The 230686-nt window shown below is 59.5% G+C and carries 215 protein-coding genes and 3 tRNA genes (2 of these 218 running past the window's edge); 121 read left to right on the plus strand and 97 right to left on the minus strand.

The window, feature by feature from the left end:
- From AB4Z24_RS01970 to AB4Z24_RS01980, 3 genes are all read left to right on the plus strand, one after another.
- On the plus strand, positions 1–1499 hold the 3' portion of the coding sequence (locus AB4Z24_RS01970; protein WP_441705503.1) for a M23 family metallopeptidase. It extends 574 nt beyond the left edge of the window; 1499 of the gene's 2073 nt are visible here — the last part of the coding sequence; its start codon lies beyond the left edge, outside the window; it ends in the stop codon at positions 1497–1499.
- A 195-nt stretch (positions 1500–1694) separates the two neighbouring features.
- Positions 1695–2528, plus strand: a complete 834-nt coding sequence (locus AB4Z24_RS01975; RefSeq protein ID WP_441705505.1) for an alpha/beta fold hydrolase — start codon at positions 1695–1697, stop codon at positions 2526–2528.
- A gap of 219 nt (positions 2529–2747) precedes the next feature.
- Positions 2748–3002: a hypothetical protein gene (locus tag AB4Z24_RS01980; RefSeq protein WP_441705506.1), complete on the plus strand. Its 255-nt coding sequence runs from the start codon at positions 2748–2750 to the stop codon at positions 3000–3002.
- A 57-nt stretch (positions 3003–3059) separates the two neighbouring features.
- Here AB4Z24_RS01980 and AB4Z24_RS01985 read toward each other — a convergent pair whose 3' ends face one another.
- Positions 3060–3485 (minus strand): c-type cytochrome, encoded by a 426-nt coding sequence (locus tag AB4Z24_RS01985; protein WP_441705508.1) that lies wholly within the window; start codon positions 3483–3485, stop codon positions 3060–3062.
- Between the two features lie 269 nt (positions 3486–3754).
- On the opposite strand from AB4Z24_RS01985, the gene AB4Z24_RS01990 reads away from it, so the two are divergent.
- The 5 genes from AB4Z24_RS01990 to AB4Z24_RS02010 all read left to right on the plus strand — a co-directional run bounded on the left by AB4Z24_RS01990 (position 3755) and on the right by AB4Z24_RS02010 (position 8292).
- Complete coding sequence (locus AB4Z24_RS01990; protein ID WP_441705510.1) at positions 3755–4699, plus strand: metallophosphoesterase family protein; 945 nt, start codon at positions 3755–3757, stop codon at positions 4697–4699.
- A 4-nt stretch (positions 4700–4703) separates the two neighbouring features.
- The gene (locus tag AB4Z24_RS01995; RefSeq protein ID WP_441705512.1) at positions 4704–5081 is read left to right on the plus strand and encodes a c-type cytochrome; all 378 of its coding nucleotides are present in this window, start codon (positions 4704–4706) and stop codon (positions 5079–5081) included.
- 53 nt (positions 5082–5134) lie between these two features.
- A complete protein-coding gene (locus AB4Z24_RS02000; protein WP_441705514.1) occupies positions 5135–5677 on the plus strand; it encodes a sigma-70 family RNA polymerase sigma factor in 543 nt (180 codons plus the stop codon).
- Positions 5674–6489, plus strand: a complete 816-nt coding sequence (locus AB4Z24_RS02005; protein WP_441705516.1) for an anti-sigma factor family protein — start codon at positions 5674–5676, stop codon at positions 6487–6489. Before AB4Z24_RS02000 ends, AB4Z24_RS02005 begins: the two co-directional genes overlap by 4 nt.
- 336 nt (positions 6490–6825) lie before the next feature.
- The gene (locus AB4Z24_RS02010; protein ID WP_441705518.1) at positions 6826–8292 is read left to right on the plus strand and encodes an ArnT family glycosyltransferase; all 1467 of its coding nucleotides are present in this window, start codon (positions 6826–6828) and stop codon (positions 8290–8292) included.
- A 121-nt stretch (positions 8293–8413) separates the two neighbouring features.
- On the opposite strand, the gene AB4Z24_RS02015 is transcribed toward AB4Z24_RS02010, so the two are convergent.
- On the minus strand, positions 8414–8875 hold the full coding sequence (locus AB4Z24_RS02015) for a hypothetical protein (protein ID WP_441705520.1): 462 nt from the start codon (positions 8873–8875) through the stop codon (positions 8414–8416).
- 398 nt (positions 8876–9273) lie between these two features.
- Here AB4Z24_RS02015 and AB4Z24_RS02020 point away from each other — a divergent pair, with 398 nt between their 5' ends.
- The 4 genes from AB4Z24_RS02020 to AB4Z24_RS02035 all read left to right on the plus strand — a co-directional run bounded on the left by AB4Z24_RS02020 (position 9274) and on the right by AB4Z24_RS02035 (position 13508).
- Positions 9274–10758: a DUF1254 domain-containing protein gene (locus AB4Z24_RS02020; protein ID WP_441705522.1), complete on the plus strand. Its 1485-nt coding sequence runs from the start codon at positions 9274–9276 to the stop codon at positions 10756–10758.
- 223 nt (positions 10759–10981) lie between these two features.
- Positions 10982–11206: a hypothetical protein gene (locus tag AB4Z24_RS02025; protein WP_441705524.1), complete on the plus strand. Its 225-nt coding sequence runs from the start codon at positions 10982–10984 to the stop codon at positions 11204–11206.
- Between the two features lie 512 nt (positions 11207–11718).
- Entirely contained in the window at positions 11719–12411 is a 693-nt protein-coding gene (locus AB4Z24_RS02030; RefSeq protein ID WP_441705525.1) for an SGNH/GDSL hydrolase family protein, read from the plus strand.
- Positions 12408–13508: an acyltransferase family protein gene (locus AB4Z24_RS02035; protein ID WP_441705527.1), complete on the plus strand. Its 1101-nt coding sequence runs from the start codon at positions 12408–12410 to the stop codon at positions 13506–13508. The genes AB4Z24_RS02030 and AB4Z24_RS02035 overlap by 4 nt, the downstream gene beginning before the upstream one ends.
- Positions 13509–13738: 230 nt before the next feature.
- On the opposite strand, the gene clpB is transcribed toward AB4Z24_RS02035, so the two are convergent.
- Positions 13739–16333 (minus strand): ATP-dependent chaperone ClpB, encoded by a 2595-nt coding sequence (gene clpB / locus AB4Z24_RS02040; RefSeq protein ID WP_441705529.1) that lies wholly within the window; start codon positions 16331–16333, stop codon positions 13739–13741.
- A gap of 195 nt (positions 16334–16528) precedes the next feature.
- Between clpB and AB4Z24_RS02045 the strand changes: the two genes are divergently transcribed.
- A complete protein-coding gene (locus AB4Z24_RS02045; protein ID WP_441705531.1) occupies positions 16529–17305 on the plus strand; it encodes an MOSC domain-containing protein in 777 nt (258 codons plus the stop codon).
- Positions 17306–17373: 68 nt separating this feature from the next.
- On the opposite strand, the gene AB4Z24_RS02050 is transcribed toward AB4Z24_RS02045, so the two are convergent.
- From AB4Z24_RS02050 to AB4Z24_RS02075, 6 genes are all read right to left on the minus strand, one after another.
- Entirely contained in the window at positions 17374–18468 is a 1095-nt protein-coding gene (locus tag AB4Z24_RS02050) for a DUF4167 domain-containing protein (RefSeq protein ID WP_441705532.1), read from the minus strand.
- A gap of 426 nt (positions 18469–18894) precedes the next feature.
- Entirely contained in the window at positions 18895–19776 is an 882-nt protein-coding gene (prmC, locus tag AB4Z24_RS02055; RefSeq protein ID WP_441705534.1) for a peptide chain release factor N(5)-glutamine methyltransferase, read from the minus strand.
- A 1-nt stretch (position 19777) separates the two neighbouring features.
- Positions 19778–20854: a peptide chain release factor 1 gene (prfA, locus tag AB4Z24_RS02060; RefSeq protein ID WP_441705536.1), complete on the minus strand. Its 1077-nt coding sequence runs from the start codon at positions 20852–20854 to the stop codon at positions 19778–19780.
- Positions 20855–20973: 119 nt separating this feature from the next.
- The gene (locus AB4Z24_RS02065; protein WP_441705538.1) at positions 20974–21813 is read right to left on the minus strand and encodes a helix-turn-helix domain-containing protein; all 840 of its coding nucleotides are present in this window, start codon (positions 21811–21813) and stop codon (positions 20974–20976) included.
- A 101-nt stretch (positions 21814–21914) separates the two neighbouring features.
- Positions 21915–24209 (minus strand): phosphoenolpyruvate--protein phosphotransferase, encoded by a 2295-nt coding sequence (gene ptsP, locus AB4Z24_RS02070; protein WP_441705540.1) that lies wholly within the window; start codon positions 24207–24209, stop codon positions 21915–21917.
- An 85-nt stretch (positions 24210–24294) separates the two neighbouring features.
- Entirely contained in the window at positions 24295–25557 is a 1263-nt protein-coding gene (locus AB4Z24_RS02075) for an aspartate kinase (protein ID WP_441705542.1), read from the minus strand.
- Positions 25558–25752: 195 nt separating this feature from the next.
- Between AB4Z24_RS02075 and ubiG the strand changes: the two genes are divergently transcribed.
- Together ubiG and AB4Z24_RS02085 are read left to right on the plus strand one after the other, a co-directional pair.
- Positions 25753–26532, plus strand: coding sequence for a bifunctional 2-polyprenyl-6-hydroxyphenol methylase/3-demethylubiquinol 3-O-methyltransferase UbiG (ubiG, locus tag AB4Z24_RS02080; RefSeq protein WP_441705544.1), 780 nt, complete (start codon positions 25753–25755; stop codon positions 26530–26532).
- A gap of 75 nt (positions 26533–26607) precedes the next feature.
- Positions 26608–27261 (plus strand): rhomboid family intramembrane serine protease, encoded by a 654-nt coding sequence (locus tag AB4Z24_RS02085; RefSeq protein ID WP_441705546.1) that lies wholly within the window; start codon positions 26608–26610, stop codon positions 27259–27261.
- 91 nt (positions 27262–27352) lie between these two features.
- On the opposite strand, the gene oxlT is transcribed toward AB4Z24_RS02085, so the two are convergent.
- A complete protein-coding gene (oxlT, locus tag AB4Z24_RS02090; protein WP_441705548.1) occupies positions 27353–28633 on the minus strand; it encodes an oxalate/formate MFS antiporter in 1281 nt (426 codons plus the stop codon).
- Positions 28634–28790: 157 nt separating this feature from the next.
- Between oxlT and AB4Z24_RS02095 the strand changes: the two genes are divergently transcribed.
- Positions 28791–29795 carry a ketopantoate reductase family protein gene (locus tag AB4Z24_RS02095; protein WP_441705550.1) on the plus strand — a complete coding sequence of 335 codons (1005 nt, stop codon included), beginning with the start codon at positions 28791–28793 and terminating at the stop codon, positions 29793–29795.
- A gap of 39 nt (positions 29796–29834) precedes the next feature.
- A complete protein-coding gene (locus tag AB4Z24_RS02100; protein ID WP_441705552.1) occupies positions 29835–31355 on the plus strand; it encodes an acyl--CoA ligase in 1521 nt (506 codons plus the stop codon).
- Between the two features lie 79 nt (positions 31356–31434).
- Here AB4Z24_RS02100 and AB4Z24_RS02105 read toward each other — a convergent pair whose 3' ends face one another.
- The gene (locus AB4Z24_RS02105; RefSeq protein WP_441705554.1) at positions 31435–32751 is read right to left on the minus strand and encodes an MFS transporter; all 1317 of its coding nucleotides are present in this window, start codon (positions 32749–32751) and stop codon (positions 31435–31437) included.
- 335 nt (positions 32752–33086) lie between these two features.
- Positions 33087–33371 carry a hypothetical protein gene (locus AB4Z24_RS02110; RefSeq protein WP_441705556.1) on the minus strand — a complete coding sequence of 95 codons (285 nt, stop codon included), beginning with the start codon at positions 33369–33371 and terminating at the stop codon, positions 33087–33089.
- A 566-nt stretch (positions 33372–33937) separates the two neighbouring features.
- Here AB4Z24_RS02110 and AB4Z24_RS02115 point away from each other — a divergent pair.
- The 4 genes from AB4Z24_RS02115 to AB4Z24_RS02130 all read left to right on the plus strand — a co-directional run bounded on the left by AB4Z24_RS02115 (position 33938) and on the right by AB4Z24_RS02130 (position 37026).
- The gene (locus AB4Z24_RS02115) at positions 33938–34180 is read left to right on the plus strand and encodes a hypothetical protein (RefSeq protein ID WP_441705558.1); all 243 of its coding nucleotides are present in this window, start codon (positions 33938–33940) and stop codon (positions 34178–34180) included.
- 244 nt (positions 34181–34424) lie between these two features.
- Positions 34425–35867, plus strand: a complete 1443-nt coding sequence (locus tag AB4Z24_RS02120; RefSeq protein ID WP_441705560.1) for a cytochrome ubiquinol oxidase subunit I — start codon at positions 34425–34427, stop codon at positions 35865–35867.
- 5 nt (positions 35868–35872) lie between these two features.
- Positions 35873–36880 carry a cytochrome d ubiquinol oxidase subunit II gene (cydB, locus tag AB4Z24_RS02125; RefSeq protein ID WP_441705561.1) on the plus strand — a complete coding sequence of 336 codons (1008 nt, stop codon included), beginning with the start codon at positions 35873–35875 and terminating at the stop codon, positions 36878–36880.
- Entirely contained in the window at positions 36877–37026 is a 150-nt protein-coding gene (locus AB4Z24_RS02130; protein WP_441705563.1) for a DUF2474 domain-containing protein, read from the plus strand. Before cydB ends, AB4Z24_RS02130 begins: the two co-directional genes overlap by 4 nt.
- Before the next feature lie 105 nt (positions 37027–37131).
- Here the strand turns inward: AB4Z24_RS02130 and AB4Z24_RS02135 are convergent, their stop codons facing one another.
- The 4 genes from AB4Z24_RS02135 to AB4Z24_RS02150 form a co-directional block, all read right to left on the minus strand.
- Positions 37132–37662, minus strand: coding sequence for an RNA pyrophosphohydrolase (locus AB4Z24_RS02135; protein WP_441705567.1), 531 nt, complete (start codon positions 37660–37662; stop codon positions 37132–37134).
- A gap of 159 nt (positions 37663–37821) precedes the next feature.
- The gene (locus tag AB4Z24_RS02140; RefSeq protein ID WP_441705569.1) at positions 37822–38349 is read right to left on the minus strand and encodes an RNA pyrophosphohydrolase; all 528 of its coding nucleotides are present in this window, start codon (positions 38347–38349) and stop codon (positions 37822–37824) included.
- A gap of 99 nt (positions 38350–38448) precedes the next feature.
- Positions 38449–39885, minus strand: coding sequence for a S41 family peptidase (locus AB4Z24_RS02145; RefSeq protein ID WP_441705571.1), 1437 nt, complete (start codon positions 39883–39885; stop codon positions 38449–38451).
- Entirely contained in the window at positions 39885–41462 is a 1578-nt protein-coding gene (locus tag AB4Z24_RS02150; protein WP_441705573.1) for a murein hydrolase activator EnvC family protein, read from the minus strand. The genes AB4Z24_RS02145 and AB4Z24_RS02150 overlap by 1 nt, the downstream gene beginning before the upstream one ends.
- A gap of 245 nt (positions 41463–41707) precedes the next feature.
- On the opposite strand from AB4Z24_RS02150, the gene AB4Z24_RS02155 reads away from it, so the two are divergent.
- The 5 genes from AB4Z24_RS02155 (at position 41708) to AB4Z24_RS02175 (ending at position 45476) form a co-directional block, all read left to right on the plus strand.
- Positions 41708–41896: a twin transmembrane helix small protein gene (locus AB4Z24_RS02155; protein WP_290994505.1), complete on the plus strand. Its 189-nt coding sequence runs from the start codon at positions 41708–41710 to the stop codon at positions 41894–41896.
- Positions 41897–41961: 65 nt separating this feature from the next.
- Positions 41962–42543 (plus strand): cob(I)yrinic acid a,c-diamide adenosyltransferase, encoded by a 582-nt coding sequence (locus tag AB4Z24_RS02160; RefSeq protein WP_441705574.1) that lies wholly within the window; start codon positions 41962–41964, stop codon positions 42541–42543.
- Between the two features lie 273 nt (positions 42544–42816).
- Positions 42817–43572, plus strand: coding sequence for an electron transfer flavoprotein subunit beta/FixA family protein (locus tag AB4Z24_RS02165; protein ID WP_441705576.1), 756 nt, complete (start codon positions 42817–42819; stop codon positions 43570–43572).
- Positions 43572–44516 carry an electron transfer flavoprotein subunit alpha/FixB family protein gene (locus tag AB4Z24_RS02170; RefSeq protein ID WP_441705577.1) on the plus strand — a complete coding sequence of 315 codons (945 nt, stop codon included), beginning with the start codon at positions 43572–43574 and terminating at the stop codon, positions 44514–44516. Before AB4Z24_RS02165 ends, AB4Z24_RS02170 begins: the two co-directional genes overlap by 1 nt.
- A gap of 30 nt (positions 44517–44546) precedes the next feature.
- On the plus strand, positions 44547–45476 hold the full coding sequence (locus AB4Z24_RS02175; RefSeq protein ID WP_441705579.1) for a 3-hydroxybutyryl-CoA dehydrogenase: 930 nt from the start codon (positions 44547–44549) through the stop codon (positions 45474–45476).
- Positions 45477–45481: 5 nt separating this feature from the next.
- On the opposite strand, the gene AB4Z24_RS02180 is transcribed toward AB4Z24_RS02175, so the two are convergent.
- The gene (locus AB4Z24_RS02180; protein ID WP_441705581.1) at positions 45482–46282 is read right to left on the minus strand and encodes a zinc ribbon domain-containing protein; all 801 of its coding nucleotides are present in this window, start codon (positions 46280–46282) and stop codon (positions 45482–45484) included.
- Positions 46283–46403: 121 nt separating this feature from the next.
- Between AB4Z24_RS02180 and AB4Z24_RS02185 the strand changes: the two genes are divergently transcribed.
- Complete coding sequence (locus tag AB4Z24_RS02185; protein WP_441705583.1) at positions 46404–47162, plus strand: SDR family oxidoreductase; 759 nt, start codon at positions 46404–46406, stop codon at positions 47160–47162.
- Between the two features lie 4 nt (positions 47163–47166).
- Here AB4Z24_RS02185 and AB4Z24_RS02190 read toward each other — a convergent pair whose 3' ends face one another.
- Genes AB4Z24_RS02190 through argB form a run of 3 tightly spaced genes read right to left on the minus strand, consistent with a single transcriptional unit; the run spans position 47167 to position 49537 of the window.
- Positions 47167–47826 (minus strand): LysE family translocator, encoded by a 660-nt coding sequence (locus AB4Z24_RS02190; protein WP_441705585.1) that lies wholly within the window; start codon positions 47824–47826, stop codon positions 47167–47169.
- On the minus strand, positions 47823–48581 hold the full coding sequence (locus tag AB4Z24_RS02195; protein ID WP_441705587.1) for a pyrimidine 5'-nucleotidase: 759 nt from the start codon (positions 48579–48581) through the stop codon (positions 47823–47825). Before AB4Z24_RS02195 ends, AB4Z24_RS02190 begins: the two co-directional genes overlap by 4 nt.
- Complete coding sequence (gene argB, locus AB4Z24_RS02200; RefSeq protein ID WP_441705588.1) at positions 48581–49537, minus strand: acetylglutamate kinase; 957 nt, start codon at positions 49535–49537, stop codon at positions 48581–48583. Before argB ends, AB4Z24_RS02195 begins: the two co-directional genes overlap by 1 nt.
- 288 nt (positions 49538–49825) lie before the next feature.
- On the opposite strand from argB, the gene AB4Z24_RS02205 reads away from it, so the two are divergent.
- Positions 49826–51766, plus strand: coding sequence for a Clp protease N-terminal domain-containing protein (locus AB4Z24_RS02205; protein ID WP_441705590.1), 1941 nt, complete (start codon positions 49826–49828; stop codon positions 51764–51766).
- Positions 51767–51768: 2 nt separating this feature from the next.
- Here AB4Z24_RS02205 and yihA read toward each other — a convergent pair whose 3' ends face one another.
- The 4 genes from yihA to rpmH form a co-directional block, all read right to left on the minus strand.
- On the minus strand, positions 51769–52425 hold the full coding sequence (yihA, locus tag AB4Z24_RS02210) for a ribosome biogenesis GTP-binding protein YihA/YsxC (RefSeq protein ID WP_441705592.1): 657 nt from the start codon (positions 52423–52425) through the stop codon (positions 51769–51771).
- 48 nt (positions 52426–52473) lie between these two features.
- Positions 52474–54354 (minus strand): membrane protein insertase YidC, encoded by a 1881-nt coding sequence (gene yidC / locus AB4Z24_RS02215; protein ID WP_441705593.1) that lies wholly within the window; start codon positions 54352–54354, stop codon positions 52474–52476.
- 90 nt (positions 54355–54444) lie between these two features.
- Entirely contained in the window at positions 54445–54840 is a 396-nt protein-coding gene (rnpA, locus tag AB4Z24_RS02220; protein ID WP_441705595.1) for a ribonuclease P protein component, read from the minus strand.
- Positions 54841–54882: 42 nt separating this feature from the next.
- The gene (rpmH, locus tag AB4Z24_RS02225; protein ID WP_092869043.1) at positions 54883–55017 is read right to left on the minus strand and encodes a 50S ribosomal protein L34; all 135 of its coding nucleotides are present in this window, start codon (positions 55015–55017) and stop codon (positions 54883–54885) included.
- Positions 55018–55440: 423 nt separating this feature from the next.
- Here rpmH and AB4Z24_RS02230 point away from each other — a divergent pair, with 423 nt between their 5' ends.
- The 4 genes from AB4Z24_RS02230 to AB4Z24_RS02245 all read left to right on the plus strand — a co-directional run bounded on the left by AB4Z24_RS02230 (position 55441) and on the right by AB4Z24_RS02245 (position 59227).
- On the plus strand, positions 55441–56895 hold the full coding sequence (locus AB4Z24_RS02230; RefSeq protein ID WP_441705598.1) for a dihydrolipoyl dehydrogenase family protein: 1455 nt from the start codon (positions 55441–55443) through the stop codon (positions 56893–56895).
- Positions 56896–56907: 12 nt separating this feature from the next.
- Positions 56908–58440 carry a sensor histidine kinase gene (locus AB4Z24_RS02235; RefSeq protein ID WP_441705600.1) on the plus strand — a complete coding sequence of 511 codons (1533 nt, stop codon included), beginning with the start codon at positions 56908–56910 and terminating at the stop codon, positions 58438–58440.
- Between the two features lie 214 nt (positions 58441–58654).
- Positions 58655–58731: transfer RNA gene (locus AB4Z24_RS02240), tRNA-Arg, on the plus strand.
- 115 nt (positions 58732–58846) lie between these two features.
- Positions 58847–59227, plus strand: a complete 381-nt coding sequence (locus tag AB4Z24_RS02245) for a helix-turn-helix transcriptional regulator (protein ID WP_441705602.1) — start codon at positions 58847–58849, stop codon at positions 59225–59227.
- A gap of 241 nt (positions 59228–59468) precedes the next feature.
- Here the strand turns inward: AB4Z24_RS02245 and AB4Z24_RS02250 are convergent, their stop codons facing one another.
- Both AB4Z24_RS02250 and AB4Z24_RS02255 read right to left on the minus strand, forming a co-directional pair.
- Positions 59469–59999, minus strand: a complete 531-nt coding sequence (locus AB4Z24_RS02250) for a hypothetical protein (RefSeq protein ID WP_441705604.1) — start codon at positions 59997–59999, stop codon at positions 59469–59471.
- A gap of 126 nt (positions 60000–60125) precedes the next feature.
- Positions 60126–60362 (minus strand): hypothetical protein, encoded by a 237-nt coding sequence (locus AB4Z24_RS02255; RefSeq protein ID WP_441705605.1) that lies wholly within the window; start codon positions 60360–60362, stop codon positions 60126–60128.
- 112 nt (positions 60363–60474) lie between these two features.
- Between AB4Z24_RS02255 and AB4Z24_RS02260 the strand changes: the two genes are divergently transcribed.
- The 4 genes from AB4Z24_RS02260 to AB4Z24_RS02275 all read left to right on the plus strand — a co-directional run bounded on the left by AB4Z24_RS02260 (position 60475) and on the right by AB4Z24_RS02275 (position 62149).
- Complete coding sequence (locus tag AB4Z24_RS02260) at positions 60475–60738, plus strand: hypothetical protein (RefSeq protein ID WP_441705607.1); 264 nt, start codon at positions 60475–60477, stop codon at positions 60736–60738.
- A 249-nt stretch (positions 60739–60987) separates the two neighbouring features.
- A complete protein-coding gene (locus AB4Z24_RS02265) occupies positions 60988–61227 on the plus strand; it encodes a hypothetical protein (protein WP_441705608.1) in 240 nt (79 codons plus the stop codon).
- 85 nt (positions 61228–61312) lie between these two features.
- Complete coding sequence (locus AB4Z24_RS02270; protein ID WP_441705609.1) at positions 61313–61495, plus strand: hypothetical protein; 183 nt, start codon at positions 61313–61315, stop codon at positions 61493–61495.
- A 144-nt stretch (positions 61496–61639) separates the two neighbouring features.
- Positions 61640–62149, plus strand: coding sequence for a PH domain-containing protein (locus AB4Z24_RS02275; RefSeq protein ID WP_441705611.1), 510 nt, complete (start codon positions 61640–61642; stop codon positions 62147–62149).
- A gap of 94 nt (positions 62150–62243) precedes the next feature.
- Here the strand turns inward: AB4Z24_RS02275 and AB4Z24_RS02280 are convergent, their stop codons facing one another.
- Positions 62244–62561, minus strand: a complete 318-nt coding sequence (locus AB4Z24_RS02280) for a hypothetical protein (RefSeq protein WP_441705613.1) — start codon at positions 62559–62561, stop codon at positions 62244–62246.
- Between the two features lie 180 nt (positions 62562–62741).
- Here AB4Z24_RS02280 and AB4Z24_RS02285 point away from each other — a divergent pair, with 180 nt between their 5' ends.
- Entirely contained in the window at positions 62742–63401 is a 660-nt protein-coding gene (locus AB4Z24_RS02285) for an SOS response-associated peptidase family protein (protein ID WP_441705615.1), read from the plus strand.
- 176 nt (positions 63402–63577) lie between these two features.
- On the opposite strand, the gene AB4Z24_RS02290 is transcribed toward AB4Z24_RS02285, so the two are convergent.
- The 3 genes from AB4Z24_RS02290 to AB4Z24_RS02300 all read right to left on the minus strand — a co-directional run bounded on the left by AB4Z24_RS02290 (position 63578) and on the right by AB4Z24_RS02300 (position 66439).
- Complete coding sequence (locus AB4Z24_RS02290; RefSeq protein ID WP_441705617.1) at positions 63578–64744, minus strand: hypothetical protein; 1167 nt, start codon at positions 64742–64744, stop codon at positions 63578–63580.
- Positions 64745–65126: 382 nt separating this feature from the next.
- The gene (locus tag AB4Z24_RS02295) at positions 65127–65813 is read right to left on the minus strand and encodes a recombinase family protein (RefSeq protein ID WP_441705619.1); all 687 of its coding nucleotides are present in this window, start codon (positions 65811–65813) and stop codon (positions 65127–65129) included.
- A gap of 125 nt (positions 65814–65938) precedes the next feature.
- The gene (locus AB4Z24_RS02300) at positions 65939–66439 is read right to left on the minus strand and encodes a hypothetical protein (RefSeq protein ID WP_441705621.1); all 501 of its coding nucleotides are present in this window, start codon (positions 66437–66439) and stop codon (positions 65939–65941) included.
- 572 nt (positions 66440–67011) lie between these two features.
- Here AB4Z24_RS02300 and AB4Z24_RS02305 point away from each other — a divergent pair.
- The 6 genes from AB4Z24_RS02305 (at position 67012) to AB4Z24_RS02330 (ending at position 73333) form a co-directional block, all read left to right on the plus strand.
- Positions 67012–67149, plus strand: coding sequence for a hypothetical protein (locus tag AB4Z24_RS02305; protein ID WP_441705623.1), 138 nt, complete (start codon positions 67012–67014; stop codon positions 67147–67149).
- Between the two features lie 515 nt (positions 67150–67664).
- A complete protein-coding gene (locus tag AB4Z24_RS02310) occupies positions 67665–68168 on the plus strand; it encodes a hypothetical protein (protein WP_441705625.1) in 504 nt (167 codons plus the stop codon).
- 492 nt (positions 68169–68660) lie between these two features.
- Entirely contained in the window at positions 68661–69680 is a 1020-nt protein-coding gene (locus AB4Z24_RS02315) for a hypothetical protein (protein ID WP_441705627.1), read from the plus strand.
- On the plus strand, positions 69677–70258 hold the full coding sequence (locus tag AB4Z24_RS02320) for a hypothetical protein (RefSeq protein WP_441705628.1): 582 nt from the start codon (positions 69677–69679) through the stop codon (positions 70256–70258). Before AB4Z24_RS02315 ends, AB4Z24_RS02320 begins: the two co-directional genes overlap by 4 nt.
- A 531-nt stretch (positions 70259–70789) precedes the next feature.
- The gene (locus AB4Z24_RS02325) at positions 70790–72292 is read left to right on the plus strand and encodes a trypsin-like peptidase domain-containing protein (RefSeq protein ID WP_441705630.1); all 1503 of its coding nucleotides are present in this window, start codon (positions 70790–70792) and stop codon (positions 72290–72292) included.
- 87 nt (positions 72293–72379) lie between these two features.
- Complete coding sequence (locus tag AB4Z24_RS02330) at positions 72380–73333, plus strand: hypothetical protein (protein ID WP_441705632.1); 954 nt, start codon at positions 72380–72382, stop codon at positions 73331–73333.
- Positions 73334–73469: 136 nt separating this feature from the next.
- Here the strand turns inward: AB4Z24_RS02330 and AB4Z24_RS02335 are convergent, their stop codons facing one another.
- Positions 73470–73805 carry a hypothetical protein gene (locus tag AB4Z24_RS02335; RefSeq protein WP_441705634.1) on the minus strand — a complete coding sequence of 112 codons (336 nt, stop codon included), beginning with the start codon at positions 73803–73805 and terminating at the stop codon, positions 73470–73472.
- Positions 73806–75486: 1681 nt separating this feature from the next.
- Positions 75487–75681: a hypothetical protein gene (locus AB4Z24_RS02340; RefSeq protein ID WP_441705636.1), complete on the minus strand. Its 195-nt coding sequence runs from the start codon at positions 75679–75681 to the stop codon at positions 75487–75489.
- 756 nt (positions 75682–76437) lie between these two features.
- On the opposite strand from AB4Z24_RS02340, the gene AB4Z24_RS02345 reads away from it, so the two are divergent.
- Positions 76438–79074 (plus strand): hypothetical protein, encoded by a 2637-nt coding sequence (locus tag AB4Z24_RS02345; protein WP_441705638.1) that lies wholly within the window; start codon positions 76438–76440, stop codon positions 79072–79074.
- Positions 79075–79820: 746 nt separating this feature from the next.
- Here AB4Z24_RS02345 and AB4Z24_RS02350 read toward each other — a convergent pair.
- The 8 genes from AB4Z24_RS02350 to AB4Z24_RS02385 all read right to left on the minus strand — a co-directional run bounded on the left by AB4Z24_RS02350 (position 79821) and on the right by AB4Z24_RS02385 (position 86439).
- Positions 79821–80318 (minus strand): hypothetical protein, encoded by a 498-nt coding sequence (locus tag AB4Z24_RS02350; RefSeq protein WP_441705640.1) that lies wholly within the window; start codon positions 80316–80318, stop codon positions 79821–79823.
- Positions 80311–80598 (minus strand): hypothetical protein, encoded by a 288-nt coding sequence (locus AB4Z24_RS02355; RefSeq protein WP_441705641.1) that lies wholly within the window; start codon positions 80596–80598, stop codon positions 80311–80313. Before AB4Z24_RS02355 ends, AB4Z24_RS02350 begins: the two co-directional genes overlap by 8 nt.
- Positions 80591–81220 carry a ParA family protein gene (locus AB4Z24_RS02360; protein ID WP_441705643.1) on the minus strand — a complete coding sequence of 210 codons (630 nt, stop codon included), beginning with the start codon at positions 81218–81220 and terminating at the stop codon, positions 80591–80593. The genes AB4Z24_RS02355 and AB4Z24_RS02360 overlap by 8 nt, the downstream gene beginning before the upstream one ends.
- A gap of 189 nt (positions 81221–81409) precedes the next feature.
- Positions 81410–81898 (minus strand): hypothetical protein, encoded by a 489-nt coding sequence (locus AB4Z24_RS02365; RefSeq protein WP_441705645.1) that lies wholly within the window; start codon positions 81896–81898, stop codon positions 81410–81412.
- Between the two features lie 125 nt (positions 81899–82023).
- A complete protein-coding gene (locus AB4Z24_RS02370; RefSeq protein WP_441705647.1) occupies positions 82024–83319 on the minus strand; it encodes a tyrosine-type recombinase/integrase in 1296 nt (431 codons plus the stop codon).
- A 189-nt stretch (positions 83320–83508) separates the two neighbouring features.
- Positions 83509–84291 carry a recombinase zinc beta ribbon domain-containing protein gene (locus tag AB4Z24_RS02375; protein WP_441705648.1) on the minus strand — a complete coding sequence of 261 codons (783 nt, stop codon included), beginning with the start codon at positions 84289–84291 and terminating at the stop codon, positions 83509–83511.
- A gap of 60 nt (positions 84292–84351) precedes the next feature.
- Positions 84352–84525, minus strand: a complete 174-nt coding sequence (locus AB4Z24_RS02380) for a recombinase family protein (RefSeq protein WP_441705650.1) — start codon at positions 84523–84525, stop codon at positions 84352–84354.
- A 378-nt stretch (positions 84526–84903) separates the two neighbouring features.
- On the minus strand, positions 84904–86439 hold the full coding sequence (locus AB4Z24_RS02385) for an efflux transporter outer membrane subunit (RefSeq protein ID WP_441705652.1): 1536 nt from the start codon (positions 86437–86439) through the stop codon (positions 84904–84906).
- 418 nt (positions 86440–86857) lie between these two features.
- Between AB4Z24_RS02385 and AB4Z24_RS02390 the strand changes: the two genes are divergently transcribed.
- Genes AB4Z24_RS02390 through AB4Z24_RS02400 form a run of 3 tightly spaced genes read left to right on the plus strand, consistent with a single transcriptional unit; the run spans position 86858 to position 91730 of the window.
- On the plus strand, positions 86858–87883 hold the full coding sequence (locus tag AB4Z24_RS02390; RefSeq protein WP_441705653.1) for an efflux RND transporter periplasmic adaptor subunit: 1026 nt from the start codon (positions 86858–86860) through the stop codon (positions 87881–87883).
- 53 nt (positions 87884–87936) lie between these two features.
- On the plus strand, positions 87937–91176 hold the full coding sequence (locus tag AB4Z24_RS02395) for an efflux RND transporter permease subunit (RefSeq protein WP_441705655.1): 3240 nt from the start codon (positions 87937–87939) through the stop codon (positions 91174–91176).
- A gap of 35 nt (positions 91177–91211) precedes the next feature.
- On the plus strand, positions 91212–91730 hold the full coding sequence (locus AB4Z24_RS02400; protein WP_441705657.1) for a hypothetical protein: 519 nt from the start codon (positions 91212–91214) through the stop codon (positions 91728–91730).
- 313 nt (positions 91731–92043) lie between these two features.
- Here the strand turns inward: AB4Z24_RS02400 and AB4Z24_RS02405 are convergent, their stop codons facing one another.
- The 4 genes from AB4Z24_RS02405 to AB4Z24_RS02420 all read right to left on the minus strand — a co-directional run bounded on the left by AB4Z24_RS02405 (position 92044) and on the right by AB4Z24_RS02420 (position 94908).
- The gene (locus tag AB4Z24_RS02405) at positions 92044–92649 is read right to left on the minus strand and encodes a response regulator transcription factor (protein ID WP_441705659.1); all 606 of its coding nucleotides are present in this window, start codon (positions 92647–92649) and stop codon (positions 92044–92046) included.
- Between the two features lie 256 nt (positions 92650–92905).
- Positions 92906–93157 carry a hypothetical protein gene (locus tag AB4Z24_RS02410; RefSeq protein WP_441705661.1) on the minus strand — a complete coding sequence of 84 codons (252 nt, stop codon included), beginning with the start codon at positions 93155–93157 and terminating at the stop codon, positions 92906–92908.
- A gap of 348 nt (positions 93158–93505) precedes the next feature.
- Positions 93506–94306 (minus strand): CBS domain-containing protein, encoded by an 801-nt coding sequence (locus tag AB4Z24_RS02415; protein WP_441705663.1) that lies wholly within the window; start codon positions 94304–94306, stop codon positions 93506–93508.
- Between the two features lie 389 nt (positions 94307–94695).
- The gene (locus tag AB4Z24_RS02420) at positions 94696–94908 is read right to left on the minus strand and encodes a hypothetical protein (RefSeq protein WP_441705664.1); all 213 of its coding nucleotides are present in this window, start codon (positions 94906–94908) and stop codon (positions 94696–94698) included.
- Between the two features lie 145 nt (positions 94909–95053).
- Here AB4Z24_RS02420 and AB4Z24_RS02425 point away from each other — a divergent pair, with 145 nt between their 5' ends.
- Positions 95054–95398 (plus strand): DUF6197 family protein, encoded by a 345-nt coding sequence (locus tag AB4Z24_RS02425; protein WP_441705666.1) that lies wholly within the window; start codon positions 95054–95056, stop codon positions 95396–95398.
- Positions 95399–96041: 643 nt separating this feature from the next.
- Here AB4Z24_RS02425 and AB4Z24_RS02430 read toward each other — a convergent pair.
- Both AB4Z24_RS02430 and AB4Z24_RS02435 read right to left on the minus strand, forming a co-directional pair.
- A complete protein-coding gene (locus AB4Z24_RS02430) occupies positions 96042–96275 on the minus strand; it encodes a helix-turn-helix domain-containing protein (RefSeq protein WP_441705668.1) in 234 nt (77 codons plus the stop codon).
- Between the two features lie 14 nt (positions 96276–96289).
- A complete protein-coding gene (locus tag AB4Z24_RS02435) occupies positions 96290–96844 on the minus strand; it encodes a DUF2975 domain-containing protein (protein ID WP_441705670.1) in 555 nt (184 codons plus the stop codon).
- A gap of 295 nt (positions 96845–97139) precedes the next feature.
- Between AB4Z24_RS02435 and AB4Z24_RS02440 the strand changes: the two genes are divergently transcribed.
- Positions 97140–97826 (plus strand): outer membrane protein, encoded by a 687-nt coding sequence (locus AB4Z24_RS02440; RefSeq protein WP_441705672.1) that lies wholly within the window; start codon positions 97140–97142, stop codon positions 97824–97826.
- Positions 97827–98295: 469 nt separating this feature from the next.
- Positions 98296–100014 carry a hypothetical protein gene (locus AB4Z24_RS02445; RefSeq protein ID WP_441705674.1) on the plus strand — a complete coding sequence of 573 codons (1719 nt, stop codon included), beginning with the start codon at positions 98296–98298 and terminating at the stop codon, positions 100012–100014.
- Between the two features lie 5 nt (positions 100015–100019).
- Here the strand turns inward: AB4Z24_RS02445 and AB4Z24_RS02450 are convergent, their stop codons facing one another.
- Genes AB4Z24_RS02450 through AB4Z24_RS02485 form a run of 8 tightly spaced genes read right to left on the minus strand, consistent with a single transcriptional unit; the run spans position 100020 to position 107584 of the window.
- The gene (locus tag AB4Z24_RS02450; protein WP_441705676.1) at positions 100020–101105 is read right to left on the minus strand and encodes a protein-glutamate methylesterase/protein-glutamine glutaminase; all 1086 of its coding nucleotides are present in this window, start codon (positions 101103–101105) and stop codon (positions 100020–100022) included.
- Between the two features lie 11 nt (positions 101106–101116).
- Positions 101117–101968 carry a CheR family methyltransferase gene (locus AB4Z24_RS02455; protein WP_441705678.1) on the minus strand — a complete coding sequence of 284 codons (852 nt, stop codon included), beginning with the start codon at positions 101966–101968 and terminating at the stop codon, positions 101117–101119.
- A 57-nt stretch (positions 101969–102025) separates the two neighbouring features.
- The gene (locus tag AB4Z24_RS02460) at positions 102026–102520 is read right to left on the minus strand and encodes a chemotaxis protein CheW (RefSeq protein WP_441705680.1); all 495 of its coding nucleotides are present in this window, start codon (positions 102518–102520) and stop codon (positions 102026–102028) included.
- Positions 102520–104382 carry a methyl-accepting chemotaxis protein gene (locus AB4Z24_RS02465; RefSeq protein ID WP_441705681.1) on the minus strand — a complete coding sequence of 621 codons (1863 nt, stop codon included), beginning with the start codon at positions 104380–104382 and terminating at the stop codon, positions 102520–102522. The genes AB4Z24_RS02460 and AB4Z24_RS02465 overlap by 1 nt, the downstream gene beginning before the upstream one ends.
- A 29-nt stretch (positions 104383–104411) precedes the next feature.
- The gene (locus AB4Z24_RS02470) at positions 104412–104918 is read right to left on the minus strand and encodes a chemotaxis protein CheW (protein WP_441705683.1); all 507 of its coding nucleotides are present in this window, start codon (positions 104916–104918) and stop codon (positions 104412–104414) included.
- A 7-nt stretch (positions 104919–104925) separates the two neighbouring features.
- Positions 104926–106896 (minus strand): chemotaxis protein CheA, encoded by a 1971-nt coding sequence (locus tag AB4Z24_RS02475; RefSeq protein WP_441705685.1) that lies wholly within the window; start codon positions 106894–106896, stop codon positions 104926–104928.
- On the minus strand, positions 106893–107261 hold the full coding sequence (locus tag AB4Z24_RS02480) for a response regulator (protein ID WP_441705687.1): 369 nt from the start codon (positions 107259–107261) through the stop codon (positions 106893–106895). The genes AB4Z24_RS02475 and AB4Z24_RS02480 overlap by 4 nt, the downstream gene beginning before the upstream one ends.
- A complete protein-coding gene (locus AB4Z24_RS02485) occupies positions 107258–107584 on the minus strand; it encodes an STAS domain-containing protein (RefSeq protein ID WP_441705689.1) in 327 nt (108 codons plus the stop codon). The genes AB4Z24_RS02480 and AB4Z24_RS02485 overlap by 4 nt, the downstream gene beginning before the upstream one ends.
- 682 nt (positions 107585–108266) lie before the next feature.
- Here AB4Z24_RS02485 and AB4Z24_RS02490 point away from each other — a divergent pair.
- The 21 genes from AB4Z24_RS02490 to AB4Z24_RS02590 all read left to right on the plus strand — a co-directional run bounded on the left by AB4Z24_RS02490 (position 108267) and on the right by AB4Z24_RS02590 (position 125985).
- Complete coding sequence (locus tag AB4Z24_RS02490; protein WP_441705690.1) at positions 108267–109721, plus strand: sigma-54-dependent transcriptional regulator; 1455 nt, start codon at positions 108267–108269, stop codon at positions 109719–109721.
- Positions 109718–109960 carry a hypothetical protein gene (locus AB4Z24_RS02495; RefSeq protein WP_441705692.1) on the plus strand — a complete coding sequence of 81 codons (243 nt, stop codon included), beginning with the start codon at positions 109718–109720 and terminating at the stop codon, positions 109958–109960. Before AB4Z24_RS02490 ends, AB4Z24_RS02495 begins: the two co-directional genes overlap by 4 nt.
- Positions 109961–110165: 205 nt before the next feature.
- Positions 110166–111128: a hydrogenase gene (locus AB4Z24_RS02500; protein ID WP_290990439.1), complete on the plus strand. Its 963-nt coding sequence runs from the start codon at positions 110166–110168 to the stop codon at positions 111126–111128.
- Between the two features lie 50 nt (positions 111129–111178).
- Positions 111179–112777 carry a nickel-dependent hydrogenase large subunit gene (locus AB4Z24_RS02505; protein ID WP_441705694.1) on the plus strand — a complete coding sequence of 533 codons (1599 nt, stop codon included), beginning with the start codon at positions 111179–111181 and terminating at the stop codon, positions 112775–112777.
- Positions 112778–112871: 94 nt separating this feature from the next.
- Positions 112872–113189, plus strand: coding sequence for a hypothetical protein (locus AB4Z24_RS02510; protein ID WP_441705696.1), 318 nt, complete (start codon positions 112872–112874; stop codon positions 113187–113189).
- 33 nt (positions 113190–113222) lie between these two features.
- Positions 113223–113552 (plus strand): hypothetical protein, encoded by a 330-nt coding sequence (locus AB4Z24_RS02515; protein ID WP_441705698.1) that lies wholly within the window; start codon positions 113223–113225, stop codon positions 113550–113552.
- Between the two features lies 1 nt (position 113553).
- Complete coding sequence (locus AB4Z24_RS02520) at positions 113554–114045, plus strand: hydrogenase maturation protease (protein ID WP_441705700.1); 492 nt, start codon at positions 113554–113556, stop codon at positions 114043–114045.
- Positions 114042–114350: a hypothetical protein gene (locus AB4Z24_RS02525; protein ID WP_441705702.1), complete on the plus strand. Its 309-nt coding sequence runs from the start codon at positions 114042–114044 to the stop codon at positions 114348–114350. Before AB4Z24_RS02520 ends, AB4Z24_RS02525 begins: the two co-directional genes overlap by 4 nt.
- 127 nt (positions 114351–114477) lie before the next feature.
- Complete coding sequence (locus AB4Z24_RS02530) at positions 114478–115488, plus strand: hypothetical protein (protein ID WP_441705703.1); 1011 nt, start codon at positions 114478–114480, stop codon at positions 115486–115488.
- A 34-nt stretch (positions 115489–115522) separates the two neighbouring features.
- The gene (locus AB4Z24_RS02535; RefSeq protein ID WP_441705705.1) at positions 115523–115732 is read left to right on the plus strand and encodes a hypothetical protein; all 210 of its coding nucleotides are present in this window, start codon (positions 115523–115525) and stop codon (positions 115730–115732) included.
- A gap of 7 nt (positions 115733–115739) precedes the next feature.
- Positions 115740–115967: a hypothetical protein gene (locus AB4Z24_RS02540; protein WP_441705707.1), complete on the plus strand. Its 228-nt coding sequence runs from the start codon at positions 115740–115742 to the stop codon at positions 115965–115967.
- A 6-nt stretch (positions 115968–115973) separates the two neighbouring features.
- Complete coding sequence (locus AB4Z24_RS02545; RefSeq protein WP_441705709.1) at positions 115974–116849, plus strand: NifU family protein; 876 nt, start codon at positions 115974–115976, stop codon at positions 116847–116849.
- Positions 116846–118036 carry an NHL repeat-containing protein gene (locus AB4Z24_RS02550; protein ID WP_441705710.1) on the plus strand — a complete coding sequence of 397 codons (1191 nt, stop codon included), beginning with the start codon at positions 116846–116848 and terminating at the stop codon, positions 118034–118036. Before AB4Z24_RS02545 ends, AB4Z24_RS02550 begins: the two co-directional genes overlap by 4 nt.
- Positions 118033–120486, plus strand: a complete 2454-nt coding sequence (gene hypF / locus AB4Z24_RS02555) for a carbamoyltransferase HypF (protein WP_441705712.1) — start codon at positions 118033–118035, stop codon at positions 120484–120486. The genes AB4Z24_RS02550 and hypF overlap by 4 nt, the downstream gene beginning before the upstream one ends.
- Positions 120456–120737 carry a HypC/HybG/HupF family hydrogenase formation chaperone gene (locus AB4Z24_RS02560; protein ID WP_441705714.1) on the plus strand — a complete coding sequence of 94 codons (282 nt, stop codon included), beginning with the start codon at positions 120456–120458 and terminating at the stop codon, positions 120735–120737. Before hypF ends, AB4Z24_RS02560 begins: the two co-directional genes overlap by 31 nt.
- Before the next feature lie 33 nt (positions 120738–120770).
- A complete protein-coding gene (hypD, locus tag AB4Z24_RS02565) occupies positions 120771–121901 on the plus strand; it encodes a hydrogenase formation protein HypD (RefSeq protein ID WP_441705716.1) in 1131 nt (376 codons plus the stop codon).
- The gene (gene hypE / locus AB4Z24_RS02570) at positions 121898–122968 is read left to right on the plus strand and encodes a hydrogenase expression/formation protein HypE (protein ID WP_441705717.1); all 1071 of its coding nucleotides are present in this window, start codon (positions 121898–121900) and stop codon (positions 122966–122968) included. The genes hypD and hypE overlap by 4 nt, the downstream gene beginning before the upstream one ends.
- A gap of 33 nt (positions 122969–123001) precedes the next feature.
- Complete coding sequence (locus AB4Z24_RS02575) at positions 123002–123607, plus strand: HupE/UreJ family protein (RefSeq protein ID WP_441705719.1); 606 nt, start codon at positions 123002–123004, stop codon at positions 123605–123607.
- A gap of 63 nt (positions 123608–123670) precedes the next feature.
- A complete protein-coding gene (locus tag AB4Z24_RS02580) occupies positions 123671–124009 on the plus strand; it encodes a hydrogenase maturation nickel metallochaperone HypA/HybF (protein ID WP_441705721.1) in 339 nt (112 codons plus the stop codon).
- A complete protein-coding gene (hypB, locus tag AB4Z24_RS02585) occupies positions 124009–124941 on the plus strand; it encodes a hydrogenase nickel incorporation protein HypB (protein WP_441705723.1) in 933 nt (310 codons plus the stop codon). The genes AB4Z24_RS02580 and hypB overlap by 1 nt, the downstream gene beginning before the upstream one ends.
- A gap of 261 nt (positions 124942–125202) precedes the next feature.
- A complete protein-coding gene (locus tag AB4Z24_RS02590) occupies positions 125203–125985 on the plus strand; it encodes a bestrophin-like domain (protein ID WP_441705725.1) in 783 nt (260 codons plus the stop codon).
- A 110-nt stretch (positions 125986–126095) separates the two neighbouring features.
- Here AB4Z24_RS02590 and AB4Z24_RS02595 read toward each other — a convergent pair whose 3' ends face one another.
- The 5 genes from AB4Z24_RS02595 to AB4Z24_RS02615 all read right to left on the minus strand — a co-directional run bounded on the left by AB4Z24_RS02595 (position 126096) and on the right by AB4Z24_RS02615 (position 134456).
- The gene (locus AB4Z24_RS02595; protein ID WP_441705727.1) at positions 126096–129269 is read right to left on the minus strand and encodes an efflux RND transporter permease subunit; all 3174 of its coding nucleotides are present in this window, start codon (positions 129267–129269) and stop codon (positions 126096–126098) included.
- 3 nt (positions 129270–129272) lie between these two features.
- On the minus strand, positions 129273–130379 hold the full coding sequence (locus AB4Z24_RS02600; RefSeq protein ID WP_441705729.1) for an efflux RND transporter periplasmic adaptor subunit: 1107 nt from the start codon (positions 130377–130379) through the stop codon (positions 129273–129275).
- Positions 130380–130572: 193 nt separating this feature from the next.
- On the minus strand, positions 130573–131409 hold the full coding sequence (gene ppk2 / locus AB4Z24_RS02605) for a polyphosphate kinase 2 (protein ID WP_441705731.1): 837 nt from the start codon (positions 131407–131409) through the stop codon (positions 130573–130575).
- Between the two features lie 159 nt (positions 131410–131568).
- Positions 131569–132630, minus strand: coding sequence for a calcium/proton exchanger (gene cax / locus AB4Z24_RS02610; protein WP_441705733.1), 1062 nt, complete (start codon positions 132628–132630; stop codon positions 131569–131571).
- A gap of 26 nt (positions 132631–132656) precedes the next feature.
- The gene (locus AB4Z24_RS02615; protein WP_441705735.1) at positions 132657–134456 is read right to left on the minus strand and encodes a SulP family inorganic anion transporter; all 1800 of its coding nucleotides are present in this window, start codon (positions 134454–134456) and stop codon (positions 132657–132659) included.
- A 400-nt stretch (positions 134457–134856) separates the two neighbouring features.
- Here AB4Z24_RS02615 and AB4Z24_RS02620 point away from each other — a divergent pair, with 400 nt between their 5' ends.
- A complete protein-coding gene (locus AB4Z24_RS02620) occupies positions 134857–135285 on the plus strand; it encodes a hypothetical protein (RefSeq protein ID WP_441705736.1) in 429 nt (142 codons plus the stop codon).
- 86 nt (positions 135286–135371) lie between these two features.
- On the opposite strand, the gene AB4Z24_RS02625 is transcribed toward AB4Z24_RS02620, so the two are convergent.
- Both AB4Z24_RS02625 and AB4Z24_RS02630 read right to left on the minus strand, forming a co-directional pair.
- Entirely contained in the window at positions 135372–135596 is a 225-nt protein-coding gene (locus AB4Z24_RS02625) for a hypothetical protein (RefSeq protein ID WP_441705738.1), read from the minus strand.
- Positions 135597–135707: 111 nt separating this feature from the next.
- The gene (locus tag AB4Z24_RS02630; protein WP_441705740.1) at positions 135708–137462 is read right to left on the minus strand and encodes an APC family permease; all 1755 of its coding nucleotides are present in this window, start codon (positions 137460–137462) and stop codon (positions 135708–135710) included.
- 222 nt (positions 137463–137684) lie between these two features.
- Here AB4Z24_RS02630 and AB4Z24_RS02635 point away from each other — a divergent pair, with 222 nt between their 5' ends.
- Positions 137685–138359: a helix-turn-helix domain-containing protein gene (locus AB4Z24_RS02635; protein ID WP_441705742.1), complete on the plus strand. Its 675-nt coding sequence runs from the start codon at positions 137685–137687 to the stop codon at positions 138357–138359.
- 34 nt (positions 138360–138393) lie between these two features.
- Here AB4Z24_RS02635 and AB4Z24_RS02640 read toward each other — a convergent pair whose 3' ends face one another.
- Positions 138394–139728, minus strand: a complete 1335-nt coding sequence (locus AB4Z24_RS02640; RefSeq protein ID WP_441705744.1) for an FMN-binding glutamate synthase family protein — start codon at positions 139726–139728, stop codon at positions 138394–138396.
- A 134-nt stretch (positions 139729–139862) separates the two neighbouring features.
- On the opposite strand from AB4Z24_RS02640, the gene AB4Z24_RS02645 reads away from it, so the two are divergent.
- The 3 genes from AB4Z24_RS02645 (at position 139863) to AB4Z24_RS02655 (ending at position 143737) form a co-directional block, all read left to right on the plus strand.
- Positions 139863–141227: an NAD(P)/FAD-dependent oxidoreductase gene (locus AB4Z24_RS02645; protein WP_441705746.1), complete on the plus strand. Its 1365-nt coding sequence runs from the start codon at positions 139863–139865 to the stop codon at positions 141225–141227.
- Between the two features lie 16 nt (positions 141228–141243).
- A complete protein-coding gene (locus AB4Z24_RS02650) occupies positions 141244–141645 on the plus strand; it encodes a Rid family hydrolase (protein ID WP_441705748.1) in 402 nt (133 codons plus the stop codon).
- Between the two features lie 733 nt (positions 141646–142378).
- Entirely contained in the window at positions 142379–143737 is a 1359-nt protein-coding gene (locus AB4Z24_RS02655) for a porin (RefSeq protein WP_441705750.1), read from the plus strand.
- Positions 143738–143859: 122 nt separating this feature from the next.
- On the opposite strand, the gene AB4Z24_RS02660 is transcribed toward AB4Z24_RS02655, so the two are convergent.
- A complete protein-coding gene (locus tag AB4Z24_RS02660) occupies positions 143860–144150 on the minus strand; it encodes a hypothetical protein (RefSeq protein ID WP_441705752.1) in 291 nt (96 codons plus the stop codon).
- Positions 144151–144488: 338 nt separating this feature from the next.
- On the opposite strand from AB4Z24_RS02660, the gene AB4Z24_RS02665 reads away from it, so the two are divergent.
- On the plus strand, positions 144489–145493 hold the full coding sequence (locus AB4Z24_RS02665) for a LysR substrate-binding domain-containing protein (RefSeq protein ID WP_441705754.1): 1005 nt from the start codon (positions 144489–144491) through the stop codon (positions 145491–145493).
- 23 nt (positions 145494–145516) lie between these two features.
- Here AB4Z24_RS02665 and AB4Z24_RS02670 read toward each other — a convergent pair whose 3' ends face one another.
- The 9 genes from AB4Z24_RS02670 to AB4Z24_RS02710 form a co-directional block, all read right to left on the minus strand.
- Positions 145517–146470, minus strand: coding sequence for a HEAT repeat domain-containing protein (locus tag AB4Z24_RS02670; protein WP_441705756.1), 954 nt, complete (start codon positions 146468–146470; stop codon positions 145517–145519).
- 21 nt (positions 146471–146491) lie between these two features.
- Positions 146492–146725, minus strand: a complete 234-nt coding sequence (locus AB4Z24_RS02675; protein WP_441705758.1) for a 4Fe-4S dicluster domain-containing protein — start codon at positions 146723–146725, stop codon at positions 146492–146494.
- A gap of 31 nt (positions 146726–146756) precedes the next feature.
- Complete coding sequence (locus tag AB4Z24_RS02680) at positions 146757–148499, minus strand: fumarate reductase/succinate dehydrogenase flavoprotein subunit (RefSeq protein ID WP_441705760.1); 1743 nt, start codon at positions 148497–148499, stop codon at positions 146757–146759.
- A 154-nt stretch (positions 148500–148653) separates the two neighbouring features.
- Positions 148654–149502: an ABC transporter ATP-binding protein gene (locus AB4Z24_RS02685; protein ID WP_441705762.1), complete on the minus strand. Its 849-nt coding sequence runs from the start codon at positions 149500–149502 to the stop codon at positions 148654–148656.
- The gene (locus AB4Z24_RS02690) at positions 149499–150296 is read right to left on the minus strand and encodes an ABC transporter permease (protein ID WP_441705764.1); all 798 of its coding nucleotides are present in this window, start codon (positions 150294–150296) and stop codon (positions 149499–149501) included. Before AB4Z24_RS02690 ends, AB4Z24_RS02685 begins: the two co-directional genes overlap by 4 nt.
- A gap of 10 nt (positions 150297–150306) precedes the next feature.
- On the minus strand, positions 150307–151719 hold the full coding sequence (locus AB4Z24_RS02695) for an ABC transporter substrate-binding protein (RefSeq protein ID WP_441705766.1): 1413 nt from the start codon (positions 151717–151719) through the stop codon (positions 150307–150309).
- A 260-nt stretch (positions 151720–151979) separates the two neighbouring features.
- Positions 151980–154484 (minus strand): EAL domain-containing protein, encoded by a 2505-nt coding sequence (locus AB4Z24_RS02700; protein WP_441705768.1) that lies wholly within the window; start codon positions 154482–154484, stop codon positions 151980–151982.
- A 171-nt stretch (positions 154485–154655) separates the two neighbouring features.
- Positions 154656–155042 carry a hypothetical protein gene (locus tag AB4Z24_RS02705; RefSeq protein WP_441705770.1) on the minus strand — a complete coding sequence of 129 codons (387 nt, stop codon included), beginning with the start codon at positions 155040–155042 and terminating at the stop codon, positions 154656–154658.
- Between the two features lie 172 nt (positions 155043–155214).
- Positions 155215–155736, minus strand: coding sequence for a nucleoside deaminase (locus AB4Z24_RS02710; RefSeq protein ID WP_441705771.1), 522 nt, complete (start codon positions 155734–155736; stop codon positions 155215–155217).
- Positions 155737–156223: 487 nt separating this feature from the next.
- Here AB4Z24_RS02710 and AB4Z24_RS02715 point away from each other — a divergent pair, with 487 nt between their 5' ends.
- Entirely contained in the window at positions 156224–158572 is a 2349-nt protein-coding gene (locus AB4Z24_RS02715; RefSeq protein ID WP_441705773.1) for an ATP-binding protein, read from the plus strand.
- A 28-nt stretch (positions 158573–158600) separates the two neighbouring features.
- The gene (locus tag AB4Z24_RS02720) at positions 158601–159278 is read left to right on the plus strand and encodes a response regulator (protein ID WP_441705775.1); all 678 of its coding nucleotides are present in this window, start codon (positions 158601–158603) and stop codon (positions 159276–159278) included.
- A 28-nt stretch (positions 159279–159306) separates the two neighbouring features.
- On the opposite strand, the gene AB4Z24_RS02725 is transcribed toward AB4Z24_RS02720, so the two are convergent.
- On the minus strand, positions 159307–159738 hold the full coding sequence (locus AB4Z24_RS02725; RefSeq protein ID WP_441705776.1) for a response regulator: 432 nt from the start codon (positions 159736–159738) through the stop codon (positions 159307–159309).
- Positions 159739–159986: 248 nt separating this feature from the next.
- On the opposite strand from AB4Z24_RS02725, the gene AB4Z24_RS02730 reads away from it, so the two are divergent.
- Positions 159987–160706, plus strand: coding sequence for a DUF1345 domain-containing protein (locus AB4Z24_RS02730; RefSeq protein WP_441705778.1), 720 nt, complete (start codon positions 159987–159989; stop codon positions 160704–160706).
- A gap of 34 nt (positions 160707–160740) precedes the next feature.
- Here AB4Z24_RS02730 and AB4Z24_RS02735 read toward each other — a convergent pair whose 3' ends face one another.
- Positions 160741–161856, minus strand: coding sequence for a beta-ketoacyl-ACP synthase III (locus AB4Z24_RS02735; protein ID WP_441705780.1), 1116 nt, complete (start codon positions 161854–161856; stop codon positions 160741–160743).
- A 360-nt stretch (positions 161857–162216) separates the two neighbouring features.
- On the opposite strand from AB4Z24_RS02735, the gene AB4Z24_RS02740 reads away from it, so the two are divergent.
- Positions 162217–163128: an alpha/beta hydrolase gene (locus tag AB4Z24_RS02740; protein WP_441705782.1), complete on the plus strand. Its 912-nt coding sequence runs from the start codon at positions 162217–162219 to the stop codon at positions 163126–163128.
- Between the two features lie 253 nt (positions 163129–163381).
- On the opposite strand, the gene AB4Z24_RS02745 is transcribed toward AB4Z24_RS02740, so the two are convergent.
- On the minus strand, positions 163382–164266 hold the full coding sequence (locus AB4Z24_RS02745; RefSeq protein WP_441705783.1) for an SDR family NAD(P)-dependent oxidoreductase: 885 nt from the start codon (positions 164264–164266) through the stop codon (positions 163382–163384).
- A 304-nt stretch (positions 164267–164570) separates the two neighbouring features.
- Between AB4Z24_RS02745 and AB4Z24_RS02750 the strand changes: the two genes are divergently transcribed.
- Positions 164571–166865: an ABC transporter substrate-binding protein gene (locus AB4Z24_RS02750; protein WP_441705785.1), complete on the plus strand. Its 2295-nt coding sequence runs from the start codon at positions 164571–164573 to the stop codon at positions 166863–166865.
- A 122-nt stretch (positions 166866–166987) separates the two neighbouring features.
- Here the strand turns inward: AB4Z24_RS02750 and AB4Z24_RS02755 are convergent, their stop codons facing one another.
- Positions 166988–167911 carry a LysR family transcriptional regulator gene (locus AB4Z24_RS02755; protein ID WP_441705787.1) on the minus strand — a complete coding sequence of 308 codons (924 nt, stop codon included), beginning with the start codon at positions 167909–167911 and terminating at the stop codon, positions 166988–166990.
- Between the two features lie 274 nt (positions 167912–168185).
- Here AB4Z24_RS02755 and AB4Z24_RS02760 point away from each other — a divergent pair, with 274 nt between their 5' ends.
- The 4 genes from AB4Z24_RS02760 to AB4Z24_RS02775 all read left to right on the plus strand — a co-directional run bounded on the left by AB4Z24_RS02760 (position 168186) and on the right by AB4Z24_RS02775 (position 173433).
- Positions 168186–171374, plus strand: coding sequence for an efflux RND transporter permease subunit (locus AB4Z24_RS02760; protein ID WP_441705789.1), 3189 nt, complete (start codon positions 168186–168188; stop codon positions 171372–171374).
- Complete coding sequence (locus AB4Z24_RS02765) at positions 171364–172578, plus strand: efflux RND transporter periplasmic adaptor subunit (RefSeq protein ID WP_441705791.1); 1215 nt, start codon at positions 171364–171366, stop codon at positions 172576–172578. The genes AB4Z24_RS02760 and AB4Z24_RS02765 overlap by 11 nt, the downstream gene beginning before the upstream one ends.
- Before the next feature lie 87 nt (positions 172579–172665).
- Entirely contained in the window at positions 172666–172989 is a 324-nt protein-coding gene (locus AB4Z24_RS02770; RefSeq protein ID WP_441705792.1) for a hypothetical protein, read from the plus strand.
- A gap of 153 nt (positions 172990–173142) precedes the next feature.
- The gene (locus tag AB4Z24_RS02775) at positions 173143–173433 is read left to right on the plus strand and encodes a hypothetical protein (protein ID WP_441705794.1); all 291 of its coding nucleotides are present in this window, start codon (positions 173143–173145) and stop codon (positions 173431–173433) included.
- 83 nt (positions 173434–173516) lie between these two features.
- Here the strand turns inward: AB4Z24_RS02775 and AB4Z24_RS02780 are convergent, their stop codons facing one another.
- A complete protein-coding gene (locus AB4Z24_RS02780) occupies positions 173517–173840 on the minus strand; it encodes a hypothetical protein (protein WP_441705796.1) in 324 nt (107 codons plus the stop codon).
- Positions 173841–173979: 139 nt separating this feature from the next.
- Entirely contained in the window at positions 173980–174480 is a 501-nt protein-coding gene (locus AB4Z24_RS02785) for a hypothetical protein (RefSeq protein ID WP_441705797.1), read from the minus strand.
- Positions 174481–174853: 373 nt separating this feature from the next.
- Between AB4Z24_RS02785 and AB4Z24_RS02790 the strand changes: the two genes are divergently transcribed.
- The gene (locus AB4Z24_RS02790) at positions 174854–175039 is read left to right on the plus strand and encodes a hypothetical protein (protein WP_290993067.1); all 186 of its coding nucleotides are present in this window, start codon (positions 174854–174856) and stop codon (positions 175037–175039) included.
- Between the two features lie 407 nt (positions 175040–175446).
- Positions 175447–175692, plus strand: a complete 246-nt coding sequence (locus tag AB4Z24_RS02795; RefSeq protein ID WP_441705800.1) for a hypothetical protein — start codon at positions 175447–175449, stop codon at positions 175690–175692.
- A 139-nt stretch (positions 175693–175831) separates the two neighbouring features.
- On the opposite strand, the gene AB4Z24_RS02800 is transcribed toward AB4Z24_RS02795, so the two are convergent.
- The 7 genes from AB4Z24_RS02800 to AB4Z24_RS02830 form a co-directional block, all read right to left on the minus strand.
- On the minus strand, positions 175832–176104 hold the full coding sequence (locus AB4Z24_RS02800; protein ID WP_441705801.1) for an NfeD family protein: 273 nt from the start codon (positions 176102–176104) through the stop codon (positions 175832–175834).
- A complete protein-coding gene (locus AB4Z24_RS02805; RefSeq protein WP_441705803.1) occupies positions 176101–176964 on the minus strand; it encodes an SPFH domain-containing protein in 864 nt (287 codons plus the stop codon). Before AB4Z24_RS02805 ends, AB4Z24_RS02800 begins: the two co-directional genes overlap by 4 nt.
- Positions 176965–177177: 213 nt before the next feature.
- On the minus strand, positions 177178–177648 hold the full coding sequence (locus tag AB4Z24_RS02810; RefSeq protein ID WP_441705805.1) for a DUF2269 family protein: 471 nt from the start codon (positions 177646–177648) through the stop codon (positions 177178–177180).
- Positions 177645–178931, minus strand: a complete 1287-nt coding sequence (locus AB4Z24_RS02815) for an SDR family oxidoreductase (RefSeq protein ID WP_441705807.1) — start codon at positions 178929–178931, stop codon at positions 177645–177647. Before AB4Z24_RS02815 ends, AB4Z24_RS02810 begins: the two co-directional genes overlap by 4 nt.
- A gap of 150 nt (positions 178932–179081) precedes the next feature.
- Positions 179082–179828, minus strand: coding sequence for an outer membrane protein (locus tag AB4Z24_RS02820; RefSeq protein ID WP_441705809.1), 747 nt, complete (start codon positions 179826–179828; stop codon positions 179082–179084).
- 240 nt (positions 179829–180068) lie between these two features.
- Positions 180069–180194 (minus strand): hypothetical protein, encoded by a 126-nt coding sequence (locus AB4Z24_RS02825; RefSeq protein WP_441705811.1) that lies wholly within the window; start codon positions 180192–180194, stop codon positions 180069–180071.
- Positions 180195–180604: 410 nt separating this feature from the next.
- Positions 180605–180680, minus strand: a tRNA-Thr gene (locus AB4Z24_RS02830).
- A gap of 590 nt (positions 180681–181270) precedes the next feature.
- On the opposite strand from AB4Z24_RS02830, the gene AB4Z24_RS02835 reads away from it, so the two are divergent.
- Entirely contained in the window at positions 181271–181999 is a 729-nt protein-coding gene (locus AB4Z24_RS02835; protein ID WP_441705812.1) for an outer membrane protein, read from the plus strand.
- 20 nt (positions 182000–182019) lie between these two features.
- Here AB4Z24_RS02835 and AB4Z24_RS02840 read toward each other — a convergent pair whose 3' ends face one another.
- From AB4Z24_RS02840 to hemC, 4 genes are all read right to left on the minus strand, one after another.
- A complete protein-coding gene (locus AB4Z24_RS02840; RefSeq protein ID WP_441705814.1) occupies positions 182020–183723 on the minus strand; it encodes a heme biosynthesis protein HemY in 1704 nt (567 codons plus the stop codon).
- Between the two features lie 20 nt (positions 183724–183743).
- Complete coding sequence (locus tag AB4Z24_RS02845; RefSeq protein WP_441705816.1) at positions 183744–185450, minus strand: COG4223 family protein; 1707 nt, start codon at positions 185448–185450, stop codon at positions 183744–183746.
- Positions 185451–185583: 133 nt separating this feature from the next.
- Entirely contained in the window at positions 185584–186309 is a 726-nt protein-coding gene (locus AB4Z24_RS02850; protein ID WP_441705818.1) for a uroporphyrinogen-III synthase, read from the minus strand.
- Positions 186309–187241, minus strand: coding sequence for a hydroxymethylbilane synthase (gene hemC, locus AB4Z24_RS02855; RefSeq protein WP_441705820.1), 933 nt, complete (start codon positions 187239–187241; stop codon positions 186309–186311). The genes AB4Z24_RS02850 and hemC overlap by 1 nt, the downstream gene beginning before the upstream one ends.
- A gap of 162 nt (positions 187242–187403) precedes the next feature.
- Between hemC and tsaD the strand changes: the two genes are divergently transcribed.
- The 5 genes from tsaD to acs all read left to right on the plus strand — a co-directional run bounded on the left by tsaD (position 187404) and on the right by acs (position 193097).
- The gene (gene tsaD, locus AB4Z24_RS02860; RefSeq protein WP_441706056.1) at positions 187404–188474 is read left to right on the plus strand and encodes a tRNA (adenosine(37)-N6)-threonylcarbamoyltransferase complex transferase subunit TsaD; all 1071 of its coding nucleotides are present in this window, start codon (positions 187404–187406) and stop codon (positions 188472–188474) included.
- Positions 188475–188543: 69 nt separating this feature from the next.
- A complete protein-coding gene (locus AB4Z24_RS02865; RefSeq protein ID WP_441705822.1) occupies positions 188544–189539 on the plus strand; it encodes an NAD(P)H-dependent glycerol-3-phosphate dehydrogenase in 996 nt (331 codons plus the stop codon).
- A gap of 354 nt (positions 189540–189893) precedes the next feature.
- Complete coding sequence (locus tag AB4Z24_RS02870; RefSeq protein WP_441705824.1) at positions 189894–190334, plus strand: EVE domain-containing protein; 441 nt, start codon at positions 189894–189896, stop codon at positions 190332–190334.
- Complete coding sequence (locus AB4Z24_RS02875) at positions 190331–190999, plus strand: class I SAM-dependent methyltransferase (protein ID WP_441705826.1); 669 nt, start codon at positions 190331–190333, stop codon at positions 190997–190999. Before AB4Z24_RS02870 ends, AB4Z24_RS02875 begins: the two co-directional genes overlap by 4 nt.
- A 151-nt stretch (positions 191000–191150) precedes the next feature.
- The gene (acs, locus tag AB4Z24_RS02880) at positions 191151–193097 is read left to right on the plus strand and encodes an acetate--CoA ligase (RefSeq protein ID WP_441705828.1); all 1947 of its coding nucleotides are present in this window, start codon (positions 191151–191153) and stop codon (positions 193095–193097) included.
- 23 nt (positions 193098–193120) lie between these two features.
- Here acs and AB4Z24_RS02885 read toward each other — a convergent pair whose 3' ends face one another.
- Positions 193121–193366, minus strand: a complete 246-nt coding sequence (locus AB4Z24_RS02885) for a DUF1674 domain-containing protein (protein ID WP_441705830.1) — start codon at positions 193364–193366, stop codon at positions 193121–193123.
- A 141-nt stretch (positions 193367–193507) separates the two neighbouring features.
- Between AB4Z24_RS02885 and htpX the strand changes: the two genes are divergently transcribed.
- The 4 genes from htpX to purH all read left to right on the plus strand — a co-directional run bounded on the left by htpX (position 193508) and on the right by purH (position 199399).
- Positions 193508–194461 carry a zinc metalloprotease HtpX gene (htpX, locus tag AB4Z24_RS02890; protein WP_441706058.1) on the plus strand — a complete coding sequence of 318 codons (954 nt, stop codon included), beginning with the start codon at positions 193508–193510 and terminating at the stop codon, positions 194459–194461.
- A 1-nt stretch (position 194462) separates the two neighbouring features.
- The gene (rsmB, locus tag AB4Z24_RS02895; RefSeq protein WP_441705831.1) at positions 194463–195875 is read left to right on the plus strand and encodes a 16S rRNA (cytosine(967)-C(5))-methyltransferase RsmB; all 1413 of its coding nucleotides are present in this window, start codon (positions 194463–194465) and stop codon (positions 195873–195875) included.
- A 102-nt stretch (positions 195876–195977) separates the two neighbouring features.
- Complete coding sequence (locus AB4Z24_RS02900) at positions 195978–197696, plus strand: heparinase II/III family protein (protein WP_441705833.1); 1719 nt, start codon at positions 195978–195980, stop codon at positions 197694–197696.
- A 119-nt stretch (positions 197697–197815) separates the two neighbouring features.
- Positions 197816–199399 (plus strand): bifunctional phosphoribosylaminoimidazolecarboxamide formyltransferase/IMP cyclohydrolase, encoded by a 1584-nt coding sequence (gene purH / locus AB4Z24_RS02905; protein ID WP_441705835.1) that lies wholly within the window; start codon positions 197816–197818, stop codon positions 199397–199399.
- Here the strand turns inward: purH and AB4Z24_RS02910 are convergent.
- The 4 genes from AB4Z24_RS02910 to AB4Z24_RS02925 form a co-directional block, all read right to left on the minus strand.
- The gene (locus AB4Z24_RS02910) at positions 199396–200862 is read right to left on the minus strand and encodes an MFS transporter (protein WP_441705837.1); all 1467 of its coding nucleotides are present in this window, start codon (positions 200860–200862) and stop codon (positions 199396–199398) included. The genes purH and AB4Z24_RS02910 overlap by 4 nt on opposite strands.
- A 55-nt stretch (positions 200863–200917) precedes the next feature.
- Positions 200918–201538, minus strand: coding sequence for a TPM domain-containing protein (locus AB4Z24_RS02915; RefSeq protein ID WP_441705838.1), 621 nt, complete (start codon positions 201536–201538; stop codon positions 200918–200920).
- Between the two features lie 37 nt (positions 201539–201575).
- Entirely contained in the window at positions 201576–202421 is an 846-nt protein-coding gene (locus AB4Z24_RS02920) for a TPM domain-containing protein (RefSeq protein WP_441705840.1), read from the minus strand.
- Between the two features lie 138 nt (positions 202422–202559).
- Positions 202560–203180 (minus strand): LemA family protein, encoded by a 621-nt coding sequence (locus tag AB4Z24_RS02925; RefSeq protein ID WP_441705842.1) that lies wholly within the window; start codon positions 203178–203180, stop codon positions 202560–202562.
- Between the two features lie 324 nt (positions 203181–203504).
- Here AB4Z24_RS02925 and AB4Z24_RS02930 point away from each other — a divergent pair, with 324 nt between their 5' ends.
- Both AB4Z24_RS02930 and AB4Z24_RS02935 read left to right on the plus strand, forming a co-directional pair.
- Positions 203505–204248: a hypothetical protein gene (locus AB4Z24_RS02930; RefSeq protein WP_441705844.1), complete on the plus strand. Its 744-nt coding sequence runs from the start codon at positions 203505–203507 to the stop codon at positions 204246–204248.
- A gap of 222 nt (positions 204249–204470) precedes the next feature.
- Positions 204471–204770 carry a hypothetical protein gene (locus tag AB4Z24_RS02935; RefSeq protein WP_441705845.1) on the plus strand — a complete coding sequence of 100 codons (300 nt, stop codon included), beginning with the start codon at positions 204471–204473 and terminating at the stop codon, positions 204768–204770.
- Positions 204771–205100: 330 nt separating this feature from the next.
- On the opposite strand, the gene AB4Z24_RS02940 is transcribed toward AB4Z24_RS02935, so the two are convergent.
- The gene (locus tag AB4Z24_RS02940) at positions 205101–205301 is read right to left on the minus strand and encodes a hypothetical protein (RefSeq protein WP_441705847.1); all 201 of its coding nucleotides are present in this window, start codon (positions 205299–205301) and stop codon (positions 205101–205103) included.
- A 218-nt stretch (positions 205302–205519) separates the two neighbouring features.
- Positions 205520–205594, minus strand: a tRNA-Gly gene (locus AB4Z24_RS02945).
- A gap of 184 nt (positions 205595–205778) precedes the next feature.
- On the opposite strand from AB4Z24_RS02945, the gene AB4Z24_RS02950 reads away from it, so the two are divergent.
- From AB4Z24_RS02950 to AB4Z24_RS02975, 6 genes are all read left to right on the plus strand, one after another.
- The gene (locus tag AB4Z24_RS02950; RefSeq protein ID WP_441705849.1) at positions 205779–206276 is read left to right on the plus strand and encodes a prolyl-tRNA synthetase associated domain-containing protein; all 498 of its coding nucleotides are present in this window, start codon (positions 205779–205781) and stop codon (positions 206274–206276) included.
- Between the two features lie 26 nt (positions 206277–206302).
- A complete protein-coding gene (gene trxA, locus AB4Z24_RS02955) occupies positions 206303–207214 on the plus strand; it encodes a thioredoxin (protein WP_441705850.1) in 912 nt (303 codons plus the stop codon).
- 30 nt (positions 207215–207244) lie between these two features.
- A complete protein-coding gene (locus AB4Z24_RS02960) occupies positions 207245–207928 on the plus strand; it encodes an LON peptidase substrate-binding domain-containing protein (protein WP_290993135.1) in 684 nt (227 codons plus the stop codon).
- Between the two features lie 15 nt (positions 207929–207943).
- A complete protein-coding gene (locus AB4Z24_RS02965) occupies positions 207944–208171 on the plus strand; it encodes a Trm112 family protein (RefSeq protein ID WP_441705853.1) in 228 nt (75 codons plus the stop codon).
- A 226-nt stretch (positions 208172–208397) separates the two neighbouring features.
- Positions 208398–210215, plus strand: a complete 1818-nt coding sequence (locus tag AB4Z24_RS02970) for a response regulator (RefSeq protein ID WP_441705855.1) — start codon at positions 208398–208400, stop codon at positions 210213–210215.
- Positions 210216–210303: 88 nt separating this feature from the next.
- Entirely contained in the window at positions 210304–211272 is a 969-nt protein-coding gene (locus AB4Z24_RS02975) for a GNAT family N-acetyltransferase (protein WP_441705857.1), read from the plus strand.
- A 59-nt stretch (positions 211273–211331) separates the two neighbouring features.
- Here the strand turns inward: AB4Z24_RS02975 and AB4Z24_RS02980 are convergent, their stop codons facing one another.
- The gene (locus AB4Z24_RS02980; RefSeq protein ID WP_441705858.1) at positions 211332–213605 is read right to left on the minus strand and encodes an NADP-dependent malic enzyme; all 2274 of its coding nucleotides are present in this window, start codon (positions 213603–213605) and stop codon (positions 211332–211334) included.
- A 194-nt stretch (positions 213606–213799) separates the two neighbouring features.
- On the opposite strand from AB4Z24_RS02980, the gene mutS reads away from it, so the two are divergent.
- From mutS to AB4Z24_RS03055, 15 genes are all read left to right on the plus strand, one after another.
- Positions 213800–216631 carry a DNA mismatch repair protein MutS gene (gene mutS, locus AB4Z24_RS02985; RefSeq protein WP_441705859.1) on the plus strand — a complete coding sequence of 944 codons (2832 nt, stop codon included), beginning with the start codon at positions 213800–213802 and terminating at the stop codon, positions 216629–216631.
- On the plus strand, positions 216628–219429 hold the full coding sequence (locus AB4Z24_RS02990; RefSeq protein WP_441705861.1) for a [protein-PII] uridylyltransferase: 2802 nt from the start codon (positions 216628–216630) through the stop codon (positions 219427–219429). Before mutS ends, AB4Z24_RS02990 begins: the two co-directional genes overlap by 4 nt.
- A gap of 203 nt (positions 219430–219632) precedes the next feature.
- Complete coding sequence (gene murJ, locus AB4Z24_RS02995; RefSeq protein ID WP_441705863.1) at positions 219633–221213, plus strand: murein biosynthesis integral membrane protein MurJ; 1581 nt, start codon at positions 219633–219635, stop codon at positions 221211–221213.
- An 81-nt stretch (positions 221214–221294) separates the two neighbouring features.
- Positions 221295–222332 carry a tryptophan--tRNA ligase gene (trpS, locus tag AB4Z24_RS03000; protein ID WP_441705865.1) on the plus strand — a complete coding sequence of 346 codons (1038 nt, stop codon included), beginning with the start codon at positions 221295–221297 and terminating at the stop codon, positions 222330–222332.
- A 57-nt stretch (positions 222333–222389) separates the two neighbouring features.
- Positions 222390–222890: a universal stress protein gene (locus tag AB4Z24_RS03005; protein ID WP_441705866.1), complete on the plus strand. Its 501-nt coding sequence runs from the start codon at positions 222390–222392 to the stop codon at positions 222888–222890.
- A gap of 127 nt (positions 222891–223017) precedes the next feature.
- Positions 223018–223572 (plus strand): NifU family protein, encoded by a 555-nt coding sequence (locus AB4Z24_RS03010; RefSeq protein ID WP_441705868.1) that lies wholly within the window; start codon positions 223018–223020, stop codon positions 223570–223572.
- Between the two features lie 73 nt (positions 223573–223645).
- Positions 223646–224236 carry a malonic semialdehyde reductase gene (locus AB4Z24_RS03015; protein ID WP_441705870.1) on the plus strand — a complete coding sequence of 197 codons (591 nt, stop codon included), beginning with the start codon at positions 223646–223648 and terminating at the stop codon, positions 224234–224236.
- Positions 224237–224250: 14 nt separating this feature from the next.
- Positions 224251–224949 carry a tRNA (adenosine(37)-N6)-threonylcarbamoyltransferase complex dimerization subunit type 1 TsaB gene (gene tsaB, locus AB4Z24_RS03020; RefSeq protein WP_441705872.1) on the plus strand — a complete coding sequence of 233 codons (699 nt, stop codon included), beginning with the start codon at positions 224251–224253 and terminating at the stop codon, positions 224947–224949.
- Positions 224946–225455: a ribosomal protein S18-alanine N-acetyltransferase gene (gene rimI, locus AB4Z24_RS03025; protein WP_441705874.1), complete on the plus strand. Its 510-nt coding sequence runs from the start codon at positions 224946–224948 to the stop codon at positions 225453–225455. The genes tsaB and rimI overlap by 4 nt, the downstream gene beginning before the upstream one ends.
- 90 nt (positions 225456–225545) lie before the next feature.
- Positions 225546–226001 (plus strand): Fur family transcriptional regulator, encoded by a 456-nt coding sequence (locus AB4Z24_RS03030; RefSeq protein ID WP_441705876.1) that lies wholly within the window; start codon positions 225546–225548, stop codon positions 225999–226001.
- An 8-nt stretch (positions 226002–226009) separates the two neighbouring features.
- Complete coding sequence (locus tag AB4Z24_RS03035; protein ID WP_441705878.1) at positions 226010–226888, plus strand: lysophospholipid acyltransferase family protein; 879 nt, start codon at positions 226010–226012, stop codon at positions 226886–226888.
- A 39-nt stretch (positions 226889–226927) separates the two neighbouring features.
- Positions 226928–228313, plus strand: coding sequence for a tRNA (N6-isopentenyl adenosine(37)-C2)-methylthiotransferase MiaB (miaB, locus tag AB4Z24_RS03040; protein WP_441705880.1), 1386 nt, complete (start codon positions 226928–226930; stop codon positions 228311–228313).
- Between the two features lie 138 nt (positions 228314–228451).
- Positions 228452–229447, plus strand: a complete 996-nt coding sequence (locus tag AB4Z24_RS03045) for a PhoH family protein (protein WP_441705882.1) — start codon at positions 228452–228454, stop codon at positions 229445–229447.
- Between the two features lie 4 nt (positions 229448–229451).
- Positions 229452–229964 (plus strand): rRNA maturation RNase YbeY, encoded by a 513-nt coding sequence (ybeY, locus tag AB4Z24_RS03050; protein ID WP_441705884.1) that lies wholly within the window; start codon positions 229452–229454, stop codon positions 229962–229964.
- Positions 229965–230012: 48 nt separating this feature from the next.
- Positions 230013–230686: the 5' portion of a hemolysin family protein gene (locus AB4Z24_RS03055; protein WP_441705886.1), read on the plus strand. Its footprint extends 325 nt past the window's final position; only the first 674 of its 999 coding nucleotides appear in the window; it begins with the start codon at positions 230013–230015; its stop codon lies off the right edge, out of view.

The raw sequence follows: 230686 nt of genomic DNA on the forward strand, positions 1-230686 counted from the left end.
CCGAACAAGGCGAGGATGCCGATGAAAACGCGGGAAGCGGACTGTCCCGATCGGATGTCTCGACGAAGGTCGTCGAACTTCTGGGAGGCATCCTGCCCGAAGAGGACGGCCAGGAGCTCGACGCTCAGGAAGTCCAGGACATCGTCGAGCGCGGTGCCGAAGCAGGAAATGCGCGTGACAAACTTGGTGACGGCTCGGGTCTTCCTCTTGATGGCGTCGCGGCTTCCGGCCCCGCGATCCCGGCCCAAGGCACGGACTCCTGGCAGCCGAAAGCGGCGACTGCGGACAATTTGAACACGACCGATATCTTCAAGTCGACCGAGGCGCCCGACGAACCTTCCGACGATCTCGAAGGCGGCCAGGTCGTTGTCGTCAAGGTGGGCCCGCAAGACACCCTCGCGAAAATCCTCGCCAAAGCCGGCGCCCCCGAATGGGACGTCCACAGCATGATCGAGGCGGGCCACAGCATTTTCTCGGAAAATGCGCTCGTTCCGGGTCAGGAAGTCCGCATTACGCTCATTCCATCGCTGTCCGACCCGCGCAAGATGGAACCGGCGCGCTATTCGATTTTCTCCGACGGCCACGATCATCTCGTCACCGTCAGCCGCAGCGCCGCCGGCGAATTCGTGGGATCGTCGCAACCGCCATTCGACGCCGAGCTTCAGCACATCGCCAACAGCGACGGCGACGATCCGCAGAATGTCAGCCTCTATGCGAGCGTCTATTTCGCCGGCCTCAATCAAAGCCTTCCTGCGGATACCATTTCGAAGGTCCTGAGCATCAACGCCTTCGATACCGACTTCCGCCGCCGCGTTCGCCCGGGCGATACGCTCGAAATGTTCTTCGACATGAAGGACGATCCGTCGACCGAGGGTAACCCCGGCGAACTGCTCTACACGGCGATCTCGAGTGGCGGCGCCGTCTATAAATTCTATCGCTTCCGCTCGGCCGACGGCGTCGTCGATTACTACGACGAAGACGGCAACAACTCGAAAAAGTTTCTCGTCCGCAAACCCGTGCGCGGCGAGGACGTGCGCCTCACTTCAGGCTTCGGTGTGCGCTTCCACCCGTTGCTCAACACCCGAAAAATGCACACCGGCGTCGACTGGGCCTGCGCTCAAGGCACGCCGATTATCGCCGCAGGCAACGGCACGATCGAAGAAGTCGGACACAAAGGCTATTACGGCAATTACATCCGTATTCGTCACGCCAACGGCTATCAGACCGCCTACGGCCACATGAGCCGCTTCGGCAACGTCACACCCGGCATGAAAGTCCGCCAAGGCCAGGTCATCGGCTTCGTCGGATCGACCGGCTTGTCTTCGGGACCGCACGTCCACTTCGAGGTGCTCGTCAACAACCGCTTCGTCGATCCGATGTCGATTCAGGTGCCGCGCGAACGCAAGCTCGACGGCAAGGACCTCTCTGAGTTCCAGAAGGAACGCGCCCGTATCGAAGATTTGATGCGCCGCGCCCCCGTCATGACGAAGAACAAATAGCGCCGCTCCTCAGCTTTCTATCGTCGCCGTTCAATAATCAGTAGGCGTTCATTCTTTGTAGATGGTTGACGCAAGGCGTCTTTGCGTTGCCTCTCGAATTTGCTCAGTTTTGCGATCGGTCTCTCCGCAAGCACCGCGATTTTCATTGCGACAGGCCCCCGCGAAACACCCAACTCCATAAAAGGAACCACTGGGATGAGCGATACGATCACCACGCCCGACGGCGTCACTATCTATTTCAAGGATTGGGGACCGCGCGATGCTCCGATCATCTTCTTCCATCACGGCTGGCCGCTGAGCGCCGATGATTGGGACAATCAGATCCTGTTCTTTCTCCACCACGGCTTTCGCGTCATCGCCCACGACCGGCGCGGGCATGGCCGCTCGACCCAGACGTCAACGGGCAACGATATGGACACCTACACCGCCGATCTTATCGCGTTGACCGACGCGCTCGATCTCAAAAACGCGATCCACGTCGGGCATTCGACTGGCGGCGGCGAAGTTGCGCGTTACGCCGCTCGCGCGAAGCCGGGCCGCGTCTCGAAAGTGGTGCTCATCAGCTCCGTGCCCCCGATCATGCTCAAGTCGGCAAAAAATCCAGGCGGCCTGCCGATCGAGGTGTTCGACGGCTTCCGCGCCGCGCTCGCAGCCAATCGCGCGCAGTTCTACGTCGATGTCGCAAGCGGCCCCTTCTACGGATTCAATCGACCCGGTGCGAAGGTGAGCCAGGGCGTCATCGATAACTGGTGGCGGCAAGGCATGATGGGCGGCGCGAAAGCGCACTATGATTGCATCAAGGCGTTCTCGGAAACCGACTTCACCGACGACCTGAAGAAAATCGCCGTCCCTGCCCTCGTCATGCATGGCGACGACGATCAGGTCGTGCCCTATGCGGATGCAGGACCGCTTTCCGCCAAGCTTTTGAAAAATGCCAAGCTCAAAACCTACAAAGGCTATCCGCACGGCATGGCGACGATCCATGCGGACGTCATCAATCCGGATCTGCTCGCATTCGTGAAAAGCTGAAGCAGATACGCACGGCGGCGACTCTTATGTGCCACGCGCCGCCGTGCGTTTTGCGTTTGCGCGATTTCGAGAATAATCGCGCGCGTAAAATCCTCGGAAACCATTTGTGAATGCTCTGATGGAAAGCTGGTATCGCCAGCAAATTTCGAATCGCCGAAAATGTTGGCGGGGTCTCATCAACCGTCCGCGGGGGACGAAAACACCGAGGGAACGAGAACTATGAAAACCTTAGCTGGATGTCTGATGGTCGCCGCGGGAGTTCTCCTCGCGCCGGTCGCAGCCAACGCGGGCGAGCGCGTCACCGATGCAGCACTGGGCGGATTGGCCGGTGCCGTCGTATTCGGACCCGTCGGCCTCGTCGCAGGCGGCGTGATCGGCTACACGGCCGGCCCGAAAATCGCCTGCAAGATCGGAGCGAAGAACTGCTACCGCCGCGCCCACTATCGCCGTGACCGCGATCGCCCGCGCAACTAGTCCATCTCCACGTATCGTGGCCGGCGCCGCAAGCGTGCCGGCCGCGCAATTCATACCTTACATCTTGTTGCCTGGCTTCGTGTCCTGCTTCAGGAAGGCAATAATTTTGGCGCGCTCGCCCGCGTCCGACAGTCCGCTGAAGATCGCGCCCATGTTGTTGCCCGGCACGACGGCGTTTGGATTTGCTATCCACTGATCGAGTATTTTTTCGTTCCAGGTAATTCCTGAGCCCTTGAGCGAGTCTGAATACGAAAAACCGGGAACAGTTCCCGCCTTCCGGCCGACGACGCCATAAAGCGTCGGACCCAATCGATTGTCGCCCTTGTCGAACGAATGACACTCGCGGCAATGACCGTTGAAAGCGAGTTCCAGATCGTCATTGGACTTGTTTTGAGCGAGGACCGTCGCGGTCCAGCCGAGGTTGTAGATCGTAGCAGCCGCGGCAACGAGAACGCCTGCGGTCCAAATCGAAACCTTTTTCATGCGCACCTGAATGAGAAGAAGGGGGAAGAACCGAGCGAGTTTTGATATGCTGCCAACACTCTGAAAACTTCGCAACAATCCGACTGTTCCCGCTCCGCCCTTTACAATTGGGACAGGTAACCGTCCGCCCACGGCCTAGACTTCTAGCCGGACCGAGACGTGCGCGGCCCGCGCAAGATCGCCGGGAATAAGTCGGGAATAAACCGCAGGGTCGCCGAGTCTTCCCTTCCGATCCGCCAATTTGCGGACTCCACGGAAAGGGATTTTTCATGAGCGATAGTGATCACGAAGACGGTCTCAACCGGCGCCATGCGCTGGAATGTATGATCTGGGCGGGCACAGGCGTGCTTTGGACAATCGCGGGCGGCGTTCCGAAGTCTTTGTCCTTGCTCGATGGCGCCGAGGCAGCGGAAGCCGCCAAGTCTGGGTTCACTTTCCTGCAGATTTCCGACAGTCACGTCGGCTTCAACAAGGCGGCGAACCCGCACGCGCTCGAAACGCTTAAGGAAGCTATCGGACGGATCGACGGGCTTCCCGCCAAGCCAGCCTTCATGCTCCACACCGGCGACATCACGCATAGCGCCAAGCCAACGGAATTCGACGATGCCAGCCAGATCATCGGCGGCACGGGCGTCAATGTCCACTATGTACCCGGCGAACACGACATAACCGACGAAGCAACGCAGAAGGCTTATCTCGAGCGCTACGGCAAAGGCACGAGCGGCGGCGGCTGGTACAGCTTCGATAGCAATGGCGTACACTTCATTGGCCTGAACAACGTCGTCAATCTGAAAAATTTCGGTCTCGGCTATCTCGGACACGAGCAGCTCGAATGGTTGGAAGATGATTTGCGGCCGCTATCGGCTTCAACGCCGATCGTTGTCTTCGCGCATATTCCTCTCTGGTCGGTATATCCGAACTGGGGCTGGGGAACCGACGACGCGGCAGTTGCCCTTGGCTATCTGAAGCGCTTTGGATCGGTGACCGTTCTCAACGGCCACATCCACCAGCTCATGCAAAAAGTCGAAGGCAACGTCACGTTCCACACCGCCCGCTCGACCGCCTTCCCGCAGCCCGCGCCGGGAGCCGCACCATCACCTGGACCCCTGGTCGTGCCGGCCGAAAAACTTCGCGGCCTCTTAGGGATCACCAACGTCGCGTTCAAGCGCAATGAGTCCCCGCTGGCCATCACCGATACGTCACTCGCGGATTGATCTCATGAAATTTGCCCGTAAATGGCTGCCCGCTTTCCTCATGCTGGCCGCGATATTTTTTGGACAAACGCGCGCGTTGGCCGCTGGCGACGCGTCCCATGGCGAGCAGCTTTACCAAGGCTGCCAGGATTGCCACTCATTGGACACCAACGATGTCGGCCCCAAACATCGCGGAGTCTTCGGCAGGAAAGCCGGCTCCGTCCCTGACTACAGCTATTCCGCAGCCCTTAAGAGTTCAGGTATTACGTGGACGGACAATACACTGGACCAATGGCTGACAAATCCGCAAAAGTTCGTGCCGGGATCCGAGATGTTCTATCATCTCGACAGTGCTCAGGATCGCGCCGATGTCATCGAATACCTTAAGCAGCGTGCGAAGTAGAAACTCAGATGCAGTTTCATCAGTCCCTGAACGGCTGACTTGAAAGCGTGGCGATGGACGATCGGCAGCGATTTCGTGAAGTGGTCTTGCCCCATCTCGACGATGCGCTGTCGCTCGCCCGTTGGCTGACCGGGAACGTGCCCGATGCCGAGGACGTGGTGCAGGATGCGTGCCTCAGAGCTTACCGCGCCATCGCGACCGCAAAGGGCATCAACCCGAGAGCGTGGCTTCTCGCCATCGTGCGCAATACCGCGTTCACGTGGCTCGCCAAGAACCGGCCGAAAACTGCCGTGACGACGAACGATGAAGCGCTGTTCGAACGGGCAGGTCTTGAAATGGTCGATCCGCAGGCGTCGCCCGAGGCAATCCTGATCGGCAAGATCGATGCCGAGCAACTGCACAGCGCGATTGCAGCGTTGCCGTTGCCCTATCGCCAGACCCTGATCCTGCGAGAGATCGAAGAACTGAGCTATCAGGAGATTTCGAAGATTTTGTCGATTCCCGTAGGCACCGTCATGTCCAGGCTTGCGCGCGCGAGAAATCTGCTCATTCAGCGCCTCGTCATGGCTGGTAAGGGAAAGGCAGGGGCAGCATGAACAAACCGTCGGCATGGTCCTCCCGTGAGGAATCTCTTCTGCTGCTGAATGCTTATCTGGACAACGAGCTGGATGCCGCTTCCGTTTTGGAGATCGAGCGCCGCATGGCGGCCGACCCGGCGCTGAAGTTGGAACACGACCGCCTCGTGCAACTGCGCGGCGTACTTGCTTCGCAATTGAAAACGCAGAAGGCTTCGAACGACCTCCGCCAGCGCATCGAAGCGATGGCCGAGGACACGCCTCCCCCCGTCGTAGAGCGGCTCGCCGCGCCAGCCCATACTCACATTCGCAGTTACGCTTGGCGTGAAATGGCTGCCGCCGCCGCCCTCGCAGCGATTATAGCCGCTGGCGGCACCTACGCCTTTCTGCGTCCGAATTCCCAATCGAACGAGATCGCAGCGATCGTCGCCGATCATCAGCGCGCCTTGCTCGCAGCCACGCCGTTCGATGTTGCGTCCAGCGATCGCCACACGGTAAAGCCCTGGTTCGACAGCAAGCTCGCGCTCTCCCCGCAAGTTATCGATCTGTCGAGCGCGGGGTTTCCTCTCGCGGGCGGCCGCGTGGAGGTGATCGATGGCAAGCCCGTTCCAGTCCTCGTCTATCAGCGACGCGCTCACATCATCAGCGTCGTTGCAATACCCCGAGCCGGACAAAAGGATACGACCGAGCCGTCGCTCGCGACGACGAATGACGGATATTTCGTCATCCAGTGGCACGGCCGCGACTTCGACTATACCGTCGTCTCCGACCTTGCCGAAAACGAGCTCGACGAGTTCGTGAACCTCTGGCGCCACGCCGCCCGCGTCAACTGAAGCCTGCTTCGATTGCCCGCTCACGCCGTAATGCGGACGGAGTTTTCAGGATGATCACAGCGCTCGTCTCCGTCGGTGCCGCGTAGGGGGCGCTGAGGAATGCCAGCCTTCCGCGGAGGCAAAGGCTATTTTCGGGAATTATGCGGTAAACGGACATAATGGGAATTCGCGGACCTCCGCCGGCATGACTAGGACATTGGCGCCACAGGCGAACTTCAAATCGAAATACATACAGAACCGTAAGAGAAACGGCGTTATTCTGCCCTTGACGACAAAGCAAGTGAACTCGACAAGCAAACTCTCGTCTATCTCTCGCCGTTAGGTGCCTCCCAAAAAATGACAAATGAAATTGCTGATTTCCGCCTCGGCGAGTATGAGCGCGCATCAGCGCTGCAACAATCGGCGCAAAGAGTCATTCGCTTTTGGGAGGCGCTAGCCGCTCGAGATTTATCGTTTCTTTTGCTGATTGGCGTCTGGCTGCTGGTCGCGGTGCCACCCGCGCTTTTTCACGGATATCATTATGTTGAAGGACTAACCGTAACCATTGCCCAGAGCGCATTGGACGACGGGAATTGGCTTACGCCACACCTCTACAATTTCCGCTTTATAGAGCGGCCAACGCTTTTATCCTGGCTCATCGCGGCAATGAGCCTGCCATCCGGCCATGTCGTTCCATTTATCGCGCGTCTGCCGATAGTTCTATCGCTTCTGGCAGGTGTTCTTTTGGTTTGGCGCGCCTTGCGGCCGGTGGCAAGCCGCGAGGCGGCGGTGTTTGGGGCTGCACTGTTTTTAGCGAGCCCCATCGTAATGCGATATTACGCGACGTCGGTGGCCGACATGCCGCTGGCGGTGATACTGTTCGGCGCTTTCCTCGTGTGGTGGCGTTCGTATGCCACGGGGCGAATTTCTGTTGGCCGTTGGATTGGTATTGGTGGGCTTCTGGCGTTAGCCGCTCTCCTGAAAGGCCCTCAGCCCGTCGCCTATTTTATGCTGGGCCTCCTCACGTTCGTCGCCATGACATCGACGTGGTGGCAAATTCCGGGCCTCGTTCTGGCTGGCCTTCTCGCGGCTATTCCTGCCGGCTCATGGTACGCCTACGTTTTCGTGCCAGGTGATCAAGGCGAATGGCTGAGATACACACGGCTTGCCTCTAATGGGATCGCTCTCCCGCATCCGTTTGCCAACGCCGCCGACTTCTTTTTCGAGACCCTTCCAGCGGCGTTCTTGGCTGGCGCCCTCCTGATAACGGGCGCCCGGTCTGTCAAACAAACCGTCCCACAAAATTTCATCCTGGCGCTGAGCTGCTACGCTTTTGCGTGTACTTCGATCATTCTGTTTTGGCCCGCCGAGGTCAATCCCCGCTATATCTTGCCGATGGTGCTGCCGCTGTGCGTGCTTGGTGGCATCGCCTACGATGCTTTGTCTGAACGTCGGACAGTCCTCGTTGCGAGCGGCGTTTGTATCACGATCGCCTTTTTGGGATATGCCGCGGTCCATTCGATCGTCGATGGAATGATCAAGCCGGCTTATATTCGTTCGAAGATTGCGAGTGCACAAATTGCTGAGCTCGTCCGCAATGCACCGGCTCCGATTTATCGGACAAACATGTATGCGGGCCTGAATGAATTTTCTTATGTGCCCTTGAGGGTTAGGACAATCGATCCAAACACGGTATCGACGATCGCAAAGCCCGCATGGATCGCAGTTCCCGAAAAAGACGCACCTGAAATGATTGCGCAAGGCAAAGGACGGACAAAATCCTTCCTGGTATTGGACCGGGCGATTTTGCTCAGATTGGAATAGGCCGGCCGCGCGTCTGGGCGCGCGCTGCATTTCAGCCGGTGTCTGTTTCCGGGCAAGTCCGGACGCGATGCTCATAGGCGTCCGAAAGTGGGGCGGCGGGGCCCCGCTTTTTGCAATCGGTCTAAATTTTTTCAGCCGGTTCTACGACGCGAATTTGGAATTCCCCGCCATTTTGGTTGGCGCTGGATTCCGCCAACATGCCAACCACTCCGAACATCCTCGCAACCGTCGCCTCAGATCGCGGCGAGACTTCAAGCGCATAATGCGCGCCTGGCTTAGCCGCGAGCGAAATCTCGTAGACGTTGGGATGCAAAACGCTGTCGACAACGATCTTGTGATGGCCGGCGGGGACATCGAGCATTGTCGATCCGCCGATTCCAAGACTGGCCACCTCTCGGCCATCGATCCGTACACGCGCCGCGTCTCCGGCCGATTCCAAAGTATCGGTTCGATAAATCTTGAGGCGGGCATCGGATGTTCGAAGTGGCATGTTGGCGAGGCCGGCATTTTCGGCACTCTGGCTGCCGCAGCCAGCGAGTGTTACGCCGATCAAAACAATACCGATGAATTTGAGATGCCGCATATCGTGCATTCCTCACCGCACCACCGGGATACAATCAAGGGGAATACAATCAGGGAATGCACGTTTCAGCTATCGCGAAAATGCAACACGCACTGTAACTTCAATCAAACAATAAGGACAGAGGGCATGCCCTGTTCCGGGCAGGAGCCTAACGACCACACGCGGGGCAAGCGACCTCGCCCCCACCGTCATCCCGGCGAAGGCCGGGATCCAGTCAAGCCTGGACACACACGAGATGTTGACACTTGTCCGGGTGCCGGCCTCCGTCGGCATGACGAAGAGCGTGGGCCAGAAGCGGAATGCTTCGTTTACCCTGTGCAATATGATCCAAGCGCGATCGTCGGAAAACCGTAGTCTCCATCCCGGGCGTGGGGTTCGAGAGGGCAGGAGCCTGCAACATGCCAGAAAGTTCAGCGCGAGGACGACGCGTGCTTATGAGTGCGCTCATTTCCGCTGCGTCCTTTGCCGTAGTGGCCGGTCACGCGACGACGGTCAGAGCCGAGACCATCAGCCCGCAGGAAGCGCACGACATCGCCGTCAATGCCTACCTTTATTTCTATTCCCCCGTGACGATGGATTTGACCCGGAAGCAGCTGATCAATACACCGCCTGGCAAGGGATCGATCGGCGGTCCGATGAATACCTTCGCAAATATAGATGCCTATCCGTCCGCCGACATGCGGACCGTCGTCCGCCCGAATTTCGATACGCTCTATTCGAGCGCCTGGCTCGATCTTACGAAAGAGCCTGTGGTTGTCTCGGTGCCCGATACGAATGGCCGATACTACCTCTTGCCGATGCTCGACATGTGGACGGATGTCTTCGCCTCACCCGGTTGGCGAACCACCGGAACTGAAGCCGGTAACTTTGTCATCGTGCCTCCGGGTTGGAGGCCCGATTTGAAAGAGAAGCTGATCGACGAGTTCAAGCTGCCCAAAGACACGGAGCGTATCGACGCGCCGACGCCCTACGTCTGGATTATCGGCCGCACGAAGACGGATGGCCCGGCTGACTACGATGCGGTTCACCAGATTCAGGCAGGCTATATGATCACGCCGCTGTCCGAGTGGGGAAAAACGCCAAAGCCCATCGAAGCCAAGATTGATCCGAGCGTCGATGTAAAGACGCCGCCAAAAACCCTCGTCGATACGATGCCTGCCGGCAAATTCTTTGCCTATGCCGCCGAACTATTGAAGCTCCATCCTCCGCACATTACGGACCAACCCATCATCGCGCAGATGCGCCGCATCGGCATCGAACCGGGCAAAAGCTTCGACATCACCAAATTGGATCCCGCCGTTCAAAAGGCTCTTGAAACGGCGCCGCAGGACGCGCAGCAGCTCATCAAATGGAAGCTCCCGACGCTGGCACGTGTGGCCAATGGCTGGTCGATGAACACCGATACGATGGGAGTCTACGGCAACTACTATCTGAAGCGCGCCCTCATTACCCAATTTGGCCTCGGTGCCAACCTGCCCGAGGATGCGATTTATCCAGCAAACCTCGCAGATGACACGGGAAAGCCTCTCGATGGCGCCAATAAATACACGATCCATTTCGACAAGGCGACGATGCCGCCGGTCGATGCCTTCTGGTCGATCACGCTCTACGATGATGAGGGATTTCAGGTCGCTAACGATCTAGATCGCTTCGCTCTAAGCAGTTGGATGCCCTTCAAGTTCAACGCGGATGGCTCACTGGATCTCTATTTTCAGAACGAGAGTCCCGGCACCGATAAGGAAGCGAACTGGCTGCCGGCGCCAGAAGGGCCGTTCAATCTCACCATGCGCCTCTACGCCCCGAAATCCGATGCCTTGACCGGAAAATGGAACCCGCCGCCGGTGGCGCGTAGTGTGGGTCTCGCGCCGGTGACAGCGCAGTGAGGATATAACAACGCCCGGCCTTCGCTCGCCGGGCGTTCCCGCTTTCGAAAAAACGCGACACGAACTCGTGCCCTTTGTCAGCATGGCGAGATGCGGGGAGCTATCCGCGCTTGCCTTAATACGACGTACGCGTCATTAATGCCGGGTTCAGTTAACAGGATGGAAACTAAGAATGGCGTGCTCAGAAATGGGCAATTTCGCGCGTGCTCAAGGAGATTTTGTCATGAAAAAATTTTTCGCTCCGCTGCTCGGTCTCGCTCTTCTTTCCATCGACCTCTCGTCCGCGGCCTCACCGGCTCTTGCTCTCGGTGGCTGCGGTCCGAACCGCCATCGCAGCAGCATAACCGGCCGCTGCATCTGGGGCGGACAAAATCAAGCATGGTGTCTCAGGCATACGGGCCATCGCGCTGTTCGCGCGCCCAACGGGGAACTGGTCTGCATTCGATAAAACCTCGTCCCCGAAAATTCTATTTCTCTGCAGCTTAGATTTTAGCCGAACAGAGCGCCCCACGCTCGCATGTTTCGCTAACGGCCAAACTCGGACGCGATTGCTCATCGCACCGCGTCCGAAAGTAAGTTAAGCCGCAGCCTTGGCCGCCCCCCACCGTCATCCCGGCGAAGGCCGGGATCCAGCCAAGCCTGAACATCCGAGATGATGAAACCTGTCTGGATGCCGACCTCCGTCGGCATGACGAAGTTGCTAGACGTGGCGAAAGATTACACAGCACACGGATGGATCCGAAATCGCTCGCAAGCGGAATCTCAGGAGCGAAAAATTTGCAAAACAACCAATTTCCCCTGCTTATTGATGGGTTAGCTGCTCTTAGAGTTTCCGAATACGGAAGCCATTAGCGAACAACATTCAATTATCGAGCGAGTAGTTGAACTTATAAATTCCAATTGACCCAACGAAAATATTCCACAATTCTTCTCGTAAGCCCTACCAAACCAATGAGTACGATGGCCAAAAAAACCTTCCTCGCCATCCGCACGGTTCTGACCCTATCCGCGGCGCTCCTTGGATTTTCTTTTGCGAAGCTCGACACTCAGCGAAGATCAATTTGTGACGATGTTCCCTGTTTAATTTTGAATGAGCGCATCACAACAATTCAAAGTCACATCGCTCAATCAGCGAACCACGTTCGGTATCTAGCCATTGGCGATAGTATAATCCAAATGGCCGATCTCCCGACCATTTGTGGTCGCATCCCGATTAACGCAGGGATCTGGGGCGCCACCTCGGGGACATTTTTGCAGCTTGCTCGACAGCTGAGCTTGCAGAGCTCTCCAGATTTCATCGTGCTCGAACTTGGAACGAACGATGGGAACGCTGGTCGGCAGGATACGTTTGGCGAGAATCTCTCTACAATTTTGCGCGACCTCAAAGCCTGGCCATTGCTGCTGGTGTCAATACCGGTGACGCCCGCCGCCCGCAACGCAGATCAAATCAACGCAGTGTTAGCTCGCCAAGGTACGTTGCTCGCACCACCGCTTCACAATCCAAAAACAGTCTCGGACGAACTTCATTTGACAGCATCTTCCTACATCCTGTGGAGACAGAACTTGATTGAAACTGCAGCCCCCCTTTGTGATCAAATTTCTTTGGATCGTTCCACAACAACCCAAAATAGCGAAGTCAAGAGCCCGAAGTGAATCGCGAAGTCAGCACATATTTGGATGCATCGAGACTTTGCGCTGCAATTTTTGTAGTCGCGGGACATGTCGAATGGTCGTTCGCGCCAGGCTTTATGCCATTTATCAGAAGCGGCCATCTCGCAACGTTGGCGGTAGGGGTCTTTTTTGTATTGAGCGGTTTTGTGATCGGCCTAACGGTCGACCAAAAGGAAAAAAGCGCGCGCAATTATTTTGTGAGCAGGGCAGCCCGAATTTATTCCGTCGTCATCCCGGCATTGATTTTAACATGGATGCTCGATGTCGCGGCGGAAGCGTTCAAACTCGATGGTTATTCTAGCCCGAGCATGGCTGTGGTTGGTAGGGAATTCGCAAAAGACATTGTAAGTCTGACGTTCATCAATGCATCATGGGGATGGTATCTGACTCCAGGCAACAACGTCCCGTTTTGGTCCCTAGGATTTGAGGTGCCCTATTACATCGTTTTTGGCCTCTGCTTTTTCGGCGGGGTGATTTCGCGACTTGTTGCGATGCTCTTTTTGCTGGTTATTGGACCAAATGTTGCGCTGCTGTTTATTCTCTGGCTTGTGGGCTTGGCCTGCTATCATGCTTCAAAGCATATATTACTGTCTCAGCTGCAGGGACGACTTGTCTTCATCTTCAGCATCTTGCTTCTTTGCCTATCTCCCTTCGCAGCTCATTTCTTTTCAGAGAATGCTCCCTTTGAGAAAGGGTTTTCTTGCCTTTTTCAGTTTTTTCTCTCCGGCATACCGTTCGCCGGAACCATCATTGGCTTTCAATTTTCAGGCCTGTCATTTGGCCGCTTGTCGCGCCCCATCACTTGGGCTGCAGGTTCCACGTTCGCGATCTATCTCTTTCATTTCCCGGTGGCCTACTTCCTGAAATCAATCGTTCCGAAAGATTGGCCGCTCAGCATTCGGTGGGTGGGAATTTTCTCCGCCGCCATCCTTATCAGCATTGTTTTGGCAATATTCACCGAGCGCAAAAAACACAGTTGGAGAATGGGAATTCTGAAATTGCTTCAGTTCGTACCGGGAGGATTTTACGGAATGGCCCGACAAGGCCGCTCTGAGAGGCAAGGAAGGATAACGCAGTGATGAAATTTGACCCAAAACCCGGGGCTGCTTTTTCCCGATCAGTAGGATTGAGTGGGCTGACGGTCGGAGTCCTTCATCACCTACCAATTTCCGCAGCCTCTAAGGCATTTGCGCGGTCGGCTTAACAATAGGTCGGAAAAAAGACTGCTCTTGCTTTAAACCAGACGATCTACCGATGCAATTTTCAGCAGCAGCGGACGCGATGCTCATCGCATCGCGTCCGAAAGTTGTTAGGCCGCCGCCTTCGCGGGCCAGCCGTTGATCGTCAGCTCGCCGTCACGGACTGATACCGGCACCGTGTCGCCATCCTTGACGCCACCCGCGAGGATCTGCTCGGCGAGCGGGTCCTGCACGTTGCGCTGAATGACGCGCTTTAACGGCCGCGCGCCGTACGCAGGATCGTAGCCGCGGTTGGCGAGCCACTGCCGCGCCTGCTCGTCGAGCTCGATTTTGATCTTGCGATCGGCCAGCAGCTTCTGCAGACGCGCGATCTGAATGTCGACGATCTTCGTCATCTCGCTCCGCTGCAGGCGGTGGAACAGGATGATGTCGTCGAGACGATTCAGGAACTCCGGCCGGAACTTCGTCCGGACTTCCGACATCACCTCTTCGCGCACCGCTTCGGTGTCTTCGCCTTCCTTCTGGTTGACGAGATATTCCGCGCCGATGTTCGAGGTCAGAATGATCAGCGTGTTCTTGAAATCGACCGTGCGGCCCTGCCCGTCCGTCAGGCGCCCGTCATCGAGCACCTGCAAGAGCACGTTGAAGACATCCGGATGCGCCTTCTCGATCTCGTCGAAGAGGATGATCTGATACGGGCGCCGCCGGACAGCTTCCGTCAGCGCTCCGCCTTCTTCGTAGCCGACGTAGCCCGGAGGCGCACCGATCAACCGCGCGACCGAGTGCTTCTCCATGTACTCCGACATGTCGAGACGGATGAGCGCCGTATCGTCGTCGAAGAGATATCCGGCGAGCGCCTTCGTCAGCTCCGTCTTGCCGACACCCGTTGGTCCGAGGAACATGAACGAGCCGATCGGCCGGTTCGGATCCTGCAACCCGGCGCGCGCACGGCGAACCGCCGTCGAAACGGCGACAACCGCTTCCTTCTGCCCGATGACGCGCTTCGAGAGAGCGTCTTCCATCTTCAGAAGCTTGTCGCGCTCGCCTTCGAGCATCTTGTCGACCGGCACGCCCGTCCAGCGCGACACCACAGCCGCGATCTGATCCGGCGTTACGGCCTCTTCGACGAGTGCGCCCTTGCCTTCTTGGCTTTCGACGCCCTGAAGCTTCTTCTCGAGTTCCGGAATCCGCCCGTAGCGAAGCTCGCCCGCGCGCGCGAGATCGCCCTTGCGCTGCGCCTGTTCCAGCGCGTTACGCAGGCTATCGAGCTCTTCCTTGATCTTTTGCGCCGACCCGAGCTTGTTCTTCTCGGCTTCCCAGCGCGCAGTCATCGCTTCCGACTTTTCCTCAAGGTCCGCGATCTGCTTTTCGATGCGACCGAGACGATCCTTCGAAGCGGCGTCGGTTTCCTTCTTCAAGGCTTCCCGTTCGATCAGAAGCTGCATCAGATCGCGATCGATCGCATCGAGTTCCTCAGGCTTGGAATCGACCTGCATCCGAAGACGCGACGACGCCTCGTCGACGAGGTCGATCGCCTTGTCGGGGAGGAAACGATCCGTGATGTAGCGGTTCGACAGCGTTGCCGCCGCGACGAGCGCGCTATCGGTGATCCGCACGCCGTGATGCAGCTCGTACTTCTCCTTCAACCCGCGCAGGATCGAGATGGTGTCTTCCACCGTCGGCTCGGAGACGAAAATCGGCTGGAAACGCCGGGCCAGCGCCGCATCCTTTTCGACGTGCTTGCGGTATTCCTCGAGCGTCGTTGCGCCGACGCAGTGCAGCTCACCGCGCGCGAGCGCGGGCTTCAACAGGTTGCCCGCATCCATCGAGCCTTCCGTCTTGCCGGCGCCGACGATGGTGTGCAGCTCGTCGATGAAGAGAATGATGTTGCCGCCCTCGGCCTCGACCTCGGAGAGCACGGCTTTCAGTCGCTCCTCGAACTCGCCGCGATATTTGGCGCCAGCGATCAGCGCGCCCATGTCGAGCGACAGCAGCCGTTTGTTCTTCAGGCTCTCGGGCACGTCACCCTTGACGATACGCAGCGCCAGGCCTTCCGCGATCGCCGTTTTACCGACGCCCGGTTCACCGATCAGAACAGGATTGTTCTTCGTGCGCCGCGACAGCACCTGAATGGTGCGGCGGATCTCTTCGTCGCGCCCGATGACGGGATCGAGCTTGCCGGTCGCAGCCGCTTCAGTGAGGTCGCGCGAGTAGCGCTTTAGCGCGTCATAGGCCTGTTCGGCCGAAGCGGTATCGGCCGTGCGTCCCTTGCGGATGTCGTTGATCGCGCCATTGAGCTTGTCCGCGGTGACCCCGGCGTTGCGCAGGATCTTTCCGGCGTCCGTCGTGTTGTCGAGCGCCAGCGCGAGCAGCAGGCGCTCGGCCGTCACGAACTTGTCGCTCGCTTTGTCGGCGAGCTTCTCAGCGGAATCGAAAAGGCGCGCCATCTCCGGCGCGACGTAGACCTGGCCCGAACCGCCGGTCACCTTCGGCTTCTTGGCAAGATCGGCTTCGACCTCGCGCAGCGCCTGGCGCGAGTCGCCGCCCGCGCGCTGAATGAGCCCGCTCGCCAGACCCTCGGGGTCGTCGAGAAGAACTTTTAAGAGATGGGCGGGGGTGACCTGCTGATTGTTTTCGCGAAGTGCCAGCGACTGGGCTGCCTGCACGAAGCCCTTGGCGCGGTCCGTGTACCGTTCAAAATTCATGTCGCGTCCTCCAGCGCATTCTCACCACCCCATAAGGCCCGGAAAGAATGCCATGCGATTTGATATTTATCATCCAGGCGCGGACAAAGACCCAATGGTAGGCATCCCCACCGCCCCGTATGATAAACGCGATATAGGAGCGGGCAGCGCCCGAAAAAGGGGCGGCTGCGGCAATTCCGAGGGAAAATTCGCGGCATGGCAAAGGTTGGTCCCGCAAGGATTGAAGCTCTTTATCGCTACCCGGTTAAGGGTTTGATGCCGGAACCTCTCGAAAGCGTTCCTTTGACCCCGCTCGCGACCCTTCCGTTTGACCGCGCCTACGCGATCGAAAATGGACCCGGCCCGTTCGATCCCGCAAACCCGCGCTATCTCTCAAAGATCCACTTCGTCATGCTGATGAAGAACGAGGAACTCGCAACGCTGCGCACCGAGTTCGACGACACGACGTCCACGCTCGTTATCGCCAAGGCTGGCGTCGAGATCGCCCGGGGCGACCTCCGCACCGAAGATGGCCGCCGCCGGATCGAAGACGCGATAGCGCGCGTCGTAACCTCCGGCCTTCGCGGCAGGCCGCGGATCGTTTCGAGCCCCGGCCATAGCTTTTCCGATGTCGCCGCCAAGTGCGTGCACATCGTCAATGATGAAAGCGTCCAGGCACTCGGCACGATGCTCGGAGCCAAGGTCGATACCCGGCGCTTCCGCCCCAATCTCGTGGTGGGCGGACTGAAGCCCTGGAGCGAACTCGATCTTGTCGGCAAGAAGATCCGCGTCGGCGGCAGCACCGTGCTGCAAGTCTTCAAGCGCACCGAGCGTTGCGCCGCGACCAATGTCGATCCGGATACCGGCGTTCGCGATTTGAAAATCCCGTCGTTTCTGTCGAAGACGCTCGGCCACTGCGATTTCGGTGTCTACGCCCGCGTCATTGACGGCGGCAGCGCCCAACTCGGCGACACCTTCGAAATCGTGGATTGAGGCCTGAAATAATTTCGCCGACCACGGAGACCGTGACCGGCGAAAAATGCACGCGCTGATATTCGCGCTTATTCCTGGTCTTCGTTCGCGGCGGCCGGCGGTGCGGCCGGAGCCTCGGCAGGCTCCTCACGACGGGGACGGCGAACCGGCCGGCGAAGGAATGCCGGTTGTTCCTGCTCGATAGAAGCCGGAGCGGCCGCTGGCTGCGCCTGACGTTCTGCGCGCTCAGGGCGCTCCGCACGTTCTGGACGCTCTACACGCTCCGGACGTTCTGCTCGTTCCGGACGCTCTGCTCGTTCCGCGCGTTCTACCCGCTCTGGCCGCTCGGAGCGTTCTGCGCGCTCCGCCACGGGCGCGCCGATGTTCGGCTGCTGGAAGCCGCCGCCAGGCGCTTCGCGGTCGCCACCATGACCATTGCCATTCGGCGGCTGATAACGTTCGCGCCGGCGGAAACCGCCTTCGCCCTGATTGCCGTCGCCGCCATGGGGGCGACGGTCGTCGCGGTAGCGGTCGCCGCCGCCCTGTCCGTTGCGCTCATAGCGATCACCACGGTCGCCCCGGAAATCCTGACGGTCGCCACGGTCCCCGCGATCGCCCCGATCGAACCGCTGCTGGTCGCCGCGATCGCGATCATTGCGGTTGTTGTTGAAGCGCTCGTGGCGCGGCGGCCGGTTGTCGTAGCGGTTCTGATTGTCGAAGTTCCGCGGCTGCTGCTGTTGCTGCGAGAAAGGCTGCTGCGCGTCCGGCTGTGCGCCGCCACCCTGACCAAGCTGCGGCTGTGCGCCGAACTCGTCACCGTCCTCGTCGCCGAAGTCCTCGCTATCCGAACCCTCGGGCCCGGCAAGCGAATGCGTCCGCGCGGCACCGTTGCCCATGGGGTCAACGCCGCCCTGCTGCGCCATCTGCTCGCGATAACCGAGAATGATGCGGTTGTAGTGCTCAGCGTGCTGAAGATAATTCTCTGCCAGCACGGGATCGCCAGACGACAGCGCGTCACGCGCCAAGGTTATGTACTTCTCGGCGATGTGCGAGGGCGTGCCGCGAATTTTCACATCCGGCCCCGAGCTCTCGAAACTGCGCATCAGGGGATTTTGCGATTTACGGTTATTGTTATTGTTGTTGTTTCGACCGCGACCGCGACGGTTCTGTTGACCTTGCCTCATGGGCTCCCGTTCATGCTTGTTGATACGTTGCCAACGGCGCACGCTAATCTGTATGCGGCGCCATGGATCCTCCGATCCAATTCAATAAGTCGATTCTAAAGTCACCACTGCCCCACGGACCGCAGTCCCGGCTCTTGCCCCACTGCCTCGGGCAAAATCGCAGTAATCCCGTTCATCAACCCTGCAAAAGATACTAGAGCCGTCCTCAAAGGAGCTTTGTCAGCACACGCGCCGAGGAAAGAAGCCCGACACTCGCCACTCAACGGACTAACGGGTCCGAGAACGTTTGCGCTGATGATCTGAGATGGGAAGGCCGGGCTAATCGCCGCTTTAAGCGGTACGTCTGCTCCGGGCGCATCCGATCAAACTCTTCACCCCGATACTACCCCGGAAACAAGTTTCCGCAAATAGAAATGATCGGTTAGGTTAGAGATGTATCTCCATTGCAACAGCGCGGGTATGCCCGCCAAGGTCGAGGCGCCGCGCCAACGGCTGAGCCCCGGCGGCCGCAAATATCCCTTCCACGGCTTCCGCCTGGGTCGATCCGACCTCAAGGACGATCCTCAAGGGCCGCAGCAATTCCAAGGTGTTACGGGCGATCTCGCGGTAGACGTCCAGGCCATCGGTCCCGCCATCGAGGGCGAGACGGGGATCGTAGTCCTTCACTTCCCGGTCGAGACCGGCGATCTCGTCTCCCCGTATGTAGGGAGGATTTGAAACAACGAGGTCGAATGTGTTGCCACAGCCGGAGAGACCAGATGTCGCAACGAACCGGACGCGGTCCGCAACGCCCAGGTTTTCGGCATTCCGGCGGGCGACTTCGAGCGCAGCCGGACTGACGTCGGTCGCGACCGCGGTCGCATTTGGAAGCTCGGCAAGCAACGTGCAGATGAGAATTCCCGAGCCCGTCCCGATGTCGGCAATTGTGAGGGCTCGCCCCGAAAGTCCGCTCGACTTTAAGACCTCGAGCGCTAGTTCGACGACGGCCTCGGTGTCGGGTCTCGGATCGAGAACGTCGGGCGTGACGATGAACTCGCGTCCGTAGAATTCGCGGCGTCCGAGAATGCGGGAAACGGGCTCGTGCGCGAGCCGGCGATTGGCCCCTGCGCTGACGATCGCCGCCGCGTCCCCGAGCGGCCGCGTCGACGCCGACAGGAGTTGCGCCCCGTCGATCCTGAGCAGCCCCTGCAGCAGAAAACGGGCATCGCGCTGCGGGCTGTCCAATCCTTCGCGGGTGAACACCTTGGTCATTGCAGCCAAGGCCTCCGCGAGGCTTTGCTCGGGCCTCAAATGCAAGAGCGGCGGCATCTTACGCCGCGCTCAGTTCCGCGAGCATCGTCGCCTGATGATCGGTGATGAGCGCATCGATCAGCGGATCGAGGGCGCCGGCAATGACTTCGTCGAGATTGTAGAGCGTCAGGTTGATCCGATGATCGGTGACCCGGCCCTGAGGAAAATTATAGGTCCTGATCCGCTGCGAGCGATCACCCGAGCCGACCTGCGATTTCCGCGCATCGGATCGCTCGTTCGCGGCCTTCTCGCGCTCCATTTCATAAACGCGCGCCTTCAGGACGTTCATCGCCAGGCGACGATTTTGATGCTGCGATTTCTCGGCCGACACGACGACAATGCCGGTCGGCAAATGCGTGATGCGGACGGCACTTTCCGTCTTGTTGACGTGCTGGCCGCCGGCGCCGCCTGCCCGCATCGTATCGATGCGGATGTCTTCGGGCTTGATGTCGATGTCGATGTCTTCCGCTTCCGGCATGATCGCGACCGTTGCGGCGGAGGTGTGAATGCGCCCGCTCGCTTCCGTCGCCGGAACCCGCTGCACGCGATGCACGCCGGACTCGAACTTCATCCGCGCGAACACGCCCTGCCCCGTGATCGAGGCAATGATTTCCTTGTAGCCGCCGAGATCGTTCTCGGACGCTGAAATGACTTCCGTCTTCCAGCCCTTGAGATCGGCGTAGCGCGTATACATGCGGAAGAGATCCGCCGCGAACAGCGCCGCTTCGTCGCCGCCGGTCCCGGCCCGGACTTCGAGGATCGCGCTTTTCTCGTCCGCCGCGTCTTTCGGCAGGAGCGCGATGCGAAGCTGCTGTTCGAGACCCGTGATGCGTTCCGCGAGCTCCGCGCGCTCGGCATAGGCAAGGTCGACCATATCCTTGTCGGCGCCCGGATCGCGTATCAGCTGCTCGAGATCTTTGTTTTCCGCCTCGGCTTTGCGCAGCGCATCGATCTGCGCCACGACCGGGCTTAGCTCCGAATATTCCTTGGTGAGCTTCACGTAGTCGGCTTGCGACACGCCGTGGTTCAGCTGATCCTGAATGGCGACCCAGCGCTCGGAAAGTCGGTCAAGTTTTTCACGCGGCAGTGCTGACATGTGTCCGATGAATTTCGCCGGCGGGGGGCGCCGGTGGTTTTGCCAAATGGGTTGATTGCTGGCCGCGAACGAACCGCGGAGCGTCTGCGCGCCAAGGTCGGGCAGCAGATCGTGCGTATCTAATACGAACCGCCGCTGATCCGCAATTTGTCCCCCCGCCGCGACCGGGGGTCATCGACTTCGATATATCTGAGACCGTCGCGGACAGGGCCGTAATGCTCCTGGAAATAGCTGCTGACCCAGCGCACGGCTGACCCGAACGGCCGCGAGACGGTCTCGAAAATGGACGAATGCATCATCAGCAAGAGGAGGCCGAGCGGCAGCGACAGGGCGTAAAGCGCGCGCTGTGGCCGCTGACGGACCTGATTGAGCGCCTCTTGCGGCAGCCGCCGGGCTCCGTTTGCGATTGCGGACCCGGCGCGCATGAAGTTCCCCGCCGCCTGGATTCTCGCGGGCCGGACGGGTTGCGGGCGCTCACGCTGGCCAGCCTGCGCAACCGGCCGTGGTTGAAACGGCTGCGCCTGCGGAAATGGCTGTTGCGGCTGATATTGCGGCTGGGCGTGCTGTTGCAGGCGCTCGGTGATCGTTGGCTGCCTCGGCGCCGCTGCGACGCTCGAAAAATACGCAATCAGGCTTCCGATCGCATTAAGTGCCGGGCGGCCGTTGACGCCCGCCATCGACGTATAGGTCATCACGATCGCGGAGGTGTCCTGCCACTCCGGCAAATGCTCGACGTAACCCGTTTCCAGCGCTTCGATAACTTCCGGGCGGACCTGAAGATATTCCGCCGCCTGCGGCAGGGTCAGCCGCAGCGTCCGTCTGAGATCGATGAAGAATTGCCCGATGAGGGCCCGGCTTTCGGCAATTTGCGAATGTTGGGCGGAATCCACGCGCGCCGAGACCGGGCGCGCACGCTCATAACCTCCGACCGGAACGGTCTCACCAAAGCCGCGACGCATACAACACCCGGCAACACGCGCCGGCCCCCAAATGTTAAGTATACTCTTGGCTAAAAATCCTTGTTTGTCAAAGGCCGCTCGCAAAAATCCGTCGGCAATCGCTAACCGTCGATCGCAACGCGTTCCTTTTCGGCGAATTGCTGCAAGGACATGCGGACGTCTTTCGCACCCTCTTTCAAAAGTTCGTCGATAAAGGCCGCCACCTTCCCGGCATCGAGCGACAGCACCATCGACTTGATCGGACCGATGGATGCCGGCGCCATAGACAGCGATCGGAAGCCGAGCGCGATGAGCGTCATCGCTTCGAGAGGGCTGCCCGCCATCTCGCCGCAAATCGTCACCGGCACGCCATAGCGATCGGCTGTCGTAATGAGCGTCCGGAGCGCCCTGAGCGGCGCCGGCGCCAGCACGTCGAAGCGGCTCGCGACCCGTGCGTTCGTGCGGTCGGAAGCAAACAGGAACTGCATCAGATCGTTCGAGCCGACCGACACGAAATCGACCCGCGACAGAAAGGCGTCGAGTTCGAAGAGCAGCGCCGGAACCTCGAACATGGCACCGACGAGCACGGTCTCGGGGAGCGGGTGTCCATGCTCGGTCAGGAACGCTCTTTCCCGCTCGATCAGCGCCCGGATCGCGCCGAGTTCGTAGCTCGCGGACACCATCGGGATCATGACGCGGAGCTCGCGGCCCGCCGCCGCCTTGAGCAACGCGCGGATTTGCAGCCGGAACAGCTCGGGCCGGTCGAGTGCCATCCGGATCGCCCGCCAGCCCATAGCCGGATTTTCCTCCTTCGGCTGCCGGAGATACGGAAGAACCTTGTCGCCGCCGATGTCGAGCGTACGGAATACGACGGGCTTGCCGCCCGCTTCCTCGATCACGGAGCGGTAGAGCTGTGTCTGCCGGTCGAGACGAGGAAACGCCTCCGACAGCATGAACTGCAATTCGGTCCGGTAGAGCCCGATGCCGTCGGCGCCCGACTCATCGAGATGGGGCAGGTCGACCAGAAGGCCGGCATTCATCATCATGGCGATCGGAACGCCGTCCTTTGTGATCGCCGGACGATCGCGCAGCGACTGATAGCGCTTCTGCCGCCGCGCGCGGAAACGCACTTTATCGGAATAGGCCGCAATGAGTTCGCCCGTGGGCCGGAGATGAACCTCGCCGGTGACCGCATCGACGATGGCCGCGTCTCCCGCGGAAACCCGGTCGACGATGCCGCTCGCTTGCCCGATCGCGGCAATGCCGAGCGCCTTCGCGACAACCGCGACATGGCTCTGGCTCGAACCGTCCTCGACGACGAGACCACGCAACCGGCTCCGGTCGTAATCGAGAAGCTCCGCAGGCCCCATCGTCCGCGCGACAAGGATCGCATCGGGCGGCAGGCCGCCGTCGTCTTCCGAGCTCTTCAGCCGTCCCGAGAGCACGCGCAGCAGCCGGTCGGAGAGATCGTCGAGATCGCGCTGCCGCTCGCGCCAATACGCGTCGTGCTGGCGCAGCATGCGCGTGCGCATGGCGTTTTGCACGCGCTCGACGGCCGCCTCCGCCGTCAGCCCGCCTTCGACGGCCTCCCGCAAGCGCCGATGCCAGCCCTTGTCGTGCGCGAACATGCGATAGGCTTCGAGCACATCGCGATGCTCGCCGACGCTCGACAGATGCTCGTGCTCGAACATTTCGTCGATATTTTTTTGCAGTTTTTCGAGAGCGAGATCGAGACGCTCGAGTTCGATCGCGGGGTTTTCCGCCATCAGCTGCGTAACGACGATGCGCGGCTCGTGCAGCACCACGTGGCCGAGCGCGATGCCGTCCGAAAGCGGTTCGCCCTCGATCAGGCCCGGCTGCGAGCGCGAAGCTTCAATGGCGGCGACAGTGCCGGCGACGGCGCCTGAAATGAGGTTTTCTGCAATGACCATGGCGGTCGCCTGCAGAACCTCGACGTCCTCGTCCGAATATTCGCGAGGCGTCCGGTTCTGAATGACGAGCACGCCGAGAACCTGCCCCGAACGCGAGATCGGCACGGCGAGCAGCGAGTGGTAAATCTCTTCGCCCGTTTCCGGCCGGTAGGAGAACGCGGGATGGTTCGAAGCTTCGGGCTCGTTGACGGTCGTACCGAGCTCAGATGCCCGCCCGACAAGACCCTCGCCGCGCTTCAGCCGGGTTGTATGGACCGAATCGGGATTAAGGCCTTCCGACGCGAAAAGCTCGAGCGAGCCGTCCTGACGCTTGAGATAGATCGAGCAGACCTCGGCGACCATCACGCCCGCGATCTGCCGCACGATGCGGTCGAGCTTGTCCTGGCCTTCGCCGCCGTCGGACATGATCTCGCGCAAATGGCGCATGATCACCCGGAGCGAGGTTTCGCTCGGTAGGGGTCTCGGATCGTCGCGCCGCGCTATCATGACCTTCCTGCCAGCCGTCCCGCGGCAAACCTGCCGCAGATTGTTTCATATCCGCAAAAGGACGGGGCTTGGAAGGGCGCCCCGCCTAATCGTTGTCGAGCCCGTAGGCTGAATGCAACGCACGCACCGCAAGCTCCGCATACGCCGCTTCGATCAACACGCTGACTTTGATCTCGGACGTCGAGATGGCGTGAATGTTGATACCTTTTTCCGCGAGCGTCTTGAACATTTGCGACGCGACGCCTGCGTGGCTGCGCATTCCGACGCCGATGACGGAAATTTTCACCACGTCAGCGGAGCTCTTGATGTCGAAATGGCCGATGTCCGCCTTGGCTTTCTTCAAGACGTCGAGCGCACGCGGCAGTTCGGCCGCCTGCACCGTAAAGGTCATGTCCGTATGTTTGCCGTCCGCGCCGACGTTCTGGACGATCATGTCGACGTTGATGTTCGCGTCCGCGAGCGGCCCGAAAATCCGCGCCGCGATGCCCGGCTTATCGTCCACCTTGAGCAGGGTAACCTTGGCCTCGTCCTTGGCGTAGGCAATGCCGCTCACGACTTGCTGTTCCACGATCTCATCCTCGTCGCATACGATAGTTCCGATGTCTTCGATATTGTCCGGGCTGAAAGCCTTCATGCCGTCAGGCGCGACAAAGCTCGAAAGGACACGCGTTTTGACCTTGTAGACCATAGCAAGCTCAACGGAGCGGGTTTGCAAAACCTTCGATCCGAGCGACGCCATCTCGAGCATTTCTTCATACGAGATCTTGGCGAGGCGCTTCGCTTTCGCAACGATGCGCGGGTCGGTCGTATAAACGCCGTCCACATCGGTATAGATGTCGCATACGTCGGCTTCGAGCGCGACCGCAATTGCAACGGCGCTCGTATCCGAGCCGCCGCGGCCGAGCGTCGAGATGCGATTCTCGCGCGGCTCTATTCCCTGAAATCCGGTGACGACGGCGATTTCGCCGCCCACAATCGACTTTTTGATCTGGTCGCCCGGGATATCGATGATTCGGGCCGAGCCGTGCGCCGCACTCGTTTTGACGGGCACCTGCCAGCCGCTCCAGGAACGCGCGCGAAGACCCATCGCCTGCAGCGTGATCGCAAGAAGACCGGCCGTCACTTGCTCGCCGGTTGCGACGACGGCGTCGTATTCCCGCGCATCGTGCAAGGGGGAAGCCTCTTTGACCCAGGAAACGAGCTGGTTCGTCACCCCCGCCATGGCCGAGACCACGACGGCGACCTTATTGCCGGCGTCGACCTCGCGCTTGACGTGCCGCGCGACGTTGTGGATGCGCTCGATATTGGCGACAGAGGTCCCGCCAAATTTCATGACTACCGTCGCCATCGGCGAAGTGCTTTCCTTGAGCAAACCCGCTCGGACCCGAACCGGGCCAAACGCGTATTAATATTTGGATTGAGTCCGGCGCTTCTTAGCGGCTCACGCGCCCCCCTGCAACTGCCCACCGCCAGGCGGCGACGCACAACCGCTTGACAATGCAGGCGCCCGGCTGACGAGTAGCGCCGAAGACCGGAGAAGAGAATGATCGCACCGCAAAAATCGGGACCGGAATCGGGGACTGGCGACCGGACGCTCGACAGCGAAGAAGTCGAGCGGTTTTCCCGTCTCGCCTCCGAATGGTGGGACCCGCGAGGCAAGTTTCGCCCCCTTCACCAGATCGGCCCTCCGCGCCTCTCGTTCATCCGTGATGCCGCCGTGAAACACTTCGGCCGCGACGCCAAGACCCTGCACCCGCTTTCGGGACTGACCGCCGTCGATATCGGCTGCGGCGGCGGCCTCGTTGCCGAGCCGTTGGCGCGCATGGGCGCGACCGTAACGGCCATCGATCCTTCGGAGCGCAATATCGCAATCGCAAAATCGCACGCCGAATCCCAGGACCTCACCATCGATTATCGTGCCACCCGCGTCGAGGATCTCGTCGCCGGAGGCCGTTCGTTCGACATTGTCGCCTGCCTCGAAGTCGTCGAGCACGTCCCCGACCCCGCGAAGTTCATTGCCGAGTGCGCATCCCTGGTCGCGCCCGGCGGCCTCGCCGTATTCTCCACGCTGAACCGGACCCTCAAGGCCTGGGCGCTCGCCATCGTCGGAGCCGAGTACGTACTCGGCTGGCTGCCGCGCGGCACGCATCAATGGGACCGCTTCATCACGCCGGAAGAGCTTCGCCGTTATGCCGAGGCTGCCGGCTTGGCTGACGCGCACCTCGAAGGCATCACCTATAATCCGTTGCAGGACGTATGGTCTCGAAATCCCGATACCAGCGTCAATTACCTGCTATCGGCTCGAAAACCGCGACCGGCCTGATCGATTGGGGACGGGGGACGGACACATCACGGCATTAACAAGAACGGACGGAGCGACGCGAGGGGAGCGACAGCAATGTTTCCGATTGGTGACGACGATTCCGAAGTAACCTCTGTTCCGATTGTCACGTACGCACTGATCGCAGCCAACGTCCTTTTCTTCCTTGTCGAACTCAACGCCGGCGACGAATTCGTCCAGAACTGGGCGTTCATCCCGAGCCACTTCAGTCAGAGCCCGGCAACCGAATGGCCGACGATCTTCACCGCCATGTTCATGCACGGCGGCTGGATGCATCTCTTCGGCAACATGCTCTATCTCTACATCTTCGGCGATAACGTCGAAGACAACTTCGGCCACGTAAAATACCTCGTCTTTTATCTCGTCGCGGGAATTGCAGCGACCTTCGCGCAGTACGTCTTCAATGAAGGCTCGAGCATCCCGAACGTCGGCGCCTCCGGCGCCATCGCCGGCGTGCTCGGCGCCTACATTCTGATGTTCCCGCAATCGCGCGTCGACGTGTTCGTCGTTCGCCAGGTCATCTCGATGCCGGCGATTGTCGTCATCGGCTTCTGGATCGTCCTGCAGCTGTTCAGCGGCGTCGGCTCCATCGCCAACACCGGAGCCGATGTCGGCGGCGTCGCCTACATGGCGCACGTCGGCGGCTTTGCAGCGGGCTTCGTGATCGCATTGCTGTTCGGACGACGCAGCGGCCCATCCGCGAGCGCATAATGGGTCGCCGTTGCACGAAAAAGAAAACGAGCTGGAACCGGGTTCCAGCTCGTTTCTGATCTCTAGAAGACTTGCTACGCGCGAGGCTGCGTCACTGGTTCTTCAGCATGGCCCGTTGCCGCAGCGGCCGGAGCACGAGGATCGCGAGAAGAGCGGCCAGGATGTTCATCGCCGCCGCTGTGTAGAACACCGCGTGCCAGTTCCCTGTCGTCTTCGTCAGGATGCTCGAGAACGGCACAAGCAGTGCCGCCGTGCCCTTCGCCGTGTAGAGAAGACCAGCATTCGTCGTCGCGAATTTCGAGCCGAACGTATCGCCGCACGTCGCCGGGAAGAGACTGTAGATTTCGCCCCACGCGAAGAACACGAGACCCGTCAGCAGCACGAACAGGAATGGATCGTGCCCGAAGTGTCCGAGTGCGAGAATGCCGAGGCCTTCGATGCCGAAGGCGATGAACATCGTCGTCTCGCGGCCGATCTTGTCAGAGACCCAGCCGAAGAACGGCCGCGTCACGCCATTGAGAACCCGATCGAGCGAGAGCGCGAACGTCAGCGCCGGCAGCGTAATGCCGAGCAGCGAAACCGGCACGTCCGCAACCTTGAAATCTTTCGCGATGGGCGCGAGCTGCGCCGTGGCCATCAGGCCGCCGGCAGCCATCATCACGAACATCAGATACATGATCCAGAAGATCGGAGACTTGAGCATCTCGACCGGCGTGAACGACCGCCGCGACGTGACCAGCGAAGTCGACTGCACGCTATGCGCCTCTTTCGGCGGCGCCCTGAGAACGAACGATGCAATGATGATGACCACCGATTGCAAGATTCCGAAATAAAGAAATGCAGCCTCATATCCCTCCGCGGCAATGACCTTCGAAATGGGAATGATCGTAAGTGCCGACCCCATTCCAAAACCCGCAGCCGTCACCCCTGCGGCAAAGCCGCGCCGGTCGGGAAACCATTTGAGCGCATTGCCGACGCACGTGCCGTAGACCGCGCCAGCGCCAACACCGCCGATCGCCTGTGCGACATAGAGCATCGCGAGCGAGTCCGCGTAGGAATTCATCACCCACGCGATGCCGACGAGAATGCCTCCGAACAGCACCAGCGGCCGCGGCCCGAACTTGTCTTCGAGATAGCCTTCGAACGGAATAAGCCACGTCTCCGTCAGCACAAAAATGGTGAACGCCCATTGGATGGCGGCCATTTCCCAGCCGAACTTGGTGGCCATGGGATTGACGAACAGTGTCCAACCGTATTGCAGGTTGGCGATCATCGTCATGCACAGCACGCCAAGAATCAGCTGCAGCCAGCGATTCGTGTTTTGCGCAGCAAAGCTGGAAGCCGGAGCGCTGGACTCCGCTTGAACAGTCATCGGGACGTCCCCCTCGGGCTTGTAATTTTTTTTCATTTCGCACTAAAAGCGCCTCACACATAAATCTTGAAAAATTACGCGCGGCAAGTGGAGCGTTGACGCGATCTGCCAATAAAGAATTTGCTGCACCGCCATAAAAAGTGAGGATCGAAACTCCATGAAAATTTGTGTCGTTGGAGCAGGCGGCATCGGCGGCTTACTCGCTGCACGCTTGGCGCAATCCGGCGAAGAAATAACCGTAATTGCGCGCGGCCCGCACCTCGCGGCGATCCGCGCAAACGGTCTGAAGCTCATCGAAGAGGACGGCCGCGAGAACGTCTCGCGCATCGCCGCGACCGATAAAATCGCGGATGTGTCGGAGCAGGATCTCGTCATCCTCGGCATGAAAGCGCATCAAGTCGCAGCCGTCGTCCGTGATCTTCCCGCGATGTATGGCCGCGATACCGCCGTGCTCACCGCTCAAAACGGCATTCCCTGGTGGTACTTTCTGCGTGTTCCGGGACCGCACGAGGGAAGACGGCTTGAGAGCGTCGATCCGAATGGGGTCATTGCCGACAATCTGCCCGCAGAGCGTGTGATCGGCAGCGTCGTCTATCCGGCCGCCGAAATAACAGAACCCGGGGTCATCAAGCATATCGAAGGCAATCGCTTCTCGATCGCGGAAATCGATAATTCTAAAACTGAGCGTATCGTCCGCATTTCCGAGACGCTGCAGAAGGCCGGCTTCAAAGCCCCGGTGGCCGGGGATATTCGCGCCGAGATCTGGACGAAGCTTTGGGGCAACCTCAGCTTCAATCCCATCAGCGCGCTGACACATGCTACTCTTGAGGATATCTGCAAGTTTCAGCCGACCCGCGACGCCGCCGCGCGACTCATGCGCGAAGCCCAATCGGTCGGCGAAGCTCTTGGCGTTCGCTTCCGCATTCCGCTCGAGAAACGGATCGCCGGCGCCGAAGCTGTCGGCCCGCATAAAACGTCGATGCTTCAGGACATCGAGGCCGGCCGCGCCATCGAAGCCGATGCGCTGATCGGTTCGGTGATCGAACTCGGACGGGTCGCCAACGTTCCGACCCCGCAGATCGAGACGGTTTACGCCTGCGTGAAGCTGCTAGCGGCAACGCTCGCGCACGAGGGCGGACGCCTGAAAGTTGAAAAAGCCTGACGACGCCGCAAACGGCGACGCACCGGAGAGACAGTTGAAATGACAACGAGCACGACGCTGCACGACCTTCTTAAGGCCGGCGAAGACCAAGCCTCCGCGATCAGAGCTTCGGGCGCCGAACCCCTAACCTATGCGGGCTTTCGCACGCTCGTCCTAAGGACGATTGCCCGCCTCAACGAATTCGGAATTGGCCGCGGCGACCGCGTCGCCATCGTCCTCCCGAACGGACCTGAAATGGCAACCGCCTTCGTCGCCACCGCATCGGCCGCGACCGCCGCGCCGCTCAATCCTGCCTATCGCGCCGACGAGTTCGACTTCTACATGTCGGACATCAACACGAAGGCGCTCATCGTCGAAGAGGGCAGCACCTCGCCCGCGCTTGCAGTCGCTGAGAAGCGCGGCATCACCATTATCACGCTGAAGTCCGATCCGGCCCATGGCGCCGGCGCCTTCACGCTTTCGGCCGAAACAGGACGCGAACAGCCTGCCCGGCCCGGACCGGCGGAGAGCGGCGATACGGCGCTGATCCTGCACACGTCCGGAACGACGTCGCGTCCCAAGATCGTGCCGCTGACCCACGCGAACGTCGCAGCCTCCGCGTCGAACATTGCGACCGCGCTGAACCTCGCAAGCGGCGATCGCGCGCTCAACATCATGCCGCTCTTCCACATCCACGGGCTGATCGCGGGCGTCCTCGCGCCGCTATCGCGCGGTGGCTCGATCTTCTGCACGCCGGGCTTCAATGCGCTGAAATTCTTCTCCGCCATGGAAGAGGCCGCGCCCACCTGGTACACGGCGGTGCCGACGATGCACCAAGCGATCGTCGGCCGCGCCAGCCACAACCGCGAAATCATCGCGCGCCATAAGCTGCGCTTCATTCGATCGTCGTCGTCGTCGCTGCCGCCGCAGGTGATTACGGAACTTGAAACCGCCTTCGGCGCGCCCGTCGTGGAAGCCTACGGCATGACCGAGGCGGCGCATCAGATGGCGTCGAACCCGATCGGCGGCGTCAGGAAGCCCGGCACGGTTGGCATCGCCGCCGGACCCGAGGTCGCCATCATGGACCCGGATGGCAATTTGCTCGCAACGGGCGAGACGGGCGAGATCGTCATTCGCGGCGGCAACGTCACGGCTGGCTACGAGAACAATGACAAGGCCAACGGCGAAGCCTTCACCAACGGCTGGTTCCGGACGGGCGACCAGGGCACCATCGACGCCGGCGGTTACATTACGATTACCGGACGCCTGAAAGAGATCATCAATCGCGGCGGCGAGAAAGTTTCGCCGCGCGAGGTCGACGAAGTGTTGATGGATCACCCGGCGGTGCTGCAGGTCGTGACGTTTGCCGTACCGCACGACAAGCTCGGCGAGGACGTCGCCGCCGCCGTCGTCCTCCGCGAAGGCAAGCAGGCGACGGAACGGGAACTCCGCGACTTCGCGAGCGAGCACCTCGCGAACTTCAAGGTGCCGCGCAAGATCCTGCTGCTTTCAGAGATTCCGAAGGGCGCTACCGGCAAACTGCAGCGCATCGGCCTCGCGCAGAAGCTCGGTCTCGCCTGAATATCGGGCAAACGCCATAACAAAAAACGCCCGGCTCGAGGTCGGGCGTTTTTTTATGCTTGGGTGCTGAGAGAGGCGTTCAGCGTTCGGTCGATTCAAGCTGCCGGCTCATCGCCAGCGCCAACAGCGTGCAGACGGCGCCCGAGAGCAGATATCCGCCCGCCGCCATCAGACCGAACTGGCTCGACAGGTAGAGCGCAACAAACGGCGCAAACCCGGCGCCGACAAGCCAAGCAAGGTCCGTCGTCAACGCCGATCCCGTGTAGCGGTAAGCCTTCGAGAAGTTCGACGCCACTGCGCCCGACGACTGCCCGAACGACAGTCCAAGGAGGATGAAGCCCGACACCATGAAGATCACTTCGCCGACATCGCCGCCATTGAGCAGCTGAGGCGCGAAACCGCTGAACGCCGCGATGGCGGCCGCCGTCGCTGAAAGCAGGTTTCTGCGGCCGACCCGATCAGCAACATATCCCGAGAGGACGATCGTCACGAGACCGACCATCGCGCCGATGAGCTCGATGACGAGAAAGCGCGTCGGGCTCTGGTCCGTGTAGAGGAACACCCAGGAGAGCGGGAACACCGTGACCATGTGAAAGAGCGCGAAGCTCGCGAGCGGCGCAAACGCACCGACGACGATATGCGCGCCCTCAGCTCGGATCGTCTCGCCGATGGGCTTCGGCTCGAGTTCCTTCTTCTCGAAGTGTTCGGTGAATTCCGGCGTCACGACCATGCGAAGACGCGCGAAGAGCGCAACGACGTTGATCGCAAAAGCCACGAAGAACGGATAGCGCCAGCCCCAATCGAGGAAATCTTCGCTCGAAAGGTTGGACGCGAAATAAGCGAAGAGAGCGGCCGCCACCATCAGCCCGAGCGGTGCACCAAGCTGGGGGATCATCGCGTACCAGCCGCGCCGGTTTTCAGGCGCGTTCATCGCGAGAAGTGCAGGCAAGCCATCCCACTCGCCGCCGAGCGCCAAGCCCTGGCCGATCCGGAATGCCGCGAGAAGCAGCGCCGAGACCCAACCCAACTGCTCGTAGCCCGGAAGAAAGGCGATCGCGACCGTCGAACTGCCGAGCAGGAAAAGGGTGATCGTCAGCTTCACGCCTTTGCCGTAAGCGCGATCGATGGCCATGAATATGCCGGTGCCGATGGGCCGGGCGACGAAAGCGAGCGCGAAGATCGCAAACGAATACAGCGTGCCGGTCAGCGCATCGAGATGCGGGAAGACGAGCTTCGGAAACACGATGACCGAGGCGATGGCGTAAACGAAGAAGTCGAAAAATTCCGAGGTCCGCCCGATGATGACCCCGATGGCGATTTCGCCGGGATCAACTTGGCCGTGCCGGGCATTTACGATTCGCGCGTCGCGTTCGAACGTGGCTGAAGCTCCACTCATCGGCCGTTATTGCTCCTTGAACGATGCCCGGCTCTGCGCGCAATGCGTCCGCGAGCCCCTAGCGTAGCTTCTTGTCCCGGTCCCAACGGCTAGGGCATTGGGCAAATTGTCCAATGTGCCGGATGCCGCAGCATCGACGCGCGATCTTCTTTCGCACCCTCAGTTGCCGGGCAAAGACCAATTCGGAGGAGGCATTATAGAGGTCTGGAACGGCACACGCACGAGTGCATGCGGCGAACCGATCGCGTCGCAATTCTGGGCTGCGGCGAGACGACCTTTGCGAAGGCACCGGCCGGCTTGCATAGCCACTCTCCGGTCTTCGGCTTGTCGCACCATCAGCGATCGGAAGCGCGCTTGCCCGCTCCGGGAAGCGTCGGTCCGGGAACAGGCGAAGGGCCAAGCTGGTTGCCGGCCGGTCCGTCTTTCAAATAGTCGCGGCGATGGGAATTCGGTCGATCGATCGGAACGACCGGCGCCGTCCGGTAGGACTTCTCGGCTTCTTTCTGAATTCGGATACTTTCGGGCTCCCAATCGGCATATGCAGAGACGCCGAATGGGACAATTCCGAGAACAGCGATCAAGATCGCAATCCGGCCGCGCTTTCGCTTTAGCAATCGCATCCTGAAGCTCCTCAACTCAAGCTCTCGGAAGCGCCTCCCGTCGCCGAAAATATCTTAAACGCCGTCCAGTTCAAAAACCTTCGGCGATGACGAGATGCGCATACTCAATATTGATGAAAGCCATCGTAGAACGAGCGAATGGGGACGTGACCTAAAGTTCAAAAATCCATTCACGAATGGTCAACTAGTTTTTGACATTTTACTCTCAAAACACTGAAAAATCATACAAAGTTTCTGTCATACTCAATTCAAGCAATTTCTATTCTGAGCTCATGAAAAAATTCTCCGATCCTCCCGACGACCGCGACAGGCCGCCCGTCAACAATCCACTCATGTTGGCGCTGTTATGCGCCGTTCTCGTAGGCCTCGCGACGTGGACCATTTTTCTCGTTCGCTGACGCTTCTCCTGCGAAACGATCACGATCGGCGAGGGGTAGGTAATCCGGCCCGGAACCTGCGAGCCTTGGCGCGCGTCTGTCATGTTCCGCTTGCAGCATCCTTCGGTTTCCCCATGTAAATGAAATGGGTAGAAGCTGCTGCGCCGCCCGTGAAGAGGAGTTCGAGAAATGAAAAACGTCATCATCCTTGCGGCCGCTGCCACGCTAGGCCTCGCGGCGCCGGCCCTGGCACAGTCGACGAACAATCAGATCATCCGCACACCGCCAAGCACATCGAATGGTGCCGGATCGGGGACATCCGGCAATGTCGGATCGCCAACGCCGAATTATCCCGGTCGTGTTCGCAATCTCAACAACCCGTCGACCGAGTATAATCTCCAGAACAGAGCCATTGGCGCACCCCGACGATAGTGGGCGTCGCAACAAAATCCGATTTGAATTTTTATTTGCCCATTCGCTCGTCTTGAGCGAATGAATCGGTGCAAGCTCGGCTATTGATTCTCGAAAACACGTTCTCCGTTTAGCCGTTCATTAAGTCCGAGCCGATGACGCTCTTTCACGGCGGCGGCGATAGGTTCACGGTGACCGCCACTTTTCCGAGGTTAAGGCAAGGGGACGTGCGAACGTTCGCGCGTTCCGGTACCGAGGCTGAAATATGGATACCAGCGCGGCATCAACGACCGCTCTCGAGCTAGCGCGCTTTCAGTTCGCCTTCACGGTTTCTTTTCACATCATCTTTCCGGCGCTCACGATCGGGCTCGCGAGCTATCTCGTCACGCTCGAGGGTCTGTGGCTATGGACGCAGCAACCTAGGTTTCGCGAGCTCTATTATTTCTGGGCGAAAATATTCGCGATCAATTTCGCTATGGGCGTCGTCTCTGGGATCGTCATGGCGTACCAGTTCGGCACCAACTGGAGCTTCTTCTCGACGTTCGCTGGCGGCGTCACTGGACCCCTGCTGGCCTACGAAGTCCTGACCGCCTTCTTCCTGGAAGCGGGATTCCTCGGCGTGATGCTGTTCGGCTGGCAAAGAGTCGGCCCTGGCCTCCATTTTTTCTCGACGATCATGGTCGCCACCGGAACTCTGATTTCGACGGTGTGGATTCTCGCGTCCAACAGCTGGATGCAAACACCGGCAGGCTTCACCGTGACGGATGGCCGGGTCGTCCCCATCGACTGGCTCAAGGTCATCTTCAACCCATCCTTCCCCTATCGGCTCCTGCACATGACCGCGGCCGCCTACCTCGCGACGGGACTTTTCGTCGGCGCCGCTGGCGCCTGGCACATGCTCAAGGGCCGCTCAACGCCCGCAATTCGCACGATGTTCTCGATGGCGATGTGGCTGATCGTGGTGCTGACGCCGATCCAGATCTTCATCGGCGATCAGCACGGGCTGAACACGCTCGAATATCAACCGGCCAAGGTCGCGGCCATCGAAGGGCATTGGGAGAATGTACCCGGCGAGAGCGTTCCGCTCATACTCTTCGGCTGGCCCGACATGACGGCCGAGAAGACGCATTACGCCGTCGAAGTCCCATTTCTCGGCAGCCTTATCCTGACGCACCGGCTCTACGGCGAGATCCCGGGGCTGAAGCAATTTGCGCCGAATGACCGTCCGAATTCGACGATCGTCTTCTGGACGTTCCGCGTCATGGTGGGCCTCGGCGTCCTCATGCTCGCGCTCGGCCTCTGGGGTCTATGGCTGCGGTGGAAAGCCGATCTTTATTCCTCGAAGCCCTTCCTTCGCTTCGCCATGTGGATGGGACCGGCGGGCCTGCTCGCGATTTTGGCAGGCTGGATAACGACCGAAGTCGGACGCCAGCCGTGGGTTGTCTACAATGTCATGCGCACCGCGGAAGGCGTCTCGAACCATTCCGTCCTCGCGCTCTCGATCTCGCTGATCCTGTTTGTCGTGGTCTATTGCGTCGTCTTCGGCGTCGGCCTCGGCTACATGCTCAAAGTCGTCGCGAAAGGCCCCGACGAAGGCGGCGGACCTCCGATCGACGAAGACAATCTCTTCCACCGCCCCGCCCGGCCGATGTCGGCCGCGAGCGGCAACATCGACGTTCCGCCCGTTCCGGCTGCGACAGGGAATTGACCGCCATGGGTATCGATCTCCCGCTCATCTGGGCTCTGATCATCGGCTTCGGCCTGATGATGTACGTCATCATGGATGGCTTCGATCTCGGAGTGGGAATCCTGTTCCCGTTCGTTCCCGCTCGCGACGATCGCGACTTGATGGTGAACACCGTGGCTCCCGTCTGGGATGGCAACGAGACTTGGCTGGTCCTCGGCGGCGCCGCCCTGCTCGCGGCCTTCCCGCTCGCCTATTCAGTCGTCCTGAGCGCCCTCTATTTGCCGATCGTCGTGATGCTTCTCGGATTGATCCTGCGTGGCGTCGCCTTCGAATTCCGCATGAACGCTGACCGGGGTCCGAGGCACACGTGGGACACGGTGTTTGCTTGCGGCTCCTACATCGCGACGTTCTGCCAGGGCCTCATTCTCGGAGCCTTCATCCAGGGTTTCGTGGTCTCCAAAAACGCCTTCGCTGGTGGCGCCCTCGATTGGCTGACCCCCTTCAGCGTCTTCACGGGAATTGCATTGCTCTTCGCCTACGCGCTGCTCGGCGCGACATGGCTCATCATCAAAACCGAAGGAGAGCTGCAGGAACGCATGCGCGCGCTTGCGCAGCCGATCGCGATCACCCTGTTCGTCGCCATCGTTATCGTCAGCATCTGGACGCCGATCGCACATCCGGAGATAGCGGCGCGCTGGTTTTCCTTCCCCAACATCATCCTATTTTCGCCGGTCCCCGTGCTCGTGGTGCTGGCGACGCTTGCGCTGCTTTGGGCGGTCAACCGCGATTCCCATGCGCTGCCGTTTATCTTGGCGCTGGCGCTCGTCTTTTTGGGCTATAGCGGTCTGGTCATCAGCCTGTGGCCGAACATCATTCCGCCGTCCATTTCCATCTGGGACGCGGCCTCACCCCCGCAGAGCATGGGATTCGCGCTTGTCGGAGCGCTTTTCATCATCCCCTTCATCCTCGTGTACACGGCATGGGCGTACAGCGTGTTCCGCGGCAAAGTGAGAGCCGGGGAAGGCTATCATTGAGCCCGGCCGACACAGGAATTGAGAAACCTTCCTGGCTCCGCCGGATCGGCTGGCTCGTGCTGCTGTGGGCCGCTGGCGTCGCGACGGTTGGCGTCGTCGCCATCGTAATCCGGATTTTCATGACCGCTGCCGGCCTGAAGACCTGATATCTGCGCGCGTCTCGAATTTGTGCATTCGAAGGACAGACGAAAGAACCGGCGGCTGCCCCGCGCCAAGACCCGGCTACCAATGAGATCTGGCTAAACCCGGCGCTACGCTAGCGGCATCGCGAGGTGTGCGAAATCGCCCGTCACGCGCTCATAGATCTCGCGTTTGAACGGCACGATCAGTTCCGGCACGGTCTCGATCGGCGCCCACTTCCAAGTATCGAACTCGGCTTTCGTGCCTTCCTTCGGCGCGATGTCGATTTCGCTGTCCTCTCCGAGGAAGCGCATCGCGAACCATTTCTGCCGCTGGCCGCGATACCGGCCCTTCAGTGCGATCCCGAGCAAACCGTCAGGAAGCTGATAGCTCAGCCACTCGGAATGTTCGCCGATGACCTGAACGCTCGTCACCCCGGTTTCTTCGCGAAGCTCGCGCAGAGCCGCGATCCGCGGCGCTTCGAACTTTTCGATGCCGCCCTGAGGCATCTGCCAGATGTACGCCTGCTGTTCGCCGGCCCACTTCGGACGGCGCCGCCCGACCCACACCAGACCATCCCGGTTGATCAGCATAATGCCGACGCAAATCCGGAACGGCAGCGCGCCGTGGCTAAGCTGGGAAAGATCTGGCAACGTCGACATTCAGCCGGACCTGTTGAAAACTATGGCGCTCAGTCTGCGCCTTGATTCGCCTATCGTACAGAAATTCGTAGCAGTCTTATGACATTAGACTGTCATATTGAGGACCAAACGCCACAAACCGCGTTTTTTGTCCAGTATTTGCAGAAAATTCGCCGAGCGCTACGGGCGGCTGGCCTGCGCGAGCGGAGCGAATTCGAGAAGGACTTGCCCGTAAACCTCGCGCTTGAATGGCACGATGAGATCGAGAAGATCGCCTGCTGGCGCCCAGCGCCATTCCGCGAACTCGGGCTCGCCCTTGGCAGGCAAGATGTTGATTTCGCTCTCTTCTCCAGTGAAGCGATAGGCGAACCATTTTTGTTTCTGGCCGCGATACTTGCCACCCCAGGCGTGCCCGATGAGATTATCGGGAAGGTCGTAGGTTAGCCATTTCGACAGTTCGCCGATCTGATCGGCAGAGACGATCGACGTCTCTTCGAAGAGCTCGCGCCGCGCCGCAGTCGCCGGGTCCTCGCCCGCATCGATGCCGCCCTGGGGCATCTGCCACCACGTCCCCCGGCCTTCCGCGTCGCCGGGGACGTCGGCGCGGCGGCCGACCCAGACGAGACCTTGCGCGTTGATGACCATCAGACCGACACACGGACGATACGGCAGCGTCTCCGCGAGGGCCTTCTTCGAATGATCCGGCATAGCTCATCCCTGATTGAACGAAGCCCAATTGAACGGGCCCCCATAGCATGAAGGGCGCCGCATGGGCGCCCTCCAAAACCTCGGTTCGGAAAGCCGCTTTTAGTTCGGCGTGACCTTCTTGTCGTCATCGGACGGAACCGGCGCCTTGTTGTCCGAACCGGACTTCGGCGCAGGGGTCGCCGCTGGCGTCGAAGGAGTCGCGCTCGACGTCTCCGGACCTTTCGCGGTGCCGTGCAGGAAGTTGATTGCGTACTGCAGCTGCGTATCCTTGTCCGCATCCTTGGCGACGTAGGACGGTGAGCCCGACGGTTCGGCCAGATCGTCATCCTTCGTCTGGTCGGTGCCGTCAGGGTTCTTCAGATGGCCCCGAAGGCTCGCTTCGCCGCGCGGCTTCTCGGCTGCGATCTTATCCTTCATGTCATCCGGCACGGCTTCTTCGACGTTGATATCCGGCTCGATACCCTTGGCCTGGATCGACCGGTTCGACGGCGTGTAGTAGCGGGCCGTCGTCAGGCGGATAGCGCCGTTCGCACCAAGAGGAATGATCGTCTGGACGGAACCCTTGCCGAACGAGCGCGTGCCGATGATCGTCGCGCGCTTATGATCCTGCAGAGCGCCAGCAACGATTTCCGAAGCCGAAGCCGAGCCGCCGTTGATCAGGACAACGATCTTCTTCCCGTCCGAGATGTCGCCCGGACGCGCGTTCGCCCGCTGCGTTTCCTCGTTGTTGCGGCCCTTAGTGAGCACGATCGCGCCCTGCTCGAGGAAGTCATCCGACACCGCGATCGCCTGATCGAGGAGACCGCCGGGATTGTTGCGCAGGTCGATGATGTAACCCTTGATGTTGGGTCCGATCTGCTTATCGAGCGACTCGACGGCCTTCACCAGGTTGGCGTGCGTCTGCTCGTTGAACGTCGTGACCTTCACGTAGCCGATATCGCCTTCCGCGTGCGACTTGACCGCGTTGATTCGGATCACGTCACGCACGACTTTCACGTCGAACGGCTCGTCCTTGCCCTTGCGCACGATCGTCAGCATGATCGGCGTATTGACCGGACCGCGCATCTTTTCGACCGCCTGTTCGAGCGTCAGGCCGGAGATCGCTTCGTTGTCGAGATGGGTGATGAGGTCGTTTGCCATCAGGCCGGCCTTGGCGGCGGGCGTGTCGTCGATGGGCGAGACGACCTTGATGACACCATTTTCCATTGTGACCTCGATGCCGAGGCCTCCGAATTCGCCGCGCGTCTGAACCTGCATGTCCCGGAAATTCTTCGGGCTCATATAGGACGAGTGCGGATCGAGCGACGCCAGCATGCCGTTGATCGCAGCTTCGATGAGCGCAGTATCATCGGGCTTTTCGACATAATCGGAACGAACGCGTTCGAGTACGTCGCCGAAGAGATCGAGCTGCTTATAAAGCTCGGAGTTCTGCGACGACGTTGCCGAGTACGTCTGCGTGACGTTCAGCAGCGTGGTCGCGCCGGCCAAACCTGCCATCAGCAGGAATGTCCAGAATGCATAGTCTGTCTTGCGCATTAGCCTTGTACCTTCTGCTGACCTGATGCCCACCAGGGATCGGGATCTATAGGACGCCCATCTTTACGAAGTTCAACATATAAAACAGGTCCGCTTACGGGTGCGGATGTGGAATTCTTTTGCCCACCACTCATTGTGCCGACGGGCTCCGCGGTCAGCACGAACTGTCCCGGCTGGACGTCGATCTGAGACAAACCCGCGAGCAGGATATGATAGCCATCGCCGGCGTTAATGATCAAGAGTTGCCCGTAGCTGCGGAACTCTCCGGCGTAGACAACCCAGCCGTCGCACGGTGACGTAACCTGCGCCGACGGCCGCGTTTCAATGACCATGCCCTTCGACTGACCGCCGAATTGGGTCTTTTCCCCGAACGTCAGCGCGCGCCGGCCTTGCGCCGGTAACGGCAGTTTTCCTCGCGCATCCGAGAACGGGATCGCAGGTTTGATTCGCCCCGGGCTGCCCGGAATGAGCGATGCGCCGCCAGGCTCCAATTCCACCATCGCGACCTTGGTATTACCGGCGCCGGTGCTCGCCGCGCCCGGCGCTGCCGGCGGAGTTGCGGAGGGCGTTTTAGCGGATAACGCCGCCGGTATCAGTCCAGCTGTCGGCGGTTGGCCGGCTACGGATGCTGCGACCGCGCCCGTCGCCTTTGCGGCCGTATCGGCATCCTGCTCGGGCGGCGGCGGTGTAATGATCTGCGGTCCGTTTGCCTGCCCCCGGCCCTGCGCCGCATCCGCTTGACGCCGCGTCTTGAGCTCGTCGTTGTAGGCGCCAAGCCCGGTCTGCTGCGTCACCGTCGTATCGAGACGGTTGATCAGTTCCGATAGGTTGGTGACGCTTTTCGTGATGTCGGCGGTCGCGACGCGGACGGACTGCAGCTCCGACTGGCGATCGGCGAGCGTTTGTTTCTTCACTTCCATGAGGCTGGCGAGACGGGTACGCGCCTCATTGAGACGCTCGGTCTCGGCCTGCAGCCGCGCGCCTTCCGTGCGGATGTTCCCCATCACGCGTTGTAGATCCGCGAGCTGCGCCCCGAGGGCGACCGCCTTATCGCGAAGGTCCGGAAACGCCGACGACAGCAGCATCGCGCTGCGGACCATCTTCAAGGCATCCTCGCGCCGCGTCACGAGAACCGGCGGCGGATTGCGCCCCATGCGTTGCAAAGCTGTCAGCAATCCCGAGATCTGCCCGTGCCGTTGCGCGAGCGAACCCTTGACGACGCGCTCCTGCTCTTCGAGTTCCGACAAACGGCCCTCGATCGATGTCATCTGCGCTTCGCTGCGCTGGATGAGCGCCGCCGTCTCGACGAGGCGGCCGTTCAGCCGCTCGCGTTCGGCGCTGAGCTGAGAGACGTCCGATTGGATCGTCAGCTCTTTGGCGGCGTTAGTATCGAGCTGGCGTTTTTTCTCTTCGAGCACCTTCCGCGCGGAGGCGGGGTCCGAAGGCACCGCCTCCTGGGCGGCAAGATGGAAAGGAGCGGCGGCGACCGACAGCATCAGTGCGCCGGCCAGTCCGCGGCGGGCCACGCTATTGAAACGGGGCCGTCTGATCCGCGACGACGGTAGGTTCTTTGACACGGGGCCTCGGCTCAATGGACGCAAATCGCGAAAGTGTGCGGGGTCGGGATCGCCCGAGCCGGACCAGCGAATGATGCGGCGGAAAAATTAAGGGATTTGCGGCGGAGAGCAAATTTCAAATGCGTAATGCTTCGCAGGCCGAACGTTTTTCCACCCGCATCCGCTGCGGGCTTAACCACTTGCACATTGCCGGCCGGAGGCGGAAGGCGTAAGCAAAAACTTCGGTCTTGCTTCGGATATGAGTAATGCAAACTTTTCTCTATCATGCCACTACAGTTGCTGTTTTTGCCGTTCTCATCGTGCTGCTTCTGGGTCTCTGGAACATGATGAGGGGTAAGAACCCCAACCGAAGCCAGAAGCTGATGCGATGGCGCGTAGGCCTCCAGTTTGTCGCGATCCTCATCATTCTTGCCTACGTCTTTGTGACCCACTAAAGGCGGGCCGCCGCGACGGACGTCGGCACTTTTACCCTGAACGAGCCAAACCAGGTTTCATACCAATGGTCGTACTCAACCGCATTTATACAAAGACCGGCGATGCCGGCACGACCGCGTTAGGAACAGGCGAGCGCGTCCCAAAGACGTCTCCCCGGATCGCGGCATACGGCACGGTCGACGAGACCAATGCCGTCATCGGCGTCGCGCGCACCCATTTGGCGGGCGCCGAGCCGGACGTGGACGCAATGTTGCTTCGGGTCCAGAACGATCTTTTCGATCTGGGTGCCGATCTCTGCGTGCCCGATAAGGGCCAGAAATTGCCCTACGAGCCGCTGCGCATCGCCGACACGCAGGTGGCGCGGCTGGAAAGCGAGATCGACCAGATGAATTCCGAACTCGAGCCCTTAAGATCCTTCATTCTACCAGGAGGCAGCCCTGCCGGCGCGGCACTTCACGTCGCACGGACGGTTTCGCGCAGGGCCGAGCGGAAAATGGTCGAACTTGCAGCGCTTCCCGACGAGCCGGTGAGCGCCGCCGCCCTGAAATACATCAACCGGCTGTCGGATTTCCTGTTCGTCGCCAGCCGCTATGTCAACAACCGAGGCATGGGCGACATCCTGTGGGTGCCCGGTAAGAACCGTTGACCGAAGGGCAATAACACGAGAGACCCACGTGGCCCCGGCCGGTAGGACTGCACCGGCCTCAAAACCCGGGTCACCGCGACGCAGGCGGCGATTGACTTGCGAAAAACCCACCCGTAGCTTGGCTCTTCGCAGCTGCGAGAACACTTTTTCTGCCATCGGGCAGGCCGGTCTTTCGGTTTGCACGGTCAGGCAGTTGCCGCGCTGCAAGAACCTGCGTTCGTCCGAAGCGCGGGAAACAACAACAAGGGAGCGCCAGTCATTCTGGCGAATGAGATGAAGATCGTTGTCCCGGTCAAACGCGTCGTCGACTACAACGTCAAAATTCGCGTCAAACCGGACGGTTCTGGCATCGACTTGGCAAACGTCAAAATGTCGATGAACCCATTCGATGAAATCGCAGTCGAAGAGGCCGTCCGCCTTAAGGAAAAGAGCGGCGCCAAGGAAGTCGTCGCCGTCTCGATCGGCTCGGCGAAAGCGCAGGAAACGCTCCGCACCGGGCTCGCCATCGGCGCCGATCGCGCCATTCTCATCGAGGTCCCTGAAGGCACGATCGTCGAGCCCCTCGCCGTCGCAAAGCTGCTGAAAGCGCTTGTCGCGGCCGAAACGCCCGATCTCGTCATTCTCGGCAAACAAGCCATCGACGACGACAGCAATCAGACCGGCCAGATGCTCGCGAGCCTGCTCGACTGGCCGCAAGCCACCTTCGCTTCGAAAGTCGTCCCTGATGGAGGCGCCGTCTCCGTGACCCGCGAAGTCGACGGCGGTCTCGAAACGATCAAGGTCAATCTGCCGGCAGTCATCACGACTGACCTGCGCTTGAACGAGCCACGCTATCCCTCGCTTCCGAACATCATGAAGGCCAAGAAAAAGCCGCTCGATGTCAAGAAGCCGGAAGACTTCGGCGTCGATATCTCGCCGCGTCTCAAAGTACTGAAGACAAGCGAACCGGCAACGCGTAAAGCCGGTGTCAAAGTTGGCAGCGTTGCCGAACTGGTTGAGAAGCTGAAAAGCGAAGCGGGAGTTCTCTAATGTCGACACTTCTCCTCGCTGAACTTTCGGACAAAACACTCTCTCCCGCAACGGCCAAAGCCCTTTCCGCGGCGAAGGATCTTGGCGGAGACGTCCACATTCTGGTTGCAGGCTCCGACGTTGGTAGCGCCGCCGAGTCCGCAGCCAAGCTTGCAGGCGTTTCGAAGGTTCTCGTCGCGGATGCACCTCACCTGGCCAAAGGCCTCGCCGAGGAAGTGACGGCGGCAATCCTCGCGATCGCGAAGGATTATTCGGCCATCGTCGCACCGGCGACCGCTTCCGGTAAGAACATCCTGCCGCGCGTCGCCGCCAAGCTCGACGTCATGCAGATATCCGACATCACCAAGGTCGTTTCGCCCGATACGTTCGAGCGCCCGATCTACGCCGGCAACGCCATCCAGACGGTTCAATCGACGGATCCGACGAAGGTCATTACCGTTCGCACCTCGGCGTTTCCGGCCGCCGGCGAAGGTGGCTCGGCTGCAATCGAAAAGGTCGCCGTTCCGGCCGCTGTCGGCATTTCGACGTTCGAAAAGGCCGAGCTGTCGAAGTCCGATCGTCCTGAGCTGACCTCGGCGAAGATCATCATCTCCGGCGGCCGCGGTATGGCCAACGGCGACAACTTCACCAAGTACATCGCCCCCGTCGCCGATCGTCTCGGCGCCGCCATGGGCGCCTCGCGCGCAGCCGTCGACGCGGGCTTCGTTCCGAACGACTGGCAAGTCGGACAGACCGGCAAGGTGGTCGCCCCGGATCTCTACATCGCCGTCGGTATTTCAGGCGCTATTCAGCATCTCGCCGGCATGAAGGACTCCAAAGTCATCGTCGCGATCAACAAGGACGGCGAAGCGCCGATCTTCCAGGTTGCGGACTACGGGCTCGTCGCGGACCTGTTCCAAGCTCTGCCCGAACTGGACGCTGAACTGCAAAAAGCCGGACGCTGAGCAAGCTTTCATCCCGAAGGACATCCGTTCATGGTGCAAGTTCAGAAGCTGATGGAAAAAGGCAAGGTTGGTGTGAAACCTGCCCGGACGATCAGCAAAGTCGGCATCATTGGCGCCGGCCAGATGGGCAGCGGCATCGCACACGTCGTAGCACTGTCGGGCTACACGGTCGCGATCAACGACTTGAAGCGGGAGTCCTTCGACCACGGCCTGGAAGTGGTCCATAAGAATATGGCCCGCCAGATTGCCAAGGGCCTGATCAAGGAAGCAGATCGCGATACGGCCCTTGAGCGCATCAGCTTCGCGCCGTCACTCGAAGACTTCGGCGATTGCGATCTCGTCATCGAAGCGGCAACCGAAGACGAAGCCCTGAAGCACAAGATCTTCGCCGCCCTTTGCCCGCACCTGAAGCCGACGGCGCTGCTCGCCTCGAACACGTCGTCGATTTCGATTACCCGTCTCGCAGCGACGACCGACCGGCCCGAAGACTTCATCGGCATGCACTTCATGAACCCCGTGCCGGTCATGGAGCTCGTCGAGCTTATTCGCGGCATCGCCACCGGCGACGAGACCTTCGCGACCGCTCGCGTCTTCGTCGAAAGCCTCGGCAAGACAACAGCCGTATCGGAAGATTTCCCGGCCTTTATCGTCAATCGCATTCTGCTGCCGATGATCAATGAAGCCGTCTACACGCTCTATGAGGGCGTCGGTACGGTCGATGCCATCGATAAGGCGATGCGGCTCGGCGCGCACCATCCGATGGGACCGCTGGAACTCGCCGACTTCATCGGTCTCGACACCTGCCTGAGCGTCATGCAGGTTCTTTACGAAGGTTTATCGGACTCGAAATATCGCCCCTGTCCGCTGCTCGTGAAATACGTCGAAGCCGGTTGGCTCGGCCGCAAGACGAAGCGAGGCTTCTACGATTATCGCGGCGAGAAGCCGGTCCCGACCCGATAAGGGTTTTACCCCAACAGATTCCCGAACGTTCCGCCCATTTTGACCTGCTCGACCAGCGCGATCAGCCCCGGATAGACGACGAGCCACGACATCGCGCCAAGAAAAAGCGTGACGCCGATCGCAATCGGCCAGGACATTCCCCAAAATCTCTTATGACTCGCTGCGACGAATGCGAGGATGGCGACGAGCCCAAGCATTGTCAGTGCTTGTACGACCTCTTGCAGATCGATGTTCGCGCCGGTCTTCATCACCGCCAACGCGATCGTAAGCACGGCAAGCGAGAGAACAATCGACAGCAGCGCCCCGTAACTGACGCTGAGAACGCACAGCTTCACATACGACATCGGCGAACGCGGCAGCGTGCCGAGTGCACGGCAGATGTAATATTGGATGGGTGTCAGGATCGCCATCCCAACGTACTGCACGACCTCGCTGGTGATGACGGCCCCGCTGTTCGCGGTATCGGGAACATTGAACAGCGCCGAGAGAACCCTTGGCATAATCACGTACACAAGCGTCAGCTGGGCGCCGACCGTCGCTGTCAGAAAGCCCCAATGCGATCGGTACGTCGGATCGTCCGTCAGCCGGATGATCGTATTGACAGGACTGAGCAAGAAAGAAATCGCGACGGCGAATATACCGTGTGCCTTTGGCCCGCTCACGAATTCGCCGGTGAGCGCGCTCCAGCCCTCTCCATGCGTCTTGGCCGCGCTTGCAGGCGTCCCGCAGCCGCTGCAGAACGGCCCGGCGAGCGCGGTTCCGCAATTCGTGCAAAATCCCGCCTGAGTTCCTTCCGCGTTCCCCACGTTCGCGAACTCCCTCTTGCCGTCGGCGCGACATAGCACGCCGCGAAGCCCGCAGAAACTAGCGTGCACAGATGTTCCGCGTTATCCAGGCCGATGTGATGAGATTGCAAGGGATAGACCCATGGCCGGACAGCCGAAGGCGGCGCTAATTACCGGAGCGGGCTCTGGAATTGGGCGCGCTGTTGCCTTGAAGCTTCAGGCGGCGGGCTATGACGTAGCATTAGTCGGTCGCCGCGTCGCCGAACTCGAAACGACGGCTCGCCACGCTATAGCCGGCGGTGGCCGTTTCCTCGTTGCTCCGGCCGACGTCACCGACGAAGCCGCCGTCAAAGCGGCATTCGAGAAAACGCGCGAGAGCTTTGGCCGTCTCGACCTCCTGTTCAACAACGCCGGGACATTCACGCAGGGCGTTCCGCTCGAAGATCTACCCGTCGAAGAGTGGAAACGCGTCGTGAACGTCAACCTGACGGGTCCCTTTCTCTGCGCGCGCGAAGCCATCCGCATCATGAAGGCGCAAACCCCGAAGGGCGGACGGATCATCAACAACGGCTCGATCTCGGCGCAAGTGCCCCGCCCCTTCTCGGCCGCTTATACGGCGACGAAGCATGCCATCACCGGCCTGACGAAATCCATTTCGCTCGACGGCCGCGCCGACAACATCGCCTGCTCGCAGATCGATATCGGCAACGCCGCGACGGGCGTGACCGCAAAAATGGCGAGCGGCATTCTGCAAGCCGATGGCCGCGTAGTGGTCGAACCGCGAATGGACGTGGCGCACGTCGCCGACGCCGTGCTTTACATCGCCAATCTTCCGCTCGATGCCAATGTGCAGTCGATGACGCTGATGGCAACGGCGATGCCGTTCGTCGGCCGCGGCTAGCAGATCAGCTTGGGCGACCTGGGGCCTCGGCGGTCGACCAGAGAAGCCAAAGCGCAACCAGCAAGAGACCAATCGCCAAAAGACGGTTCACCGTCCGCACCCGGCCGGCGTCTTGGAGCAAAGGCCGCGCTCTCGACGCCAACGCAACGATCCCACCGTGAACAAGCGTTGCAATAACCACGTACGCGACCGTGAGAGTAATAGTTTGCGGCAACAGTGCCCGATCAGGATCGATGAACTGCGGCAGCATCGCGATGTAAAAGACAGCCGCCTTGGGGTTGAGAACATTCGTTAGAAACCCGCGAACGAAATATCGTCCGGCCGTGGCGTTGTCGTTGCTGGCTTCCATTGGCTCTTCGCCGCGCCAGACGTCGTAGGCGAGCCACACCATGTAGAGCACGCCCGCCCACCGGAAAGATTCGTACAGCATTCGGGATTGCGAAATGATCGCCGTGACGCCGAGCGCTGCAAGCAAACCGACGAGAAGAAGACCGGAAGCAACTCCGGCAACCGCTGTGAAGCCTGCACGACGGCCATCAGCCAGCGTCAAAACGGCGAGATAGGTCATGTTCGGGCCGGGTGTCAGCTCGATCAAGAAAGAGAGCCAGACGAACGCGAGCGGCACTCCAAAGATTGCAAGCTCCGGAAAAGCGCCCGCCGTCACGGCTGCTTAGGCCCTGTTGGCACCGAAACCTCATCGACGAGGAACTTCGTCAGGTCGCGCGTCAAATAATGGACATGATCGGGAAGCTCGCGCCATTCTCGGATTTTCAATTGCGCGGGATGATCGATGTAGTCGGAATGAACGAGCACCGTCGTCATGCCGAGCGTCGATGCCGGCACGAGGTTATGCGGCATATCCTCGAACATTGCCGCTTGTGCTGCCGGAACAGCATGCAGCTTCAGCATCCGGTCGAAGGCTTCGCGCTCGGGCTTCGGAACATATTCGATCGCCGCGATATCGCAGATGTCGTCGAAGAGATCGAGCACGCCGAGTTTGCGGGCAACATTCTCCGCGTGAACGCGCGAGCCGTTGGTGAAAATCAGCCGTCGTCCCGGCAGCGCTGCGATCGCGGCGGCGAGATCCGGCAGCGCCGGCACGACCGAAAGATCGATGTCATGCACGTACTCGAGAAACGGACCAGGCGGCAGCTTGTGCACCTTCATCAGCCCGGCGAGCGTTGTGCCGAACTGCCGGTAGTAAGCTTTCTGCAGATGCCGCGCATGCTCGCGCGGAACGCCAATCGTCTTGGCGATAAATTCGCTCATGCGCAGATCGACCTGCGCAAAGAGATTGCAGGACGCCGGATAAAGCGTGTTGTCGAGGTCGAAAATCCAGGTATCGACGTGACTGAAGCCCCGCTTCGCCGCAACCTGCGCAAGCTTCGGCAAATCCGGCGTTGAGGCGGATGCCGCCATCAACTCTTGCCCCGCTTGCGCTCCGCACGTTTCACGAGCGTACCAACACCATGTTCGGTGAAGAGTTCGAGAAGAACGCAGTGCGGCACGCGTCCGTCGATGACGACGACGCCCTCGACACCCGCTTCGACGACCTCGATGCAGCCTTCGATCTTCGGAATCATGCCGCCCGAAATCGCCCCGCTCTTGATCATCGCGCGAGCGTCCTCGATCGTGAGACTCGGAATGAGCTGCTTTTTCTCGTCGAGAACGCCGGAAACGTCCGTCAGCAGCAGCAGCCGCTTCGCCTGCATGCGTGCCGCCAGCGCCGATGCGAACGTGTCGGCATTGACGTTCAGCGTCTCGCCGTCACGGCCGATGGCGACAGGCGCGATCACCGGAATGAGATCGGACTTCGAGATGACCTCGACGATGTGCGGATTGACCTCCAGCGGATCGCCGACATACCCGATGTCGATTTCCTTCATCTCGTTCGACTGAGGATCCGGCATTTGCGTGATCTTCTTGGCGACCATCAGATTGGCGTCTTTGCCGGAGATGCCGACGGCCTTGCCACCCTGCCGGTTGATCGCGGAAACGATCTCCTTGTTGATCTTGCCGGAAAGCACCATCTCGACGACCTCGACGGTCGCCTTGTCGGTCACGCGCAGCCCGTTGATGAAATCCGACTTGATCTCAAGCTTCCCAAGCATGCTGCCGATCTGCGGCCCGCCGCCGTGCACGACGATCGGATTGATGCCGGATTGCTTCAGGTAGACGATGTCCTGCGCGAAGGCTTTGAAAAGCTCCTCGTCGCCCATCGCGTTGCCGCCGAATTTTATGACGACGGTCTTTTCATCATAAAGAATGAGATGCGGGATGGCTTCGGCGAGGATCCGCGCCTGCTGGTGTGCGCTCAGAGGCTTTTCGGCCGGGGCTGCGGCAGCATTTTCCGAGAGACTTTTGGTTGACGTCACAGGCTCCCCCTTTTGCCATTCCGATCGCGCCGGCGGGGAGCCGGTCGCCTCGTCGCGGTCTTATAGCTTCTCGGCAAAATGCCTCAACGGATTTCCCGGTCTTTGCCACATCCGGGCGTTACTGACGCAGGCAATCGTGGGCACCTGGGGACGAAAAGTCATTCTGCCGTCCCAAGGGTCATGACCTTGCTATAACCTTGCCATGAGTATGTACTTTCGGCACGTTAATGCATTGAGTCCTGGCCAGTCCTGCCCGTTTTGGCCTTCAGTTCAGGAGACATCGTGGGCGTGACGGCCACAGATATTGCTCAAATTCCGATGTCGTCCGATCTCGGCGCCACACTGGCGCGGGGAGCCGATTTTGCTGGCTCCAGCGGCGCGGCGGAGGTTTCGCTCGAGCATTTGCTTGCCGCCCTTTGTGACGATCCCGATGCCAGCGCCGTGCTCGACGCGAGCCAAATCGACGGCGCCCGGCTGAAAGCCGATGTCATCGCGCGCGTGCTGGCAAGCACGCAACCGTCTCCTAACCCTCAAGATTCGCTGGGCGTATCGAAAGACGTCCGTCGCATTCTGGAAGCCGCTGCGGCCGCCGCGCGCGGAAGCCGCAGGCGGGACATTAACGGCGCCATCGTGCTCGCCGCCATCGTCGGCGACGCGCGCAGCATGGCGGCCGAGATTCTCGAAGCCCACGGATTGACGTTCGACAACGCCATCCGTGCTCTGCAGGCCGCATTGGCCGCCCCGCGCGAAACGCCAGCACCCGCCGCGCAGCCGGCGCCCCCCGTCGCCGACGATGTCCTCGCCCGCGCCCGCGAACGCGTTCAATCGCGCGCGGCGCCCTCCTTGCGCGAAATCATGAAGGATATGCCGCGGCCGGCGCCCCCGATTGCGCCGTATCCGGCTCCTGAAGCTGAAGAACCCGCGCCGCCGCTGCCTGAGATCCCGTCGGCGCCGGCAGCCGAACCGGAGCCGACGCAGCCGTCCCTCAGCATCGACGTCGCCGCCGAACCTCCGTTCCAAGCCGATTCTTCGCCTGCTTTCGAAGCGCCCCCGCCTGCGCCATCGCTGCCCGCGTCGCTTGATCGGAGACTACCGATCGGCGGCGAACGCGAAACGCAACAGCGGACCGAGCCGAGTTTCGGTGATGAGAATTTCGGCGGTCCGAGTTTTGACCGCCCGTCAGTCGCGAACACGACGGCGCCGCCTGGCCCCCCCGCGCCCCAACCATCCCTACGCCAACCATCCGCTTTTGAGCCTTCGCTCTCTCCGCCTGCACGACCGACGGGACCACAGGCACCATCCGCCGCCCCAGCGCCGGAGCAGCAGCCTGCCTATCCGCGGCCATATCCGGGAGGACCGGTCTCGCCGGAAGCGAGCCCCGCTCCTCCCCCTGAAATTTTCGCAGACCTGCCGCCGCGCCCGCAGCCTTCGAGAGTGCAGCCGCCGCCCATTCCGCCCGGCGCCCCGATGCCCGGTGGCCCAGGCGGAATGCGAATGCGCGTGCCGGTGCCTTCGAGCCCCCCGATGGGCCCCGGTGCGCCAATCGGTGCACCGTTGGGCATGCCCGGTCAGCGTCCCAATCCGGGTCTCGGTCATGACCCTGCGCTCCGCTCAGGTCCGGCGATGGGCGCCCCGGCGCCCCAACGGCCGGCTCCAGAGGGCAAGAAGCGCCGCAAGGCGAAAGGCGCGAAGGGCCCGAACGTAGAGGCCGGACAGCTCGCCGAAAACATTCCGCGTTCGATGCGCGTCGGAAAGACGTCGCGCGCCGAGATCCGGATCGCCAAAGCCTCGGTGAAGGCGCTGACGGAAGGTCTCGATGGCGACGGCAAGGTCTGGCAGCACTCCATCGCCGTGACCAAAGCGATGTCGGTTCGCCTGCGCGCGCCCGAAGGCGGCTTCTTCATCGAGTCCGCGTCGCCGGAAACGCAGTGGATCGAAAGCAACCTCGGCTACGCGAGTGACGATTTCGCGAGCTGGCGCTTTCTGATCACGCCGCAAACGCGCGGCTGGTCGAGCTTGCAGATTATCGTCTCGGCACGAACGATCGGCGCCGACGGCGTTGCCGCCGAAACGGCGCTTCCCGATCAACTCGTCGAGGTAAAGGTTCGCGCCAACATTGCCCGCGCCTTCGCACGGCTTACCGGATGGACGGTTGCTGCCATCCTCGGCGGCGCGCTCGCGACTTTTGGCGAAGCCGGAATGGGCCTAATTCAGAAGTTCCTGCACTGACATCACTGGCCGTGCGATTCCAGAAGCTGAGCGATCGTTCCGCGCAATGCCTCGAAGCCAACACCCTTTTCCGACGACGTCGCGATGATGGACGGAAATGCCGCCGGACGCTTCGCGAGCGCCGCGAGCGTGCGCGCCTTCACCGTCTCGAGTTCCGTCGGCTTGATCTTGTCGGCCTTGGTCAGAACGACCTGATACGAGACGGCCGCGCCGTCGAGCAGATTGAGGATTTCATCGTCCGGCGGCTTCAGCCCGTGCCGTGCATCGATGAGCAGAAACACTCTGAGAAGCGTCCGCCGGCCCGCGAGATAGGCGCGGATGACCTTGTTCCACGCCGCAACCTTTTCCTTGGGCGCTTCCGCAAAGCCGTAGCCCGGCATGTCGACGAGAAAGAGATCGGCTTCTGGATCCGTGAAGAAGTTCAGCTCCTGTGTTCGCCCCGGCGTGTTCGACGCGCGTGCGAGCCGCAGCTGGCCGACGAGCGCGTTGATGAGGCTCGATTTGCCGACGTTGGAACGGCCCGCAAACGCGATCTCCGGCCGGTCGTCGGGCGGCAGGTGGTCGAGATCGGGCGTACCGCGCGCGAACGTCCAGGCGCGCGTAAAAAGACGCCGGCCGTTTTCGATCTGGTCAGCCGATAAGGTCTCAGCGTCTGTCATGGGGAGATCCGATCAAGGGCGGCCCGCGGCGAGCCGCCCACGGCAAACTTATTTGCCTGGCCCGCCGCTCGCCCCGAATAAGCGTAAGAGCGGGGCAAACGTCCGCTTGAGATTATCGAACAGATGAATCTCGGCGCCGTTCTTCTTGTTGATCATCATCTGCTGAGCGATGGACAGCGTGTTGCTCCACGCCCAGTAGATCACGAGACCCGCCGGGAAGCTCGCCAGCAGGAACGTGAACATCACCGGCATCCACTGGAAGATCTGCTGCTGAATCGGGTCCGGCTGCGGCGGGTTGAGTTGCATCTGAACCCACATGGTGAGACCCATGATGAGCGGCCACGCGCCAATATGCAGGAATTCCGGCGCGGTGAACGGCAGAAGCCCGAACAGATTGAAGATCGACGTCGGATCCGGCGCGGAAAGATCATGGATCCAGCCGAAGAACGGCGCATGGCGCATGTCGATGGTGACGAACAGCACCTTATAGAGCGCGAAGAAGACCGGGATCTGCAGCAGGATCGGCCAACAGCCCGCAAGCGGATTGATCTTCTCCTTGCGGTAGAGCTCGAAGATCTCTTTCTGCTGCCGCTGCGGATCGTCCTTATGCAGCTCTCTGAGCCGCTGCATTTCCGGCTGCATCTTCTTCATGCGCGCCATGCTCTCGTACTGCTTGTTGGCGAGCGGAAAGAAGGCCGCCTTCACGAGCACGGTCAGAACGAGAATGGTGATGCCGAAGTTATGCACGATCCCGTTGATGAACTCCATCAAACGGAAGAGCGGACGCGTGATGAAGTAGAACCATCCCCAGTCGATCATCCGGTCGAAGCGCAGGATGTTGAGCGCATTCTCGTACCCGTCGATCAAGGAAGCCTTCTTGGCGCCGGCGAAAAGATGCGCCTCGGTTCCCTTCCGCATTCCGGGAGGAACCGAAATCGCGCCGCGCAGATAGTCGGTCTGGAACGCGTCCTTGCCGCCGGGATCGCGAGCGGGAAGCGCGGAATAGGTCGCGCGATAGGGCGCTGTCTGATCCGGAACCAGCGACGTCGCCCAGTACTTGTCCGTAATGCCGAGCCAGCCGCCGATCACATTGTCGAACGTGGTCGGGACGCCGCTTTTGACGGCGTCGGCGAACCTGAACTCCTGCAGGCCATGGTCGCCGGAAACGCCAACGAGACCTTCATGCAGAACCGAGAAGACCTGCGACGGCGGATGACCGCTACGGTGCACGCGCGCGTAAGGCATCAACGTGACGTCGGCGTTGGTCTTGTTCTCGAACTCGTCGACAACCTTGAACATGTAGTCTTTGTCGACCGAGATGGTGCGATGGAAGACGACGCCCTGGCCGTTGTCCCACGTCAGGCTGACCGGCGTTTCGGGCGTCAGCGTCGTGCCGCCCGCAACCGTCCAGTTGGTATCGCGGTCCGGCACCTTGATCGCCGATCCGGCCTGCGGCACCCACCCGAATTCTGCGAAATAAGGGTCCACCGAGCCGGCAGGCGACAGCAGCGTGACCTTCGGGCTATTGGGATCGATCGTTTCGCGATATTGCGACAGCACCAGATCGTCGATACGTCCGCTCTTCAGATCGATCGACCCTTCAAGCGACGGCGTCGCGATTTGAATGCGCGGTGACTGCTTCAGAATTTCGTCGCGCGTCATCGCCTTGGCAGGAAGCGGCTGCCCGCTTGCACCTGGAACCGTTGCCGAGGGCGGAGCGACCGGTGCGTTGGCGACGTTCGGCGGTGCTTCCGTCTTCGAAGTGCCCTTGTTCTGGGCGTCGATCTCTTTGTTGAATTCCTGACGCGCCTGCTCGTGCTGGATTTGCGGGCGTGCAAAAAAGTACTGCCATCCCATGAGCACCAGGATTGATAGCACCACGGCGAGGATCAAATTGTTCTGGTCTTTGGGATCGTTGGGAGAGCTCATCAAATCCTCAGGGCGCGGTGCCGGTGGCAGGGGCCTCTTTCAGGCCGAAGCGATGGCGGAAACTGGTCATAAAAGGAAGGGGACACCCGGTCACGCTGAACCTTTTTTAGCCGCGCGGGCTGGCCGGCTATGCTGCAGTGCCGACATGGCCTGGGTAACGTCGCCGAGAAGCAATGCAAAGGGCCGGTCAAGTGCGGCGCGCCGGGCAACCACGACATAGTCGCACGCCCCGAGCGTTCGTTGCTTAAGATCTGCCGCGAAAGCAGCCTTCAGGCGCCGCCGAATACGGTTACGGGTAACGGCGTTACCGATCTTTTTCGTAATTGTGAATCCGAATCGCGGACCCTCGCCGGCGCGCTTGATGACGTCGGGCCGTTGACGCATTTCAATCAGAAATGCCGGCGTCGATGAGCGCCGGCCGCCGCGCACAGCCAGAAATTCGGAGCGCGCCTTGAGCGTGGGCAGGATTGGAATGACAGCCTCCAAAGCCGCGACAATGCGACAGCGGGGCCTTGGCGCTAGACCTGACTAGGCCGAAAGACGCTTGCGGCCCTTCGAACGACGGCGTGCCAGTACCTTCTGACCACCGGCCGTCAGCATACGCTTGCGAAATCCGTGGCGGCGCTTGCGAACAAGGCGGCTCGGTTGATATGTGCGCTTCACGGAACTCTCCGTCCAAGTCTCTTAAGGCCGCATCCAGCGACGGACGACCGGCATATTGCTTATTTATCCGAGACTTACCAATACACATTGCCCGCGGCTCAAGACCCCGGCAGAGTGCAGATATCTCGGGAATTCGCGCCCTTATAGTCGGGCCCATGTGGCAAGTCAACGAGGCGGAACCTGACCGCTCCACGGCCGCCGCAAGAATTGCTGCTGCGACCGTCGCCCGAAGGATTTTTGGCGAGAAATGACGTTTCCGATCCCCTGCGCGCTCGCTAGCAGGGGATAGCGGCGCATCTCCGGCATCAAAAGCGCCCGCAGCATATTAAACTAGACCCATCACGCCGTTGGTAGAAAGCCGCGCTTATTTTCGCCGAACGCGGCACAAGCCCCAACCCAATTCCATTTTCTGGATCCCGCCTTATGCCCAAGGACACGGCCGAAGAGACCCCTCAGAGCCAAAAGATCGAAACTGATTTTTGCATCATCGGTGCAGGCGCCGGTGGCTTGGCTCTCGCCACGGCCGCGGCCGCATTCGGCCAGCGCGTGGTGCTGATCGAAAAACACAAAATGGGCGGCGACAGCCTTAACTATGGAGGCATAGCGTCTAAAGCGCTGCTGGTCACCGGCAAACGCGCCCACGCCATGCGCACGGCATCGCCCTTCGGCGTCCGCGGCGTCGAACCCCTGATCGACCACGCGGCGGTCAACCACTACATCGAAGACGTCGCCGCAAAAATTTCTCCGAATTCGTCCGTCGAGCGTCTCACCGGCCTCGGCATCCGCGTCATCGCCGCAACGGCAAAATTCATCGACCGCGCGACTGTCGCGGCCGGCGACTATCGGATTTCCGCGCATCGGTTCGTCATCGCCACCGGCTCGTCGCCGGTCATCCCACCCATTCCCGGCCTGGCGGATGTTCCCTATTTCACGAACGAAACGATCTTCGAGCAAAAGACCCTCATTCCGCATCTCATCATCATCGGGGCGGGAGCGACCGGTCTTGAGCTGGCGCAAGCTTACCGCCGCCTCGGCTCACGCGTCACCGTGCTCGACAAAACCCACGCGCTCGGAGACGAAGACCCCGAACTTGCAGTCGTGCTGCTGACGCGCCTCTCCCGAGAAGGCATCGTCATCCGCGAAGGCGTGCACATAAAGCGCGTCTCGGGAACCCCCGAAAAAATCGCCGTCGAACTTCAAACCGATGGCGCGCCAGAAACCATCGAAGGCTCCGCCGTGCTCGTCACGGCCGGACGCAAGGCCAACATCGCCGATCTGGGCCTCGATGCTGCGGGCGTAAGGGTTGCGCAGAACGCCATCAAAGTTAACGGCGGCTTGCGAACGACCAACAGCCGGGTCTTTGCGATTGGCGACGCGACGGGCGCTCCGAGATACGCTCATATTGCCGCCGAACACGCCGAAGTCGTTTTGCGGCGATCACTCTTCCGCTGGCCGGCGAGAACCAAGGACCGGCACGCGCCGCGCGTCGTCTTCACTGATCCGGAACTCGCAACCGTCGGCTTCAGCGAGACCGAGGCTCGCGCCAAGTTCAGCCGGATAAACGTGCTTCGCTGGCCCTATCACGAGAATGACCGGGCCGAGATCGAACACGAGACCGACGGGCACATTAAGGTCATTACGTCGAAAAGCGGGAAAATCTTGAGCGCAGGCATCGTCGGAGCCGGGGCTGGCGAGTTGATTCAGATGTGGTCGCTCGCCATATCTCAGGGCCATAATATAAAGGCGATGACCGAATGGGTTTCGCCTTATCCGACGCTTTCGGAGATCAATAAGAAAGCGGCATTCCGTTACTTTGCAACAACCCCCAGTAACCCCTTTTTGCGCAAAGTCATCGCGTTACTGGCCAAGCTCGGTTAATGATCTCCGCCGATGGAGAAATTCGACTCGGTGCAGCGCGCGATTACCAACGATAGCCACCCAAAGACTGGCGAACGGACGGCGAAGACCTCTCTCGCCGGCGCGCCGTTGCGTGCCGTCTCGCGCTTCTGGGAACGCCGCGGCCTTCCCACAAAGCTGATCATTCTAACGGCCGCGTTCGTGCTGCTCGCCGAAGCGCTGATCTTTCTCCCGTCCATTGCAAGTTATCGCGTGACATGGCTGCAAGAGCGACTGACGGCAGCGCAACTTGCAGCCCTCACATCCGATGCTTTCCCGGGCGGGCAGATTCCGTCCGCTCTTCGCGCCGATCTCCTCCGCACCGCGCAGGTACGAGCCATCGCATCGCGCACCGAAGGCGAGCGCCGCATGGTATTCCCGCCCGAAGGCGATCTTAATATCGATTACGTCTACTATTTGCCGCCCGAGCCCGACAACTTCTGGGACAGCCTGACGACGCGCCTGCAACAGGCCAAGGATGCGGTGACGACGCTTCTCTCGAGCGACCGCACCATTCGCGTTATCGGCCACAGCGGTCCCGATAACACCAACCTGATCGAGATCGTCATTCCGGAAGCGCCTCTCAAGGCGGCGATGATCCGCTACGGCATGAACATCCTCTGGCTGTCGATCATCTTGTCGCTGCTGACCGCCGTCGTCGTCTATTTCGCGCTGAGCCGTCTGTTCGTGAAGCCTTTGACGCGCATCACGAGCAACATGCTGCACTTCGCGGAAAACCCGGAAGATCAGAGCCGGATCATGCCGGACACCGGACGCAGCGATGAGATCGGTGTCGCCGAGCGCGAGCTTGCCAGCATGCAGCGGCAGCTCGCGAGTTTGCTCGCCCAGAAGAATCGCCTCGCTCAACTCGGCATGGCCGTCTCCAAGATCAATCATGATCTGCGCAACATGCTCGCGAACGCACAGCTGATATCGGACCGGCTTGTCGATCTCCCCGACCCGACCGTGCAGCGCTTCGTGCCGAAACTCATCGCCTCGCTCGATCGCGCCATTCAGTTCTGCAATTCGTCGCTGCAATTCGGCGGCGTTTCCGAAGCTGCCCCGCGCCGCGAGTTGATGCGTCTGAAACCACTGCTCGAAGAGGTCGCCGACAGCCAGGGCCTGCCGCGTGAAGGCTCGGTGGCGTTCGTCAACGACATGGATGCGTCGCTGCGGATCGACGCCGACCGGGAGCACCTGTTCCGAGTCTTGAGCAATCTCATACGCAACGCCGTACAGGCAATCGAAAGTGTTGAAGGTAAAACCGACGGCGAGGTCCGCGTCGCCGCCCACCGGGAGGGGCGCAAGGTCATCATCGACGTGATGGATAACGGCGCCGGCATTCCGCAGAAGGCGCGGGAAAATCTGTTCAAGGCCTTCCAGGCCTCGACGAAAAAGGGCGGAACCGGCCTCGGGCTCGTCATCGCGGCTGAGCTTGTACAGGCCCACGGCGGCACGCTGACGCTGGTCGACAGCAAAAAGGGCGCGCATTTCCGCATCGAGCTGCCGGATCGCCCCGTCGATTGACGCGCGATCTTTCAGGCCATCGCGCCCAATTATCCCAGCCCTGTGCGTTGCATGGGATTTCCTGCAGGAACCGGGATCGAGGGGAGCGCGGCGACACGTCCATCACGCACTGTTGCGAAGCACTTGCACTCGGCTGCGCGACCCACTAGAGAGGGTGGCTTCGCCGCCCGGCCACACCGCCGGACGGGGCCAAGCCCCGATGCGGACGAACAAAGCGCCGGTAGCTCAGTTGGATAGAGCACCAGACTACGAATCTGGGGGTCGTGGGTTCGAATCCTTCCCGGCGCGCCAATGAAATCAATGACATAGCTGATATAGCTGACACTCGGAAAATGACCCGTGTCCCAGTGGTGTCCCGGTTCGCTGCTCTTGCCGCCGGGCTAAGACTCACTGATCCTCAGCGGTCATGAGCAAGCCCCTTCCCGAACATGTCACGCGCGCTGAAGTCGCCGAGACCTTGCGCTTGAGTCTTCGGCAGGTCGATCGACTAGCCAAAGAAGGCACGCTGAAAAAGCTGAAGTTGAGCGCGAGCCGCAGTGGTTTCGAGCGCGAGGACTTCGATCGGTACCTTCAGACCCTTACCGGCGGCGACGGCTATGTGAGCCGTATCGCAGTGCTCGCTGTCGAGATCCCCACCGGCATTCCATATACGGTCAACGAGCTAGCCGAGAGACTCGATGCGAGCTTGTGTCAGCGGCTGCCGGGTTGCTTGATCAAAGTCGATGGCAGAAAAATTCAAATCGCGTGGAACGCCGCCCTTGGATACACGCCTGAACAGATTTTGTGAGTCGCCGCTGGCCGGCCCCACACAGCAAGCTGAAATTTAGGCCTCGCTCGCCGATGCTTCGAGCGAGGCCCGCTCGTTTGCATGCTCCTACTTCTTCCTTGTGGAGATCGTCGGCTTGGCGCTCTCTTTGATAAATCGCAACGGTGGCGGCGCGGGCTCGACTTTCTTTGGCGGTGGCGGTGGCGGCGATGATTTCTTTTCGCTCATAAAGAGTCTCCGGATGCTGCACTATTTTTAGCACTCACTGAAGCAACGCAAAATAATCTGTTCCGATCTTAAGAGCGCCGAGCAAAAGTACGAGCGGAAGCGCACGAACGAGTGCTTTTCTAGCGTCATAGAGATAAGCGCTGCGCAGTTGATTTACTTGAGCGTTGCGACTCGCAGCCTGGATGTAAGCTTCATAAATGTAGCTCAGCACCTTGTCGTCTATCTGATCAGCCGCAATTTTCTCCCCGGCATAATAGTCGTTCAGGCTGAGTCTGTAATCCTCTAGCTGCACAGGAGTTGGCGTGTAGGCATACTCGTGATCATGGTGCGAGTGAGCTAACGAATAAATCGCGTCCCCCATGAGAAAGGTCACAATAATCCCAATGAGTGTCTCGACGATGTGCACATACGAAAAAGGATTCGTGAAACCCGAGAAAACAAAAAGCAAGGCAGCGCCAAAAGCTGTTATTATTGTTATTGGTTGTGAGATTGCGTCGTTCAATTCTCCTCTTTTAGTCAGCTCAGCCTCGTAAAGCTCTTTGTATTCTCGCTTAAGGGGATTCATATTTAGATCAAGCCTTCGATCTATTTTGAGAGTCACATAGCGCTACAATAGCCCTTCAAGTGACAGCGGCGGACGAAACCAAGCCTCCCTTAAAGCGCGAGTCGGCTCGCCTGACGAGCATATGATTTATCGATTTCTTCTCACCTTCCCTGGCCATCGTGATCTGTCATCGGGATCAATCATTTCCCCACCAAACCGCGCGATAAACTTCAGCGCGTGTTCCTCGACAGCAAAGCACCAGCGCTTGATGTACTCGCCGTCGCGAACGAAGCACGGGCCACGGTCGCACAGAGATAGGTCTTTGCAGAACTCGTACACCTCATCGAGCTTCTTGCCCGTCGTCAGTTGTTGAACCAGCGCCACCTGAAAAGGCCATCCCGCATCGATCCGATGATCGCTTAGTTCGCCCTTGCGTTTGGCTATATTTCGCGGGTGAGGATCGTCTTATAATTAAGAGTCAGAAGGAGATACTCCCATGACTAACTCAAGGCTACACGAAGAAAGCCAATTGCTCGCGAGAGTAACTGTGCTCGAACGCGTCGTGGGCATGATGGTGCGGGAAAGCATGCTCGGAACGGGCCAAGATCCGAGGCACATCCTCGCCTACGGCGAAAGCATAAAAAAGTTCTTCGAAGGCCGCACGCCCATGGGCGCAACCGAGGACGAAATCAATGCGGCTGCCGATAGGTTCTTTTCGGAGATTGCTTCGGATATCGGAAGCCAAGACAGCCACCAATAGGAGTTGGTGGGAGGAAGTGATGTGAAGCACCGGCAGAATGAAGACGCCACCTACAGTTGGGGTCGAGGCTCGCGTTTGGCCGAACGGCGCTCAATGCCCGCGCTGCTTCGAACAGAAGCGCGTCTCAACGAATTAATGCGTTTCTTCTTAGAATAGGAGTATGCTGTGCATATCGCCGACTTGCATTCCTGGGCGTCGGCGGCCGAGAGTTGTGATGTGCTCCCGCCTAAATAGCGCGGGGAGTGCGTTATGAAAGTCCCCAACGGGCATTATGACAACGACCAGCTCAGTGTGCTGAGCGCCGCGTTGATCCTTACCTGCAAAGAACTTGACATAAGCGGGACAGACGACGTGATCCGCGAGCGAATTGCGGTGCAGTTGTTGGCACTGGCGCAATCGGAGCCGTGTGATCCCGAGAGCCTGAGCGCTAAAGCGGTCGAGCAATTTCGGAACCCGCTGCGCGCCACGCCCATCAATCGCGTCGCTTGAAATGTTGGACGGCGCGGAATGATGAGACGATCAAAGGACCTTTACAGGTCTGCCAGAGGTTTAGTCTCCAATAAGGAGACAAAACATGGCAACTAAAGATGCGCATGGGCAAGTTACAGAAACGCCCCGAGAGGCGAGACAGGCAGAAAACTCAAAGAATTCCTTTGTTGTCCTGACCGTCTCGTTGGTCGTTCTGGCGATTATCGGCGTTGGCCTATTTTGGTATTTCGGCATAGTTCCGGCGACGCACGGTCCGGGTCCGGGCTAGTTGTTTAGAACGTTCCGACTTTTCAGCACGCGAGGAAGCCGGAGGCGCAGAGGAACACCCTCCAAGCCTGCATCGGTTACCAGGAACTGYCTTGCTATCAATGACGTTTAATTTCTAATCGTCAGCGACCGAAGCCAACGACACATGAGCTACATCGAGCAAAGTCTTGGTGCCAATGAGACGGTCCACTACGCCGCCCGGTTTCCAACTGCCCGCTACGCCGCAGCCTGGCTGACGCTGCTGTTCGGATTAGTCGCCGGGATTTCTTGCCTGCTGTATGGCGCTCCAGCAATAGCAGCCTTGATTTTGATCTGCGCGGCCACTGGTTTCTGCGCAATCTTATACGAGCCGTGGACGACGGAAATAGCCGTTACCAATCTTCGGCTGATCTACAAACGTGGCCTTTTCCAACGGCGGACCAACGACCTTCAGCTAAGAGCAATAGAAGAAGTGCAGCTGCATCAAAATTTCTTGGGACGACTACTCAACTTCGGGAATGTCGAGTTCCACGGAACTGGAGTGGATGACATACGTCCGCCCGCGCTGAACAATCCAATCGCTTTTCAAAGGGCGGTGCAGGAGGCGATTGGCGCAAATCATGACGCGGCAAAACTTCCGGACCAATTATCCGTGCCGACTTCGAAGGCGTCATGACCTAACTGCGCTTAGAAAACTCCCCACAGTGGATCACATCAGGGCCCGCCTCGAACAAGCGAAACGGGCCCTTTCTCAAGCATGACAAATATCGCTATTGCGCTGTTCCGCCCGGCACGTTCGGCTTTGCGGCCGGACCGCTCTTGTTGCCCGGCTTGCCCTTGACGCCAGTCGAATCCTGCGACGGCTGTGTCGCCGGGTTTAGGCCCTTGCCGGTCTCTCCTGGTGAGGCGCCGGTGCCTCCCATTTTATTCTGGCCGGACGGCGTTACGATTGGTCCGCTCTTGTTACCTGGAGCGCCCTTAATGCCAGGGCCTGAGTTTGGTGGCGTGGCAGGCGAATTCTCTACGGCGAGAGCTGGAACAGCGGACAAAAGCGCTGCAATGGCTGTGCCGATAATGACTTTTTTCATCTGAAGAATCCTTCTTCTAGACTCCCCTCTAGACTCCTCCTTCTGAAAAAGCATTTCCGGCAGTCGACCGTTCCACATCTTCACGCCCATGTCGCGCGCGAACACCACCTTGTGAGGTTCGTTGAGGGCAGCGAGAACGTATCATTTGCAGATCATCTTGCGACGCACCATACTAGCTTCATGTGCGGTAAGTTCACACAAATGGCTTCATGGCGCAACGTTCACGCGTTCTCTCGGCCGCTTATCGAGACCGATAGCGAAGTCATCTCGACCCCCATGCGCTTCGCGAACATCATTCGACTGAATGAATCGGGCGAGCGCGAAGTCGTCTCTATGCGTTGGGGCTTCGCAGGCAAGGGCGACGCTAACCCATCCCGGCCTAAGCACATGCACGCCCGTTCCGAGACCATCGAACGGCTGCCAACATTCGCTAATGCTTTCACGTATGGTCGCGGTATTCTGGTCGTTCATACGTTCAACGAAGGCGAAGAGCTTCCAAACGGCAAAACCAAGCAATGGGTCATCACGCCAAACGATGGGAAGCCGATTGCCATTGCCGTGATCTGCGAGAAGTGGACGAACGGTGCCGATACACTAGACACATTCATTCAAGTGACGACGCCGGCCAACGCGCTCATTGCGAAGATCACAGACAGAATGCCAGCCATCCTTCAGCCGGAGGATTGGCCGACATGGCTGTGCGAGAGCGACGCCGCGTTAGCTGATGTGAAGGCAGTGCTGAGGACGTACGAAGACACCGGCAACTGGACCATGACGGAGCAAGAGCCGGCGCGGAAGGCTAAGCCAAGAAAATCTGATCCGCAGCCGGGATTGTTTTAATTGCAGTCCGCCTTCGTAGCGCCGGGGCACTGCGGATACGACCGCCGGGCATGCAATACGCGCTGTGCAGCCCACACCTGCGTCCAAGTCTATCGTGATTACAGGGACAATCGCAGCGGAATATCCTAGCCGGACTCGCTGTCGCCTTTGTCTGCTAGCCGCGTTTTCTCTCTCGGCTAATTTTTGGCAGCAATAATGCAGTCGACATACTGCACAGCGAAATCGATCGTCGTCTGAGTAACGCCGCCGTTCATACTCTCGGAATTGGTGTTTACGTTGTGGCTGTGCGAGCCGTTCGTGCTCGAAGTCACAGACAAGTTGCCGTAGTTTGTGGTCGTCATGACTGTCCATTTCGGCTGGTTCGGCGTGTCATTGCCGGAGGTTCCGACAGCGGGCGCCGTGACCGTATGGGAGTGCGAGCCCTGCGTGTCTGTCGTGCCGGTTCCTGCGAGTGTCACGTTCGGCAAGTTTGCACGTGCGACGGTGCGTGGCGCAAACACCGTCGAGAACGGAGTCGAGCCACCATTGCCTGCGGTGCCGGACACGATGCGCGGGATCTTATCGTTGTGCGTGGTGCTCTTCGTCCAGCCCGTCGGCGCAGCCGTCTGGAAGAACGACATCAGCGTGCCAGCGGGAAGTCCTATGATGGCTCCAAGTGCCGAAGCATCGGTAGCGGCGAGCAGCGTGCGAGCGTATGCGGTCAGGCTTGTCAGAGCGGCTGTGGTCCCGCCATTGAAGTAAGCGAGATTGTCCGCAGCGGGAACGAGCTGCGCGAGCGCGTTCAGGGCGACGATCGCCGCGTCGAACGGCTTGCTGCCGGTCTCGATGAGCACCCAGTGAGAGCCATCCCACGTGCATGCAAATAGCTTGCCCGCGACGATGCGGCCGGCCTTGACCTGATTGCCGTCCTTTTCGATGATATTGCCGGTCGATCCAGCACAAACCAGAGTCGCGTTATCGGCGTTCGCATTGAGCGCTGTGGCGCGCACGGTCGTACCGACTGCGACCTCACTCATGAATGAGTTGGTGGCCGTGATCGCTGCTGCTGTGCCGGCGGTCAAGCCGCAGTAGGTGACGAGCGCCTCCGCAACCTGACTTGCGTTAACGGCGTCTGTTGGGATGCTGCCGCGGGCGAGATCCCGGATGCGATAGTTGCCCCAACGAATATCTGAGGTGGGAGTGTTCTGACCGCCGCGCTGAATGCAGAGCATGAGTCCTGCAGCGATGTCCTGCAGTACGTCCATCATCTTATCGGCGCCGATAAGCGACGCTGGCGGCCCAGCATCGCGATCAGCAGAGAAGTCCTGCGCGAGAGAGAAATTACCACTACCGTCCCAGGGCATTACGGTGCTCCTAATTAACCTAGCGCCCGTTGGCGCTTGAGCCGATTCTGCCACAAGGGGCTGTGTTGCCCTGGAGTTGCCGAGCCGCGCGACCGCAGCAGACAGCGGCTTCTGAGCACCCGTCGCACGCGAGAGAGAGTGTATGTGGACAAGCAACGCGACTATCCCAATGCACATGGATTCGAGCACGTCATCAGCCAAGCCGAGTGGGACACTGCGGTGGAGCGATTTAACCGTTCGCCTCTCGGTGCGGAACCGATCAGCTTGAGATCAAAATGGAAGAAAAGCCTGGAAAGCTCAGTCTCTGCACGAGACCAATTGGGACGCTGGTCACGCCTAAATAGGGGCCGACAACCATCCCGCCCACGCGTATAAAAGACATTCAAATCATCAGACGCGCCATGACGGCACGTACTGTACCAGGGTACCACTGACCATTTCGTGCGGTTTGGATACCTCGCTGATTCAATTGAGACGCAATACCTTTAAGCGTTGTTGTACCGGCCGCCTGAATATCCCTGATGATCGGAAGCACATCCGCGGCAAATGAGTCGGCTTGAATCTTCAGTGCCACTCGACTGGCGCGATTGCCCTTCGCCGCGTGCTTCGCAATATGCCCCGGATCTCGCGCTCCCAGCTTCACACCACGTCGCTTTGCAGCGCCCAGCGCTGCCTTGGTCCGGGCGCTGATCGCATCTCTCTCTTGCTCCGCAACGGCAGCGAGGACGTGAACGGTCAGTTTCGTGACGTGCGGATTGTCGGCGCATACGAATTTTGCGCCACCGTCCATGAGCGAAGCGAGAAAAGCCACGTTTCGGCTCAGACGATCAAGCTTCGCGACGACCAACGTGGCCCCCGTCATTTTTGCATGTTTTAGAGCCTCAGCGAGTTTCGGCCGCTCCTTATCGCTTTTCTTGCCGCTCTCGACTTCAATGTATTCCCCCAGCAGTCTGCCATTTGCTGAAGCGACGTGCGTGGTGACAGCATCCCGCTGAGCCTCAAGACCGAGCCCGCTGCGTCCTTGCTTTTGGGTCGAGACACGCAAGTAGGAAACAAATTTGGAAGACATCAGCACCTCATATTGAATGCTTAGACGGTCGTTACAGCATTTAATTTAGAAAGCTCGTTTCATTGAAAGGGTCGAGCCCGCTTAGTTTTCTCTTTCTCTCTGTACCGCACAACGGACGACGACGGTCAGACTAACAGCGTCGGTCGTGCTTGCCCGTCGCCGCCGAGAGCGGCAAGCTGGGCGCGCAAGCTTGTGCAAAGCTCGCTCATATGGTCCAAAATCTCATCCATTTTATCGGGCTCATCGAGCGATCTTCCCATCTCGCTAAGGTCCTCTTCAAGGATGGCAATGCCCCGGCGCGCGACACGATCGCGCTCGATGTAATTGGCGATTTCGCGAACAAGATCGTGGTCGCAAGTCGACTCATGTGCGGTCCGCTCTTCCGCCCCCTCGCCCCAGGTGATGTAAAACGGAAAATCCGAGTGGTGCTCCGATGAAATGATCTGGATTGCCGCCGCGGCTTCCGCGTCTTTCACCCGGATAATTGCGCCAGAGCACGACTTCAACTGCCTCAGGTCTGCGACGAATTCTTTCGCTGTCGCATTAGAGTATCTCCCAAACACAGCTAACAGCGCATTGCGATAGCCGCCGTCCATCGTGAGCGTAAAATTCTCTGTTCTGTCCATCGTAGTTGCCCTTCGTTGCCGATTTTGACAAGCACCACGAGAGCATGATTCACCCAAATAGTACGTTAAATGCTTGCGTCAGCTCGCAATATTTGCAATACATGTCTTTCATGCAATACATTATTCGAGAGGCCTGAATTGAAGCGCGACGAAAACGATGCGGCCATAACGATACGCTTGCCGTCGGCTGCCCTGGAGAATCTCGACGAGCTTCGCCGAATGGAAAAATCACTCCCCTCGCGAGCCGGCATGTTGCGCCTGTTGATCGAAAGAGCGGCCGCAGCGCTTGAGCGGAAGCGGCGATAGCCTACCGCAGCCGGTGTTCACTTCCGGCTAGGTACTACTTTTCCGGCCGCCGGCCGGTGCGGCTTTCGCCGCGCCGGGACTCCTCAACTGGAACGAGACTCCGCGGATCTCAAATCGACCACGCAAGTCGAAATGTGCGACCCGGTCTAGGGGCTTTTCAGAAAGTAGGGTCCGAAGGGCTCGGTGCCAGTGAGATCGCAAAGCGACTTAAGATCGGGCGCGCGATCGTGTATCGTGTAATGGGCGACGCAAAGGGACGAGGCACGATGAGAGAGAGTGAACTGATTATGGAAGCGACATTGACCCGAGCCTTCGGCGACTTGCGGGCCTCGATCTACCGTGCGTTGCTGGTGCAGGCCATAGGCATCTGCCTCGCCTTGGCCGGACTGCTCGCGCTGAGGTGACGCTGGTCTGAACATCAGTCCACTCATCTGCGATCTCGTTGGCTGCGCGAAAAAATCGGCACGCCGAAAAAGGTGCCCTGTAGGTACTACTTTTCGGCCGCCAACCAGGGGGCGGCTTTTTCCGCGGCGAGACTCCGTGCGATGGAACGGGACTCCGTGGATACGAAGTCGATCACGCAAGCGGAAATGTGCTGACCAGCGGATAGGGGGGGGGGGCTTTCAGAAAGTAGGGATGTTAGCCGCGCGAAGGTGGTCGGGCCGGTCGGAAAAAAGCTTATCGTGCCTGAGCATTTTCACCGCGCTTCGGATGGGTCTCGATGCAATGCCTTGTGCGGACCCTCGCTCTATTCGAGGATGGCGCGGGTGCCCCGACCGACGCTCAAAAGAGCCCTTCGATCGACCAGCTGGATTCCTGGATTGCCTGGGCTTATACGGTTGAAGGTTTCCTCCCACCCCCTCTCAATATTCTTTGTTTTCACGCTGACGATAGCACGTTCTCTATCGAAGAGGCATTCATGGCGATCAAAACAATCCGGTACTTGAGCACCGTAGAGGGCGCGGCCGTTCTTGCCTTCCTTGTTGCTGCAGCAGGTAGCGCAATCGTTTTTTACTACGCCCTTGGCAAGGACCAAGGTGCGAACGCCTGCAGTTCCTACACTGACGCCAAAAAGCTAAACTTCGAAGACATGGCCAAAACGACGGTTGCAGCCAACACCGCATTGAAGGCCACGGCTGATAAGTTCAGCGAACTGATCAATCAGAACCAGAACTACAAGCAGCTTTCCGAAGAAAATATCTCGTTGAAAAAAGACAATGCGTCTAAGACAGCCGCGCTCGCGTCCGACGAAAAGGAGATGGCCGAACTCAGAGAGGCGGTTGCGAAACTCACGCCGCAGAAGCCGATCACAATACAGGCGAACCACGCAGAAATGATCTCTGGAATCCTCGTTGGTATGCGGCCCTTTCTCGACGATACCGTAAGCGTTTCCGCCAATGGAAGGCAATACAGCCTCCATTAAGGCGACAATTTCGAAGAAACGGGGCCGCTAGGTAACTGCACAATCACCGCAGTTCAGGTCGACAAATCCAGCGTTAGTCTCGTGTCAGATTGTAAGAAGGCCGCCGAAAAAAGCCCCAATTGAAAAGGGGGGCTCAAGCAGCAAACCGATCGCGCTCGACCACCTCAGCATGAAGCGCATTGGTTCCGCTCGGTGCCATGGTCGGGTTGATGAACAGCATCCGCTGGTTCTGCGAACGACACGGCGCCTTCCTACAGGGGGTGGAATACACCATGAGCAATGCTACGGCCTTTGATTTTAAATCGATGGCCGGTATCTTGGCCACCAGCTCTGAAAACAGCGTCTGCCCCTCGAACTCCCCTTAACGCTCTCTATATTTTGGTGCCTTGCTACTGAGGCTGTGGATAACCCGTCGCCGTGGGTGGTTGCTAGTTAGGCTGAATTCGTAAACTCAGTTCCTGCTGATTATTCCCGCACCGAGGGCGGCGAGACATGCAAGAGATCGATCTCTCGCGCTACAGCGACCACGAAGGCTTTACACTCGTCTTCCAGGGCGCAAGCCTGCCGTTCGATTGGAAGACGCTCGAAGAGACTATGAAGGGTCTCAGACAGGCCGCCAAGGCCATTGGCGAGATCGTCGATCCCGACTTCGAGATTGATATAGAAATCGGCGGCATCACTCCGGGTAGCGTCAAGCTTAAGGTCACTTTTCGTAAGAAGCTCAAAGACGCAGCCGGCGCAGCATTAGTGGGCGTTCTGGTAACGCAGACGGCCGCCGTACCGCACGACTATGTCGGCGCACTACTGCTGAAAGCGCTTTATGATCGTTCGAGCCCTCAAGCTCAGTACGAAGTCAGCTCGACCGAGGAGACCGTGACCACGGTAAGTTCCGACGCGTCCGTCACCATGCTTCATGACGCTTTCCGCTTGGTGCCCAAGGTCAAGAAGAACCGCAAGGTCCAGCGCGGCGTTCGGCGCGTTCTGAGCGCAACCCAGCACAACGACAACGTAACTGGCATCGGGTTCTCCCTCTCGAACGAGGATAAAGTAACAACGTTCTCGATTTCCAAGCAACAGATCAACCACGCAATCGGAAGACCGGCGCGAATTCCTGCGGATTATATTCCAAAAGGCACCTTTCTGACGAACAACATCACATTGTCGATCGGCAATCCGAAGGACCGTGAGGTCGTCAACGCACAGATCTATTTCACAAGTCCTGTACGAGGCAGGCCCAACACGTGGCGCTGCGTGTGGGACGGCAAGCGCATAACCGTGACCATTACGGACCCTCACTACCTTGCGACTATGGAGTCCAATTTCCTGCGCGGCGGTTCGAATATGAACGTCGAACTGACGATCTATCGTAAGTTTTCGCGCACATCGCAGACCTGGGTGAACAAAGCCTACGAGATTACCAAGGTCTATACGCAGGGCATTGGAAGACCCACCGAGCCCTTTACGTTCGGCGACCCTTATAACGCGTTGCCCCCTCCTAAGAATAGCGATTGACGCAAGATCAGGTCATGCCTTCATCACCGACCGAAAGTCACGAGGGAGAAATTAGGTCCGGCGCGGATATTGCGCTCGGATGTTTGGACGTCGTCTCGTCAGCGTACCTTGTTGCGGGAGGCGCTCTGATTGCCGCTTGCACCGCGTTCGCAGCGCAGGTGTGGGATTACCCTTTCCCTCGTGGGTGTATGCTGCTTGTGGTCCGAAACTCCGTCTTCGCGGTGCTGATTGCAGGCTTTGCGTGGATCTACGGGCGCATTGCGCTGACTGTACTCAGCCGATACCTACAACGCTGCTTAGTCTTCAATTCCCTACTGGCGATAATTCTAATTGCCATGTCGAGTTACGAGCTTTTCGTCAAAAACTTCGCGCCAGGAAAGCAATTTACTAGCTGCTTCTTAGCGTGGCCGCTGGACGATGCTTGCAATTACAAAACCGAGTCCATATCCAAAAAAGATCAGTTGAGGCTGTCTCAGTTTATGCTCGAGCTGCAGGCCAGTCCGTGGTCGTCCGACTTTGAAGTGGAGTTTACGACAAAGAAGAACGCCTCCCAGGGCACGGCTTCACCTCCGCTCTAGCAGATGGGCTTGAGCCGATGAAACGCGCGTTGTCGATTTCTAATTGGCCGTGATCAACCTGGGCAGGCGAAGTCGGCGGCTAGCCCCACTGGAATGCGACAGTGTTTTTGGAATGGTCCCGATCGGGGTAGGTACTACTTTTTTCCTTACACCACCTCCGGCGTTTTCGCCGTTATGAAACTCCACGCTGGATCGTTCCTTGGTGTGATTCGCGAACGCGCGTACACCCGGAAATGTGCGATTTACTGATATCGGGTGGCTTTCAAAGTAAGAATGTTAGTCGCTCAAAGCGCGGTCGGTGGCCGCGTTGGAAATTTGGCGTCTTGTTCGGCCCTGCTTCACTCTCCTGGACGTAGAATCAGATTTCATTTCGTCGCATCGAATTTCCCGCTTACAGGCATTCTGATCGGCAAAAACCGGCCCGTCCTCTCAATCGCAAACAGTCTTCGTTGCTTGCAAGTTATCGACAATCCGGCTTGAATTCGCCTACATAAATGCAAAGTCCAACCTCGGCAAAAAGCACCACGGCGGATGAAAAAAATAACAACCATTGGTCTGTTCGCCCTCGCTCTATCGTCTACTCCTCGTTGCGCAGAAGGCGCGGAACCCGACAGAATATTTTGGGAGCAGCGAGGCTGGCAGGTGGCGGTTATGTTGAACACCTCCGGCCGGTTCGTAGGCTGCTACGCCGTCAAGGATTTCGAAGCGCCAATCTTCATAAAGGATCGCTTTGTATTCGCGAACTATCGCGACGGCCATTGGGCAGGATTAGTCGGCGGCACTCGCATTGATAGCATCGCGCAACAACGGCCAATTAGCCTCTACGTAGACGGCAAATTGATTCATAGAGCTACGCCGCAACTGACCTCGCTGAAAGCTGGCCGCTTGGGAACTTTGACCCTGCAAGCAATAGATGGACTCGCCTCGGCTCACGTTCTTGAGATGATATCGCCCGCTGGAAGTGACCGCTACGCGTTGGAGGGGTCTGCAGATGCTCTTGCCAAAACAGTAGAGTGCGTTAACGCGTCCGTCGCCCTGGAACAGGGGCGACCAGCCGATGCTCTGAGCTACCAGTTCCGCGTGCCCTCAACGGTGGTTGCCGGCTTCATGAACATGAGGTCGAGCCCGTCCATGACTGCGCCACTCGTCGGCACGGTTCCTGCGGGCGAGCGAGGTCTGCAAAAGGTTGGGACTTGTCGTCCGCCGGAAGATGGTGTGGGACAGTCCCAATGGTGTTACATGCAGTGGCAAGGGATGGCCGGCTGGATTTCTACAAGTGGGCTCATGGAAGAGGTGGCCACACTTGCGCCACCACAGATCACCCAACCTGTTGCAACGCCCGTAGTTACTCCCTCAGCACCGATTTCGCCGAAACCTCCAGCCAGCGCGGAGCCTACACTCTCAAGCGGCACAGCGTTCATGGTTGGAAATAGTGGACAGCTTCTCACCAACGCTCACGTCATCAAGGATTGCAAAGCAATTGCCGCTGAGCAACCAGGGGCATCGGGGTTGGTGCGCGCGATAGTCTTGGCTCAGGATCGTACGAACGATCTTGCGTTGATCAAAGTCTCTCCACCATTCCCAAACTGGTCGGCACCAAGATTTCGGCAGCGCGTTCGGCTCGGAGAAGACGTCTTCGTTTTCGGCTATCCACTGACCGGAATAGTTGCATCATCCGGCAACTTCACGCGAGGCAGCGTCACAGCCCTTGCTGGGATGGGCGACGACACGGGAAAGCTTCAACTCACGGCACCAGTCCAACCAGGAAACAGCGGCGGACCTGTTCTGGATCAGACGGGGGCCGTTGTTGGTGTAGTTGTTGCTAAGCTAGACGCTCTCTCTCTGATTAAAGAAACCGGGAGCTTCCCTGAGCAGATTAACTTCGCCATCAAAGCCAACGCTGCAGTCAGCTTCCTTGAATCGAATGGCATAGAGGTATCTGACTCCGACGCGAACGCGCCGGTGATGACGGCTCCGGATATTGCTGACGCAGCCAAAAAGTTCACGGCGCATGTTTGGTGCTTGGGAGAATAGCGGAAGGCGGACTATTGCTGTAAACTCCGTTGATCTCTTCCGACTTCTTTTCCTATATCGCTATATTCAGCGCCTCCGGAGTATCCCGTGGCTCGCATAAATTTAGCCTCTTTCTCGGATGACCATTTCACCATCCGATTCGACACCAATTACGACATCGATGTCTACACGCTAAGCCAAGCGCTTTCCGGGTTCGCCGACGCCCTGCGCGAGATTAACAAGATCGTAAATCCGGACTTTGAACTTGAAGTCGTTCTGGAGAGCACCGGTCGCGGCAGCTTTCTCGCACATATCAAGACGGCCAAGTTCGCGAAAACGGCTTTGCAGTTCACCGCTGTATCAATCGCCCTGCCGCTGCTTCTCTCCTTTGTCTACGATGCCTGGAAGGGCCATGAGAAGCCTCATTGGAAGGTCGTCGGCACAGAACTGGTATTGGTCACTGAAAGCGATGAGGTGACGATGCCTGCCTCGCTTGAGGAGGTGAAACAGAAAATCGAAGCCAATCAGAAAGTTGCTCAAGGCGTCCGCAAAGCAATTACTGCCGTCGATCAGGATCAAGAGGTGAAGGGCATGGCTGTCATGTCCTCTTCCTCTATCGATAACCAGACTGTCATCGAGATCCCTCGCGATGACTTCCCGAAGATATTGTCTGGTCTGCGTACTGACGTGTTCACATCAGAATTGATCCTCGCGCCAACAGAAGCTCCGCGAGATTTTCGCGACACGACGCAACGCGTGCACCTGCTGGTAGTTAAAGCAGTCCTTAAGCGTTCCAGCCGCAAGTGGGAGTTTGACCTCAATGGGCAAGATGTTTCGGCGCCGATCATCGACGGCACATTCTTCGATAGGCTTCAGCTGCGGACGATCTCTCTAAGTCAAGGGGACTCGCTCGACGCTGACCTCAAAGTCATGCAGAAGTTCGACCGCGAGAATAACGTCTGGCACACCACGGGATACGAAATCGTCCATGTCTACGACGTCATTCCTGGCCAACCTCCGACCACCCTCGAGCAGTTATGGGAACCCGTCGAACCCGGTTGAGAAATTAGGGAACACTAATTGCAATGAATAGACACTAGCTCTGGCTTCTCGTCTGTAGAACGAGAAGAGGGCTGTCGCCGCGATCGCAGAGCGCGCAGGTCCATTCGCCCCTGTTGTCAGTTGGCATCTGCGCCACTTACTTCATCGCGTTGGCCAGCAGCCAGCTCCCGAAAATCAGCAACACCGGCACCGCGTACCAGATCGCCAAAAACCGCCAACACTGCGCGTTGCTCCATCCTCCCAGCGCCACACGCTCAGCTTCGGTCAGCGGCGGCCTCTTTCGGCTATCCTTCGCCTCCACCACAAGGCCAACAACAAACAGAGCGCCGACGATAAACAAGGCTAGCCACCCGAGACCCGCGAACGCGGAAGCCACAAGCCCGGCGATCGCTATGGCAACGACCAGACCGACCCATCCAGCCAAAAGAACGCTGAGCACCAGTACGATGAGCAAGAGTAACGCCACGACCATTGGAAATATCCTTCGCTTGGCTGAAACGCGCACTCTCTTTCTCTCTCTGATTCCGTCAGCTCGGCAGGGCGGCAACTTCTTTTGCTTACAATATCCAGTGTCGCCTGCTCAGATCCCTTGCCCGAAATTTTTACCGGACACGGAAGCCTCGCAACGCCCATAAAAGCGCTGCACCCAGCATTAGCAATGCGATCGGGGGAACTAACACTATAATCGATGCTACTTGCAGACGGCTCCACGGTCTCGGGTATGGCGTGAAGTTTCCCTGTTCTTGGGTAAGTGTTTCTGCCAGATCAGCCCGCGAATAATCTTTGTACTGAGGTAACACAATCCTAGCTTTCTCCTCCGTCACTCGACAGTACTGCTTGCCTGGCGTTTCCCAAGACTTTGGCTCTATTTTCGTGAAGTCCTTTCCCTCGACACCATTGGCGAGCGTACAATCGATCGGAACGAAGATCGTGTAGCCCGGCGGTACGTATGCCTCCCGAAATTCTTTTATAATATCCGGCGCGTACGCGAGAGCAAAAATTCCTACCCAAATGAATGCGCCTATCACCCAAAGGCGAAAAAGACCTAGAGACCAATTCATGAAAAACCCCCTCCCGAAATAGGGAATTCATCGTACACTGTAGTTTTTTTCGCAAGCTTTGACATAGCTCATCCCAAAATTGAGCTCTTGCCTGGGCCCGACACGGCGTCTCCACCCAGCGTCGGGATGATGAGCACGCTAGGCTGAAACGCGCACTCTCTTTCTCTACTAAAGCAACAGAAGCGGCTTCTTATCCATGCCATAGCTCGTGCAATAGGTGGCTTCCTCGGCCTCCAAATTAGCGCGAGTGTTTCCCGATACGTCGCGGATATAAGCGATTGCATCGTGACGACCCACGCGCCGCGCAGATCGCTGGAAGAGGAGCAGCGATAAGCTCCAGCGAGTTCTTTGCGATTTAAAATGAAAAGCCCCGCGGGATCCCTCCGCGGGGCTTGATATTTTCCGGCAGGCCGATTGCTCAGATCGGTGGTCTGCCAAACGAGATCCAGTCCAAAGAGTCTCGCTGCGAGGCGCGCCGGCGAAAGCTCATCCGGCGACCAGCACAAATTACCACGTCCCATATTGTCGTGCAACAACTGCAAGGCGTGCATGCACGACAACTGATGCGGTGCGATTTGCACTCCCAGCATAATTCGAATTAGCGCTCACTCGCGCTGTTATCATTTGTTCGTTGGCGATCTGCGCTCAGGCAATCGCCGGCCGAGAAGGTCCACATAAGTTGAAAGCGTAACATAAATGCAACCCGCATTAATTACCCCGGATGGCGAAGGGCCCTCCGTGTCCACTCCACCACGCGAAATGCCATTGGCAACAGTCGTTTTTAGCGCTCAAGGCCGCCCTACGCGCAAAAACATCGAATGGATCAAGGAAGGCGAATTTCGGCAGGTTGATCCCAAGGATCATCAGCCTTTGGACAAGTTGTATTACGTCCACGAGATCCCAGGACCAGTCTCATTAGCGCGGCGATGTGAAGTCCGCCGGGAACTTGCCAACAAACCAACGGCGGCTTTGATTACCGGCGTACTGCGGCCGGAATTTACCGACGAGTTGGAACCGCATCGCGGGCATTTTAGGACGCGCAACGCTCATCCACGGTCTGGGAAAACCTTTTGCGATACCAACCTTCCGTTTCTAGTCGCGGACATCGAACACCTCGACGCTCGAAAATTCGATCCTGACTTTGACGCGCGCCAAGGGGTCCAATCCGCACACAATCTTTTGCGCGACGTCTTCGATTTCATTGGCGCCGATTTTCTGATTTGCGACCACCTCATTCAAGCTAGCTCGCGTTTCGGGCTTATGGACCATCACGAATTCCGAGGCCACGTTGAGTGGGCCTTGAAAAACCCGCTCACGCTCGCGCAACAGAAGCACTTGGCGCGATGGCTCAACGCCAAATGCGAAGCCAAGGGCCTACCTTGCATCTTTGACGATAACGTCTATGACGCGCCGCGTTTCCTTTTCACCTCCCGCCCTGGGTTCGTGAGAAAGTTGTCCGTCAAAAAACGCACTCAGTACCTCCCTCTAGACGAAGCGGGCCTAAGGGAATTGAAGAGGTCTGGCATCGCTATCGATGCTGAGCGCGTCTCGCTGTACCAGAGTGGCGAACCGCTGCTCGAGCTACCTGATGAGATCGCAAACGAGATCTCGTCAATCGAGTCATCCTTTCGGCCTTCAAGGGCTCGGTGCGACCGCTCCAGTATCAAGTCCCCCACAACGCGGCGTCGCCCCAATAACGACCCGGCGACTGGCCACGCTTTCCGGCTAGCCCAGATTGTCGATATCTCCGAAGGAAACACGCACGACCCCGTATTGCGGATTATAGGCTCTATCAGCAATGAGCGACGTGATCGCTGGCCTCAGATTTGCGCCCGCTATCTCAAGTTAGTTGTCACGCAGATCTGCAAGACCTCCTCTGGTTCCGCAGAGCGTGAGCAGCGGATCAACGATCACGCACAGCTCGACGTTTGGCTCCAGGAGTGCGCCAAAGCTCGAGACAAATTCGATGCTACTGGAAACGGTGACAGCCGCAGAAGGCTTGTCGTTCACAGAGCGTCCGGCGCTGGCTTAGCGCTTCCTGATGTGTGCACAGCTCGTGAAAATCTGAACCGGCAGCTGAAGCGCGTCGTTCAAGAGGCTTTTGCCTACGAACCAGGGAAATTCGTCGGCGAAGGCTTGATCCAACAGAGAGAGAAACCGACATTCACCGTATTCGACGCGGCACCGGGATTAGGGAAGTCGACGGGCCTAAGAGCAGCGATCCAGCCATACATTTGCGGCAACAAGAAAGTCATCATCGCCGTTCCCACAACAAAGCTAGCCGATGATCTGAGACCCGATCTTCTCTCTCTCTTGGAGAAGGCAGCTCTCCAACAGGGCATCACCGACTCGGATGAGGTCTCGCGCAAAATCAAAGAGCAGATGCGCATTATCAGAGGGCGAGAAAAGCTCTGCATCGATGGGGACGGATTTGGTATCGACGCGAGCGAACTGGAAGCACACGAAATCAGTCCGGCCCCGATCTGCAAAGTCTGCACAAAGCGTGACGCCTGCCCGTACGCGCAACAAGATAAGACGCTCGCACCAATCACAGTCATGGTGCATGCGCATTTGCCGACGACTATTCGTAAGCTCTCTGACGACGCCGAAGTCGGATTACTGGTGATCGACGAAAGTATCCTGCCGACGCTGACCGACGCCCCGCAATGCGGCTCGAATCGGCTGCTAGCAGAGATGGAACGCGAGGCGCAGCGCGCGACAGCAGCGAGACGCAAGAACGAGAACAAGGACAGAGCACGGAAACAAAGCCGTATCGAGATCACGACGGACCTGATCGCGTCGCTTGGCCGGGTCAACAGAATTCTGAACAGCACGCGAATCGCCGCCGACGGCGTGGGTCGCATTCCGGTATCCGCGCTCGCGCCACTAAAGGCAATTCGCGAGAGAGCGGGCAACGAGACGATTGCCAAGCGCGCCATTGACGAGGCACTGACCGAAACGCGCAATTGGGAGTACTGCGCGCGGGAGGCACTGGAAAAGGTCATCAAAGAGCGTGCCGATCGTCGCGCAGCGGGCGAGAAAGTTCGGGATCTCTCTGTTGAGATAAAGGATATCAAGACGACTATCGAGTGCGCGGCATTCTATGGCGTCATTCTCGAGGCTTTTCGAGGCTCGATGGATAATCCGGCGCGCACGGAAGAGTCAGACGTTGTTGTGGGATGCTGGCTCTTCGAGAATCAAGGCGAAGTTCATGTTCATGCCCAGGTCCACAGTCATCTCCCGACACGACTCGCGAATGTACCGATCATTGCCCTCGACGGCACAGCGAACGAGGACGCGTTGCGCTCGATCGTCGGCTACTCACACGACCTGAGGTTCGTAAAAACGCCGGTAGCACCGCCGGAGGGCTCGTATCACCTCGTGCAATATCCCGACAGCCCCTGCGGCTGGACCAAATTTATAGATATGGAAAGCGGGAAGGGCCGCAGAGCCTTGACTGAAATGTGGAAGACAATTTGCGTTGAAGCGGCGCGAGACTACGGCGAACCCACGTGCCGCCGCGAGGATGGCACTCGCATCGATGTACTTGTTGCGTGTCAAAAGGCAGTCGAGGATGCGCTGCATAGGATCGGATTGCCATCCAATGTGCAAACAATCCACTTCAATGCTGAGCGGGGCGTCAACGCATATGAGGGTGTAAATTGCGGGTTCGTGATCGGACGGCCCATGCTGAAGACACCTGACCTCGAGGCAAGAGCCGAAGCTCTCCACTACGATGATCACCGGGTCAAAATAATCCACGCCGCCGGCGATCAGAAGCTTTCCCCGGGCCGACGACTACTCCAGATGGCGGACGGCTCGGATCTGGAAATTCCAGTTGAGTCGCATCCCGACCCGCATGTTGATGCTCTCGTTCGCTCTCAAATCGATGATGAGCCAAAGCAGGCCGCCCATCGGCTGAGGATCTACAGCCGGACAGCAGAAAATCCCGCTCGGCTGTTCGTTTTTGGCCAGGCTGACATCGGGTTGCCGGTGCATGAGACCCGTTGGCTGGCCGATAGCCGCCGAGACGTCGCTGATCTTATGCTGGCGCGCGGCGTGATTATCCTCGATCGAAAATACGTTGAGTTTGCCCTCAGAGATTGGATCGGCAAATCAGACCGCAGTGAACGGGGGCTCGTCGATGCGATGGCCGTCGTGGAGGGGCGGACAAATTCCCTTTCCCATACCGCGATCCCTATTAGGAACCATCTAATAGGAAGTGCGGTATGCGAGCCGAATTTGTCCGGATTTGCGCGCGTCGAGGTCAAGCTCCCGAGCGCTCGGTACCGCGGAACAGTGCTGATCGACCCGACCCGATACCCCGATTTCGCGAAGATAGTCGCGGAAACGTTCGGGCCTGAGGCCATCATCGTCAATTGCACGCTGTCTCATGATCCGGCTGTATCATCCGCCTCGGTGAGCGCTGTCTCTCTCTCTGGCGTGGCACCAGCGCGGAAACGGGGCCGACCGAAGCATGCAAATCCCTCAAGAGAAACTGTGGAGCGGCGACACAGCCGCAACCGCCTTGCAACATCGACAGGAAGCCCACCCCATGAAGTATCGAACAAGCAGTCCGGCCGCTTCCACCCTTCGTTGGCGCGCGCGAAGGGAGCGCGAACTTCAGGGGTTGCCCAAGCGCTGCGTCGGGCGCCCGAGGGTCGCAAATCCGTCGGCTGAGGCGCTCCGGCATCGCGACCGCCGAGAAAGGCTGCGTTCTGCGGCGGCGAGTAAGCCCAGCGCGGCAGTTGCGGCCTCGCCAAGGGTAAGGCAGCCCCAAACAAAGATCGCCGCGTAGCGCCTTCCCAAGAGAATTTGTGAGTTGCTGATGGCACGCAATTTTTCAGATGAGAGCAAGATGATGCGGAGAGACGGCGAAGGGTTTGTAGATTTCCTCATACGGACGTCCCCCCAGCCGAACCCCGTGGGAGAAGCTCGCATGTATCTGATCAATGAGACTGCTGATGGCGGGGATCTTGTGCCCCTGTCCGCCTATTTGTGGTTTCGTGCAAGAAGATCAATTCAGTCTTTGCGAGACCGTGTCCTCTCCGGCCGCTAGGGCACTATAAAATCGTATTCCCGATTTCGTTTACTTTTGTGATTCAGCTGCGCTGTGTTTAGGTCCTCGTTATCGCCGATTCTTGTTTCGCTCTTTTTCGGGCGATTGCATGCGCAGCCCACTGCGCCGATCTCAGCGCGTCGCGCGTTTCTCGACGGTCTCTAAATGGAGAGAACAAACGCAGATTTTGTGTGGTCTCATTGTGAGGACTCGTTGAACGAGTGCTGGTTTGTTCCAACGGCCCTCGATAAGGTCGAGTGCGCCGCATGTGCTTGCTGCAAAAGACTTATCTTCTGAAAAAGGTGGCCTGCACGTATCGACGGTCAACAGGCTAGAGCGCCAGATTTTTTATCTAGTGCGGCGATGATCATCCCGCCACCCTCACGTCAATGAGATAGATGTGCGCTCCGCGCCGTCGCGTCTCGATGTTCAGCACATCGCAAAGGGTCTGCATAAGCGGGACGAACTCAACCGGTGCCAGTGCCTTCGCGCCAGATCTCTTGCACGCTAGCGCGTAAGCATCGTAGGCGCGTTTGATCTCGGTCTTCTTGCCCTTCGCTGGCTCGAGCACTTCAGGCATGATGTCTGGGACAGAGCCGAGCGGAGAAGGTGCCTCTTCCTCGGCCGGCTCGGGCTCTACCGCAGGCTCGACACACTCGACGGGAGCGGAAGACTCAGACGTGACATCCGCGACGACATCCCTGGCCGGCGCCTCTTTCAACCACCAAGGCACAAGAGCGAACGCTAACCCAGAGAACATCAGAGAGAGAGCACCACCCTCGCGGACCGGACACTGGCCAATGAGCGCCAGAACAAAAACTGCCGCGGCGCAGGCAAGAAAAAGAGCGCCTACAAACCTAAGCATGGTCCGCTCCCTCGTCTCGCGCCGCGGCCATGACGAGCATTTCCATGAACTCACCAATACCCAAGCCTCGTGACTTGGCGAGCTTCGCAGCGAGTGGTTTTAGGTCAGCGTTTGTTCGAAAACTGAAGATCGAGTCGCGATCAGATGCCTTGAGGGAGCGGCGGTCGATCGAGCCGGCAACCTTGCGCTCTCGCTCTTTGCGGGCCTTGCGCTTGTTGTCCATCTTCCCCGCCCACTTCTGACGGGCGGCTCCCCAGTCGTTTACATCCTCTTCAGCCACGAGCGCCTCCGGCCAACAACTTTAGTTCAGCAAAGATGGCATCTGCTTCTGGCTTCAACTCCTTGTCCGCTTCGAAGCCAGCTTTGCCTGCAACGACCGCGTTGATTTGCGATGCCTTGTAGGCCATGCCCGACTTAAACACCTGACCTTCAGCAGAGAGATTCTTGATTGCGTGCGTATTCAGCGTCCGCATTTTGCTGTCTAGGGCCGTCAGCACGAATGCGAACGGAATCTTTCGGCGTCTACAGATCTCAGTGACGGCTTCGGAGGCCCATGCATCAAACGCACTGGCCTTCACTGGCACCAACACGGCATCGCTGGCCATGATTGCGCTTTCGGTCAGGTCGAGATCGCCGGGGGCGCAATCCAACAGAATCCAATCGTACTTCTGTCTGCGCAGGGTAGACAGCAAGGTATCGAGATCACCGAAGTCATCGAACAGCAGCGGGTTTTCTGGCTCGCCGCGGATCAAATACCATTGGGATAGATTGCCCTGATCACTATTAAGATCGATGATGGCGACGCGCTTGGCTTCCTTCGACGCTCGCGCGGCGAGCGTCACTGCCAAAGTGGTTTTTCCGCTGCCGCCCTTGCCGGATGCAATCGTAATGACCTTAGTCATGAGACCCTCAAGTATACGTCCACATCGCACTTTGCGATGTGGACGTATACATTATAATAACGTAAACGTATACATTAGAAAAAAACGTATACTCCCAATGGTAAACGTTTAACGCTTATTACGATTCACCCATTCCTAGTTTAGCAGTCATTCCGCATGCGCCTAAGGGCGTGCAAATCGCCTATCAGGCTAAAGGCATGTGTGAGAATCCTGCGCTACGGCTTCTTGCCATTTAGGTCCGAGCGTAGATTTTGCGGAGATGGCATCATTACCCGCCGGGTCGCCATCTTTGAACATCTTCACTACAAACGACTGGTTATGGGTTCCCGCAATAATCGGTTGCCCACCAGAATAGGTTGTCGTTGAATTGCCGAACGCGGTTGCGCTGTTACCGTAGCCCATCGCGGTGACGCTACCAGTCGTGTTTGCGACAACTGGGGTGTAGCCGACGACCCCGACGTTATTCTGGTATTGGCTGCCGACGATAAGAAAGTTGTCGTATCCATGGCGAATGGTTTCAACCGCGGCTTGATGCAGCGCAACGTTTTGCGCTCCCGTCATTCCGCAAACGGGAGCCGCGCTTGATGTGATCTGAAGCGTGTCCTTAGTCAGCGGAATGGTCGATGCTTTCGCGCAGCCGACTAGCGCTATACAGAGGCCGAAAAAGATACGACGCATTTGCCCACCCCGTCTGAAAACGACGGATATTTGAGGACGATATAAAAATTGCGGTCAATTGGCATTTCTCTCTGAACGTTGATAATTTGCGGAAGCCTTGCGAACCGTGCCGCATAAGCCGCATTTCACCACCGCAGCCCTGAAGGCTTCTTGCCTTCCACTATCTCGAGCAGGCGTTTCTCCCAAAGCTCCAAGGCGCGGCGCTTCTCATCTGCGAAATCCCATGTCGTATAGGTTCGGCTCGCAAGCGTTGCTTTCATATCGCCTGTGTGGTGGAGTACGTGACTCCGATATTCGCTCGGCACCCGCATCGCAGCCAGCTGATCAACGATAAGCCCGCGCATGTCGTGAAGACGGACGTTCTCCGCGATGCCGAGGTCATCTTTTAGGCGACGCAATGCGTCTGAGGGCGTGGCGCGATTCATATGAATTTCAGTTTCCTTGGTCTTGGAGCGCGAGTTGCGCATGGCGGTGTCGCCGGGAAAAAGAAATTGTGAATCTCCACTCGCCGCAATCTGCTCCTCGATGAGCTTGAGAGCGAGCGGCGGCAGCGGCACGCGTTGATCTTCGCGGCTCTTGTTTCCTTCCCGCGTCCCAGGAATGAACAGATTGGCGTTCTCACCAAGCTCCACCTCCGATTTCAGAACACCCACAAGCTCGCCGACGCGCTTGCCTAGCAGCACTATCAGCTTGAACGCACGCGCGGTCTGAGGCTGCATTGCGTCCGCACCATTCCAGAGAAGCTTCAGCTCCTCGTTCGTCGGCGGTCGGTTTTGCTTGCCGTCTGGGTTCGCGTCCGGAACGGGCCGATCAAGGCCAAACGTTGGGTCACGTTCGCAGTACTCCTTGGTCAGCGCATAGCGGCAGACAGCACGGATGAGCGTCAAAGATTTTGTCGCCTGAAGGCCGCGGTAGCCGCGCTTCAAATCTGTCGTGGCCTTACGGATTTCCTCAAGCTTCGCTTTCACTGTGGCCTTGTCGAGAAAGGCTATCTTTGTTGAGCCTATGCGCTTCTCGACATGAGCTTTAAAAATGCGCTCGTATTCCGCACGCGTGCGAACGCGCAGCGTTCGCTTGCGGCCGGGGTGGTCTATCCACTCCCGGTAGACGTCGGAAAACGTGAGCTTCGCGGCGGCTTCCTTATCAGCAGCTGCTTTTGGATCAACGCCATCGAGTTGCAGACCAGCGAGCAGCTCACGAGCCTTCGTTATCGCATCGCCCAGCTCGATCGTCAGAGCATCACCGATGGTGTGCCAGCGCTTTTCAGCACCGCGTCTCGGACGGTAACGGATGCGCCACGACCCCCTACCGCCACCAAGCACGGCGAGGTGGAGTCCTGGTACTCCCTTGATCCGGTAGACGGCCGGCTCACCTTTAAGGCGCGCTTTTACTGTGAGGACATTGGACGCGATTTCGGGCATGCTTGACGCTACGACAGCGCCAGAAAGCTTTCAATCCCGTGTCCCACTGGTGTCCCGGAAGGTTCATCTTCCTAAGGCCTTCAATGTCTCTTGACGTCTCAGTTAAAACATTTAAATCGCTGATTTAAATGGATTAATATAAGGACATCACGAGACGGAAGAAGTCCAACAAAGACGTGGATTACCGTACTACGAATCTGGGGGTCGTGGGTTCGAATCCTTCCCGGCGCGCCATTCCCGAACAAAAGAGAGAACTGCGGGCGCGGCTTTATCGAAGCCGTCGGATGCGGCCCGCGCCAGGACGGCCTTAGAGCCGGAGATTTGGATTTTCTTATCTCCGACGCTGACCTCTCGCATGACAAGCCGAACGTACGCCTGCTTGAGGTCTCGGGGTCCGTTTCTGAGTTTATCTCTCAGCAGGGCCGCAAATGCCACGATCTTATCGGGAGTGATCGTCGGCTCGCCGTTCGATAGGCGCTTTTGTAGATCGGCAATCTCGGCTGCAAGCTCGTCGCGTCGAACCTTGAGGCCGACGAGCCGCTCTCTGAGGCTGCCATCCTCGGCGTCCACGACACCCTGCTCGACGAGTGTCAGAAGCCGAACGATTCCCGCTTCGGCGTCCTTGTGTGCCTGCCGAAGCCTGCTCAGCCGCTCCTTGACATCCGCCGACCGACTGTTTGCCGCTTTCAGATAGGCCTTCAGCAGATCACTCAGGCGATCGGGATGAAGTACTCGGGCGCTCACCTCGTCGATGACGATCTGGTCCAACCGCTCCATCGGCATGCGTAGCCCTTTGCATGCCGTTGCCCCTTCCTTCAGCTTTCGCGAGCAACAGTAGTACCGGTAGAGGGCGCCCTTTCCCGTATTTTGGATTAAAGCGGCTCCGCAGTGGCCGCATCGGGCGACGCCCGCCAAGAGCGTCGGGCCATTAACGACGCGAGGCGCAACGCACTTCGGATTTCGACTTTGCAATAGGGCCTGGACGGCGTTGAAAGTCTTCTCGTCGACGATCGCCGGAACCTGAACTTCAACTTAATGAGAGGGCGGACGCGGCCGCCCGTTACGGCTGTCGAAGCGATTGAATTTGTGCCGACCGCAGTAGGTCGAGGACGTGAGGAGATCGTGCACGCCCCCAGTCGAAAAGCGCCGGCCGCGACGGGTGATGCCGCGCTCGTTGAGATAGCTGGCGATCGCCTTGACCCCCATCGGTCGACCTTCCGTCCCGATTGCGAGAACCAGCCTGGTATTCCGACCCATCGTAGCCTGGGCCGACAAATTTCGCGTCGAGCTCACCGCCACGGGCGAAAAGCCGACATCCTGGGTCTACGATGTATTTAGGCACAGTGGCGCGCTGCGCTTTCCCGGCCGCGTCTTTTCCCGGTGGTCGGATTGGTGGGCGAGGGCGCTGCTCACGGCGACGCGCCATGTTCCGGCGGTTGCGACAGGGGGGGGCGCATCGTGCGACCGGCCTTGGATCGCCGCCGTTGCTGCTTGGGCGGTTTGGGGTGCCTGGACGATCGTGAGCTTCGTCCATGCGAACCTGTCCCTCACGGAAGCGATGACATACCTCGCTTGGACGACAGCTCAGGATCTTGTGACACCCGTGGCAGGCATTTGGATCTCCTCGAACACACAGAAACGCCAATCGCTGGTCGGACAGTTGGTTGGCCAGCCGCCACCGAGCGCCATGAACAGAGCTGCAACATCCGAAAGCCGTGTGGCTTCCGCCTGCACCCGCGCGATCACTGCGTTGAAATACGCCTGCTGCGCCGTCAGCAGCGTGCCCTGATTGATCAGACCCAGAACAAGCTGCTTCCTGATGAGATCGAGGCTTTTCTTGGTGGCCATTTCTGACCGAATGGCAGCCTGCACGGCGGGCGTATCCTGCTGCAGGCTACGCAGTGCATCGGTAACATTTTGGAATGCCGTTATGACGGTCTGGCGATACATTGCGTCCGCCTCGTCGAGCGCTGCCTCGGCAGACTTCTGCTTATGGTATAGTGTAAATCCATCGAAGATCGGCGCAGCCACCGCTCCGGCCACAGCGTAGAATCCCGTCCCTGGGGTGAAGCTCTGAGCAAAATTGTAACCACTTGTTCCGCCATTAGCTGTCAGTGCGAAGTTGGGCAGCCGGGCAGCGATTGCCATCCCAATTTGCGCGCTCGCTGAATGCATGAACGCCTCCGCAGCTCTGACGTCGGGGCGCCGCCTCACCAATGTGCTTGGCAAGCTCACCGGCAGGTTTCTCGGTAATTCAATCCGCTTCAGATTGAACTTCTGGAGAACCTCATCGGCCGAAAATTGACCGGCAAGTGCGGTTAACTGGTCGCGCTGCACCGCGAGCTGCTTTCTGAGGGGCGGCAGAGTCTGCTCTACCTGAGCGAGCGCAGCGTCCTGCGCCAGCACATCCGTCTCTGCGGCATAGCCGGCGCTGAGTTGTTTCCTTAGGAGTTCCAAAATCTCGCGCTCAGTTTTGATGACCTGTTCGGTTCCCTCAATCTGGCTGCGCAACGATGCCTCTTGGATGGCGGCCGTGACAACGTTGGCCGTGAGTGTGAGATGAGCGGCCTCGAGCTGGAACTGCGCTTGCTCGGTCAGCGCATCCAAGTTTTCGACAGCCCGAATATTCGCGCCCCAGACATCCGGCACAAAGCTAATAGTGGCCTGATGGGTCACCAGCGAGTAGTGGGTTTGCGGCACCGAGTCGAGAGGTGCTCCGAAAACGGTTCCTGCGTTCGACAGTAGGGTTTGCGAAGTTGTTGAATTGCCGCTGACTTGCGGGAAGAACAGCCCGCGCTGCGCCAGAGCGTTGTAGTTTGCCACCCGGATAGCCGCTTCTGAAGCCTGCAGAGTCGGGTTGTGATCAACCGCCAGCCTGATCAGATCGTTGAGCGGTTTGGACCGAAACGCTGCCCACCATCGGGTCGGAATGTCAGCGCCTTCGATGAAGCGTTGGCCCGCGATCTTGGGCTGCTCGGGGTTGGAGCGGGGCGAAAGTAGCGGCTCAGGTGTAAAGCGCGCGACTTCCGGCGGCTGTGGTGGTGAAAAATTCGGTCCAACCGCACACCCCGACAGTATGCTCGCGCATGATGCTGCGAACACCCAACGATACCCAAGCATTGATCCCCCGATCCAGTTCGTCACAGTTGCCGTGTCAGGCAGACGAAGTGCAAACGCTAGAGCAGTTGGCTGCACCGGAAACTGTGCTTTGTCACAGCAACCGTTGTGATTTGTCCCAGTGAAATGCCTTGTCCTTCCGCGGCATTAGTCTCGCGAGTTTCCGACTCCCTGCGCGCGCCGCGGGGTCTCTTCCGTGGGTGCACTGATGGCCAATCCAAAATCCAGGATGAGCGTGGCGGTTGTGACGACCGGCGCGCTCTGCTTTCTCGCCGGAGCTTATTCGATCGACAACGCCAGGAGCTGGCTGCAGTCTGTTGCTGAGGTCGTGAATTCAGATGCCAACGCCAAGGCAGACTCCAACGATGTGAAGACGGCCTTGCTCGGTGGGGTTCCGAGCGTCGAGCTCAACGAGAAGCAGATGTCGACCGTCAAGGTCGGCGCAGTCAGGGAACACGAGTTTCCGGTTGAGAAGGCTGCTGTTGGCAGCATTGATTTCAACGAGGACGTGACACTTCAGGTGTTTACGCCATATCAGGGACGCATCCTGGAGACGTTCGCCAAGGTCGGCGACGACGTCAAAAAGGGGCAGATGCTCTTTACCATCGACAGTCCGGATCTGCTGCAGGCCTGTTCGACTCTGATTTCCGCGGCGGGCGTGCTCGAGCTGACTACGCGTGCACTGAAACGTCTTTCCTTGCTCTACGAGAGCAAGGCGGTCGCGCAGAAGGATCTTGAGCAAGCAGTCTCAGATCAGCAGACGGCCGAGGGCACGCTGAAAGCGGCGCGCGACGCAGTTCGTATCTTTGGCAAGACCGAAGCCGAGGTCGACGCGATCATTAAAGATCGCGAGGCTGATTCAAAGCTGGTGGTGAAGAGCCCGATCGATGGTCGGATCACGGCGCGCAATGCGGCGCCGGGACTGTTCGTCCAACCGGGCAACGCGCCGGCGCCGTACTCGGTGGCGAATACCTCGATCATGTGGATGCTCGCCAACGTTGCCGAAAGCGATGTGTCGGCCATTCATGTCGGTCAGGAGGTTGAAGTCACGGTGGTGACCTATCCCAACAAGATTTTCACGGGCCATATTTCCGCGATCAACTCGAACGTCGATCCCAATACCCATCGCATGCTCGTGCGCTCGGAGATCGAGGACCCGCACCACGAATTGCGATCTGGGATGTTCGCGCGGTTCGCTATCACGACCGGTGCTCCGGTCAGATCGCTTGCTGTGCCACTCGACGGTGTGGTGCGCGAAGGTGACGGCACCATGACAGTATGGGTAACGACCAACCGCAAGCAATTCACTCAGCGTACCGTCAAGATCGGCGAACGGAAGGACGGGCTGCGTCAGATATTGGATGGCTTGCAGCCAGGTGAACTGGTCGCCACCGAGGGCGCGATATTTTTAAGCAACATGTTGGCGATCGGCCAGGCTGGTGGCTGAGCGGAACGCGGATCGTCTTTGCGCAGCAGTTGCATTCGACAAAGGGGGACACTGTGCTCAAGAGAATTCTTGCATTTGGTTTGACCCGGCGTCCGATCGTCTTATTGGGGCTCCTGGTGTTCATCGGCGCCGGGCTGATCGCGTTCAAGAAGCTGAATATTGAGGCTTATCCGAATCCTGCACCGGTGATTCTGGAAATCACGGCACAGGCTCCCGGGCTGTCGGCCGAAGAGATGGAGCGCTACTACACGGTCCCAATGGAGATCGGCCTGTACCCGACGCCCGGTGTTGAAAACATCCGCTCGACATCGTTTTACGGACTGAGTTTCGTTCGTGTGACTTTCAAGTATGGCATTGACTATTATTCCGCCTACACGCAGGCTGCCCTCAGCTTGCAGCAGAACGTCACCTTGCCGCAGAATCAGGTTGCGCAGATTCAGCAGTCGAGTCTGACGGGAGAGATCTTCCGATATCAGGTCGTGGGGCCGCCGCACTTCGGGCTGACCAACCTTCGTACCGTCCAGGATTGGATCGTCCTGCGTCGCCTGTTCTCGGTGCCCGGCGTAGTACAGGTCAATTCCTGGGGCGGCACCACTAAGCAGTACAATGTCAACGTCGATCTCCATAAGCTAGACGCCTACAGCATCACGCTCCCGCAAATCATCACTGCGCTCAGCAACTCCAATATTAATGTTGGCGGACGCGAGATCACCGTCGGGCAACAGTCCGTCAACATTCGCGGTATCGGGCTTTTTGATACGGGTGGCGCCGACGACCTGACGCAAGGCTATCACGTTCAGGACATTGAGAACGTCGTTCTGACGCAGTCGAACGGCGTTCCCGTGACGATCAAGGACGTTGCCAGTGTCGAGCTCGGATTCGTGCCGCGACTAGGCATTGCCGGGAAAGATCACGATGATGACGTCGCGCTCTCCATCGTGGTGATGAACCGCACTCTTCACACCAATGACGTACTGCCCAAGGTGCAGGCAGTGATCAACCAGATGAATCACGACGGCACTCTGCCGCCGGGCGTGAAGCTCGTTCCCTATTACGACCGTAGCACTCTGGTATCGATGACCACGCACACGGTTCTGCATAACCTGATCTTTGGTTGTGCGCTCATCTTCTTCATCCAGTGGGTTTTCCTCGGCAATCTGCGCAGTGCGATCATCGTCGGCGTCAATATTCCGTTTGCCATGTTCTTCAGTGTGTTTCTTCTCGTCCTGATGGGTGAGGATGCCAACCTGTTGTCAGTCGGCGCGGTTGATTTCGGGATCATCGTCGATTCCGCGGTGATCCTCGTTGAGAACATCTTCCGCAATTTCCAGTTGAGGCCTGAGCAACGGCGGGAAGTCCTGGGTTTCCTTGGTGATGGCAGATGGGGAGAGGATCCGACACGCGAACGGCCCGGCATCCGAAACATCTGGACCGATCATTTGCGGTTGATTCTCTGCAGCGCGCTGCAGGTCGACAGGGCGATCCTGTTCTCTGCAGTGATCACCGTTGCAGCGTTCGTTCCGCTGTTCACCATGCAGGGCGTCGAAGGTCAAATCTTCGGCCCAATGGCGCGTACCTATGCCTATGCTCTCGCAGGTGCGTTGCTCGCGACCTTCACAATCACGCCAGTCTTGGCATCGTATGTCCTGCCCGATGAGGTGCGGGAGACCGAGACCATCGTCGTCCAGACTCTGCGCAGAGTCTACATGCCCATCCTGCGTTGGTCGCTCGGGCATCGCAGGATCATGCTCGTCGTCGGTCTGGCCTTTCTGGGCCTGACCGGATTGTTGGGAACGCGGCTTGGCAGTGAATTTCTGCCGCATCTCGAGGAAGGCAATCTGTGGATCCGGGTAGCGCTGCCGCCCTCGATCGGACTTGACGCCGGTACGCCCTCAACCGCGAAACTGCGCGAAATTCTGCTCAGCCATCCTGAGGTCATCACCGCGGTGACTCAGCACGGCCGGCCGGACAATGGCAGTGATGCCTCGCCGTTCTCTAACGTCGAGATATTTGCGCCGTTGAAGCCGTTCGAAGATTGGCCGGCAAACCGCACCAAGGAGAAGCTGATCGAGGAACTCAACAGGGAATTCACCGACGCAGTGCCCGGCGCGACCTTCAACTTTTCCCAATATATCCAGGACAATATCGAAGAAGCGATCTCCGGCGTTAAGGGCGCCAATGCGGTCAAAATTCTCGGCCCCAATTTGGGCGAGTTGGAGCGCCTTGCCACCCAGATTCAGTCCGAAATGCAGAAAGTCCGTGGCGTGACCGATCTTGGTGTCTTTCACGTACTCGGCCAGCCCAACCTGAACATCAAGGTCGATCGCGAAAAGACGATGCGCTATGGGCTCAATACCAGCGACGTCAACTCGGTCATACAGGCGGCACTCGGCGGCACCCAGGCAACGACCCTGCTCGAGGGAGATCGTCAGTTTTCGGTCTCAGTTCGACTCGATCAGGACTACCGCGACAGCCTCGAAGCGGTCGGCGACATCAAAGTAGGTTACACCACAGCCGCTGGTAACAACGCCTATATCCCCCTGCGTGAGCTTGCCAACATCACGCTCGATACCGGCGCGACCTACATCTATCATGAGATAAGTACTCGCTACATTCCGATTAAGTTCAGCGTGCGCGGTCGGGATCTGGGAGGCACCATCGCTGAAGCACAGAAACGCATCGCGAAGAACGTCAAGTTGCCACCTGGATATCGCATCGTCTGGACCGGCGAGTTCGAAGATCTTGAGCTTGCCAAGGAACGGATGGAAGTCGTGGTGCCGATCAGCCTGATCCTGATCCTGATCCTACTCTACGGCCTCTTTGACTCGCTGCGCGACAGCTTGCTAGCACTCGCCGGTATTCCGTTTTCCGTCGCGGGCGGCGTGTTGGCATTATACCTCTCTGGACTAGATTTCAGCATCTCTGCTGCCATCGGTTTTGTTTCACTGTTCGGCGTCTCGGTGATGGATGGCATACTGATGATCACCTACTACAATCAGGTTCGAGTCGGCCACACGTCGAGGGTGGAAGCGATGTTTCATGCTGCGACTCAGCGCATGCGGCCAATGCTGATGACCGCTATGTCGGCCTGTATCGGCCTCTTCCCTGCGGCAATCTCCTCGGGCATCGGCAGCCAGGTGCAGCGCCCGCTTGCTACTGTAGTCGTGGGCGGCATGCTGATCGGACCAATCATGTTACTCGTTGTGGTGCCGGCACTACGAATGCTGTTCCTCGACAGGGAAGGCGAGGCAGAGGGCTCTGACAATGTGAATAGCCTTGCGCCAGCGGAGTAATGGGCGTCGAGTTATCATAAATGCGGGACAAGATGATGAAATTCAGATCATTCGTGGTGGCCGGCTTGGTGCTGAGTATGGCGATGACACATTTGGCTATCGCCCAGAGCGCCGGAAGCGCGGCGCCATCAGCAGCGGCCGCTCCGGGCACCAGCCAAGGCAATGTGAGTGCCAAAGGTGACCCGAACGTCGATTACCTCTTTGCTCAGAAGGGCAAAGGCGCCAAAGCAACGGGCGCCAACTCAGCACTGCGATCGATCAGCAAGGTTCAGCCGCAGTCTCGCGTTGATCTTAAGCCGTCGACCGGCGACATTGCGACTTCGAACGTCAGAACCGGAACGCCGAGCAACAAGGCCGTGACCGGCTCGGGGCAGCGCGCGGAAGCGGCTCTACCGGCAGCGCTCGCCGGGGGAAACACCGCAGCGGCTAACCGCTCTGCTGTCAATGGCGCCACGTTGGTGCGACCGGCCGCACGCGGTACAGTCGTCGGTGGATCGATAAAAAATACTGCGAGCGTGCTGAGCGGGAACAGCTTTGCACCGAAACATCCTTGACGCCCGTAGATCAGGCACGCGAGCTATCTAATTGGTAGATAGCTCGATGAAACTTGCAAAAGCGATCCCGCGCAGCGAGATTGATGTGCTGCTTTACGCCCAAGTACCGGACGACACAAGTAGTCAGGTAGTGTCATCGGAATGCGCTAAGGCGGATGGCATCTGGCTGTTTCCGAGAAATGCCCCCAAGATGTTGAGAGGTTGGTGTCGCTCCGGCACGCGACTCGGAGGTCGGTTTACAAGGCTGGCACAGTGGTCGTCAGCGCACTCGGAGGCAAGCCAGTGTGAGCGTCGGCGGCGGCTGGTCGGGAGATCATGGCTCAATCAAACGACCGGCGATCGCCTTGATTGCCGCTTGAGTGCGGGTCGCAACGCCGAGCTTGGTCCGCGCATTGTCGATGTGAAAATCGACGGTTCGCTTGGGAAACCCTAGTATCTTTGCAGTCTCGGCGGACGTCTTGCCGCGCGCAGCCCAAGTTAGAGTCTCAATCTCGCGATCGTTCAATTGGACCTCTTTGGTCCAGACTTCATTTCGCGCAACGTGCGCGAGGCGCGCATTGATAATCGAAACCAGAATGTCGAAGTCGATTGGCTTAGTGACATAGTCATCTGCGCCGAGTTGCCGTCCCTTGAGTTCGCTCCAGCGATCGGTGAGGGCGGTGAGGAAGATAAAGGGTACATTGTTGAAGCGAGGTGTAATTTTGGTGAGGTGCTCTAGAACCTCAAATCCAGACATCACTGGCATATTGATGTCGCACAGCACCAAGTCAGGCAAGGTCTTGAAGATCGCCGAGAAACCCGCCCCACCGTCATAAGCTTGCTTGATCTCGAATCCGTGCTCCACGAGTTCCTCAGAAATCAAGGCAGCCATTTCTCGGTCATCTTCGATGCAGAGGATCTTCTTCCTGGTACCTGCCATGATTGTGCCTCTAGCTCACAGAAAAATGATGCTGTCGTGGCAACTACGGGCCCTGCGTAGCGCGGCAGACCCAACCGAGCCTTAGAGGGTATTCGGGCCAGGGAGCAAATGTACAAATCACAGTTACAGTTGAGAGGAATCCCTTAGCGACCACCCGCGGCCAAGCTCCCATGTCCAGGGAACCGTGTCCCTCCACGGGTTATGATGAGACGCAGCGCCCAGTGCGCAATCCATGAATACAGTTGCGACCTCAGCTTCACTCGCCAAGCCAACCGGCTGCTGCAACCACATACCGAGCGCGTCGAGACTCACGCGGCAGGGAGGTCGGAATGATCGCTAAGATGTAGCCGTCCTTACGACATACAAGTACGCCTTTGGCGAGATTGTCTTCTGCGATGCCGCCGGCTTTAGCCGTCGCTGAAGAGCGCTTCGTAGGCTCGTGTGTGACCACGTCATAACGGACGTCACGGCCGTCAAGATGCTTTTGGAGTGACGGTGTGATACCCATGGCATACCTCGCTTTCCGACCTCAGTTAGTCGGTCACTTTCGACCGGCGAAAGCGAGCCAGCGATATCAAGCACCAGAGAACACGCCGTTGGCGTGTGAAGGCCCCTGACATGGCATCGCTCGCCGTTCAAGGGGCCAAACGAACAAAATTGTAGTGCCTTGCGTCGGCCCTCGCAATTCACTCTCGCACGCGCTCTGCTTAGGGCCAAAAGCTGACGCTTGAAGGATCGGTCGCCAACACGGCCTTTCGCTGAGTTTAGCCTTATTTCCAGAAACGTGATTCCGCCATTGGCGACGTCATGCACCGCTTCAACAATCTTCAGTTCAGACTGGGCGGCCGCTCCAACCCTAGCTCGCAATTTTCAAGTGGGCGTGTCGCTGAGCGTCGCGCGAGGCGAGCTTGGATACGTCGCCGGAAATTTGCTGTGATCCCCTGAATGCAAGATCACCCATTGTCAGCATCCCGACCATTCGCTTGTTGCGATTCAAGATTGGCAAATGATGAACCTCTTTCTCCCGCATCAATCGCGCCGCGGATTCGAGAGTGTCGTCGTCAAAGCCGTAGACGATCCGGTGGGACATCACCTCCCGCGCCGGTGTGGCCGATGGATCGGCACCTGTGGCAACAGCACGATGCGCGAGGTCTCGGTCGGTGATCATGCCGATGATGCGATCATTTTCGCCGACGGGCAAGCACCCGATGTGTTGCCCACGCATTCGCGTGGCGACCTCTCTGATTGGGAGGTCGGGCGCGACCCACTCTGCGTTAGCTGTCATGGCGTCGCGGACCAGCATGGTACGTGTTGAAGGGATCGGCTTCGCAGCGGCCACGTCGCCCTCGGATTGACCGGCGGGCGTCAGGCTCCCATCCGTTGAGGTCTGGTTGGTGCTCTCTCTGTCATCGGTGCCGAATTGCGTCTGTAGAAAATCGCCATAGACCTTGTACATATCCTCCACTGTCTCGCAGGCCGTCACTTGGCGGCGGCCCAGGAAATTAACCCACCTCATGCTCATGGCCACGTTGTCACTTAAAAGCCGTGCATTCATTTGTGCGATCAGCGTCAATGCCTGACGATTGATGTCCATGAACGCGGCGAGGTGGTCGGGTTGAAGGCGCTCGCGCGGGACGTTATTCGTTGAGTTACTCATCAGCGTCGTCCTCCCGTCATATGATGTAATCCGAATCCCACGCAGAGAGCCGCCTCCGCGAACACAGCGTATCGGCTGCCCGCTAACGCCTTTTTGCTGGAAATTATTTCAGCGGGTGCGCGCTCATTTGCCCAGCTTGTGCAAAGTGCGGCCCCTTGGGCGGTGCGTGGGTCGTTGCGGGCGTGTGCATCAAAGTCGGAGGCGTCATTGACATTGTCCTCCGCGACTTCCGCACCATCTCTTTGGTAGGCTGTTGGCATAGGACCGCCTCGCATGGGGTGCCCCACGGCCACGCCGATAACCGACTCTAATCCGATCCCAGGCCGGTGTATATCATTTAACCTCCGCGCTTGGACTGACGCTCGAGCCCAAGTCGGTCTCGGTCGGTTCTATTCGGCAATATAGTTCTCAGCTTCTTCCAGCGAGAACGAATAGGGGTGTGTGCTGCTGTGCGAACGGATAGGCCCGCCAAAGTCTGGATCGACGACCAAGTATCGACCGCGATCCTGGCCGTGGCTCGCCTTACGAATCGCAAGCCCCTTGCGCGCCGCACCGCGACGCAGGCGGCGCTCACGAGCCGAGAGCGTATCCTTTTGAGCCATGCATCTTCACTTTCTCTCTTTCTCAGCAAAGTGAATAGGCGTCGTTGGCCATTGTTATCCTCGACGACAAGAAATGTGGAAGTAAGTACTGTGCGCGACGAGTTAAGTTCAGCAAAGAAGGGGGAGATCGGAGGCAATAATTGCCATGTCGAAACCGATTAAAGTTCAGATCCTGGAGAGGGCCCGAGCCCTGATTGAGGACCAGCGGCGTTGGTGTCGGGGCGACCTCGGGCGGGACGCGATGGATGTTTCGGTCGGCCCAACAGACAGCAACGCTGAGCGACGTTGTGCCTTAGGCGCTCTTGTGGCGGCGGCTTATGAATTCACCAACGATCTTCATCTGGCGCGCGAGCTTGCCATGACGGCCATGAGGCCCTTCGTCGGAGCCACCGCGCTCACGCACATCAACGACACCGAAGGTCACGCTGCCGTACTCACTCTCTTCGACATCGCCATCGAGCGAGATCAAGAAGGTCGGCCTAATGCCTGAGCTCTTCGAGCCCACCGAGATGGCCAAGAACAGCCCAGGAAGCGGAAATCGCGCATCGGGAGTGCGATAGGTCGGTTATTAATCAACTTTAATAACGATGCGGAAGTTCTCATCTTCATCATCTCCGGCGCGCCAATCGAAAGCTTAGTCCAAGTCATCGTTGCACATCAAACGCTGCTTTGTCTCAATGGTATCTCGGCAGCAGCCACTTGTTGGGCACAGGTGAGTCACCGCTTCTTGGCAAGCTATGAGCAAGCCGCTACCCGAGCATGTGCCCCGCGCCGAAGCCGCCAAAGCGCCCCTGGCTGTGCCCTTGCAGAATAGCACATACCCCCACGCAAGCACGCACATTGCCCATAACTTTGTCTATATCCTTCCCTCACCTGCTCGAAATATCCCACGGGGGTGGGAGGCGCGAAGCCCGGCCTCCATCAACAACGTGAAGATGCGCACACGTCAGCTTGCGCTGTTCCCAAACCGCTTCAAGGCCGAAGCGATTCAGGAAAGAACGGCCGGACTATTAGAGCACCTACAATCCCGGCAATGGCCAACCCGTGGTGCTCACTCCCCTAAGGCTGTGTGGGCGCCAAGTGCGACCGCCCACCGTTCCTTCAAAGACCAACCGGCATGACTCTGATGCGCCTCATGCGTCACTTTCCGCATCTCCGTCATCGCCGGGTACGTATTCGAGAATATCTCCGGGCTGGCATTCGAGCTCGCGGCATATGGCCGACAACGTCGAAAAGCGGATGGCCCGCGCCTTGCCGGTCTTGAGGACGGACAGGTTCTGAATCGAGATACCAACCGCGTCTGCGACGTCGCCGAGACGGCGTTTTCGCTTGGCGAGCATCACGTCGAGGTTGACAGTTATGGCCAAGGGATATTCCCCCGTTAGATGGTCAAATCGTTCTCGGACTTGAGGGCAATGCCGTGCTCGAGAACATATCTGAGAGCGATCAAGAACATGCCCACGGCAACGGGTCCGATGTCGACTACGTAGCTCGGCAGAAAGACCTGGATGTCTCCGCGGGCCTTCAGTCCGAAAGCCGCCAGGTTGGAGACGACCGTCATGAGAAATGGCCAAATGATCAGCACAACGCCGATCCACTGAAGGCTCGCCAGCGACTCGGACACGAAGATTCGGCCACGGGAAAACCGGTGAATGATGCGGTGCAGAATGGTCAACAGCACGACGTAGATCGATAGCTGGAAAGAGAAGAGCGCCCAATAGATTACCTTGCCGAGGGGCGACATGTGTGTCGGTTGAGGAAGGATCTCGAGACACTTCACCTGCTCGGGCGTCATGCCAACGACAGAAGACGCCGGATCACTGGCAGATACATAAGCGAGCCAGATCATCACAGGAAACCCGGCCCATGCGAGCCAGAACACACGGTCGAGCGTGCGGAACCAAGCGATGTGTTTGCTGCGATCTGCTGGGGCCATCGAGTGCTCCGCTGTGGCTGAAGAGCCTGCATCACCGGCTCTGGTCTTCCATTTATCGATTATCATGAAATTTCCATTGACTCAATGTTCTTCGGTCTTTATTTCATGTTTATCGATAAATTATGACTCCTAAGCAGGAAAACAGGCGTTGCCCTGGTAGGGCCTCCCCCAACACCAGGCGCATCGCGCACTAGCGCAAACCTAAGTCGTTCGCACGGCCGGCCATTTCGTCGGAAGGCGGAGCTTTGCCGCGCGCATGACGACCCGTTGACAGATCTTTGTAAGGAGCAACCAAATGACGTACCGAACGAAACGCCTCCTTGTCGGCATTGCCGTCTTGGGTCTCTGCGGGACCGGCGAGGCAGCGCATGCTGCCGATCTCGGGGGAGCACCACGGCGAGGGCCGAGCAACGCGTTCGTCGACCAAACGCCTGTCCTGTGGCAGGGTCTGTATATGGGCCTCATGATCGGCGCGACGGCTAGTGGTGTCGACGTCGAGAAGTTCGGGAAGAAGGACAAAGCAGACATCGACGGGGCGTCGGTCGGATTCGGCACCGTTGCTGGGTACAATTTTGGAAACGGCCCATGGCTTTTCGGTTTCGAGGCAGACGTCAATAGCGGCGGCTTCGATGACAAGAAGTCCATTGCGGGCCTCGGCACGCTCAGCGCCGAAGCCAACTGGTTCGGATCACTTCGCTTCAGAGCGGGCTACACCTGGGACCGGATGATGATCTATGGCACCGCCGGTCTCGCAATCGCAGACCTCGATATCAAGTCATCACTTGGCGGCAAGGACTCGGTCGTGGCGACGGGCCTCGCTGTTGGTCTCGGCACCGAATATGCGATCGACGAGAACTGGAGAGGCCGCGCCGAGGGGCTTCTCTATGCAATTTCCGACGAAGACGTGAAACTGGCAGGCAGTCAACGTGATGTCACGTGGGGACACGCGACCTTCCGGCTCGGCCTAGTGCGCGGTTTCTGAGCCATTTCGTAACCGCGCACAGCAGCGCTGTGCGCGCTTCCTCTCCCGATGGTTCCCGCGGGAGAGGAACGCGCCGGTGAGCCGTCGTGGAAAATCTGGTGTCGTGGGTTCGAACGAGAACTGCGGGCGCGACGGTTACCGCGAGAGCCTAGGCCTCGAACTCCAAGATGAGGCTTTTGAGTTAGCACATCGACGGGCTGTTATACCCCGACGCGGATATTCCCGAATCTCGAGGAAAAGACCCACTTATTTTAAATCAAAATTCATCGAAGCGAACATAAGTTCGCGAGATGTCTCTTGCGCGAAACGGGGCTCGTCAATCAGCTTTGACAACACTTCACAACCAGGGTGGATCGATTGATCCACGCCCGCTTTCAGCGCGCACTGAAAGCAATGAATTCCAACATTACAGGGGCGGAGCCGTTGATATTCGCGGATCAACCCTCGGCAAGAATTTGGGCGTCGCCTAGTGAACATGAAATCCGACACGACCGAAGATGTCGTTGACCGCCTAGAGCGTACGCGCAGCAAGATCGAAAGCAAGTTTTCAGCCGCCGGGGCAGTGCTCGAGGGCGCCTTGGCCATGCTCAGCCAGCAGCTTGAGTCGTTAGGAAAATTGAATGAGGTCCTGGACGCCGATGCCGTCGACGGCGCCATGCAGGATCTCATCTCGACCTCAGCCCAACTCAGCGCATTGCCAACCACCCTTGCAGATCGCGACGCGCGTCTACACGAGGTTGAGCGAAGCGGACGTACATTGCATGCGCAAATCAAGGAGATGCGCGGCCTATTGAAATATCTTCTGGTTTTTGCGCTGAACGTTAAGATCACGGCGGCCGAGAGCGCAGATGAAGCATCCCAATTCGAAGTTTTTGCCCGGGAAATGCAAAACCGGATTTCCCATGGCGAAACCGAGCTCAATGATTTCGAGGCACGGCTGACGGAATTAGGCGAACAGATAGAAGCGGCTCAGAAACTGGAAGCGGATCTGGGAAGCAAGGCAGCCGCCATGCTCCCAGAAGTTCCCGATCGTCTATCAACCAACGCGGCCGCCATCGGGCGCTATCACAGACAAATTGCGGAAACGACCTCCAGTGTATCCGCCATCGCGCAGCGCATACAGCTCAGAGTCGCGAATGCCCTGTCGACCCTTCAAATCGGCGACATCACGCGCCAACGCGTCGAGCACGTGGAGTTGGGTCTCGCGCTCCTCGCAGACACCGAACGTCAGATGACCGGAGCGACAGAGGAAGCTCGGCTTCGGCTTCGGCGCTTCACATACCGGCTGCTGGCCGCTCAGCTCGCCGACACATCGCAGGCCTTCGACCACGATGCCTCAAAAATGCTCGGCTATATATCCGAAATCGCCGCGGACACCGAAGATCTGCTCAAGCTGCAACGGGCCGACAGCTCCGATGATACGGGCGCCCGCGACGGCCTTCGATCCCTCGAGGAGCGCGTCGCCGAGGCCGTTGCTCTCGTTTCTGACATGGATCAGGCGACCGCAAGTGCCAATGGAATCCGACGATCGGCATCGCTGGCGGTCGACGAGCTCGTTGGCCGTGTGAGCAGCATTAAGAGCGTCAAAGAGGACGTTCAGTTCATGGCACTCAACACGACGGTGCGCTGCGCGCGGATGGGCGATGCCGGCAAGCCCCTCCAGGTCATCGCGATCGAATTGCGACTCTACGCCAAAAAGCTTGATACTGTCGCCGACCAGACGTTCGAGAGCCTGAAGACGCTCGAAAGCGCTGCCGCAGCGAGCGGAGAGGAAGACGGAAATCAAGTCGACGCCAAGTCCAAGCTTGAAAGCGCCGCGGCGCGTTTGCGCGCGGCTGCGGATGTCGCCGAGAGCAATCTCGCTGTCGTAACGGGGCATTGCCGCGAGGTTGTCGATTCGCTGTCGCAGGCAACGAGCCAGTTGAATTTCAAGGCCGAGTTTGGCGACGTCCTGAGTGAAACCGCCGAGTACCTTTTCTCCCAGGCGGGAGACGAGGTCACCGATACCGAAGAAATCGCCGGGCCAGCCGGGGAACTGCTCGAGCGGATCGCGCGCTCGTACACCATGGCAAGAGAACGCGACGTTCACGCCGAATTCGCGATAAGCGAGACCAGCAGCGCGCAATCCGCGGAGGGAACCCGCGATAGCGGCCACAGCTCCGAATTCTTCAGTGAAGCCGCCGCGTAGGCGGCTCAACCCCGCTTCGACGCGCGCAGTATCTCTCCGGCAATCGTATCAAGCGGCACCACTTTCATTGCGGCGCCTCGCGCGATAGCTTCCTTCGGCATTCCGAATACGATGGAAGTTGCTTCGTCCTGCGCCACGGTAAAGGCGCCGGCGTTCTTCATCTCTTCAAGCCCGCGAGCGCCGTCATCACCCATCCCTGTCATGATCACGCCGATCGCGTTTGATCCAGCGGAGTGCGCCGCCGAACGGAACAAGACGTCAACGGATGGACGGTGCCGTGAGACAAGCGGGCCGGGTTTCACCGAGACGTAGTAGCGCGCACCCTGTCGCACGAGCATCATATGGTGGTCGCCGGGGGCAATCAGCGCGTGCCCGCGCAGAACCGGATCTCCGTCGGCAGCCTCCTTAACCTCGATCTCACAAATGGAATTGAGCCGCTTGGCAAACGCCGCTGTGAACTTCTCAGGCATATGCTGCACAATGACGATGCCCGGCGCGTTCGCAGGCATGGCTTGGAGCACCACCCGCAGAGATTCCGTTCCTCCCGTCGAGGCGCCGATGCACGCTACCATTTCCGTTGTCTTGGCCATGGCGCGCCCCGTTGGAGGCGGGAGCATTGCGTCTGCCGTGAGTTTCTTGGCCGGGTCCTGTCCCCGCAAATCGAAAGCGCGCGGTTTGCGCGCGCCAATGCGGGCCTGAGCGGCGCCTTTCACAACCTCACAAATCCGCGCGCCCGATTCCGCCAGGTGATCGGCAGCAGAAATCTTCGGTTTCAGAATGACGTCTACCGCGCCAGCGTCCAACGCCTGCATCAAAGTCTCGGAGCCTTGCTCCGTCAAAGATGAACACATGACCACGGGAATGGGCTTCTGCGCCATCAGCTTGCGCAGGAATGTGATGCCGTCCATGCGCGGCATTTCCACATCGAGCGTGATTACGTCGGGCACCTCGTCTTGTATGCGACGCGCCGCAGCGATCGGATCCGAAGCGACCCCCATCACCTCAATATCCGGATCGTTGCCCAATACCGCCGCAAGCGTTTGCCGCACGCTGGCCGAGTCATCAACGATGAGCACGCGGATTTTTTTCATTCGCTTCTTCTTTATATTTTTTCGAAGACCGTGTTGGCGACTTGCTTGAGAGGCAACGCATATCCCGAAATCGATTCGGAATGGCCAATAAACATATAGCCGCCGGGGGCCAAACACTCGCAGAGACGACTGAGCACGTCCACTTGCGTCTGCTTTTCGAAATAAATGAGGACGTTGCGGCAGAAAATCAGGTCCATCCGATCGCCGACTCGATATTTTTCATCCATGAGGTTCATGCGCGCAAAGCCAACTTTGGCTCTGAGCGTAGGATGAATTCGCACATCGCGGTTGCTGGGCTGAACCGACCGCATGACGTACTTCTTTGCCATGTTTGCAGGAACTGGCGCGACCATATCCACCGGGTAGACGCCCCGGATTGCGGTCGAAAGAACCTGGGTACTCAGATCGGTCGCCAAAATCGAGTAGGAGACGGGGCTGTTTCGGGCAAAGTCTTCGAGGACCATTGCCAGCGTGTAGGGCTCTGCCCCTGTCGAGCAAGCGGCGCTCCAGGCGCGGATCGTGCGTTGGCCGCGCGCTGCGATCTGAGGCAGCACGACGTCGCAAAGATAAGAAAAATGGCCGGGCTCTCGGAAAAAGTCGGTCTTGTTCGTTGTCGCGACATCGATCAGATGCACCGCTTCGGCTTTGATTCCGCCTTCCTCAAACAGATAGTCGCAGTACTGATTTAAGGATGCATGGCCCGTTGCGCGAAGACGACGGCGCAAGCGGCCCTCGAGCATGGTGCCTTTGCTTGGCGGCATGCGGATACCGCTATAGTTGTTGATGTAACGCGCCAACCGGTCGAAGTTACGTTTGCTCAGACTATCGGCATGCGGTGGCTGTCCGGCGACCAATTGTTCCACGACCGTGGCTCCAGAACGCTTATGACGAGGCTTCACGTGCGAGCTTTCAACCGATCCTTATTCGGCAAGCTCGGCTGTCGGTACCGACTGCAGCATTTTCGACTCCGCGCGCGAGAAAAGCCGCGGCAAATCGATCAGAACCACAAAACCAGTCGGACGTCGAACGACACCTGCGATGTAATCCGAACGCCAGCGGACCCCGATGTCGGGCGCCGTCTCGATCTGTTCCGAAGTGAACGGCGTGACCTCGAAAACCCGGTCGGCAACGAGGGCCAGCGACAACATCCGATCCGCCAGCGGAACGTCGAGAACCAAAATACGCGTATGCGGCGTCGGGACGGTCTTCGGCAGGCCAAGGCGCAGCCGAAGATCGATTGTTGGCACACCTTGGCCTCTGACGTCCGTCAAACCGAGCAGGTAGTCTGGTCCATTCGGAATTTTGAAAGCCTGTCTATAGTCCAGGATTTCCCGCACCCGCGTTACCGGAATGGCGAAGACTTCATCGCCGAGAGAGAACGTGACGTACTGCGCTTCGCCCGAGATATCGGCCATCACGCCGACTCCTTGAACTGAGCGTCTTCAGCGTCCGGACCGCCCATGCTGAGGTCCAAGGCGAAACCCTTCACGCGGGATTGAAGATCCGCGACGGTATTGCGCGCCGGGGCGACAGGCTTACGGGACTTGGCAGGGGCTGCTTTCGCAGTCGAGGCGGCTTTTGCGACGACCTTGACCGGGGCGACAGCTTTAGTGGCCGGGCGCCGCGTTGCCGCCGCTTGGGCCGGAGCGCGTCCGCCGGTATTGTCAATCCGGAAGAAGGCGATGCTGGTCTGCAACTCTTCGGCCTGCGCCGCCAACTCTTCCGACGTCGCTGACATTTCTTCGGAAGCCCCCGCGTTCTGCTGCGTGACCTTGTCAAGCTGCTGGATCGCTTCGTTGATCTGCGAAGCGCCGATATCCTGCTCGCGGCACGCGGCGCTGATCTCGGCGACGAGTTCGGCAGTCTTGCGGATGTCGGGAACGAGGCGCGTCAGCATTTCGCCGGCTTCTTGAGCCGCTTTGACGGTATCACCCGACACGGCGCCGATTTCAGCCGCCGCCGTCTGGCTACGTTCAGCGAGCTTGCGAACTTCCGAGGCAACCACAGCGAAGCCCTTTCCGTGCTCACCGGCGCGGGCGGCTTCGACGGCTGCATTGAGGGCGAGAAGGTCCGTTTGGCGTGCGATCTCTTGAACGATGCCGATCTTCTCCGCGATGGTCCTCATGGCGTTGACTGCACGCGAGACGGCTTCACCGCTTGCTTCGGCATCTTTCGATGATTGACGCGCGATTTTTTCGGTCTGCGCAGCGTTATCGGCATTCTGCTTGATGTTGGCGGCCATCTCTTCCATCGAAGCAGAGGCTTCTTCAGCGGCTGCCGCCTGCTCGGTCGCGCCCTGAGACAGCTGCTCGGACGACGATGAGAGCTCCTGGCTGCCAGACGAGACATTCTCTGAGGCAGAAAGAGCATCCGAAACGACGTCGCGAAGACGCTGGACCATGCGCTGAAGCGAGTAACCAAGCGTATCCTTGTCAGACAAAGGCGTCGGCTCGACAGTGAGATCGCCGTTTGACACCTGCTCGGCGATATTTGCGGTGATCCGAAGATTGGTCGTCATGCGGTTCATCGCATCGATGAGATCCTTAATCTCGTCGTTCGTGCTCGTCGAGATCTCCTGGTCGAGATCGCCGATGGCGACCGCCTGAGCGAGTCCGACGCCCTTCGCCAGACCTCTAGAGACGCTGAGAGAGATCCACACAGCGGCAACAACCGAGATCAAGAGCAACACGACAGCTGCGGCCACAAGGACATTTCGGGCGGTTGAATATTGCTCATCCGTTGCAGCGTCCGTCGCCTTCATGTCACGCATGGCAGCATCGTTGATCCGATCTGCTATCTCAAATAATGCGGTCAGCTTCTTGCGGCCGTCGCCCATCGACAATGCGCCAGCCTGAGCATTTGCTTCGTTCGTATTTATCGTCGCAAGACGCATGACCTCTTCATGGACAGAGAAGGCCTCGCGATACGATCGTTCTAGCTCGCCAAGGATGGTCTTCACTTCATCGCTTGCTACCGCGGAGATCGACGGGAGTAGCGCGGTAACCTGAGACGCTGCATCGTCAGCTCTCTTCTTGAATTCGGCCGTCAATCCAGCATCGTTGGTCAGAGCTGCGTTCTTCTCAGCACGCGCCATGTTGTTAAGCGCGTTCTGCAGACTGCCAATGAGCTGGATTTGCTTTACCGGGCCCCCGATCATCTTACCAATCGACGAGTTTAGAGAACTCAGGTTCATGATCGCCAATCCCGCCATGACGCAGGATAGAAGGGTGAGGACCGCGAAGGTGAGCGCGAGTTTGGTCTTGATCGTGAAACGCATGGCTGGGGCTCCGAAGAAGGTTTTTGGCTCTAGGCCGCTGGGCTGAGTTGTGAGGAAAAGGTTCTGCCGCGTGATGCGAAGATCTGGGCGAGATCGGGAAGGATGATGAACTCTCCTTTCCGCTTGACCAGGCAGCGTATGTAATCCGGCCGCCAGCGCATGCCGACGCTCGGTGGTTGCTCGCTTGCGGCGAGATTTAGGGCCGTTACTTCATGTACGCGATCTGTCTTTAGACCGATCAAAGTGGGGGTGCCGTCGAGGTCGAGCTCGATAACAATGATGCGACTATCGATGGTTGCGGCTTTTGCCTCCATGCCAAAGGCTAGTCGCAAATTGGCAAGCGGGATGACTTTCCCGCGAAAGTTGATTACGCCGCCGACGAAGCTTGCGGCGCCCGGCACCCGAGTTTCGGGAGCCATGTCGAGGATCTCGCGCACGATGGCGGCTTCCAAAGCGAAAGTTTCGCCGTGAAGCTCGAAGGTCAACACCTCGATCTCGTCCGTTTCTGTCGAAGCATGCGTCGCTGTCGCTTGCATTGTTCTGTTACTCCGCTGCCCGCAATTGGGCCTCTTCTTGCTGCCCGGCGGCAACAAGATGCACAACGTCAAGTATGAGCGCGACCGAGCCGTCGCCGAGGATCGTAGCGCCGGAGAACATCGCGATATCCTCGTGGAGCTTGGACATCGCCTTGATCACGGTTTGATGATCTCCGATGATTTGATCGACGACGAGGCCCACGCGTTCGGTGCCGGTCGAGATGACCACGACCTTCTGATGGAGCTCTGGCTGGGTGCCGGTCTGGAAGAGTTCGCGCAAACGAAGGAACGGCACCAGCGAATCGCGCAGCGAGATGAAGCTGCGACCGCGCGAGCGCAGATCCTCTTCGACCGAAAGCGCGAGGCATTCTTCGACCGCCGAAAGCGGAATGACGTAGCGGCCCGTCCCGACGCGCACGAGGAGCCCGTCAATGATTGCGAGCGTCAGCGGTATGCGCAGTGACACGTCCGAGCCATTGCCTGGCCGGCTCGATATGTCGATCGACCCCCTGAGCGCGTCGATGGTGCGTTTCACGACATCCATCCCGACGCCACGCCCTGACAGGTTTGTCACCGTCTGGGCCGTTGAGAAGCCCGGCTGAAAGATGATCTGCAAAAGCTCTTGATCGCTGAGCTGTGCGCCCGCCGAAATCAAACCCTGAGCTTCACCCCGCTCGCGAACGCGAGCACGATCGATACCCCGGCCGTCGTCGCTAATCGATATGATAACTTCGCCGCCCGACTGGCGCGCGGCAAGCCGCACTTGGCCAGCTTCAGGCTTGCCGATGGCACGCCGCTGCTCGGGCGATTCGAGACCGTGGTCCACAGCATTGCGCACGAGGTGTACGAGCGGATCCGCAAGGCGTTCGATGACGGTCTTATCGACCTCTGTCGCCTCTCCGTCGGTCGTAAGCTCGATGGTTTTTCCGGTGTCGCGGGCGAGATCGTGAACAAGCCGGCGAAACCGGCCAAATAGAGTGCCTACAGGAACCATGCGCAAAACCATCATGGTGTCGCGCAATTCGCTTGAGAGGCGTTCGATGTCTTCCGATACGGCACGGAGATTCAAGTCGAGGCTCGCCGCTGCGATCTGGCTGAGCCGCGATTGCGCAATGACGAGCTCACCGACACGATCCATGAGTTCGTCAAGGCGCTCTGCGGGAACGCGGACGCTGTCGCCGCTCTTGCTGGTTTGCCGGCCGTCGATGTTCGGCGGTTGCGGATTTGCGGTCGGCGTTTGCGCCTGCGCCGCGGCGGTGGGCGACGCCGGTGCTTCCCGGGCGACATCAGAGACCTTGTCTTCTTCCACCTTCTGAATATCGAGCTCCATGTCATCAATAATGAACATGAAGACGTCTTCGATCGCCGATCGCGGCTGGTCGGTGAGGAGTTGCACCTCCCAAACGATAAAGCATTCGCTTGGAACGAGCGTTGTTAGATGTGGCACGGCCGAAATGTCAGCTGCAATGCTGCATTCGCCGAGTTCGCGCATCTCTGCCAGGAGCGCCAATGGATTGCAGCCGTTCGCCAATGCGTTCGGGGGAAGTCCGAAGCGAATTCGCCACTGCGACGGCGTGATTGCGACCGCAGTCGGTCCAGAAGCTGCCGAAACTTCTCGCTCGATGTGTTCCAGCAGGGCTCGCCCGGTCGCTTCCTGATCTGGGCTGCCTCCCTCGATCAGATTACGCATATGATCCTGTGCTGCCAGCACCGCGGAAATTAGGTTCTGCGTAGCAGCAACCTCTCCCTTGCGGACTCGGTCGAAAGCCGTCTCGCAATGATGCGTGAATGCGGCAAGAGCGTCGAACCCGAACATCGCACCCGAGCCCTTCAGAGTATGGAGACTCCGAAAGACATCATCCACAAGCCCCCGGTCGGCGGGCCGCTTAGAGAGGTCGAGCAGCCCTTGCTCGATCCGCTCGAGAAGCTCATTGGCCTCGACGCGAAACGTTGCAATGGGATCCAAATTCGCGCTCATTTCCCAAGAACTTTCTTGACGATCTTGACGAGATTTTCGGCCTCGAAGGGCTTCGTCACCCACCCCGTTGCGCCGGCCGCTTTAGCCCGCTGCTTCATTCCAGCGTCCGATTCCGTCGTGAGAAAAATGATCGGCACACCGCAGTGAGCCGGAATTTTCCGCAGTTCCTCAATCATGGTGAGGCCATCCATGACTGGCATATTGAGGTCGGTAATGATCAGATCGAACTTGCCTGCATTGGCTTTGCGGATACCATCGGCACCATCGCCGGCTTCGCTGACGCTATAGCCGGCACCCGTCAGGGCGAGTTTGATCGCCACTCGGATGCTTGCCGAATCGTCCACGGTAAGAATTGATGCGGTCATTTGCGCACTCCGTCATGCAACCAGAATTGGCGATCTTCGAAGCTTATTTTCTCGAGAAACCCACCGCGCTCCAGGACATCAAGAACCGGGCCGGAAACAGGAGCAGAAAGCGACAGCCGTTTCCCGGTGCTGCGCGCATACAGAAGCGCAGAAAGAATGAGCTGAATTCCGGAAATATCAGCATCTGAATCCGGCGAGATATCGAGCACTACATCGTTGCGATCTGCAAACGACGCCGATATCGCTTCTTTACCCTGCGCGACACTGCGAATGGTCAAAAGACCAGAAATCGCAACCGACGCAGGGTCGGACTGAATTGGCATTTTCCCCCTCGAACGTCAGACCCCTAACGCCCGCCCCGTGTTGCCTATCAACAAATTGATTGATGAGCCGATATGGGAGATATTTGATGAAACGTCTAAAGAAATGCTGAACATATGTCAGAAAAAGAGGCCGCCGCATTCCCGGTGCTATATCAATTGCCAATTTTTGGCGTTATTCGAAAACGATCGAGCATCAAAAATTGTCATAAATAAATCAAGGCGCCGAAATATTCCGCCCAATATGCTGCCGTCCTCGATCCATTTCCGATAACTGCAATACGAATCGACGACATTATCGGCCGAATCAATTCGGCAGATAGAATCCGGACACCCGGAAAAGAACCGCGCCCGGCAAAATTGCAACGTCTTGTGCGCCTAGCCTAGCCGCACGAGCCGTCCTTTGCACTCGATTGATCTGCTCTTGGCCAATTGCAGATAGACCTCGACGGCAAGACCCACCAAAAAGCAGCCGCCGTGAATGCTCTGAGGATTCCGGCGGACGCCGGCGCGAAATGATTGGATGAAAAATCAAAACGCCAGCGACCTGTATCGTCGCCACGACGTGCAGCGCGCTTGCTAGATAATCAGTGTTGCGTCCACTAAACCGCTGCTGGCGCCGGATTGCGTCCTTTCGTCATGAGCGCTATTGCTAAGTTAGCTGGCATTTTGGAAATCTCGTTTCATGGACCGGGAGTACACCATTCTGATCGTCGCCCGCGACGAGGGCGCGTGGACCGAGCTCTCCGAAGTGATGGCGGATCGCAGCGGATATCGCGTGCTCGTCGCGACCACGGAAACCGAAGCCCAGCAGTTGACGAGAGACGTTCACATCGATCTCGTTGTTGCGGACGAGGGTAACAAGGATTTCGACGGCTGCGAGTTTCTCTCCAATTTACGGGTCTCCCATCCGGATATCGTTCGGGTCCTGGTTCTCGCCAAAAGCGGCAATAGACAGTCGAAAGGCGTCAAGGAAGCATCGGTTTATCAGTATGTCCGCAAGCCTCTTGATGTCGAGCAAATCGCTCTCATCGTCAAACGTGGACTCGAAAGCAGAGAACTTGCGCGCCGTCATCGCCTGATCTCGCGTGAGTTCAAGATGAGCGATGAGAGCATCGCCTACCATCCACCCCACGATTTGCGGCTGATTCACGAGGGCCAGCAGTTCGAAAAACTCGTGTACGCCAGCGAGAAAATGGCGACGATCTGCGAGATGGCGAAGACGTCTGCGAAAACTGACCTGCCGATCCTCATTCAAGGCGAGACGGGAACGGGTAAGGAGCTTCTCGCGCGGGCGATCCACTATAACTCGTCGCGCAAGTCGAGCCCGCTCCTCATGCAGAACTGCGGCGGCATGAACGACGATCTCTTGCAGTCGGAACTCTTCGGGCACAAGCGTGGCGCCTTCACGGGTGCCATCTCCGATCGCCTCGGCCTTTTTCGCGCAGCTGACGGCGGTACGGTGTTTCTTGATGAAATCTCCGAGGTCTCGCCTTCGTTTCAGGTTTCGCTCCTTCGCTTCCTGCAGGAGGGCGAAGTGAAGCCTTTGGGTTCGGACCGGACCATCCACTCGAACGTGCGCATCATTGCGGCCTCCAACCGGCCGCTCTCGCAACTTGTGGCGACGCGCGAATTCCGCCGCGACCTCTATTACCGCCTCAAAGGCATCGAATTCGAGGTTCCGCCTTTACGCGACCGGGTCGCCGATATCTCAGCGCTCGCTGAGTTTTTCGCCGCCAAGCACAGCGAGAGCATGGGGCGCAAAATTCTCGGTCTCTCGGCTAACCTGCTCGAAAAGCTCTCGCATTACGACTTCCCTGGAAATGTTCGAGAATTGGAGAACGAGATCCGCCGCTTGGTTGCATTGACGGGAGACGGAGAATACCTCACGACGCGGCATCTTTCGCCGAACATTCAGGACGCTCCCCGCCGCGGAGCCTCGAACCGGGATCGAGGCTTTGTACCCGAGGGCAAGACGCTGAAAGATCAAGTCGAAAGTCTTGAGCGCCATCTCGTTGAGCAGACGCTCAAGCGCTATCGTTGGAACCAAAGCAAGGCGGCTGAAGAGCTCGGCCTTTCCCGGGTCGGACTTTCGAACAAGATTCGTCGCTATCGCCTCGATGAGGAAAACGCATCATGACGGTTGGACCGTCTGACGATGACGAGAAAGATCTCGCGGAAATCGTTCCGTTCCCCTATTCGCGCGTCAAGCCGAACCGCGTCGCCGACGTCGAATCTGTGGCGTACGGCGCGCTTGCGCGCGAGATCGGCCTCCCGATCGAACAAACCACGGGCCACTGGTGCAGCTACTGCCGAAAAATCTGGTTCGGATATCTGCTCGAAGTCGCGTGTCCGACCTGTGGTAGCCGGCAGGGCTGACGCACGCACGTTTTTGCAAAGCAAGTTTGCTGGTGCTTAGATACTTTACAGCGCTGTTCACGCTATCGACGCGCACTTTTTTCTGCGGCAACGCGGGAACGATTTGAAATAGCGAAGCATTCGAAAAAATTTTCGAACTGGCCTGCTTCTTGCTCCCCTTAACTATCAAGGCGAACGCAATCGCCGGGATCAGGGGAGAAAACGAATGGCCAATCTTCTGTGGCTCCAGGGCGGTGCATGCTCTGGGAATACGATGTCGTTCCTCAACGCCGAGGAACCGAGTGCATGCGATCTCGTCACAGATTTCGGCATCAACGTTCTCTGGCATCCCTCGCTCGGCATGGAACTTGGCGAGAATCTTCAGAAGATGATGCGCGCGCTCGTCAGCGGGCAGATGCCTCTCGATATCTTCGTTTTCGAGGGCTCCGTCGTGAAGGCGCCGAACGGAACAGGCCAATGGAACCGCTTCGCAGGTCGCCCGATGATGGATTGGGTGCGCGAACTTGCGAACGTCGCGGCATATACCGTCGCCGTTGGTGACTGTGCCACCTGGGGCGGCATCCCGGCCACCGCGCCGAACCCCTCCGAGAGCGTCGGCCTCCAATTCCTGAAGCGCGGACACGGCGGTTTCCTCGGCAAAGACTACAAATCGAAAGCCGGCCTGCCCGTCATCAACATTCCAGGCTGCCCCGCCCATCCCGACTGGATCACTCAGATTGTCGTTGCCGTTGCGACCGGCCGTGGCGGAGATTTGTCGCTCGATGAATTCCAGCGGCCGAAGACGTTCTTCCAAAGCTTCACGCAGACCGGCTGCACGCGCAACATGCACTTCGCCTACAAGGTTTCCGCGACGGAGTTCGGTCAGCGCAAAGGCTGCCTGTTCTACGATCTCGGTTGCCGCGGACCGATGACGCATTCGCCGTGCAATCGGATTCTCTGGAACCGCCAATCCTCCAAGACGCGCGCCGGTATGCCGTGCATGGGCTGCACCGAGCCGGAATTCCCCTTCTACGACCTTGCGCCGGGCACGGTCTTCAAGACGCAAACCGTCATGGGCGTACCGAAAGACATGCCGCTTGGCGTCGACAAGACCGGCTACGTGAAACTGACGGCGGCGGCCAAGGTCGCTTCACCCAAGTGGGCCGAAGAAGACATCTTCGTCGTTTGAGCCAAACGAAAAACAATCAATCAGAATCGAAGTAGGGAGCGAGATCTTCGATGTCAGCAGCAGTTCAAACCCTGGATATTTCGCCAGTCGGACGCGTCGAAGGCGACCTCGACGTTCGCGTCGATATTCAGGACGGCGTCGTCGTCAACGCCTGGACCAACGCGGAACTCTTCCGCGGTTTTGAAGTCATCCTGCGCGACAAGGATCCGCAAGCGGGCCTCGTCGTTACGCCGCGCGCTTGCGGCATCTGCGGCGCCTCGCATCTCTCGTGCGCGGCCTGGGCCCTCGATACGGCGTGGAAGACCGAGGTGCCGCGGAACGCCATCCTGGCGCGTAACCTTGGGCAGATCGTGGAGACAATCCAGAGCCAGCCGCGCCATCACTACGGCCTGTTCATGATCGACTACACGAACAAGAACTACGCCAAGTCGCCGTTCTTCGAGGAAGCCGTGAAGCGGTGGGCACCGTTTACCGGAAAGAATTACGAAATCGGCGTCACCATCTCGGGGCGCCCTGTCGAGATCTATGCGCTGCTCGGAGGCCAGTGGCCGCACTCGAGCTACATGGTGCCCGGTGGCGTCATGTGCGCGCCGACATTGACCGACGTGACGCGCGCCTGGTCGATCCTCGAGCACTTCCGACGCAACTGGCTCGAACCGGTCTGGCTCGGCTGCTCGCTCGAACGCTATGAGCAGATCCGCTCCTACGACGATTTCCTAGCATGGCTCGACGAACGTCCCGACCACGCAAATTCCGACCTCGGCCTGTTCTGGCGCATGTCGATGGACATCGGCCTCGACAAATACGGGCGCGGGCATCACAAGTACATCTCGTGGGGATACCTGCCGCACGAAGACCGTTACAATAAGCCGACGATCGAGGGCCGCAACGCCGCCCTGATTATGAAGAGCGGCGTTTTCGACGGTGCCACCGGCACACACAAGCTCATGGAGCAGCAGTTCACGCGCGAAGACCTGCGCCACGCCTGGTACGATGAACCACAACCGGTCCACCCCTTCGACCGCACCACAAAACCAGCGCAGAAGAACGACGTCGATCACAACGGCAAGTATTCCTGGGCCTCCGCGGTCCTGCACGTCCAGGATGGCCGTCTCGAAGCCGGCCCGCTGTCGCGCCAGCTTGTCGCCGGAGGCAAGCATGGCGAGACCTGGCAGCATTACGACCCGCTCGTGCTCAATATGTATCAGAAGATGGGCGGTGCGAGCATTCTACTCCGCCATTTCGCACGAATGCACGAGGCCGTGAAGCTCTATCGCGAGGCCGAGCGCATCCTGCGCGAATTGAAGCTCAAGGATCAGTGGTACATCAAGCCGACCGAAAAGGACGGCCGCGGTTGGGGCGCAACAGAAGCCGCGCGCGGCGCGCTCTGTCACTGGATCGACGTGCAGGGGGGCAAGATCAAGAACTATCAAATCATCGCACCGACCACGTGGAACGTCGGCCCGCGAACGGGAGACGGCATCCGCGGCCCGATCGAAGAAGCGCTGATCGGTACGCCGATCACCGATCCGCATGATCCCGTCGAAGTAGGGCATGTCTGCAGATCGTATGATAGCTGTCTCGTTTGCACGGTGCATGCATATGATGCGAAAACCGGTGAGCAGCTCGCTCGCTTCCGTACAGCCTGATAGGGCCTGGTGTTCTTCTGCGGTGTCTGTGCGAGAGAATAACCACTCGCGCGGCACCTCGGAAACGGCGCGCGTCTGGCATCAAGGTGGAAGAATGAGCGCGAACGGGAAAGACGCGGCGGTGCTGAAGACCATCTCTGACATGATGGCGGCGGGCCTCAAGACACAGACGGAGCCGTTTCCGGAAACCGAGAAGGAGTTCGGTGCGATCCTCACCGAACTTCGCCATCTCGAGCCCGAGGATTTGAAATCGAAGCTGGTGATTAGCGGCTTCGTCAATCGCCCCTACGGACCGGAACAGCAGCGATGCCTCGAGTGCATGTACTATCTCGTGCATCGCAAATGGTGCGACTTGCCGGAGCTTTCGGTGCCCGTCGAGCCGGACTGGTGGTGCCGGTTATGGAGAATTTGATCGAGCCCAATAACAATCGGTCGAGGTGGTGCCGTGGCAGTGACCTTGGAAACAACAAGCGACGATCAACGGCGGGAAGACATCAGATCGCTTCTCGCGTCGGGTCTTGAAACCGAGGTCTTTCCGCGCGCCGACACCCATGAAGAGGTGCAAGCGATCATCGCCCGGTTGCGGGAGGTGGGCAGCGACCTCAAGGCTAAGCTCGCTATAGCGGGCTTCACCGGCCACACGATCGAACACGGCGGCATCGAGCAGCCATGTGAAACTTGCATGTACTATCTCGTCCACCGCAGATATTGCGAACTGCCGGAGCTCGATTGTCCCGTAGAGCCGGAATGGTCATGCCGGCTTTGGCGGATTTGACATGATTGCGGTGATCGGTTGCGGCAACGCCAATAGGAAAGACGATGCTGTCGGCATCGAAGTCATCCGATTGCTCCGCAGCCGCAATGATTTCCGCGGCCGTGAAGACGTCCGTCTCCTCGACGCGGGCACTGATGGCATGAGCGTGATGTATGCCGCGCGTGGCTGTGATGCGCTGATAATCGTCGACAGTTCGCGCACGGGATCGGAGCCCGGATCCGTATTCGAGGTGCCAGGACGAGAGCTCGAAGCGCCGCATGTACCCTCACTTAATCTCCATGATTTTCGCTGGGATCATGCGCTTTTTGCCGGCCGTCAGCTCTACCGCGAGCAGTTTCCATCCGACGTGACCGTCTATCTGATCGAAGCCCGCGATTTGGAGCTTGGGCTCGGTCTCTCCTCTGAAATCGACGCCGCTGCGAGGACCGTCGCCGACCGCATCGCTGCGCGCATCGGCGCCTTCGCATTGTCCAATGCGGCCGGTGCCGCATGAACGAGCATGCATTCCTCGCGATCCGCCGTGGCGCACTTCACTTCACCCGCGGGACCTACGAGCGCTTTTTCAGCTCCCTCGACGCCGTCGTCCTTCTCCGCAACGGCAACGACCTCGTCGTGCTTCCGGTCCACCACCCCGCTGCAGGCGGCTACGTCATAAAGGTCCGAACCGGAGCCGGCGATCGCGCTGTCGCTGCCCCCGACTTCTTTCGCGACAACGGCATCGAAGATTCCGTTGAAATGACATTGCCCGCGATCTGGGATGACGACCGTGCCGCTCTCGTCGCGAGGAACGCGTTTTAGCTGCCAACTAAGTATGCAAACTGAAATGTGAATAGACAGCACTGATCGCTATCAGAATAGTGAACCTCCAAGCGGCAGATGCCGCAGCCAAGAGCTCACAAGAGCCGCAAGACGGGGAGGAATGGGCGTGACAGTCGGGGCGCAGGACCAAGTGCGGGCCGCGTTGGCCGCAGCGGATGCTGATGCCGCCTCGCCCGAAGAGCGTGCCGAGATGCTGATGGAAATCGCGCTCGGCCTTCAGATCAGGCCGCAATCTGGAAGCGATCTCGCTGCGGCCGTCGAACTCTACAGCAAAGCTCAGGAGCTTTGTCCCCCGACGCATTCTCTGTTGAAGGCGCGGATTGGAGCCCGTAAGGCGACGGCACTTCAGGCGATACCGGAAAACGGCACCACGTCGCTCGAATGTGCGCGCGATGAACTCCAGGCAGCGATTCCCCCCATACGCGATCTCGGTGCAGCGGAAGAGCTTGCTGAAGCCGAAATGAATCTCGGTATCGCGTTGCAAAGTCTTGCGGGCGCGGGCAAGGCGCGGATCACGGACGCGATTTCCGCCTATCAGCGGTCTCTCCGGACCTTCGACCGGGTAACTTTTCCGAAGGAATACGCGATCCTTCAAAACAATCTTGCGACCGCGTTCCTATCGATCCCCTTTACGGACGAGCGCGCAAAAATGCGCGAAGCACTTGCCGTGCAGGCCTTCGAGGAGGGCCTCAAGGTTGTCACCTTGATCGACCACCCATCCGAATATGCGATGCTTCAGAACAATCTTGGAAATGCACTCCAGTATGCCTCTTCGAGCCATGTTCTGGAAAACAACTTGCGCGCGATCCAAGCCTACGACGAGGCATTGAAGGTTCGGGATCGCAAGACGACGCCGCGCGAATACGCCAACACGATCTCCAACAAAGCGAACTGTCTTTGGAACCTGCCGGATGACGTCGACGATCCAACGTCGGGCAATCGCAAGAATGTTGTCGCTGCCCGAGACCTCTACCTCGAGGCTCGGGAGATTTTTGCGGCTGCAGGGGAGCAGAGCAAAGCTCGCATCGTTGCGGAAGCTCTCGATCAGATCGATCGCGAATTGCTCGCCGGTGCCGCTCCGCGGATCTCGAACGGACACATGCTCGAAGCTGATTGAAGACGCCAATAAGCCAATAAAGGAGGTGGGGTCGATGATTGGAAATATCCCGATTGGAGCGGCAATTCTCGCGCTAATCGTAGGTTTCGTTGCGTCGCTCGCCGGTGGCGCTTTCGGCGGGGTGCTGACGGGCGGCAAAGCCCTCGGAACTGAGCTCGCGGCTTACATGGGCTCTTTCTATGGAGTCATCGCGGGAACGGCAGGCGTTCTCGTCGGCATCATCGCTTCAGCTTTCATCGGGTGAGACCAGAATGTTTGAGATGGTTCGAAATTCCATTGGGCTCTTCTTTAGCGGCAAGCTTTTTGCTGAACCTGCGCGGGCCTACACCCAGCTTGCAATCGGAATTCTTTTTGCTGCGCTCTGCTTCATTCTTGCGGCGCGGGTCGCGGGGCTTCCGTATTGGGCATCTGCTGCGGTCGCAGGCTTCTTCGGCGGTGTGTTGCAACCACGTCTCTTTCGCGATCTCAGATATCGGTGATCCGCCGTGACAGCAGTCAAAGCCGTCGAGAGCGAACCATGCGCCATTGCCGATTTCGTCGGTGATATCGAGCGCTTGGAGTTGATTTTCGAAGGCTGGGATGAAACACCGCGCGGGGCCGCCCTAGCATACGGTCGCGCGATCGAAGCGTTAAACGGCGAAGCGCTGCGCCGTCTCGTCAGTGCCTTGAAGCGAGACCCGGCCGCCCTCAAGGCCATGAAGGCCGCCGTTACCGATGAAGTTGTCTACGGCGTCTTGCGCCGCCACAACATCGTCAAGCCGAGCCTTACCGAGCGCGTCGAAGCAGCGCTCGAAAGTATCCGCCCTATGCTCGCCTCCCACGGCGGCGACGTCGAATTGGTCGCCGTCACGCCACCCTCCATTGAAGTTCGCTTTGTCGGCTCTTGCGACGGATGCCCAGCGTCGGCGTTGACGTTCCATGCCGGCGTCAAGAAGGCCGTCGAGGAAGCATGCCCGGAGATTACCGAGATTCTGCAGGTCAAAGCTTCCGCGACCGGCCATCACGACGGAGCAACCCTGCACTTAGTAAGTCCGTTTGCGAACGGGGCGGGAGGACAGTGGCATTACGCGGCCCGCCTTGCCGACATTCCGGACGGCGGCGTCAAGGCGCAGATTCTCGAAGGTGAAAAAATTCTTCTTTCGCGTCGCGGATCTATTGTGACGTGCTTTCAAAACGCTTGCGCGCATCTCGGTCTAGCGCTGGACGACGGGGAGGTGGCCGACGGCATCATCACCTGTCCATTCCATCAATTCCAGTATGACCTCATGACGGGCGAATGCCTGACTGCTCCGGCAATTCAGCTTCAGCCGCACGCCGTTCGCGTCATCGGCTCGCGGGTCGAGGTGAGGTTTGCCAAATGACTATGCGCGTGTCCCTTGCTCCGGTACGGCGGCAACCGGAATTCGACGGCGAAGCTCCGGCGTTGCTTGCAGCAGATGGCGCACGCGTCATTCTTGGCAACGTTTCGAGCCTCAATGGCATCGTCGACCCGATCACGCCGTCGCCTTCAACGCTGTTCGGTCCCCGCGGCGCGGCGCTCGCCTCCGAAGACGGTCCGCTTTTTGTTGCCGATACCGGGCATCATCGACTGCTCATCTGGAGCCGAACGCCCCGTCACGATGGAGCAATGGCGGACTTGGTGATCGGTCAGCCGAACTTCGAGAGTGAAGGCCGCAACGCCAAGACCTCTCCCGGACCGGCCACGCTCAATGTTCCCACGGGCGTTGCCGTGAGCGGCGAAGTGCTCGCCGTCGCTGATGCCTGGAACCATCGCGTGTTGATCTGGCATGGACTGCCGACACATTCCAATCAGCCTGCGGATGTCGTGCTCGGCCAGAGCGATTTCGAAAGCGTTCTTGCGAACCGCGGCGCAGTAGCAGCGGCGGACACGCTCAACTGGTGCTACGGCGTGACAATTGCCGATGGCGCGCTTTGGGTCGCCGACACCGGCAATCGCCGCGTCCTCAAATGGAACCAGATTCCAGCCGAGAGCGGCGCACCCGCCGATCTCGTCCTTGGGGAAACCGACTTCGTCACGCGCGATAGCAACGCCGGCTGTGCCGTTGCCGATGTTGGCATGACTTGGCCGCACTCGATTGCGGTGCTTGAGAGACATCTTCTCATCGCCGATGCAGGAAACAACCGCGTGATGATCTGGGACGAGCAGCCGGAAACGAATGGTGCGCCGTGCACGTTCGTGCTCGGACAACAGGACTTCTCCGGTATCGATCACAATACCGGTTCCTACTATCCGACGTCCGCGACGCTCAATATGCCCTACAGCATCGCCCGTGTTGGTCGCCGCATTGCCATCGCAGATACGGCGAACTCCCGCATCGTTGCGCATGACATCTCTGATCTTCGCATGTTCTCAGGGGCAGGCTACCTCGCGGGACAAGCGGGATTTCACGACAAAGGCGACAATCGCTGGCGCGCACCTCAACGTGATAGCCTGTGCTGGCCATACGGAATTGCCGTGTGCGGCTCGACGATCGTCGTTGCAGACAGTGGCAACAACCGCGTTCTGCTTTGGGACGTAGAACCATGAGCTTTGCCGCGCGCATTCCCACTGGACCGGTCGCCGAAAGCGTCGAGATTCGCGTCCGCGGCCGTGTACAAGGCGTCGGCTTCCGGCCATTCGTCTGGCGCAACGCGCGTGATTTTGGATTATCTGGATACGTGCTCAACGATGCCGATGGCGTTCTCATTCGCGTATGCGGAGAGCTCACGAACATCGAAGCGCTTATCGGCGAAATTCGCGCGCACGCGCCGTCGCTCGCGTCGGTTCAGTCCATCGAATATCAACGCTTCTCAGGCGAGTTGCCGGATACCTTCGAAATTGCGGAAAGCTCCGCCGGCCAAAGCAACACCGAAATATCGCCCGACGCCGCACTCTGCACGGATTGTGCTCAGGACATCTTCGATCCGTTCTCGCGCCGCTATCGCTATCCGTTCACAACTTGCACCAATTGCGGTCCACGCCTCTCGATCGTCCGGAGCGTTCCTTACGATCGCCTGACGACGAGCATGGCCGCCTTTGATTTCTGTCCCGATTGTGCCGCCGAATACGCAGATCCGAGTGACCGGCGATTTCACGCCGAAACAACGGCGTGCCATGTCTGCGGTCCGAAAGCCCGCCTCTACCGCTTCGATGGAAAACCCTTCAGCTTCGATCAGGCTTCAATGCTCGATGATGTCGACGCGGCGTTGGGGCTCATTCAGCGAGGCGAGATCGTCGCCATCAAGGGACTGGGCGGCTATCAGCTGGCGTGCGACGCGACCCGCGCCGACGCGATTGGGCGTCTCCGCAAACTGAAGCATCGGGACCGCAAGCCCTTCGCTCTCATGGCGCGCGATCTCGACGTCATCAACCGCTATGCGAGAGTCACAGCTGAAGACGAAGCAATTCTCAAAAGTGTCGCCGCGCCGATCGTTCTTCTCGAGGCCTGCGGCCCCGACCAGCTTCAGGAGGCCATCGCTCCTGGGCTGCGGACGATCGGCTTCATGCTTCCGACCACACCGCTGCATGCGCTTCTCCTCCGACGCATGAGCCGCCCGGTCGTGATGACCTCCGGAAATCGTTCCGACGCACCGCAAGTGACCGGCGATTCCGAGGCTCGTGAGGAGCTCTCAGGAATCGCGACCTACGCTCTCACCCACGACCGGGACATCCTGAACCGCGTGGACGATTCTGTCGTTCGGATAGCCGCAGGCAAGATGCGGGTCGTGAGACGCGCGCGCGGCTACGCCCCCGCTGCGATCGGGCTGCCGCACGGCTTTGAACGGGGTCCCCAACTGTTCGCCGCGGGTGGCGATCTGAAAAACACGTTCTGCTTTGTGAAATCGGGAGCCGCCGTCTTGTCTCAGCACATCGGCGACCTGGCCGATGCACGAACGTTCAACGATTACACAACGACCATCGGCCTTTATCGCGCGATGATCGACACCCGGCCCGAGGCCATAGTCTGCGATCGCCACCCGGGATATCGGAGCAGAAGACAGGCAGAAGACATGAGCCGTGACCTCGGCCTGCCGCTCGTCGAGGTTCAGCATCACCACGCTCATGTCGCGAGCTGTCTCGTGGAAAACGGCTGGCCGCTGAATGGTGGCCGCGTTCTCGGCGTCGCGCTCGATGGCCTCGGCTATGGCGAAGACGGCGAGATCTGGGGTGGCGAATTTCTGCTTGCTGACTACGCGAACTTCGAGCGGCTTGGGACATTCAAGCCCGTCGCTATGCTCGGAAGCGACGCGGCCTCGCGCGAGCCTTGGCGCAATCTCTATGCGCACTTGCTGGCGGAGTTGGGCTGGCAGTCCTTGCAGATGAATTTCAGTTCACTCGATGTCTTCCGCCATCTTGAACGCAAACCGCGCGCCACCCTAGATGCGATGCTCCGCTCGGGGTTCAATTCACCAAAATCTTCGTCCTGCGGCCGGTTGTTCGACGCTGTTGGGGCAGCAATGGGCCTTTGCTTCGACCACCAGGGCTACGAGGGCGAAGCTGCGGCCATGCTGGAGAGTGCCGTCGATCACGACGCGCTTCGCAGTGAGGACGAGGCGCTCGCCTACCCCTTCACGATCCCGAGCCTCAAGGAGACGGGACTTCCCTACATCGAACCGCTTGCGGTCTGGAATGCCATCCTCGGCGATCTGGTTCTCGAGACACCCGTCGGCGTCATGGCGGCGCGTTTTCATCGCGGGTTGGCGCGCGCCATCGCCGCCATGTGCGTGAAGCTCGCCGCTCGCAACGGCCAGTCTGGCTCACGCTTCGACACCGTCGCACTTTCGGGTGGCTGCTTCCATAACCGCATTTTGCTCGAGCAGGTCACGGACCGACTCGAAGCGGCGGATTTCAAAGTTCTCACCCAAGCCGAGGTACCAGCAGGCGACGGCGGATTATCGCTCGGCCAGGCAGCAATCGCGGCCGCCCAACTCATAGAAAATAACAAGACGACGGGAGGAAACACGCCATGTGTCTCGGTATTCCAGGGCGCATCGTAAAGATCGATGACGCCGCGAAGAGGTTAGCGACGGTCGACGTGAGCGGCATCAAGCGCCAAGTGAACATCGCGTGCATCGTCGATGATGCAAACCCGCCGGAATCCTGCGTCGGCACCTGGGTCCTCGTTCACGTAGGTTTCGCGATGAGCCGCATCGACGAGACTGAAGCCGCCGAAACACTGAAAATTCTGCATGAACTCGGAGAAGCGCAGGCCGAAATGGAAGCCATGCGCGCATCAGGACTGCGCTAGGACGAGATCGAACACACTGCCAGGAGATGTGTGATGAAGTACGTCGACGAATTTCGCGATCGCGACAAAGCCAAAACGCTGGTGAAGGAAATCGAAACACTCGTCGGCGAGATCGATATCGCCGGAGAGCGCCCAATTGCCATCATGGAAGTCTGCGGTGGGCACACGCACTCGATTTTCCACTATGGCCTCGAAGGCATGCTTCCCAAAAAAATCGAGCTGATTCACGGACCGGGATGCCCAGTCTGTGTGCTGCCTATGGGGCGCATCGACGACTGCATTGCGGTTGCCGAGCGGCCGGATGTGATCTGCACGACTTTTGGCGATGCCATGCGTGTGCCAGGCTCGCGCAAGAGCTTGCTGCAAGCCAAGGCCGACGGCGCCGATATCCGTATGGTCTATTCGCCTATGGATGCGCTTGTCCTTGCCCGCAAGAACCCGGACCGCGAGGTCGTGTTCTTCGGCATCGGCTTCGAGACGACGATGCCGTCAACGGCCTTGACGATCCTGCAAGCGGAGGCCGAGGGCATTTCGAACTTCTCGGTGTTCTGCAACCACATCACCATCGTGCCAACGATCAAGGCGATCCTCGACGACCCCGACATGCAGATCGACGGCTTCCTCGGGCCGGGACACGTATCCATGGTGATCGGAACCGACCCTTACGAATTCGTCGCCCACTACTACAAGCGGCCGATGGTCGTTGCCGGCTTCGAGCCGCTCGACGTCCTGCAATCGCTGTGGATGGTTCTGAAACAGATCAAGGATGGACGCGCCGAGATCGAGAACCAGTATACGCGCATCGTTCCCAAGGAAGGCAACGGCAAGGCTCTCGATGCCGTCTTCAAGGTCTACGAGCTGCGCGAATTCTTCGAATGGCGCGGCCTCGGCTCGATCGAGCATTCCGGCGTTCGCATCCGTGACGCCTACGCCCGCTTCGACGCCGAACGGAAGTTCGCGATGCCGCATCTCAAGATTGCCGATCCGGAGGCATGCCAATGCGGCGATGTCCTCAAGGGCCTCATCAAGCCCTGGCAATGCCAGGTCTTCGGAACCGCATGCACGCCCGAAACTCCGCTCGGTGCGCTGATGGTATCCTCCGAAGGCGCCTGTGCCGCATACTATCAGTACGGAGGAGTGAAAAAGCAGGCGGTGGCGTCATGAACGTCATTCCGATCAGTCGGCCGGGCCGAAGGCTCGGCACGGTCTCGGTGGCAAATGTCACGCTGGCACACGGCGGCGGCGGCAAGGCGATGAAGGACCTCATCGACGACGTATTCATATCCGTCTTCAACGGCTCGGGGCCCGATGCGCTCGAAGATCAGGCGCGCATAGATCTCCTTGGTTTGACCAAACTCGGAGACCGCGTCGCCTTCACGACCGACAGCTTCGTGGTCGATCCGCTGTTCTTTCCGGGCGGCGACATCGGCAAGCTCGCGATCTGCGGCACCATCAACGATCTCGCGGTCGGCGGCGCGAAGCCTCTCTATATTTCCTGCGCCGCCATCATCGAAGAGGGCGTCCCTGTCGATCTCTTGCGAAGAATTGCGCGCTCTATGGCCGAGACGGCGCAAGCCGCCGGCGTGAGAATCGTCACCGGCGACACCAAGGTCGTCCACAAGGGAGCCTGCGATAAGGTCTTTCTGACAACGACGGGGATCGGCGTTATCGCCGATGGCATAAATTTGGGCGTCGATCAGGCCAGACCGGGTGATCTCATCCTCGTCAACGGCCTCCTTGGCGATCACGGCGCGGCGATCCTTGGCGCGCGCGGTGATATGGCTCTCGATAGTCCGATCGTCAGTGATTGCGCCGCACTCCATGAACTGATCGCGCGCCTTCTTAAGGCCGCGCCGCACACCCGTGCCATCCGCGACGCGACGCGCGGTGGCCTCGCGACCGTTCTGAACGAAATCGCCGACGCCTCAGGCGTCTCGATCTCCGTTGACGAAGAGCACACTCCGATACGGCCAGAAGTAAAGGGGTTCTGCGAAATTCTGGGCCTCGACCCGCTTTATCTTGCCAATGAAGGAAAGCTCGTCGCCGTGGTTCCGCCTGATGAAGCCGAAGTCGCGCTGCAAGCTTTGCGTTCCGACCCCTTGGGACGTGACGCTGAGATCATCGGCAAAGCAGGCGACGGAGAATCCGGCCGTGTCACGATGCATACGGTTTTCGGCGGTGTGCGGATCGTCGATATGCTCGTCGGCGAACAGCTTCCAAGAATTTGTTGACGTCTTAAGAAACATCCACCGGGAGAAAATGCCATGCTGCGGAAATTGCCATTACTCGTAGGCGCTGCCCTCATACTGACTGCCGGACCAGCTCTCGCTCACGTCGGTGCGGGCCCAGTCGACACATTCAGCCACGGCTTCATGCATCCGCTGAGCGGTATCGATCATGTTCTGGCTATGGTTGCCGTCGGCCTGTTTGCGGCCAATCTCGGCGGCGCCGCACTCTGGCTCGTGCCATCGGCGTTTGTCGGCACGATGATCTTCGGCGGTGCTCTCGGCTATTATGGCTGGCCGTTGCCGATGGTTGAGGAAGCCATCGGCGCTTCGGTGGTTGTCATGGGTCTCGCAATCGCCTTTGGAGTGAGATTGCCGACGATTGCGGCGATGGCGCTTGTCGGTCTGTTTGCACTTTTTCACGGCCACGCACATGGCTCCGAGGGTATGGGTCTGGGTGTCGGCTTCCTTCCGTATGCAGCGGGCTTCGTCTGTACGACCGCTCTTCTCCATATTGCGGGTATCGCTCTTGGCCTCAGCCTCGACCGATTGGGCAACACGCCGGCGACGATCCTAAAGAGATCCGCGGGCACTGCTGGAGCGATCGCCGGCGTATCCATTCTGGCCGGCTGGCTCGTGACCTGAGTCTGTGAAGGGCGGCGCGGCTGGGGTCTCTTCAGCTGCGCTATCAACAGGAGTTGCGTGGCGATGCACGAACTCAGCATCACGCGAAACATCGTGGCGATCGTGTCCGAAGCCGCAGAAGGCCGCCGCGTTCTAGCTGTTACGCTTGAAGTTGGAGCGCTTTCCGGCGTCATGGCCGACGCGATCGCCTTCTGTTTCGGTGTCGTATCAGCCAAAACACCAGTTGAGGGTGCTCGTCTCCACATTCGCAGAATCGACGGGTGCGCCCGCTGCCGTTTGTGCGGCTGCGAGTTTCCGGCGCCCGCCCTCTATTCGCCCTGTCCTTGCGGCAGCCGGGAGACAGATCTGATCGGCGGCAGTGAGCTCACTATCAAATCGATGGAATTGGAGGAGGCGGCGTAATGTGCACGACTTGTGGATGCAGCAGCGGAGCCAAGACGACGCTGACTAATCTCGAGACGGGAAAGACAAGCCCGCTGCCGGACGACGATCAGGCGTATCATGATCATCATCACAAGCATGTCCACGCCGACGGAACGAGGCATAGCCATTCACATGCTCACGATGATCACCATGACCATGAGCACCTTCATACCCATAGCCACGAGCACAAGCCAATTCGGGTTGGAACAGTTTCGGTCGCCGAACTCGAAGCGCGGGTGCTAGAAAAAAATGACAAACTCGCAGCCGTCAACCGTGCCTGGTTCGCGGGACGGGAGATTCTCGCGCTCAATGTTGTCAGCTCACCCGGCTCTGGCAAGACGACGCTATTGGAAAGGACGATCCGGGATCTAAAATCGAAGAACGACCTTTTCGTTCTCGAGGGCGATCAGGCAACATCGGCAGATGGAGAGCGCATTCGCGCCGTGGGAGCGCCCTGCGTTCAGATCAATACGGGTACAGGATGTCATCTCGAAGCCGATATGGTCGCTCGCGGCCTCGAAGAGCTCAGGCCAACTTTTGGTTCGATCGTCTTGATCGAGAATGTCGGCAATCTTGTTTGCCCGGCGCTCTTCGATCTTGGGGAGCGAGCAAAAGTTGCCGTTTTTTCGGTGACGGAGGGCGAAGACAAACCGCTGAAATATCCTCATATGTTCAGCTCATCTGATCTCGTATTGCTGAACAAGATCGATCTGTTGCCTTACCTGGATTTCGATCTCGAAAAAACAATTCGGAATCTGAAGATCATCAATCCCCGAGCGACTGTGGTCCGTCTGTCGGCACGTACCGGTGAGGGTCTCGATCAGTGGTATGACTGGATTCGCGCACAATCGAATTCTGTCAAAGGCTCTCAAGCGCTAAGATCAGCGAAATCCGTCGACACTCAATATTGAACGATACGACCACTGCAAAATGCCCTTGTGGCCGGCAATCGCTCCTGAGCCGAGAATACCGCTCGGCGGTATAGCACGCAATAAAATCAATAACTTAGATGTTTTTGATGGCCCTCTTAACAGGCCGGGGACGTTCGCATTGGCCAAACTCAGAAACCATTCCGCAAGCGGAACATTCATCTAAACACCCGCGCAGTAGAAGTGCATTTCCGTTCGTGGCACTTATCGTGTTGAGCCACGCTCGCCCGGGGAAATAGGTCCATGTCGCACTATTTGTCCTCACTCCCTCTATGGATCTCGACACTGATCATAGTCGTGATACCCAGTGCGCTTGCCATGGTCGGGACGGTAATCATCCGGCGCAAGATCGGCCTAGAACGTCTGATGACAAACAACGAGATTGCGGGCTTCAAGTTTGCCACAGTTGGCGTGATCTACGCAGTGCTCCTCGCATTTGCTGTAATCGTCGTTTGGCAACGCTTTAGCGATGCCGATACCGCCGTGCTCCAAGAAGCTGGGGCTTCGGCAACAATTTATCGTCTGACGAATGGATCGGGCCCCGAAGCGACTGCGGTGCAAAATGCGCTGAGCAACTACCTGGAACTCGTGATTGAAAAAGACTGGCCCCGAATGGCTGGCGAGACTCCAACCGACGATGTGCGAACGGCCCTCAATCAACTTTACCAGACTGGAACTCGTATGAGCGGCACGAGTGGCGTGCAATCAGCAGCACTAGTCGAGATTTTCAGACAGCTCGACGTTCTCACCCAATCGCGACGAACGAGGCTCCAGCTTGCGACGGGTATCGTGCCCGGCGTTTTGTGGCTCGTTCTGGTTACGGGTGCGATACTAACCGTAGGATTTACGTTCTTTTTTGGAACCGAGAATCTTCACGCTCAAGTCATGATGACCGGCGTCCTATCCGCGATCGTTTTTATGGGCTTACTTGTGATCATTTCAATCAATTACCCATTCACAGGGCCGGTTCACATTGATAGCGAACCCATTGAACGCGTTCTCGCCGACTTCGGCCATCGCACTTAGCCCCAGGCCAACAGCATTTCTGGAACTCTTCCGGCAACGAATCTGGCGGTCGTGATTCCGAACCCTTCCGTGTCGCCCCCCGGGGTTGGGATCGTCTGCTGGCACTCGACTTACGTTGGCAGGCTGTTCTGGCGCTGCGCCATTCCCTCACTCTTGCCCTCGACGCGAGGCCGAGCGCCCGGCCGGAAGCGTTCGCGCAGCGCCTGGAACGTGACGTAAAGTGACGGTATCGCGAAAATGCCGATGCAGGACGCGAGAATCATTCCCCCGAATACCGGCGTGCCGACATTTCGGCGTGCCAGCTCCGAGGCGCCCGTCGCCACGACCAGCGGCAGCAAGCCAAGGATGAAAGCAAACGACGTCATCATCACCGGCCTGAACCTGAGACGGCTGCCTTCGGTGGCAGCCTCATTCAAGGCGACGCCACGTTCACGCTGTTCCTTGGCGAATTCGACGATCAGAATGCCGTTCTTGGCGGCAAGGCCGATCAGCACGATCATGCCGATCTGACCGTATAGGTCGAGCGTCAGGCCGCCGAGCACGATTGCCGCGTAGGCTCCAAAAACACCGACACTGACCGACAGCAAGACGGGAACCGGAATGGTCCAGCTTTCGTAAAGAGCAACGAGAAACAGATAGGCAAACAGCAACGCGAAACCGAGGATGATCGCCGTCTTTCCCTCGGCGCGCTTTTCCTGAAAAGCGGTATCAGTCCATTCGCCCGCATACGCATCCGGCAAAGTCCGTGCCGCTACTTGCTCCATGGCAGCGAGCGCCTGGCCGGACGAGACACCCGCAGCAGGGGAACCTTGAACAGTCACGGCACGAAGATTGTTATAGCGGACAATCGCCGGAGGACCGATGACCGGGCGCACCTCGACAAGGCTTCGCATCGCGATCATTTCGCCTTTCTCGTTGCGCACGTTGATTCGGTAAATATCGTCCACGCTTGAGCGGTCCGCCGCATCGGCCTGGACTTGAACCTGCCACGTCCGCCCAAAGAGATTCATGTTGTTGACGAAATAGCCGCCAAGCGAGGCCTGCAACGCTTGGAAGACATCACTCAGCTTCACGCCAAGCACCTGCACTTTGTCTCTGTCGATATCGAGATAGAGCGAAGGATTGGTGGCGGAATAAGTGCTGAAAACGCGCGATAGCTTCGGATCCTGATTGGCCGCGACCATCAGGCCACGCAAGACCTGCGCCAACGCTTTGGGATCCCCACCGCGCAAGTCTTTCAACACGTATGCAAAGCCGCCACCGGTTCCGAGGCCGATAATGGGAGGCGGCGCCAACGGTACGACGGTGCCGCCTGTAAGTTCTCTGAATTTTGGTCCGAGGCGCCCGATAAGCGCGTTCACGCCTTGCGAACGATCTTTCCGCTCGGCGAAAGGCTTCAGCGTCACCACCATGAAAGCGGAATTGGATTGCGAATAGTTGTCGATAAAGTTCAGACCGATGACCGAGGTTACATCCTCGACTGCTGGCTCGGCCTTCAAGATCGCTTCGGCTCGACGCAAGACGTCGGTGGTGCGGACGACGGATGCTCCGCCCGGAAGCTGTGCGACGACGAATAGAGCGCCCTGGTCATCCTCCGGCAGAAATCCGGTGGGCGTGATCTTCGCGAGCGCAAGGATGCCGGCCATGGAAACGGCAACGAGGCCGAGTCCGATCAGCGAAACGCGAAGGAGGCGCGCAACGGCAGCGCCATAGGCGTCGCGAACATAGTCGATGGCTCTCATGATCATGCCGATCAGCCCACGCCGGGGCCCGTGATGCGGCTTCAGAAAAATTGAGCACAAAGCAGGCGAAAGCGTAAGCGCATTGATCGCAGAGAGGAACATCGCCACGGCTATCGTCACCGCAAATTGCCGGAAAAGCTCTCCGGAAATTCCCGGAATGAAAGCGACTGGAACGAACACGGAGAGAAGCACGAGCGTGATCGCGATGATTGGCGCCGTAATCTCCCCCATCGCCAGCTTCGTCGCCTCGGCGGGAGTAAGCTCCGGACGCTCCTCCATGACGCGTTCGACGTTCTCGACAACGACAATGGCGTCGTCAACGACAATGCCAATGGCCAGGACCACCGCAAGCAATGAGACGGTATTCGCGGAATATCCGATCGCGAGGAGAACGATAAACGCTCCGATCAAACTCACTGGCACGGCGAGTGTGGGGATCAACGTCGCGCGGACGCTGCCAAGAAACAGATAGACGACGATGACGACAAGTATGAAAGCTTCGACGAGGGTTTTCTGGACCTCGTGGATCGTATCGGTCACGAACTCGGTCGGATCGTAAGTGATCTTCCACGCGAGGTCCTTTGGAAATCTCTTTTCGGCCGCTTCGAGCTTTCCACGAACCTCTTTCAGAGTTGCGATCGCATTAGCGCCAGGAGCCTGATAGATCGCGACAACGGCTGCCGGACCGCCGTTAAAAAGCGTTTCGCGGTCCAAGTTGGCTGCGCCGAGTTCCAGGCGAGCCACGTCACCCAAACGCAAGACCGAGCCATCCGGATTGGTTCGGAGCACAATTTTCTCGAAATCCTCAACGGAGCTGAGACGCCCTTTCGTCTGAAGGTTGAGCTGAAGCTGCTGTTCGTTGGAGATGGGGCGCGCGCCGATTCGTCCGACCGCGGCTTGAATGTTCTGCGCCTGGATCGCGTTTATGATGTCGCCTGTCGTGAGGTTGAGCCCCGTGAGCCGGTCCGTCCGAACCCAAGCGCGCATGGCATAATCTTGCGGTCCCCAAAGGACGGCGTCACCCACGCCCGGCGTACTCTTGATTTGGTCGAGAAGATTGATCGTAACGTAGTTGGAGAGAAATAGCGGATCATAGCTATGGTTCGGCGAATAGAGCGCCACGACGCCAAGCAACGCCGAGGACTTCTTCTTGACGGAAATACCTTGCCGCTGAACCTCCGGCGGCAAGCTCGAGAGAGCGACCTGAACCCTGTTGTTGACGTTGACCGTGTTGATGTCGGGGTTGGTGCCAAGCTCGAATGAGCAGATGAGCGTGTAACTGCCGTCGTCACCGCTCACGCTCTTCATATAGATCATCTTGTCAACACCGACGACCTGCGCCTCGATGGGCTGCGCGACCGTCGCGTCGACGACGGCAGAATTCGCGCCCGGGTAAGTCGTGGTGACTTGCACCTGCGGTGGCACGATGTCGGGATACTGAGCGACCGGAATGGCATAAAGGGCCAGGGCGCCCGCGATGGTCGTGACGATGGCAATGACGATCGCAAGGCGTGGACGATCGACGAAGAGAGCGGAGAGCATGGTTCAGCTCCGATCGGAGGTTCCCGGCAACGGCGACGCGATAACTAATGATCCGGGACGAACCGACTGCAGACCCTCGACGATCACCTGCTCCCCACCTGAGAGACCGTCGTCGACGATGACACCGCTTCCGCTTTCGCCACTCGTTTTTATTCGCCGGACGGATGCCTTGCCGTCTTCGACGACGAAGACGTAAACGCCTTGCTGATCCGCGATCAGCGCCGCCTGCGGAACGACGGCCTTTTCTTGCGGGTTGCCGGATTGCACAGCTACTCGCACCAATTGCCCATCGACGAGCGCGCCTGCCGGATTGGGAAATGTCGCCCTCACCAGGATCGTGTCCGTCGTGCGATTGACTGTGACGTCGATGAAATTGATCGACCCTTCCTGATCGTAAGTCCGGAGATCCGCAAAGCGCAGCGTCGCCTTCAGGCGTGTCGTGTCGAGTTCCCGCCCCGTTTCCTGAAACCGCAGGAATTCGCGCTGGCTGACGGGAAATGTAACGTACATCGGATCCTGACTGACGATGATCGTGAGTGGACCGGTCTCCGGGCTGACGACATTTCCCTTGGTGACGTTCGTTCTCCCGATCTTCCCGGCAACCGGGGCAGTAATTACCGTGTATCCGAGATTGATTTTGGCGGTCTCGAGATTGGCCTCATTGACGAGAATCGTCCCTTTAGCCTCTTCGTCGGCCGCACGGGCTTGGTCTCGTGCCACGGCCGTACCGGCGCTTTTCGCAAGAAGCTCTTCCGCGCGCTTAAGCTGAACCTCAGTGAGTACCTTTGCGGCCTTGCTGCGCTCCAGCGCGCCTTGGGCCTCGCTTACCGCCGCTTTGAACAGTCCATCCTCGATGCGGTAGAGAGGCGCGCCTGCCTTCACCAAATCGCCTTCCTTGAAATCAACCGATTCCAGGAACCCCGTTACGCGAGCCCGTATCTCGACGCGGTTGATGGCTTCCACACGCCCGACGAAATCATGCGCAGCCGAAACGGGTTTACGCTCGACACGCACGACGCCAACGGCGACCTTAGGCGGTTCGCCCTGTTGCGCATGAGCCTGAAGTGGGACCAGGAAGAGCGCCGTGAGAACGTATGGGATGAGGCGCATTTTCGGCCTCCCTCTTACTGACGACTGCAACAATCTTCGTAAAAATCTTCAGTCGAAATTGTCGTTTGGTAGGCCGCGCTTCCGAGCAACAATACCCTCAACAGACGCCCTGGTCACGCCCTCTGAGGAGAGGTCGTCGCGCATAGTTACTATTTATCCTGAAAGCTTCGTATCGCTGGCCGCCGTCGATGGCTCAGTAGGGTTCAGGAATATATTTGAAAGGATAAGTGGAGCGCGCATCGTCCTCATCGACGTGCCTCTTCGGAAGCTTGACCTTCTCTCGCTTTATTTCGGTGTAAGGCACAGAGCTCAACAGGTGCTCGATAATATTCAAACGTGTGCGTCTTTTATCGTCCGATCGCGCAACGTACCAAGGCGCCCACGGCGTGTCCGTTGCCGAGAACATTTCATCTCGCGCTCGCGAGTAATCATCCCACCGCGTGTAGGATTTCAGATCCATTTTCGACAATTTCCAGATTTTTCTGCCGTCGTCGATACGGGCTTCCAGCCGTCGCGTCTGCTCGTCCGGGCTGACTTCGAGCCAGTATTTTATGAGAATGACGCCAGAATCGATAATGGCCTTCTCAACCTCCGGCACCACTTTCAAGAACTGTTGCGTTTGTTCCTCCGTACAAAACCCCATCACCCGCTCTACGCCCGCGCGATTGTACCAGCTGCGATCGAAGATCACGATCTCGCCGCCCGCAGGGAGATATGGAAGATAGCGCTGAATATACATTTGCGACTTTTCGCGATCTGTGGGCGCAGAAAGGGCGACGACGCGAAAAGCGCGGGGACTCACTCTGGCCGTCATGGCCTTGATCACTCCGCCCTTGCCGGCCCCATCGCGCCCTTCGAATAGGACGCAGATTTTCCGGCCTTCGTGGCGGGCCCATTCCTGCAATTTGACGAGCTCGACGTGAAGCTTCTTGAGCTGACGCTCATACTCCTTCCGCTTGAGCTTGCTTTTCTCGCCGTCCTCTGATGCTTCACGGTGCAGATGCGCGTTAGCGCTTTTTCGGTCGTCCATGTTGCTGCCTCAGCAATACTGAGTGCCCCAGTCTCAGCCGAATGCGAAATGATTTTCGCTGAAAAGTCGCCCATTAGAAAGGTCTGCACAGTCCTTAAGATTGAAATTCGGTATTGCGAAGCGGAAGACTGCGCCCCTGCTCCAAGGCGCGACGCCCGTTTAGATTTGCGGGGTCAAGAAGAAGGCAAGACCGAGGATCAAATAGACGGCAAGAAGCTGGACACCCTTCAGCCAATCGGAGCGGCCATCTCCCGCAATCTGCCCCGTGATAATCACGGCAACGAAAACCGCGAGCAGCAAACCTTTGCCGAACAAGAGATCCATTGGATGCGGTCCGATGAGTAGACTCGCGAGCACCAGAACAGGCGCAACAAACAATGCGACCTGAACACTCGATCCGATCGCGATCGACAAGCTCAGATCCATCCGGTCCTTGAGTGCCGCCGTAACGGCAGTGGCGTGCTCGGCGGCGTTCCCGAGGATCGCAACAACGAATACGCCAATGAAAACATCGCTGAGGCCAAAGGCATGCGCCGTTGGCTCGATCGATCCGACGAGAATCTCGCTCAGCCACGCGATCGCCGCCGTACAGATTGCGAGCACAGCGCCAGCTTTCTTCGCGGACCAAACCTCCCCGTGCGCATCCTTATCGGCCGGCTGAGAGCTGAGAAAAAACGCCGGATGCGTCCACAAAGAGAACAGAAGAAAAAGGACGTAAACGATCAGCAGCGCGATCGAGATCGAGATGCTGAGAGCCCGCTCGCCTCCGGCATATTGCCCTCCAACCAGCGCACTGTAGGCAGCCGGAATGACAAGCGCGATCATGGCAAGCGTCAGCATCGTCGCTTGCGCGCGAGCGCCGGCAACATTGAAATGCTGCTCGCGATAGCGCATGCCGCCGGCCAGCATGGCTGCGCCGAGCACGAGGAGGATATTTCCAACGATCGAGCCGACGATCGTCGCCTTGACCACATCGTGGAGCCCAGCCTGCAAGGCGGCGAGTGCGATGATGAGTTCTGCAGCATTGCCGAACGTCGCATTGAGCAGGCCGCCAACCCCTTCACCCGCGCGGTCGGCGAGTTGTTCCGTAGCGCGTCCGAGCCATCCGGCCAGCGGAAGGATTGCCAACGCCGCCGTAATGAAGATCAGCGTGTAATGTGTCGGCGCGAAGTGTTCGAGCACAATCGCGACAGGAACGAATCCAAGCAGCCAGTTCCACATTGCGGCGCCCTCGCCGTTTGTAATTGTTACGGGTGCTTAACGTCCCAATCAGCCTGATCGACAGGGTGCGCATCGAGATAGGCGCCGACAGCCGCGCCAATCGTCGGGAAGAATGACTGTTCGCCAAGCTGCGTGAACAGCCCAAAGCGCTTCAGTTTGTCTTTGACGGGATCTTTCAACTCCGCAAATGACAGCTTGATGCCGGCCTCTCGCAGCGTTCGGTCGAGTTCGGCCAGGACGTCCGCGGCCGTGACATCGACGCTGGTTACCGGTTCGGCCGCCACGACCACCCACCGCACGGGCGACGGTGAATTCTCGGCCGCGGAAATCACTGTTTCTTGAAACAGCTCAGCATTGGCAAAAAATAGGGGCGCATCCCAGCGAAAGAGAACGAGGCCAGGAATTAGGCGAGCGCCGGGATAACGCGTGATGTCGTGAAACCCCCTTACGCCCTCAGCACGGCCGAGAACAGCGAAGTGCGGTCGCCACGCATCCCAAAGAAATTCAATGATGGCGATGACGACGGCTAGCGCGATGCCCTGGATCGCGCCGAGCGTAGCGACGCCCGCGAAGCAAAGCATGGAGAGCCAGAATTCCCACCTCTGCATCCGATAGATGCGGAGAAGGTCCGTTATCTCGAACAGCCCAATAGCCGATGCGATAACGACCGCGGCGAGTGCGCTTGTCGGCAGGTTCCGCAACAAGTTCGGCGCCGCCATAATGAGAATAGCGACGGCAAGCGCGCCGACAACGCCTGTCAGCTGTGTCTTGGCACCGGCCGCTTCGGCAACGGGCGTACGAGAAGAGCTGCTGCTGATCGGAAACCCCTGAAAGAACCCGGCCCCCAGGTTTGCCGCGCCGAGACCGATAAGCTCCTGATTGGGATCGACATACGTTTGCGTGCGCGCCGCATAAGCGCGAGACAATACACACGTATCGGCGAATGAGATCAGCGCGACGGCAAGACCGCCGTAGATGACCGTGATCAAATCCGACTTATTGATCCAGGGAATTTCAAATGCAGGCAATCCCTGTGGCAACGGCCCGAGCACGGAAATTCCAGCACTCTTGGCGAGATCGAAACTGCCGACGATGGCCGTTGCCACGACGACCGCGATCAATATGCCCGGCACGACCTTGTATCGTTTGAGAAGGAATATTGCCGCCAAGGTGCTCGCACCGATTGCGAAAGCCACCCAGTTCACGCGCGCGTCCACGACACCTTTGACGATCGCCCAGAGATCACGCAGCGGACCCTGACTATCGACCGAGAATCCGAGAAGCTTGGGCACCTGACTGAGAAGCACTGTCAGGGCGATCCCGTTCATGTAGCCGTAGCGAATAGGCTTCGAAAGAAGCTCCGTAACGAAGCCGAGCCTTGCCAATCCGGCGCCAACACAAACGACACCGGAGACGATAGCCATTGCGCCAGCGAGCGCCACCGCGCGCACTGGATCGCCAGCCGATAGAGGCAAAACAACCGCAAGGATAACGGCAGCAAGCGAAGAATCCGGACCGAGCACGAGGATGCGGCTTGGCCCGACGAGCGCATAGATGAGCAAAGGAACAATGGTGGCGTATAAACCATATATGCCGGGCAGGCCCGAGGCGACCGCGTAGGCAATGCCAACCGGCACGAGCATCGTCGCAAGCACCAACCCGGCAACGATGTCACTTCGCAGCCAATCCAGTTTGTAGTGCTGCAAAATTTGCAGGCCCGGCAACCAGCGCATCAAGCTGTGCCGATCGCTCGCTTGTCGTGGACGCAGCAATCGCGTTTGCTTCGGCTCCGCCGAGGCGGCGGGATCAATGGCCGTGGGGTTCATTTCTGGACCTTGACCGCAGAGTTATTGCGCATGGTCGTTGTCAAGAAATCTCTATTTTAGAATTATACCGCACGCGTTCGACCACAATAGTTTGCCTTCGCACTTCACGCCGAGTGCGTGCTCCATTCAATTGACGAAGCTTGTTGGATTTCATTAAAGTTATTCCGAACGGCCCGGCGACGCGCCGCCGCAATTCCCCACACCGCCGATAGGAAAGATTTGCAATCGTTCGCGCCTTGCATTTGGATAAGGCCGGCATATCCTGATCGTGGTTGATATGCGGACTGATCATCTGCGAACGGTAGCATATGGCCGTGCTCGCTCGGCGTCAGCGGCTCGGAGCCGTTCAAAGCGCCATTGATAGCCGCATGTCCGCCACGGTTGGCAAAGGAGAATTTCGATGCCTGGACTGTTGCGACCCGAAGATCTGCAGATAATCGCCTCCGACGCGGAAATGGCGGAGCTAGAGCGCGAACGAGCCCTCAAGCGAAAGCAGAAGCAGGATCACAAAGAGCTGCAAGAAGCCTTCATGGCTCGCAAGGTTGCGCCGGAAGCTGTCGAACGCATAAACAATGCAGTTCGCATCGCGGCCAAGAATGGACAACATCACCTTCAGGTCGTCACCTTTCCTTCGAGCTTCTGCAGCGACGGCGGCCGGCGGATCAATATTGCAGATCCCGAGTGGCCGACCACGCTGACGGGTTTCGCGAAGGATGCATACGAGTTTTATAACCATGAGTTGCGGCCGCTCGGATATAAGCTTCGCGCCGAAATCATAAGCTTCCCTGGAGGCATGCCCGGCGAGGTCGCGCTCTCTCTCGCCTGGTGATCTCTTCGCAGAATAGAAAAAAGCAGGCCAGCGGCTCCCGCCTATTCGGGTGGTTGTGATTCAGCCTTGCGCTAATGAACTCTGCATCACTTTTGCGATGTGTTTTGATTGTCTCGATTGGTGAAGCAAGCCGGCTGGTCAACATCTTGATGGGCGCGGCTGATTGCGTGAGGCCACTCCTTCGCGCTTTGAATTTGCCGTGGGGTGAGCGCTTTTTCCCATGCCCGCGCCAGCGCCCAGAGCAGGACGATGCAGAACGCAAAGCCGCTCACCATGAAGAAAATGATTGGAAACGCGGCGTCATCGAGCATTCGGCGGCCTCGAATTTGCGATCGCCACAACCCCCCAAAAAGGGGATTGTGGCGAAGCCTAAGCGCGGAGGGTGCGGGTTCTGCGTGCAGGAAAGCTGAACCCGCAGTCGTTTAGGCTGGAGGAAGCTGAAAGTAATAGTTGGATGCAAGCACCACGGCCGCCGCGAGAAGTAACGTCAGATACGGCAAAAGCCCCGCGCGCCGTTCCCCAAGGTCCTGACCTTTGAGATCCAGATCTTCGAGCATGTGGTTCGGAAAGCGGCCCTTGTCCTGGATGTAGTGCCTGTACAGAAAGACCGGAATGATAAGGGCGGCAAATGCCAATCCGTACCAAAGCGCATTGGCATTGCCCCAGGTCTTGGCGCCTGCTCCCATGAGGACGAGGTTCACAAAACCCAGCAGAGCGTTGACGGCAACAAGCCAGTTCGGAGCCCGGTACGGCCGGGGAATGTTCGGGCTATCGATGCGATGAATCCAAGTCGACTGCAGATTCAGGAAAATGAAGATCATGTACCCGACATTCGAGATCGCAAGGATCAAGTAGTAGGCAGTCGCGTCCGAAGCCGCGAAGGTCAGCAGAAACAAGTTGAAGATCAGATCCGTCCACATCGCCCGCGTCGGCGCGCCATGTTCGTTGACGTGACCGAGATACTTCGGAAGCCAGCCATCGACGCCGCCCTGATACAGCGTGCGGGAGGATCCGGCCATCGCCATCATGATCGCGAGGATCAAGGCGAGGATCATCATCATCTCGAGGAGATGAACGATAATGGGGCTGTGCCCGCCGACCATGTCGCCCATGGCGGCCGCCACGCCCGTTCCATCGACGATGCCGGGCTGCGCCATCCCTTCAAGGCCGAGATGCCCCTGAAAAGTTGCCGCGACGAGCGAATACAGGATAACGCAAACCACGCCTGCCCAAAGAATTGCCTTGAACGTATCCTTTGCCGGATTTTTGAATTCACGCGTGTAACAGACGGCCGTCTCGAACGCGTAGGTCGACCAGCCCGCAATGAACAGCGCGCTTAGAAAGTACGTCCATCCCCCGTTGGTCCAGGCGCCATTGGGCGGCACGAGCGGCGTGTAATTCGCGTAATTTATGCTGCCGTTGAGAAACGGCACGATACCGACGATCGCCATCGGTACCAGCACCAACAAGCCGATCCACATCTGGATGCGGGCAGTTCCCAAAACGCCCCGGTGCTGAATGGCAAAGCACATCAACATCAGAGCCGCGCCAATGAAGAAGGTCGCTCCGACCTCGATATTGGCTAGGCCGAGAAATGAAAAGCTCACCAGCTTGAAGGATCGCAACTCGGGCGTCGCCGAATCCGTGAGCGCGGCGATCGCGAGTTTCGCTGCCTCTTCCGCAGATTTACCGGCGATCGCAGCACTATTGTGCGCATCCTGCAGCCAGCCAACGACCTCGGGCGAGGTTGGAGAGAAAACGGGAAGAGGAGCCACCGCGTTCAATATATATCCGGCGGCAACCGCGCAGCCGAGCGAAAGAACTGGCGTCCATGCAAACCAATTGCACCAGACGGATAGTGGCGCGATGAGCTTGCTATAGCGCAACCACGCAGCCGCGCCATAAACGGCGGCGCCGCCCGACTTATTGGCGAAAAGTCCGGCGATCTCGGCATAACTGAAGGACTGGAGGAAACCCATCGAGACCGAGATCGCCCACACGAGGAAGGCCAGCTTTCCTGCGGTTGCTCCCATCCCACCGATCGAGATCAGCACAAGTGCGGGAACACCGCTCGCGATCCAAAATGCGCCTTTCCAATCAATCGTGCGATGGAGCCCACCAGGCTCGCTCGCAGCATGCGCAATAGACGCGCCCCTCGTCCCGTCCACTATGGTCATGCCATTCCTCCTGGCGATTAGTATTCATGAATGCGGCATTCACTCACACAATTGCATACACAGCAAGTAATTTGCATTGTGTGCATTAAAAAGAGTTGCATTTGCTGCAATGCGAACAACGCGCCGTCGTATCAGGCTGATTTGCGGTGCCGCTGCTCAAAAATTGCACCGCTCGAAATTCCCGTTTAATCTCATGGCCAAATCAACATGAAGCAAAGCAGCATGGGCAGAGAAAAGCCGAAGGCCAGAGTTCAGCGCGCCCCCTCGACAAAGCCGAAGGGCCAGGCGGACGAAGAAGAACAACTGTACGACAAGGACTTCGCCAATCTATCCCTCGAGCAGCGCATCGGCGTCGTGCTGAAGCGCCGCCGGCTGGAAGCCAATCTGACGCTGGCAGACTTGAGTGCAGGCGCTGATCTGTCCGCCGCCATGCTGAGCCGCATCGAAAACGGCATGGCGACGGCCAGCCTCGATGCATTGGAAAGATTGGCGGCAGCGGTGGGTATAGGTCTCGGCGATCTCTTCAAGGAAACCGAAGCGAAACAAGCGAGCGCACAACTCGTAAAGCGCGACGAACAAATGGAAGTGGTGCGCGTCGGCACCAAATATGGGCACACCTATCGCCTGTTGGCCTATGATCGCGGCCCGACCAAGCTCTTTGAACCGTTCTTCATTCAGATGGATAAGAAGAGCGAAACCTACCCGCGCTTCAGCCACCCGGGCACGGAATTCATTTATATGCTTCAGGGCCGGATGGAATACAGGTTCGGCGACAAGACCTACCTTGTCGAGCCGGGCGACGCTTTCACCTTTTCCGGAGACGTCGTGCACGGGCCTGAAAAGCTATTGGATGAAAAAATCAGGTTCCTTGCGATTATCTTCTATCATCCCGAGTAAAAGGGGCGCGCCGGCCACCAGCGTGCCCGATGTCTCAGATCCCCGAACCCGGAATCCAAGACGTTCCCGCAAGAGGCACCTTTGCCGTCGCGGCTGCCTCGAGGGTCAAGGCAACCAGATCCTCGGGCTCCAGATTGTGCAGATGGTTTTTCCCGCAGGCACGGGCAAGCGTCTGCGCCTCGAGTGTCAGCACTTTGAGATAGTTTGCGAGTCGGCGTCCCGCAGCGACGGGATCGAGGCGGCTCATCAACGCTGGCGTTTGGGTCGTGATGCCGGACGGGTCTTTCCCCTCATGCCAATCGTCGTAACACCCGGCCCGTGTACCAAGCGCCGCGTATTCCTTTTCCCATTTCGGATCGTTGTCGCCGAGCGCAACGAGCGCTGCGGTTCCGATTGCGACGGCATCCGCACCGAGCGCGAGGGCTTTCGCGACGTCTGCGCCGTTTCGAATTCCGCCCGAAACAATGAGTTGTACCTTCCGATGCATGCCGAGATCCTGAAGCGCCTGCACGGCGGGCCGGATCGCCGACAGCAAGGGAATGCCGACATGCTCGATGAAGACCTCTTGCGTCGCGGCCGTTCCCCCTTGCATGCCGTCAAGAACCACCACGTCCGCTCCCGACTTGACGGCGAGCGCAACATCAAAATAGGGCCTGCTGGCGCCGACCTTGAGATAGATCGGCTTTTCCCAGTCAGTAATTTCGCGAAGTTCCTGGATCTTGAGTTCCAGATCGTCTGCGCCCGTCCAATCCGGATGCCGGCAAGCCGACCTTTGATCGATGCCCTTCGGCAATTGCCGCATCGCGGCGACCCGGTCGGAGATCTTTTGCCCGAGCAACATTCCGCCGCCGCCAGGCTTCGCCCCCTGACCGATAACGATCTCGATAGCATCGGCCTTTCTGAGATCATCTGGATTCATGCCGTAACGCGATGGCAGATACTGATAGACGAGGTATTTCGATTGACCGCGCTCTTCCGGTGTCATGCCGCCGTCACCGGTTGTCGTCGAGGTACCAGCAAGCGATGCGCCACGGCCCAAGGCTTCCTTCGCATTCGCTGACAGCGAACCGAAGCTCATGCCTGCGATGGTGATCGGTATGGAAAGCTTGATCGGCTTCTTGGCAAACCGCGTTCCGAGCACGACGTCGGTGCCGCAGCGTTCCCGGTATCCCTCGAGCGGATAACGCGACATCGACGCTCCGAGCAGCAGCAGGTCGTCGAAATTCGGCACTCTCCGCTTCGCACCGGCGCCGCGAATATCATATATGCCGGTTGTCGCGGCGCGGCGTATTTCGGAGAGGGTGTAATCATCGAAGGCCGCTGACGGGCGCGGAACAGTCGCCGGCCAAGTTCTTGCGTGGTCGGTCATCAGTAAGCTCCCGCATTTTCCTGACCAAATATTCTTTTGCGTCTAAAACCTACGACGGACGACGCTACAATCGACTTGCACCATATGCAATATATTTGTAGATCATGAAATACAATAGGACTTCGGAGAGGCGGATGCCAACAACCGACGAGCAACCGTCTACGCAGCTGACTGCCGGCCAGTTGGCGACCGGCAACGTGTACGGCGCGAGATCTCCGGCCTTCCGGCCATACTGGTGGGAAGCGATTTCAGACGCAGAAAGCGCATGTGAAGAATCTATTCCCCGCAGATGCGACGTCGCGATTATCGGATCAGGATTTACGGGTCTTTCCGCGGCGCTGACGCTTCTGAGAAACGGACGGCAAGCTGTGGTCTTTGAGCGTGGCCCAGCGGGTTTCGGCGCAAGCACGCGGAATGGCGGCCAAATCGGAAGTGGCAATCAAAAATTTCGCGTCAAGAAGCTGATCGCTTTGCGCGGACGCAAGAAGGCCGAGGCGATGCTGCGCGAAGGGACGAGAATGCTCGACCACATCGCAGCGCTGATTACGGAAGAGAAGATCGACTGTCACTTCCGCCGCTGCGGACGTTTCCGCGCCGCCGTTCGCCCGGAGCACTATGAGGCGATGGCGCAAGACATGCGCGATTTGAAAGACATCGCCGGTGTTGAAAGCAGCATGGTGCCCCGCGCCGATCAGCACTCGGAACTGGGAACCGATTGCTTCTTTGGCGGCTCTCTTCTCCCGAACGATGCCTCGCTACACCCGGCGTTATACCACGCCGGGCTTATGCAGCGGATCAAGTCGTCAGGTGGAAAGGTGCTGGATCACACGCCGGTGCAAAATATCATCCCCGTCGGATCAGAGTTCCGGGTGGTGACCAATCGCGGCGTGACCATCGGCAAGGACGTCATCATTGCGACGAATGGCTATACCGATGGACTTGTTCCCGAGCTCGGCCGCCGCATCGTCCCTGTCGGCTCGGCCCTGATCGCAACAGCCGAATTGCCGGAAGCGCTCTTTAATAAGTTGCTTCCCCGCAATCGCGTTTACGGCAACACGAACCGGGTGTTCTATTATTTCCGGGGAGCACCGGATGAGCGGCGGATTATTTGGGGCGGCCGCATCGGCAGGCTCGCTCCCCAAAAGTCGGCGGCCGCCTTCCGTCATCTCGCCCGCGACATGCTGCATGTGTTTCCCGATCTCGGGAACGTTGCGATCACGCACGCCTGGGATGGCCAGATCGGTTACACGTACGATGAAGTTCCCCATATCGGCTGCACGACGTCCGGCATCCATTATGCCCTCGGCTACTGCGGAACAGGAGTTTCGCGCGCGACGTACTTCGGCACTAAGATTGCTCTGAAGGTGCTCGACAAACCCGACGGCCGCACCTCTTTCGACGATTTGGCATTCCCGGCCTTCCCTGCGCAGCCGGTTGCGAAGCTCGCCGTTCCATTTTTCGAAACATGGTATCGGATTCGCGATGCCGCAAACTTCTAGCCATAGGGAGAAGAGCATGTCAGGCCGCGGCGGCAGCAAACGCATGAACATCTCGTCGGGGGGAGCCTACGAGTCTGTCTTTGGATACTCCCGCGCCGTTCGATGCGGAGACGATGTTCATGTTTCGGGAACCTGCGCCCCGCCCGCCCATGAAAAGAGCGACGCCTATGCGCAAGCTTGCGCCGCGTTGGCGATCGTCGACAAAGCACTGAAGGACGCGGGGGCTTCGGCCACGGACGTCGTTCGTACGGTGGTCTATTTGCGCGATATCAATGACGCGGAAGCGGTGGCGAAGGCGCATCTCGAAATGTTCGATGCCGTTCGCCCGGCTAGCACCTTGGTTCAAGTCACCTCGATGCTGCGGCCCTGGCAAAAGGTTGAGATTGAAGCCTATGCCAAGCTCGGCACCGCTCGCTAATCTCAGCGCACATCTACAGCTGGCGCGCCAAAAGTTCCGTTAAAACGGAACCGGGGCCCGCCCTCGCCACCTTGCCACCACGACGTTTCAAGACGTGCAGTCGTCCAGCTGTCTCGCGCCGCCCGATAGAGCGCAGCGCAAGCGCGTGAGGACACACACGCCGCTTGCCGGCCACAACGCTCTTCAGCACTCGCGCATTTTATTGGGCATGAAGGCCGCTTAGCGAGCCACCCCACACCAACGAAACAGACTTGGCGATCTCTGGAGACGGAAATTGTTGTGGCGATGCCGCAACAACGCTCCTCTAAACGCGGCGCAGCGCGCTCGGCGTTCCGTGAACCGAATGAAAGTATCGCGACCAAAAGCGATTTACAAAGAACGATATCGAGACCGACTTTCCAACATATCGTCTTTAGTCACCTATCAAGACGGAAAATAACCGGCTTCGCAAGAAGCTTAGCGCGTTTCTGCGATAAGCAAATCTTCAAATTCGAGATTACTCCTGCATTCCACTTTTCCTTCAATCGAAAGAACCAACTCGTTCCTATACGTCGGAATTAATCTCATTTCATATTCAAGCCTCCCTCAGATTTATTCGGCCTCCATCGGGCCTATCCGGCGATGACCGGCACTCAGGGGATGTGCCGCTCAACCCGGCTGACAACGCCTCGAAAGTGCGAGGTGAACGTCACGCGGCGCCGACGAGATTGTTTTTTACCTTGGAGGTATCGGAATGTTCGGGGGGACTTACAGACCAGCAAGCTTCGCTGCTGGGATAGCTGCCGCAGGATTGGCGCTTGCAGGCACTGCGCCTGCGTCAGCAGCGGATCTCGGAGGGAATTGCTGCGCCGACCTCGAAGAACGCGTCGCCGAACTCGAGGCGACGACGGCTCGCAAGGGTAACCGCAAAGTGTCGCTCACCGTCTCGGGCTTCGTCAACGAAGCGATATTGGGCTGGGATGACGGCCGCGAGCGCAATGCTTACATCGTAACTAATGAAACTGCGCAGGATCGCGTTCGCTTCGTCGGTCAAGCAGAAATCATCAAGGGGTGGACAGCAGGCTACCTGCTTGAGCTCGGCATCCGCGGCAACCGCGAAGATCGTTCAAGCCAGAACAGTGCCTCGAGCGACAATGGCGTCAGCGTTCGCCACAGCGCCTGGTACATCGCCGGCAAGGACTACGGCAAGGTTTGGGTCGGTCAGACGTCGGACGCAGCTGACGGCATCACCGAAATCAACCTCGCAAACACCAACCACTTCGCCTTCACGAACAGCTGGGGCAATACGTTTGGTGACCAAGGCCAGGGCTTCTTCGTCCGCCGTAAGGACGGCGTCCTGAGCAGCGTGCGTTACGGCCAGTTCGTTGCGCCGGGTGCGCAGCAGTCTGCACCGGGCGAAGGCCACCGCTTCAACGTCGTGAAGTACGACTCGCCGACGATCGCTGGATTCACCGCATCGGCCTCATGGGGTGAAGACGATATCTGGAGCGTTGGCCTTCGTTATGCCGGAGAACACGCGGGCTTCAAGTTGGCCGGCGGCATCGCATACACGGAATCGAACGATTTCGGATCGGCTGATCATACCTCTGCGGTTACGCGCGGTGTAGGCGATACCAGCGAGGTCGGCCTGAGCGGCTCGATCTTGCACGTTGAAACTGGCCTTTACGCATCGGGCGCATGGGGCCGTTTGCATGATGCAGGTCTTGATAACCTCTACGGCCGCAACGTCGACGAAAATACCAGCTTCTGGACCTTGCAGGCCGGTATCGAGCGCAAGTTCCTTCCGATCGGCAAAACCACCATCTTTGGCGAGTACTTCAATCTCGATCGCGGCGCCGGTTACACGACCAGCTCCACCGGCTCAGGCATAATCAACGCGTCGACCCTGGGAACTGGTTACAACCAGGTCGCCGGCTCGCAAATTCAGGGTTGGAGCATCGGCCTCAATCAGAACCTGAGCGAAGTGGTAGATCTCTATATCGACTACAAGCACGTTCAGCTCGACGTCACGACGACGAATGGAACGGCCACTCGGGATGCAAACCTCGACTCCATTCAGTTCATTACCGCTGGTGCACAGATCAAGTTTTGATCGCCGTAGGGAAATGCCTCTTCACCCCGTCTAGGTAATTATCCCAAAGCGACCTAAAGCGAGGGCCGCGTCTTGCAGAAGACGCGGCCCTCGAATTTTTTCAGACGACGGACGGCAGAAACTCAGCCGCCATTCTCACGCATCGTATCCCAGAAATCGACCGTCGCTTCCCTGAGCGTGCCTTCGCAATCCCGTCCGCAGTCGATCGCAGTACCACGATGAAGCACGAGCTTCTTGCCGTCCCGCCCTGCCCGCAGCCCGGCCGTATAGCAGGTGCCGTGCCCGTATCGGCTGCAAGCCGTTACCGATCCCTCGGGGCTGTATGCGTGCGCTCTTTGCCCGGCAGCAGCCGGCAGTGCACCGAGCGACAAGACCGCGAGTGACACCGTGAAAGGAAGAAAGTTCCGTTTCATGAGACGCCTCCTTCGTTATTACATTTTCAACAATGCATATTACAAAAGATGCGATAGGGAAATTCCTTCCAGCGCAAACGCGCCTCAAAAATTCGCAATTCCAAAATAGCAACAAAAAATCTGATTTAGCGCCACAACCGATCTAGGCGCCGGACGCGAACCTTTCACCGCGCGCGCCGCTGCAAAATTCGCCGCGGGAATATCAAAAGCAGAAGAAGTTCATTGGTTTGGTCGACGAAGGTCATAACTTGTGGCGTAGACCAAAAGCACTAATGGGCAGCATTCGTAGTCGCCAGCGGCGCCTGACTGCATGCGGCGGACGATAATTGAGAGGGGCGATGAACTTCCAACAGTTGCGAATTCTCCGTGAAACAATTCGGTACAAGTTCAATATCACGGAGGTGGCGAATGCTATATTCGCTTCGCAGTCAGGCGTCAGCAAGCAGATCAGGGAACTCGAGGAAGAACTGGGCTCTCCGCTCTTCGTTCGGCGCGGCAAGCGCCTTCTCGGGCTGACGGATCTCGGCGCCGACGTTGCCAGAATTGCCGAGCGTGTCCTCTTCGAAGCTGACAACATCAAACAGGCGGCAGCGCAGTTTGCGATCCAGGATCGCGGGATCCTGCAGATTGCAACGACGCATACCCAAGCACGCTACGCGCTCCCCGATATCGTCGTGAAATTCAAGCAGAGCTTTCCGGCAGTCCGGCTCGACCTGCGTCAGGTAAATCCGAAGGATATCGCAGCGCTCCTGCTCGCCGGAGAGGCCGATATCGGTATAGGCACCGACGTCTTTGCCGACGTCGAAGAGATTCTTGCACTTCCATTCTATGTATGGAGCCACATTGTCGTGGCGCCGGTCGGGCACCCGCTCGAGAACCGCAAAGCCATTTCACTCGATGAGCTCTCGCAGTATCCGATCATCACTTACGATACGGGCATCACCGGCCGCCCACGTATCGACGAAGCCTTCGAAAACGCCAATGTCGTGCCGCAAATTTCGATGACCGCTCTCGATGCCGATGTCATCAAGGCCTATGTCGCGTCGGGATTGGGCATAGGGATCATCGCACCCATGGCCTATGATGCGGCGCGCGATCCGGGACTGACCGTACTTGATTGCGCCGAGCAGATCTCGCCCAGCACCACCAGCATCGCCATCCGTCGCGGGCGCCTGCAGAGAGGCTTTGTCTATCGATTCATCGAGCTCTGCGCCCCGCATCTGACCGAGAACGATATTCGCGACGCGGAGTTACTGACCGGGGACGAGCACCTGAAACGAGGGCACCCATTCTCGCACACCGGCCTGATCAACTGGAATCGCAATTCGGCACTCTTAGCCTGACGCGCGTGGGAGAAGCGAGCTGGTCACCCCAGCTGGCTGAGCGCCCAACGCACGTTCTTCCGAACGTCGGCATCGATGTCGTCGGCAGCGCTTTCAAGATGCCCGCGTGCCTCGCTGGCCCTCAACTCTCCGAGGGCGGCAGCAGCTTCCTTGCGCATGTTGGGCTCGGGATGCGTAAGACTGTGAGCGATTGCAAGCGCTGCGGCTCGAACCTTCAGCGCTGCCAAACTGCGAATGGCCTTGAGCCGCACTTGCCAGAACTCATCTTCGAGACGCCCGATCAGCGCGTCTTTGGCTGAGGCTCCGCCCCGGCTTCGGCCAAGCGCCTCCGCTGCACCCTCACGCACGGGCCATTCGTCGTCGCCAAGCGCACGCGCGATAGCCTCGGAGGAAGAAGGCGCCTGCGAAAACGCGAGTGCATTGATCGCCGCTCTCCGAACAGTCGCGTCTCTGTCGCTCGCGGCCGAGCGAAGCGCAGGCACGGATTCTTCCAGCTTCAAAAATCCGATCACGCCTACGGCTTGGATACGAACTGCCGCATTCGGATCGCGCATTGCGTCGAGCGCGGGCTTCAATGCCTCCGGCTGCCTCAGCTCCTTGAGCGCACGCAGCGCGGCTTCTTTGACGAATGCCGACGGATGCGCGACGAAGGGCACGATCACGACCACATTTCGCGGATCCTTGAACTCCGCCAAGCTCTCCGCCGCGGCCCGCGCGACGGCCGGATCAGCATCCGTCAAGGCCTGGGTGAGAGCATCCGCGGCCTCAACGCCATCGAAAGATCCAAGCGCGATCGCCGCCTGCAGACGAATACCCGCATCGGCATCTCTCGCCGCCGCTACGAGCAAGGGAACAGCATCCGGCAACGCGGAATCGGCGAGTGCAAGGATGGCAACCCGGCGTTCGCCCGCATCAGCGGAACGAAGCGCCTCGTCCAGTTCATCCAGATCAGCGGTGTCCTCGAATATGCCTGCCATCGTCTCCCGGCACGCTCCTGATTATTTGAGAAGAAAAGGTATGTTCACGGTCAACGCCGCCGTCGGGCAATCGCACTGGCACGGGAGGCAGTACCAGCATTCGTCGTAAGCCATGTAGGCTTTGTTTGTCAGCTCGCTGATCCGCAGCACGTCGAGCGGACAAACGTCGACACAAACGGTGCAGCCCTTGTCCGCAATGCACTTCTCATTGTCCACGACGACGGGAACGCTCGTCGGCGTATTTGCCAGCGGCATGATGGAACTCCCCTGAACTCTGCTGAATGGGTTAAGCCCGCGCTTCGATGCGCTGGCGGTAATAAATGTCCTTTTCATCGTCTTCGATCGGCACGACGTAAGGATCGACAGCTCGCTTTTCGCAAGTCATCCGGCCATCGGTTTTGCCGAGAAGCGTGTGACAGAACCAGTTCTCATCATCGCGGCCAGGATAATCCGTACGCAAATGATAGAGCCCCCAACGGCTCTCGGTTCGAAACAGCGAAGAGCAGGCAGCCATATCCGCGCAGTCCAGGATCGACGACGCTTCCAGCGCCCGGAGAAGCTCATGAGCGTTGCGGGCGATCATCCCCTTTTCCATGTCCTCGCGAACTTCGGCAAAGCGGGACTGTGCCAGCCGGTACTTTTGCGGCACCTTCGGAGGTTGCAGATAGTCGTTCACGAAACGGCGCGTCTTGTATTCGATCTGGTTGGGCGGAATACCGTCTTCGCGCCGCGTCGGCGCCAGAACGCGCTCTCGCTCGCGCGCGACATCATCCGGATCGTAAGCTGCGAAGTCGACGTCTTGGGCAAAGTCACTGGCGTGCTGGCCTGCGATCGACCCGTTGGTGAAGGCGCCGAGCATATAGCTGTGTGGAACGCTCGCCATATCGCCGGCGGCGTAAAGACCGGGCAAGGTCGTCCGCGCAAATTCATCGACAAAGACACCCGAGGCGCTATGCCCCGAACAGAATCCGATTTCGGAAACGTGCATTTCGATCTTGTTACTGCGGTAGTCGGTTCCCCGATTGGCGTGAAACTGCCCGCGCGACGGCCGCTCGACCTTATGCAGAATAGATTCGATTTCCGAGATCGTGTTCTCGTGCAAATGATTGAGCTTCAGGTAGACGGGCCCCTTCCCGGACTGCAGCTCGTTGTAGAACTCGAGCATCATCTGCCCTGACCAGTAATCGCATTCAATGAAGCGCGCGTCCTCGTTATTGACCGTGTACGCTCCGAATGGTCCGGCGACATAGGCACAAGCCGGCCCGTTGTAATCCTTGATCAGCGGATTGATCTGGAAACACTCGAGGTTCGCGAGCTTCGCGCCGGCGTGATAGGCCATCGCATAACCGTCACCCGAATTGGCGGCATTCTCATAGGTGCCGAAAAGATAACCCGAGGCCGGAAGGCCGAGGCGTCCCGCGGCCCCCATGCATAAGATGACGGCCTTCGCCTTGATGACGAGGAACTCCGCCGTTCGCGTATTGACCGCGATCGCGCCTGCCACCCGGCCATCGTTGCCCTGAAGCAGTCTCGTCGCAATGTAACGGTTCGAGATGAGAAGCTGCACGCGCCGAAGCTGGCGGTAAAGCGCCTTCTTCACCGTATCGCCATTGGGCATCGGCAGCACGTAGGTGCCGAGATGATGCACCTTCTTGACGTCGAAGTCGCCGTTCTCGTTCTTCTGAAAGCGAATGCCGTATTTATCGAGTTCTTGGATGATGGAGTAACATTGCTCCGCGTATTTCAGAACGGCCTTCTGGTTGACGATGCCGTCGTTCGCGATGGTGATCTCTCTCGTATATTGCTCGGGCGTGGCGTGACCGGGAATAACGGCGTTGTTCAACCCGTCCATTCCCATGCTGATGGCGCCTGAACGCTTGACGTTCGCTTTCTCGAGCAAAATCACCTTGGCGTTCGGATTTTTCATCTTGGCCTTCAGCGCCGCCATTGGCCCCGCCGTCCCGCCACCGATTACAAGGACGTCGCACTCAACCTCGGTGAGGCCATCGACGATCTTGTCCAAGCTCATGAGATCCCCGTCACTGATAGATTCGCCGCGATCGTCATCAGATGCGCTGCTGAAACATCCAGAATGATGTCTAAAACTTCTAAACGCGGCCTAGCGCGATGCCGTACCAAGAAAAACTGCAGTCGATATCCGATTACTTCATAAGGAGTGGGCGTCAGCTCCGCGCGTCTGCTGCTATCCCCAATGGGCTGAGCCGCTGCAGCACATTGCGATCTAGCGTCGATCGCAAAAGCGAAAGACAGTGCGCCTTCAACTTCCCGAACTCCTGCGAAGCCATGATTTCCGTCGGACGAGGACGTGCGAACGGAACTTCGATCACTTCGAGAATCCGGCCGGGGCGTGGGCTCATCACGATGATCCGGTCCGCCAGAAACAACGCTTCATCGATATCGTGCGTCACGAACACGATGGTTGTCGGCACGCGTTGCCAGATTGCGAGCAACAGCTCCTGCATCATCAATCGCGTCAACGCGTCGAGCGCGCCGAACGGCTCGTCCATCAGCAGAAGTCGCGGCCGGTTGACAAGCACGCGCGCAATTTCAACGCGCTGTTGCATGCCGCCGGAAAGCTGCTTCGGATAGCGATGGGCGAAGTCGCTCAAGCCGACGAGTTCAAGCATCTCACTCGCCAGCCGCCGCCGCTCCGCCTTGCCGATACCGCGCATCTTCGGCCCGAACGCGACGTTGTCCCGCGCCGATTTCCACGGAAAAAGCGTGTGATGCTGGAAGACGATGCCGCGATCGGGATGCGGCCCCCCAACGTTCTCGGAATCGACATGAAGACTGCCGTTCGCAATCTTTATGTGCCCGGCAAGCGCGCCGAGAAGCGTTGACTTCCCGCACCCCGAAGGGCCGAGTATGCATACGAATTCGCCCGGCTCGATGGCGAAGCTGACGTCGTGCACAGCCTCGAAGGCATCCGCGCCATTCCCAAGCGTGATCGAGACATGCTCGACGTCGATGCGGCCGCCCTTCTGCCCCGCGCTGAGTTCACGACGGCTCATCGGCGCAATTCCTCGGGCGTATGCCACGGCGTCAACGCCGCTCCAATTCGACGCAAAAGATAGCTGCTTCCCATGCCGAGCAACCCGATCAGCACCATTCCAAGGACGATATCGGCATAGTTCTGCAGCGTGTACGATTCCCAGGTGAAATAGCCGATGCCGAATTGCCCGGAGATCATCTCCGCGGTGATGAGGCAGAACCAGGATGTGCCCATGCCGACCGCAAGCCCCGTGACGATGCTCGGCGCCGCGCCGGGTAAAATCACTTCCCACAGGATGGCATTCCGTGTTCCGCCGAGGCTGCGCGCGGAAGCAATGAGACGCGGGTCGACGTTCTCAACGCCGTGCACCGTATTGAGAAGTATCGGAAACACCGCGCCTATGAACGTGATGAAGATCATCGAAAGCTCGGACGACGGAAACATCAGGACGGCGAGCGGTATCCAGGCAACCGCCGGTATCGGCCGCAACAATTCGAGGGGCGGCGACAGGAGATCCGACGCCCGCCTCGATTTTCCGATCGCAAGCCCCAATCCGATGCCGACCACGACAGCAATCGCGTAACCGGCGAATACGCGTATCAAACTGGTGCCGATGTGGGCGAAAACCTTTGGCGATTTTGCGAACTCGATAGCCGCAAAAAAGACATCGGTCGGCGCCGGGACGTTGGCGAACGTGATGATCCCGAGATTGATGCGAAAGCGGGAAGCCGCCTGCCACGCAAGGAGGCAGACGGCGACCGAAATTGCCCTTACGATCCAACGACCGTAGGCTGCTTCAGATGACTGGGCCAACCTATCGGCCTCAGTTGCTTGCGAGCACAGCGGCGCGCGCTCCATTGTAGTCGAGCACCTTGCCGCCGTGGTTCTTAGCCCATGCCTCGGCGCTTGCTTTGAGCAGGAAGGCAGTCACTTCCCCGCTATCCGTGCGCACGAACCACGACTTGGCGCCAAGCAGCTTGATGCCGCTCTCACGATCTTGCGCGTAGAAAACCCGGATCGTCTTCCCCTGGGCTTCGAAGGCCTTGGCCGCTTTGAATGCGTTTTCTGCCGATGCATAGTGATGGACGAGGGGCTCATCTTTGATCCAGATCTGCGCCACCCGCTTCGGATCCTTAATCTCTTCGCCGGTAAGCGCATCCTTGGCCTTCAGCGGCAGCTGCTCGTAATTCTTGAGATGCGCCTCATAATCGAGACCCGCCTCCTTGAATGCTTCTTTAATGTACCGGTCGGAGATGAACGTGTTGATGTCGAGCCCCTGATCCGTCTTCTTCAGAAGCTTCAACGTCTCGATCGCCGCCGCTACGTCCTGACGGAACTCAGGCTTCCAGGTCAGGTCGCGCGTCTGCAATCCGAGAGGGCCGTGGAAGAGATAATCGACTTCCGCTTCAACGCCCGTCACCTTGGCGATCAACTCGCTGTATTTTTCGGGCTCTTCGGCAATCCGGCGATCTGCTTCGATCGCCGCGCGCAGGTACGCGACAACGATCTCTGGATATTTTTCGGCATAAGCCGCGTCGACAAGTGCTCCATGAAGGGTTGGACTTGTCACCTGCGAACCGTCAAGGATCTTGCGGGCAAAGCCGCGCCACGGGAAGAGCTCGGCATAGGGAACGAAATCGGCATGAGCGTCGATCTTGTTCGCCTGCAACGCCGGGCCCGCAACTTCCGGCGCTTGAGTGATGATCGTGACGTCCTTTTCCGGGTCCCAGCCCTGCGCCGCTACAGCCCTGAGCAGGAGCGCGTGAGAGGTCGAGGCGAAGGGAACCGATATGGTCTTGCCCTTCAGCTCGGAAAACGACTGGATCGGTGAATCAGCCGGAACGACGACGCCGTTGCCGCTGCCCTTCACGCTACCCTGAAGCACGGTGATGAAAATGCTCTTGCGGCCGGCCTTTTCGTGAGCGACGCCATTGAGCACGCCCGGAAAGTCGGCCATGACGCCAAAGTCCAGCTTGCCGGCGATCTGTTCATTGGTGATCGGCGCGCCGCTCGTGAAATTCTTCCACTGAATATCATACGTCACGTCTTTGTACTTGCCGTCGTGCGGCAGGTATTTCTCGAGCAGCTTTTCCTCGCGGATGATCAGCCCGCCGGTCGCGGTATTGATAGTCGCGTCCTGCGTGCCGATAGCAACGCGGATCGTCTCGGCCTGCGCGGCAGAGGCGGCGAAACTCGCCGTCATCATCAAGGTAGCGAGAAGCGACCGAATACGCATCATAGTCCCCCAATTCAAAAGCCGTCGCGATTGTCCGTCGACACTTCGTCGGCTCAGCGCGATTTCGGAGGAACTTTGCAGTTGCGTATATGCGCAGTAAAGTCCTGATCGAGACTTCCGTTAGACGGATTTCTGCTAAGAAATCCCGGTTTTTTAACGAGTAGATCGATGCCCCTCAAACGGCGGCCGTCGCCCTCCGCTGAAGCGGATTCTTGATCACAATTGCGCGCGGCAAATGCCTATGGCGAACGCAACGAGCTTTAAACGGCCACTTGCTCTAACGCGCATTCCTGCATCGCTAGCAGCGCGCGAATCTCTTTCGCGGGCTTTGGCTTGCTGAACAGATAGCCTTGAACCTCGGTGCAACCTTCGTGACGAAGCTGCGCGAGTTCCGCTTCCGTCTCGACGCCTTCGGCCGTAGTTGCCATTCCAAGCGCATTTCCGATGTTTGCAACCGCTCGCACGATCGCGATCGAATCCGGATTGCCGGCGAGATCCTGTATGAATGATCGATCGATCTTGATCTTGTCGAAGGGAAATTTGCGCAGGTAGCCGAGGCTTGAGTATCCCGTGCCAAAGTCGTCCATCGAAATGCGAACGCCGAGCGCACGCAAATCGTTGAGCATCGCGACCGTCGATTCCGTATCGTGCAGCATGACAGTTTCGGTGATTTCGAGTTCGAGCCTCGCGCCGGGCAACCCGGACTTGCCCAACGCGCCAATAACCTGCAGCACGAGAGCATTATTCTTGAACTGCAACGGCGATAGATTGACCGCGACCTTGATGTGCGCCGGCCATGTCATCGCGTCGGCGCAAGCACGGTTCAACACCCAGTTGCCGATAACTCCGATGAGACCGATCTCCTCGGCGAGCGGAATGAAGTCGGCGGGCGACACCATTCCGCGAGTTGGGTGCTGCCAGCGGATGAGAGCTTCGCAGCCGCTGATCTCGTCCGTCTCGAGACGGATCAGAGGCTGATAGTAAAGCTCGAGTTCGTCGTTCTCGATTGCCTTGCGAAGATCGAGTTCGAGCGCACGCCGTTCCTGCATTTTGGAGTCCATGCCCGGCTCGAAGAAATGATAGGTCCCTCGGCCAGCCTCCTTGGCCTGATACATGGCCATGTCAGCGTTTTTGATGAGCTGGTCAGCGGTGTCACCGTCTCCCGGCGCCATCGCGATTCCGATGCTGACGCCAATGGCGACATGATGGCCCTGAACTTCAAATGGAGCGCTCAACGCGGCGATGATGCGTTCGGCCAGCATCGTGGCACCGACGGGCTGCTCTGAGTCGGCCTGCACAACGGCGAATTCGTCGCCGCCGAGCCGCGCGACGAGATCATGCTTCCTGACACATCCGCGGAGCCTGCCGGCGACCGCTTGCAGCAAAGCATCGCCGACGGGGTGGCCGAGCGTATCGTTGACCGTTTTGAAGTGATCGAGATCGAGGCAAAGGATTGAAACGACCCGGCCGTCCTGAGTTCCCTTCAGCGCCGCCTCCATCGCGTCGCGGAAGCGCAATCGATTGGGGAGATCAGTCAGCGCATCGTGATGAGCCATATGGGCGATCTTGGCGTCGACCTCCCGTCGCTCCGTTATGTCCTCGTGAACAGCAACCGATCCGCCGTCGAGCATGGGTTGATGCGAGACGGCAATGAACTGCCCGCCCGGAAGCTCATCGACCATATAAATGGGCTTACGCTCCCGGACCGCAGCGATACGGTCCTCGATGGAATAGCATTCGACTTGCGGAAAGCGGCCATTGGCGCGGCGGACCTGCAAGATCGTTCGAAGCGGAGTTCCGGGAACGACTTGTTCGGGCTTCAATTCATAGAGTTCGGCATAACGGCGATTGCAAATGATCAGGTTTTGGTCGGCGTCGAACATGCACAGGCCCTGCGGCAGGTTGTTGATCGCGGCATCGACGCGCGCGTATTGAACTGCCAAGCTTTCCTGCGCCGCCGCGAGTTTCGCGATCATCGATTGGAAGGCGCGAGCGAGCGTACCGATCTCATCGGCCCGAGAGAGCGTTCTGTCTCCCTGTGAGTAGGTCAGTTCACCGCCCTCGCGAATACGCAACGCGTTTGCGCTGAGCTGCCGCAACGGGCGGGCAACGGAATAGTGAGCGAGCGCAAGCGCAAGCACGACGATAAGCAACGTACCCACAGCCAGCGCCGTGATGATGATGTTCAATTCGGAAGCTTGCTCGTTCTGCGCCTGAGCGAGCGTATCTCGAGATTCACCACCGAGAATGTTCGTCAGCCGGTTCAATTGCGAAAGTGTGTCGTCGAGCGCCGCCTCGAAGCGAAGATCGAGCATCCCGTCCACGCGGCCGTGTTTGTCACCGGACAATATCGCGTCGCGGATCTCATGCGCCGTCGCCTCGACGTGCTGGAGTTTGCTGCGAATGACGTCGCAATCCTGCGCACGCGTCGGGAAATAGATCGCAACTGCGTGCAACCATTGGCGCACGGCCGCGATTTGATTGTCGATCTCGTTGATGGCGGTGCGTGACGCATCGGGGTCGGACGCGGCCATGCTCTTGTAGGTCGCCACGCCGATATTGTTCAAAGCGGTCTTGGCCTCAGCCAATGCGAGGCGAGCCGGCGCGACCCGCTCGACCATCGTCCGATTGACGTGATCGAGATTCTGCGCGCCCTGCAAAACATACCAATTGGCCAGCGCCGATAGCGCTCCCAAGGTGAGGATAAGGACCGCAGCTTTCGCAGCAATGCCGGTAGGGATGGAGATCGTAGCGCTCAATTTCATGGGACGAATGTACCGTTGGGTTCGGCAAGGGAATTATGCGAAAAGAGTTTGCGAATCGCTAACACATTGAAACAGCGACGTATTTTCGCGCTATAATGACAGTTTGATGACATGCTGCGGCGTCAAGATCTCAGCGGCCGCTCTGCCGTCAGTGCGTTGCAGGCTGCAAATTTATCGCGGCGACATGTGATAGGCGATGACGAGCAGGCTCGTCAGGACCGAGGAAAACAAGCCGGCAAAACCGCCGATCCAGGCCGGCGAAGGTTCGTGAACCAGCGTCGCTACGACAAAGCCAGCGAGGCTTCCGGCAAAAGATGAAACGACCGCGAAAATGAAAACGGATGTCGGCAACGCCTCCTCGTATTCGCCGACTCCGATACCCTGCTCGACGAGCGTATTTCGCGCCACGGCTCCTGCGATCGTGCCGGAGAGGCCTGAGAGAACCGCAAGAAGAGCGTTGGGCTCCATCGCATTGCCGAACACCATGCCCAACAGGGCCCCGACGACCGTTCCGACAACAAGAACCACCAGCAAGCTCACCATCGTTATACCGGCCATGTTCCACCTCTTCCGCGATGTGCGCATGTCAGCATAGCTCTCGTTCCGTTAGCGCCGCGAAACGTAGCATTAACGAGCGACGCCGGCGCGGCGATCACGGAAGAGGTCCCAGACGAGCGAAACAGAATCTAAAGACGCATCCGCAAATTTGAAAAGCCTTGGTGTTGATGCGCTATTTGAACAATCGCAAGGCGTCTTCCGGGAGCACGGGACCAGAAATCTCAATTGGCACGAACGAGGCCTTTGACGCTACGTCTTCTGCCGACAGCATGATCTGGCCGACCTTCGTCGAGAGTTGTTGGAGCGGCGCGGCGTAGACGAGCCGTCCGATACCGCACCACAAAATGGCACCCATGCACATGCAGCAAGGCTCGCCCGACGTGTAGAGCGTGGTACCCTCAAGCATGTCCGGGCCGTGAGATGAGAGAAAGGCCCGGATCGCTACCATCTCGCCGTGAGCAGTGGGATCGCGATCTGCGCGCGTACGATTATGGCCGCGCGCAAGCACCTCTCCATTTCTGACAATCACCGCGCCGAACGGAAACTCGGCTTTGGCCGCTTCCTCGATCGCGATCTTCATGAAGCGCGCATCGTCCGGCATCACCGGCGCCTGACGCGCCTGAGAATCGTTCGAGCCGGCAATCGCGGCTGCGACGAGCGTTAATCCGCCTCGCAGCACTTTGCGTCGATGCATTCTTTTCCCCCATTGTCGATGCTGGGTCCTGGAGACCCATTTTTCCCGGCCACGCCCTGAAAAGCGAACCCCAAGCAGATTCACTTTACCAAAAATTAAAGCTGTAGGATGCGGCAAGCCGGTAGAAGCAACGGGGCCCGGCTTGGGGGGTAAGCCGGGCCCCTGCTATCGAAAGCAGCGCGTTGGGTGGGTGAGGGACGGCGCTCGCTTACGACAAAGCGGATCCGCCTAACGTGAGAGACCAATGACGATAGGGCCATGGATCCGCTTGGCAATCCATGTTTGCGCCGGTTGAATTATTGGTACCACTCAGCCCGGCGGTCTAAGGTCAATGACCATTCGCTAGGCCGGATGGCCTATTGTCGAGCCAGCAAGGTTTCCAGCGAAGGCTGCGCTCTTGCGCCTCCGGCGGAGCGTCGGAAAACCCGCTTGATCTCCGTTCGGATTAAGTTGGAGGCTATCGTCGTTTAGGAACAATCGAGATCCGATGCGTCGTATTTCATTGAAGGTTCTGATTGCAGCAGCGATTTCCGTCGTATCGCTTTTGCTGACGATCGCCATATCCTATGTCATCGGACACGATGCCGTCAGCCGGCTCGAGCTGGAGATCGGACAGTCCCTCGCGCTGTTGGCAGATGAAATGCAAGACAAGCTTGATCGCGCCGTGTTCGAACGGCTGCAGTCTCTCGACAACATGGCGGCCATCGGCAAGATTCTTCAAAAGACGGACACGCCCGAGGCCTTGCGCGCCTCCCTCGAAAGATTTCGGAGTGCATATTCGGATTATTCCTGGATCGGATTTGCCGATCATAACGGAAAAATTCTGAGTGCCACGCACGGCGAATTCGAAGGACTGAACGTCAGCAATCAGCTTTGGTTCAAGAAGGGCGTTCAGGAGCCCTACGTGGGAGACGTCAAGCTCCCGGTTGGACCGCCACGCGAGGGGCACTCAACGTCGGACTTTATCGATCTCGCTGTTCCGATTGTAGATGCAGATTCGAATGTCGGTGTCCTCGGCGCCACCTTGAGCGCGGACTGGGCAGAAGAAGTTCGCGACACACTCCTCGGCAGCATGAAGGATGCAATCCCGGCGGACGTCATTGTCCTCAACGAAGCACGGCAGGTTCTCTTCGGTCCGGATGACATCACGGGAATGACATTGGATTTGCCGAGCATACGCGCCGCGCGTCCGGGCAACGCGAGCTTTGCCGTAGAACAGTGGCCGGACAACACATCATACGTGACGGGATTTTCCAAAAGTGACGGCTACCGGTCCTATCCCGGCCTCCGCTGGATTGTTCTGGTACGCGAGGATCAGAGACTTGCGTTTGCGCCGGTCAGAAGTTTGCAGACGAACATCCTAATTTGCGGCGGCATCGTCGCAGCCCTCGCGGCTCTCTTGGCTTGGATACTCGCGGGCAAGCTTTCGCAGCCACTCCTGCAGCTTGCCGACACCGCCGAGGGCCTGCGGCGTGGCCAGAAGCTCGAATTCCCCCAAGTTGGCGGCTACGAAGAAGCGCGCATTCTCTCCAAGTCTCTGCGCTCGCTCGTAAAGGAACTCGATGCGCAACGGAGTTCTCTCGCGACCGCAAACCAATCTCTCGAAAGTCAGGTGCGCGAACGAACGCAGCGCCTCGCCGAGCAAAATATCGGCCTCGAGCGCGCCAAGGCCGATGCCGAACTCGCGACCGAAGCCAAGTCTCGCTTTCTTGCGGCTGCAAGCCATGACCTGCGCCAGCCCTTGCACGCGTTGACGTTATTTGCCCGTGCGCTCGCCCGCCGTGTCAGCGGCGGCGAGGCGACGACGCTCGTCGCTCAGATGGAGGAAGGCCTACGCGGGTTGAAAGGCATGTTCGATGCGCTTCTCAACGTCTCGCGCCTGGATGCCAAGCTGATCGAACCCGTAAAAACACCCGTTTCGGTCGCCGAAATCATCGAGCGGATTTCCGTCGGCTCGAAGATTGAGGCCGAGCAGAACGGATTGAAGTTCGTAAGCCGCTCGCGCGACTGGATTATCGAAACCGATGCCGCGTTGCTCGAAACGATAATTCGAAATCTGGTTTCGAATGCCTTGAAATTTACAAAATATGGCGGGGTCATTCTCGCGGCCCGCGAACGCCACGGCCTACGCGTAATCGATGTCTTCGACACCGGCCCCGGACTCCCCGTTGAACATCGTGAAAGAATATTCGAGGAATTTTCGCGGGCCGATCAACGCGCCTATGGCATTAACGACGGTCTTGGGCTGGGTCTTTCAATAGCGCGCCGCTATGCCGAACTTCTCGATATGAAAATCCTTGTCGCATCCCGCGCCGGGCGCGGCTCCCGCTTCACGATCTTGCTGCCTCAAAGCCTGATGGTCGACGCGGCGCGCCGTCCTACGCCGGCAGCCAAGCCCGAAACCCATATTTACGGTGTCCGAATCCTCGTCCTCGATGATGACCCGCTCATTGTCGCAGCACTCAAGCGCGACCTCGAAGACCGTGGTAACCTCGCGTTCGGCTTCCAATCGGCTGCCGAAGCAGAAGCGGCGCTCGAGAAGGGCTTGGTGATCGACGCCGCGGTTCTCGACTTCGATCTCCGAGGGCCGGAGTCAGGCCTCGAATTCATCAAACGCATGGCAGCTAGACTGAATAGGGATATTCCGGCCGTTCTTCTTTCCGGAGGCACCGATTCTGCTACGCTGGCTGTTCTGGCAAGGTCCGGCCGGCCGTGGCTGACGAAACCGACTGACCCCGAACTTATCGCTGCGACGCTCAGCGCGCTTCTCAACGCACGTAAGGCTTCGCTAAAGGGCTTCACCGCTGAGTACGGAGCAAACGCAAGTGCCAGCTAATTTAGAAAAGACGAATTTAGAGAAAATGATGCCCACTCCCCAGCCCACTCCCCAGCGTGACGCGGTCTTGGTCGCCGACGATCACGGGCTATACCGGTCGGGCTTTGGATTTTTGCTGCGCGATCGAATGGGCTTTCGATCCGTCATCGAAGCATCGTCCTTCGATTCGGCCCTCGATCGTCTCGCCGAGACGCCGAATGTCGAGCTCGCGCTTTTCGATCTCGCGATGCCGGGTATATCAGGCCCGGAAGGCTTGCGCGTCGTGAAGGAAACCTATCCCGCCATTCGCGTCGCCATCGTTTCGGGATCGGAAGAACGCAACGACGTCGTGAAAGCCGTCGCTATGGGACTGAACGGCTATGTTCCGAAGTCGCTCGCGGATGACGAAATCGTCGGCGCACTGAAGGACATTCTGGACGGCCGCGTATTCGTACCGCGGTTCATGACGTCCGGTAACGCGGCCTCGCATCCTGCACGAGCGACCGCGGAAACGCCCTCTGGAAAGGGGGACCCCGGCGGTGGAGCCACCAACAAAGCCATTTCACCGCGCCAACGCGATGTCCTAGACTGTGTCCGCCGGGGCCTTTCGAACAAAGAGATCGCGCGGGAGCTGGATATCGCCGAAGGCACGGTAAAAATCCATCTCGCAGCTCTCTTTTCGCATTTCGGTGCTCGCAACCGTACCGAACTTGCGACGCGGAGCTAAGCTCCCGACACCACGTATCGGACCGCGCCTACGGCAAGGCCGGTCCGAGATTGTGAATAAGCCATCGATGCAGAATGTCCGGATCGAATGGCTTCCCGACAACCGGGAACGGCGAAGAAGCCCAGGCAGCGTCAGCGTGGCCCGTGGTGATAATGGTCGGAACCGCATGGCCGATCGATGCGACAAGAGCTTGCGCATCGCGAATGCCTCGCATCTCGCCGTCGATTTCGACGTCCGTAATAATTGCAGAAACGTGGTTCAGCCGATTGCCGAGCGTTTGAACGGCTTCCTGGCACGACCGGCCTGCGATACAGGAGTATCCCCAGTCATCGATCAGCATGGTCAGCGCCATGGACGAGCGATAGTCGTCTTCGATGACCACAATCAACGGACGCGTGGGGACCGCTGTTGACGCCAGCGAGGCAGATCCGGTTGCCTTCGCTGGGGTAGTGCTAGGCATCAAGTGAGCCTCCTATTCTTGCCGGACTTTCGGAGTGATGAGAGGCGCTTTTCGTTCAGGGGCCTAGTCAGCGGGAGGCTCTAGGCTTGTCGGTCTAGGCGGTCGAAACCGCTCGCCTGGCCGCTTTAACAACCAAGTTCCATAATAACTTGAGGACCTTGAACCGCTCGGCGAAGACCTATGATATTTGTACTCATGACAGCCTAACCCGCGCCGCGGCGTCAATTTCAGGACGTTTGATTCCCAACATGACCGATGCAATCACCACCGCTCGTAAGCGAGCCAAATGGTATAACCCCCGATCTATCGGCCGCTCGCTGGTGCTACGGCCCAGGGTCATGATCGCAGCGATCGTTGGCACGCTGGCTCTCATCGCGTTGCCGTCCTCGCTGCACCCATCCGTTCGCGAGGCGATCGCTTGGTGCCTGAGCGGTATGACATACCTCGCGATGACGTTCAGAGTGATGAGCGAATGTCATTCCGACAAGATCCGCACGCGCGCCGCCCGCCAGGACGACAGCGGCATCGTCATTCTGGTGCTCGTGCTTCTCGCAATTGCTTCAAGCTTCGCGGCGATATTGGGTTTGATTGCCGCCGCCAAGGGCGCCACCAATGAGGTCAAGCTTTTCTTCGTAGGTCTTGCCGCCGCCACTATCGTCATCTCATGGCTCGTGACACAAGTGGCGTTCACTCTCCATTACGCCCATGCGTACTATGCTCCGCGGCAGTTTTCCCAAATGAGCGAACGAGCCGTCTACCCACTGACGTTCCCCAACGAGCCGTCACCAGATTATTGGGATTTCTTCTATTTTGCATCGTCATTTGGGGCCGCCTCCCAAACCTCCGATGTCTCGATCAACAGCAAAGAGATCCGGCGTTTGTCAATTCTCCACGCCATCGTGTCCTTCTTCTTCAACACGATGGTTCTCGCGCTCACGATAAATCTCGCGGCCAGCCTCGCCTCTTGAACGGCAGCGGCGCGCGACGGCAGATCTCCGCTTTCTAGCGCTTCTCGACGAACACCGTGCCTGCCGAATAGCCCGCGCCAAACGAGCAGATAAGGCCAGTGTCGCCGCGAGCGAGATCTGCGCTCGCCGTGTGAAAGGCGATGATCGACCCCGCCGAACTCGTATTCGCGAAGGTGTCGAGAATGATGACGTTCTCCCGAGGCGTGGGCTCGCGTTCCAAGACCTTTCGTCCAATCATCTCGTTCATGTTGATGTTCGCCTGATGCAGCCACATCCGCTTGAGCGCCCTATGATCGAAACCGATGTCGCGCGCATGCTCGATAATCATCTCGATGACCATCGGCACAACCTCGCGATAGACCTTGCGGCCTTCCTGCACGAACAGCTTGTCCGGCGCGCCGATCCCTTCCGGCGCACACCGGTTTAGGAATCCGAAATTGTTCCGGATGTTGTTCGAAAACTGCGTCTTGAGACGCGTGCCGAGAATGTTCCATCCCCCAGTCGCGAGATCCGCATCGGTCAGAATGATGGCAGTCGCGACGTCGCCGAAAATGAAGTGGCTGTCGCGATCCCTGAAATTGAGATGACCCGAGCAGATTTCGGGATTGACCACGAGAACCGCCTTCACCGAACCGCCCGCAATGAAGTCGCTCGCGGTCTTGATGCCGAACGTAGCCGACGAACAGGCGACATTCATGTCGAATGCAAAACCTCCGATCCCGAGCGCGTTCTGAACTTCGATTGCCATCGCCGGATACGGCCGCTGCATGTTCGACGCCGCACAAATGACGGCGCCGATATCGCGAACGTCGCCGCCCCAGTTCGCAAGCGCGTCGCGAGCCGCAAGAACCGCGATCTCGCCCAGAACAGAAAGTTCTTCGTTCGGCCGTTCCGCAATGAGGGGGCGCATCACTGCCGGATCGAGTATGCCGGCCTTGTTGACGACATGCCGCGAGCGGATGCCCGACGCTTTCTCGATGAACTCTGATGATGACGGCAGTAACGGGGCGACGGTTCCCGCTGCGATTGCAGCATCGCTAGCCGCATTGAACTCACGCACATAAGCGTTGAAGGCCGTAACGAGCTCGTCGTTCGATATGCTGTCCGGCGGGACATAAATCCCGGTCGCAGCGATGACGGGTTGATGCACGGGCGTTTCCAATTCCCCTTCGGGCCTGCTCTCGCGTGCCCATTCGTTTTTGTTGTCGTGTCGAACTTAGCATGCAGGTCTCCACGCCAGGACACACGACGCAAGCCCTTTAACCAAAAAGCCGTCGTTAACAGTGAAATAGCGGAGGAGATGCGCACGCCGCCCCCCGCGTGCGCTCCCTCTGCCATCGGAACCAGCATTTGTCGATGCCGGGAAAGGGCTATGCCCTGCGATCATGTTCCCAGGGTAACTCGGCACTCTGAGTTTCTCTCATCAAACCCTCGGCTTGTCGCCTGCGGAACAGCCCCGCCTCCCCCCTGAACTTAAAGCTCGTCTCGAAGACGAAAGGGAGACGACGCCATGTCCGCAGAGATCACCAAGTTAGTGGCCGCCACGGCAAGCCTGACAGCTTCGAAGGAGGCAGCCGCCAAGGACACGACGTATCGCATCGCGGGCGGCAAGGTCGGTGTGTTGCTGATCCACGGTCTCTGCGGCACGCCTGCCGAAATGCGCTTCGTCGCCATGGGTCTCGCCCGGGCGGGTTACACGGTTCATTGCCCGACCCTCGCCGGACACGGTGGCTCGCGCCAGGATCTCGTCAAGACGACGTGGCAGGATTGGTACCGCAGCGCCGAAGCGGCTCTCGATGAAATCCGCAAGGAATGCGATACGGTGATCGTCGGCGGCCTCTGCCTCGGCAGCCTCGTCGGCCTGAACCTTGCGGCCAACAACCGTGACAAGGTCCAGGGCGTAGCGCTCTTCTCACCGACCCTCTGGATCAACGGCTGGGCGATGCCCTGGTACACCAAGCTCTTTTCGCTCGTTCGTTCGCGCTGGATTGCAAACCTGATGCAGTTTCCCGACGCGGCCTCGCTCGGCATCAAATGCCCGCGCGTGCGGGACTTCGTCCGCGCCGCGCTCGCAGCCTCCGACGGCTCGGACCTCGGCACCGTCGGAACGCCCGGCGCCATGGTTCTCGAGCATCGCCGCCTCGCCTCGGCGGCGAAAAAAATCCTCGGCAAGATCGCTCAGCCCACGCTCATCATCCATTCGCGCGAGGATGACTACGCAAACCTGAACAATGCCGTTTACGTGCAGGCCAACCTGGCAGCGCCCGCCGATCTCGTTGTGCTGGACGATAGCTATCACATGGTCACGCTCGACAAGCAGCGCCATGTGGTTGTCGAAAAGACGCGTTCTTTCGTCGAGCGCATCGCAGCGAGCGTCAGCACCGCATTGGCGGGCGGCTCGGAAGCAATGCAGGCTGCCTGATCGAAAAGAAGACGCGACAAAAGCAAAATGCGCTCGCACGCCGCGCTTATCACCACGTCAAAATGCAGCGCGGCTACGCGCTGGTCCATCGAGCCCGAAAGAGCCCGTTCAAACCTGCGAAGCGCAGCCGCGTCGGGAACCCCGGATACGCGAAACCTCATTCCGGAGCCCGTATACACTTAGCGCGAAATTGGTTGCCAGAATGCAAACATTTCAAATTATTGCACGCAGCGCGGCCGAAATTAATGCGGCCTTAATTTTCCGGTCGCCGCAAAAGCCAATAGACGAGCGGCACGGTCAGCGTGTGCGGCAACAGCTTCACTGCCAGATAGAAGAAGATATTGGAAATTCCGGGCACGATGACCCGGTTGCCGAACATGAAGCCACGATAAGCGCTGCGCGCCACCCTGTCGGCCGACATCGAGGGCAACACCAGGCGATAAAGCGAACGCGCGGCGCCCATCTCTTCGTGAAAGTCCGTGTCGACCGGCCCCGGCAGAAGCGCCGAGATCCTGACCCCGCAGCCGGAATATTCGCTCGCGACTGCTTCCGTCAGCGATACGACGTAGGCTTTGCTGGCATAGTAAGCGGCTTGGTTCGGCCCCGGCACATCCGCCCCGAGCGACGCGACGTTCAGCACCCCGCCCCGTTGGCGCGCCAGCATGTCCGGCAACACCGCGTGCATTAGACGTGTCACGGTCTCGACATTTATGCCAATCAGCCGCGAAAGATCGGCCTCGGCGTGACTGAGGAAGGGTCCGGCCAATCCCATTCCCGCATTGTTGACGAGCACGTCGAGATATAACCCGGCGTCGCTGAGGCCCCGATTGATCTCATCCACTGCGCCAAGTTGGCTGACGTCGCACGCGATCGCCGTAACCGTGGAGCCTTTCGATGGCTTCAGGTCGCGCACGGCGGCGTCGAGCTTTGCCGCGTTACGTCCGACGATGACCGTATCACGGCCGGCTTCGAGAAAGCGTCGCGCCAGGGCCAAACCGATGCCGCTCGCCCCGCCAGTCACGACCACCGCTGGCCTCAAATGGGCGACCGCCGCGCGGGCTGTACGGACGCCCTGGGGATCGGCGGGCGACCACCACGGCCAAAAGAGCGACCGCCATGACGCCGAACTGTTCTGCATGTCTAAAATGACACCTATACACTTTCCAATATGGAAGCCGAGCGTAAGGAACCCACCTCCAGCCCGCAAGGCAGTTAACATCGATCACGGGCGCCGGGTCTCCCGCCACTTTCATCAAGCAAACACAAAGAACCGATCGCCAATTGCGGCAGCCGACCGCGAATACGCCCAACACAAACCAAAATTCTCCCCCTCTTTCATGCAAACCCTTATAAGCGCTCTGGGGTGACGAGCGCGATCAGGGCACGGCGATAAGGGGAATTCGAGCGGCAATTGCCGGTCCTCGAAAGAGCGGGTGGGAAACGTGCGATCGACATTGTCTGGAATTTTCGCGAAGGCACGTCGTCTGAAGCCGGTCACATATGCCGTTGCAGCCTTCGGCGCTGCTCTAGCGGCCACCGGTATCCTGACACCGGCAAACGTGCAGGCTGCCGAAGATGCGGAAGCGGCGCAACGTCCGCCCCTCGTCATGCAAATCTTCGTCACGACGAAAAACGATGACTGCTACGACAACGGACAATTTACGGCGATCAAGCGCCTCACGACGCTTGCACAACACCGCATCAATCGCGATGGCGGCATCGCCGGCCGCAGAATACTCGTAAACATTCTCGACGATCAACGCACGCAGCAGAAAACGACCGAGAACCTGGCAACCGCAATCGCCGATCCCCAGACGATTGCGATGATCGGCCTCTCGAATGCAACCCGTGCCAAGGCGGCTTTCGATGCGACGGGCAAAGATCTGAAAACAAGCGGCATCCCGTTCGTGTCAGACATCTCCGTAAACGACATCATAAAAGACTACCCGAATGTCTTCACAACGCGCGCATCCGAGGACGAGGAGCGCTTGCCCGTTATCGCCGAGTTCGTGAAACAATCGCATTTCGAGCGGCCGGCTTTCATCGGCATCCAGTCCGCACTCGCCAGCACCAATCTCGGCGATGGCCTGAACAAGTACCTCACCGGCGGCCTGACCGGCGACCATCGATTGCAACTCGTGGCCGACAAGCTCGATCCGGCCGAAGTCGCCGCCGCCGTCGCCGATTTGAAATCCAAGAACGTTGGAATCGTCTTCCTGGCCGTCGGCGGTGACCGCTTGAAAGACGTCGTGAAGCAGTTTCAGGACGCAGGCTTCACGCCGCCGCTGTTCGTCTCAGGCCGCATCGATGCGCTGGCAGGCAACGGCGCAGACTCCTATCCAAACGATGCCTATCAGCTCGCCTGGGACGGGTTGCCCGACGTCTACAGTGAGAGATTGCGCGAGCTCACCTGGAGCACGGCGTCTCCCGACCAGTGGATCTTCGAGGGCAGAAAGAACGCGAGCGCTCCCGGCTGGAAGGACGGAACCTGCAAACCGCGGGACGAGGACATCCCACTCAATGTCCTCGATAGCGACAACATGCGTGCCCTGTCCGTCGGCACACAGTACGCCGATATCGTCAGCCTAATTGCAGAGGCGGCGCGCTCTGCCGAGGTTACGGCCGCAATACCCGACGTTCGCAAGCTGATCGTCGAGCAGCTCGGAACCGCCTATGCGCCCGGCCGTGGCATATTCAAGGGACGGTTCGACAACTGGTCGTTCCAGCCCGCATCCCGCGCTGCAGCCCGCACGCCGATGATCCTCATGCTGCCGCACGGCCGCGGTCAGACTCAGCTCGCACCTTTCCAATTCCTGCATTTGCGCGATCAGAGCCTGCAGCGGATCGATACGCTTTATGCCGACATCGACCTCATTCGCGCCGAACGCATCGACGACACCGACAAGACGTTCTTTGCAAGCTTCTATCTCTCGATGAACGACCGCGGCGGCGCATCGATCGAGCAGATCGAGTTCGCAAACGCCTATTTGGAGCCGGGCTCGAACGATCGTCAGATAACCGTGCGCGCCCTGCACGACGGCAGTCAAAGCGCCGCCTACCCGGATCACATGAAGATCTACCAGGTGACGGGCAAGTTCGTGTATTCGCCAGATCTCAGTAACTATCCGTTCGATACGCAGCGCTTTTCGATCGATCTCCGGCCGAAGAGCGGCAACACCCCGTTCATCGTGCAACCGCCGCCGCTGAAGGTGCGCGATCATGTGGTGACCGTCGATGGCTGGGACCCGAAGGATCAATACGTCGGATACGACCAGGACTTCGTGCGCACGGTCGACGCGCAAACGCTGGAGCCGAGCGTCTTTCCTTTTTATAAGGCAAGCTTCGTCTGGCTGATGAAACGCGAAACGACGGATTACTTTCTTCGCGTCGTCGTGCCGTTGGGCTTCATCTTGATCATCGCGTATCTGTCGATTTTCATCTCGACCCATCACTTCGAGGCGATCGTGACCATACAGGTGACGGCATTGCTGTCCGCCGTCGCGTTGTATCTCGCGCTTCCAAAGCTCGACGCCAACACCGAGACGCTTTCGGACCGAATGTTCCTATTCACCTATCTGATGCTGAGTGTGATCATCGCCATCACGATCGCGCGCGAGAACAAGAGGATCGAACCGGTCCGATGGTTGAGAAGAGGACTTGTCTTCCTTCACATCGTCGCCGTCCCGGCAGCGGTCGTGGCAATGGCCTATTACGTCTATCTGGCAAGCATCGCCTAGAGCAATTCCAGCAAAAGTGTGCAACGGTTTTGCGTCCGGAATTGCGTCAAAACAAGAGGCTAGAGCGTTTTCGCGATTCAAAGACAACCGGAAACGCTCTAGAACCGCGGCTGGATATCCGCTCAGAACAAGGTGCTTTCGGCGCGAACCTTTTTTAGCACTTCGGTGAAGGCTGCCACCGCCGGATTTCGCGATTGCGCTGCGCCCGCGCGCCCGCCGAAAACCGCGACCAGATCCCACCGGATCGCGGGCTTCCTGAGCGCCGTGATACCGATCTTCGGTGCAGTCAAGTTCGCAGCCCGCGCCAGGACGAACGTGTGAGGCACCAGAGCGATGCCGAAACCGCGCGCAACCAGATCCAGAAGCACCTGCACGTCGCCAACTTCGAGCGCCGTTTTGCGCGAGACATTGATTGATGCGAACGCGCGGTCGACGATGCGCCGCGTTCCCTGATCGAGCTGAAAGTCGACGAAGATTTCGCCGGCGAGACTGTGCAGCGAAACGCATTCGCGTCCCGCGAGCGGATGATCCAGAGGATGGACCACGACCAGCCGGTCCGATGCGATCGGCATCGACACGATCTCGCGGCTCTTTTCATAAAGAGGCAGGAACGCCAGATCGATGTTGCCGTCCTTCACCTTTCCCATGAGGTTGGCTGCCGTGCTGTGGCAAAGACGGATTTCGACGTCCGGATGCAGTGCCCGGAATTCTCCGAGCAACAACGGCAGATCGAAAAAGGCATTGAGGCTTGCACACGTTCCAATACTCAATGACCCGCGCTCCAGGCCATTGATTGCCGCGACCGCGCGACGCGCCTCTTGTGCCCCCGCGATAATCTGAAGCGCTTTCTCGTAAAGCACCCGGCCTGCGACCGTCAGCTCGACGCGGCGTGTTGTGCGCACGAAGAGCGCAGCGCCCATTTCCTGCTCGAGAGCGCGAATAGAGGCCGAAAGTCCGGACTGAACAATATTCATTCGCCTGGCCGCCCGGGTGAAATGCTGCTCTTCCGCGGCCGCAACGAAATGCTCGAGTTGCTTGAGGTCCATGATTACCGGCGATTAATCCATAAAGCAGAATAATAGCATCCCAACATACTATTGGACAGATTACCGGCGGAACCCCATTTGTGGCGGTTCCAACCCCTTCTCAAGTTTTCGTTGAAGGGATTTGAAACTGATGGCGCCCGATTATCGCGACCGTGCGCTTTCGTCGCTCATATATGAAGCATTTCTACAAACGGAACCCAAGATCTCGTCAGTTTCGGAACGGGGCGGGAGCCGGTTTCTAATTTTTAGCCGGCGGAGTGGAGATCTCTGAAACATGGCTGCATTGGTGCGGATAGCGCTGCGTTCGCCATACACGTTCGTCGTGTTGGCGTTGCTCATTCTGCTCACCGGCAGTTTGGCTGCTTTTCGCACGCCTATCGACATCTTCCCCGATATTCGCATCCCCGTCATCGCCACCGTTTGGAATTACACCGGCCTTCCGCCCGATGAGATGGCCGGCCGAATGGTGACGCCGTTCGAGCGCGTCCTGACGACGACCGTCAACGACATTCAGCATATCGAGGCGAACTCGTATAACGGCATCGGCGTCGTCAAAATTTTCTTCCAGCCTGGGGCCGATATCCGCACCGCCAATGCGCAGGTGACGGCAGTGTCTCAGACTCTGCTGAAACAGTTGCCGCCCGGTTCAACGCCGCCTCTCATTCTCAACTACAGCGCCTCGACCGTCCCGATCGTGCAGCTGGCGCTCGGCGGCGATGGCCTGACTGAGCAGAATCTGTCCGACCTCGGCCTGAACATGATCCGGACGCGGCTCGTGACGGTTCCGGGCGCCGCCGTCCCCTATCCGTTCGGCGGCAAGACGCGGCAGATCCAGATCGATCTCGACGATACGGCCCTCCGCGCCAAGGGCCTATCCGCGCAAGACGTTTCCAATGCCTTTGCCGCGCAGAACCTGATCAATCCGGTCGGCACCCAGAAAATCGGCAGCACCGAATACACGATGCAGCTGAACAACGCGCCGTCCGACATCAACGCGTTGGGAGACCTGCCGATCAAGGCCGTAAATGGCGCGATGGTCTACATCCGTGACGTGGCGCACGTCCGCGACGGAAATCCTCCGCAACAGAATATCGTGCACGTCAACGGCAACCGCTCGGTGTTGTTGTCGGTGCTGAAGAACGGTGCGGTGTCCACGCTTGCCATCATTCAGGGCGTGAAGGACAAAATCGACGAAATCAAACCCGGCCTGCCTGACGCGCTGACGATCTCGATGCTCGGCGACCAGTCAGTCTTCGTCCGCGCCGCAGTCCAAAACGTCATTCACGAAGGCCTCCTCGCCGCGGCTTTGACCAGCGTGATGATCCTTCTTTTCTTGGGCAGCATGCGATCGACGGTCATTATCGCAACGTCCATTCCACTCGCTGTATTAGCCTCTGTCGCCATGCTTTCGGCACTTGGCGAAACCTTGAACGTCATGACGCTCGGCGGCCTGGCGCTCGCCGTCGGCATCCTTGTGGACGAAGCGACGGTGACGATCGAAAACATCAACTACCATCTGGAGCAAGGGAAGGACGTCGAGACCGCCATTCTCGACGGCGCCGATCAGATCGCCACACCCGCATTCGTATCAATGCTCTGCATTTGTATCGTCTTCGTCCCGATGTTCTTCCTCGAGGGCGTCGCCCGCTTTCTCTTCGTCCCGATGGCGGAAGCCGTTGTGTTCGCCATGGTCGCGTCCTTCATCCTGTCGCGCACACTCGTACCGACCATGGCCAAATACCTGCTGAAGCCGCACGATCACCACGCGACGACGAGACCGACGCGCAATCCGTTCGTGCTGTTCCAGCGCGGCTTCGAGCATCACTTCGAAAAGATGCGCGTCGGCTATCATAACCTGCTCGAAAGCGCGTTGGCACACCGGACGATCGTCCTGATCTTCGCATTTGGATTTATCGCAGCGTCGTTTCTTCTGACGCCCTACCTCGGCCGCAACTTCTTTCCCGCCGTCGATTCAGGCCAGATTCTGATGCACGCGCGGCTCGACGTTGGCACGCGGGTTGAAGAAAGCGCCCGTCAGTTCGCACAAATTCAAGATGTTATTCGGGAGGTCATAGCGCCGGAAGATCTGGGCGCAATCGTCGACAACATCGGGATACCGGTGAGCGGCATCAACCTGACATATAACAACACGGGCGTGATTGGCCCGCAGGACGGTGACATTCAAGTGGCGCTCAATCCTGGCCATCGCCCGACGCCGGAATACGTCAAAGCCCTGCGCGATGAGCTTCCGAAGCGCTTTCCCGGAGCAACCTTCTCGTTCCTCCCCGCCGATATCGTCAGCCAGATCTTGAATTTCGGCGCGCCGACGCCGATCGATCTTCAAATCAGGGCGCCGAAGCTTGGCCCGGCCTTCGATTATGCCGAAAAGATCTTGCGGAAGATCAAGCTCATTCCGGGCGTGGCCGACGCGCGCATCCAGCAATCGCGCACGAACCCCGGCTTCAAGGTCAACGTCGATCGTTCGCGTGCACAGTACGTTGGCGTCACGGAGAAAGACGTCACATCGAGCTTGAGCACGAGTCTCGCCGGCACGAGCCAGGTCAATCCCACGTACTGGCTCAATCCGAGCAACGGCGTCTCCTATCCGATTGTCATCCAGACGCCACAATACAAGCTCGACAGTTTGCGGTCGCTCGAGAACTTGCCGATCACCGCCAACCAGGCACCGGCGCCGCAAATTCTCGGCGCGGTCGCCAATATCGATCGCACGATGACGAACGCCGTCGTCTCGCAATATGACATTCAATCCATGGTGCAGATCCTGACGACGACGGAAGGTCGCGACCTCGGCGCCGTCGCGGCCGACATTCAGAAGGTTGTCGATGAGACCAAAGCCGAGCTTCCCAAGGGAGCGACCGCCGTTCTCCTCGGGCAGGTGCAAACGATGAATGGTGCCTATGCCGGAATGTTGTTCGGCCTGCTCGGCGCCATCGTGCTTATATACCTGCTGATTGTCGTGAACTTCCAATCCTGGGGCGATCCGCTGGTGATCATCATGTCGCTTCCGGCGGCGCTCGTCGGTATTGTCTGGATGTTGTTCGTCACGGGAACCACGCTGTCGGTACCCGCCCTGACCGGAGCCATCATGTGTATGGGCGTTGCGACTGCAAACGCGGTTCTGGTCGTAAGCTTCGCGCGCGAGCGCCTCGCCGAGCACGGCGATCCGATCCTGGCCGCGCTCGAGTCGGGCTTCGTGCGTATCCGTCCCGTTCTGATGACTGCGCTAGCGATGGTCATCGGCATGGCGCCGATGGCGTTGGGCCTCGGTGAAGGCGGTGAGCAGAACGCTCCGTTGGGTCGCGCGGTAATCGGCGGCCTTCTATTCGCGACAGCGGCGACATTATTCATCGTGCCGATCATTTTCAGCCTGATGCACCGGCGGAAGTCTGCTAGCTCATCGTCACCGCAAGGTGCAGTTCCGGGAGAACTCCATGCTGCCTGAAAAGACCGCCGAAAAGCCGCGGCGATCGCGTTGGAAGATCCCGTTAGCGGCCGTCCTGTTCATTGGCGGCGCGACTTTTCTTGCTTTCACGGGCATTACGAGCCGCGAGCAGACCGTCGCCCAATTGAAGAACAAATCTGCCGCGCGCGCCATCCCGACGGTCATCGTCTCGGCCCCGGCCGTCCAGCCGAGCATCGGCCAGCTCGATCTGCCCGGCCGTTTGGACGCCTACTATCAGGCGGCGCTCTTCGCGCGCGTGAGCGGCTACGTATCGAGCCGGAACGCCGATATCGGCACGCGCGTCAAAACCGGCGACGTGCTCGCAACCATCGACGCGCCGGATCTCGATCAGCAGCTGTCCCAGGCGCAGTCCGATCTGAATAACGCCAAGGCGAACGCAGCGCTCGCCGATGTCACCAACCAACGCTATCAGGCGCTGCTGCCGAACAACTACGTCACCCATCAGGCTGCCGATGAAAAGCAGGCAGACCTCGAAGCGAAGAACGCGATGGTGAAGTCCGCGCAAGCTAACGTCGACCGGCTGAAGGCGCTGACCGCCTACAAAAGCATCGTCGCGCCCTTCGACGGCATCGTGACCGTGCGCAACACCGACGTCGGAAACCTCATCAACACTGGCAGCTCGACGGGCTCGGAGATGTTCGTCGTCGCCGACGTCCACAAGCTTCGGCTTTACGTCAATGTACCCCAAACCTACGTGCCGATGATCCCGAACGGCACCGTCGGCGTGCTGACCGTTCCCGAGCGCCCCGGCAAAAAGTACGAAGCCAAGGTCGAAGCATCGTCCGGCGCCGTCGATGTCGCCTCGGGCACCACACGCATGCAGCTTGTCGTCGACAACACTGCCGGCGAGCTCATGCCGGGCGCCTACGCCAACGTCCACCTGACGGTCGGCAACAAGCGCGACGTTCTCGTCATCGCGTCGAGTGCGGTACTGTTTGATAAGGCGGGCTTACGCGTTGCAACGGTCGGCCCGGATGGTCGCGTGACCTTGAAGCAGATCACGATTGGCCGCGACCTCGGCGCGACGTTGGAGATCGCCTCCGGCCTCGCTCCGGAAGACAGGGTCATCGAAAGCATCCCCGACGGCATCGTCGACGGCGACCGCGTGAACGTCAAGGAGCACCCGAGTCCCTCGACGGCACCCTCATCGTCAAATGGACCCACTCCGCCGAACAAAGGCTGATGCTTAATAGGACATGCCGATAGCGGGGAACACGGAAGTTGCGCCATGCGTTTACCGCGCATGGAACAACGGAAGGATCATGTCCCAATGAGGGTAAGAATTCTTGCCGGTGTCGCGCTCGCGGCTGCAATCCTTGTCAATTCACCTGTCGTCGCCGAGCCCTCAGCTATCGACATTCCGGCGAATGCGCCCGGCGGCGGCAAAAGCATAGAACCGGGTAAGGTCGGCCCCGGCAGCGAAAAAAACGCGGAGATTTCTCCGACATCGCCGGCCGTACCCGTCGAAAAGCAGCCGCCTCCCGAAATCAGCTTGCCGGCCGATTCTGGGTCAGGAAGCAGTTCCGGCGAACAGGGCAATGGCCCCGAAGGAACGGCTCCCCCGCATGATCCCTCGTCGCCGGGTTTGCAGTGAGCAAGGTCTCGGGCGAAGCCTCACGATTTAATCAAATGAAGACCGTTATTATTCGGCGGAATTTGCCAATTTCGGCGGTCTTCGTTGCGCGTGTGCCGAAAACCGGCGACTGAATGGCTCAGCCAAGCCAAGAAGCCAAATGGGGCCCAGCGCATGTTGAAAGTCTTGAGCGTCGCAAGCTTCGTATTGGGATTCGCGGCCCTCGTACCATCGGCCGACGCCCACCACTGGCGTCACCACCACTGGCGTCACCATAACAACTGCTGCTTCAAGCTCGGCTACCACCGCTACGGACCGCCCTACGGCCCGCGCTTCGGCTTCTACACCTACGCCGGTGACCCATTTGCGCGCGACGACTATTACGATGGTCGCCGCTGCTATTATCTGCACCGCCGAGATTTCTGCCGCGGGCCCCGCCCACTCGAGTGGCTGCGCTTCCGCTAAGTCCTATCGATTAGGAAAAAGGCAACGCGAGCCGGCGCTGCGGATGTGCAGGCGCCGGCCGGCCAGAGATCACCAGACCTAGATCACCAGGCCGGAACGCAAACCCGGCGCGGCCGAAAATCGAAGCCGTTGTCGTAATAGCAGTAGCTGACGGGATACGCGCGAACCGGGACAGGAACCGGAACCGGTACGGCATAGACCGGATAACGCGGAAGCGCGTAGTAGCTGCCAGCCGGATAGAACCCATAGGCCGGATAGAAGCCCCATCCCTCCCGGCGGCAGTCGCGGCTCGGCGCGTGATAGCCGTAAGGATCGTAGACGCAGCCCCGATGGCGCGCTTCAGCCGACGTTGCGACCGCAAAACTCGAAGCCGCCGCGAGGACGGCTGCGTACTTCACAAAGGACATTAGGAGTCTCCCAGATGCACTCACGACCTGCACATTGGGAAAGAAGATAGAACAAGCCGTTATTCGGCGACGGCCCAAGCGAAACTAGGGTGAATGAAGACTTGCGTTTGCTGGCCGGAATTCGGGGCGTCCGGGGCCGTTAATCGCCCGTTAGCCCTATCTGGGTTGCCAGAGCCTGGATGTCGTGAAGAGATTTCTGGTCGGTCTCGATGAGCTTAGGAAGCCGCTTCGTCATCTTCTCTTTCAAATCGGCCGGACAGCCTGCCGGCAGCTTCGTTAACGACTTGTCGACCTCTTCCTGAGCCTTCTTCTCGACGTCCGCACGATCAATCGCGGTGTCGACGCACCCATACAATTTGACGACGAACGGGGTCGTCGCTTTGTAAAAGCGATCGAGCTTGTCTGCTTCCGCGTTGAAGCCGCAGCGCCGCGCCAGCTGGATCTGCTCGAACTGATCGGCGACTTGCGACCGCATGACAAGCGACGTGCAAGCATACCCTGTCGCGATGCCGACCTGTTGCCTGCAAATGCCGACCCGCATGTCCGTCTTCTGGATTTCATTGAGCGTGCAAGCCACCGCGCCGCTACAAAGCGACGGAAAAAGGCCGAGCGCAAGGACGGCGGTTAATCTCGAAATCATGGGCTATCGCTCCCCCGAAGCAAAGACACGCGGCGGCGGCCGCGCCAGCAAACCGTAACAGAGAGAATGTGGCGCGCTGAGTGCGCCGCCTTCTATGTGACTTTATGCGCATTCTGTTGGTTGGGACTGCGGCCAAGCGACGAACGTCATCCGCTTTTCGTGCGAAGTGTTACGACCCGGTCACGTTTTGTCTCCCCGCCAAATGCTAGCCTCAATCCGAGTCTGTCGTTGGACGGCAACGCGAGAAAAATGCGCGCAAATCAAGGGTCCAGACGCCGTCAGGCGATCATCATGTCTCGCGTTTTCAAACTGCAGGACTTGCGCGCAAATCGGGAGCAGCGCCTCGGGGCTTTTCTAACGGGGAGAAGCCAACATGCGAAAATTCAAAGTCATCGTCTGGTGTGAGAACTGCCAGAACGACGTCGAAGGATGCTTCGGCGGCGGCTCGGAAACGATCGGCAGCGCGTTCGAGAGCTGGGACGACGCCCATAGGGCAGCCGCCGAATACTGCGGGAACATGCCCTACAATTATCGCGTCGAGGAAGACGACGAGTACTAGCCGGCGCCGAGAAGCCCGTGGCTCGATCCGAACACCGGCTCGGTGGTCCGCTTGCCGGCCCGGCCATGCGACGGGTCCGCGCCAGATCGCGATCGACTGAAAAACGGCGAGCCGTAAAGCGTGGCTCGCACGCTCAAACTCTGCGCAAAAAACAAAAAGGCGGACATCCAAAGATGTCCGCCTTTTTCTGGGACGCAAAACTATTTTGAGACAATGGCTTGAAAATATTGACAAATCATGAGCGCAGGTCCGACCGGGGTCCGAGGAAAATCTGTTAAAAAAGCGTGCGTTCCTTGTGGGAGAATCCAAAAGAGTACAGCGCCCGGAATCGGATTCTGATTCCGTCGCATTGGGCGGGCATGATTCGGATCGGCGGTTGATCCGGGTCATCGCGGTGAGGGAATTCAATGCGCATGTACGGCTACACATCGGAAGAGCTTCAGTCGTTTTATGGTGTACTCGATCGCTTGGTGACTGAAGTTGCCGATCGTGAATTGCAGATAACAGTCTACGACATGATCCACCGGCTGTTCGAAGCGGCCGATAAGGGCATCCGCGAACCGGAACGGTTACGCCAAGCCGTGCTGCGTGGCTGGGTTGCGCCCGAGGCGCTCTTGGAAAGCATGGAGCTGAACCACTGGCGCGCCGCCTGAGGCACATGTTGGACGCTGCCGGATTGCGGATGCGGAGTCCAAGAAGCGACCGGGTTCTCGATCACTCCTGCGAGGCGGATGAACTTGGTCGTCCGCCTCCTTGAAAAGGAATGCGAGCGGTTGATCGCATTGTTGGGCGTCAATAGTCGTTTACGTCCTTGCTGGCAATTTTCACGTCGCCTTTCGATCGAAAAGTCAGACGCAGCCCGATAAAGGCCGCCATAGCGACGACTGCAAAAATCAAAACATCTCGTTCCAAGTAGAAAGTGTCAGATAGAAACTCCGTCAGCGCCACGCTGAACAAGCCAATCGCGAGACTGAGACAGATAAAGACACCAGTGATCATCTCCAGCGCCAAGATCACGGCGCCTAAGATGAGAGCCACCTCGTAAGGCTGGAGATTACTCATCATTTGGAAACCAATCGGCTGGCGACAGACGATACGGACGATAGTGTCTCGAGCAAATCTGCCGGAAGGAGAATGATCTTGGCCGCAGGTTGCACCCCTAGCGTTTTGACGGCCTCAGCTTGGATTTTCTTGATATCAAAGTTTATCGCCGCTTCCCCGCCATTGTTAATGGCTTCGGCGATAGTCTTGACCGAATAGGCTTGAGCATCTGCAAGAACGCGTTGGGCCTGCGCCTGTTGCTGCGCCGTGTAGAGTTCTGCGTCAGCGGCGAGATTGGCGGCTTGCTTCTTGCCCTCCGCTTCGCGAACGAGAGCGCGCCGCGTACGTTCGGAATTTAATTGCAGCTGCATTGCCGCTCTTGTTTCGGCATCGACTTCCACGTCTACGATTTCGACCCGTGTAAGAACGATACCCCATTCTTCAGTAACGTGCTGTATCTCAGCCTCAATCGTGTCTGAGAGCACACGACGGTTCGACTGAACGTCGTCGAGGTCGGAATTGCCGATCGTGCTTCGAACGATGCCGGTGATGATCGTTTCGATTGCCTGATCGATATTTTTGATCCGGTACCAAGCCCTCGAAGCATCCGTCACGCGGTAGAGAATTGCGAGTTTGACTTCGATTTGAACGTTATCTTTCGTGATGCTCGGCACCGACTTTACCGGCAACTGACGTTCGAGAATGTTTTCCTTGTGCGCGATGCGATCGAAAAAGGGCGTAACGATGTGAACGCCGGCACTCAAGGTTCGGCTGTACCGTCCCATGCGTTCGACAAGCCAATTTTCCGTTTGGGGAACGATCTTCAAACTGAGAAAGATGACACAAAGGCAAATAGCGAGAATCGCAAGAACCGTAGTCATCATTCCCCCCGATCGAAACTGTCAGTACTACTTAATCTGATAGCTATGGCGTGACAATATAGTGGGATCGCACGTGTCCGAGTGTTCTGACAGCCATTGATCTACGTCCGTGAATTAAAGTCATGGCTAAGTTTCGAACCCGGCTTGCCGATCGTCCTGCACGAACATGACGGCCGGAATCCCGAGATGACGAACGTTCCCAGTTGGAGCCAGCGCCTATAGGCTGGGCTTACTGATCATCAGCCAGACGATGACCAGCACGGACGCGAAGGCCGGGAAACCAAGCGCAAACCAGAGACGCCACAGGCGGAAGTAGCTGGGCGGCAGGCTCTCAGCTCTCTGGGCCGCGTCACGGGCGATGTCGCGCATTCGCACCTGCATCCATACGACCGGCAGCCAGAACAGTCCCACGACGATGTAGAGCGCTAGGCTCAGCGCAATCCAGCCGCCGAACAGCGGATAGCCGGCGAGCAGCGCCAGCCAGCCGCCGGTGATCGGTTGCAGCACGACGGCCGTCGCGGTGAACAGTGCGTCGGCGATGACAACCACTCCTGCCGTGTGGGCGATCAGGCGTGAATCTCCCGTGCGGTGGGCCATCAGCATGAAGAAGGCGATGCCCGCGCCTGTGCCGAGGAGAACGGTCGCGCCGATGATGTGCAGCGTCTTGAGGAGCAGGTAAAGCGTCATCTTTCATCCATTACCGCCAGGGAAACCAGCGCGAGCACTGCCGCCGGCAGGCTTTTTACAAGTGGCCCCATGGGATCGGCCCACAGTTGCGGAACCCACACGCTGGCGGCCGAAAGATATCCGGCCGTCACCAGGATCATCGCGCGCAACGCCAAAGGCGCAGTGGCGCGTATGGAGACGAGGAAGGCCAAGCTAAGGTCAAGAATACTTCCGCAAATCACGAAGGCGTCGGCCAGACCTGCGGGGATTCCGGCGCCGGTTAGCAGCTCGGCTGCGCGGGCATGGCTCGCGAAACCCACGACGCCCGAGATCGCCCAGAACGCCGCCAGCGTGGCCAACATCGTGGGTTTGAGGAAATACAGGTGCCCGAACCATCGCTCTTGCACGCCGCTAGGCCAGCCAGAAAGCGTCTCGACTAGACCACGCGGCGAGAGGCCCAGGCGCGAGTTCGCCTCGTTGCTGTCTCCGGTCACGCCGCCCGCGAGCTGGCGCATTGCGGCGGAGCGCATCGGGCTTCGCCACCCTAGCCACGCGAGCCCATCGGCAACCACCGCCGCAACCGCGGCGACCCACGGGGGCGCAGCGATCACTCGCGCGTCCGGCAAGCCGAGCCATGACCGAAATGCGCGCAGGACGTCGCCGAGGCTCGTCCTTTCCGCAGAGACCAGATCACACGTGAATCGGGCCGTTGGGACCGTGAGCGCGCGAACAACGGCCAGGGCGACATCATCCACCGAAACGACTTGGACGATGGCATCCGGCCTTATGGCCGGGATGGCGAATGGAAACGCCGCAAGGCCCCGCAGCAGGGCGCTTCCGCCGTAGGCTGCCGGCGCGAGCACCAAGCCAGGCCGGAGAATAATCCAGTCGAGGTTCGTGGCCCCGAGCGCTGCTTCCGCCTCGTGCTTCGTGCGCTGGAAATGTCCCTCGCCGCGTTCGACGCCGACCGCCGAGATGTGCACGAGCCGGCGCACACCGTGTCGCTCGCAGGCGCGGGCCAATTCGGTCACGGCCCGGACGTGTACCGCGTGAAGGTCGTCGCGCGGGCTGTCCTGGAGTGCGCCCGCGCAGTTGACCACCGCGTCGATGCTGCTCAGGAGCGCCGCCCATCGGTCGGCGTTCATGTCACGTAGGTCGGCGTCCACCCAACGAACCTTTGGAAACCGACGCCTCGCGACTCTGGTCTCACGGCCAAGGCCGACGACCTCGTGGCCTTCACCGCAGAGGCGAGCAGTTACATAGCCGCCCACCAGTCCGTAGGCCCCAATCACCAAGATGCGCATAAACTACTGCATAGCCCCAGCGGACCTGATCTGAAAACAAATCCGCTTCAGCATCGCGGAATATCCGCAGTTGCATGTTGGACGATGACGGAACAAGAGCCCGTGCGAAGAGCGATGACTAAGAAGGTCGATGTGTTGCTGTAGGGTTCTCTATTTCAGTGGGGAAGGAGCTAGATCCTCGTCTCGGCCCAACTTAAAGCTCAAGCGGGCCCGAACTATATCGATACCAACTCCGATCTCGTGGTTATTCGTATCCCCTGCAAAACATCCCGGACAATGCAGTTCATCTCCAAGATCGACATGCTGATATTCAATGCCAGCCAATACATTCTGAGATAATGCGTACTCCACACCACCGCCAGCAAACCATCCATTCTGACGTTCGCTCGTTTTGTTGAAGAACGATCCAGGAGAAAATATCGATTCACCTCTTGTTTGAACGTCTGCAGTCGCCCAGCCGCCCGTTCCGTAATACAGCCACCGCCCGTTGGCCCAACCGAGGCGAGGCCCGACCGTTACAAGTGTTCCAGTCTTGGTTTCAGCAAGCGAATTGCCAATTCCATAACCAAAGTGCTCGCTCCATCCACCATTGACGTTGATATCGCTGACAGCTGCCTCGACGCCGAGTACAAAACTGCCCCATTGGTGCTGAAGCCCGATGTGGCCGCCAAGCGCGCCAGCATTATCCTCAAACGAAAAAGACTGGTTCGGCGCACCAACGATGGCAGGGTGGAATGCCCAATCCGTGCTGTTTTTGGCCCATCCAGCGTTAAGGCCGACGTAGAAGCCACTCCAATTATAACTGGCTGAGTTGAAAAGGTCGCCCGCGTTTGCAGGCCCGAAGCTCAAAAGCGCTGAGGCCGCACATATCGCGCCCAGCAAGTATGATCTCTTCATTACGCACGTCCCCCAACAAACTGTAGGAGCTACTAAGATGGCGAACCCTAGTTCTGGCAGCTGACTATTGTCGAGGCGCGTTTCATTCCGTAATTAGAAAATCCGCCCACTGATGTTTATCCGCAACGAAGGCAGCGGCGACGAGGACGATCCATAGAATATACGTAATTTAAAAATAGGTAGGGGAGGTACCCGCCGTCGCATCTGTTCCGCGTGGCACGAGAGTCTGAACTAAGGTGCTCAGCCAACGAGCTTCTTCAGATCAACGTAGCGATGACCAAGCCGCCGCTCACTAAGCTGCACGGGCTGAGGAACGCGACCATCATAGACCATCCGCTTCACCGTCGCGACGGAGCAACTAAGCATCTTGGCAGCTGCCTCATGCGATAACCGCTGTTGGTCCGTATGCTCGCGAGCTTCAGCCTCAGATATTCCCCCAACTTTCGCCACCCCTCTTCTTGCGCCTTGGCGAGAACGTCGGCTTTTTCGGCCAAAACCTTGTTGAGCACCGGCCGGATAGCTTCGCCGAATTGCTGCACAAGGCGCGGTTGGTCTTGAGCCGGAAGAAGCTTCTCCCCCATCGCATGTCGCTGCTTGTGCCGAGACGGTCAGTGATTTGCCGAAAGGCGGACAAGAGCTAGAAGGGCTCAGCTGAGGAGTTTATCGCACTTTAAGTGCTAGAAATGCGCTAGCCGCGCGTTTCTGATGAAACTTACTCAGACAAATCGCCACCCGCGAAAGTGCCTCAAATATCTGATTTTTATTGAAAAATCGAATGGTGCCGCTTGCGTGACTCGAACACGCGACCCCGTCATTACGAATGACGTGCTCTACCGGCTGAGCTAAAGCGGCATAAATCGACAAAGCCGGTTGCTGCTTGCCGATCGTCGTGCGCGAAAATGTTTCAGGCACGCTCCAAGCACAGAATGCGCCGTAGTCCTGGTTCGCTGGTCTTGTGGACCAGCAAACCTTGGAAGGCGGCGCATCGCGCTTCGAGTCCGAGCGTCCTAGCGCACCCATCCCGACATCGCAAGATGCAAACGGTATCGCCGGGCTTCACGGCGCTCCAACCGGCTAATCTGCTGTTCTGAAAGCCTGTTGTTGCGTCGCTCTTGGCAAAAAGCCGCACGGAGAACCGACAGGGCGATTGGCCCGCTTCCGCGAACGGCCCGGGGTCCATGCGGCGCGACGGAATTGACGACGGCGATCGCGCTCGGTTCCTCGGCCGGGTCAGCAAACGTCTCAGCATGCAAAGTGCTCAGCACGATTGTTGCCATTTGCACGCGTCTCGCGCGCTCAACGGCGCATTTTCAAATGCGTCTCTCGTTGCAGCTCCAACGATGCACAGAAATGTTGCGAGTGCTTCCCGGTTTAAGTTGTACGCTGACCAATCGCGAGGCACCCCTAGCGCAAGTAGATATTGGCGTGAGGGATTTCTGGTCATGGTGAAAGTATTAGGAATTGCAGCAGTCGCAGTCATTTTAAGCGCCGGAACCGCAGTTGCAGACCCCGGCGAATTCAACGGCTTCTACGTTGGTGGTATCGCAAGTGCGGTCTTCGAAAGTCCAAGCGCCACGCTCTTCGATGACCACGTCGGCGGCGATCCTCCGCTTCACTCCGGCACCCGGGATCGCCCCGCATACGGCGTGAAAGGTGGCTACAATTACCAGTTCGACCGATATGTCGTTGGCGTCGAAAGCGACTGGATGTGGGGAACAGGCAAAAGCGAAACCGCCATTCTCGATGACGGCGGCCCGGGCATCGACAGCGCCAGTGCCAGGCTTGAGAGCCTCGGAACCGTCCGCGGACGTTTAGGCTACGCGTTCTTCGATAACGCGATGGTTTTTGGCACGGCGGGCATCGGGTGGGGCAACGCCGAATTTAGCTTCAGAGACGCCGACCAAATCTCCGGGATTGCAAGATTCCACTCCAGCGACATGGCAGCGGTCTATGGTGGCGGCTTCGAGTTGCTCTTCGCGTACAACCTCGTCTTGACCGCCGAATATCTGCATTACAACTTCGACAAGACCGTCTTCATCGCCGATGCCCCCCAGCTGAATGGCGGATCGGATGTCGCGACGAGCCTCGGTCCGATCGACACCCTTCGCGTCTCCGTCAGCTATAAATTCGGCGGCGGCGAAGAGTGGGAACCACCGCCTCCGCTGAAATAACGTTGCTCAACGAGATTGGCTCAGTTGACCGTCCGAAAATTTCGCCGGGCCACGGGCTGTTCAAGCTCTGGCTCGGCGGGATCGGTCCCGGGATCGTCCGGCGCCCGCGGCGCGACGAAGACCTTCGCATCGGGCCGCGCAGCAGGCGCCCGATCCGGAGACGGCCGCTTGCTCACCGTAGCGGCATCATCCGCCACGGGCAGAGGACCTGTAGCACCGTTTGCGGTCGCTTCAGGAAACGCCCCGTTGGGCTTCACGGTAACGGTGACCGGTTCGGCTTCCACGACATCGCTGTCGGGCTGGCCGAGTTTGCTTTCGATGTCGTCCGCACCGCTCGCTTTCGCCGGCTCGGACGGGCCGGCATCCGGCGTTCCCGCCACCGGTGCGATGGCGATCAGCTCATCGATCTTGTTCGCAAGAATTTCGCTGCCCTTCCCGTCCGTCGTTTCAACGGGCACACGCCACTGGAAGGCATCGAGACGGCCATCGACTGGCGATGTCGGCTCCCAATGATCGGAAATGACGCCGTCGGCCAACCACACGGGATCGCGAGCCGCATTCATCGCCCGCGCCAGCCATTCGCGCACACGGCCTTTCTCGCCGTTTTCACCCGCCTCGATGCGCGCCATAAGCATGGCGACGCGCTGCGTGAGGCGATCGGTCAAAAGCGGCTCGAGAGCGCGCCGCGCCTCGTCGTACATCCGGGCTTCGGTAGCCGTCGAAGCAACCGCGATGGGGCTTTCGATCGAATGCGGATTGAGAGCCGCGAGCTGCCGCACGCGGTCAAGCCTGTCGCGCGTGCTGTCGCCGATGCGGGCATGGGCATACGTCGAAGCGAGATCCGGATGCGGAGATTTCGACCACGTCTTCTGCAGAACCTTCGCGGCCTTGGCCGTATTACCGCGTGACGCCAGAATGCGCCCCGCGACCACCGCTGCCGGAACGAGATCCGGGGCGAGCGCGTGCGCCTCGAGCGCCCAGGCGAGCGCCTTGTCCGGAGCGTCGTCCTCAGCCTCGACGGCTCTCGCCGTCAGCAGGACGCCACGCTTGCGGTCGGCTGCAGCCTTCGCGATATGCCCGCTCTTCTTGGCGTGATCGAGTGTCGCCAGCGCGGCCCGCCAATCCTTCTGCTTGCACTGCTGCTCGAAGAGCGCCGTCGACGACCATCCGAGCTTCGGATTGGCCTTGAGCGCGCGCGCCGCGAATTGCCGGGCCGCCTCGCCCGCGCCCTCACGTTGGGCTTCAAGGAACAGGCCGCGAAGCCCGAGCTGCTCTGTTTCCGGAGAGGCCAGCATGGCTTCATAGATGCGCCGTGCGGCAGCGCGATCACCTGCAAGCTCGGCTGACTGCGCACGCAAGAGATGCGTCAGCGGCTCATGAGGCAGTGTCTTTCGCGCCTGCAGGGCGTAACGCGAGGCAAGCGCGCTGTCGCCCGCGCCGATCGCAATCAGGCCGCCGGAAAGAGCATCGAGCCCCTTCTTCTCCCGTTGCCGCAACAAACGATGGCCGATGGCAGCCGGACTGTTCCAGAGCGCTCGGAAAACCGACCACAGGAACACCAGCGTCGCGACCAGCGCCGCCAGAATGACAACCGCGCGGAAAACCGACGTCTCGATATCGTAGCCTTGCCAGGCGATCTGCAGCGTTCCCGGACGGTCCGCGAGCCACGCGAGGCCGGAGGCAATAAGGGCGATCGTGAGCAGATAGACGACGAGGCGCACCATGACGCAAACCCTTTGAAGTGTTAAGGCGACGGCTTCGCCGTCTGCTGAGAGCCGGTCGCAATCGATGACTTGAGTTGGGATTCGAGGTCGGCCAACGCCTTATCGACACTGACCCGCGCCGCAACCTTATCGAGGAAAGGCCGTGCCGCATCCTGTGCCTTCGGCGAAAGCTCTTTTGCTGCCTCGAGGACATCCGGCAGTCGTCCGTCGTTCAGCGCGACCTGCATGCGCCCGACGATGGCCTCGGTGCTCTTGTCGTCGGCCTTGAGATCGACGCGCCGGACGCGAACGACCGATTTCGCACCCGCCCACAGGCGATCGACGACTGTCGCGTTATCGGGCTCGGCATCGGCGTCGATGGCGTTGTCGGCGGCAGATCTGAAATCCTTGGTCAGATCAGCGAGCGACGGCACGCCGGTCTCCTTCAAGCTCTCGAGAGCCGATAGATCGACGGTATTGCCCGCGACTTTCTTCACGTCCGCGAGCTGGCTGGAAAAATTCTCGCCGCTGTCGAGCGCACGCCGCAAGTTCTGCAATTCGAGTGCGAGCACTACGCGCTGCGCGCTTTCCTGCCGCGCCGCGTCACCTTGGACGACACCCTGCACGCTCTTCTCGAGAGCGGCCGTGCGATCGGTGAGAGGCTGAACCGCGGCCGTGATGTCCGCAGGTTTGGCCGCCGCCGTCTTCAAACCCTCGAATGAGTTTTTAAGACTCTGCGTTTCGTCCTGAGCGACCTTCAGATCGGCCGCGATATGATCGGCGGCCGTCTTCACCGCCGCAATTGCCGTCTCGATGCGAACGTTGTCCGTCTTCAGCCCGGCCACGTCCTTATCGATGCGTTGCGTTCCGGAGCGAGCGGCCTCGCTGGCCTCGGTCGCCGCTTGCACGCGGCCTTCGACATCCTTGGCGACGCTAACGCGTAATGCCGTGAGCTGCGTCGAAAGGCTCGTTTCGAGATCGGAAACCTTGCCGGTCAACGCCGCGAGTTGCTCGATGCGGTTGGCATTGGGATCGTTGACGCCGGCGTCGGCGAGCGCCTTGAACTTGTCTTCGACCTTGCCGACGCGCTCGATGAGCTGCGGCGATCCGGCATCCGAGGCCGCCGACGCGAGCGCCGCCTTTGTTTCCGCGACGAGGCGGTTCTGGCTTTCCGTGATGGCCGGAATTTTCTTCGTTTGCGTCTCGAGGTCGGAGAGGCGGAATTCGATGCTGCTCAAGTCCGGCGCGGGTAAAGGCGCGCTCTGCGCTTTCTCGATCGCCGCGAGGCGCTGCGTGAGCGCGGCAACCACATCGTCCGATCCTCTGAACCCAAGCTGCGGAAGCCCCCACTGGTAGGCGAGGAGCGCAAGAGCGCCACCGGCTATGCCCGCCGCGAGATGGCTGAAAAATCCGCCGCGCTTCCGGATGACGATATCCTCCTCGTCATCGTCGTCGCGCGCCCCACCGGCGGCCGACGCCGATGCACCGGCAGAAGCAGATGATTTCGCGCTATCACTTTTCAAGAATTTGGGTGTCGAAGTGTCGGCCTTGGCTTCAGCGTCGGCAGACGTCTCCGCATAGGACCGCGCCGCTGCGGGCAAAGGCACATCGGCGCCGAGACCCTTTGCCGTCTCCGGCGAACTCTGACCCTTCGCGGGGGTATTTTCGATCTCGGTCGCTTTGAGGTCGAGCGTCGCATAGGGCCGTTTTCCGGCGCTTGATCCTGCACTCGATTTGTCGTCTGCCATCGAAGCTTTAGCCTCCACACGGAACTCGCGTATGCCATCTGAACCCGGTCGGTAGCCGGGCATTCAGTCAAAATTTTTGTCTGTTGAGAAAGCTCTGAAGCCGGGGCATCTAACCGGCCGTTACGCGCCTTACTTACTCCGCTTTCGAATTTGCCGCGAGACGTTTTACAAGCGCAATCATTTCTTCAAGATTAGGATGTGAAGCGACCAGGACGTTATAGCCTTTTTCCGGCTGCCCCAAGGCCTCAGCCACCCGCGGGGAAAGACAGAGATGGGTTACGCCGGAAAGTTGTACCGGCGACGACAAATCTCCGACGAGACGCGCCCAGGTCGCGGCCGTGCGCGGCGACATCAGCGTGACAGCGTCGATATTGCCGTTTTGCAGCGCCTTGATGACCTCCGGATTTAAGCGTTCAGCAGCAACCGACCGGTAAGCCTTTGCCGCTCGGACATGGATCCCGGCCTTCGCCAGCGCCCCTGCGATATCGAAGGCAATGACATCGCCCCGCAGGTAAACCGGACGTTCGCCGAGCTCCGCCCGCCGCGAAGCGAGAATAGGTACGAGATCCGAGCCCGTTCCCGGACCTTCGATGACTTTCGTGAAACCGATTTCCCTGGCCACGGCGCCCGTACCGGGCCCGACCGCAAAAAGCGGCAAATCGTTTGCGGACTTCAAGTCGGCCGTCAACGCATTGCGGCTCGTCGCGATCAGCGCCGTCGCATCACGAAGAATGTCGCAGGGAATAGCATCGGGCACGATCTCGATGAGCGGCGAGAGCGTGACACGCCAGCCTAGCGCTTCAATGCGCGACTTGAGCGGCTCGGCATCGCCGTGAGGCCGCGTGACGACGACATGCATCAGGCGTTCGATCGAGAAAGAATAGCGGGATCAGCCTTGGTTAGAATTTCGTCCGCGGCGGCAAGGCCGAGATCGGATGCGTTCTCCGGCGGACCGCTTCGCGAAACGTCGTAACGCCTGCTGCCATCAACCGACAGGATCTGCCCGCGAAAGAGCAACTCACCGGCGTTGATCTGAGCGTAACCAGCGATGGGTGTGCGGCACGAGCCCTCCATCCGGGCAAGGAACGTGCGCTCGGCAGTGGCAGCGACAGCCGTTTCGGGATCGTTCAACGGTGCGATCAGCGCCGCCGTCGCTTCGTCGCCATCGCGAATTTCGAGCGCGATCACACCCTGCGCCACTGCGGGCAGCATGCGTTCGATTGGAACCGGTGCGGTAATGCGATCCTGCATACCGAGCCTCTTCAAACCCGCAACGGCGAGGAACGTTGCTTCGGCGACGCCTTCCTCGAGTTTGCGTAGCCGCGTCTGCACGTTGCCGCGAAACTCCACGACCCGAAGGTCCGGCCGCGCATTGAGAACCTGTGACTTGCGCCGCAACGAGGAGGTGCCGACAACCGCATTCAACGGAAGCGAATTGAAATGCGCATGCCGCAATGAAATGAACGCGTCGCGCGGATCTTCGCGCGGCAGGACGGCCCCAACGGCGAGCCCGCCGGGAAGAACCGTCTGCATGTCCTTCATCGAATGAACACCGACATCGACCTCATTCGCAAGGAGGGCGTCTTCGATTTCTTTGGTAAAGAGACCTTTCCCGCCGACAGCGGCCAGCGGCCGGTCGAGCACGCGATCGCCCGTCGTCTTGATGACGTTGATGCTTATGGCGCTCTCGGGCAAACCATGGGCGGACATCAGGCGCGCCTTTACTTCATGCGCCTGGGCGAGTGCCAAAGGCGAGCCTCGAGTGCCGATACGAATGCGCGTCGCTTGCAAAAAGGTCTCTCCGGATGCTAGGCGGGCGCTCGTGTCCGTGTTTCGGGTCAAAGAGTGCCGTTATTCGGGCGATACTAATGCTCCAAAGGCGCGCGAATTCCAACCTCGCGCCGGCAAGTTCCTGAACATATGGCTGAGCTTACCGATTTTGCGCCCGATCCCGTGCTGGTTCTCGGCATAGAGACGAGCTGCGACGAGACCGCCGCCGCCATCGTGGCGCGCGATGCCGCAGGCAAGGGGCGCATTTTATCGAACGTCGTACTGTCCCAATTCGACAGCCACGCCCTCTACGGCGGCGTCGTCCCCGAAATCGCCGCCCGCGCTCATACCGAATGCCTCGACATCCTCATTCGGAAAGCTCTCGATGAAGCAGGCGTTGCGCTCGGCGATCTTTCCGCCGTTGCGGCGTCGACGGGACCGGGCCTCATCGGCGGCCTGATCGTTGGCGCGACCAGCGGCAAAGCCCTGGCGCTCGCGACGGGCCTCCCCTTCCTCGCCATCAATCATCTCGAAGCCCACGCTCTGACGGCTGGCCTGACGGATGGCATCCGGCCGCCCTACCTGATGCTCCTGGTATCGGGCGGCCATACCCAATTGCTCTGGGTCGAAGGCACCGGCCGATACCGCCGGCTCGCGACGACGATCGACGATGCGCTCGGTGAAGCCTTCGACAAGACCGCAAAGTTGCTGGGCCTCCCGATGCCTGGCGGCCCCGCCGTCGAACGCGCCGCCTTGAACGGCAATCCGCGACGCTTCAACCTCCCCCGGCCGATGCTGGGCCGCGAAGACCCCCATTTCTCGTTTGCCGGCCTCAAGACCGCCGTCCGCCACGCCGCCGCTAAGATCTCCCCGCTCTCGGAGCAGGATGTCGCCGACCTCTGCGCGTCGTTTCAAGCCGCCGTTTCCGACAGCGTCGCCGATCGGGTGCGTTTGGCGATCCGCAGCATCCTTCCGCTGCTCCCGGAGGGCGCGCCCCGAAACTTCGTCGCGGCCGGCGGCGTCGCTGCCAACAAGACCTTGCGAACGACGCTCATCGGAATTGCCGGAGAGTTCGGCTTCGCCTTCCGCGCACCGCCCCTCGAACTCTGCACGGACAACGGTGCCATGATTGCCTGGGCCGGTGCGGAACGCCTGGCAGCGGGATTCGTCGATGGCCTCGACGCACCCGTGAAACCGCGCTGGCCGCTCGATCCTGCCGCGGCCAAAGCGGCGGGCGCCGGCGTCAAAGCCTAGAGGCAGCGAGAGGCAGCGCTGGTCGAAATGCCGTGCTAAACTCAAGACGTATTCGACCCGGGGGCACGCTTGCAAATTAAGTCGGTGAGCATTATCGGCGGGGGCGCGTGGGGAACTGCGCTTGCCCAGACGTTGGCGCACGGCCAGACGGCGGTCACGCTATGGGCGCGCGAGACCGAGGTCGTCGACGACATCAACAAGCGCCACGTCAACCGGACATTCCTGCCCGGTGTCAGCCTCAATCCCGCGATCCGCGCCACACCCGATCTTTTGGCGGCGGCAGCTTCGGATGCAATCCTGGCCGTCGTTCCGGCGCAGCACTTGCGCAACGTGATAGGCAGGCTTGCAAAGCAGCTCGCTCCAGATACGCCGGTCATCATCTGCGCGAAGGGCATCGAGGAATCGACGGGCCGGTTCATGGGCGACGTCCTCGAGGAAGCCGCGCCTCAGGCATTGCGCGCCGTTCTTTCGGGACCGAGTTTCGCAGCCGACGTCGCACGCGGCCTGCCATCGGCACTGACGCTCGCCTGCCGCAACGAAACCACTGGCCGCGCACTGACGGCCGCGCTCTCCTCACGCCAGATGCGCCTCTATTGGTCGAGCGATGTGCTGGGCGCCGAACTCGGCGGCGCCGTGAAGAATGTCTTGGCGATAGCGGCTGGCATCGTCGAAGGCCGCGGCCTCGGAGCAAGCGCGCACGCCGCAATTGTCACCCGCGGATTTGCCGAACTTCGCCGCTTCGGCGAGGCGATGGGCGCGCGGCCCGAAACACTGCTCGGCCTCTCCGGGCTCGGCGATCTCATCTTGACGTGCGGCAGCGCACAGTCGCGCAACATGTCGCTCGGACGTGCCTTGGGCGAAGGCCGGAGCCTCAGCGAATTCCTCGGCACGCGCGTAACGGTCGCCGAAGGCGTCTACACCTGCGCTGCGCTCGTCCGTCTCGCGCGCGAGAAGGGTGTCGAAATGCCGATCGCCGAAGCCGTGCACGGGATCATCGAAGGCCGGCTTGAGGTCGATGAAGCGATTACAGCACTGATGCAACGGCCGCTGAAGGCCGAAGACTGACGGCGTCGCCTGATCGCGACCGCGCATCGGCTGCGACCTTTCATCCTGAGCTTCGATGATTTCCCCAAATCGTCGCCGATGATTGGGCTCGTCACGCGTTCGCGGGTGAGCATTCCGCCAATCGGAATGAGCAGCAAGCACGACGCCTTTACCGAATATCAAGGCATTGCTGAGATAACGGACCAACAGGTCTTGGGCTATAGGATTCGCTCCAAGGTTCGTTGACCGCCAAAAGTTTCGTGTCGCGTCTTAAACCCCATGCTTTTGCGAGCATGGGGTTTTTGCATCTTTCGGCGCGGCCTTGAGCAACCGGCCGTTTCGCGCTAGCACCAGCCACTTACATAAAGGCTGAGCATGACCGCCTTCTGGCTGCTGAAATCAGAACCCGACGTGTTCTCTTGGAACGATCTCGTTTCCCGTGGCAAGCAGGGGGAATCGTGGGACGGTGTTCGCAATTATCAGGCTCGCAACAACATGCGGGCGATGAAAGTCGGCGACCTCGGATTTTTCTATCACTCGAACGAAGGCAAAGAGATCGTCGGCATTCTCCGCGTCATTGCACCTGCTCATCCCGAGGCGAAGGATGATACCGGCAAGTGGGAATGCGTCGACGTCGCCGCTGTCGTTCCCGTTCCAAAACCGGTGAGCCTCGACGCCGTCAAGGCCAACCCCAAGCTTTCGAGCATGGTGCTCGTCAACAATTCGCGTCTGTCGGTCCAGCCCGTGTCCGCCGATGAATGGAAGGAAATCTGCAAGATGGGCGGTGTCGATCTGAAGACGCTCAAGGACCGATGACAGCTCGGCTCGATCCCGCTGATCCTCAAAGCGCTAAACAGTTCATACTCGAAAACACGAAGCCCATCGCTCCGCCTTTGGTGCCCGAAATCATGCTGCGCCTTGCGGAAGAGTCGCTGCCGATTTGGCAAAAGACCGAGGACGAGCTCGATGCGCTTAACGTGCCGCCGCCCTACTGGGCTTTTGCCTGGGCCGGAGGTCAGGCCGTCAGCCGCTACCTGCTCGATCACCCCGAAATTTGCCGTGGCCGGACCGTTCTCGACATTGGCGCCGGTTCCGGAATTTCCGCGATCGCAGCCGCCAAGACAGGGGCCGCGCGCGTCCTGGCCGCGGATATCGACGGATTGGCGGTCGCCGCCTGCGCCGTGAATGCCGGAGCGAACGGCGTCACCATCGAAACGGCGTTGGCCGATTTGCTCGACGCCGAGCCGCCTGAGGATAGCGTCGTCATCCTGGGAGATCTCTTTTACGAGCGCCAGCTCGCCACCCGCGTCACCCAATACATCGACCGGGCCAGGGAACGGGGATGCTTGGTTTACATCGGCGATCCCCGGCGAAGCTATTTCCCGGAAAATCGATTCACACCGCTTGCGGAATATCAGGTTCCGGTAACGCGCGAACTTGAGGATTACGATATCAAGCGGACGACCGTTTGGGGCGGGTAGCGGGCGTTGCGGCAGTGCGATATTGAACTGCAAACATTTTGGGCCCGGACAGCGATAGGTCGACCATCGATCATGTTGTGAACCGGCGCTCGCCACAGCATAATAGGGAAAATGGCCGCGTCTCAGACGGCCAATTGGAGGAGCGCTTCTCATGTCGGACAAAGTTTACGCCGTGCCCTCTCAATGGGCGGAGCGGGCTTATATTAACGCTGATTCCTATACCACGATGTATGAGCAGTCCGTTGCCGACCCTGAGAAATTCTGGTCAAACGCCGGCAAGCGCATCGATTGGATCAAGCCCTATACGCGCGCGAAAAATACGAGCTTCGCGCCTGGCAACGTCGACATCCGCTGGTACGAAGACGGGACGCTCAACGTCTCGGCAAACTGCATCGATCGCCACCTCGAGAAGCGCGGCGATAAAGTTGCGATCATCTGGGAAGGCGACAATCCGAACGAAAGCGAACAGATCACCTATCGCCAGCTTCACGAACGCGTGCAGCGCTTCGCCAACGTACTGAAGAAGCACGGCGTCAAGAGAGGCGACCGCGTTACGATCTATCTGCCCATGATCCCCGAAGCAGCCTACGCGATGCTCGCCTGCACGCGGATAGGTGCTGTTCATTCGATTGTCTTCGGCGGATTTTCACCGGACAGCCTTCAGAACCGCATCGAAGACGCGGACTCAAAGCTCATCATCACGGCAGATGAAGCCCTTCGCGCCGGCAAAAGTGTGCCCCTGAAGAAGAACGCCGACGCGGCGCTCGCAAAATGCAAGGGCGACGAAAAATTGCTCGTCGTCCGCCGCACCGGCAACCCCGTCCCCTGGACGGACGGCCGCGATTTCTGGCTGCATGAAGAGCTTGCGACCGTTCCCGCCGAATGCAGCCCGGTGGAAATGCGTGCCGAAGACCCGCTGTTCATTCTCTACACGTCGGGTTCGACCGGAAAGCCGAAGGGCGTCGTCCACACGACGGGCGGATATCTCGTCTACGCGTCGATGACCCATCAATACGTTTTCGACTACCACGAAGACGATATCTATTGGTGCACGGCGGACGTCGGCTGGGTCACCGGGCACAGCTACATCGTTTACGGACCGCTCGCGAACGGCGCAACGACGCTGATGTTCGAAGGCGTGCCGACCTATCCGACGTCATCGCGGTTCTGGAACGTCGTCGATAAGTGGAAAGTCACGATCTTCTATACCGCGCCGACAGCCATTCGCTCGCTGATGGGTGCGGGTGATGCGCTCGTCAAAGCCACGAACCGCTCCTCGTTGCGCCTTCTCGGCTCGGTCGGCGAACCCATCAATCCCGAAGCCTGGGAGTGGTATCACAACGTCGTCGGCGACGGCAGATGCCCCATCGTCGATACGTGGTGGCAAACCGAAACGGGCGGCATTCTCATCACGCCGCTTCCCGGCGCGACGGATTTGAAGCCAGGTTCGGCAACGAAGCCTTTCTTCGGCATTCGTCCCGCCCTCGTTGACGAAAAAGGCCAATTCCTCGGCGGCGCGGCGCAAGGCAATCTCGTCATACTCGACAGCTGGCCGGGACAGTCGCGCACGATCTACGGCGACCATGACCGGTTCGTGCAAACGTACTTCTCTGCCTATCCCGGAATGTACTTCTCGGGCGACGGCTGCCGGCGCGATGCCGACGGCTATTATTGGATCACCGGACGTGTCGACGACGTCATCAACGTCTCCGGCCACCGCATGGGCACGGCCGAAGTCGAAAGCGCGCTCGTCTCCCATCCGAAGGTTGCCGAAGCCGCCGTCGTCGGCTATCCGCACGATCTCAAGGGCCAGGGCATCTATTGCTACGTGACGCTCAACATCGGCGAGAGCGGCGATGACGCGCTGAAGCGCGATCTCGTCGCCCACGTCCGTAGAGAAATCGGCCCGATCGCCTCCCCTGATCTCATCCAGTTCTCGCCGGGTCTGCCGAAGACGCGATCAGGCAAGATTATGCGCCGCATCCTGCGAAAGATCGCGGAGGATGATTTCGGCAGCTTGGGCGATACCTCAACGCTGTCCGATCCGACCGTCGTCGATGATCTGATTACAAATCGTCAGAACCGGCGCGTCATCTAGCGCCGACGCCACCGGCGGCGGCATCAAAAGTCAGATGTGATGCCGCCCTTCTCCCAGTCGCCGAAACGCGTGGGATCGAGACCGTCTCTGCCACCGATTTCTCGCGGCGCCTTGGATTCGTCAGCCCGTTTTTGACGCCGCTCTTCGGCCTCAGCGAGCGCCCGGCGAGCTTCGAGCGTCAGCACGCGCGTATCGGGCGAAGTCGAGTGCGCCTCGTCCGGCCGATCGCCCCTGGCCCTGTCATCGCCTGTCCGATCTTCGGCTGTCATATAGAAAAACGTCCTTTTAATCGGTTTCGCTGCCTTTTTCGGCGCCTCGCCTTTATGGATTTCGTCCGGCACCATATATACGCGGCTGTAAGGTTGTAGACTAGCTTAGGGACCACGTGTCGCGAGTATGCTCAAATGCCTATGAACTATGCCAAGACCGCGCTGCTTCTGGCAGCATTGACCGCGATCTTCGTCGCATTGGGCGCAGCCATCGGCGGCCAGGCCGGTCTCATCATCGCGTTCTTTATCGCGCTGGTGATGAACGTCGTCAGTCTATGGAAATCGGATTCGATCGTACTGCGCATGTTCAACGCCCAGGAGGTCAGCGAAGCGACGGCGCCTGAGCTCTATCGCATCGTGCGCGATCTGGCACAGAATGCCGGCCTTCCGATGCCTCGCGTCTACATCATGAACAATCCGCAGCCCAACGCATTCGCGACGGGCCGCAGCCCTTCGCACGCCGCCGTCTGCGCATCGACCGGCCTTCTTGAAGCCCTCGACCGCGACGAGATCGCTGGCGTGCTCGCACACGAGCTGGCGCACATCAAAAACCGGGACACGTTGACGATGGCCGTCGCCGCGACGATAGGCGGTGCGGTATCGATGGTCGCTCAATGGATGCAGTTCGGTATGCTGTTCGGCGGCGGCCGCAGTGGCGATCGTGGCGGCCTCGGCGTGTTCGGCACACTCGCCGCCATCATTCTTGCGCCGATGGCCGCCGGCATGGTGCAGATGGCAATCAGCCGCTCCCGCGAATATCAGGCCGATCGTCTCGGCGCGATGATTTGCGGCAAACCGCTTTGGCTTGCCTCGGCTCTGCGAAAAATCGATGTCGCGGCGCGCCGGATTCCAAATGAAGAAGCCGAAGCGATCCCCGCGGCCGCGCACATGTTCATCATCAATCCGCTGAACGGCCACGGCGTCGACAATCTCTTCTCGACCCACCCCAATGTTGAAAATCGCATCGCCGCGCTCGAAGCCCTGGCGCGCGAGATGGGCGCAACCGGCACAGGACCCAGCGGTCACTCCGGCGGCTCCGGTCAAGTCTGGATCGGTGGTCAGAACTACACCAAACCGCCGAACCCTTGGGGCTGATGTGAAAGACACTATAAAAAGAAACGGTCCGCGCCCGGCGGCAACGGGCGCGCGCTTCAAGCGCGATCAGAAACCCAAAGCCAAGACCGACCGTCACCCGTCACCCGCTGGCGATGGCCTGAAGACGCGCGATGCCGCGGTTTCGGCGCTCTTCTCCGTGTTGATTGAACATCGCCCGTTCGACGATGCGTTCGCAACCGTGTCTGCAGCACGCGATCTCGCTCCGCGCGACCGCGCCTTCGCTCGCCTCATCGCCACCACGGCTCTCCGCAATCGCGGCGCGCTCCAGGCCGTGCTGAAAACCTACATCGCAAAGCCGCTGCCCGAACACATCGGCCGCTTGGACGAAATCCTTCTCGCAGCCGCGGCGCAGCTCCTTCTGCTACAAACGCCGCCGCACGCCGCGATCTCTCTTGCCGTCGATCAATGTCACGCCGACACCAACGGCAAGCGCTTTGCAAATCTCGTCAACGCCGTCCTGCGGCGCTTGAGCGAAACCGGCCAGGGCCGCCTCGCATCGCTGGATAATGTCACGCTGACGTTCCCAGATTGGCTCCTCAAGCGTTGGAGCGACACGTATGGCGCTGCCGAGGCTCGGCAAATCGCGCGCGCATCGCTGTTGGAACCGGCGCTCGATCTGACCGTCAAATCCGATCCCGAACTGTGGGCCGAGCGCATCGGCGCCGTCGTGCTGCCGACGGGTTCTATCCGCTGCGCCCAAGCTGGACGCATCGAGGAACTGCCGGGCTTCAGCGTTGGCGCGTGGTGGGTGCAGGACGCCGCCGCCGCTCTCCCGGTGAAGCTTCTGGGCGATGTCGCCGGTCTTTCGGTGCTCGACCTTTGCGCCGCGCCTGGAGGCAAGACGGCGCAGCTCGCAGCCGGTGGCGCCGAGGTGACGGCAGTCGACAAGTCGGCCGGACGATTGTCACGCCTCAGAGAAAATCTCACGCGTCTCGGACTTACCGCGAATACCGTCGTCTCCGACGCGCTGACGTTCACCTCGGAAACGCAGTTCGATGCCATTCTTCTCGATAGCCCGTGCACGTCGACCGGAACGATCCGCCGCCATCCCGATATATTGTATCTGAAGCGCCCGGAAGACGTCGCTGCCCTCGCGAGCCTGCAGTCCAAATTGCTCGACCGCGCCGCTGGTCTTTTGAAGCCAGGCGGCACGCTCGTCTATTGCACCTGTTCGCTCGAACGCGACGAAGGCGAAAGCCAGGTCGAGGCCTTTCTCGACCGCCACAAGGACTTCGCGCGCCGCCCCATCATGCTCGACGAAGCGACAATCCCCCTCTCATGGCGAACCTCGGACGGCGATCTCCGGACGCTGCCTTCCCACTTCGCCGATTTGCCCGAAGGCTTGCGCGGCCTCGACGGCTTTTTCGCAGCAACCCTGGTGAAGTCGTCCTAAGCTCACAGTATGTGCGCCCGCGCGCCTTGTTTTGGCGCGGGTCAGGGGCTACTCCAATCTTCCGATCGGGCCAATTTTCGCGCGACGCAGGAGCGATTCCCCTTGAGCCTCAATGTTACGGAACGGCTGAAGATTCGCTCCCTTTCGGTTGAGCGCCTCCGCCGCCGCGCCGTGACCTTCACGCTATCGTCGCCGCTTTTGCGTTGGCGCTACGCGGGCAACGGCGCCGATCAGATCCTGATCGTTCCGCAGGAGCTGCGCGCAGCCGATCCGAGCTTCTGGACGGAGGTCACGCACGGCCACTTCGGCCTCGCGTCCGAGATCGCAGATTTGAAGGGCGCGTCGGCCTTTCGCGTGACGCCACCGAGCCTCGCATGGGAGCGCGAGCTTCACGGTTTTGGCTGGTTACGGCATCTGGCGGCGACCGAGGAAGAAGAGGCGGCCACGGCGGCGCGAGAACTCGTTCTCGAATGGATCGCCTTGAAGCGTCTCTCACAAGGCATCGCTTATGAACCCGAGGTCATCGCCCGTCGGCTGATCTCCTGGATATCGCAAGCCAACATGCTGCTCGAGGGCCTCGACGCGCGCTCCTACACGCAAATCATGTCGAGCATGGGTCAACAGATAGTTGCGCTCCGAACGACATGGCGCAATGCCCCCGACGGCGTGCCCCGCATGATTTGCCTGATTGCGCTCGTCCTGACGGGCCTTTCCGTTTCCGGGCACGACCGGCAATTGAAGGAAGCGGAAGCCGCGCTCGTGACCGAACTGAAGCGGCAGATTCTCGACGACGGCGGACACGTTAGCCGCAGCGCCAGCGTGCTGTCCGATCTCGTCCTCGACCTCCTGCCGCTCGGCCAGTGCTTCAGCTCGCGCGCTTTGCCGCCGCCCGACGAGATCAACACGGCAATCAAAAAGTCTCTGAAGTTTTTGCGCTTCATGCGGCTCGGCGACGGCATGCTCGCGCGTTTCAACGGCGTCAGCACGGGTTCGCCCGCGGCGCTGGCGACGGTTCTGGGCTATTCGAGCGGCGAACTCGACCTCATGCCGGTCGCTCATTCGTCGGGCTATGCCAGGCTTGAACGCGGTTCAACGATCATCGTCGCCGACGTCGGCTCGCCTCCCCCGCTTGAACTTTCGACGCAAGCGCAGGCCGGAGCGCTATCCTTCGAAATGACGGCGCGCCATCATCTGATTTTCGCTAACGGCGGATTTCCGGGACCCGCCGACCACGACTGGGATTCCGTTGCGCGCGCGACCGCCAGCCACAACACGCTTTGCCTCGCCGAAACGTCGTCGTCGCGGCTCATCCGGCATGACCAGCTCGAAACCATGGTCGATGGCCTGCCGATCCGTGGGCCTGACGCGGTCGCCTTCGAATTCAACAACGGCCCGGAACAGGCGCAGTTAATCGGCAACCACGACGGTTACCTCAAACGCTACGGCTTGATCCACGCCCGGCGCCTCGCCTTGTCGGCAAATGGCGACAGATTGGACGGCGCAGACAGCCTCGAGCCGCCGAAAGGAACGCTCCGACTGAAGCAAGATCTTCCCTACGCCATTCACTTTCATCTTCATCCGGATTGCCTCTGTCGCTTGGCCGGAAAGGGCGCGTGCCGAATTACGCTCCGCGACGGCGAAACCTGGCTGTTCACCGTTGCTGGCGACACCGCCCAGTTATCAATCGAGGAAAGCCTGTTCTTTGTCGACAGCGCCGGCCCGCGGCCGGGCCTCCAAATCGTCCTCCGCGGGACGACCTTCGGCCAGACGGAAGTCGGCTGGTCCGTGCACGCGGAACGGCCGAACGGCGGCCAGACCTGATCGAAAGAGACCTGATCGCACGGCGGAGAACTGCCCGCATTCGCGCGTCAGATCCACGCGCGGGATAGCCTTGCCAAACGCGCCGTGCTAACCGCCACTCAGAACACACTGGGATGCACATGGCCGATCAACAGATACGCCGGGCCCTCCTGTCAGTCTCCGACAAGACCGGGCTCATTTCTTTCGCCACCGCTCTGAAAAACCGTGGCATCGAGCTTGTTTCGACCGGCGGCACCGCCGCCACCCTCAAGGCTGCGGGCCTCGCGGTTCAGGACGTCTCCGAGCTGACGGGCTTTCCCGAAATGATGGACGGGCGCGTCAAGACTTTGCATCCCAAAGTCCACGGCGGCCTTCTCGCCATTCGCGGCAGCGCCGTCCACGACGAAGCTGCGCGCGAGCACGGAATCTTGCCGATCGACCTGCTCGTCGTGAACCTCTATCCGTTCGAGGCCACGATCGCCAAGAATGCGGCTTACGATGACTGCGTCGAGAATATCGACGTCGGCGGCCCGGCAATGATCCGCGGCGCCGCGAAAAATCACGACAGCGTCACTGTCGTCGTCGAGCCTGTCGATTACGATCGCGTGCTCGCGGAAATCGCTGCCAACAATGGAGCGACGACGCTCGCGCTCCGCAAAGCTCTCGCCGCCAAAGCCTTCGCCCGAACCGCAGCCTATGACGCGGCGATCAGCAACTGGTTCGCGCGCGAGATCGGCACGACGACGCCCGACTACCGCGCGTTCGGCGGCAAGCTTGGCCAGGCGCTGCGCTATGGCGAGAATGCCCATCAATCAGCTGCGCTCTATCTCTCGGCGGAACACCGCATCGGTGTGGCCACCGCCCAGCAGCTGCAGGGGAAGGAACTCTCCTACAACAACATCAATGATACCGACGCGGCCTTCGAACTTGTGTCGGAATTCGATCCGAAGATTCCGGCCGTCGCCATCATCAAGCACGCCAACCCGTGCGGCGTCGCTTTCGCCTCGTCCCTCGCTGACGCTTATCGCAAAGCGCTCGCCTGCGATCCGACGAGCGCCTTCGGTGGCATTATTGCCGTCAATCAGTCGATCGATGCCGAAGCTGCCGGCGAAATAACGAAGATCTTCACCGAGGTGGTCATCGCCCCCGGCGCATCCGATGAGGCAAAAGCAATTTTCGCGGCCAAGAAAAATCTCCGCCTGCTGCTGACGGGCGGCCTCGCCGACTCGCGGACCGCAGGCCTGAACTTCAAATCCGTCGCGGGCGGCTTCCTCGTTCAATCACGGGATGCAAGCAACGCCGACGATCTCGAATTGAAAGTCGTGACGAAGCGCGCTCCGACTGAAGCCGAGCTGCAAGACCTGCGGTTCGCGTTCAAAGTTGCGAAGCACGTGAAGTCCAACGCCATCGTCTATGCAAAAAGTGGCGCGACGGTCGGCATCGGCGCCGGTCAGATGAGCCGCGTCGACTCTGCCCGCATCGCCGCCTGGAAAGCCGCCGAGGCCGCAAAAGCCGAAGGCCTGGACTTGGCCCTGACGATCGGATCGGTCGTCGCCTCGGATGCGTTCTTCCCGTTCGCCGATGGACTAATCACGGCGGCCGAGGCTGGCGTAACGGCCATCATTCAGCCGGGAGGCTCGATGCGCGACGATGAAGTGATCAAGGCGGCCGACGAACGCGGCCTCGCCATGGTCTTCACCGGCGTCCGCCACTTCCGGCATTAGCGCGTAGACGGTGCCGGCCGCACCCGCACGAAGAGCATCAGCAGGACGCCAGCTACGAGGAACGCCAGCACGCCCGCCATGCCGATGCGCTGGCTTCCCGTCTCGACGGTCAAGAACGCGACGACGAACGGCGCAAGAAACGCCGTTACCTTTCCGGAGAACGCGAAAAGCCCGAAAAACTGCGTGATCTTGTCGGGCGGCGCGATGCGCGCGAGCAGCGAGCGGCTCGCCGCCTGAACCGGTGCCGAGACAATGCCGACGAGGATCGCAAAGGCGAGAAAGACATGCTCGCCGGGCGACGAGAACGGCTTCGACCCGGCAACCTTCTCGGCGACCTCGACCGTGAAAAAGATGTGGTTCTTATCGACCGACAGAATGCCAGCTGCGCCCGCGATCAACGCGAAGAGCGCTATGATGATGACGGTCTTGGGCCCGATGGCATCGTCGAGCCAGCCGCCGAAGAGCGCTCCGAACGCCCCGACGAGCGTCAGGATGATGCCGAAAATTCCCAGCTCGAGCGCTCCCCAGCCGAATACCGACGCACCGTAAATGCCGCCAAAAGCAAAGATCGCCGTCAGCCCGTCGGTATAGAGCATGCGCGCAACGAGAAAGATCAGAAGGCTTGGGCTCGCGGGCAGCGATTTGATCGTATCCCAAAGCTCGGCCATCGCCGTGCGCTCCGGATGCGCGCTCGCTGCTCGCCGCCGGTCCGGCACGAACAGAAAGAACGGAATGATGAAGATCGCGAACCATATCGCCGCGAACGGCCCCGTGATGCGGTCGCTCTGATGCGTGGCGCCATCGAGCGTCAAGAGCGGCTCGAGCCCGAGCAACGTTTTTTCCGCGCCTGGAACGGCCACCAGCAAACCGGCGACAATCGCTAAGCTAACGAGCCCGCCGAAATATCCGACCGCCCAACCCGTGCCGGACAGCCTACCAAGCTCGCTGCGCGGCACGAGGCCCGTCATGATGGCATTTGAAAAGACGCTCATCAGTTCGGCCGCGAGCGTCGCCATGACGAAGCCCGCAAGCACGATCAGGATCGTCGTCAGATTTGCATCGGGCACGCCGAGCCACAAAACGCTGAGCCCCGCGAGAAAGACCAGCGAAAGCCCGGCCATCCATGGCTTGCGCGAACCGCGCCCATCGGCAGCAGCGCCGAGCAGCGGACTGAGGATCGCGATCAGCAGCCCGGCGACGGATGCCCCATACCCCCACAGCGCCTGACCGCAAGCTGCGTTCGCGCTGCCTTCCGCGATCCACGACCCGCAAGCGGAATTCTGGACGACGGCGTTCGCAAAATAGGGGCCGAAAAGAAATGTCTGAACGAGCGTGTAGTGCGGCTGCACGGCCCAATCGTAGAGCATCCACGAAACGCGGGCCCGAAGCGGCGCGCGAGCGGGATCGCTGGCTGCGGCAGACGAGACCTGCTCATCCGAGCCGCCGAGATCGAACGTTGCCATGCTCTTCCCCTCTTTGCCCACCCGGATCGCCCAAGTCGCTTATCGCCGACGTTTATCAGCTTCGTAAGACGATCAAATGATCGGGAAGTACGTTCGGATCTGCGTCTCCCGGCGGGAAGTGTGCGGCAAGCAGATCGCCGATACTCTTGATCGCGCGCTCGAACCCGTCGACCGCACGTCCCGCACCGATATCGGCCGTCAACTCGTCGACGATTTTCTGCCAGGTACCTTGCGGCACCAGCGCATCGATGCCGCTATCGGCGATGACCTCCACCCGCTTCTCCGCAAGAGACACGAAAATGAGGACGCCCGTTCGTCCCTCTGTCGTGTGCAGGTTCTGTGCGAGAAACTGCTCGCTCGCACGGCGCCGCGTGTTCGCGTTCAAAATCGCCTTCGGCACGAGCGACGTGCGCACGCGCGGATGCCAGGCAAGCGCGAGAAGCGCCAGAAAGACCAGAAGCTGGATGAGAAAGATCCACTGCACTGGCATCCACGTGTAGTAAATCAGCGGCCATGGAATGACGAGAGCCAGAAGCCCAGCCCACATGAACGGGATATGCTGATACCGGCTGCTCTGCTCGGCGAGAACGGCAACGATCTCTCCCGACGTATTGCGCTCGGCCTCCGTGATGGCCGCGGAAATGCGCTCTTCGTCCTTGGCGCTGATTAAGCTCATCGTGCGCGACCGCCTTTTTGCATAAACCCGATCATTGCTACCAGCTTCCCGAAGCGCCGCCGCCGCCGAAGTCTCCGCCGCCGCCCGACCAGCCACCGCCGCCACCGCTATCGCCGCCACCGGACCATCCGCCGCCCCAGCTTCCTGAGCCGCCCGGAATGACAACGATGCCTCCTCCGCGGCGCCGCGAGCCGGGTACGCCCGACTGTACCACTTGCGATTGCCGGTAATTGATCCAGACGATGAACGCGAAGATCAGCAAGAAGATCAAAAGATTCATCATGTCTGACGGATCGTCCTGCGCCGTGCGTCCGCCGGCCGCGCGCCGCTTTACTTCTTCCGCGTCACCGAGCAGCACCGATTTGATATCGCGGATGCCGTCCTTGATGCCGCCGGCGAAATCGCCCCGCCGAAACTTCGGCAAAATGGCATTCTGGATAATCAAAGACGACATGGTGTCGGTCATGAACGGTTCGATCCGCCGGCCGACCTCGATGCGAACCTTGCGATCGTTCGGCGCGACGATGAGCAGGACACCATTGTCCTTGCCCTTCTGACCGATGCCCCACTTGCGCCCGAGCCCGACGCCGTAATCCTCGATCGGATAGCCCTGCAGCGACTTGACCGTGACGACGGCAAGCTGATCGGTCGAAGTCTGTTCCAGATCAGCGAGAACTTTTTCGATGTCGGCCTTGTCCTGTGGTGTCAGCAGCCCGGCTTCGTCCGTCACGCGACCTGAGAGTTGCGGATAGACGGGTTCGGCGAATGCCGGTGCGAGAAACGCGGGCAGGACCGCAAATAACAGCAGCAGCATCGCGCAAGCCAACGCGCGGTGCTCACTGTGCAACGTGAAAGACCGAGCGGCGTTCGGAGCGCCAGCCATCGGACGAGTTCCTAGCAAAGTTGCGGGCTTAGAGCATTTTCAAGCAAAGTGGGCACCGGTTTGCGTAAAGAAAATGCGATGAAACGAAAAGATATAGAGCGTCGGTCCTGAAACTATCAGGACCGACGCTCTAGGACGCTAAGGCTTGCTGAAATCGACCTTCGGAACCTTCTGCTCTTCCGGTGAGACTTCGAACGTGGCCATTTCCTTCGCCTGCGGATAAAGCGCCATCTTCCACAGCCGTCCGGGGAACGTCGTGATCTCGGTGTTATAGTTTCTTACCGCTTCGATGTAATCGCGGCGCGCGATGGCGATGCGGTTTTCCGTGCCGGCAAGTTCACTCTGAAGAGCCAGGAAGTTCTGCCCTGACTTGATATCGGGATAGCGTTCGACGACCGCCATGAGCCGCCCAAGCGCACCGCTCAGCGTCGCCTGCGCATCCTGGAATTTCTTCATGGCTTCAGGGTTGGTGATAATATCGGGAGGCAACTGAATGTTCGTTGTCTGCTCGCGCGCTTTCGTGACCTCAGTCAGAACGCTCTTCTCCTGATCGGCGAAGCCCTTCACCGATGAGACGAGATTGGGAATGAGATCCGATCGGCGCTTGTATTGGTTCTGTACTTCGCTCCAGGCCGCCTTGGCCTGTTGCTCTTGCGTCGGGATGGTGTTGATGCCGCATCCCGCCATAGAGAGGCCCGCCATGATGATCGCCAAGAACGCGATCGGACGAGCAATAAAAGTTCTTGTCACTGCGATCATGATTTGACGGACCCCATCGTTGAACCGAATCTCGTTCGGCTGCCGCTAATGGACGTGGTGGGACGAAATTTGCAAGCCGGATGTTAACCGGTTGGTATGGGCTTCCCTAACGGCTCGCAAGGCGCCCGGTCCGATTACTTGGCGCCCATACAGCCGCCTACAGCTTTACCAAGTTCGCTGCCAAACGACATCTCCGATAGCCTTTCCGGTAACCTGCATCCGTGGCCTGAATACTTCGATTATCAGCCGAAAATCTGATGTTTCACTGAACACTCGAAATTTAATCGGATTTCGCGGCGCCTTGATAGGTTTGTGAGGCATGGAATGCGAAATTTTGTGATCCGGGCTTCACTCGCCGCTTCGGTGATTGTGCTTGTGGCGGCCCCGGCATTTTCCGCAAGCGATCGCTGCAGCGAACGCGCCATTACCTGCTACGAAAAGGTGAGAACGCCTGCCGTCTACGCGACCAAAACGCGTCAGGTCATCGTCCGTCCGGGCTGGCGTGAAGTTGTGACAACGCCGCCCGTCGTCAAACAGGTCACCGTTCCCGTCGTCATGCGCCCCGGCAGGTGGCGAACGGTAGCCGCGCCACCCGTCTACGCCACGAAATTCGAGCGCGTACTCGTCAAAGCGGAGACCAAACGCGTCGAGTTTATTCCACCGGTGACCCGCCGCGTCGAGCAGACCATCGTCGTCTCACCTGGCGGCGTCGCCTGGGAACGTACGCGTGAGCTCTCCGGGCGCGAAAGGCTTTGCAAAGTTCGAACGCCGCCCGTCACGAAAACGATTGCGCGCGACGTCGTCGTCAGTCCCGCCCGCCGCATTATTTACGTGTCCCCCGCCGTCTACGGCATCGCCCCGCGCCCCGTTCTCATCAAACCCGCCACCGCGACTCGCGTCTACGAACGGCCGGTTCACGGACTGATCAACCGATCGATTGTCGTTCGTCCGGCAACCGCCGAAGTCGTGGATCATCCGCCAGTCGTCGCCGCTCATCGCGAACGCGTCCTCCTGCGCGAAGGGCGGGACGTCTGGGTCAATTCACGGTCGCGGCCGGAAGCGGATTGAACGGCGAATAACAATACGTGGCATTGCCGAAAAGGAACCTTAAGTTCAATTCGCCGTTGCACAAATGACACCGCAATGGACCGAAATAGCACGCAATAAAGCCGCCGAATTCCAACGAGAGCTAGGCTGCATTGCTATAAATGCATGAGAACTGCAGCCGATTTTATCCGTTTATTGCGAGGGCGATCAGTGGATCGCTTTTCGGATTTAACGGAGCTCGATATGGACGGTTGGAAAAAAGCTCTTGGCGGTGCAGTGGCCGCACTTGCGGTAGCAGGCTTCGCTGCCGGCGCCGAAGCGGGGGGCAGACATGGCCATTTTGGCGGCCACTTCGGTCACGGTCACTTCGCACATGGCGGCTATGGCGGCCATTGGCACGGACGCCGCGGATGGGGCGGCTGGGGTTGGGGTCCGGCTATCGGATTCTACGGCCCCTATTATGATGACGCCTATTACGATGATTATCCCTACGACGATTACTACTATTATCGCCGATATCATCGCCGCTATTATTACCGCTAAACTCGGTGACCGGCCCCTATTGGGGCCGGTTTTGTATTGCGTCGCTTTCGGGGGGAAGCTATCGGCGGCTAAAAATGCCCAGGCCGCACGAATGAGATATCGAAGTGTATGGGAGTTGCGGCAACCAATAGCGGAGCACTGAAAATAAGAATAACCATGATTCCGCAGGCCAAAGCCGCTTGAAGAAACTGCACAGAGCGTTTCAACACATTTGCACCCTTTCCTATCAAGGCGGATGCATTTTCCTCCGGCTGTATGTCCCGAGCGAGTCTCAGAAGCGGCGCTGCCGCGATGGAAATACGGCGCCCTGGGGGCGCCGTATTTGAACCTTTACCACCAACGGCAATGACGGTGTCCGTGTCTCCACCAGCAATGACGGTGGCGACGCCAATAAACTTCTTGGCTCACCGACGATTGCGCGGAAATCTGCTTGAGCGTCTGCACATCGCTGCTGAGCGTAGCAGCGCTGGCAAATCCAGCTCCAAGAACCATCGCGGCGGCCGCGAAGGCGACACCCAACGTAGTCTTCATGAGGCTTCCCTCCTTGGTTGCGAGCGTCGTTTTGACGCCAAGTGAGGAGCTACCTATAGCGACGGGGTCGGGCTCGCTTTCCATACGCTTTCGTAAAGCGGGCAATAGCGGGCTTATATCGGATCGGAGTGTTGCTTAGACACGCCAAGATGATTCGCGGATACGGCGTTGCACAATCCGTGCGGATTCCAGGAGGTATTCTGAAATCTTGAAGATACTGGAGCGGGCGAAGGGATTCGAACCCTCGACCCCGACCTTGGCAAGGTCGTGCTCTACCCCTGAGCTACACCCGCATGTCCAGCAGCATCAGCGCCTTGCGGCGATGGAAGACCCGCCTTATGGCGCAAGTGACAATCCAATGCAAGGCCTCTTCACAGCGATATCCGGGCGGCCCATTGAGACAAAATGTAAGCCCCCGGCCGCTACCGCATATCCATCCGAATGATAATGTCCCGGCCCCAGCACGAGCCCCCTTCCATGCCCCATACACGCGCACAACTGTTCTCGGTTTTGGACGAACTCGGGTTTCCGACGAAAACCGTCGAGCACCCCCCGGCCTTCACCGTCGCCGACACGAATACGATCGAGATCGCCCTCCCCGGGGCCCACACCAAGAATCTTTTCCTCAAGGACGACAAAGGCGCGCTTTTCCTCGTCATCGCCAATAGCGAGACGCGGGTGGACCTGAAGGCGCTCTCGAAGAGGCTTCCCGCCGGACGCTTTTCCTTCGGCAAGCCGGAGTTGCTGCTAGAAGTTCTTGGCGTGACCCCTGGCGCCGTGACCGCATTTGCGGCAATTAACGACACCGCAAAGCGCGTGAAGATCGTGTTCGATCAGGCGCTGATGATGGAAGAGAGCATCAACTGTCATCCGCTCGAAAACACCGCCACCACGAACATTGCACGGGAAGATCTTTTGCGGTTCATTTGTACAACCGGCCATGAACCCCATGTCATGGTATTGACCGCATCTTGAAGATTGGCGGCGAGGAGATTGGGTCAATGGATTTCGGTGATAAGGAATTCGCTGGCGCGCCAGGCGCCGCGGACATCATCAAGGACGCGACAACCGCGTCTTTCAAAGCGGACGTTCTCGACGCGTCAAAGACGCTTCCAGTCGTCGTCGACTTCTGGGCGTCATGGTGCGGCCCCTGCAAGCAGTTGACGCCACTGATCGAGAAAGTCGTCCGCAGTTATCGAGGCAAGGTCCGCCTCGTGAAAGTCAACGTCGACGAAAATCAAGCGATCGCTGCGCAGCTTCGGATTCAATCACTGCCGACGATCTACGCCTTTCGCGACGGCCAGCCGGTCGACGGCTTCGTCGGCGCGCAGCCGGAGAGCGCCATAAAGACCTTCATCGACCGGCTTGTCGCCGACGATGCCGAGCTCGGTATTACGGAAGTGCTGAAGGCCGGCGAAGAACTGCTCGAGCAGGGGGACCTGCAAGGTGCCGCCGAAGCCTTCGCCTCCGTCCTCCAGGAAGACCACACCAATGCCGAGGCGCTCGCAGGCCTCGCCAGCTGCTACATGAAAAGCGGTGACGTCGCGCGCGCCAAGCAAACGTTGACGCTCGTCCCGCCGGACAAGCGGGAGTTGGCCGTCGTCAAAAGCATCGAAGCGGCAATTCTGCTTGCCGAAAAAGGGGCTGACCAGACCGACCTTTCCGCTTTGACGGCGCGCGTGCAGAAAAACCCGGCCGACCATCAAGCGCGCCTCGATTTGGCGGTCGCGCTGGCCGCCAGAGGCGATCGGGAAGAGGCCCTTGAACTTCTCCTCGATCTCGTCAGGATGGACAGGAATTGGAATGATGAAGCCGCCCGCAAGCAACTCCTGCAGTTTTTTGACGCCTGGGGCCCGAAGGATCCGTTGGTTGCCGAAGGCCGGCGGAAGCTCGCATCGATCCTGTTCAGTTAGGTTTTCAGCGCAAAGCGGAGACACGCGAACGTGACGCTCACGGAACGCTACCGGCGTCCAGCCGACCTGCCCCCGAGGATTGCAGTCTTTCCGCTTCGTGGGGCGATCTTGCTGCCGCGCGCGACATTGCCGCTGAACATTTTCGAACCGCGCTATCTCGAGATGATCGACAACGTTATGTCGGGCGCGCGGATCATCGGCATCGTCCAGCCGGTCGTATCGGGTGAGGACGATCAGGAAAGCCCAATCGAAAAGACTGCCGGGTTACGCTCCGTCGGATGCGCCGGCCGCGTGACCTCCTATCAAGAACTCGACGACGGCCGTCTTATCATCACGCTCACCGGCATAACGCGCTTTCAGAGCGTCGGCGAAGCCGAAACCGAGAAGCCCTATCGCATCATGAGCGTCAGCTATGACCGGTTCGCGAGCGACTTGACGGAAGGCCTCGGCGAAGAGCTCGTCGATCGGCAAAATCTCTTGCGTGTCCTGAAAACGTATCTCGAAGCCAACCGCCTGAAAACCGATTGGGCGACGATCCAGCGCGCTTCCAACGAATTCCTGATCAACGCCCTCTCGGTCATGTGCCCCTATGGCCCCGAAGAGAAGCAGGCCCTTCTCGAAGCCAAGGATCTGCGATCGCGCGCCGAGGTGCTCGTCGCTCTCGCGGAAATCGATTTGGCCTCGAACGGCAGCAGTGGCACGACCCTGCAGTAAGTCGGGAAGCAGTCGATGAGTGAAACCGAAGAGACCGCGGATGATCCCGCGAATGCCGTCGATCCAAAACTTCTGGAGCTGCTCGTCTGCCCCTTCACGAAGACGCGTCTTGTCTACGACGCGAAAGCGCGTGAGCTGATCAGCAAAGCGGCAGGATTGGCTTTTCCGATCCGCAATGGCGTTCCGCTCATGATCGAAGAAGCCGCACGCAAATTGAACGATGACGATTTTCGGCGACTTTAAGGCGAGACGCGAAACAGCGTCGATTCGCGCGAAATTTTTTTAGTTGCTGCTGCTCTGGTTTAACCACGTCTCTTTAGATTCTGTAAAATACAGTGAGCTGAGTGTCGCCCCGCATTCAGGGGCAAAAGCGTTGTTACAAAAACCGATGTACACGCGGCCCGCCAAGGTGGGCAAAGGCGTTGAACCGTCAGCCCGCCCCAGGCGGCAAGCTGTCAGAGCATCGCGCATGTGTGCGGCGATCGCGTTTTTCGCCGGCCTGATGATGCTCGCCGGTGGCCTCGCTGCTAGCGGCGCGAAGTCCGACGCCGGTCTCGCGGTCGCAATCTTTGGAAGCGCGCTACTCGCGGGCGGCGCCGTCGCTGGCGTTCTCATGTCGCATGAATGGACATGGGGCATGGCTCGTGCTGTCCGGTTACGTCGACGCCATGAAATGCGCAAACTCGAAGACATGAAGGATGCGCATTGGCGGTTGTCGGACAACGCCGTTCGCTACCGTCAATTTCTAGATGCCCAGCACGATTTTGTCGTCCGTCACTCGCTCGACGGCCGCTTGCGGTTCGCCAATCGCGCCTTCTTCAACGCTTTCGATATCCGTGGCGAAGACGTCCTCGGCTCGATTTATCGTCATCCCGTCATCAGAACGGAGGCGGCTGCCGGATCATCGCCGTCGGGAAGGCGCACACTCGAGCATGTGAAGACGCGCAACGGCAAGCGATGGATTGCGTGGATCGCAAGTGAAGTCATCGGCGAGACGAACGAAATCGAAATTCAAAGCGTCGGTCACGACGTCACGGCCGAGCGCGAAATCGAACAAAATCTCAAAACCGCCCGCGACCGCGCCGAAGCCACGAGCCAAGAGAAATCGCGCTTCCTCGCGGCGATGAGCCACGAAATCAGAACGCCGATGAACGGTATCCTCGGCATGATCAGTCTCATGCGCGATACCAGCCTCGACGGTGAACAGGCGATGCAGGCTCGCGCCGCCGAAGAGTCCGCGCAGGCGTTGCTCGTCCTGCTCGACGACATCCTCGATTTCTCGAAAATCGAAGCGGGAAAGCTCGATCTGACGACCGACGTCTTTTCGCTGCAAAATTGTATCGCGCAAACGCTGCAGCTCATGATGCCCGATGCCGCCGCCAAGCGGCTTGCACTCACATCCACGATGTCCAGCGCCGTGCCCGAATGGGTGCGCGGCGATGAAATGCGGGTCCGCCAGATCATTCTCAATCTGCTTTCGAATACGGTGAAGCTCACCAAGGCCGGCGGCGTTGCCGTGCGAACCGAGCTCGATTTGAAGAAGCCGAGCTTTCCGAACGCGGTCCGTATCGCCATCGAAGTTGCCGATTCCGGCACCTGCATCCCCCGGGGTGCGACCACCCGGCTTTTCGACGAGTTCGAGCGAGACGAAACCACGGCAAGCCATCCGGGAGACACCGGCCTCGGATTGGCAATTTCAAAACGCCTCGCACAAGCCATGTCCGGCGCCATCGTCGCAGGCAAAGACCGCGCGGACGGGGCCGCCTTTACGGCCGTTCTGGAACTGCAACGCGCCGAAGCTCCGGGCGATGCGGTGCTCGAAGACACCTGCGCCGCCTCCGGTTCCATCCGCCGCCGTCCCTTCAGCGTTCTGGTCGCCGAAGACAACCGGATCAACGCACTCCTCGCGTGTAAGGTCATCGAGCGCGCGGGTGGCAAAGCGACGGTCGTCGAAGACGGACGCTCCGCTATAAAAGCGATGTGGGAAACGATCGAAGGCAAACGGTCAGCGTTCGATGTCGTTTTGATGGATCTGCAGATGCCCGGCATCGACGGACTAACGGCCACGAAATCCATCAAGGCCCTCTATTCGGAGCGAAAGCCCCTCGGCCCGCCGTGCCCGCCGATCATCGCGTTAACCGCGAATGCCTTCCCGGAAGACCGGGAACGCTGCCGTTTGGCTGGAATGGACGACTATCTCGCGAAGCCCTTCGACGCGCGCGATCTCCATGATCTGCTGCTCAGATGGACGGGGCCGAACCTCGGCGAAGCGACGCCGGCCGCCTGAAGCGCTATGACGCGCAAGGTTGAATCTAAAAACTGTCACGGAATCGTGCTAGCGGCATCTCAGGCAACTGAGCAGGGAAGCTCCCTCTATGTGGCAGTCGATCGCAGACCGGGGCAGATGGCGGCCGGGTTTACCGGGAAAGATACCTGCGGGACTTGCCGCACTGAACGCCCTAAAAGCGCCCGCGCGCCGCTTCAGCGGATTGCCCCGCGACATCGAGCCCAAAATCTACGGCCGTGTTGGCAATCTCGAGGTCCGCTTAGCCCGCACCTGGGCTGAGATCAAGCTGGCGCAGCGTCTGCGCTACCAGGTTTTCTACGAGGAAATGTCGGCTGTCCCGACGCGCCTCGCGCAGTTTCGCCGCCGCGATGAGGACGCCTACGACGCCCTCTGCGATCATCTTCTCGTCGTCGATACCGATCAGACAAAGCCGGGACGCGCAGGCCGGCCCGAGAAGCCGAAAGTCGTCGGCACCTATCGCATCCTTCGCCAGGACGTCGCCGAGCGCGGCCCGGGATTCTACACGGCAGGCGAATACGACATTGCGTCCCTCCTCCGCCGCAAGGCCACGACGCACCGGTTCATGGAGCTTGGCCGCTCATGTGTCCTGGCACCTTACCGCAGCAAGCGGTCGGTCGAGCTTCTGTGGCACGGCCTTTGGACCTACGTCCGCGAAAATCGCATCGACGTCATGATCGGCTGCGCGAGCTTCGAGGGCATCGATCTCCAAGAACATGAAATGGCGCTGAGCTATCTGCATCATCGGGCAATGGCTCCTGAAGAGTGGCGCTGCCGGGCCCACGATCGGCTCTATATCCCGATGGACCGCATGCCGCTCACCGACATCAATCAGAAGGCCGCGCTGAAGGCGATGCCGCCGCTCATCAAGGCTTACCTGCGGCTCGGCGCATATTTCGGCGACGGCGCCGTTCTCGACAAGCAATTCGGCACGACGGACGTTCTCGTCATCATGCCGGTGGCAAACATCGATCCGCGCTACTTCGAACACTACGGCGCGCCGGAGGAAACCAAGAGCCGGATCGCGATCGACGCTTAGATCTTTCTTCTCCCTGAGGGAGAAGGTGGCCGAAGGCCGGATGAGGGGGCGTTGGACACCTACTCGCGGCCGGCGCCGTAAGCCGCAAGCGCCGCCATATTGACGATATCGGCGTCGGTCGAACCGAACGTGCAGATCTGCACCGGATGCGAAAGTCCGACGACGATCGGCCCGATGATCGTCGCCCCGCCAAGCTCCTTCAGCATCTTTGTCGAGATCGACGCCGCGTGAAATGCCGGCATGACGAGAACGTTCGCCGTATCCGACAGACGGCAGAACGGATAGTGCCCCATCAGATTGCGATTGAGCGCGACGTCGGCAGCCATGTCGCCATCGTATTCGAAATCGACCCGTCGCTCATCGAGAATGCGCACCGCCTGCCGGACCTGCTCGGAGCGCTCGGTTCTTGGCTGTCCAAAAGTTGAATAGGCGAGCAGCGCCACACGCGGCTCGATACCGAAGGCACGCGCCGTTCGCGCGGCTTCGACGGCGATATTGGCAAGCTGCTCCGCCGTCGGAAAATCATGAATGCTGGTGTCGGCGACGAGAACAGCGCGGCCCCTGCTCAGCGCCAGCGACACGCCGATGACATGCCGCCCAGGCTTCGGATCCATCACGCGGTGAACGTCGGAATAAACGCTCGTCCAGTTTCGCGTGACACCGGAAACCATCGCGTCGGCATGGCCATGAGCGACCATCAGTGCGCCAAACACGTTGCGCTCGTTGGTGACGAGGCGTTCGCAGTCTCGTTTCAAATACCCGCGGCGTTGAAGACGCGAATAGAGCAATTCCGTGAATTCCGGGATGAACGGCGAGGCCGTCGTATCGACCAGCAGGAACTCGCTTCTGAGGGGAATTCCGAGCTCACGAAACCGCTCGGTGACAACTTTCTTCGATCCGATCAGAATCGGCTGTCCGAAGCCCTGCTGGAAAAACGTGTTCGCCGCGCGGATAACGGCATGATCTTCGCCCTCGGCGAACACAACGCGTTTCGGATCGTTACGGACCGCATCGAACGTCGATTGCAGCCAGCCGGCGACGGGATCGAGGCGCGCCTTCAGCCGCGCCACATAGCCTTCCATGTCGACGATCGGATTGCGCGCGACGCCTGAATCCATCGCCGCCTTCGCAACGGCTGCCGAAACGTGCGGCAACAGCCGGGGATCGAAAGGCGCAGGAATGATGTAGCCGGGCCCGAATGTTGGGCGCTCGCCGTGAAATGCCGCCGCGACCTTGTCGGGAACCTCAGCGCGCGCCAGCGCCGCGATCGCCTCGGCCGCGGCGATCTTCATCGCGTCGTTGATCGTCGTCGCATGAACGTCGAGCGCGCCGCGAAAGATGAAGGGAAAGCAGAGAACGTTGTTGACCTGATTGGGGTAGTCCGAGCGGCCCGTCGCCATCACCGCATCGGAGCGGACGGCCTTCACCTCTTCCGGGGTGATCTCCGGATCGGGATTTGCCATAGCGAAGATGATGGGCTTCGGACCCATCTGTGTCACCATCTCTTGCGACAGCACGCCGGCCGCCGAAAGCCCGAGAAAGATGTCGGCGCCTTGAATGACATCCGCCAGCACGCGCGCATTCGTCTTCTGCGCAAACGGCGCCTTGTAGATGTCCATGAGTTCCTTCCGGCCCTCGTAGACGACACCTTTGATATCGCAGACGGTGATGTTCTCGCGCTTGACGCCGATCATCACGAGCAGATTGAGACACGCGAGCGCCGCCGCGCCTGCGCCCGCGCAGACGAGCTTCACATCGCCGATGTCTTTCTCGACGACGCGGAGCCCATTCAGAATGCCCGCCGCCACAACGATCGCAGTCCCATGCTGATCGTCGTGAAAAACAGGAATGTCGAGAAGCTCCTTCAGCTTCTCTTCGATGACAAAGCAGTCCGGCGACTTGATATCTTCGAGATTGATGCCCCCGAACGAAGGTCCGAGGTAGCGCACCGAGTTGATGAAAGCATCCGGATCCGGCGTGTCGACGAGCAGGTCGATCGCATCGAGATCGGCAAAGCGCTTGAAGAGCGCCGCCTTGCCCTCCATCACCGGCTTTGAAGCCAGTGCTCCAAGATTGCCCAACCCGAGAATAGCCGTGCCGTTCGACACCACGGCGACGAAATTCCCCTTGCTCGTGTAGGCATAGGCGTCTCGCGGGTTTTCCGCGATCGCCAGCACCGGAATGGCAACGCCCGGCGAGTAAGCCAGCGAAAGATCACGCTGCGTCGCCAGCGGCTTCGTCGGGGTTATCTCGAGTTTTCCGGGTTTGCCGCCCGCGTGGAATGCGAGCGCTTCCTGAGCCGTGACTTGGGCTGCGCGAGGAGGGGAGGCCATGCTGTTGGACCGTTCGTGAAAATTTGTGCACGCGGGGCTTCCGAGGCACACTTCAGGGGAAAAGAGCCGGCACGATAGGTTGCAGCAGACGATACGGCAACCTATGCATATCCGACGCTTGGATCGGGGCGGTGGAGCGCTTCACGCTGCGTCATTGATCAAGCCAACGAGGCAAATTGAAACGTAGTCACTTGATGTCCAGAACCGGCGCGCAGCGCAAGAGCAGCCCAACCGAATCAGCGCCGTCTGTGGCAGCCGAAGTGTCGCACAGCGATAGCGAAGCGGCCGTCTCTAACGAGGCGACGCCGTCGATGGCGCAGTATCTCGAAATCAAGGCTGCGAATCCAGACAGTCTGCTCTGGTATCGCATGGGCGACTTCTACGAATTATTTTTTGAAGATGCGGTTACCGCCTCCGAAGCGCTGTCGATTGTGCTGACGAAGCGCGGCAAACATCGCGGCCAGGACATCCCCATGTGTGGCGTCCCGGTGCACCGGGCCGACGAATATCTGCAGCGTCTGATCAAGAAGGGCTATCGCGTCGCCGTTTGCGAGCAGCTTGAAGACCCGGCCGAAGCCAGAAAGCGTGGCGCCAAGGCTGTCGTCAAACGCGATGTCGTCCGCCTCGTCACGCCCGGCACATTGACGGAAGAAGCGCTGCTGGACGCCAAAGCCAGCAATTATCTTACCGCAGTTTTCGGTGCGAGGCCGTCGGCTCGAGGACCGGATAACGCGGATTCGCGCGTCGCGCTGGCTTCACTCGACATCTCGACGGGTGAGTTCGAGGTTGCCGAACTTTCCGCGCTCGATCTCGCCGGCGAGTTGATACGCTTGGCGCCGAGCGAAGTCCTCGCCGCGGACGATCTCCTCTCCGATCAGACCTTCACGAGAGCGATCGAATTTTCAGGCGGCAAAACAACGCCGGTCCCGTCGGCATATTTCGACAGCGCGGCAGGCGCACGCGATCTCAAAGCCTGCCTGGGCGTCACCGATCTCGCAGGCTTCGGCACCTTCTCGCGCCATGAACTCGCAGCCATCGGCGCTGTTCTGAAATACGTCGACCTGACGCAGATGGGCCGCAAGCCCTTGATCCGCGCCCCGCGCCGGACCGGCAGCGCCTCGCTTTTCATCGATGCCGCCAGCCGAACGAGCCTAGAACTTGTGAAGTCATCCTCGGGAGACAAATCTTCGTCCCTGCTCGGCGCGATCGACCGCACGATAACAGGCGCAGGCGCTCGCGAACTCCTGGCGCGCATTTCGAGCCCCCTGACCGATCCTGCCGCCATCGACGCGCGCCTCGACGCCGTTGGTTTCTTGCTCGCCAACCGCCTATTGTTGGATGACATCCGCTTTCGCCTGCGCGGAACACCCGATCTCGCGCGTGCCCTGCCGAGGCTGAGTTTCGGACGTGGCGGTCCACGCGATCTCGCAGCCGTGCGCGACGCCATCGAAGCGGCCTCCGAATGCGCAAAAATGCTGGCCGAGGCGGCGGCACCGCTGCCTTTGGCACCCGAACTTCAATCGATCCGCACACGTCTGACCGCGGTTCCAGCATCGCTCAACGCTGCACTTCAGAGTGCACTGGTCGATGATCCGCCGCTGTTGAAGCGCGACGGCGGCTTCGTCAGAGACGGCTATAGTCGCGATCTCGATACCGCACGCGAACTGAGGAACGACAGCCGCCGCGTCATGGCGGAACTCGAAACGCGCTACATCGAAGAGACGGGCATCAAAGCCCTTCGCGTACGCCACAACAATATTCTCGGCTTTTATATCGAGGCGACGCAGCTCAACGCCAAACCTCTGCTCTCGCCGCCCCTGTCGGAGCGCTTCAAGCACCGGCAAACGATGGCAAACGCGGTACGATTCTCGACCGCGGAACTGCTCGAAACCGAAGGCCAGATCGCCTCCGCAAGCGAACGCGCGCTGAACTTGGAGCAGGAAATCTTCGCGAACCTCGCGCAAGACATCGGAGCCGCGAGCGAGACCCTTGGCGCGGCGGCGGGCGCCCTCGCCGAACTCGACGTCTATGCGGCGCTCGCGACGCTGGCGCTCGAGCAAGGCTATGTGCGGCCGGTGACCGATCACAGCCCCGCATTCGAAATCCGTGGCGGCCGTCACCCCGTCGTCCAGCAGGCTCTGGCGAAGAGCAACGGCGCGGCGTTCATCGAAAACGACTGCGTTCTCGGAAAAGGCGGAGCCGATGCGCCGCCGGGCTTCGACGAGCTTCCCGATGCACGCATCTGGCTTGTGACCGGACCGAATATGGCCGGCAAATCGACGTTCCTTCGCCAGAACGCCTTGATCACGGTGATGGCCCAGATGGGCTCATACGTGCCCGCGCGCTCCGCCCACATCGGCATCGTCGACCGGCTGTTCTCGCGCGTCGGCGCCTCCGACGATCTGGCACGCGGACGCTCGACGTTCATGGTTGAAATGGTCGAAACGGCCGCGATCCTTAATCAGGCAACGGAGCGTTCCCTCGTCATCCTGGACGAGATCGGCCGTGGCACCGCGACGTTCGACGGCTTGTCGATCGCGTGGGCGACGGTCGAATATCTGCATGGGGTGACCAAGGCGCGGGCGCTCTTCGCAACCCACTATCACGAGCTGACCGCTCTGGCGCGACGCCTCGATGGGATCGCGAACGTCACGATGGACGTTACCGAATGGCACGATAACATCGTTTTCCTGCATAAGGTTAAACCCGGCGCCGCCGACCGCTCCTATGGTATTCAAGTCGCCAAGCTCGCGGGCCTCCCCGAAACCGTCGTCTCCCGGGCACGTCAGGTCCTGGAGCGCTTGGAGAAGGCCGATCGCCGACCACGCATTGGCAACGAAGGTATCGACGATCTGCCATTGTTCTCCGCGGCGCGGCCGACGAGCGCAGCCGCCGGCAAGGAGCCTTCAGCCGTTGAAAAGCTGCTCGACGCCATGCATCCTGATGAGCTGTCGCCCAAGGCGGCACTCGAAAAAATGTATGAACTCAAGGCTCTTGCCGAAGCCCAGAAGAAGACGAAGCCTTGACCAATGAAACCTTGAATGAGCTCGTCCCGCCGCCTTACTTCGACAAGCTTGCCGCGCGCCGCGAGCTGACCGGGCATTTCAACGCGAGCAGCTCGCCGGCCGATGCGCGCCCCAAGGTACTCGACAGCCTGAAGACGATTTTGAGGAATGCGCGGGAATCGGCGCGCATCGCGCTCGAAGCCGACGGAAACGGCAGACGCTGCGCCTCCGGTCTCAGCCTGTTTCAGGACGAGATGATCAGGCTGATCTACGATTACACGGTCGTCCACGTCTATCGCGCCACCAATCCCTCCGATGCCGAGCGCATGGCGATTGTGGCGACCGGCGGCTACGGGCGCGGCCTTCTCGCGCCGGGCTCCGACATCGATCTCCTGTTTCTGCTTCCCTACAAGCAGACGCCCTGGGGCGAGAGCGTTGCCGAGTACATGCTCTATCTGCTCTGGGACTTGGGCTTCAAGGTCGGCCACGCGACGCGCACGGTCGAGCAATGTCTGAAGCTCGGCCTCGCCGACATCACGATACGCACCGCCCTTCTCGATTCCCGGCTCATCCTCGGCGACAAGCAGCTCTTCGCAGAGTTCGAGGATCGCTTCCGCTCGGAGGTCGTCGCCGGCACCGCACGCCAGTTCATCGACGCCAAGATGGCCGAGCGCGACGAGCGAACGCGGCGCGCAGGTTCAAGCCGCTACAAAGTCGAGCCGAACATCAAGGACGGCAAAGGCGGCCTCCGCGATCTCCATACGCTGCAATGGCTGTCGAAATACATCTTCAATCAGGAAGTCGGCGCCGCCGCCGTCGAAGCCGGGATCTTCACGCCTGAAGAGGTGCAGACCTTTCGGCGTTGCGAAGATTTCCTCTGGCGCGTGCGCTGCTTCCTGCACTTCCTGACCGGACGCGCCGAAGAAGTCCTGTCGTTCGAAGTGCAGCCGGCGATGGCGCAAAGCCTCGGCTACACCTCGCGCGACGGTCTGCGCGCCGTCGAGCGCTTCATGAAGCACTACTTCCTCATCGCGAAAGACGTCGGCGACCTGACGACGATCCTCTGCGGTGCGCTCGAAATGCAGCAGCTGAAGACGTCGCCCGGCTTCAAGCGGCTCCTTAATCCGCTGAGCTGGAAGATGCGGCGCGAGGTCCGCCAGAAAACCGATTTCCGCATCGATAATGACCGCCTGAACGTCGCCGACGCCGATGTCTTCGTTCGCGATCCGGTCAATCTCATCCGCTTCTTCGCGCAAGCCGCGAATACGGGCGCTTATCTCCATCCCGATGCGATCCGCCTGCTTCGCGGCTCGCTTCGGCTCATAGACGACAAGCTTCGCCATGACCCCGAAGCCAACAGCATTTTTCTTTCGCTGTTGACGGCACACGGAAACCCGGAGGCATCCCTCCGTCATATGAACGAAGCCGGCGTGCTCGGCCGCTTCCTGCCCGAGTTCGGCCGCATCGTCGCGATGATGCAGTTCAACATGTATCATCACTACACGGTCGATGAGCACCTGTTACGCACGCTCGGCAACGTCGTCGCCATCGAACGCGGCGAGCTTGCGGCCGATCTGCCGCTTTCGACGGCCATCTTTTCCTCCATACAGAACCGCCGCGCCCTGCTCGTTGCAGCGTTCCTTCATGATATCGGCAAGGGCCGGAAGGAAAGTCACTCGACCGTCGGCGCCCGCATCGCGCGCAAGGTCTGCCCGCGGCTCGGCATGACGGCCGCCGAAACGGAACTCGTCGCCTGGCTCATCCAGGAGCACCTGACGATGAGCAACTTCGCGCATTCGCGCGACATCTCCGATCCCGATACGATCCGCGCTTTCGCCAGCATCGTCCAAAGTCCGGAGCGCCTAAAGCTGCTCCTGCTGTTGACCTCCGCCGATATCATGGCCGTCGGCCCCGGCGTCTGGAACGGCTGGAAAGGCCAGCTTCTCCGCACGCTTTATCACGAAACCGAACCGCTCGTTGCAGGCGGCCACACGCAAGCTCCGCGCGCCGAACGGATCGAACAGGCGCAAGCGGCATTGCGCAACGCACTCTCCGATTGGCCCGCGGATAGCGTCGATAGCTTCATTGCCCGGCACTATCAGAACTATTGGCTCCGCACCGAACTCGCAACGCAAGTCGAGCATGCGAACGTGGTGCGCGACGCCATGCGCTCGCATACGAAATTCGCTACCGCCATCAAGACCGATGCCTTTACCGCGATAACCGAGCTGACGGTCTTCGCGCCGAACCACGCGCGGCTTCTCTCCCTCTTCGCCGGCGCCTGTGCCGCGGCAGCCGCCAACATCGCCGGCGCGCACATCACGACGACGCGCGACGGTTACGCGCTCGATACCTTTTTGCTCAATCGCGAATTCCGCGACGACGAAGACGAGCTTCGCCGCGCCCGCCGTATCATCGACACGATCGAGCGCCTGCTGACCGGCAAGGAGCAGCTTCCCGTTCTGCTTCAGAAGCGGCGGATTGGCTCGCGAGGCGTCGAGGCCTTCACCGTCGAGCCCGAGATCGTCATCAACAACGCGCTTTCCGATCGCCTGACGGTGCTGGAAGTTTCCGGCCGCGACCGCCCAGGCCTCCTATACGAATTGACGTCCGTCCTTTCGGATCTGTCGCTCGACATCGCCTCGGCGCATGTCACGACATTCGGCGAAAAGGCCGTCGACGTCTTTTATGTGACCGATCTGGTCGGCAAGCAGATCGTCAACGAAACCCGCCAAGCCGCCCTACGAGCGCGATTGCAATCCGTTCTCGATCCGATTACCGAACCTGTGAAGAATACATCTGAGCCCGCCCGCACCTGACGAATGCGGCGAATGCCCCGGAATGCCAAACCGGGAAGCCCAAAATGCAACAATCCGGGCGTGACACGGCCGTGACCCGGCGGCCACGCCCCACAAGTGAGGCATTAGGCCATCAAATTGCCGGATGTTTCCGGCCGTAAGCCGGTTTAAGAGGGCGAAACTTCCGCCTTGGCGCCAAAAAGCGAACAGTAAGCCTCCAATCGATGAAACTTTATAAATCGTTCGCGACCGTCGGCGGCCTCACCCTCCTCAGCCGAGTCTTCGGCTTCATGCGCGACATCCTGATCGCGGCAACGCTGGGATCGGGTTGGGTGGCCGACGCCTTCGTCGTCGCCTTCCGCTTTCCCAACCTCTTCCGCCGTCTCTTTGGCGAGGGCGCATTCAACTCCGCCTTCGTCCCGATCTTCGCCAAGAAACTCGAAGGCGACGGCAAGGAGGCAGCCCGCAGGTTTGCCGAAGACGCGATGGCGGGCCTCCTCTTCGTGCTGCTGATCGTCACCATCGTCTCCGAACTCGCGATGCCGTTTTTGATGTACGGCCTGGCGCCGGGCTTCAACGTCACGCCGGAGAAGTTCGATCTCTCCGTGCTGCTGACGCGGATCACGATGCCTTATCTGCTGTGCATGTCGATCGTCGCCTTGATGTCCGGCGCGCTGAACTCCGTCGGACGCTTTGCCGAAAGCGCCTCCGTCTCGATCGTCCTCAACGGCGCGATGATGATCGCGACGCTGATCTCGCTGTGGCTTGGCTACCGGGCAGGGCCTGAAGCCGGCATCATCCAGGCATGGGGCGTGTTCGTAGCCGGATTTCTGCAGCTTTTGCTTCTGATGTGGGGGATGCACAACGCCGGAATGAGACTTGCGATCCGTCGTCCGAGCCTGACCCCGGATGTTCGCAAGCTCGTGCGGCTCGGCATTCCTGGCGTCATCTCCGGCGGCGTGACGCAGCTCAATATCGCCATCGGAACGGTCATCGCTTCGCTTCAGCCGGGTGCCGTTTCGCATCTCTACTACGCCGACCGGGTCTACGAGCTGCCGCTGGCAATCGTCGGCATAGCAATCGGCATCGTGCTCCTGCCCGACGTCGCGCGCCAGTTGCGAAGCGGCAATACGGCCGGCGTCATGGATAGCCAAAATCGTTCGCTCGAATTCGCGCTGCTGCTGACGATACCGGCGGCGCTGGCTCTCGCGGCAATTCCGACGGATATCACCCGTGTTCTCTTCGAGCGCGGCGCCTTCAGCGCGGCAGACACCAAAGTCACAGCATCCGTGCTCGCGATTTTTGCCCTTGGCCTCCCCGCATTCGTCATGATCAAGGTCTTCTCGCCTGCGTATTATGCCCGCGAAGACACGAAGACGCCGATGCGCTACGCAACGATCAGTCTGACCGCGAACACCATCGGCTCTGTCGCGTTGTTCTTTCTGTTGCGCCATCTCGGCATGATGCCCCAGCTCGGCATCGCCATCGCGACGGCGCTCGGCGGCTGGCTCAACGCTTATCTGCTGTGGTCGACCTTGCGGCGCCGCGGCGACTTCATCATCGACGGCCGGCTCAAGCGGAACGTACCCTTGATCCTGTTTTCGAGTGTCGCCATGGTCGTCGCCCTGCTGGGCACGAGCCACGTCCTCGCGCCACACCTCGATCACAGCGGCGGATTCTTCGTAAAGGCGTCGTTCCTGGCCGTCGAAATCGGTGTCGGACTGGGCGTCTTCGCGGTTCTGATTTTGGCGACAGGCGTGATGTCCATCGGCCAGCTCGGCCGCCTGACCCGCCGCGGGAGCTAGCAAAAGCCGCCGCCACTTGCGCTGCGGCCGCCCGCACGCGATAAGGCCGCCGGCTTTCTCTTCAACACGGTACGCACACCCATGAAAATCACGCCGCGCGTTTTCTCCGGCATGCAGCCGACCGGCAGCTTGCATCTCGGCAATTACCTCGGCGCGATGGTCAATTGGATCAAGATGCAGGAGACGCACGAATGCATCTATTGCGTCGTCGATCTGCACGCGATCACCGTGTGGCAGGACCCCGCCGAACTGAGAAACGCGATCCGTCAGGTGACGGCTGCCTATATCGCCGCCGGTCTCGATCCGAAGAAAAGTATCCTTTTCAATCAATCGCAGGTCAGCGCCCATGCCGAGCTGGCATGGGTCTTCAATTGCGTCGCGCGCCTCGGCTGGCTGAACCGCATGACGCAGTTCAAGGAAAAGGCCGGCAAAGATCGCGAGCAGGCATCCGTCGGGCTCTACGCCTATCCGAACTTGATGGCGGCCGACATCCTCGCCTACCGCGCGACGCATGTGCCGGTCGGCGAAGACCAGAAGCAGCATCTGGAGCTTGCCCGCGACATCGCGCAGAAGTTCAACAATGACTTTGCCGCCTCGATCATCGCGGAAGGCTTTGCCGACGGCATTTTCTTCCCCCAGCCCGAACCCGTCATCACCGGCGCCTCGACGCGGGTCATGAGCCTGCGCGACGGCTCGAAGAAGATGTCGAAATCCGATCCGTCCGATCTTTCGCGGATCAACATGACGGACGATGCCGACACGATCGCCAAGAAGATCCAGAAGGCGAAAACCGATCCCGAACCGCTGCCGGGCGACGAAGGCGGCTTTGCTGGCCGACCCGAGGCGGAAAACCTGATCGGAATCTATGCGACCATCGTCGACAAACCAGTCGACGCTGTGCTTGCTGAATTCGGCGGCCAGCAATTCTCCGCATTCAAAAAGGTGCTGGCCGACGCGCTCGTCGCGAAGATCGAGCCCATCGCCAACGAAATAAAGCGGTTGACCGGCGACCCCGCCGAGATCGATCGCATTCTGGCCGACGGGTCATCACGGGCGCGCGAAATCGCAACGCCGATCATGGGTAAGGTCAAGGACATCGTCGGTTTCATCCGAAGCTGACCGCACCGCCTACACTGACCGTTGCAGCGGGTGCCGATGAATGGCAGCATCGCATCCATGAAACCGCGCCGCTCATTCGAAGAAGGCCATCGCCGCAAGTTCCTGATCGTCGTTGACGAGAGCCAGGAAGTTGAAAGCGCGCTCTATTACGCGGCGAGCCGCGTGCAGCGCTCTTCGGGCCTGCTGGTCATGCTCTACGTGATCGAGCCGAGCGAGCTGCAGCACTGGGCTGGCGTACACCAGGTGCAGCTGGACGAAGAGACGACCAAGGCAAAGGCGCTATTCCGGCTTTTCCGGCGCAAGCTCGCCCACGCGGGTTTCGACAACGTCGAGGCCGAAGACGTCATTCGCGAAGGCCGCACCGCCGAAGAGATTAACCAGCTCATTGCCGAAGATGAGGATATTGCGATCCTCGTCCTCGGCGCCTCGATCGATGCCAAAGGCCCCGGGCCGCTCGTCGCGTCCCTTGCAACGGCCCGCGCCGCAGGCGGCTTCGCGGTGCCGGTGACCGTCGTCCCGGGACAGCTTTCGCTCGCGGAAATCAAGGCCTTGGCCTAAATTGCCCCACCCAGGTGCCGGGGTCGATATCTCGACATGAGCAGCCATCCTACCTATATTTGAAGTCTTCTAATCCTATCCCGCGCAGGATGGCGCGCGTGGAACCCGACCGCGAAATGAGGCATCCATGTTTATCCAGACGGAAGCCACGCCCAATCCGGCGACGCTGAAGTTCATCCCGGGACGGGATGTGCTCGCCGACGGCACCGCCGATTTCCGTACGAAGACCGATGCGACTGCTTCCCCGCTCGCGACCCGCCTTTTCGCGATCGAAGGCGTTGACGGCGTGTTCCTCGGCTCCGACTTCATTTCGGTCACCAAGGGCGACATCGAGTGGCAGCACCTGAAGCCGATGGTGCTTGGTGCCATCATGGAACACTACATGTCGGGCGCGCCGGTTTCCGGAGGCGAAGACGCCAACGACAACGCCGCGGAAAGCTATGCTCCCGAGGACGAAGCGACCGTCGCGACGATCAAGGAATTGCTCGAAACGCGCGTTCGCCCCGCCGTCGCCCAGGATGGCGGCGACATCACGTTTTCCGGCTTCCGCGATGGCGTCGTCTATCTCCACATGCGCGGCGCCTGCTCCGGCTGCCCGAGTTCGACGGCCACCCTCCGGCACGGCATCGAAAACCTGCTGAAGCACTTCTGCCCCGATGTGCAGGCGGTCCAGCCGGTCTGAGACCTGAAATAATCCTCAGAACCCCGCTCCGGCGGGGTTCTTCGTATTTGGCCCCCAAAACGCGCGAGAAAAAATGGCTGAGCCGCTCGACAGTGCTGCAATCGACCAATTGTTCGACAAGGCTCGGACTAACAACAAATGGCAACCGCGCAAGGTGCCCGATGCGCTCCTCCGCCAGATCGTCGAGCATATGCGGTGGGCCCCCACGAGCGCCAACTGCTCGCCTGCGCGCTTCGTCTTCGTCAAATCGCCGGAGGCCAAAGCGCGGCTGAAGCCGCATCTGAGCGCCGGAAATGTGGATAAGACGATGGCCGCACCGGTAACGGCCATTATTGGCTACGATCTGAACTTCTACGAAGCCCTGCCGCGGCTCTATCCGCCCGCTGACGCAAGAAGCTGGTTCGCCGGCAAGAAGCAGCACGCCGATACAACCGCCTTCCGCAATGGGTCGCTTCAGGGCGGCTATTTCATCCTGGCGGCCCGCGCGCTCGGACTCGACTGCGGCCCGATGTCAGGCTTCCAAAATGCGGGGGTAGACGCCGAGTTCTTTACCGGAACTGAAATTAAGTCGAATTTCCTCTGTAATCTGGGCTACGGGGATCCGGCGGGGGTCTATCCCCGCTCACCACGATTTGACTTCGACGAAATCGCCACGATCGTTTAAAAGCTCCGCCCGGAATGAATATTCTTTCGCTCGACACGTGTTTCGATGCCTGCTCGGCTGCGGCGGGCCGGGGGCTTCGTTCCCTGACACCCGGCATTTCATTCAGCTTCGAGCCCATGCAAACGGGGCACGCTGAGCGTCTGCTGCCGATGATCGAAACGGTCATGGCGGAAGCTGGGCTCGATTTCAAAGCGCTCGACCGCATCGCCGTGACGTACGGACCCGGGACGTTTACCGGCACACGCATTTGCGTATCCGCGGCTCGAGCGCTCGCCCTCGCGACCGGAGCACAGTTCGTCGCACTTTCAAGCCTCCGATTGATGGCGATGAGCGCGCGCATCCCCGCCGCTCCGACGAAACGTATCGCCATCGCGACTGACGCGCGGCGGAACGAGGTCTATTTCGAAGTCTTCGACCGCCACACCATGGAAACGGTCGTCGACGCGCAATGCGCGGCGATCCCTGCCGCAGCCAAATTGCCGGGTTCCGGCCCGATCGTCATCGCTGGTTCCGGTGCGGAACAACTCGCAGCCGAAGCCAACCGCCAGGGCATCGAGGCGACCGCGATCCTTCCGGATCTCCTGCCCGATGCGCTCGACATGCTGTTTCCCGCCTGCGAACTTCCGCTGACAGAGACGGTGAAACCGCTCTACCTCAGAGCGCCCGATGCGAAACCGCCCGCGCCAAGCCCATTCCTCGGAGCCGGGGCATGACGAATGTCACGCCGTTCCGGAATTTGAAGCATGCAAGCATGCTTTGGGCGGCGCCAGATCGAGCCGAAGAGATTGCGGCGCTCCATACCAAACTCTTCGACCCGCCGTGGGATGCGGCCGCGATCAAATCGCTTCTCGAACATCCCGCCGCCACCTCCCTGATCGCCGTCGCGGGAGGACAGAAGAAATCGGTCATTGCCTTCGTGATCGGCCAGCTCGCCGCCGATGAAGCGGAGATCCTGTCGATCGGCGTCTCACCCGACTGGCAGCGCGTAGGCCTTGCAACCGGCCTTCTCGAAGGCCTGTCCCGCGCGGCGCGTCGCGGCGGCGCCAGACGCATTTTCCTCGAGGTTGCAGAGGACAACACGGCCGGACTGGCCCTTTATCGCAAGCTCGGATTTGTCGAAGCCGGGCGGCGAAAGCGCTATTATGAGCGCCCAGGCAGCACCCGCGTTGATGCTCTGACGCTTGTTCTGGCGCTCGAAGAGTCTGAACAACCGGCCTGATATGGACGTTCGGCCTTGTCACTGCCTATAAGGCGCCCATACTCCGGCGACGAGAAATAGTCGCCCTTAAGCCAAAAGCCTAACACCGCCATGACCCTGCAATCCGCGAAATCCGAGACTTCCATCGAATCGCGATGCGCGGAATGCGGTCTGCGGATGACGGGCCAAAGGCGCGTCATCGCTCGGGTGCTGTCCTCCGCCACCGATCATCCCGACGTCGAAGAAGTGCACCGGCGCGCCCACGCGATCGATTCGAGAATTTCGCTCTCGACGGTCTACCGCACGCTCAAGCTTTTCGCCGGGAAGGGCATTTTGGAGCGGCATGATTTCGGCCACGGCCGCGGGCGCTACGAAGCGGCGCCACGTGAGCATCACGATCACCTCGTCGATATCGAGAGCGGGCGTGTCATCGAGTTCTCGAACTCCGACATCGAGGCCTTGCAGGAGCGTATCGCGCACGAACTTGGTTTCGAGCTTGTCGGCCATCGCTTGGAACTCTATGGCGTCCCTCTGGCAAAGAAAAAGTCTTCGAGCCGGAGAGGCTAGCGAAACCCATGGCAACCGGCTCACTTCGCGCCTCGGCCGTGCTCGCAGCATTTCTCTGCTTCACGCTGCCGTTGATGCCGGTGCAGGCCCTGCTGCTTAAAATGTCGCCGAAGGCCGCGCGGCGCTTTCCCAATTGGTACCATCGCCAGGTCTGTCGCATCCTCGGAATTTCGCTCGAGATCGATGGCGCCGTCGTCGCCAACGCTCCTGTGCTGCTCGTTTGCAATCACACGTCCTGGCTCGACATACCTGTGCTCTCGGCTCTCGCGCCGGTTTCCTTCGTTGCCAAGCTCGAAGTCGGCGGCTGGCCTTTCGTCTCCGCCTTGGCGAAGCTTCAGCGGTCGGTGTTTGTCGATCGGACGCGGCGGCAGGCAACCGGCGATGCCGCCGCCGAAATCATGACGCGGCTGAAGCAGGGCGACACGATCGTGCTGTTTGCCGAAGGAACGTCGAGTGACGGCAATCGCGTGCTGCCCTTCAAAACTTCCCTCTTCGGCGCCGTCTCGGGCGAGGGCGCCAAGGAGCCGCAGGTCGTCGTCCAGACGGCCGCCGTCGTCTATACGCACGTCCGGGGCATTCCATTGAGCCGCGCCGACCGCCCGCGCATCGGCTGGTATGGCGACATGGAAATGACGTCGCACGCCTGGGGCGTCCTCCGATCCGGCCCGATTACGGTTACGATCAAGGTAGGCCCGCCCGTGCCCTTGCGCGACTTCAAGGACCGCAAGGATCTGGCGCTCAAAACCGAGCGCGAGATCCGCTCGGCCGTAATCGGCATCCTGCGCGGTCGCCCCGGCGATCCCGGCCTCGTCCCGGTCGAACCCTCCGAGGAAAGCCGCCGGAAAAAGCTCGCTTTGCCGCAGGCCCGCAGCGAGAAATGGACATAACCGCGGCTTTCTATGCTATGCGCTAGGGCACTGAAGCCCATGAGCAAAAAGACCAGTTTCGGCCCGGCCAATCACGTGCAGCGCGCAAACCCCAAATCCTATTTCCTGAAGACGTTCGGCTGTCAGATGAACGTCTACGACAGCGAGCGCATGGCGGAGGCGCTGGCGCGCGACGGCTACAGCGAGACGGACGACGTCGCCAAGGCCGATCTGGTGATCCTGAATACTTGCCACATCCGCGAGAAGGCAGGCGAGAAAGTCTATTCCGATCTCGGACGCATTCGCGTCATCAAGGAAGCGCGCAAACGGAACGGCAAAGAGACGGTGATCGCAGTCACAGGCTGCATCGCGCAGGCAGAAGGCCCGGAGATCACCGCGCGCCAGCCGGCCGTCGATCTCGTCATCGGACCGCAGAGCTACCATCGCTTGCCCGAGTTCATCGCACGCGCCGAAACCAACAACGAGCGCATCGTCGAAACCGAGTTTCCGGGCGACGAAAAATTCACGGCGATGAAAGCACCGCGCCGCATCTCGTCGCCGTCGGCGTTTCTGACCGTTCAGGAAGGTTGCGATAAGTTCTGCACGTTCTGCGTTGTGCCCTATACCCGCGGCGCCGAGTTTTCGCGGCCCCTCGCCAAGCTAGAAGCCGAAGCGCGAGAACTCGCCGCTGCTGGCGCCAGGGAACTCGTTCTCCTCGGCCAGAACGTCAACGCCTATCACGGCGAAGGTCCCGGCGGCCGGACGATTGGCCTCGGGGAATTGATCCGCCGCTTGGCGGAGATCGATGGCATCGAACGCATCCGCTACATGACGAGCCATCCGCGTGACATGAGCGACGATCTGATCGCAGCGCACGCCGAGGTGCCGCAGCTGATGCCGTTTCTGCACTTGCCAATCCAGTCGGGCTCCGACCGGATGCTGGCCGCGATGAACCGCAAGCATCGGGCAGCGGAATACATCGATCTGATTGCGCGGATCCGCGATGCGCGCCCTGACATCGCGCTTTCGAGCGACTTCATCGTCGGCTTCCCCGGCGAAACCGACCAGGATGCCGAGGAAACGATCGCGCTGGTGAAGGCGGTCGGCTACGCCCAGGCGTTTTCCTTCAAATACAGCCCCCGCCCCGGAACGCCCGCCGCGGCGCTCGAAGTCCAGGTCCCGGAGGACGTGAAAGCCGAGCGGCTGCAGCGGCTGCAGGCCTTGCTGGAAGAGCAGCAGATGGCCTTCAACACCGAGATGCTCGGAAGCACCATCCCCGTGCTGTTTGAACGCCGCGGCCGCCAGCCGGGTGAATTCGTCGGCAGGACACCCCATTTACAGCTCATCTATGCCGCGGGAGATGGCGATCTCACGGGCCGGACGGCGGGTGTCAGAGTTACGGATGCCCGGCGCGTCAGCCTGTCGGGTGTCATTTCCGCAGCATAAACGAGTTATACTGATCGCGGACGGCTGTGCGTTAACTACACCTGCGCCTGCCGAACCTGTGTGTCACATGCTAACGTGGGCCATCGATTCGATTTGACAGATACGGGAAGAAGAGCAACCAGCAAGGGAGTGTCAGGATTGGCAGCATTCCGCGGGTCCTCCGCGTCAACGTCGAGGCGGCCCAATAAGCCGGAGCTCGAAGATGCTCGCGTCGTTGTACCCTTCGAAGACAACCGGCTGCTGACGCAGCTGCTTGGGGAATACGACAGCCACCTGGCTCTTATAGAAGATCGATTGGGCATCGACGCTCATGCCCACGGCAACGTCGTCATTCTGACCGGAGCCGCCAATGCCTGCGCCAGCGCTCGCAGCGTCTTGGAGCGCCTCTATTCCAGAATTGCAAAAGGCGAGACCATCGGCCCCGGCGATATCGACGGGCTCATTCGGCATGCACGCGCCGAAGGAACGTCGTCCGACGGGCAAGCCCAGATTGCCACGCGCCGTCGCGTCGTCAAAGCCCGCACGCCGACGCAAAGCACCTACATGCGCGCCATCGAAAAGAAGGACCTCGTGTTCGGATTGGGCCCAGCGGGAACCGGCAAAACCTATATTGCCGTCGCATTCGCAGCCCATTGCCTCGAACGCGGCCTTGTCGAGCGCATCATCCTTTCGCGTCCGGCCGTCGAAGCCGGTGAGCGCTTGGGCTTTCTGCCCGGCGACATGCGCGACAAGGTCGATCCCTATCTGCGGCCACTTTACGATGCGCTCTATGATGTCCTGCCACCCGAAAAGGTCGAGCGCGACATCGAAACCGGCGTCATCGAAGTCGCGCCGCTGGCCTTCATGCGCGGCCGCACGCTCGCCAATGCCTTCGTTATTCTCGACGAAGCCCAGAACACGACGAGCATGCAGATGAAGATGTTTCTGACGCGTATCGGCGAAGGTTCGAAAATGGTGGTGACGGGCGATCCGTCGCAAATCGATTTGCCGCCCGGCACGAAGTCGGGCCTCGTCGAAGCCGTCGATATTCTCGACGCGGTCGATGACATTTCGATCGTGAGGTTCGAGGCGAGCGACATCGTTCGCCGTGATCTCGTCGCCAAGATCGTCGATGCGTACGAGCGGCCCAAATAGCGCCATGCCTGCTTCAGGAAAGGCCCGAGCGAGCGTCTTCGAGGTGGAGATCGTCGAAGACGATGGCGACTGGGCACGCGTCGGCGACATCGACAGCCTCATCGACAACGCCGCCCGCGCGGCCTTCGAGGCCGCGGGCGACGGCCACAAAACGGCGATCGTGACCGTCGCCCTATCCTCCGACGCCAACGTCGCCGCCCTCAACGAACGCTTTCGCGGCAAGGCTAAGCCCACGAATGTGCTGTCTTTTCCGGTCGGCAACGGCGCGCCGGGCGGGCAGCTTGGCGATATCATCATGGCGTTGGAAACGCTCGAGCGCGAAGCGGCCGAGCAAGGCATCCCGTTCGAGCATCACCTGCAACACCTAGTAGTACATGGCGTGTTGCATCTTTTAGGCTATGATCACGAAACGGCAGCGGATGCCGAACGCATGGAAGCCATTGAAATTGAAGTACTTTCGAATTTGGGCGTTGCAAATCCCTACACGGGCGCTCTGGAAACCGGTACAAAGGACTGACCGGGTTCCGACCCATGGGCCATGACCGAAAACACATACCAAAAGACAGTGTCTGATACCGTAGACGACGACAGTCGGGTTTTAGGCGCGAACAGCTGGCTTCAGGTGCTGCGCGCCAAGCTCGGCCTCGTGGTGCCTCAGAACGTTCGCGACGCGCTGGAAGGCGCGCTGAAGACCGGCACCTCGGAGAACTTCACCGACGCCGAACGAAAAATGCTCGAGCGGCTTCTCCGCTTCGGCTCGAGCCGTGTCGCGTCGCTGATGATACCGCGCGCCGATATCACGGCACTCGATGAAGACGAGCCGATCTCCGAGCTTCTCGAAACCTTCAACGAGGCCGGCGTTTCCCGCATTCCGCTTTTCCGCGAAACGCTCGACGATCCGCGCGGGATGATCCTCATCAAAGACGTGCTTCGCTGGCTGATGGCGGAAGCGACCGGTCAACCCGTCAAAAACGGGAAGACCGATCCCGAATCCGAAAAGCCCGCGCTCGACCAATTCGATCTCAGAAGCGTCGATTTGAGCCGCCCCGTCACGTCGGTAAAAATCCGCAGACAGATCCTGTACGTGCCGCCGTCGATGCCCGCCGTCGATCTGCTGATCCGCATGCAGTCGACGCGCATTCACATGGCGCTCGTCGTCGACGAATATGGCGGCACCGACGGCCTCGTCACCATCGAGGATCTGATCGAACAGGTCGTCGGCAACATCGAGGACGAGCA

It is taken from the genome of Hyphomicrobium sp. 2TAF46, from assembly GCF_052114865.1.
In the GTDB taxonomy this organism is placed as follows: domain Bacteria; phylum Pseudomonadota; class Alphaproteobacteria; order Rhizobiales; family Hyphomicrobiaceae; genus Hyphomicrobium_B.

Bases quoted from the DNA above. Each gene is read 5' to 3' on its own strand.
- AB4Z24_RS01975 (WP_441705505.1), top strand. From the start codon at position 1,695: ATGAGCGATACGATCACCACGCCCGACGGCGTCACTATCTATTTCAAG.
- AB4Z24_RS01980 (WP_441705506.1), top strand. From the start codon at position 2,748: ATGAAAACCTTAGCTGGATGTCTGATGGTCGCCGCGGGAGTTCTCCTC.
- AB4Z24_RS01985 (WP_441705508.1), bottom strand. From the start codon at position 3,485: ATGAAAAAGGTTTCGATTTGGACCGCAGGCGTTCTCGTTGCCGCGGCT.
- AB4Z24_RS01990 (WP_441705510.1), top strand. From the start codon at position 3,755: ATGAGCGATAGTGATCACGAAGACGGTCTCAACCGGCGCCATGCGCTG.
- AB4Z24_RS01995 (WP_441705512.1), top strand. From the start codon at position 4,704: ATGAAATTTGCCCGTAAATGGCTGCCCGCTTTCCTCATGCTGGCCGCG.
- AB4Z24_RS02000 (WP_441705514.1), top strand. From the start codon at position 5,135: ATGGACGATCGGCAGCGATTTCGTGAAGTGGTCTTGCCCCATCTCGAC.
- AB4Z24_RS02005 (WP_441705516.1), top strand. From the start codon at position 5,674: ATGAACAAACCGTCGGCATGGTCCTCCCGTGAGGAATCTCTTCTGCTG.
- AB4Z24_RS02010 (WP_441705518.1), top strand. From the start codon at position 6,826: ATGACAAATGAAATTGCTGATTTCCGCCTCGGCGAGTATGAGCGCGCA.
- AB4Z24_RS02015 (WP_441705520.1), bottom strand. From the start codon at position 8,875: ATGCGGCATCTCAAATTCATCGGTATTGTTTTGATCGGCGTAACACTC.
- AB4Z24_RS02020 (WP_441705522.1), top strand. From the start codon at position 9,274: ATGCCAGAAAGTTCAGCGCGAGGACGACGCGTGCTTATGAGTGCGCTC.
- AB4Z24_RS02025 (WP_441705524.1), top strand. From the start codon at position 10,982: ATGAAAAAATTTTTCGCTCCGCTGCTCGGTCTCGCTCTTCTTTCCATC.
- AB4Z24_RS02030 (WP_441705525.1), top strand. From the start codon at position 11,719: ATGGCCAAAAAAACCTTCCTCGCCATCCGCACGGTTCTGACCCTATCC.
- clpB (WP_441705529.1), bottom strand. From the start codon at position 16,333: ATGAATTTTGAACGGTACACGGACCGCGCCAAGGGCTTCGTGCAGGCA.
- AB4Z24_RS02045 (WP_441705531.1), top strand. From the start codon at position 16,529: ATGGCAAAGGTTGGTCCCGCAAGGATTGAAGCTCTTTATCGCTACCCG.
- AB4Z24_RS02050 (WP_441705532.1), bottom strand. From the start codon at position 18,468: ATGAGGCAAGGTCAACAGAACCGTCGCGGTCGCGGTCGAAACAACAAC.
- prmC (WP_441705534.1), bottom strand. From the start codon at position 19,776: ATGCCGCCGCTCTTGCATTTGAGGCCCGAGCAAAGCCTCGCGGAGGCC.
- prfA (WP_441705536.1), bottom strand. From the start codon at position 20,854: ATGTCAGCACTGCCGCGTGAAAAACTTGACCGACTTTCCGAGCGCTGG.
- AB4Z24_RS02065 (WP_441705538.1), bottom strand. From the start codon at position 21,813: ATGCGTCGCGGCTTTGGTGAGACCGTTCCGGTCGGAGGTTATGAGCGT.
- ptsP (WP_441705540.1), bottom strand. From the start codon at position 24,209: ATGATAGCGCGGCGCGACGATCCGAGACCCCTACCGAGCGAAACCTCG.
- AB4Z24_RS02075 (WP_441705542.1), bottom strand. From the start codon at position 25,557: ATGGCGACGGTAGTCATGAAATTTGGCGGGACCTCTGTCGCCAATATC.
- ubiG (WP_441705544.1), top strand. From the start codon at position 25,753: ATGATCGCACCGCAAAAATCGGGACCGGAATCGGGGACTGGCGACCGG.
- AB4Z24_RS02085 (WP_441705546.1), top strand. From the start codon at position 26,608: ATGTTTCCGATTGGTGACGACGATTCCGAAGTAACCTCTGTTCCGATT.
- oxlT (WP_441705548.1), bottom strand. From the start codon at position 28,633: ATGACTGTTCAAGCGGAGTCCAGCGCTCCGGCTTCCAGCTTTGCTGCG.
- AB4Z24_RS02095 (WP_441705550.1), top strand. From the start codon at position 28,791: ATGAAAATTTGTGTCGTTGGAGCAGGCGGCATCGGCGGCTTACTCGCT.
- AB4Z24_RS02100 (WP_441705552.1), top strand. From the start codon at position 29,835: ATGACAACGAGCACGACGCTGCACGACCTTCTTAAGGCCGGCGAAGAC.
- AB4Z24_RS02105 (WP_441705554.1), bottom strand. From the start codon at position 32,751: ATGAGTGGAGCTTCAGCCACGTTCGAACGCGACGCGCGAATCGTAAAT.
- AB4Z24_RS02110 (WP_441705556.1), bottom strand. From the start codon at position 33,371: ATGCGATTGCTAAAGCGAAAGCGCGGCCGGATTGCGATCTTGATCGCT.
- AB4Z24_RS02115 (WP_441705558.1), top strand. From the start codon at position 33,938: ATGAAAAACGTCATCATCCTTGCGGCCGCTGCCACGCTAGGCCTCGCG.
- AB4Z24_RS02120 (WP_441705560.1), top strand. From the start codon at position 34,425: ATGGATACCAGCGCGGCATCAACGACCGCTCTCGAGCTAGCGCGCTTT.
- cydB (WP_441705561.1), top strand. From the start codon at position 35,873: ATGGGTATCGATCTCCCGCTCATCTGGGCTCTGATCATCGGCTTCGGC.
- AB4Z24_RS02135 (WP_441705567.1), bottom strand. From the start codon at position 37,662: ATGTCGACGTTGCCAGATCTTTCCCAGCTTAGCCACGGCGCGCTGCCG.
- AB4Z24_RS02140 (WP_441705569.1), bottom strand. From the start codon at position 38,349: ATGCCGGATCATTCGAAGAAGGCCCTCGCGGAGACGCTGCCGTATCGT.
- AB4Z24_RS02145 (WP_441705571.1), bottom strand. From the start codon at position 39,885: ATGCGCAAGACAGACTATGCATTCTGGACATTCCTGCTGATGGCAGGT.
- AB4Z24_RS02155 (WP_290994505.1), top strand. From the start codon at position 41,708: ATGCAAACTTTTCTCTATCATGCCACTACAGTTGCTGTTTTTGCCGTT.
- AB4Z24_RS02160 (WP_441705574.1), top strand. From the start codon at position 41,962: ATGGTCGTACTCAACCGCATTTATACAAAGACCGGCGATGCCGGCACG.
- AB4Z24_RS02165 (WP_441705576.1), top strand. From the start codon at position 42,817: ATGAAGATCGTTGTCCCGGTCAAACGCGTCGTCGACTACAACGTCAAA.
- AB4Z24_RS02170 (WP_441705577.1), top strand. From the start codon at position 43,572: ATGTCGACACTTCTCCTCGCTGAACTTTCGGACAAAACACTCTCTCCC.
- AB4Z24_RS02175 (WP_441705579.1), top strand. From the start codon at position 44,547: ATGGTGCAAGTTCAGAAGCTGATGGAAAAAGGCAAGGTTGGTGTGAAA.
- AB4Z24_RS02185 (WP_441705583.1), top strand. From the start codon at position 46,404: ATGGCCGGACAGCCGAAGGCGGCGCTAATTACCGGAGCGGGCTCTGGA.
- AB4Z24_RS02195 (WP_441705587.1), bottom strand. From the start codon at position 48,581: ATGGCGGCATCCGCCTCAACGCCGGATTTGCCGAAGCTTGCGCAGGTT.
- yihA (WP_441705592.1), bottom strand. From the start codon at position 52,425: ATGACAGACGCTGAGACCTTATCGGCTGACCAGATCGAAAACGGCCGG.
- yidC (WP_441705593.1), bottom strand. From the start codon at position 54,354: ATGAGCTCTCCCAACGATCCCAAAGACCAGAACAATTTGATCCTCGCC.
- AB4Z24_RS02230 (WP_441705598.1), top strand. From the start codon at position 55,441: ATGCCCAAGGACACGGCCGAAGAGACCCCTCAGAGCCAAAAGATCGAA.
- AB4Z24_RS02235 (WP_441705600.1), top strand. From the start codon at position 56,908: ATGGAGAAATTCGACTCGGTGCAGCGCGCGATTACCAACGATAGCCAC.
- AB4Z24_RS02245 (WP_441705602.1), top strand. From the start codon at position 58,847: ATGAGCAAGCCCCTTCCCGAACATGTCACGCGCGCTGAAGTCGCCGAG.
- AB4Z24_RS02250 (WP_441705604.1), bottom strand. From the start codon at position 59,999: ATGAATCCCCTTAAGCGAGAATACAAAGAGCTTTACGAGGCTGAGCTG.
- AB4Z24_RS02260 (WP_441705607.1), top strand. From the start codon at position 60,475: ATGACTAACTCAAGGCTACACGAAGAAAGCCAATTGCTCGCGAGAGTA.
- AB4Z24_RS02265 (WP_441705608.1), top strand. From the start codon at position 60,988: ATGAAAGTCCCCAACGGGCATTATGACAACGACCAGCTCAGTGTGCTG.
- AB4Z24_RS02270 (WP_441705609.1), top strand. From the start codon at position 61,313: ATGGCAACTAAAGATGCGCATGGGCAAGTTACAGAAACGCCCCGAGAG.
- AB4Z24_RS02275 (WP_441705611.1), top strand. From the start codon at position 61,640: ATGAGCTACATCGAGCAAAGTCTTGGTGCCAATGAGACGGTCCACTAC.
- AB4Z24_RS02280 (WP_441705613.1), bottom strand. From the start codon at position 62,561: ATGAAAAAAGTCATTATCGGCACAGCCATTGCAGCGCTTTTGTCCGCT.
- AB4Z24_RS02285 (WP_441705615.1), top strand. From the start codon at position 62,742: ATGTGCGGTAAGTTCACACAAATGGCTTCATGGCGCAACGTTCACGCG.
- AB4Z24_RS02290 (WP_441705617.1), bottom strand. From the start codon at position 64,744: ATGCCCTGGGACGGTAGTGGTAATTTCTCTCTCGCGCAGGACTTCTCT.
- AB4Z24_RS02295 (WP_441705619.1), bottom strand. From the start codon at position 65,813: ATGTCTTCCAAATTTGTTTCCTACTTGCGTGTCTCGACCCAAAAGCAA.
- AB4Z24_RS02300 (WP_441705621.1), bottom strand. From the start codon at position 66,439: ATGGACAGAACAGAGAATTTTACGCTCACGATGGACGGCGGCTATCGC.
- AB4Z24_RS02305 (WP_441705623.1), top strand. From the start codon at position 67,012: ATGAGAGAGAGTGAACTGATTATGGAAGCGACATTGACCCGAGCCTTC.
- AB4Z24_RS02310 (WP_441705625.1), top strand. From the start codon at position 67,665: ATGGCGATCAAAACAATCCGGTACTTGAGCACCGTAGAGGGCGCGGCC.
- AB4Z24_RS02315 (WP_441705627.1), top strand. From the start codon at position 68,661: ATGCAAGAGATCGATCTCTCGCGCTACAGCGACCACGAAGGCTTTACA.
- AB4Z24_RS02325 (WP_441705630.1), top strand. From the start codon at position 70,790: ATGAAAAAAATAACAACCATTGGTCTGTTCGCCCTCGCTCTATCGTCT.
- AB4Z24_RS02335 (WP_441705634.1), bottom strand. From the start codon at position 73,805: ATGGTCGTGGCGTTACTCTTGCTCATCGTACTGGTGCTCAGCGTTCTT.
- AB4Z24_RS02350 (WP_441705640.1), bottom strand. From the start codon at position 80,318: ATGCTTAGGTTTGTAGGCGCTCTTTTTCTTGCCTGCGCCGCGGCAGTT.
- AB4Z24_RS02360 (WP_441705643.1), bottom strand. From the start codon at position 81,220: ATGACTAAGGTCATTACGATTGCATCCGGCAAGGGCGGCAGCGGAAAA.
- AB4Z24_RS02365 (WP_441705645.1), bottom strand. From the start codon at position 81,898: ATGCGTCGTATCTTTTTCGGCCTCTGTATAGCGCTAGTCGGCTGCGCG.
- AB4Z24_RS02370 (WP_441705647.1), bottom strand. From the start codon at position 83,319: ATGCCCGAAATCGCGTCCAATGTCCTCACAGTAAAAGCGCGCCTTAAA.
- AB4Z24_RS02380 (WP_441705650.1), bottom strand. From the start codon at position 84,525: ATGGGGGTCAAGGCGATCGCCAGCTATCTCAACGAGCGCGGCATCACC.
- AB4Z24_RS02385 (WP_441705652.1), bottom strand. From the start codon at position 86,439: ATGCTTGGGTATCGTTGGGTGTTCGCAGCATCATGCGCGAGCATACTG.
- AB4Z24_RS02390 (WP_441705653.1), top strand. From the start codon at position 86,858: ATGTCGACCGTCAAGGTCGGCGCAGTCAGGGAACACGAGTTTCCGGTT.
- AB4Z24_RS02400 (WP_441705657.1), top strand. From the start codon at position 91,212: ATGAAATTCAGATCATTCGTGGTGGCCGGCTTGGTGCTGAGTATGGCG.
- AB4Z24_RS02405 (WP_441705659.1), bottom strand. From the start codon at position 92,649: ATGGCAGGTACCAGGAAGAAGATCCTCTGCATCGAAGATGACCGAGAA.
- AB4Z24_RS02410 (WP_441705661.1), bottom strand. From the start codon at position 93,157: ATGGGTATCACACCGTCACTCCAAAAGCATCTTGACGGCCGTGACGTC.
- AB4Z24_RS02415 (WP_441705663.1), bottom strand. From the start codon at position 94,306: ATGAGTAACTCAACGAATAACGTCCCGCGCGAGCGCCTTCAACCCGAC.
- AB4Z24_RS02420 (WP_441705664.1), bottom strand. From the start codon at position 94,908: ATGGCTCAAAAGGATACGCTCTCGGCTCGTGAGCGCCGCCTGCGTCGC.
- AB4Z24_RS02425 (WP_441705666.1), top strand. From the start codon at position 95,054: ATGTCGAAACCGATTAAAGTTCAGATCCTGGAGAGGGCCCGAGCCCTG.
- AB4Z24_RS02435 (WP_441705670.1), bottom strand. From the start codon at position 96,844: ATGGCCCCAGCAGATCGCAGCAAACACATCGCTTGGTTCCGCACGCTC.
- AB4Z24_RS02440 (WP_441705672.1), top strand. From the start codon at position 97,140: ATGACGTACCGAACGAAACGCCTCCTTGTCGGCATTGCCGTCTTGGGT.
- AB4Z24_RS02450 (WP_441705676.1), bottom strand. From the start codon at position 101,105: ATGAAAAAAATCCGCGTGCTCATCGTTGATGACTCGGCCAGCGTGCGG.
- AB4Z24_RS02460 (WP_441705680.1), bottom strand. From the start codon at position 102,520: ATGGCCGATATCTCGGGCGAAGCGCAGTACGTCACGTTCTCTCTCGGC.
- AB4Z24_RS02465 (WP_441705681.1), bottom strand. From the start codon at position 104,382: ATGCGTTTCACGATCAAGACCAAACTCGCGCTCACCTTCGCGGTCCTC.
- AB4Z24_RS02470 (WP_441705683.1), bottom strand. From the start codon at position 104,918: ATGCAAGCGACAGCGACGCATGCTTCGACAGAAACGGACGAGATCGAG.
- AB4Z24_RS02475 (WP_441705685.1), bottom strand. From the start codon at position 106,896: ATGAGCGCGAATTTGGATCCCATTGCAACGTTTCGCGTCGAGGCCAAT.
- AB4Z24_RS02480 (WP_441705687.1), bottom strand. From the start codon at position 107,261: ATGACCGCATCAATTCTTACCGTGGACGATTCGGCAAGCATCCGAGTG.
- AB4Z24_RS02485 (WP_441705689.1), bottom strand. From the start codon at position 107,584: ATGCCAATTCAGTCCGACCCTGCGTCGGTTGCGATTTCTGGTCTTTTG.
- AB4Z24_RS02490 (WP_441705690.1), top strand. From the start codon at position 108,267: ATGGACCGGGAGTACACCATTCTGATCGTCGCCCGCGACGAGGGCGCG.
- AB4Z24_RS02495 (WP_441705692.1), top strand. From the start codon at position 109,718: ATGACGGTTGGACCGTCTGACGATGACGAGAAAGATCTCGCGGAAATC.
- AB4Z24_RS02500 (WP_290990439.1), top strand. From the start codon at position 110,166: ATGGCCAATCTTCTGTGGCTCCAGGGCGGTGCATGCTCTGGGAATACG.
- AB4Z24_RS02505 (WP_441705694.1), top strand. From the start codon at position 111,179: ATGTCAGCAGCAGTTCAAACCCTGGATATTTCGCCAGTCGGACGCGTC.
- AB4Z24_RS02510 (WP_441705696.1), top strand. From the start codon at position 112,872: ATGAGCGCGAACGGGAAAGACGCGGCGGTGCTGAAGACCATCTCTGAC.
- AB4Z24_RS02520 (WP_441705700.1), top strand. From the start codon at position 113,554: ATGATTGCGGTGATCGGTTGCGGCAACGCCAATAGGAAAGACGATGCT.
- AB4Z24_RS02525 (WP_441705702.1), top strand. From the start codon at position 114,042: ATGAACGAGCATGCATTCCTCGCGATCCGCCGTGGCGCACTTCACTTC.
- AB4Z24_RS02535 (WP_441705705.1), top strand. From the start codon at position 115,523: ATGATTGGAAATATCCCGATTGGAGCGGCAATTCTCGCGCTAATCGTA.
- AB4Z24_RS02540 (WP_441705707.1), top strand. From the start codon at position 115,740: ATGTTTGAGATGGTTCGAAATTCCATTGGGCTCTTCTTTAGCGGCAAG.
- AB4Z24_RS02550 (WP_441705710.1), top strand. From the start codon at position 116,846: ATGACTATGCGCGTGTCCCTTGCTCCGGTACGGCGGCAACCGGAATTC.
- hypF (WP_441705712.1), top strand. From the start codon at position 118,033: ATGAGCTTTGCCGCGCGCATTCCCACTGGACCGGTCGCCGAAAGCGTC.
- AB4Z24_RS02560 (WP_441705714.1), top strand. From the start codon at position 120,456: ATGTGTCTCGGTATTCCAGGGCGCATCGTAAAGATCGATGACGCCGCG.
- hypD (WP_441705716.1), top strand. From the start codon at position 120,771: ATGAAGTACGTCGACGAATTTCGCGATCGCGACAAAGCCAAAACGCTG.
- hypE (WP_441705717.1), top strand. From the start codon at position 121,898: ATGAACGTCATTCCGATCAGTCGGCCGGGCCGAAGGCTCGGCACGGTC.
- AB4Z24_RS02575 (WP_441705719.1), top strand. From the start codon at position 123,002: ATGCTGCGGAAATTGCCATTACTCGTAGGCGCTGCCCTCATACTGACT.
- AB4Z24_RS02580 (WP_441705721.1), top strand. From the start codon at position 123,671: ATGCACGAACTCAGCATCACGCGAAACATCGTGGCGATCGTGTCCGAA.
- hypB (WP_441705723.1), top strand. From the start codon at position 124,009: ATGTGCACGACTTGTGGATGCAGCAGCGGAGCCAAGACGACGCTGACT.
- AB4Z24_RS02590 (WP_441705725.1), top strand. From the start codon at position 125,203: ATGTCGCACTATTTGTCCTCACTCCCTCTATGGATCTCGACACTGATC.
- AB4Z24_RS02595 (WP_441705727.1), bottom strand. From the start codon at position 129,269: ATGCTCTCCGCTCTCTTCGTCGATCGTCCACGCCTTGCGATCGTCATT.
- AB4Z24_RS02600 (WP_441705729.1), bottom strand. From the start codon at position 130,379: ATGCGCCTCATCCCATACGTTCTCACGGCGCTCTTCCTGGTCCCACTT.
- ppk2 (WP_441705731.1), bottom strand. From the start codon at position 131,409: ATGGACGACCGAAAAAGCGCTAACGCGCATCTGCACCGTGAAGCATCA.
- cax (WP_441705733.1), bottom strand. From the start codon at position 132,630: ATGTGGAACTGGCTGCTTGGATTCGTTCCTGTCGCGATTGTGCTCGAA.
- AB4Z24_RS02615 (WP_441705735.1), bottom strand. From the start codon at position 134,456: ATGAACCCCACGGCCATTGATCCCGCCGCCTCGGCGGAGCCGAAGCAA.
- AB4Z24_RS02620 (WP_441705736.1), top strand. From the start codon at position 134,857: ATGCCTGGACTGTTGCGACCCGAAGATCTGCAGATAATCGCCTCCGAC.
- AB4Z24_RS02625 (WP_441705738.1), bottom strand. From the start codon at position 135,596: ATGCTCGATGACGCCGCGTTTCCAATCATTTTCTTCATGGTGAGCGGC.
- AB4Z24_RS02630 (WP_441705740.1), bottom strand. From the start codon at position 137,462: ATGACCATAGTGGACGGGACGAGGGGCGCGTCTATTGCGCATGCTGCG.
- AB4Z24_RS02635 (WP_441705742.1), top strand. From the start codon at position 137,685: ATGGGCAGAGAAAAGCCGAAGGCCAGAGTTCAGCGCGCCCCCTCGACA.
- AB4Z24_RS02640 (WP_441705744.1), bottom strand. From the start codon at position 139,728: ATGACCGACCACGCAAGAACTTGGCCGGCGACTGTTCCGCGCCCGTCA.
- AB4Z24_RS02645 (WP_441705746.1), top strand. From the start codon at position 139,863: ATGCCAACAACCGACGAGCAACCGTCTACGCAGCTGACTGCCGGCCAG.
- AB4Z24_RS02650 (WP_441705748.1), top strand. From the start codon at position 141,244: ATGTCAGGCCGCGGCGGCAGCAAACGCATGAACATCTCGTCGGGGGGA.
- AB4Z24_RS02655 (WP_441705750.1), top strand. From the start codon at position 142,379: ATGTTCGGGGGGACTTACAGACCAGCAAGCTTCGCTGCTGGGATAGCT.
- AB4Z24_RS02660 (WP_441705752.1), bottom strand. From the start codon at position 144,150: ATGAAACGGAACTTTCTTCCTTTCACGGTGTCACTCGCGGTCTTGTCG.
- AB4Z24_RS02665 (WP_441705754.1), top strand. From the start codon at position 144,489: ATGAACTTCCAACAGTTGCGAATTCTCCGTGAAACAATTCGGTACAAG.
- AB4Z24_RS02670 (WP_441705756.1), bottom strand. From the start codon at position 146,470: ATGGCAGGCATATTCGAGGACACCGCTGATCTGGATGAACTGGACGAG.
- AB4Z24_RS02675 (WP_441705758.1), bottom strand. From the start codon at position 146,725: ATGCCGCTGGCAAATACGCCGACGAGCGTTCCCGTCGTCGTGGACAAT.
- AB4Z24_RS02680 (WP_441705760.1), bottom strand. From the start codon at position 148,499: ATGAGCTTGGACAAGATCGTCGATGGCCTCACCGAGGTTGAGTGCGAC.
- AB4Z24_RS02685 (WP_441705762.1), bottom strand. From the start codon at position 149,502: ATGAGCCGTCGTGAACTCAGCGCGGGGCAGAAGGGCGGCCGCATCGAC.
- AB4Z24_RS02695 (WP_441705766.1), bottom strand. From the start codon at position 151,719: ATGCGTATTCGGTCGCTTCTCGCTACCTTGATGATGACGGCGAGTTTC.
- AB4Z24_RS02700 (WP_441705768.1), bottom strand. From the start codon at position 154,484: ATGAAATTGAGCGCTACGATCTCCATCCCTACCGGCATTGCTGCGAAA.
- AB4Z24_RS02705 (WP_441705770.1), bottom strand. From the start codon at position 155,042: ATGGCCGGTATAACGATGGTGAGCTTGCTGGTGGTTCTTGTTGTCGGA.
- AB4Z24_RS02710 (WP_441705771.1), bottom strand. From the start codon at position 155,736: ATGCATCGACGCAAAGTGCTGCGAGGCGGATTAACGCTCGTCGCAGCC.
- AB4Z24_RS02715 (WP_441705773.1), top strand. From the start codon at position 156,224: ATGCGTCGTATTTCATTGAAGGTTCTGATTGCAGCAGCGATTTCCGTC.
- AB4Z24_RS02720 (WP_441705775.1), top strand. From the start codon at position 158,601: ATGCCCACTCCCCAGCCCACTCCCCAGCGTGACGCGGTCTTGGTCGCC.
- AB4Z24_RS02725 (WP_441705776.1), bottom strand. From the start codon at position 159,738: ATGCCTAGCACTACCCCAGCGAAGGCAACCGGATCTGCCTCGCTGGCG.
- AB4Z24_RS02730 (WP_441705778.1), top strand. From the start codon at position 159,987: ATGACCGATGCAATCACCACCGCTCGTAAGCGAGCCAAATGGTATAAC.
- AB4Z24_RS02740 (WP_441705782.1), top strand. From the start codon at position 162,217: ATGTCCGCAGAGATCACCAAGTTAGTGGCCGCCACGGCAAGCCTGACA.
- AB4Z24_RS02745 (WP_441705783.1), bottom strand. From the start codon at position 164,266: ATGCAGAACAGTTCGGCGTCATGGCGGTCGCTCTTTTGGCCGTGGTGG.
- AB4Z24_RS02755 (WP_441705787.1), bottom strand. From the start codon at position 167,911: ATGGACCTCAAGCAACTCGAGCATTTCGTTGCGGCCGCGGAAGAGCAG.
- AB4Z24_RS02760 (WP_441705789.1), top strand. From the start codon at position 168,186: ATGGCTGCATTGGTGCGGATAGCGCTGCGTTCGCCATACACGTTCGTC.
- AB4Z24_RS02765 (WP_441705791.1), top strand. From the start codon at position 171,364: ATGCTGCCTGAAAAGACCGCCGAAAAGCCGCGGCGATCGCGTTGGAAG.
- AB4Z24_RS02770 (WP_441705792.1), top strand. From the start codon at position 172,666: ATGAGGGTAAGAATTCTTGCCGGTGTCGCGCTCGCGGCTGCAATCCTT.
- AB4Z24_RS02775 (WP_441705794.1), top strand. From the start codon at position 173,143: ATGTTGAAAGTCTTGAGCGTCGCAAGCTTCGTATTGGGATTCGCGGCC.
- AB4Z24_RS02780 (WP_441705796.1), bottom strand. From the start codon at position 173,840: ATGTCCTTTGTGAAGTACGCAGCCGTCCTCGCGGCGGCTTCGAGTTTT.
- AB4Z24_RS02785 (WP_441705797.1), bottom strand. From the start codon at position 174,480: ATGATTTCGAGATTAACCGCCGTCCTTGCGCTCGGCCTTTTTCCGTCG.
- AB4Z24_RS02790 (WP_290993067.1), top strand. From the start codon at position 174,854: ATGCGAAAATTCAAAGTCATCGTCTGGTGTGAGAACTGCCAGAACGAC.
- AB4Z24_RS02795 (WP_441705800.1), top strand. From the start codon at position 175,447: ATGCGCATGTACGGCTACACATCGGAAGAGCTTCAGTCGTTTTATGGT.
- AB4Z24_RS02800 (WP_441705801.1), bottom strand. From the start codon at position 176,104: ATGATGAGTAATCTCCAGCCTTACGAGGTGGCTCTCATCTTAGGCGCC.
- AB4Z24_RS02805 (WP_441705803.1), bottom strand. From the start codon at position 176,964: ATGATGACTACGGTTCTTGCGATTCTCGCTATTTGCCTTTGTGTCATC.
- AB4Z24_RS02810 (WP_441705805.1), bottom strand. From the start codon at position 177,648: ATGACGCTTTACCTGCTCCTCAAGACGCTGCACATCATCGGCGCGACC.
- AB4Z24_RS02815 (WP_441705807.1), bottom strand. From the start codon at position 178,931: ATGCGCATCTTGGTGATTGGGGCCTACGGACTGGTGGGCGGCTATGTA.
- AB4Z24_RS02820 (WP_441705809.1), bottom strand. From the start codon at position 179,828: ATGAAGAGATCATACTTGCTGGGCGCGATATGTGCGGCCTCAGCGCTT.
- AB4Z24_RS02825 (WP_441705811.1), bottom strand. From the start codon at position 180,194: ATGCTTAGTTGCTCCGTCGCGACGGTGAAGCGGATGGTCTATGATGGT.
- AB4Z24_RS02835 (WP_441705812.1), top strand. From the start codon at position 181,271: ATGGTGAAAGTATTAGGAATTGCAGCAGTCGCAGTCATTTTAAGCGCC.
- AB4Z24_RS02840 (WP_441705814.1), bottom strand. From the start codon at position 183,723: ATGGTGCGCCTCGTCGTCTATCTGCTCACGATCGCCCTTATTGCCTCC.
- AB4Z24_RS02845 (WP_441705816.1), bottom strand. From the start codon at position 185,450: ATGGCAGACGACAAATCGAGTGCAGGATCAAGCGCCGGAAAACGGCCC.
- AB4Z24_RS02850 (WP_441705818.1), bottom strand. From the start codon at position 186,309: ATGCATGTCGTCGTCACGCGGCCTCACGGCGATGCCGAGCCGCTCAAG.
- AB4Z24_RS02870 (WP_441705824.1), top strand. From the start codon at position 189,894: ATGACCGCCTTCTGGCTGCTGAAATCAGAACCCGACGTGTTCTCTTGG.
- AB4Z24_RS02875 (WP_441705826.1), top strand. From the start codon at position 190,331: ATGACAGCTCGGCTCGATCCCGCTGATCCTCAAAGCGCTAAACAGTTC.
- acs (WP_441705828.1), top strand. From the start codon at position 191,151: ATGTCGGACAAAGTTTACGCCGTGCCCTCTCAATGGGCGGAGCGGGCT.
- AB4Z24_RS02885 (WP_441705830.1), bottom strand. From the start codon at position 193,366: ATGACAGCCGAAGATCGGACAGGCGATGACAGGGCCAGGGGCGATCGG.
- htpX (WP_441706058.1), top strand. From the start codon at position 193,508: ATGAACTATGCCAAGACCGCGCTGCTTCTGGCAGCATTGACCGCGATC.
- purH (WP_441705835.1), top strand. From the start codon at position 197,816: ATGGCCGATCAACAGATACGCCGGGCCCTCCTGTCAGTCTCCGACAAG.
- AB4Z24_RS02910 (WP_441705837.1), bottom strand. From the start codon at position 200,862: ATGGCAACGTTCGATCTCGGCGGCTCGGATGAGCAGGTCTCGTCTGCC.
- AB4Z24_RS02915 (WP_441705838.1), bottom strand. From the start codon at position 201,538: ATGAGCTTAATCAGCGCCAAGGACGAAGAGCGCATTTCCGCGGCCATC.
- AB4Z24_RS02920 (WP_441705840.1), bottom strand. From the start codon at position 202,421: ATGGCTGGCGCTCCGAACGCCGCTCGGTCTTTCACGTTGCACAGTGAG.
- AB4Z24_RS02925 (WP_441705842.1), bottom strand. From the start codon at position 203,180: ATGATCGCAGTGACAAGAACTTTTATTGCTCGTCCGATCGCGTTCTTG.
- AB4Z24_RS02930 (WP_441705844.1), top strand. From the start codon at position 203,505: ATGCGAAATTTTGTGATCCGGGCTTCACTCGCCGCTTCGGTGATTGTG.
- AB4Z24_RS02935 (WP_441705845.1), top strand. From the start codon at position 204,471: ATGGACGGTTGGAAAAAAGCTCTTGGCGGTGCAGTGGCCGCACTTGCG.
- AB4Z24_RS02940 (WP_441705847.1), bottom strand. From the start codon at position 205,301: ATGAAGACTACGTTGGGTGTCGCCTTCGCGGCCGCCGCGATGGTTCTT.
- AB4Z24_RS02950 (WP_441705849.1), top strand. From the start codon at position 205,779: ATGCCCCATACACGCGCACAACTGTTCTCGGTTTTGGACGAACTCGGG.
- trxA (WP_441705850.1), top strand. From the start codon at position 206,303: ATGGATTTCGGTGATAAGGAATTCGCTGGCGCGCCAGGCGCCGCGGAC.
- AB4Z24_RS02965 (WP_441705853.1), top strand. From the start codon at position 207,944: ATGAGTGAAACCGAAGAGACCGCGGATGATCCCGCGAATGCCGTCGAT.
- AB4Z24_RS02970 (WP_441705855.1), top strand. From the start codon at position 208,398: ATGTGTGCGGCGATCGCGTTTTTCGCCGGCCTGATGATGCTCGCCGGT.
- AB4Z24_RS02975 (WP_441705857.1), top strand. From the start codon at position 210,304: ATGTGGCAGTCGATCGCAGACCGGGGCAGATGGCGGCCGGGTTTACCG.
- AB4Z24_RS02980 (WP_441705858.1), bottom strand. From the start codon at position 213,605: ATGGCCTCCCCTCCTCGCGCAGCCCAAGTCACGGCTCAGGAAGCGCTC.
- mutS (WP_441705859.1), top strand. From the start codon at position 213,800: ATGTCCAGAACCGGCGCGCAGCGCAAGAGCAGCCCAACCGAATCAGCG.
- murJ (WP_441705863.1), top strand. From the start codon at position 219,633: ATGAAACTTTATAAATCGTTCGCGACCGTCGGCGGCCTCACCCTCCTC.
- trpS (WP_441705865.1), top strand. From the start codon at position 221,295: ATGAAAATCACGCCGCGCGTTTTCTCCGGCATGCAGCCGACCGGCAGC.
- AB4Z24_RS03005 (WP_441705866.1), top strand. From the start codon at position 222,390: ATGAAACCGCGCCGCTCATTCGAAGAAGGCCATCGCCGCAAGTTCCTG.
- AB4Z24_RS03010 (WP_441705868.1), top strand. From the start codon at position 223,018: ATGTTTATCCAGACGGAAGCCACGCCCAATCCGGCGACGCTGAAGTTC.
- AB4Z24_RS03015 (WP_441705870.1), top strand. From the start codon at position 223,646: ATGGCTGAGCCGCTCGACAGTGCTGCAATCGACCAATTGTTCGACAAG.
- tsaB (WP_441705872.1), top strand. From the start codon at position 224,251: ATGAATATTCTTTCGCTCGACACGTGTTTCGATGCCTGCTCGGCTGCG.
- rimI (WP_441705874.1), top strand. From the start codon at position 224,946: ATGACGAATGTCACGCCGTTCCGGAATTTGAAGCATGCAAGCATGCTT.
- AB4Z24_RS03030 (WP_441705876.1), top strand. From the start codon at position 225,546: ATGACCCTGCAATCCGCGAAATCCGAGACTTCCATCGAATCGCGATGC.
- AB4Z24_RS03035 (WP_441705878.1), top strand. From the start codon at position 226,010: ATGGCAACCGGCTCACTTCGCGCCTCGGCCGTGCTCGCAGCATTTCTC.
- miaB (WP_441705880.1), top strand. From the start codon at position 226,928: ATGAGCAAAAAGACCAGTTTCGGCCCGGCCAATCACGTGCAGCGCGCA.
- ybeY (WP_441705884.1), top strand. From the start codon at position 229,452: ATGCCTGCTTCAGGAAAGGCCCGAGCGAGCGTCTTCGAGGTGGAGATC.